Annotated in this window: 175 protein-coding genes (2 of these 175 cut by a window edge); 98 read left to right on the plus strand and 77 right to left on the minus strand. The window is 47.1% G+C overall.

Going from position 1 to position 230,686, the window contains the following annotated elements:
• The 7 genes from UNH61_RS10645 to UNH61_RS10675 form a co-directional block, all read left to right on the plus strand.
• Window positions 1-44, plus strand: partial view of a thioesterase domain-containing protein gene (locus UNH61_RS10645; protein ID WP_326992088.1) — the final stretch only. Its footprint begins 670 nt before the window's first position; only the last 44 of its 714 coding nucleotides appear in the window; its start codon lies beyond the left edge, outside the window; its stop codon occupies window positions 42-44.
• A 45-nt stretch (window positions 45-89) separates the two neighbouring features.
• Complete coding sequence (locus UNH61_RS10650; protein WP_326992089.1) at window positions 90-1,268, plus strand: glycosyltransferase family 1 protein; 1,179 nt, start codon at window positions 90-92, stop codon at window positions 1,266-1,268.
• Window positions 1,261-2,379: a UDP-galactopyranose mutase gene (gene glf / locus UNH61_RS10655; RefSeq protein WP_326992090.1), complete on the plus strand. Its 1,119-nt coding sequence runs from the start codon at window positions 1,261-1,263 to the stop codon at window positions 2,377-2,379. Before UNH61_RS10650 ends, glf begins: the two co-directional genes overlap by 8 nt.
• 26 nt (window positions 2,380-2,405) lie before the next feature.
• Entirely contained in the window at window positions 2,406-4,595 is a 2,190-nt protein-coding gene (locus UNH61_RS10660) for a family 1 glycosylhydrolase (protein WP_326992091.1), read from the plus strand.
• Between the two features lie 54 nt (window positions 4,596-4,649).
• Window positions 4,650-5,549 carry a DUF6734 family protein gene (locus UNH61_RS10665; protein WP_326992092.1) on the plus strand — a complete coding sequence of 300 codons (900 nt, stop codon included), beginning with the start codon at window positions 4,650-4,652 and terminating at the stop codon, window positions 5,547-5,549.
• A gap of 77 nt (window positions 5,550-5,626) precedes the next feature.
• On the plus strand, window positions 5,627-7,324 hold the full coding sequence (locus UNH61_RS10670) for a lanthionine synthetase LanC family protein (RefSeq protein ID WP_326996163.1): 1,698 nt from the start codon (window positions 5,627-5,629) through the stop codon (window positions 7,322-7,324).
• Between the two features lie 164 nt (window positions 7,325-7,488).
• Complete coding sequence (locus tag UNH61_RS10675; RefSeq protein WP_326992093.1) at window positions 7,489-9,870, plus strand: FtsX-like permease family protein; 2,382 nt, start codon at window positions 7,489-7,491, stop codon at window positions 9,868-9,870.
• A 48-nt stretch (window positions 9,871-9,918) separates the two neighbouring features.
• Here the strand turns inward: UNH61_RS10675 and UNH61_RS10680 are convergent, their stop codons facing one another.
• Together UNH61_RS10680 and UNH61_RS10685 are read right to left on the minus strand one after the other, a co-directional pair.
• The gene (locus UNH61_RS10680) at window positions 9,919-11,529 is read right to left on the minus strand and encodes a condensation domain-containing protein (protein WP_326992094.1); all 1,611 of its coding nucleotides are present in this window, start codon (window positions 11,527-11,529) and stop codon (window positions 9,919-9,921) included.
• Between the two features lie 228 nt (window positions 11,530-11,757).
• Window positions 11,758-12,630: an SDR family NAD(P)-dependent oxidoreductase gene (locus tag UNH61_RS10685; RefSeq protein WP_326992095.1), complete on the minus strand. Its 873-nt coding sequence runs from the start codon at window positions 12,628-12,630 to the stop codon at window positions 11,758-11,760.
• A gap of 162 nt (window positions 12,631-12,792) precedes the next feature.
• On the opposite strand from UNH61_RS10685, the gene UNH61_RS10690 reads away from it, so the two are divergent.
• Window positions 12,793-13,695 (plus strand): AraC family transcriptional regulator, encoded by a 903-nt coding sequence (locus UNH61_RS10690; RefSeq protein WP_326992096.1) that lies wholly within the window; start codon window positions 12,793-12,795, stop codon window positions 13,693-13,695.
• An 8-nt stretch (window positions 13,696-13,703) separates the two neighbouring features.
• Here the strand turns inward: UNH61_RS10690 and UNH61_RS10695 are convergent, their stop codons facing one another.
• Complete coding sequence (locus UNH61_RS10695) at window positions 13,704-16,085, minus strand: ABC transporter permease (RefSeq protein ID WP_326992097.1); 2,382 nt, start codon at window positions 16,083-16,085, stop codon at window positions 13,704-13,706.
• 415 nt (window positions 16,086-16,500) lie between these two features.
• Here UNH61_RS10695 and UNH61_RS10700 point away from each other — a divergent pair, with 415 nt between their 5' ends.
• The 5 genes from UNH61_RS10700 (at window position 16,501) to UNH61_RS10720 (ending at window position 27,093) form a co-directional block, all read left to right on the plus strand.
• Window positions 16,501-17,085 (plus strand): sigma-70 family RNA polymerase sigma factor, encoded by a 585-nt coding sequence (locus tag UNH61_RS10700; protein WP_326992098.1) that lies wholly within the window; start codon window positions 16,501-16,503, stop codon window positions 17,083-17,085.
• A gap of 124 nt (window positions 17,086-17,209) precedes the next feature.
• The gene (locus tag UNH61_RS10705; protein ID WP_326992099.1) at window positions 17,210-18,472 is read left to right on the plus strand and encodes a FecR domain-containing protein; all 1,263 of its coding nucleotides are present in this window, start codon (window positions 17,210-17,212) and stop codon (window positions 18,470-18,472) included.
• A gap of 257 nt (window positions 18,473-18,729) precedes the next feature.
• On the plus strand, window positions 18,730-22,002 hold the full coding sequence (locus tag UNH61_RS10710) for a TonB-dependent receptor (RefSeq protein WP_326992100.1): 3,273 nt from the start codon (window positions 18,730-18,732) through the stop codon (window positions 22,000-22,002).
• Between the two features lie 11 nt (window positions 22,003-22,013).
• Complete coding sequence (locus tag UNH61_RS10715; RefSeq protein ID WP_326992101.1) at window positions 22,014-23,480, plus strand: RagB/SusD family nutrient uptake outer membrane protein; 1,467 nt, start codon at window positions 22,014-22,016, stop codon at window positions 23,478-23,480.
• 151 nt (window positions 23,481-23,631) lie between these two features.
• The gene (locus UNH61_RS10720; protein WP_326992102.1) at window positions 23,632-27,093 is read left to right on the plus strand and encodes a carbohydrate-binding protein; all 3,462 of its coding nucleotides are present in this window, start codon (window positions 23,632-23,634) and stop codon (window positions 27,091-27,093) included.
• Window positions 27,094-27,152: 59 nt separating this feature from the next.
• Here the strand turns inward: UNH61_RS10720 and UNH61_RS10725 are convergent, their stop codons facing one another.
• The 12 genes from UNH61_RS10725 to UNH61_RS10780 all read right to left on the minus strand — a co-directional run bounded on the left by UNH61_RS10725 (window position 27,153) and on the right by UNH61_RS10780 (window position 43,055).
• Window positions 27,153-28,046, minus strand: a complete 894-nt coding sequence (locus UNH61_RS10725; protein ID WP_326992103.1) for a hypothetical protein — start codon at window positions 28,044-28,046, stop codon at window positions 27,153-27,155.
• Between the two features lie 36 nt (window positions 28,047-28,082).
• The gene (locus tag UNH61_RS10730; RefSeq protein ID WP_326992104.1) at window positions 28,083-29,834 is read right to left on the minus strand and encodes a hypothetical protein; all 1,752 of its coding nucleotides are present in this window, start codon (window positions 29,832-29,834) and stop codon (window positions 28,083-28,085) included.
• Between the two features lie 20 nt (window positions 29,835-29,854).
• Window positions 29,855-33,301: a TonB-dependent receptor gene (locus tag UNH61_RS10735; RefSeq protein WP_326992105.1), complete on the minus strand. Its 3,447-nt coding sequence runs from the start codon at window positions 33,299-33,301 to the stop codon at window positions 29,855-29,857.
• 192 nt (window positions 33,302-33,493) lie between these two features.
• Window positions 33,494-34,543 carry a FecR domain-containing protein gene (locus UNH61_RS10740; RefSeq protein ID WP_326992106.1) on the minus strand — a complete coding sequence of 350 codons (1,050 nt, stop codon included), beginning with the start codon at window positions 34,541-34,543 and terminating at the stop codon, window positions 33,494-33,496.
• A gap of 176 nt (window positions 34,544-34,719) precedes the next feature.
• Window positions 34,720-35,322 (minus strand): RNA polymerase sigma-70 factor, encoded by a 603-nt coding sequence (locus tag UNH61_RS10745; RefSeq protein WP_326992107.1) that lies wholly within the window; start codon window positions 35,320-35,322, stop codon window positions 34,720-34,722.
• 375 nt (window positions 35,323-35,697) lie between these two features.
• Entirely contained in the window at window positions 35,698-36,834 is a 1,137-nt protein-coding gene (locus UNH61_RS10750; protein ID WP_339070918.1) for an alpha/beta hydrolase-fold protein, read from the minus strand.
• A 385-nt stretch (window positions 36,835-37,219) separates the two neighbouring features.
• Window positions 37,220-37,534 (minus strand): hypothetical protein, encoded by a 315-nt coding sequence (locus tag UNH61_RS10755; protein ID WP_326992109.1) that lies wholly within the window; start codon window positions 37,532-37,534, stop codon window positions 37,220-37,222.
• Window position 37,535: 1 nt separating this feature from the next.
• The gene (locus UNH61_RS10760) at window positions 37,536-38,087 is read right to left on the minus strand and encodes an RNA polymerase sigma factor (protein WP_326992110.1); all 552 of its coding nucleotides are present in this window, start codon (window positions 38,085-38,087) and stop codon (window positions 37,536-37,538) included.
• A gap of 1 nt (window position 38,088) precedes the next feature.
• Window positions 38,089-38,415, minus strand: a complete 327-nt coding sequence (locus tag UNH61_RS10765) for a DUF6249 domain-containing protein (protein ID WP_326992111.1) — start codon at window positions 38,413-38,415, stop codon at window positions 38,089-38,091.
• A 124-nt stretch (window positions 38,416-38,539) separates the two neighbouring features.
• Window positions 38,540-39,109, minus strand: coding sequence for a hypothetical protein (locus tag UNH61_RS10770; protein WP_326992112.1), 570 nt, complete (start codon window positions 39,107-39,109; stop codon window positions 38,540-38,542).
• 112 nt (window positions 39,110-39,221) lie between these two features.
• Window positions 39,222-41,471, minus strand: coding sequence for an ACP S-malonyltransferase (fabD, locus tag UNH61_RS10775; RefSeq protein ID WP_326992113.1), 2,250 nt, complete (start codon window positions 41,469-41,471; stop codon window positions 39,222-39,224).
• A 9-nt stretch (window positions 41,472-41,480) separates the two neighbouring features.
• Window positions 41,481-43,055: an acyl-CoA dehydrogenase family protein gene (locus UNH61_RS10780; protein ID WP_326992114.1), complete on the minus strand. Its 1,575-nt coding sequence runs from the start codon at window positions 43,053-43,055 to the stop codon at window positions 41,481-41,483.
• A gap of 243 nt (window positions 43,056-43,298) precedes the next feature.
• On the opposite strand from UNH61_RS10780, the gene UNH61_RS10785 reads away from it, so the two are divergent.
• On the plus strand, window positions 43,299-48,575 hold the full coding sequence (locus UNH61_RS10785) for an SDR family NAD(P)-dependent oxidoreductase (RefSeq protein ID WP_326992115.1): 5,277 nt from the start codon (window positions 43,299-43,301) through the stop codon (window positions 48,573-48,575).
• A gap of 19 nt (window positions 48,576-48,594) precedes the next feature.
• On the opposite strand, the gene UNH61_RS10790 is transcribed toward UNH61_RS10785, so the two are convergent.
• From UNH61_RS10790 to UNH61_RS10800, 3 genes are all read right to left on the minus strand, one after another.
• On the minus strand, window positions 48,595-49,512 hold the full coding sequence (locus UNH61_RS10790; protein ID WP_326992116.1) for an AraC family transcriptional regulator: 918 nt from the start codon (window positions 49,510-49,512) through the stop codon (window positions 48,595-48,597).
• 14 nt (window positions 49,513-49,526) lie between these two features.
• On the minus strand, window positions 49,527-49,886 hold the full coding sequence (locus tag UNH61_RS10795) for a DoxX family protein (protein WP_326992117.1): 360 nt from the start codon (window positions 49,884-49,886) through the stop codon (window positions 49,527-49,529).
• 120 nt (window positions 49,887-50,006) lie between these two features.
• The gene (locus tag UNH61_RS10800; RefSeq protein WP_326992118.1) at window positions 50,007-50,267 is read right to left on the minus strand and encodes a hypothetical protein; all 261 of its coding nucleotides are present in this window, start codon (window positions 50,265-50,267) and stop codon (window positions 50,007-50,009) included.
• Window positions 50,268-50,441: 174 nt separating this feature from the next.
• On the opposite strand from UNH61_RS10800, the gene UNH61_RS10805 reads away from it, so the two are divergent.
• From UNH61_RS10805 to UNH61_RS10835, 7 genes are all read left to right on the plus strand, one after another.
• On the plus strand, window positions 50,442-50,612 hold the full coding sequence (locus UNH61_RS10805; RefSeq protein WP_326992119.1) for a hypothetical protein: 171 nt from the start codon (window positions 50,442-50,444) through the stop codon (window positions 50,610-50,612).
• The gene (locus tag UNH61_RS10810; RefSeq protein WP_326992120.1) at window positions 50,609-50,776 is read left to right on the plus strand and encodes a hypothetical protein; all 168 of its coding nucleotides are present in this window, start codon (window positions 50,609-50,611) and stop codon (window positions 50,774-50,776) included. Before UNH61_RS10805 ends, UNH61_RS10810 begins: the two co-directional genes overlap by 4 nt.
• A 339-nt stretch (window positions 50,777-51,115) precedes the next feature.
• On the plus strand, window positions 51,116-51,535 hold the full coding sequence (locus UNH61_RS10815; RefSeq protein ID WP_326992121.1) for a hypothetical protein: 420 nt from the start codon (window positions 51,116-51,118) through the stop codon (window positions 51,533-51,535).
• A gap of 72 nt (window positions 51,536-51,607) precedes the next feature.
• Complete coding sequence (locus UNH61_RS10820) at window positions 51,608-52,648, plus strand: sensor histidine kinase (RefSeq protein ID WP_326992122.1); 1,041 nt, start codon at window positions 51,608-51,610, stop codon at window positions 52,646-52,648.
• Window positions 52,642-53,337 (plus strand): response regulator transcription factor, encoded by a 696-nt coding sequence (locus UNH61_RS10825; RefSeq protein WP_326992123.1) that lies wholly within the window; start codon window positions 52,642-52,644, stop codon window positions 53,335-53,337. The genes UNH61_RS10820 and UNH61_RS10825 overlap by 7 nt, the downstream gene beginning before the upstream one ends.
• Before the next feature lie 74 nt (window positions 53,338-53,411).
• Window positions 53,412-54,377, plus strand: coding sequence for a hypothetical protein (locus UNH61_RS10830; protein WP_326992124.1), 966 nt, complete (start codon window positions 53,412-53,414; stop codon window positions 54,375-54,377).
• A 12-nt stretch (window positions 54,378-54,389) separates the two neighbouring features.
• Complete coding sequence (locus UNH61_RS10835; RefSeq protein ID WP_326992125.1) at window positions 54,390-55,067, plus strand: hypothetical protein; 678 nt, start codon at window positions 54,390-54,392, stop codon at window positions 55,065-55,067.
• Here the strand turns inward: UNH61_RS10835 and UNH61_RS10840 are convergent, their stop codons facing one another.
• From UNH61_RS10840 to UNH61_RS10850, 3 genes are read right to left on the minus strand one after another with little or no spacing between them, the layout of a single operon-like run.
• Complete coding sequence (locus UNH61_RS10840; RefSeq protein ID WP_326992126.1) at window positions 55,068-56,315, minus strand: MFS transporter; 1,248 nt, start codon at window positions 56,313-56,315, stop codon at window positions 55,068-55,070.
• 50 nt (window positions 56,316-56,365) lie between these two features.
• A complete protein-coding gene (locus UNH61_RS10845; RefSeq protein ID WP_326992127.1) occupies window positions 56,366-57,034 on the minus strand; it encodes a metalloregulator ArsR/SmtB family transcription factor in 669 nt (222 codons plus the stop codon).
• A 15-nt stretch (window positions 57,035-57,049) separates the two neighbouring features.
• Window positions 57,050-57,481 (minus strand): rhodanese-like domain-containing protein, encoded by a 432-nt coding sequence (locus UNH61_RS10850; RefSeq protein ID WP_326992128.1) that lies wholly within the window; start codon window positions 57,479-57,481, stop codon window positions 57,050-57,052.
• 406 nt (window positions 57,482-57,887) lie between these two features.
• On the opposite strand from UNH61_RS10850, the gene UNH61_RS10855 reads away from it, so the two are divergent.
• Window positions 57,888-59,099: a hypothetical protein gene (locus UNH61_RS10855; RefSeq protein WP_326992129.1), complete on the plus strand. Its 1,212-nt coding sequence runs from the start codon at window positions 57,888-57,890 to the stop codon at window positions 59,097-59,099.
• A 356-nt stretch (window positions 59,100-59,455) separates the two neighbouring features.
• Window positions 59,456-60,589: a hypothetical protein gene (locus UNH61_RS10860; protein ID WP_326992130.1), complete on the plus strand. Its 1,134-nt coding sequence runs from the start codon at window positions 59,456-59,458 to the stop codon at window positions 60,587-60,589.
• Window positions 60,590-60,737: 148 nt separating this feature from the next.
• Here the strand turns inward: UNH61_RS10860 and UNH61_RS10865 are convergent, their stop codons facing one another.
• The 11 genes from UNH61_RS10865 to UNH61_RS10915 form a co-directional block, all read right to left on the minus strand.
• Entirely contained in the window at window positions 60,738-61,415 is a 678-nt protein-coding gene (locus UNH61_RS10865) for a hypothetical protein (protein ID WP_326992131.1), read from the minus strand.
• A gap of 133 nt (window positions 61,416-61,548) precedes the next feature.
• A complete protein-coding gene (locus UNH61_RS10870) occupies window positions 61,549-62,541 on the minus strand; it encodes a hypothetical protein (protein WP_326992132.1) in 993 nt (330 codons plus the stop codon).
• 112 nt (window positions 62,542-62,653) lie between these two features.
• Complete coding sequence (locus UNH61_RS10875) at window positions 62,654-64,144, minus strand: RagB/SusD family nutrient uptake outer membrane protein (RefSeq protein ID WP_326992133.1); 1,491 nt, start codon at window positions 64,142-64,144, stop codon at window positions 62,654-62,656.
• A 19-nt stretch (window positions 64,145-64,163) separates the two neighbouring features.
• Window positions 64,164-67,340: a TonB-dependent receptor gene (locus UNH61_RS10880; RefSeq protein WP_326992134.1), complete on the minus strand. Its 3,177-nt coding sequence runs from the start codon at window positions 67,338-67,340 to the stop codon at window positions 64,164-64,166.
• A 158-nt stretch (window positions 67,341-67,498) separates the two neighbouring features.
• Window positions 67,499-68,554: a FecR domain-containing protein gene (locus tag UNH61_RS10885; RefSeq protein WP_326992135.1), complete on the minus strand. Its 1,056-nt coding sequence runs from the start codon at window positions 68,552-68,554 to the stop codon at window positions 67,499-67,501.
• 66 nt (window positions 68,555-68,620) lie between these two features.
• Window positions 68,621-69,178 carry a sigma-70 family RNA polymerase sigma factor gene (locus UNH61_RS10890; RefSeq protein WP_326992136.1) on the minus strand — a complete coding sequence of 186 codons (558 nt, stop codon included), beginning with the start codon at window positions 69,176-69,178 and terminating at the stop codon, window positions 68,621-68,623.
• A gap of 141 nt (window positions 69,179-69,319) precedes the next feature.
• The gene (locus UNH61_RS10895; RefSeq protein WP_326992137.1) at window positions 69,320-70,453 is read right to left on the minus strand and encodes a TlpA disulfide reductase family protein; all 1,134 of its coding nucleotides are present in this window, start codon (window positions 70,451-70,453) and stop codon (window positions 69,320-69,322) included.
• 66 nt (window positions 70,454-70,519) lie between these two features.
• Complete coding sequence (locus tag UNH61_RS10900; protein ID WP_326992138.1) at window positions 70,520-70,810, minus strand: chaperone modulator CbpM; 291 nt, start codon at window positions 70,808-70,810, stop codon at window positions 70,520-70,522.
• 10 nt (window positions 70,811-70,820) lie between these two features.
• Window positions 70,821-71,723 (minus strand): J domain-containing protein, encoded by a 903-nt coding sequence (locus tag UNH61_RS10905; protein WP_326992139.1) that lies wholly within the window; start codon window positions 71,721-71,723, stop codon window positions 70,821-70,823.
• Window positions 71,724-71,780: 57 nt separating this feature from the next.
• Window positions 71,781-72,740: a Dyp-type peroxidase gene (locus tag UNH61_RS10910; protein WP_326992140.1), complete on the minus strand. Its 960-nt coding sequence runs from the start codon at window positions 72,738-72,740 to the stop codon at window positions 71,781-71,783.
• A gap of 97 nt (window positions 72,741-72,837) precedes the next feature.
• Entirely contained in the window at window positions 72,838-73,953 is a 1,116-nt protein-coding gene (locus UNH61_RS10915) for a TlpA disulfide reductase family protein (RefSeq protein WP_326992141.1), read from the minus strand.
• A 207-nt stretch (window positions 73,954-74,160) separates the two neighbouring features.
• On the opposite strand from UNH61_RS10915, the gene UNH61_RS10920 reads away from it, so the two are divergent.
• Genes UNH61_RS10920 through UNH61_RS10930 form a run of 3 tightly spaced genes read left to right on the plus strand, consistent with a single transcriptional unit; the run spans window position 74,161 to window position 78,646 of the window.
• Window positions 74,161-74,853, plus strand: coding sequence for a response regulator transcription factor (locus UNH61_RS10920; RefSeq protein ID WP_326992142.1), 693 nt, complete (start codon window positions 74,161-74,163; stop codon window positions 74,851-74,853).
• A complete protein-coding gene (locus UNH61_RS10925; RefSeq protein WP_326992143.1) occupies window positions 74,850-76,106 on the plus strand; it encodes a HAMP domain-containing sensor histidine kinase in 1,257 nt (418 codons plus the stop codon). Before UNH61_RS10920 ends, UNH61_RS10925 begins: the two co-directional genes overlap by 4 nt.
• A 59-nt stretch (window positions 76,107-76,165) precedes the next feature.
• A complete protein-coding gene (locus UNH61_RS10930; protein ID WP_326992144.1) occupies window positions 76,166-78,646 on the plus strand; it encodes an outer membrane beta-barrel protein in 2,481 nt (826 codons plus the stop codon).
• Between the two features lie 36 nt (window positions 78,647-78,682).
• Here the strand turns inward: UNH61_RS10930 and UNH61_RS10935 are convergent, their stop codons facing one another.
• The 6 genes from UNH61_RS10935 to UNH61_RS10960 form a co-directional block, all read right to left on the minus strand.
• On the minus strand, window positions 78,683-79,660 hold the full coding sequence (locus UNH61_RS10935; RefSeq protein WP_326992145.1) for an aldo/keto reductase: 978 nt from the start codon (window positions 79,658-79,660) through the stop codon (window positions 78,683-78,685).
• 79 nt (window positions 79,661-79,739) lie between these two features.
• Window positions 79,740-80,639 carry a helix-turn-helix transcriptional regulator gene (locus UNH61_RS10940; RefSeq protein ID WP_326992146.1) on the minus strand — a complete coding sequence of 300 codons (900 nt, stop codon included), beginning with the start codon at window positions 80,637-80,639 and terminating at the stop codon, window positions 79,740-79,742.
• 92 nt (window positions 80,640-80,731) lie between these two features.
• Window positions 80,732-82,165, minus strand: a complete 1,434-nt coding sequence (locus UNH61_RS10945; RefSeq protein WP_326992147.1) for a metallophosphoesterase — start codon at window positions 82,163-82,165, stop codon at window positions 80,732-80,734.
• 18 nt (window positions 82,166-82,183) lie between these two features.
• Window positions 82,184-83,596, minus strand: coding sequence for a hypothetical protein (locus tag UNH61_RS10950; protein WP_326992148.1), 1,413 nt, complete (start codon window positions 83,594-83,596; stop codon window positions 82,184-82,186).
• Between the two features lie 11 nt (window positions 83,597-83,607).
• A complete protein-coding gene (locus tag UNH61_RS10955; RefSeq protein ID WP_326992149.1) occupies window positions 83,608-86,406 on the minus strand; it encodes a TonB-dependent receptor in 2,799 nt (932 codons plus the stop codon).
• Window positions 86,407-86,625: 219 nt separating this feature from the next.
• Window positions 86,626-87,627, minus strand: coding sequence for a hypothetical protein (locus tag UNH61_RS10960; protein ID WP_326992150.1), 1,002 nt, complete (start codon window positions 87,625-87,627; stop codon window positions 86,626-86,628).
• Between the two features lie 180 nt (window positions 87,628-87,807).
• Between UNH61_RS10960 and UNH61_RS10965 the strand changes: the two genes are divergently transcribed.
• A complete protein-coding gene (locus UNH61_RS10965) occupies window positions 87,808-87,954 on the plus strand; it encodes a hypothetical protein (protein ID WP_326992151.1) in 147 nt (48 codons plus the stop codon).
• Between the two features lie 17 nt (window positions 87,955-87,971).
• Here UNH61_RS10965 and UNH61_RS10970 read toward each other — a convergent pair whose 3' ends face one another.
• The gene (locus tag UNH61_RS10970; RefSeq protein ID WP_326992152.1) at window positions 87,972-88,223 is read right to left on the minus strand and encodes a hypothetical protein; all 252 of its coding nucleotides are present in this window, start codon (window positions 88,221-88,223) and stop codon (window positions 87,972-87,974) included.
• 122 nt (window positions 88,224-88,345) lie between these two features.
• On the opposite strand from UNH61_RS10970, the gene UNH61_RS10975 reads away from it, so the two are divergent.
• Window positions 88,346-88,777, plus strand: coding sequence for a DUF3592 domain-containing protein (locus UNH61_RS10975; RefSeq protein ID WP_326992153.1), 432 nt, complete (start codon window positions 88,346-88,348; stop codon window positions 88,775-88,777).
• A gap of 93 nt (window positions 88,778-88,870) precedes the next feature.
• Here UNH61_RS10975 and UNH61_RS10980 read toward each other — a convergent pair whose 3' ends face one another.
• On the minus strand, window positions 88,871-89,701 hold the full coding sequence (locus tag UNH61_RS10980) for a glycoside hydrolase family 16 protein (protein WP_326992154.1): 831 nt from the start codon (window positions 89,699-89,701) through the stop codon (window positions 88,871-88,873).
• A 170-nt stretch (window positions 89,702-89,871) separates the two neighbouring features.
• Window positions 89,872-90,348 carry a hypothetical protein gene (locus UNH61_RS10985; RefSeq protein ID WP_326992155.1) on the minus strand — a complete coding sequence of 159 codons (477 nt, stop codon included), beginning with the start codon at window positions 90,346-90,348 and terminating at the stop codon, window positions 89,872-89,874.
• Between the two features lie 149 nt (window positions 90,349-90,497).
• Here UNH61_RS10985 and UNH61_RS10990 point away from each other — a divergent pair, with 149 nt between their 5' ends.
• Window positions 90,498-91,295: a DUF4382 domain-containing protein gene (locus UNH61_RS10990; RefSeq protein ID WP_326992156.1), complete on the plus strand. Its 798-nt coding sequence runs from the start codon at window positions 90,498-90,500 to the stop codon at window positions 91,293-91,295.
• A gap of 86 nt (window positions 91,296-91,381) precedes the next feature.
• Here the strand turns inward: UNH61_RS10990 and UNH61_RS10995 are convergent, their stop codons facing one another.
• Together UNH61_RS10995 and UNH61_RS11000 are read right to left on the minus strand one after the other, a co-directional pair.
• Window positions 91,382-92,560 carry an acyltransferase gene (locus UNH61_RS10995; protein WP_326992157.1) on the minus strand — a complete coding sequence of 393 codons (1,179 nt, stop codon included), beginning with the start codon at window positions 92,558-92,560 and terminating at the stop codon, window positions 91,382-91,384.
• Window positions 92,561-92,700: 140 nt separating this feature from the next.
• Window positions 92,701-94,989, minus strand: a complete 2,289-nt coding sequence (locus UNH61_RS11000; RefSeq protein ID WP_326992158.1) for a M60 family metallopeptidase — start codon at window positions 94,987-94,989, stop codon at window positions 92,701-92,703.
• A 388-nt stretch (window positions 94,990-95,377) separates the two neighbouring features.
• Here UNH61_RS11000 and UNH61_RS11005 point away from each other — a divergent pair, with 388 nt between their 5' ends.
• Together UNH61_RS11005 and UNH61_RS11010 are read left to right on the plus strand one after the other, a co-directional pair.
• On the plus strand, window positions 95,378-96,508 hold the full coding sequence (locus UNH61_RS11005) for a M12 family metallopeptidase (RefSeq protein WP_326992159.1): 1,131 nt from the start codon (window positions 95,378-95,380) through the stop codon (window positions 96,506-96,508).
• Window positions 96,509-96,620: 112 nt separating this feature from the next.
• Complete coding sequence (locus UNH61_RS11010; protein ID WP_326992160.1) at window positions 96,621-97,055, plus strand: hypothetical protein; 435 nt, start codon at window positions 96,621-96,623, stop codon at window positions 97,053-97,055.
• Between the two features lie 33 nt (window positions 97,056-97,088).
• Here UNH61_RS11010 and UNH61_RS11015 read toward each other — a convergent pair whose 3' ends face one another.
• Window positions 97,089-97,994, minus strand: a complete 906-nt coding sequence (locus tag UNH61_RS11015; RefSeq protein ID WP_326992161.1) for a hypothetical protein — start codon at window positions 97,992-97,994, stop codon at window positions 97,089-97,091.
• 171 nt (window positions 97,995-98,165) lie between these two features.
• The gene (gene mnmD, locus UNH61_RS11020) at window positions 98,166-98,828 is read right to left on the minus strand and encodes a tRNA (5-methylaminomethyl-2-thiouridine)(34)-methyltransferase MnmD (protein WP_326992162.1); all 663 of its coding nucleotides are present in this window, start codon (window positions 98,826-98,828) and stop codon (window positions 98,166-98,168) included.
• A 485-nt stretch (window positions 98,829-99,313) separates the two neighbouring features.
• Between mnmD and UNH61_RS11025 the strand changes: the two genes are divergently transcribed.
• Window positions 99,314-99,733: a hypothetical protein gene (locus UNH61_RS11025; protein ID WP_326992163.1), complete on the plus strand. Its 420-nt coding sequence runs from the start codon at window positions 99,314-99,316 to the stop codon at window positions 99,731-99,733.
• Window positions 99,734-99,801: 68 nt separating this feature from the next.
• Here the strand turns inward: UNH61_RS11025 and UNH61_RS11030 are convergent, their stop codons facing one another.
• The 4 genes from UNH61_RS11030 to UNH61_RS11045 form a co-directional block, all read right to left on the minus strand.
• Window positions 99,802-101,316 (minus strand): glycoside hydrolase, encoded by a 1,515-nt coding sequence (locus tag UNH61_RS11030; protein WP_326992164.1) that lies wholly within the window; start codon window positions 101,314-101,316, stop codon window positions 99,802-99,804.
• A gap of 735 nt (window positions 101,317-102,051) precedes the next feature.
• Window positions 102,052-102,816: a hypothetical protein gene (locus UNH61_RS11035; RefSeq protein ID WP_326992165.1), complete on the minus strand. Its 765-nt coding sequence runs from the start codon at window positions 102,814-102,816 to the stop codon at window positions 102,052-102,054.
• A 210-nt stretch (window positions 102,817-103,026) separates the two neighbouring features.
• Window positions 103,027-105,297, minus strand: coding sequence for a glycoside hydrolase family 95-like protein (locus tag UNH61_RS11040; RefSeq protein ID WP_326992166.1), 2,271 nt, complete (start codon window positions 105,295-105,297; stop codon window positions 103,027-103,029).
• A gap of 113 nt (window positions 105,298-105,410) precedes the next feature.
• Window positions 105,411-106,301 (minus strand): AraC family transcriptional regulator, encoded by an 891-nt coding sequence (locus UNH61_RS11045; protein ID WP_326992167.1) that lies wholly within the window; start codon window positions 106,299-106,301, stop codon window positions 105,411-105,413.
• Between the two features lie 94 nt (window positions 106,302-106,395).
• On the opposite strand from UNH61_RS11045, the gene UNH61_RS11050 reads away from it, so the two are divergent.
• Both UNH61_RS11050 and UNH61_RS11055 read left to right on the plus strand, forming a co-directional pair.
• Window positions 106,396-107,265 (plus strand): NmrA family NAD(P)-binding protein, encoded by an 870-nt coding sequence (locus UNH61_RS11050; RefSeq protein ID WP_326992168.1) that lies wholly within the window; start codon window positions 106,396-106,398, stop codon window positions 107,263-107,265.
• Window positions 107,266-107,621: 356 nt separating this feature from the next.
• Window positions 107,622-108,029, plus strand: coding sequence for a hypothetical protein (locus tag UNH61_RS11055; RefSeq protein WP_326992169.1), 408 nt, complete (start codon window positions 107,622-107,624; stop codon window positions 108,027-108,029).
• A gap of 132 nt (window positions 108,030-108,161) precedes the next feature.
• Here the strand turns inward: UNH61_RS11055 and UNH61_RS11060 are convergent, their stop codons facing one another.
• Window positions 108,162-108,500 (minus strand): Hpt domain-containing protein, encoded by a 339-nt coding sequence (locus UNH61_RS11060; RefSeq protein WP_326992170.1) that lies wholly within the window; start codon window positions 108,498-108,500, stop codon window positions 108,162-108,164.
• Window positions 108,501-108,702: 202 nt separating this feature from the next.
• Between UNH61_RS11060 and UNH61_RS11065 the strand changes: the two genes are divergently transcribed.
• The 10 genes from UNH61_RS11065 (at window position 108,703) to UNH61_RS11110 (ending at window position 121,566) form a co-directional block, all read left to right on the plus strand.
• Complete coding sequence (locus tag UNH61_RS11065) at window positions 108,703-109,059, plus strand: hypothetical protein (protein ID WP_326992171.1); 357 nt, start codon at window positions 108,703-108,705, stop codon at window positions 109,057-109,059.
• Between the two features lie 71 nt (window positions 109,060-109,130).
• The gene (locus UNH61_RS11070; protein WP_326992172.1) at window positions 109,131-109,985 is read left to right on the plus strand and encodes an NAD(P)H-binding protein; all 855 of its coding nucleotides are present in this window, start codon (window positions 109,131-109,133) and stop codon (window positions 109,983-109,985) included.
• Entirely contained in the window at window positions 109,982-110,923 is a 942-nt protein-coding gene (locus UNH61_RS11075) for a hypothetical protein (protein WP_326992173.1), read from the plus strand. The genes UNH61_RS11070 and UNH61_RS11075 overlap by 4 nt, the downstream gene beginning before the upstream one ends.
• A 199-nt stretch (window positions 110,924-111,122) precedes the next feature.
• A complete protein-coding gene (locus tag UNH61_RS11080) occupies window positions 111,123-111,707 on the plus strand; it encodes a sigma-70 family RNA polymerase sigma factor (RefSeq protein WP_326996164.1) in 585 nt (194 codons plus the stop codon).
• An 81-nt stretch (window positions 111,708-111,788) separates the two neighbouring features.
• Complete coding sequence (locus tag UNH61_RS11085; RefSeq protein ID WP_339070935.1) at window positions 111,789-112,976, plus strand: FecR domain-containing protein; 1,188 nt, start codon at window positions 111,789-111,791, stop codon at window positions 112,974-112,976.
• A 52-nt stretch (window positions 112,977-113,028) separates the two neighbouring features.
• Window positions 113,029-116,571 carry a SusC/RagA family TonB-linked outer membrane protein gene (locus tag UNH61_RS11090; protein ID WP_339070936.1) on the plus strand — a complete coding sequence of 1,181 codons (3,543 nt, stop codon included), beginning with the start codon at window positions 113,029-113,031 and terminating at the stop codon, window positions 116,569-116,571.
• Between the two features lie 4 nt (window positions 116,572-116,575).
• Window positions 116,576-118,042, plus strand: a complete 1,467-nt coding sequence (locus UNH61_RS11095; RefSeq protein WP_339070938.1) for a RagB/SusD family nutrient uptake outer membrane protein — start codon at window positions 116,576-116,578, stop codon at window positions 118,040-118,042.
• 8 nt (window positions 118,043-118,050) lie between these two features.
• The gene (locus UNH61_RS11100) at window positions 118,051-118,719 is read left to right on the plus strand and encodes a hypothetical protein (RefSeq protein WP_339070940.1); all 669 of its coding nucleotides are present in this window, start codon (window positions 118,051-118,053) and stop codon (window positions 118,717-118,719) included.
• An 18-nt stretch (window positions 118,720-118,737) separates the two neighbouring features.
• A complete protein-coding gene (locus UNH61_RS11105; RefSeq protein WP_339070941.1) occupies window positions 118,738-119,670 on the plus strand; it encodes a DUF5007 domain-containing protein in 933 nt (310 codons plus the stop codon).
• A gap of 120 nt (window positions 119,671-119,790) precedes the next feature.
• The gene (locus tag UNH61_RS11110; protein WP_339070943.1) at window positions 119,791-121,566 is read left to right on the plus strand and encodes a long-chain fatty acid--CoA ligase; all 1,776 of its coding nucleotides are present in this window, start codon (window positions 119,791-119,793) and stop codon (window positions 121,564-121,566) included.
• 37 nt (window positions 121,567-121,603) lie between these two features.
• Here UNH61_RS11110 and UNH61_RS11115 read toward each other — a convergent pair whose 3' ends face one another.
• The 4 genes from UNH61_RS11115 to UNH61_RS11130 form a co-directional block, all read right to left on the minus strand.
• Complete coding sequence (locus UNH61_RS11115; protein WP_339070944.1) at window positions 121,604-123,319, minus strand: RagB/SusD family nutrient uptake outer membrane protein; 1,716 nt, start codon at window positions 123,317-123,319, stop codon at window positions 121,604-121,606.
• 6 nt (window positions 123,320-123,325) lie between these two features.
• Window positions 123,326-126,595 carry a SusC/RagA family TonB-linked outer membrane protein gene (locus UNH61_RS11120; RefSeq protein ID WP_339070945.1) on the minus strand — a complete coding sequence of 1,090 codons (3,270 nt, stop codon included), beginning with the start codon at window positions 126,593-126,595 and terminating at the stop codon, window positions 123,326-123,328.
• Between the two features lie 188 nt (window positions 126,596-126,783).
• The gene (locus UNH61_RS11125) at window positions 126,784-127,941 is read right to left on the minus strand and encodes a FecR domain-containing protein (protein WP_339070946.1); all 1,158 of its coding nucleotides are present in this window, start codon (window positions 127,939-127,941) and stop codon (window positions 126,784-126,786) included.
• A gap of 71 nt (window positions 127,942-128,012) precedes the next feature.
• Window positions 128,013-128,624, minus strand: coding sequence for a sigma-70 family RNA polymerase sigma factor (locus tag UNH61_RS11130; RefSeq protein ID WP_339070947.1), 612 nt, complete (start codon window positions 128,622-128,624; stop codon window positions 128,013-128,015).
• A 97-nt stretch (window positions 128,625-128,721) separates the two neighbouring features.
• Here UNH61_RS11130 and UNH61_RS11135 point away from each other — a divergent pair, with 97 nt between their 5' ends.
• Window positions 128,722-129,285: a GNAT family N-acetyltransferase gene (locus UNH61_RS11135; protein WP_339070948.1), complete on the plus strand. Its 564-nt coding sequence runs from the start codon at window positions 128,722-128,724 to the stop codon at window positions 129,283-129,285.
• Between the two features lie 50 nt (window positions 129,286-129,335).
• Here UNH61_RS11135 and UNH61_RS11140 read toward each other — a convergent pair whose 3' ends face one another.
• Window positions 129,336-130,094, minus strand: a complete 759-nt coding sequence (locus UNH61_RS11140; RefSeq protein ID WP_339070949.1) for a DUF2314 domain-containing protein — start codon at window positions 130,092-130,094, stop codon at window positions 129,336-129,338.
• A 158-nt stretch (window positions 130,095-130,252) separates the two neighbouring features.
• Between UNH61_RS11140 and UNH61_RS11145 the strand changes: the two genes are divergently transcribed.
• The gene (locus UNH61_RS11145; protein WP_339070950.1) at window positions 130,253-130,660 is read left to right on the plus strand and encodes an NUDIX domain-containing protein; all 408 of its coding nucleotides are present in this window, start codon (window positions 130,253-130,255) and stop codon (window positions 130,658-130,660) included.
• Here UNH61_RS11145 and UNH61_RS11150 read toward each other — a convergent pair whose 3' ends face one another.
• The 3 genes from UNH61_RS11150 to UNH61_RS11160 form a co-directional block, all read right to left on the minus strand.
• Complete coding sequence (locus UNH61_RS11150) at window positions 130,661-131,050, minus strand: hypothetical protein (RefSeq protein WP_339070951.1); 390 nt, start codon at window positions 131,048-131,050, stop codon at window positions 130,661-130,663.
• 7 nt (window positions 131,051-131,057) lie between these two features.
• A complete protein-coding gene (locus tag UNH61_RS11155; protein ID WP_339070952.1) occupies window positions 131,058-131,918 on the minus strand; it encodes a YwqG family protein in 861 nt (286 codons plus the stop codon).
• Window positions 131,919-132,067: 149 nt separating this feature from the next.
• The gene (locus UNH61_RS11160; RefSeq protein WP_339070953.1) at window positions 132,068-132,742 is read right to left on the minus strand and encodes a glycoside hydrolase family 25 protein; all 675 of its coding nucleotides are present in this window, start codon (window positions 132,740-132,742) and stop codon (window positions 132,068-132,070) included.
• A gap of 320 nt (window positions 132,743-133,062) precedes the next feature.
• Here UNH61_RS11160 and UNH61_RS11165 point away from each other — a divergent pair, with 320 nt between their 5' ends.
• The 6 genes from UNH61_RS11165 (at window position 133,063) to UNH61_RS11190 (ending at window position 143,652) form a co-directional block, all read left to right on the plus strand.
• Window positions 133,063-133,656 (plus strand): RNA polymerase sigma-70 factor, encoded by a 594-nt coding sequence (locus UNH61_RS11165; protein WP_339070954.1) that lies wholly within the window; start codon window positions 133,063-133,065, stop codon window positions 133,654-133,656.
• A gap of 66 nt (window positions 133,657-133,722) precedes the next feature.
• Entirely contained in the window at window positions 133,723-134,853 is a 1,131-nt protein-coding gene (locus tag UNH61_RS11170) for a FecR domain-containing protein (RefSeq protein WP_339070955.1), read from the plus strand.
• Window positions 134,854-135,095: 242 nt separating this feature from the next.
• On the plus strand, window positions 135,096-138,362 hold the full coding sequence (locus UNH61_RS11175; RefSeq protein ID WP_339070956.1) for a TonB-dependent receptor: 3,267 nt from the start codon (window positions 135,096-135,098) through the stop codon (window positions 138,360-138,362).
• A gap of 21 nt (window positions 138,363-138,383) precedes the next feature.
• Window positions 138,384-140,105 carry a RagB/SusD family nutrient uptake outer membrane protein gene (locus UNH61_RS11180; protein WP_339070957.1) on the plus strand — a complete coding sequence of 574 codons (1,722 nt, stop codon included), beginning with the start codon at window positions 138,384-138,386 and terminating at the stop codon, window positions 140,103-140,105.
• A gap of 90 nt (window positions 140,106-140,195) precedes the next feature.
• The gene (locus UNH61_RS11185; protein ID WP_339070958.1) at window positions 140,196-141,782 is read left to right on the plus strand and encodes a discoidin domain-containing protein; all 1,587 of its coding nucleotides are present in this window, start codon (window positions 140,196-140,198) and stop codon (window positions 141,780-141,782) included.
• Window positions 141,783-141,813: 31 nt separating this feature from the next.
• Entirely contained in the window at window positions 141,814-143,652 is a 1,839-nt protein-coding gene (locus tag UNH61_RS11190; protein ID WP_339070959.1) for a right-handed parallel beta-helix repeat-containing protein, read from the plus strand.
• A 79-nt stretch (window positions 143,653-143,731) separates the two neighbouring features.
• Here the strand turns inward: UNH61_RS11190 and UNH61_RS11195 are convergent, their stop codons facing one another.
• Window positions 143,732-146,407 (minus strand): PQQ-dependent sugar dehydrogenase, encoded by a 2,676-nt coding sequence (locus UNH61_RS11195; RefSeq protein WP_339070960.1) that lies wholly within the window; start codon window positions 146,405-146,407, stop codon window positions 143,732-143,734.
• A gap of 222 nt (window positions 146,408-146,629) precedes the next feature.
• Here UNH61_RS11195 and UNH61_RS11200 point away from each other — a divergent pair, with 222 nt between their 5' ends.
• The 6 genes from UNH61_RS11200 to UNH61_RS11225 all read left to right on the plus strand — a co-directional run bounded on the left by UNH61_RS11200 (window position 146,630) and on the right by UNH61_RS11225 (window position 153,573).
• Complete coding sequence (locus UNH61_RS11200; RefSeq protein ID WP_339070961.1) at window positions 146,630-146,917, plus strand: hypothetical protein; 288 nt, start codon at window positions 146,630-146,632, stop codon at window positions 146,915-146,917.
• Window positions 146,918-146,986: 69 nt separating this feature from the next.
• Window positions 146,987-149,485 carry a hypothetical protein gene (locus UNH61_RS11205; RefSeq protein ID WP_339070962.1) on the plus strand — a complete coding sequence of 833 codons (2,499 nt, stop codon included), beginning with the start codon at window positions 146,987-146,989 and terminating at the stop codon, window positions 149,483-149,485.
• Window positions 149,486-149,564: 79 nt separating this feature from the next.
• Window positions 149,565-149,714 (plus strand): hypothetical protein, encoded by a 150-nt coding sequence (locus UNH61_RS11210; RefSeq protein ID WP_339070963.1) that lies wholly within the window; start codon window positions 149,565-149,567, stop codon window positions 149,712-149,714.
• Entirely contained in the window at window positions 149,686-151,905 is a 2,220-nt protein-coding gene (locus UNH61_RS11215; RefSeq protein WP_339070964.1) for a GH92 family glycosyl hydrolase, read from the plus strand. The genes UNH61_RS11210 and UNH61_RS11215 overlap by 29 nt, the downstream gene beginning before the upstream one ends.
• 71 nt (window positions 151,906-151,976) lie before the next feature.
• Window positions 151,977-153,014, plus strand: coding sequence for a hypothetical protein (locus tag UNH61_RS11220; protein ID WP_339070965.1), 1,038 nt, complete (start codon window positions 151,977-151,979; stop codon window positions 153,012-153,014).
• A gap of 40 nt (window positions 153,015-153,054) precedes the next feature.
• Window positions 153,055-153,573, plus strand: a complete 519-nt coding sequence (locus tag UNH61_RS11225) for a 2'-5' RNA ligase family protein (protein WP_339070966.1) — start codon at window positions 153,055-153,057, stop codon at window positions 153,571-153,573.
• Window positions 153,574-153,669: 96 nt separating this feature from the next.
• Here the strand turns inward: UNH61_RS11225 and UNH61_RS11230 are convergent, their stop codons facing one another.
• The 4 genes from UNH61_RS11230 to UNH61_RS11245 are packed head-to-tail and all read right to left on the minus strand — an operon-like array spanning window position 153,670 to window position 160,111.
• Window positions 153,670-154,641: a DUF5007 domain-containing protein gene (locus UNH61_RS11230; RefSeq protein WP_339070967.1), complete on the minus strand. Its 972-nt coding sequence runs from the start codon at window positions 154,639-154,641 to the stop codon at window positions 153,670-153,672.
• A gap of 22 nt (window positions 154,642-154,663) precedes the next feature.
• A complete protein-coding gene (locus UNH61_RS11235; protein WP_339070968.1) occupies window positions 154,664-155,350 on the minus strand; it encodes a hypothetical protein in 687 nt (228 codons plus the stop codon).
• Between the two features lie 20 nt (window positions 155,351-155,370).
• Window positions 155,371-156,834 (minus strand): RagB/SusD family nutrient uptake outer membrane protein, encoded by a 1,464-nt coding sequence (locus UNH61_RS11240; RefSeq protein WP_339070969.1) that lies wholly within the window; start codon window positions 156,832-156,834, stop codon window positions 155,371-155,373.
• 16 nt (window positions 156,835-156,850) lie between these two features.
• Entirely contained in the window at window positions 156,851-160,111 is a 3,261-nt protein-coding gene (locus UNH61_RS11245; RefSeq protein WP_339070970.1) for a SusC/RagA family TonB-linked outer membrane protein, read from the minus strand.
• A gap of 353 nt (window positions 160,112-160,464) precedes the next feature.
• Between UNH61_RS11245 and UNH61_RS11250 the strand changes: the two genes are divergently transcribed.
• Complete coding sequence (locus UNH61_RS11250; RefSeq protein WP_339070971.1) at window positions 160,465-160,971, plus strand: hypothetical protein; 507 nt, start codon at window positions 160,465-160,467, stop codon at window positions 160,969-160,971.
• Window positions 160,972-160,977: 6 nt separating this feature from the next.
• Here the strand turns inward: UNH61_RS11250 and UNH61_RS11255 are convergent, their stop codons facing one another.
• Window positions 160,978-161,730, minus strand: a complete 753-nt coding sequence (locus UNH61_RS11255; RefSeq protein ID WP_339070972.1) for a S24 family peptidase — start codon at window positions 161,728-161,730, stop codon at window positions 160,978-160,980.
• A 58-nt stretch (window positions 161,731-161,788) separates the two neighbouring features.
• On the minus strand, window positions 161,789-162,934 hold the full coding sequence (locus UNH61_RS11260; protein WP_339070973.1) for a TlpA disulfide reductase family protein: 1,146 nt from the start codon (window positions 162,932-162,934) through the stop codon (window positions 161,789-161,791).
• Window positions 162,935-163,022: 88 nt separating this feature from the next.
• Here UNH61_RS11260 and UNH61_RS11265 point away from each other — a divergent pair, with 88 nt between their 5' ends.
• The 3 genes from UNH61_RS11265 to UNH61_RS11275 all read left to right on the plus strand — a co-directional run bounded on the left by UNH61_RS11265 (window position 163,023) and on the right by UNH61_RS11275 (window position 165,036).
• The gene (locus tag UNH61_RS11265) at window positions 163,023-163,331 is read left to right on the plus strand and encodes a hypothetical protein (RefSeq protein ID WP_339070974.1); all 309 of its coding nucleotides are present in this window, start codon (window positions 163,023-163,025) and stop codon (window positions 163,329-163,331) included.
• Window positions 163,332-163,409: 78 nt separating this feature from the next.
• Window positions 163,410-164,174: a LuxR C-terminal-related transcriptional regulator gene (locus UNH61_RS11270; RefSeq protein ID WP_339070975.1), complete on the plus strand. Its 765-nt coding sequence runs from the start codon at window positions 163,410-163,412 to the stop codon at window positions 164,172-164,174.
• A 265-nt stretch (window positions 164,175-164,439) separates the two neighbouring features.
• Complete coding sequence (locus UNH61_RS11275) at window positions 164,440-165,036, plus strand: RNA polymerase sigma-70 factor (RefSeq protein ID WP_339070977.1); 597 nt, start codon at window positions 164,440-164,442, stop codon at window positions 165,034-165,036.
• 50 nt (window positions 165,037-165,086) lie between these two features.
• Here the strand turns inward: UNH61_RS11275 and UNH61_RS11280 are convergent, their stop codons facing one another.
• Window positions 165,087-165,467, minus strand: coding sequence for a VOC family protein (locus UNH61_RS11280; protein WP_339070978.1), 381 nt, complete (start codon window positions 165,465-165,467; stop codon window positions 165,087-165,089).
• Between the two features lie 339 nt (window positions 165,468-165,806).
• Here UNH61_RS11280 and UNH61_RS11285 point away from each other — a divergent pair, with 339 nt between their 5' ends.
• The 21 genes from UNH61_RS11285 to UNH61_RS11385 all read left to right on the plus strand — a co-directional run bounded on the left by UNH61_RS11285 (window position 165,807) and on the right by UNH61_RS11385 (window position 195,020).
• A complete protein-coding gene (locus UNH61_RS11285) occupies window positions 165,807-166,835 on the plus strand; it encodes a FecR domain-containing protein (RefSeq protein ID WP_339070979.1) in 1,029 nt (342 codons plus the stop codon).
• A 43-nt stretch (window positions 166,836-166,878) separates the two neighbouring features.
• A complete protein-coding gene (locus tag UNH61_RS11290; protein WP_339070980.1) occupies window positions 166,879-170,361 on the plus strand; it encodes a TonB-dependent receptor in 3,483 nt (1,160 codons plus the stop codon).
• 19 nt (window positions 170,362-170,380) lie between these two features.
• Window positions 170,381-171,988: a RagB/SusD family nutrient uptake outer membrane protein gene (locus UNH61_RS11295; protein WP_339070981.1), complete on the plus strand. Its 1,608-nt coding sequence runs from the start codon at window positions 170,381-170,383 to the stop codon at window positions 171,986-171,988.
• Between the two features lie 25 nt (window positions 171,989-172,013).
• Complete coding sequence (locus UNH61_RS11300) at window positions 172,014-173,138, plus strand: SusE domain-containing protein (RefSeq protein ID WP_339070983.1); 1,125 nt, start codon at window positions 172,014-172,016, stop codon at window positions 173,136-173,138.
• An 8-nt stretch (window positions 173,139-173,146) separates the two neighbouring features.
• Window positions 173,147-174,292, plus strand: a complete 1,146-nt coding sequence (locus UNH61_RS11305; RefSeq protein ID WP_339070985.1) for a glycoside hydrolase family 76 protein — start codon at window positions 173,147-173,149, stop codon at window positions 174,290-174,292.
• Between the two features lie 14 nt (window positions 174,293-174,306).
• A complete protein-coding gene (locus tag UNH61_RS11310; protein WP_339070986.1) occupies window positions 174,307-175,377 on the plus strand; it encodes a glycoside hydrolase family 76 protein in 1,071 nt (356 codons plus the stop codon).
• Window positions 175,378-175,508: 131 nt separating this feature from the next.
• A complete protein-coding gene (locus UNH61_RS11315; protein ID WP_339070987.1) occupies window positions 175,509-175,916 on the plus strand; it encodes a carbohydrate-binding protein in 408 nt (135 codons plus the stop codon).
• A gap of 108 nt (window positions 175,917-176,024) precedes the next feature.
• Window positions 176,025-176,756, plus strand: coding sequence for a metallophosphoesterase (locus UNH61_RS11320; protein WP_339070988.1), 732 nt, complete (start codon window positions 176,025-176,027; stop codon window positions 176,754-176,756).
• A gap of 21 nt (window positions 176,757-176,777) precedes the next feature.
• Window positions 176,778-178,127, plus strand: a complete 1,350-nt coding sequence (locus UNH61_RS11325; protein WP_339070989.1) for an MBL fold metallo-hydrolase — start codon at window positions 176,778-176,780, stop codon at window positions 178,125-178,127.
• Window positions 178,128-178,253: 126 nt separating this feature from the next.
• On the plus strand, window positions 178,254-178,637 hold the full coding sequence (locus UNH61_RS11330) for a VOC family protein (RefSeq protein WP_339070991.1): 384 nt from the start codon (window positions 178,254-178,256) through the stop codon (window positions 178,635-178,637).
• 204 nt (window positions 178,638-178,841) lie between these two features.
• On the plus strand, window positions 178,842-179,513 hold the full coding sequence (locus UNH61_RS11335; protein WP_339070992.1) for a DUF1266 domain-containing protein: 672 nt from the start codon (window positions 178,842-178,844) through the stop codon (window positions 179,511-179,513).
• A gap of 262 nt (window positions 179,514-179,775) precedes the next feature.
• The gene (locus UNH61_RS11340) at window positions 179,776-180,369 is read left to right on the plus strand and encodes an RNA polymerase sigma-70 factor (protein ID WP_339070993.1); all 594 of its coding nucleotides are present in this window, start codon (window positions 179,776-179,778) and stop codon (window positions 180,367-180,369) included.
• 66 nt (window positions 180,370-180,435) lie between these two features.
• Complete coding sequence (locus UNH61_RS11345; protein ID WP_339070994.1) at window positions 180,436-181,653, plus strand: FecR domain-containing protein; 1,218 nt, start codon at window positions 180,436-180,438, stop codon at window positions 181,651-181,653.
• Window positions 181,654-181,863: 210 nt separating this feature from the next.
• Window positions 181,864-185,400, plus strand: coding sequence for a SusC/RagA family TonB-linked outer membrane protein (locus UNH61_RS11350; protein WP_339070995.1), 3,537 nt, complete (start codon window positions 181,864-181,866; stop codon window positions 185,398-185,400).
• A gap of 18 nt (window positions 185,401-185,418) precedes the next feature.
• Window positions 185,419-186,804, plus strand: a complete 1,386-nt coding sequence (locus UNH61_RS11355) for a RagB/SusD family nutrient uptake outer membrane protein (RefSeq protein WP_339070996.1) — start codon at window positions 185,419-185,421, stop codon at window positions 186,802-186,804.
• 41 nt (window positions 186,805-186,845) lie between these two features.
• Window positions 186,846-187,775 (plus strand): ABC transporter ATP-binding protein, encoded by a 930-nt coding sequence (locus tag UNH61_RS11360; protein WP_339070997.1) that lies wholly within the window; start codon window positions 186,846-186,848, stop codon window positions 187,773-187,775.
• Window positions 187,776-187,782: 7 nt separating this feature from the next.
• Entirely contained in the window at window positions 187,783-190,083 is a 2,301-nt protein-coding gene (locus UNH61_RS11365) for a Gldg family protein (RefSeq protein ID WP_339070998.1), read from the plus strand.
• 19 nt (window positions 190,084-190,102) lie between these two features.
• Window positions 190,103-191,443 carry a DNA mismatch repair protein gene (locus UNH61_RS11370; protein WP_339071627.1) on the plus strand — a complete coding sequence of 447 codons (1,341 nt, stop codon included), beginning with the start codon at window positions 190,103-190,105 and terminating at the stop codon, window positions 191,441-191,443.
• Window positions 191,440-192,771, plus strand: coding sequence for a DNA mismatch repair protein (locus tag UNH61_RS11375; RefSeq protein WP_339071629.1), 1,332 nt, complete (start codon window positions 191,440-191,442; stop codon window positions 192,769-192,771). Before UNH61_RS11370 ends, UNH61_RS11375 begins: the two co-directional genes overlap by 4 nt.
• 58 nt (window positions 192,772-192,829) lie before the next feature.
• A complete protein-coding gene (locus UNH61_RS11380; protein WP_339071631.1) occupies window positions 192,830-193,048 on the plus strand; it encodes a CDGSH iron-sulfur domain-containing protein in 219 nt (72 codons plus the stop codon).
• An 82-nt stretch (window positions 193,049-193,130) separates the two neighbouring features.
• Complete coding sequence (locus tag UNH61_RS11385) at window positions 193,131-195,020, plus strand: TonB-dependent receptor (RefSeq protein ID WP_339071633.1); 1,890 nt, start codon at window positions 193,131-193,133, stop codon at window positions 195,018-195,020.
• 80 nt (window positions 195,021-195,100) lie between these two features.
• Here the strand turns inward: UNH61_RS11385 and UNH61_RS11390 are convergent, their stop codons facing one another.
• The 5 genes from UNH61_RS11390 to UNH61_RS11410 form a co-directional block, all read right to left on the minus strand.
• Window positions 195,101-195,883, minus strand: a complete 783-nt coding sequence (locus UNH61_RS11390; protein ID WP_339071634.1) for a DUF4397 domain-containing protein — start codon at window positions 195,881-195,883, stop codon at window positions 195,101-195,103.
• An 18-nt stretch (window positions 195,884-195,901) separates the two neighbouring features.
• Window positions 195,902-198,454: a TonB-dependent receptor gene (locus tag UNH61_RS11395; protein ID WP_339071635.1), complete on the minus strand. Its 2,553-nt coding sequence runs from the start codon at window positions 198,452-198,454 to the stop codon at window positions 195,902-195,904.
• 14 nt (window positions 198,455-198,468) lie between these two features.
• A complete protein-coding gene (locus UNH61_RS11400) occupies window positions 198,469-199,440 on the minus strand; it encodes a cytochrome c peroxidase (RefSeq protein ID WP_339071638.1) in 972 nt (323 codons plus the stop codon).
• Between the two features lie 198 nt (window positions 199,441-199,638).
• Complete coding sequence (locus UNH61_RS11405; RefSeq protein WP_339071640.1) at window positions 199,639-200,280, minus strand: YceI family protein; 642 nt, start codon at window positions 200,278-200,280, stop codon at window positions 199,639-199,641.
• A gap of 80 nt (window positions 200,281-200,360) precedes the next feature.
• Window positions 200,361-201,617 carry a TlpA disulfide reductase family protein gene (locus tag UNH61_RS11410; RefSeq protein WP_339071643.1) on the minus strand — a complete coding sequence of 419 codons (1,257 nt, stop codon included), beginning with the start codon at window positions 201,615-201,617 and terminating at the stop codon, window positions 200,361-200,363.
• Between the two features lie 279 nt (window positions 201,618-201,896).
• Between UNH61_RS11410 and UNH61_RS11415 the strand changes: the two genes are divergently transcribed.
• The 7 genes from UNH61_RS11415 (at window position 201,897) to UNH61_RS11445 (ending at window position 208,484) form a co-directional block, all read left to right on the plus strand.
• Window positions 201,897-204,098, plus strand: coding sequence for a B12-binding domain-containing radical SAM protein (locus UNH61_RS11415; protein ID WP_339071645.1), 2,202 nt, complete (start codon window positions 201,897-201,899; stop codon window positions 204,096-204,098).
• A gap of 84 nt (window positions 204,099-204,182) precedes the next feature.
• Window positions 204,183-204,728 (plus strand): hypothetical protein, encoded by a 546-nt coding sequence (locus UNH61_RS11420; protein ID WP_339071648.1) that lies wholly within the window; start codon window positions 204,183-204,185, stop codon window positions 204,726-204,728.
• A gap of 27 nt (window positions 204,729-204,755) precedes the next feature.
• Window positions 204,756-205,394 carry a hypothetical protein gene (locus tag UNH61_RS11425; protein WP_339071650.1) on the plus strand — a complete coding sequence of 213 codons (639 nt, stop codon included), beginning with the start codon at window positions 204,756-204,758 and terminating at the stop codon, window positions 205,392-205,394.
• Window positions 205,364-206,143 carry an ATP-binding protein gene (locus tag UNH61_RS11430; RefSeq protein WP_339071652.1) on the plus strand — a complete coding sequence of 260 codons (780 nt, stop codon included), beginning with the start codon at window positions 205,364-205,366 and terminating at the stop codon, window positions 206,141-206,143. Before UNH61_RS11425 ends, UNH61_RS11430 begins: the two co-directional genes overlap by 31 nt.
• A gap of 8 nt (window positions 206,144-206,151) precedes the next feature.
• The gene (locus tag UNH61_RS11435; protein WP_339071655.1) at window positions 206,152-206,787 is read left to right on the plus strand and encodes a response regulator transcription factor; all 636 of its coding nucleotides are present in this window, start codon (window positions 206,152-206,154) and stop codon (window positions 206,785-206,787) included.
• A 160-nt stretch (window positions 206,788-206,947) separates the two neighbouring features.
• Window positions 206,948-207,724 carry an ABC transporter ATP-binding protein gene (locus tag UNH61_RS11440; protein WP_339071657.1) on the plus strand — a complete coding sequence of 259 codons (777 nt, stop codon included), beginning with the start codon at window positions 206,948-206,950 and terminating at the stop codon, window positions 207,722-207,724.
• A gap of 16 nt (window positions 207,725-207,740) precedes the next feature.
• A complete protein-coding gene (locus UNH61_RS11445; protein WP_339071658.1) occupies window positions 207,741-208,484 on the plus strand; it encodes an ABC transporter permease in 744 nt (247 codons plus the stop codon).
• Here the strand turns inward: UNH61_RS11445 and UNH61_RS11450 are convergent.
• The 6 genes from UNH61_RS11450 to UNH61_RS11475 form a co-directional block, all read right to left on the minus strand.
• Complete coding sequence (locus UNH61_RS11450) at window positions 208,481-209,974, minus strand: arylsulfatase (RefSeq protein ID WP_339071659.1); 1,494 nt, start codon at window positions 209,972-209,974, stop codon at window positions 208,481-208,483. The two genes, UNH61_RS11445 and UNH61_RS11450, sit on opposite strands and share 4 nt — an antisense overlap.
• A gap of 119 nt (window positions 209,975-210,093) precedes the next feature.
• Window positions 210,094-212,118: a KUP/HAK/KT family potassium transporter gene (locus UNH61_RS11455; RefSeq protein WP_339071660.1), complete on the minus strand. Its 2,025-nt coding sequence runs from the start codon at window positions 212,116-212,118 to the stop codon at window positions 210,094-210,096.
• 114 nt (window positions 212,119-212,232) lie between these two features.
• Window positions 212,233-215,091, minus strand: coding sequence for a tetratricopeptide repeat protein (locus UNH61_RS11460; RefSeq protein WP_339071662.1), 2,859 nt, complete (start codon window positions 215,089-215,091; stop codon window positions 212,233-212,235).
• Between the two features lie 4 nt (window positions 215,092-215,095).
• Complete coding sequence (locus UNH61_RS11465; RefSeq protein WP_339071001.1) at window positions 215,096-216,565, minus strand: CHAT domain-containing protein; 1,470 nt, start codon at window positions 216,563-216,565, stop codon at window positions 215,096-215,098.
• 10 nt (window positions 216,566-216,575) lie between these two features.
• A complete protein-coding gene (locus tag UNH61_RS11470) occupies window positions 216,576-217,628 on the minus strand; it encodes a hypothetical protein (protein ID WP_339071002.1) in 1,053 nt (350 codons plus the stop codon).
• Window positions 217,629-217,743: 115 nt separating this feature from the next.
• The gene (locus UNH61_RS11475) at window positions 217,744-218,655 is read right to left on the minus strand and encodes a helix-turn-helix domain-containing protein (RefSeq protein WP_339071004.1); all 912 of its coding nucleotides are present in this window, start codon (window positions 218,653-218,655) and stop codon (window positions 217,744-217,746) included.
• A 224-nt stretch (window positions 218,656-218,879) separates the two neighbouring features.
• On the opposite strand from UNH61_RS11475, the gene UNH61_RS11480 reads away from it, so the two are divergent.
• The 8 genes from UNH61_RS11480 to UNH61_RS11515 all read left to right on the plus strand — a co-directional run.
• The gene (locus UNH61_RS11480) at window positions 218,880-219,764 is read left to right on the plus strand and encodes a sugar phosphate isomerase/epimerase family protein (protein WP_339071005.1); all 885 of its coding nucleotides are present in this window, start codon (window positions 218,880-218,882) and stop codon (window positions 219,762-219,764) included.
• A 7-nt stretch (window positions 219,765-219,771) separates the two neighbouring features.
• On the plus strand, window positions 219,772-220,938 hold the full coding sequence (locus UNH61_RS11485) for a mandelate racemase/muconate lactonizing enzyme family protein (RefSeq protein ID WP_339071006.1): 1,167 nt from the start codon (window positions 219,772-219,774) through the stop codon (window positions 220,936-220,938).
• Between the two features lie 10 nt (window positions 220,939-220,948).
• A complete protein-coding gene (locus UNH61_RS11490; protein WP_339071007.1) occupies window positions 220,949-221,437 on the plus strand; it encodes a VOC family protein in 489 nt (162 codons plus the stop codon).
• Window positions 221,434-222,384, plus strand: coding sequence for an NAD(P)-dependent oxidoreductase (locus UNH61_RS11495; RefSeq protein ID WP_339071009.1), 951 nt, complete (start codon window positions 221,434-221,436; stop codon window positions 222,382-222,384). Before UNH61_RS11490 ends, UNH61_RS11495 begins: the two co-directional genes overlap by 4 nt.
• Window positions 222,385-222,421: 37 nt before the next feature.
• Window positions 222,422-223,285 carry a ThuA domain-containing protein gene (locus tag UNH61_RS11500; protein WP_339071010.1) on the plus strand — a complete coding sequence of 288 codons (864 nt, stop codon included), beginning with the start codon at window positions 222,422-222,424 and terminating at the stop codon, window positions 223,283-223,285.
• 28 nt (window positions 223,286-223,313) lie between these two features.
• On the plus strand, window positions 223,314-226,508 hold the full coding sequence (locus UNH61_RS11505) for a PVC-type heme-binding CxxCH protein (RefSeq protein ID WP_339071011.1): 3,195 nt from the start codon (window positions 223,314-223,316) through the stop codon (window positions 226,506-226,508).
• Between the two features lie 389 nt (window positions 226,509-226,897).
• A complete protein-coding gene (locus tag UNH61_RS11510; protein WP_339071012.1) occupies window positions 226,898-230,035 on the plus strand; it encodes a TonB-dependent receptor in 3,138 nt (1,045 codons plus the stop codon).
• A gap of 27 nt (window positions 230,036-230,062) precedes the next feature.
• Window positions 230,063-230,686, plus strand: partial view of a RagB/SusD family nutrient uptake outer membrane protein gene (locus tag UNH61_RS11515; protein ID WP_339071013.1) — the 5' end (the start) only. 879 nt of this gene lie beyond the right edge of the window; the window shows 624 of its 1,503 coding nt (coding positions 1-624); its start codon is at window positions 230,063-230,065; its stop codon lies off the right edge, out of view.

Below are 230,686 nucleotides of genomic sequence, written 5' to 3' on the forward strand. Positions count from 1 at the left end.
TTACCGGAATTATTAATAGTACACTTAGTGCCCATCGTCTATAACACTTGCCGATCAGAAAATATTCAATTATTTAACGGAGTTACGACATGAAAAATTTATTAAGTTTCAGCGACCTTCATCTGAATCCTGACTTCTTCTGTTTCTCGCACCTGAGATGGGATTTTGTTTTTCAGCGCCCGCAGCATTTAATGAATCGTTTCGCAGAAAACAGCCGGGTGTTTTTTATGGAGGAATATGTCATCGACGACACTACAGATCCGTTTATGGAACTGCGAACGCCAGCACCCAACTTATGTGTGGCTACGCCACATGTAAAACCCGGGATGACAGCTGACGAAATAGATAGTTGCCTTAAGTTATTCCTTGATCAGCTGATGCAAAAGTATATAGTCCGGGATTATGTCTCCTGGTATTATACTCCTATGGCACTTTCCTGGAGTAGTCATCTGCAACCTTCCGTCATGGTATATGATTGTATGGATGAATTGTCGTTGTTTAAATTTGCCCCTGTTGAATTAACGCAAAGAGAAAAAACACTGATGTCTTTGGCGGATATTGTGTTTACCGGCGGAGAAAGCTTGTATCGCCTGAAGCGTAGCCAACATCCCAGGGTATATGCTTTCCCCAGCAGCATTGATCAGGAGCATTTTGCAAAAGCCCGTCAGCCATTACCGGAACCTTTGGATCAGCAACCCATCCCTTATCCACGACTTGGGTTCTTTGGCGTATTAGATGAAAGGCTGGACATTCCTTTGCTAACGGAAATGGCTGCGTTAAGGCCATCATGGCACTTTGTACTTACAGGGCCTGTAGTTAAAATAGAGAAAGAATCGCTGCCTCAGGCGCCTAATATTCACTATACTGGTATGAAAACATATAATGAATTGCCTGCGTATATCAGCAATTGGAACGTGGCCCTGATACTCTTTGCATTAAATGACTCGACACGTTTTATTAGCCCGACCAAGACGCCGGAATACCTGGCAGCAGGGAAGCCGGTAGTATCAACTCCCATTCATGATATTATCGCTACCTACGGAGAAAAAGGACTGGTACATATTGCCGGTGATACGGCCGGATTTATCGCAGCCATTGAAGCCGCACTTTTGCAGGACAGGGATAAAAACTGGCTGAAACCAGTAGATGAATATCTGTCCGGAATTTCCTGGAATCAGACCTGGGCAGATATGGTACATCTTATATGTCAGATATTGATAGAAAAAAGTCCAGAGAATAAACCGGTAAATCTGAGTTCTTATGTATGATTATGCAATTATAGGCGCCGGATTCGCGGGCAGTGTACTGGCGGAGCGATTGGCATCAGACGCAACTAAGAAGGTGTTGCTGGTAGATAAACGAAATCATATTGCGGGCAATGCCTACGATTATTATAATGAGAATGGCATCCTCGTTCATAAATATGGCCCGCATATTTTTCATACCAACTCTCCGGATGTATATGAGTATTTATCCAGGTATACACAATGGCGTCCGTATGAACATCGGGTATTGTCTTGTGTAAATGGTAGCTTGTATCCTTTTCCCATCAATCTTGATACAGTCAATAAGCTGTATAATAAAAACTATACTTCTGAAGAACTGGCAACCTATTTTGAGAACGTAGCAGAATCTGTAGAAACGTTGAGAACGTCCGAAGATATTATTGTAAGCCAGATTGGCAGGGATCTTTACGAAAAATTTTTCTGCGGATATACCCGTAAGCAATGGGATACTGACCCTTCCGACCTCAGTGCAGCAGTTACTTCCCGTATTCCGGTACGCACAGACAGGGATGACAGATACTTTAATGATATTTATCAGGTAATGCCACTTCATGGTTATACCAGGATGTTTGAAAATATGCTGAACCACCCCAATATTCACGTTTTGCTAAACACAGACTATCAGGATCTAAAGAAACTGGTGGTGTATAAAGAACTTATTTTTACCGGACCGATAGATGAATATTTCGATTACTGCTATGGTAAACTGCCTTACCGTTCCCTTCAGTTTAAACATGAAACGCTGGATCAGGAGTGGTTGCAACAGGTAGCTGTAGTTAACTATCCAAATGATAATTTATATACCCGTATTACAGAATATAAACATCTTACAGGACAACAGCATCCCCGGACCAGTGTTACGTACGAGTTTCCATGTTGGGATGGAGATCCATTTTATCCGGTTCCCCGGGCTGAAAATCAGGAGCTGTATAAAAGATATGCAGCTTTAGCAAAAGAAACCCCTGGCGTTCACTTTGTTGGCAGGCTGGGAACTTATCGTTATTACAATATGGATCAGGTGGTAGCACAGGCCCTTACGCTTTACAGTAAACTCGCCGCTAAAAGCTCCCTGAAAGAGGCTATTATTCCATAACAACCAGAAAAATCAGATATCTCCACATGCATATTAACACACAGAAATCTCTTGAACTATGGGCTGGGATTGAATGTACCATCAACAGGGTAGGAGAGCAGTATTTTAATCAAATGGAGCGCAACGGACATCTGCACCGGATAGAAGATTTGGAACTGTTTGCTGCATTAGGTATTAAAAAAATCCGCTATCCGGTGTTGTGGGAGCAAATAGCAGAAGGGAATATAGCAGATGCCGATTGGACATGGGCAGATGAAAGGCTACATAAATTGAGAACACTGGGAATTGATCCCATCGTGGGTTTTGTGCATCATGGAAGCGGACCGCGTCATACCAGCCTGATAGATTCCGATTTTCCGGATAAACTGGCTACCTATGCAGCAGCATTTGCAGCAAGGTATCCCTGGGTAAAATATTATACTCCTGTTAATGAACCATTGACTACAGCCCGTTTTAGCGGTCTTTATGGTCATTGGTTCCCTCACGGAAAAAATAACAGGATCTTCGCCCGGGCATTGCTGGTGCAATGCAGAGCAGTTGTTAAATCCATGAAGGCTATCAGGGAGTATATCCCGGATGCAAAGCTGGTACAAACAGAGGATATATGTAAAATATTCAGCACGCCATTGTTGGCTTACCAGGCAGCCTATGAAAATGAACGACGCTGGCTTAGCCTCGACCTGTTATGTGGTACTATTGACGAAACACACAAAATGTGGTCGATATTGCGGTCTTACGCTGTAAGTGAAGAAGAATTGAGGTGGTTCAGCCAACATCCTTGTCCGCCAGACATTATAGGCGTAAATCATTATCCTACCAGCAGCCGTTATCTTGATGAGCAATTCGATAATTACCCCAGTCATTACCATGGAGGAAATCCGGAACATAAATATGCCGATGTGGAGGCGCTAAGGAAGATTGATTATCAGGAAATGTCCCTGTACGCATTGCTAAAGGAAGTATGGGAAAGATATCAGTTACCCATCGCCATAACAGAGGCTCATATATGCAGCGGACGTGAAGAGCAGTTGCGCTGGTTAAAGGAATTCTGGGATACAGGACAGTTATTATTTCGGGAAGGAGTAGATATCAGGGCTGTGACTGCATGGGCTTTGTTGGGTTCTTTCGATTGGAACTCCCTGGTAACCAAAAACAATGGATTTTATGAATCAGGGGTCTTCGACATAAGAGGAGAATATCGCCGGCCTACTGCGCTGGTGGATTTAATGGTTTGCCTGGCGGCAAATAAAGTATTTGAACACCCCGTAATGGCTTTACAGGGCTTTTGGAGAAGAACGGGCATGGCCCGGCTCCCTGATGTGACAGTAAATGATGCATGTTACACCGACAGCGGTATTGCGCCCCTCCTGATCATCGGGGCCACCGGTACCCTGGGACGTTTTTTTGCCCGGCACTGTGAGGCAAGACACATTCCATATCGGTTGGTTTCCAGAAAAGAATTGGATATTACCAATGCAGCAGAAATAAATAACCTTCTCTCGGAACATAGGCCCTGGGCTGTGGTAAATGCAGCGGGTTACGTGCAAATAGACGCAGCAGAGAGCAATGCTGCCCATTGTTTCCAGGTAAACGCTGTTGGCCCTGCATTACTGGCAGCAGCCTGCAAACGCTATAATGCACAGTTGCTTACCTTCTCATCTGATCAGGTATTTGACGGGATGTTAAACACCCCTTACCTGGAAAGGGATGTTGTACATCCGTTAAATATATACGGGAGAAGTAAGGCTGCCGCGGAAGAAATGGTGCAACAGATATTATCAGATGTACTCGTTATCCGTACCAGCGCTTTTTTCAGCCCCTGGGATTCACATAATTTCATTACAAAAGCATTGCAGACAGTTGCCAGGGGCGAACTCTTTTCGGCTGCAAATGATATTACCGTGTCTCCCACTTATGTCCCCGATCTGGTAGACACATGCCTGGATTTGTTGATAGATCGTGAATCGGGTATCAGGCATCTCGCAAATCAGGGTGCAGTTACCTGGGCCAGTCTTGCACGATCAGCAACTTTGATGGCAGGTATGGATGCAGCCCTGATCCGGGAGGCAGCTGCCGATACTTTTATGTTACCTGCGCACCGGCCTCATTTCAGTGCCTTGTCAACTGAAAAAGGAATACTTATGCCAACACTGGAAGACGCCCTCAACAGGTATCATCTGGCGATCGGTTCCAGGTTTGCTGCCGCTGTATATTAAGCACATATTTTTCTGATATCTCTATCCAGCATCGAAAATTTAACATTGACCCATATGAAAATTATTCAAAGTTTTTGGACCAGACCCTTTCTGCAGGCAAAAAAGTTGCTGGTAGGATCGAGACTAAACGGCGGCTGGCCCGAGCGAAAATATAATTATTATAGCATAGCCCTTAGCTACCATCATTTGCGACGTCATTATCAACAGATGGAACTTGTAACAGATATGGTTGGGAAAGAGATTATCATAGATAAATTGGGACTTGCGTACGATCAGGTCACATTAGAATTAGATACGCTGGCAGATTACGATCCGGGATTATGGGCATTGGGTAAGATTTATACTTACCAAATTCAGAAAGAACCATTTCTACATGTTGATAATGATATTTACATATGGAAGCCTTTTGATTCAAGGGTATCCGAGGCTGCATTAGTAGCACAGAATAGGGAGACGAGCACGGCGCATTATACAGAAACCTTCGCTGATATTTGCAAATATTTTCCATATGTGCCGGATTATATGAAAGTTATGAAGGATGAACCATATATACCTTGCGTAAATGCAGGAATTCTGGGTGGACAAAACATTCCATTTTATCAGCAGTATACAGAAGAGGTTTTTGATTTTGTTGACAGAAACCATGACTATATACTGGAAAATATGGAACAGTTTAATAGTGCATGTGTGAATGTTGTATTTGAACAGGTGATATTTTATGCCTTATCCAAAGCTGCAGGGATAGATATTAGTTACATGTTCCCGTCCAGCAAGAATAACCCCAATGGTATCGGGTTTTTACATGAAAAACATCTTCATAATGGCTATACTCATGCGCTGGGGTACTATAAGAACATGAGAATGGTTTACACAATGGTAGAGCATGAACTCAGAGAGCATCATAGAGAGTCTTATGATAAAATAAACTATCTCTTATCCGTATTGGAATTATAGAATAACCCCGACATATTATGACATACGATAGTGAAAAAATTTTAGACTATTGCTACACGCTTTTCCATACATTAGAAATGCGGAGTCAGAGCACCGCTATTGCTAATTTCTCCGGAAAGGTATCTGACAGAGGATGGTGTAATGCAGACAATATTCATTACGGCTATCTGGGTACCTTAATTTTTAAACTCCAGCTATATGAGGCAACGCTCGATCCTAAGGTCCTGAAGTCCTTATTGTTGCAACTGGAAGAACTAGAGTCTGGTCTACAGACTGTTAATACCTATAATTATTCTTTTGCCTTTGGCAGAATGGGCTTGGTTTATTTTTATATCCAGCTTCATCGTTGTATAAAAGAGAGAAGATATTTGTTATCTGCTCTTGAAATCGTTCGGCATTTATCAGAATCTCATTTAATTTATTTCTCTCTTTTAAGCGACTGTAGCGTTAATAATGGGGCGGCGGGAATACTGATGGTACTGATGGAGCTGTATATGGAAACAAAGGAAGATTGGTTACTTCCAATTTTTTCTCATTATTTGAATCGCATTATTCAACGTATAAGCATCACGGATACTGGCCTAAGCTGGACGCCACCGGGAACAGCCATAGCAGAACTTGACCGCCTGACCCGGGATACCGAAATAACCGCCGTGCTTCTGGCGATAGCGCATCTGTTTTCGACAGATCATCTGCGGTTGTTAATGAATAATGCACAACCATGTCAGCCCGACGCAGGATCCTTTGATAATATCCTTTATGAACTGGCATATCAGCAAACAAAATCAGATAGCAACAGGCAATATTTTGCAGGCGTATTATTACTTGAGGCATATGAATTGAACCACAAAGAGGGGTATCTGGAGTTACCTGCAGATCTGGTATCGGAGTATCTCAGGCTTCCATTGACTCAGGATGGAGACTATTCCCTGGCTTCCGGCTACTGCGGGAAAGCCTATTTCCTGCTTAGGTGGCTGATGTCGGGGAAATCGAAATTGTCTAATGTTTTCTTTCCTGCTACGTATATATATGACCAACCTGCCGTAATGGATAACATTCCGGAATTCCTCGATGAATATAAGGTCCATGATATAATAATGGACGCTCAGCTCAGAGTATCTTACAAGAACTGGGATGAGCAGCAGCGGGAAGAGATCAGGAAGGAAATTTTTGGAGGTCAAAAAAGGATTACATTGAGTTTATTTGCAGATCTTAACTCTAAATATGACTTAGCGGCCGATCTGGCCTTGCTTCGTGCTCGTTTTACACTGACCGCTAACACACCTGAAGAGGAATTTGACGACGTGTTAGCTACTGCGAAGATCATTACTTTAGATCAGGAGATATTCATGCAGATACCGTTCTGTGTGGCTGCAAATACTATAATAATTGATGAACCGGTCATCAGTGCAGACATGAGAATCTCTCCAGCTGAAATATCAGATTTTTTTGCCAAATTTGGATCTAAATCAATGGTATGCCGGATGGGAGATGAAGAGAGGCTTGATATTAAAGTGCTGAATTTATCAAAGCTGATTTTTGATAACCTCCGGGTACCCTGCACAGGCAACGAGATCAGCAGGAGGATAACCGAATTCACGATGTCGCAGAAGCCGGAAATACAGGCAATTATTTGCAGGGAGTTTAAGACAACGCCGGAACAGCTGGAGCTGTATATCAAAACAATGGTTTTTGAAGCTATCAAATCCTTTATGGGAGAAGGCATGATAGAGGTGGCGCAAAAGGATACTTTTTCTCCGACATATGAAGCGTAATGCCCGATTACGGATAACAAATGTATCGAAATCGAACATATATTATTTTTATATATTTTTAAAACATTTATTATTTATGTGTTAACTAACTGGCACTCCTTTGGCTGTTTGCGGATACATTGATTTGTTTTAGCCTTATTGATCCTGTAAAATTGTACTATGCTATGTTTAAAAACTATCTGAAAATAGCCCGAAGGAATCTGTTAAAAAATAAAGCATATGCTATTATTAATATAGCTGGATTGGGAGCAGGTATGGCGATTGTTATATTGATTGGATTGTGGGAATGGGATGAGCTGACTTTTGATCATTATCACAGTAACCATGCGGAGCTTGCGCAGATAATGGATACACAAAGCTTTAATGGTGAAATCAATACGGGAACAGCGATAGCCCTTCCTTTAAAAAAGGAACTGCAATCTGTTTACGGTGGTCATTTCAAAGCCTTGTCGCTTGCTTCCTGGAATAATGCGCATATACTGGCGGCGGGAGACAAGAAGATTTCTCAGTCGGGCATGTGGGTAGAGCCGGACTTTCCTGCAATGCTCACTTTAAAAATGGTGAGCGGAAGTTTGGATGCGCTGAAAGATCCATCTTCAATGATCATTGCCAGTTCCGTGGCAAAATCCCTGTTTGGTGAACAGGATCCGATTAATCAGCTGGTGAGACTGGATAATCAGACAGACATGAAAGTTGCCGGTGTTTATGAAGATCTGCCATATAACACGTCTTTTTACAACACTAAATTTCTGTTACCCTGGAACAAATATTTAACAGTCGCCTTTTGGCTGAAAGATTTAGAGTCGAGATGGGATACACATTGTGCGCAACTGTTTGTTCAGTTAAATAGCCATACTTCTCCTGAAAAAATAACTGCTGCCGTGAAGAATATTATGTCTGCACACCTGGATGCTACCGCCGGTAATAAGGAGGAAATTCTGTTGCATCCGATGGATGACTGGCACCTGCATAGTGAGTTTAAAAACGGAAAAGCAAATGGCGGACGCATACAGTTTGTATGGCTTTTCGGTATTATAGGAGGGTTTGTGCTGTTGCTGGCTTGTATCAATTTTATGAATCTCTCCACCGCGAAGAGCGAAAAACGCGCCAGAGAAGTTGGTGTCCGAAAAGCCAGTGGGTCTACTCAGCAACAGCTGATTTCACAATTTTTAATAGAATCACTGCTTGTTGCATTTGTCGCTTTTTCATTATCTGTATTGCTGGTACAGCTATTATTGCCAGTATTTAATACGCTGGCAGATAAACAAATAAGTACCCCGTTATTAAATCCACAGTTTTGGATGATAACAGTAGCATTTACAATATTTACCGGGCTTCTGGCTGGTAGTTATCCGGCATTCTATCTCTCAGGTTTTGAGCCGGTGAAAGTGTTGAAAGGTACATTCAAACCAGGCCGGCATGCTTCTCTTCCCCGAAAAGTACTGGTTGTATTACAATTCACGGTTTCTGTTGCACTGATAATAGGCACACTGATCGTTTACAAGCAGATCAAATTTACACAAAACCGACCTGTGGGATACGCCCGCGAAGGACTGATAATGTCGGGTATTGGAATGCCGGAGTTTTACCGTCATTATGATGCTATCAGAAATGATCTCTTACAAAGCGGCGTTGCAGATAATGCGGCAGCATCTAACAGCCCCGCTACAGACGTACAGGATGCGCAGATGGGTTTTGAATGGAAAGATAAAGACCCCGATTCCAAACCGCTTTTTGGTATGGTGAATGTAACGCATGATTATGGGAAAACAATAAACTGGGAAATGAAGGAAGGCCGTGATTTTTCAAGATCTTTTCCTTCAGATACCGGTACATTTATTTTGAATGAAGCAGCAGTAAAAGTCACGGGACTGAAACATCCCATAGGTGAAATAATCCGATGGAAAGGAAAAGAGCATGTGATCACAGGTGTGGTGAAAGATATGGTAACAGGCTCTCCTTATAAGGCTACACAACCTGTTATTTTCATGCTGGATTACGGATGGCTGAATGTTATGACAATACATTTAAAGCCCAACATACCTATACGGGGCGCATTGGCCAGGATAATTCCTATATTTAACAAGTATAATCCTGATAGCCCATTTGAGTATCAATTTGTGGATGAAGAATATGCAAAGAAATTTTCTGATGAAGAACGTATTGGTAAAATGGCTACCTTTTTTACAGTACTGGCTATTTTTATTTCCTGCCTGGGTTTATTTGGTTTGGCATCATTTGTAGCCGAACAACGAAAAAAAGAAATCACTGTCCGGAAAATACTGGGTGCTTCTGTATTCAGTTTGTGGGAAATGCTATCGAAGGATTTCGTTATGTTGGTGATGACTTCCTGTTTTATCGCAATACCAATGTCCTGGTATTTTCTGGATCGTTGGTTACAAAAGTATGAATATCGTACACAGATATCCTGGTGGATCTTTGGGGTAGCGGTATTGGCATCATTGATTATTACCCTTTTAACAGTGAGCTTCCAGGCTATCAAAGCAGCACTGAAAGATCCCGTAAAAAGTTTAAGGTCCGAATAATTATACATAAAGTAACGCTGATAATTCACGGAGGTTATCAGCGTTACTTCAAGCCTCCTGATAAACTACGTCGTCTATAGCTATATCCGGATTGCTCATACAAAGGATCATTAAATTGAGGAAATCGTCAAATAGAGTAACAATAGTCTCTTGTGAATATATATTAATGTCGTAGTGACATGTGAATTCCACCCCATTGGTATATAACTGCAGATACATGTCAATATCAAAATGGCCGAATACGGTGTGCTGGAGATGCCTGGGCGAGAAGTCGGTTAGCGCCTCATTAGGCAATGCGGGCAGCATATTCAGATATATTGTATTAATTGCATTGAATGGAATATCCATGTCGTCCAGCATCTTAGACATTGTATAATATTTGAAAGTAGAGGCAACCGTACTACTGATAATCGAATCACTTAGCAGATCATTAAAGTTGCTACAGCCATTCACTTTATTACGTACCAGGATTGTATTCACAAAACAACCAATCAGTTTTTGTAGCACCGGTCGGTCCCTGATGGCTACTAATGAACCAATTACAATGTCTTTTAATCTGGTTTTCTTATAAATAAGTATATTTAGTGCACAGATCATTATCGGGTAAATGGTAACAGATCTGTTTTTACACACTTCCTTCAACTTCAGGAAATTATCGCCGGATATAGTAAACCTGTATGATCTTGCCTCCGTTCTACCGGCTTTATCTACTACACCATAAAATGCACTGATGGTCTCTTCCGAGTCATTTATCAGATAAGGTGCTATTCTTCTCTTTAAAGATTCCCGGTAATAAGAATCGCTCAATTTAAATTTCCCGTAGAAAGTAGACAAGTTTTCCGTTGGAAACCTGGTGTCATTTTCTGAACACCAGTACTTTTCAAAATCCTTTTTAAGATCCTGTCTTTGCAGACTATTTTCCCAAGCAGAGAAATCTTTGTATTGTATTTCAGGCAATTCCGTGTTATAGTCTTTTCGCTGCGCCAACGCGGAGTAAATAGTCAAAAACTCTCTTCTGAAAATTATCTTGGAGAAGCCATCAAAGATGGAATGGGATATATTAAACAGAATGAAATTCCGGTTATTTCCATCTGTCAGAACAGTAAAATAGTAATAAGGCTCATCTCCATATTCAAATATATGATGGGTGGCTTTGTTGGTATGTTCCCGGATCATCCTCAGTTTTTCTTCTTCTGTGTGATGACTGATGTCCACAATTGTAAGAAGTGATGTCAGAGATACCTCGGGTAGTATTTTTTGTTTAACAGTAAGTGTGGTAGTGCTGAAAACTGCTACTGTTCTTAGTATTTCATGTTTTTTGATAATTATTTCACAGGTTTTTCTGAAAATATCCTCTCGAAAGTCCGGTAGATCGTATGTGATAATCACATTGAATGGCACATGTTTTTTTTCAAGAAAATAGCCTGTCCAGAAATGTTTTAACGCCGCAGAGGGCTCATATAAGGCGGATTTTTGTGCCGGATGAATCGGTGTTATATATGGGTTCCTGGCGAACCATGCCGACCAGGTGCAAATATTTGTTTTTTGCGATAGTAATATTTTACGTCTTTCCATTTCATCGCCAGCTGGCAGGGGCGCTTGAAGTTGTGAATCGATGAATTGGAGTACATTATCAAGTTGCAGCTTTTCAAATGTCATACTGATGTGTTGAGTTTTGGAAGATAGTGGGTATGCCAGCCTTTGTTGGGTAACAGGCGTGGCGTAAAGTACTGTCTGATATTATTTGTAATAATATAACTTTTTGATTGAATAATAAAATGTATACGGGGAGAAGTATGACCAGGCTGCCTTCATCGTATGTATCATAAACTGACAAGTAAAACAGAAGCATCAACCAAACAAGACTGAGAAATGAAAGACATTCGATCATAAATAGGGTTTAATGATACGCATGGTGTAATCCCATACCAATTGTTCATTTTCCTGTGAGTAAAATCTGGTGTCAGGCTTATCTACCTTCTTTTTAGAGAAATACTTGCCGGATACATTTTCCACCTCTTTTGAAGTTGCCAGGTAAATAGTTGTTTCAGCCCCCTGTTGCGGTGTTATCCCAAACATAGGCACTGCCATTTTAAACAGAAGATTACCGAACCACCCTTTATCTGTATTTTGTCCAAAGTCAGTTTTGATCATACCAGGATGGAGAGAATTTACGGTAATATTCAGAATTCCCTTTTTTTTCAATTCCTCAGCCAAATGCTGTGTTAGCCATATCATATAAAGTTTGGATTGCCCATAAGCCGCGCTAAAGGAATATTTTTTAGTGAGCTGAATATCATTCAAATCAGGTTTTCCACCCATTTTGTGCGCCGCTGACGCAACATTAACAATCCTGGCAGCAGGGCTTTGGGCCAGCAAGTCCAGTAACAGGTAGCTGAGCAGCATAGGCGCAAACACGTTAAGCGTCATTGTCTTTTCAAGTCCTTCACGGGTAAGCTCCCTGTTTTTTCCAAAGACCGCACCAGCGTTGTTAATCAATATATCCAAACGCTTATACTTCGCTTTTAAATCCGCCGCCATTTGTTTAATATCTGATAATAGCAACAGATCTGCAATCAAAAAATCGACATTTACATTACCTGTTTCATTCTTTATTTCTGTACAGGTCGCTGCCGCCTTTTCAGCATTCCGGCCATGTACAATAATCCGGTGCCCCTGTTTAGCCAGGGCCTTGGCGGTAACCTTACCAATGCCATCCGTGCTTCCTGTGATCAATATAGTTTTGTAGTCCATATACATTATTGAGTTAATCCTACAAATGTAAATCTCTAATATTTATTTATAATATCATACTCCTCATCGTATAATACTTTCTCCCATTTGTATAATAATATACGGTAATACAGGAGTATCTTTATGGAGAAATTCAATTGTGGAAGTACGGACCATAAAAGGCATATCATGGCGTCCCCTGAAATCATCAAAATAGATACCGTAGAACAGTTCACAGAACGCTTTGGCTTCCCCTCAACAGGCCATCCGTTGATCAGCATCAATCGCCTGGCAGGCGAAAATTACAAACTACCCAAAGAACAGACCGCGCAGTTTAACCTTTACTCAATTGTTTTCAAACACGGCGTTAAAGGAAAATCAACCTACGGCTGGCGGGAATATGATTTTAGTAAAGGACTGATGAATTTTTTTGCACCCGGACAGATCACCAGCTGGGATCAGTCAGTAGACCATTCCGAAACCCAGGGCTGGTTATTGGTATTTCATCCGGATTTTGTTAGGAAATATCCATTGGGCACCAAAATATCCCGTTACAGGTTCTTCTCGTATGAAACTAGTGAAGCTTTGCATATATCAAGCGCCGAACGGTCTATAATAGAAGGCTTGCTGGAAAATATAGAAAAAGAATGCTATAACAATACAGACGAAAATAGTCAGGACATCATCGTATCTCAAATTGATTTGCTACTCAACTATGCAGACCGCTTTTATAAGCGCCAGTTCAGGACACGGTCCAGTGTGGATACCGATATTGTAGCCCGCTTTCAATCTGTACTCCAGAAGCATTTTGAGGATGATCCAAACAAACTCGTCACCGCATCATCGATTGCGTCGGAATTGTCTATGTCTGTGCATTATCTGAGTGAACTACTGCGCAACCTTACCGGTATGAGCATACAGCAGCACATGCACGCCTTTGTAATTGATAAAGCCAAAAGCCTGCTGCTCACCACCCAGCTTTCGGCAAGCGAGATCGCCTACAAACTGGGCTTTGGATATCCATCCTATTTCAACCGCTTATTTAAAAGTAAAACAGGGCAGACACCGATGGAGTTCAGAAGTATGAATTGAGCATCCACTTATTCTATCTTTAATGACTTTACAGGGTTTGCCACAGCTGCCAGGATCGCCTGCGAACTGATGGTTAAAGTGGTTATCAGTAATATAGACAACCCTGTCAAAACAAATACACTCGCATCGATATGGATGCTGTAGGCAAATTTATCCAACCAGTTATTCATCGTCCACCATACCAGTGGAAAGGCAATGGTTATAGCGACGGCTATTAGTTTCAGGAAATCTTTTGAGAGCATAAAAGCTATGCTGGTCACAGATGCGCCGGTGATTTTGCGGATACTGATTTCCTTTTGGCGGCGTTGGGCAGTAAATGTGGCAAGCCCAAATAATCCCAGACAGGAAATAATGATGGCGATTCCGGCAAAATATTTTGACAGCATGGCTACCCGGTTTTCAGCCGCATATAACGTCTGGTATTCCTCATCCAGGAACGTGTAATCAAAGCTGAGCCCCTTGTGAAATGAGATGTATAACTGCCGGATTTTTTCTATCGATTGTTTCTCAGCCCCGGCTCTTATTTTCACAACAACGTTTGGCATGATCGGTTCTACCTGTATGATACAAGGCGTTACCTTCGAATATAAAGATTCAAAATTGAAGTCGGCGGCCACACCTATAATCTGCTTAGGTTCGCCTCCAACGCTGATCATTTTACCCACAGGGTCTTTCAGCCCCATTTGCTTTATGGCAGCTTCATTAAAAACTATTTGCTTTTCACTGCCTGGCGTATTGGAAAAGCAATGGCCTTCTTTCATCTTTATCCCAACTGTTTCTAAGAAGCCATATCCAACCTGCAAGTTTGCAAAAGTCATATCATCTGCTGATAGATCCTTGCCTGGCCACTGTATACCGCTAATGCCGCCATGCCGGCCCGTAAGATTATGATAATAGCTGCCGGCATTTACTACACCGGGTATTTTTTTTAATTCATCTACAAATGATATTGATGCATTTAGCTGGCCTGAATCTCTTTGAAGCGGCATAGGGAAATCGATTATATTATCCCGGTTATACCCCAGGTCTTTTGACTGGATATAAGCCGTCTGCCTGTAGATGACCAGCACTGATGCAATAGCGATCACGGATAAAGCGAATTGAAATACTACCAGTCCTTTTCTCACCCACAGTTCACCTAACGAGGTCTTCATTTTCCCTTTCAATACCGTAACAGGATTGAATGACGAAATATAAAACGCGGGATAACTGCCTGCAGCCAAACCTGTAATGAGTGTAATACTTACTACGGCAGTGACCAACCCGCTGCGGAAATTTAAGGTAAGTGATTTAGCAGTAATGTTGTTAAATACAGGCAGTAAAAAAATGATCAGCACAATGGCGAAGAACAATGACAGGAAACTCATTGCTACCGATTCTCCGAGATATTGCACAATCAATGATCCTCTGCGAACCCCAACTACCTTTTTTATGCCGATTTCTTTCATACGGCGTGAAGCCCTGGCAGTAGACAGATTCATGAAATTAATACATGCAATGAGAAGGATAAAGAGGGCTATTATCGAGAATAATGTCACGTAGGCGATCCGTCCTCCCGATTGAACACCGTTGGTATATTGTCCGTAGAGATACTTGTCGGAAAATTTTCTTACAAAGAGTGTCCTTTTTGTTTCCCTCATTTTTGTTTTTAAAAATCCACTGATCTTGCTATTGAACCGCGCGATATTGGTACCTCTCTTTAACAACACGTAAGTTCTGGGATCGCTGTCGTCCCATCCTTTCATGCCTGGCCGCTTTTCAACAAAAAGGTCGAAATTGAAAAGCAAATCATACTTGTCGGATTGGTTGACATGATTCTTTTTAAAAAGGGCAACGATATTATAAAAGCCATTGAATTCACCCTGAGACCACTGGATGGTTTTGCCTGTAATGTTTTGCGGGGTATGAAATAGTTTCATTGCCAGTTCATCAGAAATAGCAATCGAACGCTTGTCCTGAAAGATCCGGTTTTTATCCCCTTCAATAAAGGAAGCAGAAAAGATATCAAAATAATCCCGGCTGATAAATTGAGCACCTGCTTTCAGACGTGTTTCACCAGCGGCAATAATTCCCTTGCTGGAAAACCAGCTGGCAGGCACTACGCTGGTTGCTTTTTCCACTTCAGGTATATCTGCGCGGAGCGCTGCAGGCAGGAGTCCGGAGGTGTATTCACCGGTTTTTATTCCATCTTCCGCCGGTTGATTGGTCATTACCTGATAAATCTGTGCATCCTTTTCATTGTATTTATCCATGTTCATTTCATCGCTGATCCATAACCAGATCAGCAATGCGCAGGCAAGACCGGTAGAAAGCCCTACGAGATTGAGGAGGGTAAACTGGCGGTCCTTTAAGAGATTCCTGCAAATAATTTTGAGATCGTTTTTGAACATGATGTGTCTGTTATCAGGGGATTTAATATAGGAACAAATCACGAAAGCGGTGCCGGTTTTTAATTATATGTGGACAAGATTAGTATAATTTGTTGTTATTTATAATTTGTTCGGTTTTGATACAGGCGTGTTCGGTTTCGGCAGTGCTGCCGCTTTCAGTCGTTAACTATACAAAGTTGAGCCTTTCTTTTGTGAAGGAATATGCAGGACTTGAGAAAAAAAATGCAGAAAGTGAGAAAATGTAAAATGCGAATATAGTATTAGTTAGAATTGGAATAAATCCGGGTGGGGTATAGGACTCTCTGAAGATGATCTGAGGATGATCTGAAGATGAGCGAAGGCTCAACACCCACTTCCCCTTTCTACAGAAACAACTACCAATTATTTTGCTACTTTAGCGGAACGGCTGTCCTGCATGAATGCATATCTACACGACAATAGCGAACTTTTTCAATTAATTTCCGAAGGCGATGAAACGGCCTTCAGGCAGCTTTTTCATATATATGCGCCTCATTTCAGGGCGATGGCGCTTCGTATCACTCAAACGGAGGCAGTCACGGAAGATATCATCCAGGAAACATTTCTCAGGCTGTGGCTCAGCCGCGACAGGCTGAAAGAGATTGCACTGCCTCATTTCTGGTTGCGGCGTATTGCACTCTATCAATGCTTTACCTATTTGCGTAAACAGGCAGTGCATCATAAGGCGATAGCCAGTCTCTCGCCGGTTCAGGCGGTATTCACTCCGGAGGAGGATCTGACCTATGCTTTTATGAGGGAACAGGTGGGCGTTGCTGTACAGCAGCTACCCCCACAGGCCAAACGGATATACCTGCTCAGCCGGGAACAGGGACTGAAAATACCCGAAATAGCAGAAAAACTCTCCCTGTCGCCCAATACCGTAAAGAACTCCCTCGTACGGTCGCTACATTCCATCCGTAAGCATCTGGAGCAGCTGGGCATGCTGTTGCCTGTATTTATTCTGTGGCTGTTGAATTTGTAAAAAAAATTTTCCCTCCCATAGGTCCTAAATGAAAACTTGCGCGTTTTATCTATCAGGGGGAGTATTTCACGTTTGAAGAACACACCAAAATCGTCCCGTTTAAAAACTGTAAACCAATCTCAAATTGTCAACACAAGACCGCCTTACATACCTGCTTGGGCAGGCTTTGCAGCACGTTGCCACTGACGCGGAGCTGCAGGAACTAATAACGCTGATCAGGGAAGATGACAATGGCAGTATTACCCGGCTGGTAGAAGCCCGGCTGTTGCAGGAGTTGCCGGATAATGTTATGGCCGGCTATGACAGCGCCTATTGGGATGATATAGCGGGCAGGATTCTGACGGCTGACCGGCCAGAAAGCGTAACTGTAGTACCCGAAGATAATGTAACGGAAGATATAAACCGGCCGCCTGTTGTGGTTCGCTTCAACCCGTGGCGCCGTCTGCGTTGGGCCTCAGCTGTTGCTGCCGTATTGTTGCTGGCACTCGGTGTTTACCGGCTGCTGCAACCCACCGCCCATAAACCCGCAACTATAGCTACTGCTCCTGTATCCAGGGATATTACCCCTGGAGGTAATAAGGCCGTACTCATACTGGCCGACGGCTCCGAGATGCCTCTGGACAGCTCCGCCAGCGGAGCATTGACGCAACAGGGCAATACCAATGTCATACAACCCGCAGGTGGACAACTGCTCTATACTCCGCAAACAGGGCGCCCGGAAACCGTTGATGTTGTGCAGTATAATACCCTGCGTACGCCCCGTGGCGGCCAGTTCCAGGTAACATTACCGGATGGGACGCATGTATGGCTGAACGCCGCCAGCTCACTGAAATATCCGGTTGCCTTCAAAGGCGCTTCCAGGCAGGTGGAGCTGAATGGTGAGGCCTATTTTGAAGTGGCGGGTAATGCAGTAATGCCCTTCAAAGTAATGGTGCGTACCGGTCTGCCCGACAGCCTCGAGGTGGCCGTGCTGGGAACACAATTCAATATCATGGCATATGCTGATGAAACCCTGGTGAAGACCACATTGCTGGAAGGTGTGGTCAAAGTCAGCAGTAAGGCGGGCAGTAAACAACTGGCGCCAGGCCAGGGCGCTTATCTCGACAAGCAGCAACATACGCTTGCACTGCAGCAGCATGTAGATATCGAAGAAGCCGTGGCATGGAAAAATGGCCTCATTCAGCTGGAAGGTAATGATATAACGTCCATCATGCGCATGATTGAGCGCTGGTACGATGTGGAGGTCGTATACACCGCTCCGGTGCCTGCACACTTCCGCGGAGTTATACCCAGGAATGTGCCGGTATCACAGGTGTTGAAAATGATGGAGATGACCGGGGAAGTACATTTTGAGGTCAAAGGGAAACAAATCATCGTGTCCCCCTGACTGTATCCATATAAAAACTGATATAATATGAGTCCTTAAAAATTCCACTCCCTGTACCTGTACAGACACAAAAAAACCGGAAGCGTTGGCTCCGCTCCCGGTGGAATCCGGGTCTGTATGTACAATCGCTCGCAGCAATTATTCATTATTTACCCAAACCATACAAATGTATGCAATTGATGCTTTTTTCCCAAAGCAGGCAGCTTCGTGCTGCGTGGGATAAAAAATTTCCACGATTATCGAAAAAAATATTACTGATGATGAAATTGACGGTGCTCTTAATGACCGTTGCCCTATTGCAGGTACATGCAACCGGGTATTCTCAGACAGTTACCCTTTCCAGGAGTAATGCGCCACTGGACAGGATCTTTCAGGAGATCAGAAAACAGACGGGTTATACCTTCCTCTACACCGATGAGCAAATGGTGGAGGGGCGCAAGGTGAACCTGCAATTAAAGAACGCTACCCTGAAAGAGGCGCTGGATGCCTGTTTTCAGGGACAGCCCTTAACCTATATACTATCGGGCAAGGTGGTTATCATAAAGCGGAAGGCCACAACCGCTGAAATACCTGTTCCAACAGAGTTGGAAATAAGAGGCAAGGTGGCCAACGAAAAAGGAGAGGCACTACCAGGAGTGACCGTACAGGTGAAAGGAAGCGCTAAAGGTGTAGTCACCAATGAAAAAGGAGAGTTTGCCATTACCGTTCCTGATGGCAGGGCCGTACTGATTGTTTCTTCTATCGGTTATAACAAAGCAGAAATACCGGTGAACGGCAGGAAGGATATGTCTGTTACTTTACAGGCTTCTGCCTCCAATATAAATGAGATGGTAGTGGTAGGTTACGGTGAGCAAAGGAAGGGTACGCTGACGAATGCTATCTCTTCGATCTCCACTGCCGACTTCCGGGAGGCGCCCGTAAATCGCCTCGACCAGGTATTGCAGGGCCGCGCTACCGGCGTGCAGGTTACCAATTCCGCGGGTTCTCCCGGTGGTGCTGCCCGTATCCGCATCCGTGGTTCCAATTCTGTCAATGGTGGTAATGATCCGTTATATGTGGTGGATGGTTTTGTAGGCGCAGAGTTTTTTGCCATCAATCCGGATGACATTGCTTCCATACAGGTATTGAAAGATGCCGCGGCCACTGCTATTTACGGTAGCCGGGGATCTAATGGTGTAATTTTAATCACTACCCGGAAAGGCAGCAAAGGGGGATTGAGGGTGAATTTCACGACACGACAATCGTCATCCACCGTCATTAAAAAGCTGAACCTGTTGAACGCGGCTGATTTTGCGGAAACGGTGAATGCACACGCTACTGCAGTGGGTACTACGCCTAAATTCACGGATACACAAATCGCCAACTTCCGCGCCAAAGGAGGTACCGACTGGCAAAATGAGATTTTCAGAAGGGCGCCGGCACAGGAATATATGCTGAGTCTTGCCGGAGGCACCGATAAAAGCGGCTATTTTATTTCCGGCAATTATCTCAATCAGGATGGTGTGATCAACAACTCCTTTTACAAGCGGTACACCCTGCGTTCGAATATCAATGCCAATCTCACCAACAGCATCTCTACCTTTTTAAATATCACCGGATCTTACAGCACAGCACAAAATGTGGATATCCCCGCGGATGGCGCCAGCAGCCCGCTAGCGCAGGCTATCACCTGGGCGCCTACCACACCGGTGTATAATGCAGACGGTAGTTTTGTGGTGAGTGATCCTGTGGGTTCATTGTCCTACAATCCACTGGCATTAACTGTTGACCGGCTGGCTGTAAGAGACAGAACGCTGGCCAACGTTATCGGTGGGTTTAAGTTCGGCATTCTGCCGGGATTGACTTTCAATATGCAGTATGGAGCTAATTATCTGCAGTATGAAGACAAAGCCTTTGGTGGAAAGATCACCAATAATAATACTTCCAGCGCCAATATAAGATCCAACAAAGAGATGGTGCTTCAAAACACTAATACGCTGAATTATAGCAAGGTGTTCAACAAAGTGCATAGCCTCGATGCTACAGCGGTAATGGAGTATCAGCAATCTACCTACAACTACTCCTCAGCCGGTTCTTCCAATCTCACTTATGAGAATTTTCAATGGAATAACCTGGCTCTTGGAACACCAGGCAGTCCCGGTTCCGGCTATTCCAAATGGGCACTGTTTTCTTTGGTAGGACGTGTAAACTACGGCTATAACGATAAGTATCTCTTATCTGCGGCCATCCGCAGAGATGGCTCCTCCAAATTCCGTGGCAACAACAGGTACAGCTATTTCCCTTCTGTGTCGGCAGGATGGATAGTCAGCAATGAACCATTTATGCAGCAAGTGAGCGCTATCAGCAATTTAAAACTGCGCGGCAGCTGGGGACTGACTGGTAACCAGGCTATCAGTCCTTACAGCACAATTTCATCCTATTCAAATATAGCTACATCGTTCAATAACAGCACCCACCAGGTAGGATTGGTGATCGGCAATATCGGTAACCCTGATCTGAAATGGGAAACCACTGAACAGAAAGATGTGGGAATCGACATTGGATTACTAAAGGGTAGAATGTCTGTTAGCGCGGATTATTTTATCAAAGACACACGCGATCTGTTGTTACAGGAAAATGTGCCGATGTACCTCGGTGGTAATTCTATTACGCGAAATGTTGGAGCAGTACAGAATAAAGGGTGGGAATTTTCAATTGATGGCGATGTAATCGGCAACGGCGCCATTCGATGGAATACCGGGTTTAATGTGTCGTTCATTAAGAACAGGGTAATGTCTCTGGGCGAAGGTAAGACAAGGATTTTTGATCCCAATAACCGCAGAATAGGTGGCGGTATGTCGCCTCAATCTGAATTTGTAGTAATGCCCGGACAGCCGCTGGGCTCCATTTGGGGGCTCACTTATCTTGGCACCTGGAAGCCGGGAGATGCGAAAGCAGGCGACTATGGCGCCAAACCAGGCGATTCCCGTTATGTAGATCTGAACAATGATGGGAAAATAGATGCGGACGATTATCATATCATCGGTAGCGGTATTCCGAAAATATCTGTCGGCTGGAATAATACCATCACGTACAAGGCATTTACATTGAATCTCCTGTTTCAGGGCCTCTTTGGATTCGACAGACTGAACTACAATAAAGCAGTGGCTATGTACTATGGGGCTGATGCGCGTGAAGCAACTTTTGTTGATATCAAAGACCGCTATATTCCCGGTGTGAATGAAACTTCCAATATACCTGCATTCAGTTCTACCAACAGGAACTTCACGCAAAGCACCCGCTTTCTGGAAAAGGGAGATTTCCTGCGTTTGAAGAATATCAGCCTGGCATATGACATACCTAAATCTGCATTAAAGAATACCGTAGGCATTAAACTCTTTGTCAGCGCCACTAATCTGTTAACATGGACCAACTATTCAGGCATAGATCCGGAAAGCAATTCGTCTGCCGGCGATATTCGTCAGGGTATTGATTTTGGAACTTATCCGAATGCAAAAACCATCACAGGAGGGGTAACGCTGAGCTTCTAAAAATAACAGTTATGACTATACGATACCAATTAAAATATACGATTTACCTGTTTCTCTGCCTGATCCTGGCTGCCGGATGCAGTAAGGAGCTGACAGAAAGCCCTAAGGGCCTGGTAGCGGGCGACGATGCACTAACCAGTCAGACCGGCCTTGAGTCTGTACTGACCGGCGCCTACGGAAGCCTGATGGTGCCCTGGACCAGCGGTTTCACCACCGTGTCGCAGATTGCGATGACTATGGGCAGCGATGATCTCACCACGCATCCCGGCTCCAATAAGGAAGAGTTCAGAGAGTTTGATCTTTTCAAAGTGTCGTCACTGAATAGCAGGATGAATCCCATCTGGCTGGGCTGTTACAAGACGATACAGTCTACCACCAACATCATTAACAACTACAACAAAGTGCTGGGTGGCAGTCAGGATAGCATTCATGCTATTGTGGGCGAAGCCAGCTACCTGCGCGCACTGTCTTATTACTGGCTGACGAGGCTTTGGGGAGAAGTACCGATCATTCCATCAGAGAAGTACACGCCGGAATATCTTAACCTGAAGAAAAGCAAGCCGGCGGATATATATCAGCTGATAGAGGCAGATCTTGCACGTGCAGAAGAATGGACGCCCAATGGCCGACGTAGTTCAGGACGGCCTAACAAGGGATCTGCAAAGGCGCTGCTGGCAGATGTATACCTCACGGAAGCAGGCTGGCCGCTGAAGAACCAGGCGAAATATGCACAGGCAGCGGCCAAGGCCAAAGAGGTGATAGACAATAAGGCGGCCTATGGTTTTGACCTTTACACCGGTGATTATCTGAAAATTTTCGCCGGCGGCACCGTAGAAGATGTATTCACGCTCTTTACCCGAGGAAGCTGGATCACCTATAATTCTTTTTACGGATTATCTACCATGCCGGAAGATGAAGGAGGGTGGAGCGATTTTTTCCCGGAGCTGAACTTCTTCAATAATTTTCCTGCCGGACCCAGGAAAGACGCCACTTTTAGCACGGAGTTTAAACTAAGTAATGGTACCACTATTACCTGGCAACAAACCAGCACAAAACACCCTTATTATAAAAAGTTCACTATCCAATCAGGCAAAAAAGATGTGTACATGTCTAATAACCCGGTTATCATGATGCGTTATGCACATGTACTGCTGATTTATGCAGAAGCGCAGGCGCGCTCCGCCGGTACGCCTAACAGCGACGCCTATACGGCAGTTAACGCTGTGCGGCGGCGGGCTGGTTTAGCTAACCTGCCGGAAGGTATGTCGGGCGCCGACTTTGCCACCGCCGTTGTAAACGAGCGGGCCTGGGAATTTGCCGGTGAATGGAACCGTTGGTTCGACCTGGTAAGACTGGAGCAGGTGGAAGCTGCCAATGCCAGTAAGGCTCCGGGCGACCTTCAGCCGGGCAATATTACGAAGGCAAATTACTGGATGCCTATACCTGGTGCAGATGCAGTAGTGAATCCCAATTTATGACCTACAGATGAATGAAGCGCCTATTTTTTTTGAACATCCAAAACCCGGAAAATCCTGCCGGTACAGCCACTAGCTGTACCGGCCCTTACACCCTAAAACAAACGTTATGAAAACGAGCAAACCAAAATCTGACGCTTGCAAAAAGTTTTCTTTGCAACGTACAGCACGGTTGCTGCAAATTTGCAGTAACCGATGGGAAAAAATCTCTGTATTATTGCTATCGTTATGTTTATTGTGTTGTACACTTAACGCACAATACGTGCTGCTCGACGATATGGAGGGACACGGCCTCTGCTCCGGCAAATGGACTTATTACGCCGGCAATACTACTACCGGTAAAGTAGAATTTGGTGTACCCAATCCCAATCCTTCCGGCCTGAATACCAGTTCGCTGGTGGCCAAATTCACTAAAGATACCAGCTGCTTCGAGTATATGAGCGCATCATGTCAGCTGACAGATTCTTTCAATCTCTCTTCCAACAGCATATTCAAAATGCTGGTATACAGCAGTACGCTGGATGAAATTATGTTTAAACTGCAGCCTGGTACCAACTACAGCAAGGCTGTCTTTTTTACCTTTAAACCTTCCCGTGTGAACCACTGGGAAGAAGCTACCTACGACTTCCAGAGCGTGAAAACCAGGACTGATTTCAATACCATCGCCATACAATACATAGATGGTAAAAAAGCCAATGGCATCATGTACTTCGACCTGATACAGGGACCGAGTCCCACCGCCATTGTTTTAAAAGATACCAGTATTGTGATGGGACAGGAAAACGGGGTAGTGCTGACTGCATCAGTGAAAGGAGGAAAACTGAAACCTACGCTGACACCCGCTAACTGGTCGGCTGCTAATTTGCCGCCGGGCGTTACCATCAGTGGTGTTCAGCGGATAAATGACACCGCAGCAAGTATTACGCTCAGCGGTAATTCTCCGGCCAACTATTCACGAACTACGCTGAAACTTAACATAGCGGGCGCAGAGCTGACCACAGCTAACGTTGCCGTCTATACGGCAAAAGGGAAAGTGGTATTTGAAGGTAATCCCAACTGGACACTGATATTTGCGGACGAATTTAATGGCAGTGGCAAACCTGACCGCACCAAATGGACGGTAGATGCGCACCCTAAAGGATGGATAAACGGAGAGCAGGAGGTATATACAGATAGTACCCATGATAATGCCATGGTGAGGAACGGTCATCTGGTGATTACCGGGAAAAAAGATTTCCCTACAGGGAAGACTACAGAGCCCTGGTCTTCTGCCCGGCTTGTCACACAGGGCAAATTTGATTTCCTTTATGGCAAGGTGGAGGTGAGAGCCAGATTGCCCCGTGCGCATGGCTCCTGGCCCGCCATCTGGCTGATGCCTACTACCAGTGCTTATGGCGGGTGGCCCAAAAGCGGGGAATTGGATATCATGGAACATGTTGGCAATAACTTCGGAACGGTATTGTCTACCATTCATACGCAGAACCATAACTGGACTAATGGCGGAGGTATCAGCAACAGTAAGAAAATGATGGATGTTGATACTGCATACCATGTATATGCTATGGAATGGGCGCCGGATACCATCCGGTTCAGATACGACTCCACACAGATCCTGTCTTACGCCAACCCACACACGGATTGGAAAGACTGGCCATTTGATCAGAAATTCTATCTTATCCTGAACGTGGCTATTGGCGGGGGAATGGGCGGCTCAATCGTGGATGCAGACTGGCCGGACAGTATGCTGGTAGATTATGCGCGCGTTTATCAGAAAGGTCTTGGTACACCGGTGTTAGACAGCATCACCGTTATGCCGGCCGACTTATCATTCCTGCCCGGAAAGCAGCAACAGTATACCGCCAGCGCCCTGGACCAAAACGGGAGCCCCATGGCCATTACACCCGTATGGAGCATCACCGGAACAGGCAACACCATCACTGCCAACGGGCTGGCCACGCTAAACAGTTCGGGGCAGGTAAAGGTAACGGCTACGGTAGACAGTACCACTAAAACAGGCACCGCCTTTGCCACCTTGCGGACAGCCAACTACAAACTCATTCCTGCTAAAATAGAAGCGGAAAATTTCGGCAACAGTAATTCCAATAGCACAGAACCCTGCTCCGACATTGGGGGCGGCCTGGATCTGAGTTACATTGGATCCGGTACCTGGTTCGAGTACGATATTAACGTGCCGAAGTCCGACACCTACAGGATACAGTTTCGTGTTGCTGTTAATAGCGCTTCCAGCCTGCGGGTACAACTGGATACTACCGTATTGCAGACGGTTAGTTTGCCGGTAAGTGGTGGCTGGCAAAAATGGATCACTGTAACGTCTGCGCCTATACGACTGGATACCGGCCGGCAAACGATCCGCATTGTTGCCAATAAGGACGGTTGGAATTTCAACTGGCTGAGCATTATTCCTTCGGACTCCGTTTATCTCGACCGCATTGTTGTAAAACCAGACAGTGCCACCATTACTGTAGGGCAGGTGCAACAGTTTTTGGCGACGGGCTACGCACAGGACAGCAGCCAGTTGCCTATATCGCTGGTATGGTCTGCATCTGACAGCGGTAGTGTCAGTACCACTGGTCTGTTCAGTGGTAATGCTGCCGGAGATTACTTCGTGACGGCTGCCTCCGGAAACAGGCAGGACAGTGCCATTGTGCATGTAATTACTCCTCCTGCACTAACACGTATTGTGATCACACCGGATTCGCTGACCGTTCCGTTGCATGCATCCCAGCAGTACGTGGCGAAAGGCTATGACCAGCGCAATAACCCTTATACCTTTAAGGCAAACTGGGGCGTCATCGGAGTCGGAAACAGCATCGATACAAACGGTGTTTTCACGGCTGGGGCAACACCTGGTACATTCGCCATCACAGCTACCGGAAACAATATATCCGACACGGCGGTGGTGATCGTGGATTATACTTGTACGGTCAATAATAAGTATGAAGCTGAAAGTGCTTCCAACCGTGCTACCGGGCCGGTACTGGAAGCCTGTACAGATGTGGGAGGGGGGCAGGACTTTACCAACCTGAAGCCGGGCGACTGGTTTGCCTACAGTAACCTGGTGGTGCCGGTAGCAGGCAGATATAATATCAGTTTCAGAGTGTTGACCACCGCGCCGGCTAAGATATGGATCGGCCACAGTACATTTCAGTTCGATACCATCTCTGTACCATCTACCGGTGGCGTATGGCAGACGATTACAGATACCATCAGGCTGCCGGCCCTCAGTTATACAGGCGTACATATACTGTCTGGCAACCCGAAGTTTAACTGGTTCAGTATTGATAACTGCGCAGTAAACGGATCGGCTGCCACGATGGCTTATAGTAAAGCTGAATCTCCTGCAGCAACAACAGATAGCACAGGGCCTGTCATTTATCCCAATCCTACCAACGGACAGCTGACCATAGATCTGCGCGGCCAGTCGTACAGGCGGCTAACCCTGATGGATATACGTGGTAACATACTGCGACAGTGGAATATCCAAAAAGGTGAGCGGCAAATCAGCAGAGACATCAGCGCTTTGGCAACGGGTACCTATATGCTGGTACTGGAAAGCGAAAAGAAGACCAGGACTTTCCGGATTATCAAAATTTAAAAATGTAAGCCGTCCCATAAGTTAAGTGGGACGGCTTTCCTGAAATTATTAACTGCTTATCAATCTACCGTTCTGACATAGCCCTTTATACCCGGTGGGTACCTTATCATCTTGCGCACAACTGATCCGTCGGGTTGTTTTACGGCAAAGCTGCAGTTCCAGTCATAGGCATTTCCCAATAGCACCACTGTATAAGTACGACCGGGAGTGGCAGGTATTGCCACCTGCGTTTTGTAATTGATCGTATCATTTCTCTGAAATATCCGCAGCAGCATTTGTCCCTGAATGGTTAATCCCGAGGTGTCGATATCATAATAATCACTGGCAGTGCCATACAGCAGTTTACGGGGCGTGGCCTGGCTGGTGAATTTATCCCTGGAGGGGGTAAAAATATAACCGCTTATGGTATCAATATCTGTCACGAGGTCGATATAACGAATCCGTACTTTGCCGGCTGTTACGGATTTTCTTTCCGGGAATGCAAATATCCTGAATGTACCATTACGCAGGAAGCTATTAAAGTGTGCGGTATCATCGGCAATGTAAATGCTGCTGTAACTACCCGATTCAAAATTCAGTGTTGTATCGGCTACCGTAATACCTGTGGTATCAGTAAACCGTATCTTTTGGCTACCTCCCGGAAAATCATAGAAACGCATGGGCCAATCGATCCGGATACCATCCAGTGATCCGCTCCTGGGAATTTCATAACTGCCATAGCCGACAAAGCTCAGGGGAAAGTGGTTGGCCGAAGTGTCGAGCCCGGATAGGTATACGTTCCTGGTTTTTCCCATGGAATCGTATACGTGTGAAGCGTTAAAAATATTAATCGACGCAGATTCGGGAAAGTTAACGGCATTGCCACTTTTCGTACAGGACATGGAAAAAGCGATGAAAGCGCTCGCGGCAAGGGCCAGCCGGAAATTTTTTATGTTGTAGTTGAACAGGTTCATGGTGATCGTTTGTAATCATCAGTTGTGAATGCGTAATTATTGTTTGAGAATATATGTGCGCCGCACATCATAATAAAAACTGTAATTAGAGCCAAATACAGTATAGAATGGCGCAATTTTATAAAGGTTGCCTTCACTGTCAAAATTCAATATGGTTGAAAGCAGATCCACCCGGTTTGAATTAAACTGGTCGTAAAAGCCTCCTGTTGGTACACGTTGGCTGATGCTGTCTACCATGGCCGGAGCATACTTATAAGTTTCGCTGGCAGAAAAATCATATACCACATTCTGCAGATCATACAGGAAGCGGTTAGCACTACCCGGGAGTGGGAGCAGGCGGCCCTGCTCTCCGATAAGCCCGCTATAGGTAATAGCGCCACCAAAAGCCGGCGTAATCGGATCCAGCAACCTGAATGGAGCAATGGCGCCGGCGCCGGGAACTGAAGGAAACAGGGAGGTGATAACTGCTCTGTTATTCAGATCGTACATCCAGATTTGAGCCCTGCCACTTACCACTACAATCGTATACAGGATTCCTTTCTGAACGTCTAACGACAATATATTACACCTCAGAGCGCCTACCCCGGGCCAGTCCTGGTATTTTTTTAACAGGTATTGCACTTTCCCATCAGGCGTAATTTTTCCCAGGTGAGTATACCACGACAGCGCATAGCTGGTATTATACATTGTAGGATAATACCTGGCCTTCCCACTCTGATCGTAATCATAAGGAGATGTAAGGAAACCCGAGGGGATGAAATACAGGTTGCCATCGTTATCAGCCCAGGCTTTTGTAAAGGGAAGCAGGTTCACCTGGGAAACAGGCCCTTCGGCAGTAAATAATGACTGAATTTGAAGAATATTACCCAGCGTGGTAACCTTGTTAATAAATGAGGGTACCAGGGTTCTGTTAACGACTACCAGTTGCTTTGATTGCAGATCCAGTTTACAATAGCGGAAGATGATATTACTGTCGGCATCTGCGCCGCTGCCAGGCGTGCCGGGAGTTTTATAACGATCAGCAGTAAGTGCTGAAAAATACAGGAAATGCTCCTGTTGATCTACCGCGCCATTGTACATCTTTACAATACTGAAATCTCCATAATTATCCTTAAGATTTTGCAAATCAGTGAATGGTTCAACACTTCCATCTTTATGCAATAATTGTATCTTACTTTTTTTGCTGAAGAATACATTACCGGTGCCTGAGCAGGAGGGATAAAAAACCGGGTTTGCCAGAAATGAATCTGTCAGTGCTGCACTGGCTGCCACATTACCGAAAGCCTGAAAGGTGAGCAGCTGTTTCCATACCAGGGGGCCGCTGATAGCAGGCAGGCTTCCTTTAGGCACAAGAAATAATACAGGTCCATTGAGCACAAAACCCCGGCAGTTGGCTTGTACAGACAATCCGCCCTGGCCCATAGCCTCCGTTAACGGTACCCGGATGGTTTCTATGGTGTTATAATAGGATACGTTATTGGAGTTGGTAATACTATCTTTTTTACCAACGCTGGCAACGATGGCCTTTACCCCGCCAATAGTAACACTCAGCTGCGAACTGTCCGCCCCGAATCTTCCATTGATCAGCAGGGTATCTCCTACATGGTATTGCCGGCTTGCGCCATTTCCAAAGCGGCTGTAATCGAGGCCCAGGCTGGTGTATATCTCAGGAACGGCCACCAGTTCATTGTAATATTTGTCAGCTTTCCTGCATCCGGCGCCGGATAGTAAAACTGTTATAATGAACAGAATGGGGAACCGGCGTATCGTAAGGTGTGTTAGTTTCATAATCATTGATTGGGCATGGTTTAAAAAGAGTAGGTAAAAGTGAGCCGTACATACCGGTTAGGATAATATTTTCGGAAGATGTTATCTCCTTTATAGGCCATTTTCTGTGTGCCATCCTGATTGAGCAAAGGACTACCGTCATTTAAGAACAGGGGAGTCAGCTTTTCTTTATCATATTTATTGTTGAAATTATTATCCTCCACAAAAGTCACCGCCTCGTTCAGGATGTTCTGCACGGCTATTTTTACCTGCAACGCGCCAATGATGCGTTGTGTAAGACTCAGGTCAACCAGGTGCCTGGGCAGCTCAAGAATGCTTCCCCGGTATACGCTGTTAGTATGAGTAGAATCAAAGCTGCCACCCAGTGGCTCATATACGCCTGCCGCATAGATCCTGGTGCCTGCTATATTATAGGATACTGATATTTTGGTGCCCGTTCCTGCATTGTCGTAAAACAGGCCTACGTTGGCGATATATGGGGCCTGCCCTTGTAACGGGCGGGTATATTTATCACTTTTATAAGCACCCAGGCGCACAGTATCCGGCACTGTTACCTGGCTGTGAATAATGGTTCCGTTGGCAATCACATACAGGTTGCGGAAAAAGTTACCAGGGATAAAGTCAAAGCTCTTTCGTATTTCGGCCTCTACACCATAAATTTTAGCTTCATGTGCATTGGAAAAACTGATATTAGTCAACACTTCATCTACCGCCGTTTGCTTACGGATACGTTCAATAGGCTGATCCAATGTTTTATAGAAACCTCCTAATGTGATCATTTCATCCTGGCGGGTACTTCGTGGATACCACTCCAGCCTTAAGTCATAATTGTTCAGCTGCGCGCTTACCAGGCGGGGATTACCGATAATTAATTCATTGGATATAAAATCAAAATTGGCAAAGGGGCTTATTTCCCTGAACTCAGGCCTGTTTACACTGCGGCCATAAGCTGCCCGTGCTACCCAGTTGTTTTGAGCGCGATAACTGATGTTAATCGAGGGGAGCCACGACCATAAGGGCCGGCTAATAAGTAATGGCGTAGTTCCGGTGGATTGGCCATTGGTAGCTCCCAGTTTCTGGCGATCATACTCTACCCTCAGACCGGCATATATCTCCAGCTTTTGGCCCAGCGGGCGGGCCTGAACGGCAAGATATCCGGCATTGAGTTGTTCAGTGGCAATATAACTATCCTGTGTTTCGGTATTATCATACACTTTTAAAGCAGTACCATCTTCACGCAGGTAATCAGCAGACCAGAGTCGTCCCAAATCCTGTTCTTTGAAATTTACCTTGTGCCAGTCGGCATATCTGTAATATCCGGGTGGATAATTTCCCAGCGATTCCTGACCATCGTTTACCTTGAACTGTCTGCGATATACCTCCCGTTCCTTCCATTGATGAAAGGTGCCGGCTTTCAAAGTTAGTGTGGACCGGATGGGCAGATCATAATCCAGAGATCCATTATATACGCCTTCTTTGTTTTTCAACCATAAACGGGTGATGACGCCATAGCCAGGCTGATAGTCTACCTCCGTGAGGGATGCCTGGCCGCGGTAATACGACTCCCAACCCATTCCCGACCCATCTGCAGTTTTGGCAACATTCCCGGGCAGTGTAAACACGTCGGGATAATAACCGAATGTCCAGTGTTGCAGGCGGATAATCCGTTGGTCAGGGATGCTTTGCCGGCTATAGGTATAACCCAGGTTCCACCTTAGATGTTGTTGTTTATGGTGCAGGTAATGAATACCTCCCAGATTGCCGGCGTATAAGAACCGCTGTGTGAAGGAAAGTATATTATCCTTACGGATGGCACTGAGGTAGTGCTGTGGAGGCAATATATTATCGTGGGTGAGCCTTACAACTACCGATTTGGAAACATCTTCCAGCAGAAAGTTCCGGAAATATATCTGCCCTGAGTCAGCGAGTTGGGTACTGAAGTTCTGTAGCAAGTTTAACTGAACGTTTTCTATATTCTGATCTTCATTGCCCATTTTGTTGTTGCCGAGGCCCAGCGAGCCTGTATTGCCTGTTTGCGTTTGTATGTCATTTCGCTGGGCCTCGTACCGGTAATTGAATGCTGTCAGGGACGATACCATCCGGCGCCCAAGCGGGAACGAGTTGTAGTTGGTAATCGTTAGCTGCAAATCCGGTAAGGCGGTTTTGTATCCATATTGGAGCACCGGGGAAAATGCCTGTACGTATTGCTCCTGGGAGAGGGTCGACTTATGCTGATCCCCAAAAGGAGGCACGCCGGCAGGCAGCTTGCGCGTACCATCATCAAAACCGAGGTAATCATATTTGCCGCCGTTATAAGTCAACAAGGGTTTAAAGCTGGTGCCCACCCTGTTACTGCCGATTACTTCTATATCGAAATGCTTTACCTGTTTGGCATCTTTGGTAAATATTTTTATAGCTCCTCCGCTCATATCCCCATAAAGGTCAGGCGCCGGGGATTTATATATCAGGATACGGTCAATAATGCGGCTGGGAATAAGATCCAGGGCAAAGCTGCGGCTGTATAGCTCAGTGGATGGCGCTATATTATCATTAAGGTAGATGGCATTGTAACGGGGATCCATTCCGCGTACTACGGGGAATTTATCATCTTTTATTGTAACACCGGCTGTGCGCTGCATTACCTGTGCGGCATTACGGTCGGCCATCTTACTGATCTGCTCACTGGAAATGCCTGTTATTACGCTGCTGGCACTACGTATCTGATCTATAAGCTGGCGATTGGTGGTATGGGTAATCACCCGCAGGTGCCGGGGACCCGAGTTAACCACAACTTCCTGCAGCGATTTTCCACCCGCCATCATCTTTATATCGTAAACAGCTGTTGGATTTCCCCGGAGATTTATGCCAGGTAATGAATCATTTTGATAACCCATGAAACTGGTCACTATGGTGTAATTACCTGCCGGAAGATGGTTGAAAGTATAGTACCCGTTCTCATTGGTAATCGCTGACATTTTTTTTTCAGCCAGCTTCACGGTGGCTCCTATAAGTGGTTGAGAGGTTTCAAAATCAACCACCCTGCCTTTCAGTGTATAGGAGCCGGCTGCCTGCTGACCGGCAACAATGTCGGGAGATGTAGAAGCCGCAGGCTTTTCATCAATAAGTACATGCGCTCCTTTTTGTATATAACGCAGGTTAGTATTTTTCAATACCCTCGCAATGGCATCTTTAACGGAGATATTTTTTTCTTTGACGCTTACTTTAACGGAAGCATAGTGGCGGACATCAGCTCCGTAAATAAATTTGATACCGCTCTGTTGTTGTATGACACTAAGGGCATCTTTGATCGACACACCGTTTATATCAAGATTGATTTTTGTAGCAGTCAGATCCTGTGCGCCGGCCGTTGCTGCAAGCATCGTTAATACCAATGTCCAAAGCAGGTAATAACTTCCCGAAGGTGCTGTAAAACGTAATAAACGAAGTAGATTTCCTACTTTTTGCATATACTTGTAAGTATTACGGGTTAATTATGAAGTAATTATTCTGTAAGCCCGCTGTTAAGCACAGGGGTATTCCGCAATAAGCCGGGAGGATCGTCAAACCGCGCGGCTTTTTGTTTTAAGTGTCCTGTTTGCCGCAGGACACTTTTTATTGTTGTCTGTTCGATTGGTGTTAGGTGTAGTCTTTATTTTCCATCATTTAGTTTTGTAGATGTTAATTATTTTTCCGTTCCCTTTTTCATGTCTGAATTTGCCGACAAAGCCTAACATATCAAGTACGCCGGAAACCGGCTCTGTGGCGGAGAAAGTACCGCTTACCCGGCTGTTTGCCGTTTCCGGGTCAGCGAATACGAGTTGTACGCCATAACGCCGTTCCAGTTGCAGGGCAACGGCAGTCATGGGTTGTTCGTCTATAGTCAGCTCGCCGGATTTCCACTGTTCCAGCTTATATATATCTACTTTCCCTTTAAGTGTTTTACCCGATTGCGGATCATAGGTTACTTTCATGCCAGGCGTCAGCTCGGCCAGTGTTGTTGTTTCTTCCTGATGGATAGCGCTTACACTTACTCTACCGGTGGCAACGGCTACTTCCTGCTGTTGTCCGGCAAAAGCCGTAATCCTGAAGGAGGTACCGAGCACCCTGGTTTCTATGTTGCCGGAATGGATAGAGAATGGATGGTCTTTGTCGGGTTTTACATCAAAAAATGCTTCCCCGAGCAATTGCACATCCCGGCCGTTTTGGGGATAGGCCTCCGGATATTTTAATGTACTGCCGGCTGCCAGGTATACCAATGTACTGTCGGGCAGGGTGTAGCATACAGGAATGCCCTGCCGGTTGCTCTTTTCCACATAGTGTACTGCCGCCATACCGGCGTGATAATTTTTTTTGATCTGCCATCCCGCAAAACCGGCCACTAAGAGGAGACCCGTCCAGATGGCAGCATACCTGAGTGGTTTTCTCAGCTGTATTATCGCCCTGGCCTTATCTTGGAAAGGGCGGCCGCGATGTGGCTCCGCGCTTATCCGCGCCATCATTTCAGCCTGTTTATTTTGGATGATTTCCTGCATTGCCGGATCTGGTTTGGGAGGATTGTCCCATGCCTGCTGTTCACGTTGCGATATCAGGGTATCGAGCAGCTGATGGCCTTCCCGGGTATTTAAAAGCACCTGGACGCGCCTGAGCTCTTCGTTTGTGCAAAAACCGTCCAGAAACTTTTGCAGCAGGTACCTTTCTAATTCTTCCATTTTTATGCTATAAGTTCTCCTATGGAGTTATAACCCCGTATGTTTATAAAGACGAGGAAAGTATGCCGGCACCACCTATGTGACTTTGATTTTTTTTGAAATCCGGGCAGGGAAATATAATGCGCTCTTAAAAGCAGGAACTGATGTACAAACGGTTTTGAAAAGAAAACAGCGGTCTATAAAAGGTGTGAAGGGAAATGGCTGAAAAGCAACAGGGGAATCAATGCCGGTGGGGCATATTCTTTCATTTTTTTTCGTAAGATGCTTAATGCAGCGACCATATAGTTTTCGACGGTATTCACAGAAAGTCCCATCCGTTGGGCAATTTCAGCATATGTCAGGTGCTCTTCCCTGCTTAAAATAAATACCTGCCGACGTTGTGGGCTTAGTCCGCTCAGGGCATTGCGGTATACCTGCTGCGCCTCTTCAGAGAGCAGTTGGTAGTCGGCATCGCTATCTGCCTGATGGTCTTCCCTCAATTCCTCCAGGGTAAGCGCTACCGGGATATTTTTACGCAGGTGGCTAATAACAAGGTTGCGGATAGCGCGGAACAGGTAGCTTGAAAAGTCGCTTTTGATGATTATTTCTTCGCGCTTCATCCAAAGACGGAACAACTGATCCATACAGAGTTCTTCCGCTACCATTGTGTCATGAATATACCGGGAGGCAAGTTGAAACATCCGGGGATAGTACCGGCTGAATAACTCATTATAAGCCTGGATGTTGTCATGACGGCAACATTGCCATAATTCTATATCAGAAGCCTGTTTGAAATCCATCGGCATATAACTAACCGATGCAAAATAGGGTTTTAAAAAATTGACTTTATGTTAAGATATTGTAACCAAAACAACAATAATCAACAGATTGCCCGAAGTGGTGAAAGAAGATAAGGCCACCACTGTCAAGCAGTAGCAGGCCTTTTTTTAACCCGTTCACGGGGGCATTGTTGTCAATGGAACAAACCGTTAAGAGTACATCTTCTGGACCAGACAATGAACAAAAGTAATCGACTCAATAAATCTTCGATAGATAAAATGATGAACGCCGCTCATTGCTGACGAACTTCAATTTTGTCTATTGAAGATTCCTATATCATACAGTTATATGATGTCTTTGGATGAAATCTGCCAGTCTTGTTACTTAATAAAAAGTTAGCGCTTCAGCTGATTTAATTTTTGCCGGGTATAGTCCTGGTTTTTGTCAAGTTCGAGCGCCTTTTGGTATGCAGCAATTGCTTTTGCAGTATCCTTCAGTGCAACGTAACCATCTCCCAGGCTGTCAAATACGTTGGCAGAAGCAGGATAGTTCCTCACGTTCAGCAAGAAAAAAGAAATGGCTTCTTTGGGCCGGTTCATCCCAAGCAATTGATACCCTTTGCCATTGACGATTCCTTCCGGTGGCAGCAGGCGGTAACCATATATTGCACTAAGTTTCGTGTAATGATCAGTGATCTGGGCCACAGTGGTATCGCTTTCGGGTAATGCCATGTCTTTGAAAATAAAGGTAAAGGCGTCGTAATAAGCCCTGAGCGGTGAACTGGTATGTGTTTCTCCAGGATAGGTTTTGTAAACAAAATCAAGGTCCGAGGGGTGCCGGGTAAGCAGGTTGTTAAAGTTCTCAAGATCCTGGTAGAATACACCTCCTTCTCCGGCAATACTAAAGTATAGCTTTTTATTCCTGAAGGTTCCAGGTTGTAATTGATTCTGCAAATGGTTAATCAGGTATTCGTCATCCCACCATAAAGAGGGGCTGATACCAATATAGGCTCCGAATAATTCGGGATGACTAAACAGTGCATGTACCGATAGCAGCCCGCCGAGTGAATGACCGGAAAGGATGCGAAATGGAGCTGCCGGGTAGTGGCTGTTGACATAGGGTATGACCTCCTTATCCAGGAATTGTAAAAACTTTTCCCCGCCACCGGAGGTTTTTGTGGAAGAGGTGGCGCTGGTATCCGGAGCACTGACCGGATCTTTTTTATCGGAATGTGTGGGCGTTAAATCGCGTTCCCTGTCATAACCATTATTATCGATGCCTACAATGATCATTTCTGGTACAGACAGCGTATTTTTTGCAGCATAATCTAAGATACCCGCTACCAATGGTAAGTGATTCTCCCCGTCCAGTACATATAATACCGGATAAGGCCCTTTGGCTGAAGGATTCCTGGGGTTGAAATGTATAAATATCCTGCGAGGCTCGTTTAAAGTGCGGGAGTGGATGGTAATCGTGTCAGCAGTTTTCCAGTTATTTCCCTGTGCTTTAGTTTGGTTGTATGAGATCAACAAACCCGGCAAAATTATGCAGGCAATATGGCTTTTAAACATGTGAGGGGATTTAAATAGTAAGTTATGTTTAAAATCCGATTTCCTGTTAAGTTTTTATGATTTCATGAATAATGCCTGTTACGTATGTACCCACACTTTAAGCCGGATTGGATAAAATAGCAAAAAAGCTGGCATACAATGCCAGCAATTTGATGGGTGGTCTTAAATCATATTATTTCAAACCAAGACTGTCTAAGTAGGAATAAAATTCGTCGGTTTCTCCCACGAAGTACCTGAGAATTGTTCCGTCTCTATTGATAATTACTGGCAAAGCCTATAAGGCAATAGCATGCCGTTATGAAAAATGTCTTTTTCATTTGTGATACTTTTATTTTAGTGAATAGATTTATAGCGAGACGCCGGGCTTGACACGGATGGTCATGATAATAAAGCTAATTACGCCAACGGCAAATGCCTGTAATAAAATGGAGGGCATAATATTATCTGAATAGGAAATAAGACTCAGTGAAACAAGGGCTAAACAGGTGAAAATTGCTATGATGTAAAAACGGAAAGACTTTCTTCGAAAAGCCGCATAAGATTTGTCTATATCGGCTTGCTCTCTGATAAACTGCATACACTGGTCATCAAAAGAATGATTATTCATTTCAATTTTTGAAGACGAGATAAGCCCTAATATTTCATTATCCTTGAGTTCCAATTTATTTACTTTTTTTTGTTTGAAGTTCCTTTACCAATTGAAGGATCTCTTTCTTTGCCCTATGTAAGGTAACTTTCGTTTTGGAAGTTCCCCAGTTCGTCAGTTGGGATATTTCTTTGATAGAATATTCATCGAGGTAAAACAATATTAAAGCCAGGCTTTTATCGCTGTCCAACTTGTTCAGGGCATATCTGATCAATTGAACATTATCATTTATCTCCGGTGATTCGTTTGTCCAGATGAGATTCTCGTTGAAATGCTCCGATAAAATCACCTTTGGATTTATTTGCTTTCTTTTCTTGTTTGCTTCATTTATAACAATCTTGATTAACCATGTTTTAAAGCTGGACTTTTTTCTAAATGCCTTCAGATACCTGAAGGCGTTCAAAAAAGCATCCTGTACAGCTTCTTCGGCAAGATGCCTGTCGGCCAGGATCGTAGATGCATAAGTAAACAACACATCTTTGTATTTCACAATAAAGAACCTAAAAGACTCCGCATCTCCATCACAAACTTTCTTAATATATTCAAAATCAATTGAATCATCGTTCACGTCAGAATTTTTTATATTTATTGGAAATCACCAATGCTATTCCACAGCAAAGAACAAGTATGCCCAAAGGAACGGCATTTACGTTGGCTATCCTGGGCGCAACCAATACCAATACCGATATAAGGATTAAACCAGCTCCCAGGCCAATAGCTATCACGCCTAACTTCTTCCAGATAAGCGCAGTGTCATCATTTTTAACGGCGTCCGGATTTATTCCCTTCTCGATTAATCGGAGGCGCTCCAGGTGCCTGGCCCTATGGGAGAAATACCATGCGAGAAAAATAAAAGTTCCCAGGCTTATTAAGAGTATTGTTACGGTAATTGACATTTTCTGTTTTATATAATATTAGATACGTGGAAAAACAGAAAGGTTACATTTTTTAAACTAATTTTTCATTGGCGCCCCCGGAACCCGCGACACGTCAAAGCCGGAAGCGGTGCAGTTTAAGTAATCATCCGGCAGAGAGGTACAAGCGAAGGATATAGGACATTTCATACAGCAGAAAAGCAATTACCAACGCGCCGTGGAATGTTCTGTTACTTATCCTGATGGCCGTCAAACACAGTATCACGTGGACAATATTGCGTGCGGGGTATTCCCATCCGAAGTGATGCAGGTACAGCGTGCCCTTCATCATGGTATCAACCACGTCGGCCACAAAGGAAAATCCCAATACGCCAAAAAACCATTTTCGTCTTGAAAAAAAATAATCCTGGTAGCCATTGTATTCTTTTACATCGTCGGGATATAACAGGGCACAGAGCAGAAAAAAAGTGGTAATGAAGGATATGACGAAAATATATTCAGGGAATGTCCACTGTTTGATGGTATGTAAGGGAATTTCCCACCACCAGAAATGTATTAATAGGATGAAAATATACCCTACCCAGCTAAGGTGTATCCAGTAAGGTCTTTCACGTCCCGGATGCTGAATGAATTTAGCGGTGCCTTTTAACAGGTGAGCGATACTGAGGCTCAGGATAAATCCTATTACCATTCTTACGTGGCCAAAAGTTTCCATAGCAAGTATTTATATGAATATAACCAAATGCTTTAAGAAAACAAAGAACAGCGGTACCTGTTCATTTCGTATAGGCGTTATGGAGTGGCGCTGATAACACGCATCATTTCACTCAACTTGATATCAGCCCCCCAAAGTAATTCAGCCGCTTATTCAGCACCTCAGCCGCGCCGTTCATAATCATTTCCCCTACCGCATCTACATGACGGTTGTACCAGCTGGTATGACCTATCCATTGGTTAAAGGCGCCCAGTGCGGGGCCGCAATTCACCTGGAAATCTGCTTTGCTCTTTTCATCGCCGCTTAGAGCAGCTCTTATCGAGTAGCCAAAATACCAACGGAACAGGTACGCCATTTTCTGTTTGGGATTGGCGTCTGCTACCCGTATGTTTTTCCGTGCATAGTAGGTAGTTACCTCCTGATATACATCCTGGAAAGATTGCCTGAAGTATTTCTCCTGTAATTGAATCTTTGTTTTTTCGTCTATTTCATCGAGGGAGTTATGCTGACGATAAAGGTCATAGAGTTTCTGGGCCCTGGCAGGAAATAGTACGCCTTTTTTTAATACCTGTACTCTGGCGCCCATTTCAAACATATCTCCGGCCGGAGCGTATGCGGTGTCCTGCTCGTTTACATGCTGCAACATTTCCTTTACCAGGTTGCTTGCCCCTGATTCTATTGTACATTGATTGATGGAACCGGTAAGGATAAAATCAGCGCCCAGGATAAAGGCTGCTGCGGCCGCTTCCGGTGTTCCGATCCCTCCGGCCGCACCTATTCTGATCTCCCGGCTGTACCGGTAGGTGTTCATCGCCTCATCCCGTTGCCGCATGATGGTAGGAAGCAATGTAAACGCCACGCCCATATCTGTGTGCCCGCCCGAATCAGCTTCAACGCAAATGTCATCAGCCATAGGGATATATTGAGCCAGCGCTGCTTCATCCGGCGTGATAAGCTGCTCCTGCAATAGTTTTTTTACGATCCGCTCAGGCGGAGGACTCAAAAAGGCTGCGGCTACTTCCGGACGCGATACTTTCGCCATCAGACGGCGGGGAATTATAACGGAACCGTTTTGCCTGCGCGCACCGCTGATACGCAGCCTGGCGAGGGTGGGCGATATTTCCATATAAGCGGCTGCTTCTATGTTCCTGATATGGTACTTGAAGATCAATGCGGCGGTATCTTCTTCTCTTGAACCATTCAGCAGATTGATGCCATAGGCTTCTCCATTTTTTAGTTTTTCCTGTATGTAGATAATGGCACTTTCTATTTGCTCCTTCTTTAGTCCGCCACTGCCGAAAAAGCTCATCATGCCTGCCTGCCCCATTCTTACAACCAGTGCGGCAGAAGCTACTCCATGCGACATAGCGCCGGCAACGTAGGCATATTTCAGGTTGTAGTCTTCCCGGAAAGCGGCAGAACCAAGTATTTCAGGGTTTATCCCGGATGAGCCACTGGTAGTTGCCGAAGGTTTACCGGAAGTTTTTGTAGCCGGGATTAATGGCGTAAGATCCGGCATCGGCCTGTCTTTGATAAATGAGAGTATTTTGGTGAGTGTTTCTCCTGGTCCTGCTTCATAAAATGTTACATTACCTGGTTGCATCAGGCGGCTGATGCTTTCATACCATCTTACCGGACTCGTGATCTGCTGTTCCAGCAGGTGATGGAGCGAGGCGTCGGTATACCAGTCGGCGGTAGCATTAGAGAGTACTGGTATCTGCAGTGGTGAAAATGTGACGGTGCTTATGAATGCACCATATTCAACGGCCGCTTCTTTCATGTACCTGGAATGAAAGGCGCCACTCACATTCAGCGGAAAGGCAAGCCTGGCGCCATTGGCTTCAAAGATATGCCTGGCCTTTTGCATATCTTCCTGTTTACCTGAAAGTACAATTTGATGGAAAGAGTTATAATTGGCGATATCTGCTCCTGTCAGGTCATGGCATGCAAGTAAGTCTTTCACGGTTTGCATGTCGAGGCCTACCAATGCCAGCATGCCTCCATCCTTTATACCAGCCATCAATTCGGCTCTTTTTTTTACAAGCCTGAGCCCTGTTTCAAAAGTAAAGGCCCCGGCTGCAAATAATGCTGCGTACTCGCCCAGGCTATGTCCTAAAACAACATCCGGAGCAGGTTCAGACATTCGTTTATCCATATACGTGAGCACGTCAACGATATACAGAGCGGGCTGTGTATAGCGCGTTTCGTTCAGCAGATGTCGCGGGTCTTCCATGCAAAGCTCTTTAACATCATATCCCAATATATCCGCGGCTGATTCCAGTATCGCGGGATAGCGATCGAACAGGTCTTTCCCCATTCCTTTGCGCTGAGAGCCCTGTCCGGGAAATATAAATGCTTTCATGCTGTGTAGTTATTTCCTGAAATAATCATCAACGTCGTATTCCTCATCAGGAGAGAGCATATCTAAATTGCCGATATCATAATTGATCTTCTCTGCATACGTGGAAATACTATCGATGTTATAGTCCCTGAAAACAGACTTGAAGTCGTTTAGTTGGGTGGTGAGCAGATGGATTTTTTGCCTCGCGTAGCTAATCACGGCGGGATCAGGACTGGATGCAGTGCCGGCGTAAACGGCCAGTAATAATACCCACGTCAGCATATTGCCATTGTGAAATGCGATGAGGTTAATATCCTGGAAATTTCCTTTTAATAACTCCCTGCTTCTCTGGTATACATTTTCCAGCTCTGCTGCCAGCTGCGGTTGCCGTAATTGCGTTCCCACCAAATCATAGAGCTGATCTTTATCCAATGCCCGGATATGTTTTGATCCCATATAGCTGACAAGCACTTCAGAAGGGCCCTCAAAGATCCGGATCACCCGGGCGTCGCGCATTAGCTGGGGAAGGTAGTTGTTCTCAAGGTATCCGCGGCCTCCCGTGCATTGCATGGCTGTATCCACGGCCTTCCATACAAATTCTGAACCCGCCACTTTTGATATGATGCATAGCTCGGCCGGGATACGATGTATATCTCTATCTGCGGCAGAAGCGATATAATTTACGAGTGATTCCAGCAGGGTAGCCTCCATAATGCTGCTACCCAGCTGCTGGCGGGTAATCGCATTTTTCAATAGTAAGCCGGTGGAAACTTCCCTGCGTGATGTATAGCGATACATCAGCTGGATACATTTTTTCATAGCGCCAAGTAATGTGGCGCCAGCTGTCATCCTGGCCAGCATCATAGCTTCATTCGCGATTTCCATTCCTTTTTCCTCACTGCCAACCAGGTACTGCTGCTCCAGCTTCACAACATCAAGGCTGATCCGGTTCTGTACCATCCCCCGCATGCCCATGGTGAGTAACTCTTTGCCTATCCTTACTCCTGGCTTATTCCGCGGTACTGCAAAGCAGGTGATACCACGGTCTGGCGAATGAGTGTCGGCCAGTTTTACGAACGTAATAATGAGTGATGCCCATCCGGCAGATCCGATCCACATTTTGTTTGCATTGACAAGGTATCCGTCATCTACGATGGTGGCCTTTCCCCTGATAGACATTGGGTTGGAGCCAGCGCCGGGTTCCGACAATGCGAAACTAACCAGTTGCCTGCCCTGTGCCAGCGGACTAAGGTATTCTTCCCGAAGTTGCGTGCTGCCATATTTCATCACAGGTAGTATACCGAGGAAATTGTGATTGCCCAGCAACGTAGCGAGCGACAGATCAATGGATCCCAGTTGCTGACAGACGCGCATCGTAGAGGATATATTCAGACCCAGGCCTCCGTATTGTTCCGGTACATTTAATCCTAACAGGCCGTGCATGCCTGCTTCCAGTATTACATCAGGCGAAAAACATCTGCGTTGGTCGTGAAGCAATGGCTTGTATTGATTCTCTGCGTACCATTGCAGCCATTCTATCACTGCATGACTCTTATGCATTTGGGTATTAACAGGAGGAATACCTGTTGAAGTTGGGTTTTTCATAAAGATAGTTTTCCTGAGCCCGCCGGCGTTTAAAAAATAACTAATGGTTATCGCACAATTTTTTTTCTAATTTAAATAGTTTTTTTAACTTAATCATTCTCTGATGAAAAACCAGCGATAGAATGTTCAGATAACCATATAATCAGGTAACCTAATAAATCGCGACCCTCATGAAAACCATTCCCTCAAAAGGAAAAGTTGCCGTTGCCGGCGTTGGGCGCCGCGTTTCTAATCAACAGCACTATGAAAAATTCTGAGAAAAAACTTGTCTGCAACGACAACATGGAGATTGCCATTGTAGGTGTCGCCTGTCGTTTTCCCGGCGCGGGAAATTACCAGGAGTATTGGAATAATCTTGTACAAGGGCGCTCCAGTATCAGTGAAATTCCTCCTGACCGCTGGCGCTGGGAGCATTACTGGGGTGAACAACCTGCCAGCAGGAAACGTAGTGTAAGTAAATGGGGTGGTTTTATTGCAGATATAGATGCCTTTGACGCCGGTTTTTTTCATATCTCCGGCCGTGAGGCGCAAACGATGGACCCTCAGCAACGAATTATGATGGAACTGGCGTGGACTTGCTTTGAAGATGCCGGTATACCGCCGTACCAGCTATCGGGCAGGAGTGTAGGCGTATTTGTGGGAATGTCCAGTATGGATTACAGTGACCGGCAGATGCTTGAGCATGATTTGGAGGTGGAAGCACATCACTCTACCGGTTCCGCCGCAGTGCTGGTGCCCAACCGGGTTTCCCATTTTTTTAATCTGCGTGGTCCCAGTTTTGCAGTAGATACTGCTTGTTCCAGCGCGCTCTACGCGGTGCATCTGGCTGCTCAGTCGATATTACAAGGCGAATGTAAAATGGCGCTGGCAGGCGGTATCAACAGCTTGCTGAATCCAATACAATATTCATATTTCTCCAAAACAGGTATGTTGTCGCCCACCGGTTCCTGTAAAGTATTCGATGAAAGTGCCGACGGATATGTAAGGGGCGAAGGCGCCGGCCTGGTACTGTTAAAACCGCTTAAAAAAGCATTGAAACATGGCGATAACATCTATGGTGTAATAAAGGGCAGCGCAGTCAATCATAACGGTAACACACATACGATTTCGTCACCAAGCTCCACCGCCCAGGCGGAAGTAATTCAGGCTGCCATGCAAAAGGCTGGTATTACACCGGATACTATCAGCTATGTAGAGGCACATGGTACAGGAACGCCAAAAGGCGATCCTGTTGAATTTGCCAGTCTTACAAGGGCTTTTAATTCATATGGTCAGGCCGGCAGACCCTGGCCCTATTGCCACATCGGTTCTGTGAAAGCTAATATCGGTCACCTGGAAGCGGCCGCTGGTGTTGCCAGTCTTGTGAAGGTATTGATGGCGATGAAACATCGCCAGTTGCCCATGCAGCTGAATTTTAAGAAACTCAACCCGGGTATTAATATGAACGATTCGCCCTTTACACTGGTGAATCAATTGCAGGAATGGGCGCCGCTGAAAGACAGAGAGGGCACTCCTTTACCACGGAGAGCGGCCATTAATGCTTTTGGTTTTGGAGGCACCAATGCACACCTGTTAGTGGAAGAGCCTCCGGCAATAGCGCAACAACCACACGAAACAAGACCAGCAGCCCTTGTTTGTATATCAGCCAAAACCCCTGCTGCGCTGCGTCGTAAAATGCAGGACCTGCTGAACTGGCTGGATAAAGAAGGCAACACTTGTACTATCACCGACGTCGGTGCCGCGCTGCTTACAGGAAGAGAACACTTTGCTGTCAGGTTCGCCTGTGTTATAAGTTCCATGCAGGAGTTGAAAAAAATACTGCATCAGGCAATGGAAGAAAATGCGGAAGGAACTGATAACAGGAAGAAGGACGTTCCTGGTTCTCTGCAACAGCTGCAATCATACAGAGAGGCTGTCAGAATGGCCAAAAAGAATAAAGATCCGCAGACCTTTACGGAGGGGCTTCAGATACTGGCTGGTCTCTATATCGACGGCTATAATACTGACTGGGCAGAGCTTTTTAACAGGAAGAAAATACGGCGTCTGAATCTGCCTACATATCCATTTGAACAGAAGAAATACTGGATACTCAGGGATACCATCACTCCCGGACCGGCGATAGAAAATAAAGTTGTTCAGACATCGCACCCCCTGTTGCATGACGATGCGTCAACACCTTCGGAACCACGTTACAGCAGCGGGTTTTCCGGAAATGAGTTCTTTTTGTCGGATCATGTTATTAACGGCCGGGTTATACTGCCGGGCGTGGCTTATCTTGAGATGGCCCGTGAGGCTATCGCAGGGAAAGTAACAAATCAAAACACAGATGGCAACACCATTGTGCTCAGAAACGTTGTCTGGGCACGGCCTTTTGTGGCAGAGAAAGAAAAAGAAAACGGACACCTCTATACAGGGATTAATAATAACATGGGCTACTACATCTACCAGCAGGATGAGAGTGGCAGAAAAACGGTATATAGTGAGGGAACTTTCCGTATTCAGACAGCATTAACAGCACCGGTGCATGATCTGGTTTCATTGCAGGCATCCTGCAATAAGAGCGTTTTTTCCGGTGAGCAGTGCTATGAGCTTTTCCGGCAGAGAGGCATCCATTATGGACCGACATTTCAATTGCTGGAAAAAATATACACCGGTGAAAACAAAGTAATGGCCAGGTTATCCGCATTGAAGGAACAGTCATCAGACAACAACTTCCTGCTGCACCCGGCTTTGCTGGATGCGGCAACCCAGGCAGCCATTGGTTTACTCGCCTCCCTAGAGGGGAAAGGACATCCCGTAGTACCCTATGTTCCTTTTGCACTAAATGAGCTGCTGATTTATAGCCCTTGTACTTCAGCCACGTGGTCGATTGTCAGCTATAGCAATGAAAGTGTAACAGATGAGAAAGTGCGGCAACTGAATATTGATGTATGCAACCCGGATGGCAGTGTTTGCGTTCAGCTGAAAGGCCTTATGCTGCGGGCATTTGAAGAAGAAAAACCTGTTGCGGAACTCGGGGAGGAGCCATTGTTGTTGTTTGAGCCTGTCTGGAAAGAAGCGCCGGCTTTAGCACACGGAGGAGAGGCACCGGGTAGCAATCATCTTGTGGTATTGTGTGGGTTAGACCACATCAATCCTGCTGATATATCACGTGCAATGGAAGGCGCCCATTGCATTCCATTAATGCCCGCGCCGGGCGATATTGCCAGGCAATTCAACGCTTATGCCCAGGCTATCGTGGAAAGTGTGCAGCAGCAGGTGCATGCTCAGGGAGGTCGTATTTCGATGCAGATTGTAGTAAATAACTACGGAGAACAATCCGCGCTAAGTGGTTTCTCTGGTTTGATGTATGTACTCCATAATGAGTATCCCGACGCTGCCGGGCAATTGCTGAGCGTTGCTGCGGGAGAAACGGCACTGTCGCTCGCCGTTAAACTGAAAGAGAGCGCCGGCATGTCTTTTCAACGTCATATCCGCTATGTCAATGGCACGCGTCAGGTGCCGGAATGGGAGGAATGGAAGAACACTCCTTTGGGCATCAGTCGGCCCTGGCAAACAAACGGTGTTTATCTTATTACCGGCGGCGGCGGTGGCCTTGGATTGCTTTTCGCCGAGGAGATCGCCAGGCGTTGCAAGAGGGCCAGGATTATCCTGACAGGCCGCTCTTCACCAGATGCACGGCAGGAAGATCGGTTTCAACATCTCCGCCAGCTCGGGGCTGAAATTACCTACCGTCAGGCAGATGTAAGCCGGAATGCTGAGGTGGCAACTCTCTTTGAGGATATCAGAAAAAACTACGGGCAGCTTAATGGCATCATACATGCAGCCGGTGTATTGCGCGACAACTTTATAGTGAAGAAAACAAATGCAGATATACACGACGTTTTAGCTGCTAAAACCAACGGCATTGTAAACCTGGACCAGGCCTGGGGCAGGCAGCCGCTTGATTTTTTCCTTTCATTCTCGTCGGTGGCAGGTGTATGGGGTACCGCCGGCCAGTCGGACTACGCCATGGGAAATGCTTTCGTTGACGCCTATACGCATTACCGCAATGAATTGGTGGCAGCCGGAGAGCGCAAGGGTAAAACAATTTCTATTAACTGGCCATACTGGCAGGAGGGAGGAATGAAATTATCTTCCGCAATTATTGATCAATACAGGGAGAATACAGGTATGGCACCGCTCACAACAACAGCCGGTATCAGCGCTTTTTACGGGATCATGAGCGCAGGCGTCAGCCAGGTGATGGTTGTACAGGGAGATGTCGTGAAAATCAGGAAACTCTTGTCGCCACCTGCACCGAAGAACACGGCTCCTGTTCCACCGCCGTCGCGGAATAAAATGCCGGCGGCTGATTTGGGCACATTGCTGAAGGAAAAAGTAGCAGCGCTATTACAGGTAGATATACAGGAAATTGATGAAGACACCCCATTGATTGAATATGGATTCGACTCTATTTTATTTACAGAATTCGCAAGAAAGTTGGGTGATACTTTTGGCGTGGAACTGAGTCCTGCCGTATTTTTTAGCTATCAGACGCTGAAAGCGCTGGCGGAATATCTGGTAACAGACAAGGGAATATCAGGTAGTAAATCTCCGGAAGCGCCACCCGTTTCCATCAACAGGGATGTTGCTTTTCCTGAATTGATCCAGCTCAATAAAGGCACAAGGGAACGCCCGGTTTTCTGGCTACATTCCGGCATGGGCAGTGTGGTGATGTACAATAAGCTGGCACAGCTTACAGAAAGGCCTTTCTTTGGTATTCAACCCCGGGGTTGGGCAGGTAGCCATGATCCCTTGAAAGGTGTTGTTGAAATGGCAGATTACTATACCCGTATCATCACATCCGTTCAGCTGGAAGGCCCTTACGACCTGGGCGGATATTCACTCGGAGGAACGCTTGCTTATGAGATTACACGGCAACTGCAGGCCGCTGGCAAGTCAGTGAATTCAGTAGTGATGATCGATACCATTACCGGACCGTTGCTCAAAGAGTTTATGGTGAATGGCAATCACGCGCTGCTTATACAAATGAATCTCCTGCTGCATTCCACTATTCATTACAGCGCATCCGGAATGACAGGATTGCTTATCCGGAATGATGAAGTGGATTTTGAAACAACAGAAAGCGCTTTCATTGAGCAGCTCATCGCTCTTTCCCGGAAGCGGGGTATGGAAAGTTTGCTGACGGAGCTGCCGGCGATGTTACACCGGCATACAAAGGTGCACCTTGCGTTTGAGCCGGACAAATATGCGCCGGGATTATTACCCGATCCGGCAGGTTTTGACTGTTACTACTTTGGTAACAGAAACAACCATTTGTATGGTGATATGGAACCTTACTACAGGCCTGTTACAGGGAATAGTCAGTCGGCGTTACATTACAGCCACGACGAGTGGAAGCGGCATATACCGCAGTTGAAGTTTATAGAGGTGGATGGCAGCAATCATTTTACTATGATGTCTGAGCAGCGTGCATTGAATGGCATTTTACCCGTGTGCGAAAGGCTGTACGCATGAAAGATAGTATCAGGCTTGTTTAATTGAACGCTTGCCGGAATGCTGACGGGGAAAGACTGGTTTTGCGCTTGAATAATTTAGTAAATGATGGAGGATGGTCAAACCCCAATTCGTAGGCTATTTCACTAACGGATAAAGCTGTTGTGGACAGCATTTCTTTTGCTTTTTCAATGAGCTTTTCATGGATGAACTGCCGGGTACTTTGGCCTGTAAGCGTTTTTAGTAGCCGGCTTAGATAATTGGAGGAAATATTTAATTCACTGGCGATAGATTGAACCGTAGGCAACCCTTTGGTGATTAAATCACCATTGCTGAAACAGGTATGTAGTAATGCTTCCAGACGATCGAGGATTTGGTGATTGGTAATTTTACGGGTCATAAACTGCCGTTCATAAAACCGTTCCGAATAGTTGAGCAATGTTTCAATGTGCGAGATAAGGATATTCTGGCTAAACCGGTCGGGGTTGCCAAGATATTCCTGCCTGATGTTCGCTATGATTCCATTAATGATAATCTCCTCCTTTTTTGAAAGAAACAGGGCTTCATTAGCAGCATAGCCAAAGAAATCATATTGCCTGATGTGTTTGGCCAGCGATGTATTCCACAGGAAATCAGGATGAATCAGCAGCATCCAGCCTGATTTCTTTATAACCACATTTGGTTCAACTTCAATCCTGAATACCTGGTTAGGTGAAATAAAAAACATAATGCCTTCATCGAAATCATACTCCTGTTGGCCATATCTTAGTTTGGCATTCAATCCTCTTTTGATGGAAATATGGTAGAAGTCCAGCACCCAGTTTGCTTCACCGGCAATGGGAGGGCGTTTAATATCGCTATAGTCCACTACGCTGATGAGCGGATGTTCGGGAGCTGGTAAGCCCCTTAGTTTATGAAACTCGGTAATTGTTTTTATTCGTGTCGGATTCAGTTCCATATTGCAAAGTTAATTCAGAACCGGTAACAGGCAACAACGAACGAAAGTACCAATGCAGATAAAATTACCGGGAGTGGCTTATATGTTTTCCTTTTAATGTGAAAAATGGTTGCGCCAAACATGACCAGGCAGAAACACATAGCGGTAACAGCAGTAAGAGACGGGCAAATGCTGAGTGCCTGAGGTACAAGGATACCTATGGCTCCAAGCGCCTCCAGGAAACCAAGAATGATAATTGGTACCGGATTCCCGCCGAAAGGGAGCGCCTTATTGTTGATCATTTTTTCTACCGGGGTGGATAGTTTCCTGTAAGCGCCATACCCGAACCAAATTGCCAGAAGAATTTGAAAAATCCAAAGTGTCAGGTTATTCATTTTTCTTGTTTTTTGTTAGCACAAAGGTCAGTAACAACAAGAAAATAGATTTAACCCAATCCGGCTTTGTCTTATCCAAAAACAGACTCATTGTATAGCTGTTTGCGGTCATACAAAAAGCTATTCAATGAGTCTGTTGAGTTGAGAGTTCAGGTAATGGGCTATTAATAGCCGGTTGCCCTGTCTATCTGTTTTGTACAGATTCCAGGCGTTGGCGTTGATAGTTTCCAAATGGAAATAGAGGGAGGTGTTCTTCAGTTCTCTTTTCACCCAATCAGGGAAGGCATTGGCAGCCCTGGCTTCTTCCCAGGTTCTGACAGCATGGAAAATAGCTTGTTTGTCGGGGCAGGAGGAGGCAGATTTATCAGAAAGATTCAGCACGTATGTTACTCCCTGACCAATAGAAACAGCCTGTATATTCTCGAATTCCTGTACCGTAGAACTGGCATTGAGGCCAAAATTTCCACCGAACGAAGAAGGGAAATAATTTCCAAAGGTTACGTTCCGGAGATCTTTTCCTTCAATACCCCAGGTTCTTGTTTTATTACTGTAAAGATGATCTCCTCCACCAACGTTCCATACGCTGTGATAATGCCAGCTGCCTCCGGAAAGGGTAGCGCCGGTGATCCTGATCAGATCAATACCTTGTTGCCTGGTGGCATCGAACAGGCGCCTGTAAAAGCGGCGATCATAAAAGCACCCGCCTGTATGTTAATGGAAAGATGATACAAAACCTGCAGGGACAAAAGGTGAGTTTCCCTGGTACGAAAGACTCGATGACGAAAGTGCAGACGCTGTTCTTTCCATTGAAATATGTGGGTGATGCGTCGCATGCCTTCAAGGGCGTGATAAAAGACATTAAGGTCTGGAACAGCGCGGACAAGCTATAGTAAAAAGAACGGTTATCCCTGTAATCTGGGATAACCGTTTCAGAACTGCCTCCGGAAAGAATGCTCATTTCATCGTGAAGGTTTCATCGAATGAAGTCCGGTGGGTGCTTCCCGGTTGGTTCATCCAGTATTTTACCCTCAGGATACGGCTTTGGGGATCAAACTTGTTGATCACCCATTGCCCAGGCTGATGCAACGCCTGTTGCCCCGGTAATAAATCCTGAACCCTCTTGCAGGGATTTTACTTAATTTGGCAGATAAATATCCTATCCGGACAAATCCATTTTACAACCCGTTGGCGCATCATTTAATTTTGGATGAAACAAAAAAAATTGCACCATGAAAGCTGTTTTTGGTAAATCCATTTTTATCCTGTTGGCGGGAGCTGCATTGCTAAACGCTTGTAGCAGAACGGAAGAAGCGCATACCTCCCTGGATGAAGTTAAAGGAGATTGGGTACTATCCGATCTCATGCAGGTGAACGGCCAGGACGGGGCGCCCCGGCTGGCAGCAGATCTTGAAACAATGAATTATTCATTAGTGCGCCTTTATGGCGATGGAACTTTCAACACTTCCGGGATGGCGAAAGGTAATTGGGACAAGCAGGGTAACAATATCATTTTTAATCCCGGTACCGGTCAGCGTTTAGCCGTCCGGGTTACCCAGGCAAATGACAAGAACATGATCCTGGAACAGACGTATGATCCGGCCGGTAACAAAGCAGGAGGAACCATTTATTACCAGTTTACTAAAAAGTAATGGAAAGAGGTGGAAATATGTTTATCAGGCCGCTGTTTCCACCCTTTTTTTATCAGGCAATTCATCAATGAAATGAAGAAATATATAGTACTGCTGCATATTCTTTTCTGGATATCAGTACCATTTATATTGACATTTATTAGCTGGATATACCAGTTTACGGCATTCGTTCCTGTAAAGGGGATCATAAGCCGCAGTTATCTCACCGTATTTTACCAGACCGCCCTGATTAATTTTGTATTGGTGCTGGTGGGATGCGCTACTTTTTATCTTACTTTATCTATTGCCATTTCTGCTGCCGGTAGTATTTTTTTAAAGAAGACAAACATCATCAAACTACTGCTGATATTGGTGCTGCCAGGCATGTTAATCTTGTTACTCAGCAGTGTTTCATTTGCCGTTTACTGGTCATTCGGATACTTCCTGCTCAGCGCCTATCTGGCAGTTGTGCCTTTTGCATGGATGGGTATATTATCGGCTGTGGTACAGACGTTAATCACTACAAAAGATGAATTGCTGTTGCTGGAAAAGGTTAACACAGCAGCACAGCTGGATCTTGTGAAATCAAGAACAGATCCGCATTTTCTCTTCAATACCATCAATAATATAGATTCGCTGCTGATAAAGGATCCGGAAAAAGCATCGCAATACCTTAACAGACTTTCCGGCTTATTGCGATTTATGTTGTATGAATCGGCTGCCGGAGAAATCCCGCTCGCGTCGGAAATCAATTACATAACCGAATATATTAATTTGGAGAAGATCCGGTCTGTTAATCCGGAATTTGTTAAATTCAGTGTACATGGTAATGTCAATGGCCATCTGGTGGCGCCGATGGTATTTATTCCGATCCTGGAGAATGCGTTCAAGCATGTTAGCAGCAGAACTACTGCGGCGGCAATAGTGGCAGAGCTGGATATACAGGATCGCGAAATAGTTTTCAAATGCATGAATATGTACGACAGCAATAAAAGAAGTACCCTGATGAATAACGGCCTCGGCTGGGGGCTCATCAGGCAGCGACTGGAGCTGCTCTACGGAAATCGCTACCGGATGGAAGTGAATAAACACGAAATGTATTACGAAGTGGTGTTAACGTTATTTAAATGCTGATTGATTGCATAGTTATTGAAGATGAGCCACTGGCAATGGATAAAGCAATTGATTTTATCCACAGGGTACCGTATTTGAATCTGAAGCAAACATTTCACCGTAGCATGGAAGCTTTGCTATACCTGAAAGAAAACCCGGTTACACTGGTGTTTGTGGATATAGAAATGGAAGAATTGAATGGATTACAACTCATAGCCTCGCTAAAAAATGTGCCATGTGTAATTATCACTACCGCCTATGAACAATATGCTTTAAAAGGATATGAACTGAATGTGACCGATTATTTGTTGAAGCCGTTCGATTTCCCGCGTTTCCTGAAAGCAGTGGAGAAGGTACATGAGCAGGTGCAGAACAGGCGTGCGGAAGTAAGGGATTTTTTCTTTGTGCAGTCGGAATACCGCAGTATTAAAGTTTTTTACAGCGATGTAATTTACATTGAAGGAATGAGGGATTATCGCTGTATTTATACCGAGAAAGAGAAAATACTCACACTGCAGACTTTCAACGAGCTCGAATCGCTGGTAAACCGCGAAAAGTTGTGCAGGATACATAAATCATTTATGGTGGCGATAGACAAAGTAGCGTTTATTGAACGTGGGCAGGTGAAGATCCGGGATAAGATGCTGCCTGTCAGCGAAACCTACAAACGCGACTTTTATGCACTGCTGGGGTTTAAAGATGTAAGGTAGCCTGACAATGGTTGATTTTTTGGATAAGTAAATATGTTGCCTTATTTTAGGTATCGAACACTAATTCCGGCTGTATGAAGGGTTTTTGGAGATACTTCTGGCTACTGTATATACTATTCTTCGCTATTCCCTTTCCCATGCTGCTTTACTACAATGCGGAGGATAAAAGTACCAGCGCAACCGCGCCCTGGCTGGCACTTACCTGGCTGGCCTTGTCTGTATTACTGTGGATAGCATTGCTGCGAGGCTGGTTCCGCAAATGGATATTGAATGTTTTTATTATGAAGAATAATATCCGGCGACTGGCCCAAACCGGTACCAGAGCAGTCGCCAGGGTAGTGGAAAGTAAAACGTTGACGCGAAGAAGGAAAGATATAGTGGCCATGCAGATGAAAGTCACCTTGCAGAATTTCTCAGGAACAGAGATTAGTGAAGAGCTGGAAATAAATGATTCCAAGCCGGAACTGCAGCGTTATGATAAGGGAAAAACAATTCACCTCCTGATAGACCGAACATTGAAATCTGTTCCATATTTATCAGTGGAAGACACAACGGTGACTGTAAAAGTGGCGCGGTTAGCAGCACAGATTCTCGGTTGGGTAGTTATCCTTGTGGCGGTGCTCTGGTACTATGATTATGCTTACACGCACGAAAACAATGGCACCGGCTGGCGCTTTTTGAAATTTTATCATCCCCTTGTACTATGTCCACTGATCCTGCTTGTAACGCGCGTTGGGTTGCGGAAATTATTGGATGTGCTTGGTGGCTCGCCTTCGGAACTGCTTAAACTGAAATATTTCGGACTTCGGACAGACGCCGCGATTGTGTCGGCCACTCAAACCGGCACTTACATCAATGAACAGCCGCAGGTGAAATTTGAGTTGAGTTACCAGGATTATAGTGGTCGCGTACATACGGCTACGTTGAAGAAAATTGTTTCGCTGCTGGATCTGGGAGTTGCACAACAGAAAACTGTACCTGTATTTTACCTGAAGCTGAGCCCCGGCGTGGTGGCCTTCGCCAGCGATATAGAAGACTAAAATAACAATATTATGAACCAGAAGGGCCTGCTGATGATAACATTAATCGCGATGTGCTGCTCCTGTCAGCGATGGAGGGATTCCATACATGACACGTTCTATGGTACGCCCGTGAGTGATGCCGGTGCACCAAATGTTGCCAGCCTGCATAGCGATACAACTATTGTTGTAAGCAGCACTACCACCACCGTAACATCTTCCTTTACTCATACTGTTAAAAAAGATTTCCTGCGTAATACGGCTTCGCTGAATGCTGCTGAGCAGGCTTTGCGCCGCCTTCCTGCCTATGCAGGGAAGAATATCTATCTCTATAACATTATTCACTTTTATGATAACGGAAGAATAATCGCGCAGCTGCAACATCCGCAGCGTCCTGATTATGTAGATGAATATGATTTCCATGATGGCGCCTGGGAAGGACCTAAGCCGGTGCAGTTATCTGTGCATGATGATGTTAAAGGTTCGCTGGTCAGACTTGATTCCCTGCACTTTGAAAATGTAGCAGGCGTGTATAGAAGCTATACCACAAAAGCAGCATCCATTGAAGGTGCTGCGCCTGTAGATTATATATATGCGCTGATCCGCGATGGTGGGTTCAGTTGGTATCCCATCAGGATCAATGGCAGCAGGGAAAGGTACGCGATCAGTTATAATCCGGATGGTAGTATTAAAAACTTTTTCAGGGAATAATCAGGAAAACTTCCGCGTTGTTTCCTTCATCCTGATCCAAACCAGCACACCGGAGAGAAATGTTACAAACCCTGCAATATGTACCGCCCAAACGAGGCCCAGGAAGTTAGATACAATGCCTGCCATCACTGCTCCAACGGCATAGCCGATATCCCGCCAGAAACGATATACTCCCAGAGAAGAGGCGCGCCACGAAGGATGAGCCGCATCGCTGACAGCCGCCAGCAAGGCCGGATAAACCATGGCAGTACCGATGCCTAACAAGATGGAGCCTGTTAGTCCGGATGTAAGCGGAGGAAAGAATTCGAAGCCTATCACGATATGCCCCAGCACCTGCACAAACATTCCCCATACGATCAATGGCTTCCTGCCGATACGATCAGCCAGCGGTCCGGTGATGATCTGCCCTGCGCCCCATACAACCGGGTAAACTGCTTTGATCCAGCCTATACCTTCCAGGCCAACGCCCATCGACAAAAACAGCAACGGAAAAACGCCCCACGACATACCATCATTCAGATTATTAATCAGGCCTGCCTGAGAAACTGCAAAGAGGTTCTTATTTCTCAGAGAGGTTTCCCTGAATACCCATAACAGATCGGGCTTATGCAACTGCTCTCCCGATGTGGTAGCGGCCACCTGTGCCGATTCCAGCCGGGCATGCTGACGGGTATCCTTTATGACGAGTATCGATAACAGCAGACCGGCAATTGTGTAAAAGATACCAATGAAAAACGGTTGAGGCCTCAGTCCGTAATGCGAGGCAAGGTAGCCTGTCAGCAAAGCTGTTAGTCCTACGGCGCCGTATCCGGCAGCTTCGTTCAATCCCATGGCAAGTCCTCGTTTCTTAGGACCTACCAGGTCTATTTTCATATTAACGGTCATTGACCAGGTGAGCCCCTGGCTGATGCCGAGCAGTATATTGGCGGCAATGATCCAGTTCCAGGTTGGTCCCCAGGCCAGAATAAAAGGCACAGGTAACCCAACAATCCAACCGAGTACCAGCACCCGTTTGCGGGTGTATTTATCAGCCAGCACACCGGAAATAAGATTGGTGAAGGCCTTGACTACACCAAAGGCAATGATGAAAGAAAACACCACTATGTCGGAACCTATCTTAAATTCTTCCGTACCTACCAGTGGTACGATGGTTCTTTCCAGTCCTACCATGCCGCCTACCAGCATGTTGACCAGTATCAGCAGGGTGAATTGTTTCCAGTTCTCTTTTAACCCTAACTTAATTTCCACGTATGAATAATTTGAGCCACTTTTAAGTGTTAATGGTAGTTAAATGATTGTTATTGGTGTGGGTGCTCCACTGGTAACCCTCTCAACGCCCAGTCGGGAAACCCTTCGTTCATACGGGAGGCTTTATAGCCTTTCTTTTTCAGTATGGCTACCGCTTCATCGGCATACACGCAAAAAGGCCCGCGGCAGTAGGCAACAATCATTTTGCTTTTAGGCAAATTCTTCAGGTGTTTTCCGAGTTTATCTACCGGCATCGAGATGGCCCGGTGAATATGACCTCTGTTGTATTCTTCTTCAGGCCTTACATCCAGTAGTATCACCTCATTATTCGCGACCATTTTCGCCAGTGTTTCGGCGGGAACGGCGTTTATCTCCCCATATCCTTTCCTGAAATCGGTTACTATTTTTTCTATCTCCGCATTATACACCAGGCCTAACTCACGTAAACCAGACCAGGCATTGAATACATTTTCTCCGGCGAGGCTGTAATGAATGAAATTACCGTTGCGTGTGATACTAACCAGTTTGGCGTTCTTTAAGGTTTGCAGATGCTGCGACGCGTTGGCCACAGACATACCGGTATAATTGGCTATCTCTTCCACAGAAAACGGTCCCTGTGCCAGCAGATCTACTATTTCCAACCGGTGCGGATTGCTCAGGGCTTTTGTCACCTTCGATAATTCAGCATACACTTTATCTTTAAAATCTCTCTTATTCATACAAATATGATTTTATCATTCCTGGGTAGGGTATTTTTTATCCAGCCAGTTGACCTTTATATTTTTGGGCAGATCGAGCAGTTTGGCATTTTTGAAGCCCATTGCAGTCAGTGTTTGAAAGGCAGGGCGTATATTGGGGCATTTGTCAAACGGACAGCAGCCACAATAGATCACCACCTCTTTATCTTTCTTCACGTTTTTCAAATATGCTTTGAGTTTTTCCATACCGGCCTGTTCGTGGGCAGGGCCTATATCAACGGAGCCTTTGATCAACGCACCGGGTCCAACGCTGAGAATGAGCAGGTCGGCGGTCTGATGCGCGGAGATCTTATCAGCCAGGTCGGCGGGAGCCATTAGCTGGCTGCTATTCCAGGGATCTTTCTGCTGGGCAATGATTTTATTGCTGAAGGCGGCAAGTGCAAGCAGGAGTATGGTGATATATTTCATGGTGGTATTTTTTGTAAAGGTAGGTAAATCTATTCAATGAATAAATTGAATTGTTGGATAGAGGCTTTACTCCCATAAATACCAGGTCTCCATCAAAGAGAATTACCTGGGCATAAAAAAACTCAACGCAGATACCGTGCGTACCAGGCTATTATTTTAGCAAAAATATTTGAAATGTTTTTTTTGTTATGTAGATTGTGCGTATAACCAGCAAACCGGATCTGTAAAATATTAGGTTTCAGTTCGGGAATAAATTCAGCTATTACACAAAATGTAGCTTATATCTATGTAGTCATGTATTGTAGCCCGTTGGTCTATGTTAGCCTATACTACCGTACAGCCAATTGGGGATGAAAATAGTTAACACCAGATGTCAATTTCTTTAACTCAGTAAATTACCTGAAAAATGCGCATTATCCTTGCCTTATGTTTCATCATGACATTCTTTTTGATGCCTGTAACAGCTACCTGTGCTACATCAAATGCCGCCCCGGGCGATTGGATAACTATTGGAAACACCAATGGTCCTGCACCGGCTTATAGCTTGCTTTACTACAAATTCCTGCAGCTCAATGCTGACACCGACCGTTATGAAAGCATCTATGAAGTGAGCGTTCAGGCAGACGCTAATTTCTTTAATATGCAGGGAACATACAGAATAAGGGTGGATAAACATGAATGGACGACTGGCGGAAGATTTGATGGCATGGAGATAAAATGTATCTCCGGTAATCCAGGTGCTGCCTCCTTTTATATTTACAATAACGCTCTGTGGTTGCGCTCCAACTACCTGTGGGGGATAATCGTTTATAGGACGGTAGGGGACTGGAGTGTAGGCTCGCCCCTGAATACCAGCCCTTTCAGTCAGACAACAACAGCGCCAACAGGCTATTTAACCAGCACTGCTTCCTCTGGAATGAAGTGCGACTTTGATAATAACAAATTTTACCCGTTATCTTATGAAGATGTATATGGCAATGTGACTGTATCAGGAAAGTTGGGAGCCGGCACGGTGCCTGCTTATGCGCTACACACAGTTGCACGGGGAAATACTAACGATGCCGCCGCTTTTTTATGGGGCGAAAATTATGGAGTAGCTGTGGGTACGCAGAACGCAAGTGCTTCGAATTATTCTTTTGCTGTGCTCAATAATGCTACTTTCGACGGTGCAGCTGCTCCGGGGGGAACCAGACCTTTATTTTATGTACGTGGCGATGGTAACGTAGGCATTGGCACATTCACTCCACAGGCTAAACTGGCAGTTAACGGCGACCTGCTTGCAAAAAAGGTAAGAGTTACCCAAACCGGCTGGGCCGATTTTGTTTTTCATCCGGACTATCAGCTGCCCGGTCTGCAACAGGTAGAGGAATATATCACGCTACACCGCCACCTGCCCGATATTCCGGCCGCCGAAGTAGTGGAAAAAGAAGGATTGGATGTAGCAGAAATAAGTAAAAAGATGATGCAGAAGATAGAAGAACTGACGCTGTATATTATTAAGCAAGACAAAAAGATGGCAGAACAAGACAAGAAGATAGCAGAACTGACAAAAGAAATGAGGGCTCAGGTAAAAGTAAATGCACAGTTACAGGAGAAGTTGAAAAATAATGATAGATAGCAATGAATTAATAACTGACCTGTTGAATAGAAGGGGAGAAGTAATCGCAGATACCGTGCGTACCAGGTTATTATTTTAGCAAAAATATTTGAAATGTTTTTTTTGTTATGTAGATTGTGCGTGTAACCAGCAAACCGGATCTGTGAAATATTAGGTTTCAGTTCGGGAATAAATTCAGCTATTACACAAAATGTAGCTTATATCTATGTAGTCATGTATTGTAGCCCGTTGGCCTGTGTTAGCCTATACTATCGTACAGCCAATTGGGAATAGAAACAGTTAACACCAGATGTCAATTTCTTTAACTTAAATAAATTACCTGAAAAATGCGTATTTCCCTTGCCTTATGTTGCATCATGACATTCTTTTTGATGCCTGTAACAGCTACCTATGCTACATCAAATGCCGCCCCGGGCGATTGGATAACTATGGGAGGCACCAATGGTCCTGCTCCGGATTATAGCCTGTATTATTATAAGTTGATGCAGGTTAATGCAGATTCCAATCGTTATTCGGGCATCTATGAGGTGAATATTTCGGCGGATGCCAACTACTTTAATATGCAGGGCACCTACCGGATAAGAGTCGATAAATTTGAGAAAACACCCGGCAGGTTCGATGGCCTGGAAATAAAATGTATTTCCGGTAACCCTGGTGCTGCCACTTTTTACGTTTACAATAATGCTTTGTGGGTACGTGCAAACTTTCAATGGGGGCTTGTTACGTACCGTACGGTTGGCGAATTTGGGCAAGGGACACCCTTGAATAGTTACCCTTATAATCAGACAACAACAACACCAACCGGCTATTTAACTACTACTGCTTCTTCCGGAGTTAAGTGCGATTTTGATAATAACAAATTTTACCCGTTATCTTATGAAGATGTATATGGTAATGTAACTGTATCAGGGAAGCTGGGAGCCGGCACTGTCCCTGCTTATGCGCTGCATACAGCTGCACGGGGCAATACCGGCGGTGCAGCGGCCTACCTTTGGGGCGAATACTACGGAGTAGGTATAGGTACGCAAAATGGCAGCGCTTCTACTTATTCTTTCACGGTGATCAATAATGCAGCTGCTGATGCCACTGCCACTGTTCCGGGAGGCACCACGCCGTTGTTTTGTGTACGTGGCGACGGTAACGTGGGAATAGGCACATTCGTGCCACAGGCCAAACTGGCGGTTAACGGCGACCTGGTTGCAAAAAAGGTAAGAGTCACTCAAGCCGGTTGGGCTGATTTTGTATTTCATCCGGACTATCAGCTGCCAGGTTTGCAACAGGTAGAGGAATATATCACGCTCCACCGCCACCTGCCCGATATTCCGGCCGCCGCAGAAGTGGAAAAAGAAGGACTGGATGTAGCGGAAATGAGTAAAAAGATGATGCAAAAAATAGAGGAGCTGACGCTATATATTATCCTACAGGATAAGAAGATAAACGAGCTGACAAAAGAAGTGAAGGCTCAGGCAAAGGGGAATGCACAGTTATAGGAGAAGGCGAAAAATAATGATAGATAGCAATGTGCTGATAACGGACCTGTTGAATTACACAACGGGTCCGTTATCAGAATAGAGAGTGGCATTGGCGAAATTATTTCAGTTTATTTGCAACAAGCACCCCGCCATTGTTTCAAGCCTATCAATAATAACAAACCTCTTTCGTTCCCGGAATCTTTAGTTCGTACTCCCCGAACTCGAAATGATCCAGCAATGGTAGTTTGGGCAACTTATAGTTATACTTCCGGCTACTTTTCTTTGGAACCTGCGTATTGACTGGCTCTCCATCACAACCGCCATCCGGAATAAATGAAACAATGATATCCCCGGTCGAAAAATTAGCCTCATATACAGTATTACCATAACAATTGGTCGAGAGCGTCAATTGGGAACCAATCAGATACCAGTCATTATCCTGATAACGGAAAAGATGGGTATAGTAGGTAGTATTTCTGTTCCCAAAGAATTTTTCCTGTTTGATTACAATGCAGTTCCGGGCAATGTTGAGGTCTTTAACTACTATCGTGAACAACGATTGCTTGTCAGCCAAATTACCTAGTATCGCCTTGTGCCAGAGCGTTAAGTCGGCCCCGGCAACTTTACAGATATACATGATCCTGGTAAAGTGGCCGTCTTTGCCCGCCGGAGTGTCGTAAATAAAAACCTTTTCTTCTTTCCCATCGCGGTCCAGATCTCCCGTCGCTTCCGCAACTCTTTCATAGGAGGCAGGTATCTTAAAGGTTCCGTTTTGTGTCAGCAGCGTGAAAGGGAATAGCAAAAGGACTAACAAATATTTCAGTGTCATTTGAAAGGATAACATCAGGCGTTCGGTTTTATTCAACGATCTGGCCCAAGTTACAGAAACTTAGAGGAAATACCGGTAATCATCTCCGGAATAGCCACCAGCTTCAAAAACGGCATGCGTGAAGCATGCCGTTTTCTTTCTATCCTGATCACCGGTAACAGGAGCCCAGCTCATCCAGGCTGCTGTTGATGTTAGGATTATACTCGTTTAAAGACCAGATGGCGCCGGTATTGATATCAGCTACATAGAGGTCATAACCGCCTACAGCACCGCTGCGGGTACTGGAAAGCACCACATAGCCGGTTGTACAGGGGAAAGCATCGGAGTAATCGGCATTGCTGTTGTTGAAGGGCAGCCGGGTACGGGTACTGTTACCGAAGTAGCCCATGTATACCTGATCGTGATGATTGCCCGCACTGTACCAGCGGGAATAAAGGAAGGTAGTATTATCCCGCGTGATCGGATAGTATTCCTGTATATTGCTAACATTAGCCAACGCGGTTTTGCCTGTACCATTAATGTTTATCTGGTAGATGTCGGACGCACTGCCTGCTCCCTGGGCAAAGAGCAAACCGGTGGCATCATCTGTATAATACGGCATTCCCTCTTCTATATTAGGGGTATTGGTAACGCTATCGGTAATGTTGCCATTCAGCTCCATAATCCGAAGATCATTATTCTGCTTGAATGCAATGCGGTAGCCGTTGGGCGAGAATTTGGGATCTTCATCGCGCTTCCCGTTTCCCGCGGTAAGATTTACGGGAGGGCCGGCGCTGCCAATATCCCAGATGAAGATATCCCAATCGCCCGAACCGGCAGGTTGTCCCATGAATACTATTTTAGTAGCATCAGGGTTTAAATGCGCGTTCATGGGATAGTCGATATTCCAGTTTTGGTTAAGCCAGGTAAGCTGATTGGTACTGAAATCATACAGATACATGCGCGTGCCCGCGCAGCCATAACAGCTGTAACTGTGGTAAACCAGCTTTCCCGTCAGTGCTGGTTTTACAGCATTTACTGCGGCAACGCTGGTATTGGTATCCGGCTTGTTATCAGTACCTGCAATGGCCTTGTCGTTTTTGGAGCAGGCACAAGAGAGTAGGGCGCCAGCTAAAGCGGTGATAAAAGATAGCATTTTCATACGTTGGAAGTTTTGGTAAAAGAATTACGAATCAGGAATGAATTGAATAATATCAATCGCGAATGTCTTCACGCTATTTCTTCATTCTTTATTCCCAATTCGTAATTACCTGTTAATATCCTTTGTTTTGCGTAAGCTGAGGATTCCTGTTTATTTCACTCTGAGGAATGGGGAGCAGGCTTTTCTCGGCTGTGATGCCGTAGTTCACCTGTACAGGCGCACTTCCGTCGCAGGAAAGCACATATTCTTTCAGGTTACCCATTACGTCGATCAGCTTATTCATGCGCACCAGATCATACCAGCGCTGGCCTTCGAAAGCCAGTTCCAGTCTGCGTTCCTTCAATATAGCATCGCGTATGGCCGATGGTGTGGCGGCTGTTACCGGAGGCAGGTTCACCCGTTTGCGGATCTGATTGTTGACGATGCCCAGCGCTTCACTACCATTGCCGGTTTCATTCAGCGCTTCTGCTTTCAGGAGCAGAATATCCGCCAGACGTATTTTGCAGATGTAGTCGCCGCTGGCCCAGCCACTGGCATGTTTCCATTTGTAAACGAAAGGAATCTGACCGGAGGTGGCGCAGGGCTTCCAGTATTCATCGGCCCACGCTGCATTATCGAAGGTGATATTGGCGTTTTTCCGGATCTTGTCGCCCTCATCATCGTAAGCACGCACCAGGTCTTTGGAAGGAGTACTGTATTTGCGCCAGTCGTCTTTCGTGATCGACGGTGGTAACACCAGTTGCGGCCCCCAGTTGGCCTGTGGCGTATTTTCAATGAACTGTATCTGGAAAATCACTTCCTTGTTGACATAGTTACTGCCGTCGAACAGCGAGGTGTAAGAAGAACTGAGCTGGTAACCCGCCGGGCTATTAATCACGGCATCGCAATAACTGAGTACCTGCTTATAGTCTCTCCCGGGCATCTGCGCGCTCACCCGTGCGAGCATAGCGTTTACGGCGCCTTTGGTGATGCGGGAGGTACTTAAAGATGCATTGTCGTAGCTGTCGGGCAGCACCAGGGCATCCTGCAGATCTTTCAGTATGGCTGCATATACGTCGTTTTCGGATGAGCGGGGAACGTTGGCCTGGGAGGGTTCTACCGCGCCAAACTTCGTCACCAATGGCACAGGGCCGTACATCTTCACCAGTTCAAAATACATATACGCCCGTATAAACTTAGCTTCAGCTATGATGCCTGCCCGGCGCTGGTTAAGATCCAATGCAGGATCCTTTACACCATCAATTTTTTCAAGTATCAGGTTGGCTTTGGAAATACCGTTATATAACAGCTGCCAGTTAGCAAACACCCTGGTATTAACGGTGCTGATTTTAAGCAGGTCGTACTGATTGATATCTGCGCCATCTCCGCCGGAATAGGCATTGTCGGACCTTACATCTCCCAGGAGCATATCATCCCAGATAAAATATTCTCCATAAAAAGTGGTGTACAGCCCTATCAGCGCTGCTTCCATATCCTGTGCGGTCTGGTACGCATTCCCGGTGGTGGCGCTGGATTCCGGCGCCAGGTCCAGAAATTTTTTACAGCTGCTCACGCTGCCCAGGCAGATCATGAAAAGAAGTATATAGCAAATTTTGTTTCGCATGTTGAAATGATTTTGTGGGTCAGAAAGAAACATTCAATCCTGCAATTACCTGCCTGGTTTGCGGATAAGTGCCGAAGTCGATACCAATGGCGCCATTCTGTCCGCCGAAGGCGCTTACTTCCGGATCATAGCCTGAATAACGGGTAGCGGTCAGCAGATTCTCTCCGGTTACATAAATGCTGGCGCCGTTGATCCGGCAGCGTTTAGTCACCTGATCCGGGAGCCGGTAACTGAGTGTCACTGCCTTCAACCGCAGATAGGAGCCGTTTTCCACGAACCTGGAAGATATCCTGGAATTGGAAACGTCGTCGGGTACGGCTTTGGGAATATCGGTAACCTGTCCTTCTTTGGTCCATCTGCGCAATACGGCAGTCGATTGGTTGCGGTAGTCGTTCATGCCTTCAATTTCGATCCGGGTACCATTGAAAATATCGTTGCCCTGTACTCCCTGCAGGAAAACAGAGAGGTTCCAGCCTTTGTAGCTAAGCGTATTGGTAAGGCCATAAGTGAACCTGGGATTGGCATTGCCGATCACCGTTTTGTCGCCATCACTTACATCGCCGCTTTTGTCGAGGTCCGCATAGGTCATCATGCCGGTTTTAGGATCCACGCCGGTAGCTACGTATCCCCAGAAGGTGCCCAGTGGCAGCCCTTCCCGGATGGTAGAAGTTTCTTCCCGCTGTGGCAGGGCGCCAATCGGCAGTATTTCGTGTCCGATATCTATCACTTTATTCCGGTTCAGCGAGAAGTTGAGATCTGTGTTCCAGCTGAACGGACCAGTGAGGTTTTTGGTACTGACGGTGAACTCCAATCCTTTATTTTCGAGCTTCCCTATATTCTGCAGGGCGCTGGTGAAACCGCTGGAAGTAGCCAGAGGCTTGTCGAACAACAGATCGTGCGTATGTTTCAGATAGGCGTCGGCAGAAAATATAATCCTGGATTTCAGTATGGCGATGTCGATACCAATATTATGCTGCGTGGTAGTTTCCCAGCGGAGATCCCTGTTTTCGGGTGTAATAGGAGCTGTTCCCGGTTGTACGCCGCCGCCCATCACGTAGTTATTGTTGGTGCCCACCTGGCCATACCAGGCATAAGGAACAATATGGTCATTACCTACTTTACCCCAGCCGAAGCGCAGCTTCAGTTCGTCGATATTCCGGACGCTTTTGAAGAATGGCTCTTCTGAAATGCGCCAGCCCAGGGAGAAGGAGGGGAAGTATCCCGTGCGGTTACCCGGACCGAAAACAGAAGATGCATCTGCCCTGAAGTTACCGGTGAAGAGGTATTTATCGGCGTAGCTGTAGTTGATGCGGCTGATAAACGCATCGTTGGAACGTGCGCTACGCGCGCCTGTGGCTTTGTTGATAACGGCCCCGCCGCCAACGGTTGGTACGCTGATACCCGAAAAGTTTTTGGTTTCTATCTGCGAACTTTCACTGCTGGTTTTGGAAGTACTGAAGCCGGCGAGTGCTTCGAGGTGGTGTTTATGGAATTTTTTAGAGAAGGTGAGTGTATTTTCAGACAGCCAGTAAACATTTTCGTCCATATTAAGATCTGCAATACCCTTATTTACCCGGCCCCAGTCTGTTTTGTAGGGATCAAGAAAATAGTTGTACTTCCCGGTGGTATGGTCGTATCCAAACAGACTTTTAAACTTCAGCGATGGAAGTAGCTGTACTTCTCCATAAATATTGCCAAAAAACCGGCTGTTGTTATAACCATTAGTGGAGCCGTCCGTATAGGCGACAGGGTTATGGAAGGATAAACGAAGCGGGTTGGCGGTAAAGGTGCCGTCGGGGTTGTAGATGCCTACTACCGGAGACATGGTCAGCACATTCATGATTACGCCGCCATTGCCGGAACCCCGGTTGTCGTCTACGTTGCGGTCGAACCACTTAGAGTAGGCGATGCTGGTACCCACTTTTACAAATTTGCCCACTTTCTGATCCAGGTTGATCTTAAAGTTATACCGGTTCATGGTGTTGGTGCGCACTACACCGTCTTGTTTCAGCCAGGCGCCAGACAGGTAGTAGGTGGTGGCGTCGTTACCGCCGGTGAGCGATACCTGGTAGCTCTGGGAAGCGGCATTTCTGAATACTTCGTCGTGCCAGTTGGTGTTGGCAGTATACTTGCTCCAATCCGCTACCTGCCCCAGTTGTGTCATCAGATCAATATATTCCTGCCGGTTAAGCACGGGCAGTTTTTTGGTGACCTTAGAGCTGCCGGCATAGGTGTTGAACGCAATTTGCGGCACCTGTTTCTTACCACGCTTGGTCGTGATCAGCACGACGCCATTGGCGCCGGCCGCTCCATAGATAGCCGCTGAGGAAGCATCTTTCAGTATCGTAATATTCTCGATATCGTTAGGGTTTATGTCGAAGGTGGTGGCGCTGGGTACTCCGTCCACTACGTAGAGTGGCTCGCTGTCGGCCGTAATGGAGGTAGTACCTCTGACCCTGATGGAGAAGCCACCCTGTGGCTTTCCAGAAGAACGAACCACCTGCACACCTGCTGCTTTTCCTTCCATGGAGTAGCCGAAGTTGGTAGCGGGGCGGTCTTCCAGGTCTTTGGCAGAAACGGTGCTCACAGCGCCGGTCAGGTCTTTTTTGCGCTGTGCACCGTAGCCTACTACGATCACTTCATTGAGTGCTCCTTTCTTTTCTTCGAATATCACATCCACTGTAGATTGACTACCTACGCGGATCTCCTGTTTTTCGTACCCGATGAAGGTGAACACCAGCAGATCGCCGGGGGCTGCAGCTATTTCATAATGGCCGCTGCCATCAGTGATACTTACTTTTTTCCCGGCTAATACGGTAGCTCCGGCCACCGGTTCGCCGCGTACGTTTTTTACAGTACCTTTTATAAGGTCCCGGCTTTGTACGGCCGCGCTGTCGCGCATCCTGATAACCACAAGGTTATCGTTCATGATCTGGAAAGTAAGCCTGGTATTGGCAAGGGCAGTTTGCAATACCTGTTGCAGGGGTTGTTCCACCACGTCAATATTCACTGCGGTGCCATTGGTGAGCAGGTTACTGCTGTAGGCGATACGATAGTTACATTTACTTTCGACCAGTTTAAAGAATTTTTTCAAAGGTAGATGCTCTGCTTTCAGGGTGATCTTTACATCCTGAGAGTATAACATCGCGGTTGACTGTGTAGCAAAACATAAGAGCAGGATTGCCAGAAATTTCATTTTTAGATGCATTTTAGCCCATAACCTCTCCGGTCCGGTGGTTCGGAATTGCCTGATTTTTTCCATAAATTTGAAATGTTTAGTGGTCAAAGTATTACAGCCACCTTCACCCGCAAAGTTGGGATGACTGCAATACACGCTGAACTGGGGGAATGTTGCTATTCCCCTTTTTTATTGGTTGATATGCTTACGATTGTGCCATTGATGCTGTATTGAAATGGTAAAATCAGTTGCAGCACATGCAGTGCCTGCGGTAGTGATTCTTTCTCGAAGACTGCCGTGTAGTGATAGCCGGTGGCAATGGTGCTATCTACCTGTATGGTCACGCCATACCAGCGTTCCATTTTGTGTGCCACCTCTTCCAGTGTTTCATCGTTAAAGGCCAGCTTGTCGTTGGTCCAGGCTGTTTCTGTGATCAGTTTATTTTTCGTTTGTACGTTGACGTTACTTACCTGCATAACAGGAGCCGCTGTTTGCTGAGCGGTACGGGATGCATTTTCCAGGATCACTTTCTGACTTGGCTTCAGCAGAATCGTTTTTTCGGTTCCATTTTTTAGGGTCACTTCCAGCGCGCCACTGATTAGCGAGGTTTCAGTTTTGCGGTCATTTTCATATGCCATCACGTTGAAAGAGGTACCGAGTACCTTTACATCCATTTGCCTGGTATGGATGATGAAAGGATGACCTGCGTCCTGGTGTACATCAAAGAAAGCCTCGCCCCGCAGGGTTAGGTCCCTGTTTTTTTTATTGAAAGATGGCGACAGGATCAGTTGACTGTTGGCATTGAGAATGACGCTGGAGCCATCGGCCAGGGTAACGGTTTTGCGTTCACCCGGAGCAGAAGCGATGATTTGGGGAGCTGTTGGGTGTTTACCGGGGAGTAGCCACCAGGCGGCTGCTGCAACAGCCAGCGCTAAGGCTGCAGCTACAGTTGCTTTTCCATACCAGGGCCTGATCCGGTGAACAGCCGCACCAGCCTGAGGTACTTCCAATATCCGGCGGAAATCTTCTGCTGCGTCGTCGGCCGCCAGCGGAGCCAGTGTGTCATGCAATAATATGACGGTACGCCGCGCTTTTTCAAGTACAGGGGCCTGGTCGGGAAATTGCTCCAGGTAGGCCTGCCAGTATTGCAAAGCCGATGCCTCCCGCCTGATGCTGTAGGCAATAAAGAGATCGTTGGTAATAAGTTCTTCAAACGTGAATACCTGGGTCATTCCTTCCGGTTTATAATTAACAGACGGAGGAACATCATTTATTTACCAGGTTTTGTAAAAATTTTTTTAAAACAGGTAAAACATAAGCAGCAAACGGTGCCTGGCATGCGGACCGTGCAGGTCGGCCAGGAGAAGCCGCATGGCCTTCAGGCCTTCGGAGAGGTTGTTGTAGATGCTACGGGAACTCAGGCCGGTCTGTACCGCGATCTGCTCATGACTCAGCCCTTCGAAGTATTTGAGTTTTATCACCATCTGGCAGCGGGGCGGGAGTTTTTGCCAGGCCTGGTGGATCTGCGCTTTCAGCCGGACTTCTTCCTCTGTGAGGATGATCTTTTCCTCGATGCTGTTGTCGGCCATTTCCAGCTCCATGACAGGCACGGATTTACCCTCACTGCGCGCATGATCCGACAGTTTGTTCCGGAAGCTCGCCGCGATGTAGTGCCTGGCATCCCGGATCTGCGACCAATCGATATTTTTTTCAATAAAGCCCAGAAAAATCTGATTGATCAAATCCTTGATCAGCTCGGGAGAAGCCCCCGCATTAAGGCCGATTTTGAACAAATAAGGATAATGTTCCCGGTAGAGAGCAATATAGTGTTCATTTGTATGAGAGGAGATCGGCACAGGGGGAAACTACGAAAAAGAATTAAGAATGAACAATGAAGAATTAAGAATGAACCAGCGCGAAGACATTAGCGATTAATAATTTTCGCGTTTACCATCTCGCAGTATTTTCTTAATTCTTCATTCTCTATTTTCAATTCATCATTGCAACAGCTCCTTCAACTTCTGATCCAGCGCTTCGCCCTCCAGCTTTTGAGCGATGATCTTACCCTGGGGGTCCAGCAGAAACAGCGTTGGTAATACCTGTACATTGAACTGGTCTTTGGAAACCTTACCCTGCTGATCGTGTGCCTGAGGCCAGGGATTGTTGTCTTGTTCCAGGGCTTTCATCCAGGCAGCTTTGTCGCGGTCGGTAGAAAGACTCAATATCTCAAAGTTTTTTCCTTTGTATTGTGCATACAGTTCACGCATATGCGGGAAAGAGGCTCTGCATGGGCCGCACCAGCTGGCCCAGAAATCAATCAGCAGGTATTTGCCCCTGAAGTCGGAGAGTTTTACAGCTTGTTCAGCAGCATTCTTCAAAGTGAAATCGGCCGGGGTGGCGCCATTAGCGCTTAACTTACGTGCACTGATCTCTGTATTGATGTCATTCCCTTCGCGGAGTGCTTTGATAGCCGGCGTTAGCTGCTGGTACAAAGTGGTCAGCGTTTTGCTGTCGAGCGAACCACTGTTGCGTTGCAGGATAACAGCCGCGGCGTAGGAGTCGCGATGCTGGCTAACATAGCGGGAAACAAGTTTATTGGCAGCTGTTTTTTCCATCGCTTCCAGATCTGCGGAGGCAGCAACGTTGGGCGCTTTGCTATACAAATTTTTGATGATATCAGGACCGTACTTTTGCTGCAGCTTTTTTACATTTTCTTCCGAGGCTTTCTCAAAGTCGGATGAGAAGGCGGCATATACCTGCTGGGCTGCACCGTCCGTAGCTGAATAATGTGTGCCGGTACTGTCAATACGCGCAATAACATGATAGGTGCCGGGCTTATCGATGAGGATGGCCTGCGGCGCATACCCTCCATTCACTTTCATATCGTACAGCGAGGCGAATATCTGCCGGTATGGTACATTAAAAGGTACTTCGGCTGAAAAAGTATTGTTGACAACTGTCATAGAATCGTACCGGTCCGGATTGCGTGTGTACATGTCGATACGGTTGTAGCCGCGCGTATCGCCAATGATGGTACCTTTGATGATCACTTTCTTTTCCTGCGCAAAGCTGCCTGTACTCAATGCCATGAGCAACAGCAATGCCGGGATGTTTACAGATAGTTTTTTCATGATAAAGTATTAAATGGTTGGTAAAAACTATATTCAATGGTTGATAAACAAGCGGGCCAATGGTGTTCAACGAAGATGTCCCAGTTCGTTTCTGAGTGTTTTCACTTCTTTCTGGAGTGTATGCATCCGCTGCAGCAGATGTTTAATGGCTTCCATTCCGGCCATATTGATGTCCAGATCATAGTGCATATGCATATATTTCTCCAGGTTGGTTAGCTCTTCGTAGGCGATATAAGTATCTTCTTCCGAACGGATCAGCGCTATCAGGCCGTGTTCATCCAGCTCCTGTACAAATGAGGCGTTGATCTGATAGTAAGTGCAACATTGCGTTACGGATATTCTATTAATGTTTTCCATATCTGATTTTTTAGCGCTCTTTTGCTAATTGTTCAAATAATTCTTTTTCCTTGTCACTCAGGTTGGTAGGTATTTGTACCTGCCACGTGATGTAGAGGTCGCCGAAGCTGCCTTCTTGTTTATATAACGGAAACCCTTTCCCTTTCAAACGTACTATGGTGCCCGTTTGTGTTTCGGGAGCCACTTTCATCTTTACTTTTCCACCCAGGGTGTCCACGATTTCCTCTCCGCCCAGGACCGCTTTATAAAGCGCCAGAGGTACGTCTGCGTAAAGGTCGTTGCCTTTCCTGACAAAGGCCGTATCATTTTTGATTTCAAATGTGATAAAGAGGTCGCCATTAGGGCCGCCGTTTATTCCTGGCGCTCCGTAACCGGTAAGCTTTATTTCCTGGCCGTTTTCTATTCCGGCAGGCACAGTTATCCGGATGCTTTTGCCGTTTATGGTGAAGGTTTGCTTGTGCGTTTTATAAGCATCAGTCAATTGCAACAGGAGGGACGCGTGATAGTCCTGCCCCCGGAAGCGGGCCTGTTTGCCGCCTCCACGGTTGCCAAACATGGAGGAGAAGAAATCGGAGAAATTCCCCTCTTCGTCTGAATACGAGTAGTATTCCTGACCGCTATCACCTCCTCCTGAAAATGGCTGCCCGGAAGACTGCTGTCGCCGGCGTGCTTCTTCAAACTGCTCTGCATGTTTCCAGTCTTTTCCATACTGGTCATATTTCTTCCTGTTCTCCGGATCACTCAGCACTTCATTGGCTTCATTGATCTGCTGAAAAATCTTCCCTGCTTCAGGATTGTTAGGGTTCAGATCAGGATGATGCTGACGCGCCAGCTTCCGGTAAGCCTTTTTTATCTCATCGGCAGTGGCATTTTTGTCGATGCCGAGGATTTTGTAATAATCAATATACTCCATCGCTTCAAATGTAAGATTTGTCTGATTAGGTGAAAGATAAGCAGCGCAGGTATACCCTTACGACGCACCATCGGCGGAATATTCATTCAGCATATCTGCCGTGGGCACAAAAAACAAGGTACCGGTTTGGGCAGTACTGAAGTCCAGTATCCGGTCGTAATTCCCTTCGGGAGCCCCTATGAACATCCTCTCCAGCATCTTGTGTGTGGTACTGAAGGTATTGGCATAAGCAATGAAATACGTGCCTGTTTCGCCTTTAGAGGGATGACCGAAGGGCATATTGTCTCTCACAATCTTCAATTCATTACCATTTTCATCTTCCAGGCCTGCCAGTGCGCTATGGGAATTACCCGGTTTTACATCATCCGCCATTTCGATATCGCTCATCTTGTACCGGCCGATCACTTTCTCCTGTTCTTCTGTGGATAAGGCTTCCCAGCCCTTCATATTGTGAAGGTACTGCTGTACAAAGAGGTAACTGCCTCCCTTGTACACCGGGTCTTCGTCGCCAACAAGGGCGAAATGCTGCCGTGCGTGGCCCACGGGGTTTTCCGTACCGTCCACAAAACCGAGGATGGAACGCCCGTCCCAATAACGGAATCCATGAACCTCCAGCACGCAGGTGGCCGCCGGACTTAACACCTTAGCAATAGCTGTGGCCATATCGAAACAGATGGCTGCATCGATGGCTCTCAGGTGAAAGTGCAGATCGCCGGGAGTGGCTACTGCTGTATGTTTGGAGCCAATAACAGGCTCGAAATTTTTCAGTTCCCGGGGCAGTGGAGTCGGCAGGCCCAGTTTGATCCAGGCGTCATGGCCTATGCCCATCACACAGCTGGTTCTGCCATTGGGCACGCGTATGGTAAAAGAATTGTTCAGGTTGTCTGCCAGCGCACAAAGTTGTTCAAATACCGCTTTGATATTTTCACCATCACCAAGCTTCCAGACAGAAAATATGGTGTTGTTGTTGGGATAGTCGGTGACGTTTTGAGATACAGGTGTTGTTTCTTTTGCCATATGCGATCAGCGTGATATTTGCTTCAAAGATGAGTTTTCTGCTGATCAAGTTAAACAAATTTGCAACAATCCAAAAAGGTAAAAGGAGAGGCGCGGGCTATTTATCGAGCAACATACTGAGCTTTTCTGCCAATGCCTTGCCACGGAGATTGATAGCAACAATACGGCCATCGGGCCCGATCAGGAAATTCTGAGGAATGCCACGCACCCGGTAAGCTGCCGCCACACTACTATAGGAACCTTTCAGATCACTGATATTCAGCCAGGGTAAATGATCCTGGCGGATCGCAGTAATCCAGCTTTCTTTGTTACCATCGAGAGAGAAGGCCAGTATTTCAAATCCTCTTGATTTGTACCTGTTATACGTCGCTGCCAACTCCGGCATTTCCTGGCGACAGGGGCCACACCACGAAGCCCAGAATTCCAGCAGCGTATAGCCTTTCAATGCAGACAGATGGATTTGTTTCCCTTCAGGATCCCGGCCGGAGACGTCTATGAGTGGCATGCCTACTGTCACCGGAGCATTTGCAAGGTATTGCGCTATCACCTGTCCGGGAGCAGTTGCCTGCAGTTTTGCGGGGAAGAACTTAAACAACGAACGGAGACTGTCTGCAGACAAATTGTTGCGGAGATAGAACAATTCCATCAGTGTAAAATAAACAGGGTTTTTTTGGCGGATGAAGTGGAGCCGGTAATTCCGTACATCCCGGTCAATACTATCCACACGCGCCAGTATGGTCTTGAATTTCACTGAATCTGCCGCATCCAGCCTGAAGGCGGTTTGCATCAGGCTGTCGCGCGCCTGAGAGAATGAACGCTGCCAGTTTCTCGATTCCACCCAGTACCGGTTATTTTCTGTGCCGGAAATCCGGGCATATTGCAGATCGGCGTAGTCGCCGGTAATGCTGACAGCTTTGTTTTCCAGGTATACGACCAGGTATTGGTGGTCGGGCGCGTGGAGGCGTGCTGTCACAACACCACTGACACCCCCTTTTAAAGAAAGCCGGCCGTTGACAAGGTAGCCGGAGTCGATCACCCGGCCTTCATCAAGATTGACGAGAAGGAGCTTCGTGCTGTCTTTTGCCCCTGTTAGTTCCAGGTTCAGATGATATTGGCCCTGAGCAAATGTTTGGCTGGCTGCAAAAAGAAGAATTATAAATAGTAGTTGTTTCGCGAAAGTCATGTATAGTATCGTCCAAAATGTATGGTTCAAATATATAACTATATTTGTAGTTTTGCGACTGTGTTTGTAGTTTTTTGTAAGAAGATAAGTTAACCAGATGAATATCATTTGCCAGAGTCCGTAGACCGGCCAGACATAGCCATTCCTGTCGCCCAAAATTCATATTAACTTAACACATCAGCAATATTTAATTAATCATTTTTGCAGAACCGAACATTTCTTTCAATGCTGTCAACTATGAGATTGCTAATTATTGAAGATGAAAAGCAACTGACCAAAAGCATCCATAGCTACCTGCTGCAAAGCAATTTCCTGTGTGATGCTGCGTACAGTTACGCAGAAGGCAAAGAGCAAATAGACAACGGCACATACGATTGTATCGTGCTGGATATCACCCTTCCCGGAGGAAGCGGGCTGGATCTGCTGCAATACATGAAACGCCGTAAACTCACGTCCGGCGTGCTGATCATCTCCGCCCGGAATTCGCTGGATGATAAAGTGAACGGACTGGAAATGGGGGGAGATGACTACCTGACCAAACCATTTCACCTTGCCGAACTGACCGCCCGCATCAATTCTATTATCCGCAGAAAAAACTTTGAAGGGAATAACATCATCTCTTTTGATAAACTGACGGTCAACATCCTGGATAAAACTGTCAGAAGCGGAGAAGAAGAGATCCTGCTGACCCGCAAAGAATATAAGCTCCTGCTGTATTTTATCAGTAACCGCAATCGCATCGTCACCAAAGAGTCTATCGCTGATCATCTATGGGAAAATGAAGCCGGCCTCGGCTACAATTTCGACTTTATATATTCTCATATCAAGAACCTCCGGAAAAAACTGATTGAAAAAGGCGGCCCCGATTGTATCAAAGCCTTCTATGGTATCGGATATAAATTTGTGGTAGAAGAAAGGGAGGTGGTATGAAATTAATGGTTCATTATAACCGCCACAATTTTATTATCCTGACGCTGTTGTTTATTCTCTCCGGTATCAGCAGCTATTGGCTGACCAGGAATGTATTGTTGTTTGAGTTGGATGAGAGTCTGACAGATGCCATGGGCAGGGTAAATTCCTATGTACAAACCTATCATGCATTACCATCTTCCACTGCCTATGATAATATGAGAATAGCGGTGGATGTTACCGATAAGCCGGTGGTTGTTCCATATCTTATCTATTCCGAAAGTTATATCAAAGTCAATGGCAGGGAACATACCGGCCGCACGGTGGTATTCTCCGTAGCCCTCCACGGGAAAATCTACAGGATCTCCATGAGTAAACCGCTGGAAGGCATCAGGCACATCACCTGGGCAGTGGTGCTGATCACCATGACGATGATATTGCTGCTGATTGGAATCCTTGCGGTAGTCAACCGTTTTTTTATTTCTAAATTATGGAAACCTTTTTATGATACCCTGAACAGCCTGATGAGCTTCCGGCTGAATAACCCCAAAACTGTTGAGTTCAAAAAGAGCAGGATAGAGGAATTCCGCATCATGAACGATCACCTGAGAATGGTAACAGCCAATGCACATAAGGAATATCATGTATTGAAAGAATTTACGGAGAACGCCTCTCATGAATTTCAAACACCGCTGACCATCATCAGATCCAAGCTGGATGTGCTCCTGCAGCAGGACAACTTCACCGAAATCCAGATAGAACTGCTGACAGAGGCTTACGGCGCCGTTACGAAATTATCAGGCCTGAGCCGGTCGCTGCTGCTGCTCACCAAAATAGAAAATAATCAGTTCAGCGAACAACGGGAAATAGCCCTGCATGACATGGTACGGCAGAAGGCCAGCCAGTTTGAAGAGATCTGGGAAAGCCGCAGGATCTCCCACCTGCTGGAGGTGCGCCATTGCTTTGTTAGCATAAATGCCGACTTACTGGAGATCCTCCTGAACAACCTGTTCAGTAACGCTACCCGGCATAATAAGCCCGGCGGCCATATTGCCGTTTCCCTGGATGCCCACTCCATGAACATCTCCAACACCGGGATGGAGCATGCATTGGATGGAGAACGAGTATTTTCCCGGTTTTACAAGGGAACGGTGAATAATGAGAATAACGGGCTGGGGTTGTCTATCGTGCGACAAATATGCATTTCCTCGCACATCCATCCATCCTACGAATACAGGAATGGCATGCACAATTTCCTTCTCAGCTGGCGTTAAAGCATGCTACAGAAAGCTACCAGAATTGGCGATTAACTTGCATCGCATAACCTGGCGATATGACCTTTAAGAAAACAGTACTGGCTGCAATATCTATTTTATCTGCATTATTTAGTTATGCGCAAACTGCCGATCCGGCTGCTTTAACGCTGAAAGCTGTTGTTCGGGATGCAACAGGGCGTCAGGCGTTGAGCGGCGCACTCGTGATAATAACATCTGCCGGCTCCGGCAAGAATTATAAAACCATCGTAACAGATAGTACCGGCACCTTCGCGGTTAACAATATACTCCCTGCTACCTACCGCCTCAGCGTAAAATATACCGGCTATGATCCTTACGCCGAACAGTTTACTATCAAAAGCTCCGGAACAGGTGTAATAGAAAAAGAAATCCTGCTGCACATCAACAGCAAAATGTTAGGCACTGTAGAAGTGACCGGAAAAAAGCAACTGGTCGAAAACAAAATCGACCGGCTGGTGTATAACGTGGCCAATGATGTTACCTCGCAGGGAGGAATGGTAACGGATGTGCTGAGAAAGATTCCACAGGTGACGGTAGACGCTTCCGGAAACGTAGAGCTGCTGGGAAACCCCAGCGTCCAGTTCCTGATTAACGGTAAGCCATCTACGATTTTCGGAAGCAGTATTGCTGATGCCCTGCAGGCCATACCCGCTTCGCAGATCCAGAGCATAGAGGTGATGTCGAGCCCCGGTGCAAAGTACGACGCCCGCGGAACCGGCGGTATCATCAATATCATTCTTAAAAAGACCAAGACCCAGGGCTTCAGTGGCATTGTCAATGCTACCGCTGGCACCCGACTGGAAAATGGTTCGCTCAACCTGAACTATAAAGCTAATAACCTGACCCTGACCGGATATTTCAACGGAAGCGCACAGCTGAAAGTTAAAACCAGGACCGAATCCCAAAGGAATGCATGGGATTCCCTTTCAACGGATAAATATTATCTGCAACAAAACGGGGTAAACGATTTTTACCGCAACAGTTATCAGGCGGGCCTGGGAGCCGATTGGTCATTTACTGCCAACGACAATATTTCCTTCTCTCTCAGCTATAATCACTTTGGCAACAGCAACGATGGGGTCATCAACCAGTACAGCAATACCCGGAATATGAACGGGCATCTGCTGGAGGAAACCTATAATATCAGGAATGCCACTAATAAGCTGAACAACGGCGCCCTGGATCTTACACTGGATTACCGGCATAAATTCAAACGCGATAAGCAACAGCTTTCCCTCGTATTATACAGCAGTAACGGCAATAACCATATTTCATACGAACAAACGCAGCACTATACCGATAACCCCGCTATCTTTTCCGGCTCCCGGAGCAGCAATCCCGGAACCGACCAGTTGTTTAGCTGGGCGGTTGATTACGCACAGCCGGTTTCAAAGAGTGTATTGCTGGAAGCAGGTTTTAAAACAGAAATGGAGAAGCTGTCCAGCAACGCACAGGTATTTTCGTTCAGCCCTGCCGCCGGCGACTTTGTGCCAGACAGCAGGCAATCCTATACCTCCGTTTTCAAACGCCAGGTATATGCAGGCTATGTTTCAGGTACCATGAACCTGTTTAACTTTTTAAATGTGATAGCCGGCGCCCGTTGGGAGTACACCACCAACCATGCATTATACGACAAAGGCCCTCAGGAAGGGCTCCCGGATTACAGCAATGCAGGGCCTTCCATTACCATCTCCCATACCTTCAAAAAACAGCAAACACTTTCTTTCAGCTATGCTTACCGGCTGGAGCGCCCCGATTACCGGGATCTGAATCCCTTTGTGAATCTTGCCGATCCGCATAATGTTACTATGGGTAATCCTTTTTTAAGACCCGAGGTGGGCAATGATTTTAAACTCGCTTTTAACCAGAATTTCAACGGCGACAATAATCTGAATATCGTATTGCTGTATACACGTAATAGTCCTGATATAAAGTCCTACACTACTTTCTATCCTGCATTTACGGTTGGCGACTCCGTTTACAGCAATGTGAACGTGACAAAAAGAGATAACATCGCTGCGGAAACGCGTATAGGCGTGAATATCTCAGGTACTTTCACTCCCGTACGTACTGTCACTATCAGGCCCAATGTACAGCTGTATCGCCGCCAAACGGATAATATCTATTCCATTCCTGCCAGGATAAATGGATTCGAATACAGGGCCAGCCTGAATGTGAACTGGCAGATCACCAAAGAGTTGATTGCAGAAGCTTTCGGTAACTATAAATCTGGTATCAGGTGGCAGGGCCGCCAGGCGGATTTCTACTCTTACACTATTGCCCTGAAGAAACAACTGTTCAATAATAAGGGGAGTATCGGTTTAACCGCAGTGAATCCTTTTGCCAAATACCTGCGGCAAAAAACAGTACAGGAGATGCCGTATCTGAATGCTACCAGCCTGTTGTATATCCCTTACCGGTCTTTCGGAGTGAACTTCATGTATAAGTTTGGAAAAGTGAAAGTCGGCAAATCGAAATATACAGAAGACCTGCTAAACAAGCCTCCGGTAGATAACTGATGATAAAGTGGCTCCGCATCCGGAGCCACTTTCGTTTTATAACGACCGGAGCCTGGCGATATCTTCATCGGTGCGGTTGCCATGAATCTTCATCGTGGCGAGTGCCGATTCTAAGGTGTCGTATTCCCCGCTGCTCAGTGTTACACCGGCGGCGCCAAAATTTTCCTGTATTCTTGCCTTTTGGCGTGATCCCGGAATGGGCACTATAAAATCATGCCTATGCAGCATCCACGCTAAAGAAATCTGTGCCGGCGTGGCGCCTTTTTCTGCTGCCAATTGGTGAAGCAGGTCCAATACCGGTTGGTTTGCCCTGATATTGTCTTTTTCGAAACGTGTAATGACCCTTCTGGCATCTATGCCGGTGAATGATGTTTCGGCATTGATTTTACCGGAGAGAAAGCCATTGGCCAAAGGAGAAAAGGCAACGAAGCCAATATTGAGTTCCCCGCAAAGCGGAATTACCTCTTTTTCAAACTGGCGTTCCATGATTGAATATTCGCTTTGAACAGCGGTCAATGGAGTGATGGCATGTGCACGCCTGATTTCTTCCGGCGTTGCCTGCGATTGACCCCAGCCCAGTATTTTGCCTTCTCTGATCAACTCGCCCATACACCAGGCAATGTCTTCAACAGGAATATGCTTATTCACTCTGTGCTGGTAGTACAATTCCACATGATCGGTGCGAAGGCGGCGTAAGGAATTGTTCAGCTTTTCCCTGATACGGGCCAGCAGTTTTTCCCGGGTTTCAAAGTTTTCGTTGTTGTCGGGCAGGAATTTTGTAGCGATGACTACTTTGTGCCGGATATCCTGCAACGCTTCTCCAACCAGCTCCTCATTGCTGCCCATGCCATATATTTCGGCTGTGTCGAAAAATGTACAGCCCATATCAAAAGCCGCCTGTATTAGTTGCTGCGCTTCGTCTTTACCCGGTGCGGTACCATATCCCATACTAAGCCCCATACATCCATACCCAATGGCAGATACTTCCAGCGCCCTCAGTTTTCTTGTTTTCATACTTTTCAATTTTTGAATAACAAAGGTGAGTTGCCGGGAGTTGGGGAGAAAGTAAAAGACAAACAATCTATTGCAAAATTCAAACATTTCTGAACTGAAGCGGGGTCATGCCGTTGTTTTTTTTGAAGAAGGTATTGAAATGGGCCGATTCCAGGAAGCCCAATGCGTAAGCGATTTCGGAAACATTCCAGGTGCTCTGCTTCAACAGGGTTTTGGCTTCTATGAGGCAGCGCTCGGCTATCAGCTGGGTGGTGGTTTTGCCGGTGATGGCTTTCAGCGCCCTGTTCAGGTGATTGACGTGGATGTTCATATGACTGGCGAAGTCGGTCGCTGAACGTAATGCCACCCGCTGATTAAGATCGTCGATCGCGTAGTGGCGTTCCAGCAACTCTATGAATAACGAGGCTATCCTTTCCGACGCATTGAGCTTATACTTTATCTGCGCCGCAGAGGAGGGCTGCATTTTCAGCGCAAAGTGAATCAGCTCCAGTACATAGTTCCTGAGTACGTCGTACTTATAAACGTAGTCTGACTGCATCTCTTCGAGCATGTGCCCGAAGATGCCTTCCACCCTGACCGCCTGCTCATCTGTTAATTCAAATGCGTGTATGCCACCCGGCTGATAAACCGGGTATCCGTTCAGGTTAGTGTAATGATGAAAGAAGTGCTGATTGAAGACACAGCAGTAGTTGGTATGTACCTTTGAAAGGTCGGCGCTGAGAGGAATCTGCGGATTGATGAATATAAGCGCCTGCTTATCTGTGCGAACTATCTTATCTGCAAACTGCAGTTCGCTTTGGCCGTACATCAATACCACCTTGTAAAAATCCCTTCTTCTGTACGCAGCAGGATCTGGCAGATTATCCGCGGTAAATTCCGTTTTCAATACATTGAAATGCCCGATATCCTGACGGATACTTTCCGGCATGGAGCCAATTTTTTCCCGGTAGAAATCTGCTATGGTTTCAATTTTTGCCATTGCTTAAAATTACAAAATTCAAACAACATAGCAGGGTACGAAAAAGGCCGCCCCAACGGAGCGGCCCTTTCAAACCAACAGGAATCGCTGGCTTATTTCGTTATGATGAATGAATCCACTTCTTTTCCATCTTCCGATAACTGCCGGAAGGTAATTTTTTTACCATCCACATCTGCAACAGTAAAAGAGTGAACGGCTGAAATAAACAGGTGGGTAAATTTCTGCCAGGAATCCGGATCATCCTGCTGATCAGCATTGTACAACTCCTGTCCGCCGGCACCTGTTACCAGGTAGATAATGCCGTTAGGCCTGGTTTGGGCGTGGCCGTCAAATTTTTTGTCGAGCTTCCAGGCGCCAGGTACCACGCGTCCACGGATGGTTTTATTGTCTTTACCACCTACCAGCAAAGTACCTTTCTTTTCGGGTTTGAAGGTCAGGGGATAGGTACGCTGGTAGTTGTGCACATGGCCGCTCAGCACCACATCCACTTTGCCTGCTTCCAGCAGGGGCGACAACAGGCGCATCTGCTGTTGTTCAAAATGATCCCGGGCGGAACTGAATCCCGGATGGTGAAACACGACTATTTTCCACACCGCATCCGCAGCGGATTTCAGGTCATCGGCTACCCATTTTTTCAGGGTGCTGTCTGTCCAGTCTACATACGTATCGGAATCAATGAATGTCCAGTGCGTATTACCATAGTTGAAAGAGAAATTGCTCATCACCGGATATGCTTTGCCGGCGGCCGTTTCGAAGGCCTTTTTGTTTTCGGGAGTACCTTTCAGGGCCGGTACTACTGCCCCACCTTCCCGGCTCTGCAGGCCATTCAGTGGCTGATCCCAGAATGCGTAGTAGGCCAGGGCATCGGGGTAGCTGTTCAGGTCCCGGGTATCGCCATCATGGTTACCTAATGCTGCCACGAAGGGAATACTTCTCATCAGCGGCGCGCCCTGCTCATTGGCGTCAGCAGCGTTGTATACCGGCCAGAAATTAGTACGGTATTCAGAAATAAGTCCCCGTTCATATACGATATCTCCCGGAACCACCACCAGGTCGGGGTTCGCCTGGTAAGCCATTCCGGCCAGTTTTTTAGCGCTGGATGTTCCTGCTCCAATATCTCCGAAAGCAACAAACCGGTAAGGCTGTTCCGCTTTTCTGGGCGCTTTGCCCTGAGCCGTGAATATTACCTGCTTATTTTTCAGTACACGGTAGCTGAAATTCTTGCCGGGGACCAGGCCTGTGAGCACCGTTCTGTACACTAGGTGAGCGGCTATATTGGCTACCGCTACCCGGTTCGCTGCAGGTGGAGTGGCCTTTTTCCAGCTCCCGTCGCCATCGGGCTTAAGCTCTACTTCCCAGCTGGCGGTGCTGTCGGCGCTGTGCCATAACAGCTCCAGCGTTGTTTCGGAAGGGTTGTATCCAATCTGCAGGTAGGGCGGTGTAATAAACCCGTTATTGCTTTGTGCGTTCAGCTTCGTTGAAAAGATGAACAATCCAAGTAATAAAAAATACACTTTGTTATACATGACACACTGTTTTAATCATCAATGTCTGTTACCGTAGCCGTTTAACTGGTAACAGCCGAAATCTTTTCCGGGAGGAGTGATCTCGGTAGCGCCGTACATAGGATCTACCGGTACATCTGCACGGGGCGAGAAACCGGTGAACCCTTTCCCGGCGCAGGGAGAAGTTGGCTTCAGCCGGAAATTATAGCTGCCTACAAATGAGATATCACGCAGGTTAAGCCCGGCAGGCATAGGGCAGGGACCATTCACAAATTGAGGATTGTTGGCGCCCAGTATCGCCTGACTGGCGGTGTAGGTAGCTCCCGGTGTCCAGTTCGGCGGCAGGAAAGACGCCGGTGCGGGGATATCAGTTGGCGGCGCTTTGCTGATACATACGCTGATCGCCAGGCTCGGATAAATGCTGTTGGCTACGGATAATGAATCGGCATAGGTGTAGTTATAACCATATCTTAAATTGGCGGTATCGGCAATGGGGTTTTGTACCACTCTCAAACCGAACTTACAATTCACTATCAGGTTGTTGTAGGCCATTCCGCCTGCGCCTTCCTCAAAATTAATAGAACCACCCCGGCCTGCGGACGATCTTCTGTAACCGCAGTTAACGATGGTGTTATTGTACATTCTCATGTTGCTGCTGGGCACTCCGGCAATGGCGCCTGCGTTCGACAGCTTAGGCCCGTTGGTAGCCATGCCTATGCAAAGGTTGTAGGCAAAATCGCCTCTTAAACCGGCTTTACCATTCATCGCCTCTCCGCCTGTATAACCGCATTTCTCGAAAGTATTCCGCATGATGGATACCTTCCCGCCCAGGATCCTCAAAGGATCGTCCACGCTTCCGTATATCCACGAATCTTCCATCACAAACACGCCGTTGGGATTCTGGAAAAACAGCGGATATGGGCTGGTATAGATCTGGCGGATACCGCTGGCCGCCGGAATCGCAGCGCCTCCGAATTCAATGCGGGTCCATTTTACGACCATCAACGGACAGGTAGGGCCGCCGATGATGCCCACCCAGCGGCCGCGAAGCGCGGGGTCGCTGTTGGGATCAGCACCATAGGTATCTGTTTTGGTAACACCCGGATAAGTAATCAGGTTAGGCTTTTCCTGTGTACCCAGCGAAATAAAAGTGCCTCTTACACCAATTCCGTAGTTGCCGGTAAAGTTAATCGTTACGCCTTCCTGGATGATCAGGGTGTCGTGTTCATTTACGAATATATCACCACATATTGTATAGGTTTTACCTGCCAGCATAGTGCCTTTTACCGCGTTGTTAAGCGGGTCGGACCCCAGGCATCCTTTGTCGCTTACCGGCGAAGCAACAGCCTTGGGCGCGATATACAGGTTTTTATTATCTGCTTTCTTATTGCATGCGGTGGCGCATACGAGTAGTATAAAAAGACCAATGATAGTAGAGATAGGTTGTTTCATGCTGCTGTTGTTTAGAGTTTGTATCTGAAACCGAATAAAAAGGAAGTTCTGAAGTAGTCTTTCTCAACAATGATCTTCTTGTTGGGATCCGACTGCTGGCTTAATGGCACATTGGTTTTTTGCAGGTAAGTATTGTAAGACTGATGCATGGCCGTTACTGTAGGTGCATTGGTCAGGTTGTTGATCTTTCCGTAACAGGTAAAGCCTTTATAGATCCTTTGTTCGAAGGAAAGATCCAGCTGGGTAGTGGGCTGTAACCAGTAATGCAGACCTGAATAGGTATTCAGTACTGCCAGTCTTTCTCCAGTATACACCGCGGCTATCTGCAGGTCCAGGCCGTTCCGGGTGTCTTTATACAACAACGACAAATTACCGATGTGATTCGCCTGCCCCTGCATAGGCCTGGTTTCAGAAATGTATTTATCGGTGATACCCAGTTGTGGATCCCGGTATTTATACAGCATGCTGTCGTTCGTAATGCTGGAATGTGTATAGGTATAGTTGGCAGATACGCCAAACGCGCCGATATACTTGATGAACACTGCTTCAAAACCATAGTTGGTAGCAGCCGTTCCGATATTAACCGGCTTGAATACCTGCGAATTGTAACCAAACTTTCTTACAGAAAGTTCGATAGGATTATCGATTCTTTTATAGAATACACCCAGTAACAATTGATCTGCTTTGCCCGGGAACAATTCATATCTCAGGTCGAAGTTATTGGCGGTGGAGTGTTCCAGCCCTTCCGGATTTCCCCTTTCTTTAAACAGCTCGTAGTTATCGGGGCCATCAGGGATCAGCTCTGAGAACTGAGGCCGCGCAATCGCCTTGTAGTACGAAAAGCGCAATGCCTGCTTGGGACGAAGCTGATATTTCAATTGTACACTCGGAAGGAAATCGGTATAGGAGATGGTACCATCTTTGTAATCAGCAGTAGCCGGCAGCTGGGTATTGTACTTTTGATCCGTATGCTCCATTCTCAGCCCACCCAGCGCTTCGAGTTGCCTGGCGAGCTGCCATTTGCCCTGCAGGTAAGCGGCCCAGATCGTTTCTCTGAACGTATAGTTGTTACCGTTAAGCTGCGCAGTAGCGTCGGAGCCGATGAAAGTAAACTTCGCTGCATCCACAGTGGTAAACAACTGGTTGGATCCCGAAACACGGAGCGGATTGAGCGTATAGTAGTTGTAGAAATTATCGCGCAATTTATTTCTCATCATGGCGCCGCCTTTAAACTCAAAGAACCTGTTCAGCACCTTGGTTTCTTTGGTATAGTTGGCGTAGAAAGCGAAGTCTTTGTCGCTGTTCTGCATCCAGCTGCGGTTCATGGCATTCAGTATGTCTTCGCCCGACAGCTGCACTTTTTCACCGGTTCTGTCAACACTCAACCCGCCATGTGAAAAAGAAGTCTGGTCGGGGATGGAGTTTTTTGCAATGGAATATACGGCCGACCAGTCGAATGCGCTGGTACCGGTTAATTGATGCTGCCCTTGCAGGGTGGCGTTGTAGATAGACTGGTATTGCCAGGTGGTTCTGTACGAATAAGAAAGCGTTTGGTTAATGGCGTTAGTAGTATCGATGGATTCCCTTACCTGCTTGTCGTCGAGGCGAACGTAGGTAGAAAATAACGAAATCTTGTTTCTTTTATTGAAGCGGTAATCTATTTTACCGGTCAGCCCCAGGCGCTGGGTTTGAGTAGAATATCTTCTTTCTCTCAGGTATTCAAACGCCGGAATATCGTCCACATTGGGAGTGGTAGAAGTGGTAAATACAGAAGTAGCCGTTCCTCTGTACTGGTTCTGATAACTGCCGGAAAGGATCACGCCCAGGTTTTTGTTTTTACCAAAGCGGTTACCTATGCTGATACCAGCTGTGGTATTAAGTGGTGATGATTTAGGCGTATAGTTAAGATGACCCAGCGGAAATTCTGATTCCTTCGCTGCGTACGCGGGACCATTGATCTGGTTGGGCGACCTTTTATTCATGCTGCCGGTAGAGAAAGACTGGAATTTCTGATCGGCGAAGATATTGTTATATCCCCCCGAAACGTTTACCTGCAGCAGCTTCGAGGCAGGAGCATCTTTCATGACAAGGTTGATGGTACCGCCAATGGCATCTCCTTCCATAGCAGGAGTGAGGCTTTTGCTGACCTCCAGTCTTTCCAGCAATTCGGAAGGGAAGAGATCCAGCGGAATAAACCGGCTTTTATTATCCGGGCTGGGAATTTTGATACCGTTGATGAGCGTGTTGATATATCTTTTGTCCATCCCGCGGATAATAGGATAGCGTCCATCCCCGGAGCTGCCTTTTTCAATCGTCACGCCGCTTACCCGTTGCAGGGCGTTGGCGACGGTAATATCGGGCAGCAGTTGCAGGGTTTTGGACGACAGGATATTCACCAGCTGATCGGCCTTTTGTTCAAGGCGGCGGGCGCCTGTTTCTTCATTTTTGGCACTACCTACCACGGTGATCCCGGAGAGGTCGCTGTGCAGCGGACTGGCAATCAGGTCAATCACTGCGGCATCGGTAGCAGAAGCGATGTGTACCGGTCCGGCTTTGGCTACAGAATAACCGATATAGGTGGCTACAAGCTCATAATCTCCCGGTTTCAGGTTTTTGAAATGAAATGAGCCATCCAGTTTCACAATGGCTTTGCTGGAGATTCCCTTTAATACAACCGTGGCGCCAACCAGTGGCTCGCCTGTGACAGCGTCGGTTACCCGTCCTTTAATCGATTGCGAATAGGCATGGAACGAAAGGGATAAGAGCAGCGCTGAAAAAAATAATCTGGTAATTTTTTTTGCAGAAGGCATACAGTAATTTTAGCTCCTGCAAAAATGTACAGTTATACCCGGAAGCCATAGTGAGAGAGCGGGATTTCACTATAACATAATTAATTCTTCATACTTCATTAACGTTTTCTCCAGAATCTTTTCAGAATTGAATTTATCCGTGGTTTTTGGGGAGATAGTATTTTCATTATTTATTTTAAGCAGCAGGCTCCTGCCCGCTGCTTAAGATATATTTGACCGTTAAGGATTCATAATCTTTATCAATTGTTTACTTACAATGTAAGTAGGAACATAAAGTGTATTGTCGGTAGATGAGGTAAGCGGTGCATCCCTGTCGATAGCGTAACTGAAAACACCGCCTTTTTTAGCTCCTGCAGGTTCCCACCGGGCATAGTCGTAGGCACGCCCTGTACCGTTTACAGGATAAGTAACATCGTACCATACGTTGCCGGGATAGCCGTTTTCCTCATAGAAGGAAAATCCCGGAACAAACTGCGATGATTTGATATAAGGAGAAAATGTATTCCAGGTTGATTGAAGCGTGGAAGCGCCCCGGCCATAGGCCTGCAGCCATACATAGTCGACCATGGTATATACTTTCCGGAAAAGACTGTTGCTGCCGCTTTGGTTGGTATCGAAGGTCAGCAGCCTGCCGGTGCCGGATTTGGGGCCGAGGAACTTAGATAACGCAGTGTACACCCCGGTCTTAGACGTTAAATCGGTACCGCTGGGATTACTTTCAATGTCGATATCGTAGCCGTCAAATCCATACCGGTTCACGATACTGTCCATAATCCTCTGGGCGGTTTGCGTGTATCCGGCCGTGTTGTTGGAGGCGCCTGGCGCAAGATCGAGGCTGCCGGTAACGATTACTTTGGTACCCTTGGCATGAAGGGCGTTGATCCAGCCCGGAACGCTGTCGGCAACAGGGGAGCTGGAGCTGAAGCAGAAAACGATCAGCACATCCAGGCTGTCCGGCACTTTCGAGAAGTTGGAACCATTCAGGCCCGGGCCGTAGCAGGGCCCCTGGAACCGGTAAAATCCGGCATAGATTTCATGCGCACTTTTCTTATACGCAATCAGACTGCTGTCGGTAACCAATGCCGATGTAGCAGTGGTTTTGCTGCCCGGTGAAGCGTTTTGCTTCACCGGATTCAGGTCAGTCATGTTTCTGCTGCAACTGGCCAGGGCTATACTGCCTGCCAATAATAACGCGGCTGCGGAAAGCTTTGGAATTGTCATATTTGTTCAGATTTGGTCTCTTCAGAAATGCCTGCTCAGGTCAACATTCACTGTTTCATTGCTATGGGTAACTCACTGTTCAGGTTAACATGTACTGTTCGTGTTATGGGTAACTCAACAGGGCTATGTCATTATTAAAAATACTATTTTAGTTTCAATTCTGATCATGAATCGTCATCGATGTTTTTTTATTTATCCGCTTCACTGTACCTTGCCACCTCATTGCAACGTGAACGCAACATCCTGCTGGATGCTTTACAAAGCAAAGCATTCCTGCAGACACTGACAGATATGTTTGAGCTGTTCAAAACGATCCCGCGCCTTTAATCATCCCGCGGGTTACGTTAGCAGGTTGCTTTAATAGCCCGCCATATCTGCTGAACAATATAGCCACTTTCCATCTCCTCGAGTTTGGGCGAACAGGCGAAACCGGTATCTGTTTCCATCAACACCAGGTGATCCGGTACGAGATGGTGAAACATATGCTCGATATCATCGTTCAGGATATAATAAACCTTGTGTCCGTTATAGAATTCGGGTTCTACCTCTAAGGTATATTGCTGGCCATTTATAGTGGCATTTACCTGTTGTAGCATAGTGATGTTTTTTCAAAAAATGCCACAAGTTTCATGCTGGGGTTTGGCGGCCTCTGTCGCGCCACCCGTCACCTGCTACACAGAACCTGGATTACATTTCCTACATTTGATGTTGTACAAAGATGGAAAACACTATATTTATATCACTACTTCAGACGTTTGCCAATATCAGATTTGATGGACTGTTTTTCATGCTGATAGGCCTGACCCAGCTGGTCTTTATTTACTTTTACATACTGGCGAAGCATAAACGTATCCGGCAACACGGCGTTGAAACCACCGGCACGGTGTCGGGGCATACTACTTCCGGGAATATCCGTTACCCGCTCGTAAAATTTCAAACGGCCGATGCCGCCTGGGTTACAGAAGAATACCAGTATGGCACCAATTTCTCCCGGTACAAACCAGACGAAAATGTTACGGTGATCTATAACCGGAATAACCCAAAGGAGTTTCTTATTAAATCCGATTATCTCCCGAAAATACTGACGGTGATATTTATCCTGCTTGCACTGTCTTTTTTCGCGATAGGGTTGTACACCACGATAAAATAATACCTTTAAATGGATAGCATATGAAATGCTGTATGATCGTAGTTTTTGCGTTTCAATGTCGCGTCCGCTATCAGAACCCGGGAGAAATATGCTTTACTGGTATACTTTCACCCAATCTACGATCATCTGCACCGGAAGGGTGGCGGGAGCTACTTTTCCTACCCAATCGCCCCCCAGCTGCTGATCTATCAGGATATAGAACGGCTGGTCGTACGGCCACTGGGAGGGGTCCACGCCTTCCACCCTGGGATAAGTGAAGGTATCCTGGCCATTGACCTGGAATACAATTTTATCGGGATACCAGCTAATGCCGAAGGTATTGAAATCTGTGGGATTCAGCTTTGCGGTACCGGAATGCGGCGGATTATTGGTTTGCTTCAGATTAAGCGTGTAATAGGAGTGCGTGGTCTGGTAGATGATGCTATCGTAATTCAGATGTTCCATGATATCTATTTCCCCGTTCCGCGGATACTCGCCGTATTTATTATGCTCGGCCAGCATCCACATGGCAGGCCAGGCTCCACGGGCACATTCAAGTTTGGCGCGTATTTCTATACGGCCGTACTGAAAGGCGAATTTGCCTTTACTCCAGATGCCACCCGTGATAAAAGGGCGCTTATCGACCGTCGTATCCGGGTTTATGATGCCCCGGAGATAGAGCAGGCCATTATCAAGACGATAGCAGGCATCGTTGCTGCTCATATGCGTATTCCACGCGGAAGTGCCGGGCGGAATGCGCGTCCATTTGGAAGTATCCAGGGAAGATCCGTTGAAATTATCTTCCCATACAAGCTTCCAGGGCTTATTGGCAGCCCCGTTTTTTTGAATGTACTGCTGATTTCTTTCACCAGTAAGGGATGGAGCCTTACAGCATGCAGTTAAAATGGCAATAGCGCATAGGTATGCAACCAGGTTTGTTTTCATCGTTCCGTAAAGAGGCTTTTGTTCAGGAGATATGGATGCGTAGGAAAGATAATGCAAAGAATTAAGAATATAGAATGTGGAATGAAGAATGAACACGAAGATTGTAGCGATTGATGATAGCTATCTTCGCACTCATTCTTCATTCCACATTCTATATTCTTAATTCTTTCTTAATCATCTTCTCCCTGATCATCACCATGCCGATGCCAGCGGCCATTGTCATGTCTGTATTCCTTCCAGTGGTCCCGGTCGTGGTCCCCGTCGCGGATCAGTACCTGCCGGCCGTACCAGCCTTTATATCTTCTGTATTTCCGGCGGTAGTAGTCGTCGTTCAGGTAAGGCCTTTCTGCATTGATCACTACTTTGTACCCGCGATACAGGTCGTAGTGATAGTAAGGTGGCAGTGCGCGGGCAGATACCCAGTCGTCTTCATCTTCATCAAAATAAACGAATTGTTGTTCCGGAATACAGTAGTAAACATCGATGTCGGGAAGATAATAATACTCGGCATAGTCGTAGCCAACAGGGCCCCACAGCGGCTGGCTGGAAAGATTGAAGTTTAAATTTACGCGAACCTGAGCATCTGCGGAGGGGGAGTAGTACATGCCTGCGGCCAACAGTAGAGCCATTAAGGCGATCTTTTTCATGGTGATATGGTTTATAAATCTTTCTGCTACCAAATTAGTGCCAGCTTGCGGAGATTAAATTCTCCTTAAAAGCGCAAGGGGAACATCTGAGGGCCTGAGAATGTGGCACACAAGTTGTCTAGGTGGGGTTATAATTAAAACCTACAATCATGAGAAATCAGATCGCACTAACGTTAGCTGCCCTGGCTACAGCTGTCACATTTTCATCTTGCTCAAAAAATGACTCAGGGAACAACAGTGGAAGTGCACGCATGACCGTTTACCTTACTGATGCTCCTTCTCCTTACGATGCTGTACTAGTGGATGTTCAGGATGTACAGGTAAATGCTTCGGCTGATGCCTCTGCCAGCACCGGCTGGCAATCGCTTCATCTGTTACGCCCCGGGGTGTACAACCTCCTTAATTTCCGGAACGGCCTCGATACGGTTATCGCATCCCAGGATCTGCCAGCCGGCAAGATCTCCCAGATACGTCTGGTATTGGGTAGCAATAACAGCGTAGTCATAGGAGGAACCTCTTATCCGCTGCAAACGCCATCTGCACAGCAATCAGGACTTAAACTGAATGTAGATGCCCAACTGGTTGCCGGCGTAGAATACCGCCTCTGGCTCGATTTCGATGCCAACCGCTCCGTGGTGGTAACAGGTAACAATAAGTATATACTCAAACCGGTGATCCGTACTTTTACACAGGCAAACGGCGGTTCTATCAAAGGAATGGTATTTCCTGCCGCGTCAGTGAAAGGCATCTTTGCCATCCAGGGTACCGATACTGTTGCTTCAGCACTTCCTGATGTAACTACCGGAGCTTTCCTGATGGCCGGACTTAACCCCGGAGCTTATAACGTTGCTATTGCCGGAAACGGAATACTGAAAGATACCGTGGTAGCCAATGTGAATGTAACTGTAGGACAGGCTTCCAGCATTGGCAGCATTACCCTGCACTAAGATTCAGCTACTTTTTTTGTTAAGCCTGCCCGAAAGGGTGGGCTTTTTTTTATCCTTCCTTTATCTGAAAACCGGCTGGTAAGCGTTCACAGATACCGCTTCACGATGCTGTTCCTGCGAACCAGCCAGGTGGCCATCCAGCTTAATGCCACCGCCGTCACCACCGTAATAGCAAATTTTACCGGTGCAGGAAGATCATAGTTCAACAGCAGGTACTGACACCAGATCACCGGGATATAGTGAACGAGATAAATGCCATAAGCATTGGCGGATAACGATTTCCAACCGGTATTGGTATTATTCAAAAGCTGCCTGAAGGTAGTCAGAGAGGCTATGCAGCTGAGTGTACACGACAGCGACCAAACAAACCGGTACAGGAGGCTGGCCTGGAAGTAACTTAACTGCCGGTGATCAATTAAACGATGTAACGGCCCCTCACTGCATTTCAGCAGGGTATACGTAACCAAAGCCGCAAATATCCAGGCTGGCCATAAACGTACGAAACGGGTGTTTTCTGCAAATATCCCATTGCCGGTACCCGGCACGCCAATCAGTATGCCCAGCAGAAAATAACCGAAGTACAAAGCCAGGCGGCTGATCTGAAAATCGAATGGCCCGATGCCTGTCCATTTGCCGGGATCTACCAGCAGTATTGCCGGTATGTACAGGATCAGGGTAAAGAGGTACCAGCTGAAAAATAGCCGCAGCGGCCGTTCCCGCAGGCCTGCGATGAATGTGGCAGGCGCCGTCAGGTATTTTCCTATCGCCGGGTAGCACAGCGCAAAAACAAGATTGAACAGGAACAGTACCCATATGAACCACGGTGGACCCACCGGCCAGGCTTCTACTGTGAAGTAATCAACTATATAATCTTTCAAATTATGTTGTCCATGCGCCAGGTAATATGCCGGATAGTATGCCAGTAACATGAGTAGCGTTACTCCAATGGCAAAAGGAATGAACAACCGGTAGAACCGGTCGCGGATAAACACGGCGACCCCTTTGCTACGGAGGGCAGGCGCTATAAAGAGGCCGCTGATCAGGAACATCAGCGACATGAAAAAGATATCGTTGAAATCTTCGAACAAATCCATACTCCTGCTTCTCACTGTATCCACAACAGGATGAGTGGAAGTGATATAGGCCTGTTTGTTAAAGTAAGCGAAGGTAGTATAGGCAAGCGAGGAATGATGCGCCACCACCAGTAAGGTGACAGACGACCGCAGATTATCTATCCAGTTTGTCCTGTCTTGTCTTTTTATCATGTTATACTATTTACACTGGCCGCTGCGCAGCGCAGGCAATGGTTTCACGTTAACTAAAATGCCGGCCGCTGGTTGTTATAGAAGAAAGCTGGCCGGCATGGTGCGTATTAAACTTACCATTTGTTGAGAGACGGAAAAAATTATGGATGCTTTGGTGCAAACTCCGACAGCTCACCTGGCAACCACGATGGATAGGCCGCTGCCGATTTCAGCGCTGTTGCTGATATGGGTATGCCCCATATTTTAAAGAAGTCGTCCAGGTTACGGCCGGTGGCTTTGCAGATCTCTGTAAACCAACGATCCCTTCTTTCGTCCTCCGTTTTAGGATAGCTGTCTGCCGGAAGTTTCCGGTAGCTGGCATATACCGTTTTCAGTGGTTCCCATCCGAAATTTTCAATCAGCTGAATATACATACACAGTGCTGAAAATGGATCCTTCCCGAATTTTTTGAGGTCGGGTTGGGCGGACAAATAAGTTTTGATCCGCTTGCGTACTGTGAGAGAATCGGATATGTCTTCATGATTATATAAGCCTTTGTGCAATACTTTATCGTACACGTACATCGTATACAGGTTGACGGTCACCTCGCCGGTTTCGCTGAATTCGATCGGCCAGAACTGGTGCCGGTGGCCCAGTTCATGGAAATGGCCCCAGGAGCCTTTTTTGCGCAGGTCTGTTTCATTCAGCAGGAGGGCGCAGCTTTCATCGTCGGGGGCAAATATTTTCTGAGGGGTGGTGCACATATATCCGGCGGGAGATGCGAGGTCGATGAGGATTCTTTCCGGATGTTTGCGTTGGTGCGGAATATGTGCCAGATCAGCGTCGGCATCCATCACCTGATCCCAGAAAGCCATCAGGGAGGCGGGTTGGTCGAGATGGCGGATCCGGGCGGAAGGAACCGTTAATATCAGCTTATCCGTTTCCAGTTCCGCCCAGGGAGCGCCTTCCTGCCGGAGGCGTTGCCATGCCTCGTTGCTGGTTCGACCGGCAACGAAGCGGGGCGCAGGAACAGCGCCGCGTACCCGTATTGTCAAAGATCCTGCGCCGGCAGTATCGGGTATGGCCAGATATAACAGGCCACCCCAGGGAGAGGTGATGGTGGTCACCGTGTCTGTGACATCGAAGCTTTTCGTGAGGCTGTATACCTGGCGAACAATTACATCCGACTGGTAGAACTCATCGTCGTGCAGGCCTATCTGCAATTTGCAATGCAAACCTGTATCTGCAGCAGGGATCTGCACTTTAACGGATTCGCCGGCTGCAATATACAGACCGGTGCTATGCGGCCGGTAATATAACGGTTCCGGTTCCGGTAGTCCGTCGCTACCGGTTCTTATGTTAACAGATACAGTAGTATCCACCCGTCGGGTGCCTTCTGCAACGGCGCCGGGGAAGTAAATGTAAGAGGAATCAACAGAATTGGGTTTGCCCACCGCTGATATTGATCTGTCCCATCTCAGCATTCCCATCAGGTAAGCGAGGTAAGCTTTCCAGTCGTTTTTATAGATAGGGTGCGTCAGTGTAGGTGTTGCCGGTTTGACGTTTGCCGTTATTCCCAGCGCCTTGTGCAACCGCATCATGCCGGTGCTGGAGTCGGCGTTAAATGTACCAGCCAGCATCAGGATGGTATGGGTGATGTACCCGGTTGTTTCATTATTGGCCAGAGAAGAATAGGTTCCCTGTTCGATGGTTTTCAGGATGTGATTGAAATCAATATAACCGGGTATAGTGGGTGATAGCGCAGGTATACTATTGTCGAGCGGATTATACACATGATAGATGCCTGCATTTAGCAGGTATGGATTTAAGGAAGATGTCCATTGCTGTTGGTTCGAAGCCGCGTTTGTTTTGCCCAGTGGCGACGCGAAGAACAAAGTGCCTCCATGTGTAAGGAAGGCGTCTATCCTGTTTGCCAGCCGCGGATCGGGAACTTCCTGGTTAAGGAACAGCAATTGAGTGCCCGGTAGCAGACTGTCGCGTACCTGATAAACGCCCGGCCTGCCTGCTTTGTGGAGTAATCGTTGCAGTGCCGGCATCTCTCCCAGTAATCCTGTTTTTCCTGATGATTGCAAAGACAACACATTTTTTATCAGTTTGTCTACGGCAGGATTGGCGAGCATAGCGGAATCCAGGTATTGTTCGGAGCTGATGAGAATGATACGGCCTTTGCCATCTCCATATTTACCTGATAGCATAACAGCTCCCGATACGTCCGGCATACCCGGGTAAGGGGCCACAGCGAGTATGGAAGTAGTGGGTTGTATGGCATAGCTGGCGCAAATATTGCCAGCGGCTGGTACAGGGAGTGCTCCCACACCTTTCAGTAACAACATGGAGTCGGATACCGGGGCCTGGCCCTTTGTAAAGGATGGCCATAGGAAAATTACAGGGAGCGCTGCAAACAGCAGCAGAGAAATGATTTTTTTCATGGTCCGGGTTAGATGGCTATAAATATAATGCTAATGTGTTGATAGGTAGATGGAAACTAGTGTCTCGACAATTTCACCAACACCGCAGGCATATCCCCGGGGCGCTTTGGATAGGAATCCAATAGAAATAATTTGGAAATCCAGGGGATATAACATAAACTTGTATTCGTCTAAAAGACAGACTGTTTGACTACAGCAACCCTATTTTCTTAAAAGATTAACAACCAATTTGTAGTAGTCGACGCTGATTCATGTTTACCCAGATTGACGTATAAATACCCATTGACCGGCTCTGATAATTTTCATTTTAAAGTATGCGAACCTTATTCATTTAACAACAATCCTTTTCGTTATAACCCAGTCATACCTTAACCCAAAAAAATATACCATGAAGATCAATCTCTATTTCAAATCAGTTGCATTACTAGGCATGCTTGCCTTTCTGTCTTGTAGTAAGGACAAACAATCTGGTCAGACAGCTATCCAAAACGATGGCCCGGTTACATTAAAGTCTGGTATTGTAGTAGAAAAAAAAGGAACTCAGTATTTCTGGGAACGCGACATTCTTCTCAGCAAGGAACAGTTCAACAACCTCGACAAATATGGTCAGCTATTGGCTAAGAAGCCTGACTATATTGGGCCCGAGAGAAACATGCATCCCGTTTACAATGTGCCCTTTGTGAACACCGCGCAGGGGCGAACCATTCCAAGAGCATTCAGTATTTATCCGACAGCCTATAATATGTGGGCAATGGTCAGGATAATATATGGATCCAATCTGACAACCCCGCAGAAACAAAAGGTTTATTCAGCATTACTCGAAATGCAGTCTAGCACCAACGTAAGATTTTATAATGCTACCTGCGAACCACTTATTGATCCTACTTATGGGTTTGCTTATCCGAACATTGAGTTCTGGTCAGTAGGTGCCGCGGATGTCAGTGATTCCCAGCTGGGCAGGCAGGGAGGTGTACAACGCATCAACCTGGCGGATTTCGCTTTCAGTGCGTGGGATAACAGCGTGATCATTCACGAAATCTGCCATGCGCTTGGGTTGAGACATGAACATACCCGCCTCGACAGAGATACCTATGTTACTTTGAATACCTCTAATCTTACTTCTTCAGGGTTGGCGCAATTCAGTATTCCGTCAACGAATTACTATCAGACAGGTGCTTACGATTATACTTCTGTTATGGGTTATTCTTCCTATACCACCAGCACTTCCATCGTAAATAATACCAGCCTGCCAATGTATACCAGGAAAGATGGTAGTTCTATCTATCAGGGTAGCTATCTTTCCAACAGCGACAGGTCATGGATCAATAACTTCTATATTCCATATATAGCCAGATCTGATGTGTATGCTGAATTAGCGCCTACTGTATATAAGGCAGATAATTCCATCATGACAGCTCAGGAAAGACTTAACTTACAGGCACAACTGAATAATGGTAATCCTACACCACCAGCTTGTTGTCAGTTAACCAACGATTTGGGTAAATTTACTTGTCCCTGAGTGAAGGATATAAGGAAGAAGCTTGTTTTTTAGCAAGCTTCTTCCTGATTTTACAGCATTTTGAAAATTAAATGATAAACAAATGAAGTACTGTTTCAATTTTTTATGTTCGGTGGCAGTTTTGATCCTGATACAATCCTGTGGTAAAAAAGACAAGGCAACAGATCCACAAATAGATCATTTTACATTTGGGGCGAAATTTAACTGGAAAGAGGACGTCATAAAAACGGATAAGGAAGGCAGCTGGGTGAAGATCAGCAATGGCAATATCTTTTCCTGGCTGGCGAAAGATGCTACCCTGAGGGGCAGCAATTTTGCGTTATATAGTGTCAGAACAAATCTGAAAGCTGATTTTGTATATACTATTCAACCGGATTCTGTTTTTGCGATCAAACAAGTAGCTGATAGTGTTTTTTTCCTGGATAAAAACGGTCTGCAAAGAACAGATATTAAAGGAAGAGTTACCTTTTCTCCTGATACGTCTTTGATCCTGGTTAACGCTGGTGTATCTCCGGAGATTATGATAAAATACAGGCTGGAAAAATAGGAGGCCCGCCATTTTTAAATAATCGTTGCATTGTCAGAGTTGAATGACAGCTCCGAGGCGGATCCCGTACGAAGTATTCCCGGAGCCATTAAACTGAGTGGATGATTGCATACCATTTTTCAGGTAGGCAACGTCGGTTCCTTTGGATATATGCATGTTTTCTAGCATTCCGGCAAGTAAAAATGAAAGGGTGGTATTAGCAGTATACATGAGTTTCAGGTCGTAGTCCATGCCATGTCCTTTGGCGGTGTGTGCAAAACTGAGCGGATGCATGAATATATCAATCAGATTCCAATTTGCCTCACCGCTGTAAGAAAGTATCGAATAGGCAGCACTGGCGCCAACTGATATGTTACGGTTGATCATATAATTGCCTGTCGCCGAAAGCCCTGGTCCCCGCCATCTTGCTGCATAACTGCTTTGTAAGTCCGTTAATTCCGGACTAAGCAACACAAAGTGTTGTCTGGTATTTTTGTAAAATACCCCGGCTCCCAAATTGAAATTCGCCCTTTGGAGAAATATAAACCGGGCATCGGCCATGAATATATCCAGATAGCCCTTGTTGCTTGAAAAGGGCTGCTGGAAGGTGGGATTAGCGCGATTATCGTCTTTATAGTCCGTATCCGTTCCCTTACCATCTGTTACGCCGTTCCGTTGATAATAAAGCCCCAGGTGTAGTTGTTTTACAGGTGCGTAATATCCGCACACCCAGGCGCCCGCAGACGTGATCTGCCGGAAGCGTAGTTCCGATAAAATATTGGGCGCCTGCCCCTGTATATTACCGGCTATAGACCAGTTGAAGTTATTTATATTTACGATACCGCCGCCCGACAACGAAAATTTGCCGGATTGTGCGTGTACCGGTAATTGACAACATAGGGAGATAAGAACGAGAGGAAGCGCTAACCTGAGTAACAATGGGTGTTTGAAGATATTCATCTTATAGGGATTTTATAATAGGAGGCGTTAACGTTTAATAGTTATAAACAGGCTAAATATTGCTACTGTTAATTTACCATTTTTTTGCAATTCTTCCGGTGGTAATTTATTTAAAAACAGCGTTATTGGTCAGCATTTTCAGTTTATCTGCGATGACCGGCAGGTGTGAAGTTACATTTTTATGGCTCTGATCATTTCCCGTTTTCCTGGTGCTCCTGGCAGACTTTCAACGGTAAAACCAATACTTTTCAGGTCGCGTTTTATCTGTCCCTTTGCAGAATAGGTTACCAGTACCGCGCTGGTTTGCATGAAGCCGTATAGTTTTTCAAATATTGCCCGGGTCCAGAGGTGTGGTTGGGCGGCGGGGGAGAAGGCATCGTAATAAACAAGGTTGAAAGTGGCGTTGGTATTGAAATCCCGGACGTCGGTCTGGTGCCTGGTAAATGAGAAACCCGGATTGATCCGGAATGCAGTGGCATTGTCCGACGTATGTAAAAGGCGGAAGGCGGGCGTTAGTTCCGGAGCGCCGATGTACTGCGGATACTGTAGCGCCAGTGCCATGCCGGCTGCCAGCGGGTATAATTCCAGCGCAATATATTGTAGGGAAAGATCATGCTGCAGACCGTATTGCAAGGAGAGCAGGGCATTGAGACCTGTGCCCAGTCCTACTTCCAGTACCACGATTTGCTTCCTTAATTTAGCGGCAAAATCGAGCCCTGATTGGATGAAAACATGGCGGGATTCTGTGACAGCGCCTTTGGCGGAGTGATAGTGTTCTCCGATGGCTTCGTTGAATATGGTATAAGATCCGTCGGCTGTAAGGATACGTTGCATGGATAATTTTTTATCGGCTGCCGGCTTCGAATTTAAATATAAATCAGCAACGGGAGATCGGGAAAAGGTGTTTTTCTGCGGCTGTGTCACATCAATAAAACACTACAATTGGTCAAGTTAGCTGTGGCCCGGGAGAGGAGGGGTGCGGATCTTTACACCGATTTTTAAACGTCGCTGATCCGGTATGTTATTTTTCGTATAACCGTTGGCGTAACAACCGTTGCATAAAATTCCACCGTGGCCGGGGCTGTCTGCAGTCCCGGTTTTTTTATGTGTGGTATACGATGTGGCTGCGGCCGGCAGCTGGGAATACCACGTATTATTTGTAAATTGGGAACGACTGTTCTGGTCAGATGGAAAGTCGTAGCCTGTGTGTTGCACCATACAATTGCAGCCTGTGATACAGTGTGAATGCGCAACTTGTCATTGATACCAGAGAAGAGACCAGGTGTTCGTTGGAGTTTAGTCAACTATTCCCTACAAATATGTCAAAAAAAATCTTGCTCAGGATTGCCGCTATCGTTGTTTTCATTCATTTGCTCGGACATACGATCGGGCATCTCGTTTGGGATAAGCCGAAGGACCCTAAAATGAATGAAGTAGTGATGGCCATGAAAGGCTACAGTGCTAATTTTATGGGCGCAGTGAGGAGTATGGCTGACTATTACAATGGCTACAGTGTCATTATGTTTGGTGTATATGTGATGACGATCGTGATATTGTGGATACTTTCCGGTGCACCCCGGGAGTATGAAAAACTTGTTAACCGGTTGGTGTTGCCCATTGGCGTGGTTTACATGTTCTTTGCAGGTACTGAATTCATTTTCTTTTTCCCGTTTGCGGCTACCATTAGTTGCCTTGCCGGATTGTTGATGTTGCTGTCGGTCAGAGCGGCTGTAAAGTGACCATATAGCAAGGGGCTCATCATATTCCCCCGCCGGGGCAGGGGAATACTTCGGCTTTCAGTTACCTTTTATTGTTTGTTGCCGGTGTAGGTAACTACGCTCACCGGGGGGATTACCACTTCTACAGTATTATTCTGTGTTACAGTACCGGGTGTGCCGGCGCTCCAGTGGCTTGCAGTGCTGCTGGTTGTTTGCCAGGCATTTACGCCGGTGGTAGCAAAACCTGTCAGCTGGAGGCTGCATTTTACGGTATCGGCTCCTGAATTAATGGCCACCACGCTGAATGCGCCGGAAAGAGGATCTTTAAAAGCAGCTACTTTCAGGGAGTTATTATTTTGTACAGCAGCATCGAAACGTTGGTAGCCGGGTTTAACATAGCGGGAGAACTGCCCCATTACGTCATATGTTTTTGGAAATTCCAGTGAGCCGTCGGCATTCGTGCAGATCAGTGCTTCGTTATTCCTGATAGCGAGCATGCCCAGCCAGTATACGTATGCGTTAGCGTTACATTCAGCCAGTAGCTTATACATATTGGTGGCCAGTTTCAGGCCACCGGTCATGGTATTGTCGTACTGACCGCTATCATCGGAGGCTTCTGTTACCCATACCGGTTTGTTGCCGGTGCTGAAGGTCCAGGGAGTGGGGTTTTGATTCAGACCTTTGTTGCCGGCGATGATATCGGTTATTTCTACATAGCCATGCCCGGCCAGGATATCTACATTACTTTTATCCATGCCAGACAGGAAGCTGTTGGCAGTTCCCCAGGCGGCATTTTCGGAGGCAATTATTTTGGTAGATGAAAGACCTGCATTATTCAGGGCAGGGCGGAGATTGTTGGTAATAAATTCTCCCAGATGGGCGGAAGTCCAGTAGGAGGCATCCCAGGTAGAGAAGATATTTTCCGGTTCATTGGCGGGGGAGATGGCGAAGAAATTGATTCCTTCCGCATTGTAGGCTTTGGCGAAGCCAGCCAGGTATTTGGCATAGTCGGTAGAGCAGCAGGTGTAGTTGAGTCCGTTCCACCATTGGGCGTCTATCCGGGGCGATGTTTTCATATACAGGGGAGGAGTCCACGCGCTGGCGATCATCACTGGCACCTGGTAGCGTTCTTTGATCTTTTTCAGGATCCATACCTGCCCCAGTTGTTCCTTTTGGTCGTCTGTCAGCTGAGTGTACTGGCTGCTGGCCACATCTACATCCGTGCTTACGCCGGCAGGTTTGATGGTAACGATGCCTGTTGTTTTATCGAACGGATAGGTGTGTAGTACTTTACCGCGTACTATGTTCAGCTGCAGGTTGTTGATGCCGAAGAGATAGTCCATAATGGAGTCTCTTTTAGCGGATTCGAAGAACGGGGTAATACGGCCGCCAAATGCCCCGAAACCGTCTATACGCTGGTAGGTCTTGGTCCAGTCCAGCGTTACTACGGTATTGACCGTAGACGCAAGTGCCGCCGTGGCTTTTGCGTTGAGCGACTGATTGTTCAGTTTTTGCAGGTCGGGTTGGAAGTTTTTCTGGCAGCTGGTATGCAGCAGTGCAGCTGTTGCAAGCAGGCCAATGGGTTTAAGCGTTTTGATTTTCATTGTCTCGGATTTAGTAAATGATGAAATAAGCAGTGACTATCATTTTGTTTATAGGTATTCACAGGTTACTACAAGCTTGCAAAGCCCTGGGCGTTGCAAGGGGCTGGGTGTACTTCACAGGATTATATTGTACAGATCTGCTTTTGGGCAAATTCGCTATGGGCGCTCATCACTTGCTGTACAAACCAGGTAACAAACAACTGGCGTATCAAAGGTTCACTGTTACAGCTGGTAATAAATAGTGGGGACGGACGACGATTATTCCCAAAAAAAGGTAAAATATTTTTCAGGATTTTGGGGAGACGGGAGGGAGGGGTAATAAGGTAGTGTGCGGAATCCTCTATATAGTATCGGGTCAGGTTGAATTCCTGGGGAATATAGAAACAGTTCTCCTGGTATGGATGAAGAACAATCGCTTACATCCATACAAGCCAGTGCGGCAGCATGAAGGCGTGATAGGAGAAAGCAGGAGGATTAATGGGAGAATGATGCAGGTAAGGTGGAGTTGATCTGAAGATGGATGGATGATGTGGTGGATGATAGTTTTACTTGGGTATAATAGTGCAGGGCAAAAATGCAGTGAGGTATCGGGTATTTCTAAGCAACAATCAGGCATATACCTGTAAAAAAGGCCGGTATTCATACATCCGGACATAGGTATCCATGAACCAATTGCCTGGAAATAATATAAGAACAGCTGATAACAATCTCCGGTCAGGAAAAAGCTATACCTGTTCATTCCCGTTGTAAGGCTAATGAAGGGTAGCCAATAGCAGAACCCTTAAGTAGCAGCACGTCCTGGTACAATGGCCACCGTTTCGATAGTGGCTTGCTGTGTTTTTTACCGGCTTGTAGGACTGGAGATGCAGCTGTAGTTACAGCGATCACCTCTGCAGTCATGTATTTGTTGTTGTCGGTAACCAGGCTCCCCTGGAAAGCGCGTACCTGTAATACGACGATCCCTGTTCCTTTTCCCGGAACGGTCATGTTCAGTTCCATGCCTTCGAACGGTTTACTGAGGTCAATCATCTTTGTGATGGAGACTGCGGGGGTAACCCGCCGGTGGGCAAAATGAGCCCGCACAGTGATGGCTTTTATCTCAAAATGGGTGAATCCGGACAATCGTGATAATTCCTGTGCAGGAATCCGCAGTATGCCATCGGGTGTGAATATGGGGGAGTGAGAGAAAAATTTTTCCAGGCCGGTGTGCCGGTTGAACCGGTATCCTTTTATGCCCTGTACGCCGGATTGTATCAGCACTTTGTTCAGCCGGTTTACGAAAGCGTCGTCGCAACGAAGATCCAGGTGGGGGGCGAATGCTTTACGTATGAGGCTACCTTTACGGCTGGCAATACCAAAATTGCGGGCAGCCTGCCGGGTGGCTGTTGTTTGTTTTACCCGGGCAGGCATACTACGCAGGAAGTGAACTCCATTGCGTTCGTAGCCAATTACGTTATCCAGTTTGCCGGTAAAGAGGAATGGGCCTGTTTGTGTTGCCATGTTACTTACGTTTTTCTTAAAGTTATGCCAACCGGGGGATCAGCTCCCGAGACTTCTTTAGCAATTATCAAATGTGTCTGGCCTGGGTGTTAGCGTATATTCAACGGGAGGTACCCCGGAAGAGGGAATCGTTCAGTACTGCTTACACGGGTATTAGAAGGTTTCGAAAAGTAGGATGGCAGACTAGCAACCGGGCTTTGGTTCTCCAGTTTACCCGGCTGCTTTTAATACCACACTTCCCCCGGGTTTGCAGTCGAACGTGGCAAACATAGCGTTCTTATCTTTCAATACAACATGGTCAGCAGCAGCAATAACCCACTTCTCAAACGGCAACCGGAGCTTCAACGTACCGCCTTTTTCCGCCACAATCCTCACTTCCTGTATATCTCCTTTCTCTTTCTTCGCACTTACAAGAAATGCCCCTTCTGCACGCAGGTTGGTGAACGATACGTCTTTCCATTTCTCCGGCAACGCCGGCATAATATCTACGAACCCTGCATAGCTCTGTAAAAGCATTTCCTGCAATCCGGCTGCGAAAGCAAAGTTTCCCTCCAGTGTAAATGGCCGGTACGTGAACTTTGAATATCCCGATTTAGTCTGATCCCCATTCAAATGAAAACTGTTAGGCGAACAGAATGCGGTGGCAAATATTTCAAGGGCCTTTGCCGCACCATTGCCATCTTTAGCCCGCGCCTTTAATGCGCTCAGCCAGGAATAGGAATAGCCACACCAGTAATCCGGGCCGAGACTGTCGAGCTGATGAAGCGAACGACGGATGATCTCCTGTGAAGCAGGGCCATCTTCCCATTTAATAAGTCCCAGCGGATAAATCGACATCAGGTGCGAGAAGTGCCGGTGCGAGGCCGTGAAAGCCTGTGTGGGGGCTACCATGAGCTCATTGTTTCCAGAAAGCGACAATGCCGGAAATTCCCTGCCGGTAGCATCCCATCTTTCCTGATCTGTGTGCAGGCCCAGTTCGCCGGCCATCTCCGACGCAGTCTTGAATACATATTTTATCAGCGACAGATCGAAATTGGTAGTCTGCAAAAACCAGGCGTGGATACTGTTGTCATTTATCTCCGGACTGGAACTGATAGGCAGTTTGCGTATGCCATTGGCGTCTTTTTGTGTAATGGCTTCCAGGAATAGGGCTACACTTTTTACCCAGGGATAAGCCTTTTCCTGCAGGAATTTTTTATCCATGCTGTAACGCCACTGCCAATAGTAATGCTGGGATAACCAGGAAGATATGGATGGGGAACAGGAGTATTGTATCCACCCGCCCATCTCAGTGCCATCCAGTGTGGTAACACCGGGCACCGCAAGCCCGTCTTTACCGAAATAAAGACGTGTATAACGCAGGTAGCTGGCCTTGTTGCCTTCCAGGTGATCGATGTACGACATGGCCTCTTCCAGGTGATTGGCGCTGTACGACGGCCAGTAGCTCAGTTGTGTGTTCAGATCGTGATGGTAGTCGCCTTTCCAGGGTGGAAGCCGGCCATTGTCGGCCGTCCACACAGACTGTAATGAAATAGGCGGAGCACCCCTGCGGGATGCGCTGCCAAATTTATATTGCTCCAGGTACCATTGCTTCTCTATAACGGTATCGGGTACACGAATAGCTGACTTGCTCCAGAAAGATTTCCACCAGTTACTGTGAGTGCTGAAATCGGCTGCATAGCCCAGACGCGATGCCTGCGCGATGGCCTTGCCTGCTGCTGCCTGTTGATTACCGGAAGAAATGCTCCATACACCTTCTACCGCATCGCCTGTTTTTTTCCAGCTGACATCGATCGTATATTCAAATCCATCCCATCCTTTCTGATGATAAACGATGCTATTGCCCGTATGTGTGAGCGTACCCTTTGGATATCCCAATCTTGCTACATCATCACCATTTACGGAACCACCTTCCTTATCCGCTTTAGCCGCATACCGCGGCATGATCATCTCCGGAGAAAAATCGCCGCTGAGATGCGTTATCCGGAACCAGCCCACCGGTTTGGTGGCATGAACAAATGTTTGCAGTATGGTACCGTTGCTCCATTTTACTTCGCATAAAGCATTGTTCAGGTATAGATGAGCAGCTACTGCTGTACCCCAGCTACGGGAGTCTATTTCCAGTGCACCTGCCGGTATCTTCGAGGGCGCCGCCTGTGCTTCATATGGTTCATCGAAATATTGCTGCACGATGTTGTAATCGTTTTTCAGCACCTGTTCGTATACCCATTGATAGCTGAATTCCTTGCGATGAAGCCCTTTCATAGGACGCTGATCCCACAGATCGGCCCTGTCGAGCGAGAAGTGGAGCTTCCCGTCTTTTTGCCACACCAATGCACCAATAGTGGCATTTCCCAGCGGAATGCCTTCATCCCAGCGTCCCGGCAGTTTGGAAAAATCGAGGTCGTGCCGGTGCAGGGGCTGTGCCGATAACCGGTAGATACAGCAGAACAGGCAAAAAATGGCCAGTATTTTTTTCATTGAACAATTCTTTTAGATGGTGTTAGCAGCCGTGTGAAGATAAATATAGGGAACAAACGCCGGCCGTACTAATGCTGCTTTATCCATTTATGCGGCAATTTTTGCCGAAAGGGTCATCTAAGTTCCCGGGGCAAGATGCCGAACTTTCTTTTAAACGCCGCTGAAAAATGATGCGGATGCTTATATCCGGCCAGTTCTGCTACTTCATTCACCGGCATCTTTTGATCCTGCAGCAGCTGTTTAGCCTGTTGCAGGCGTATATCGCTCACATAGCCGAAAACGGTATGACTAAAGAGTGCTTTGAAACCTGATTTGAGTTTCGTTTGATTGATACCCGCCATCCGCGCCAGTGAACTGATGGAGCAAACTTCTCCGTAATACTGATCGATATAAGATTTTACTGCGTGCAGGCGCTCAGTATCGGCCGGCGTAAGGCGCAGCGGCCTGCCCGGAAGATCGAGCTGCTGTACTTGTTGCAGGAATAGTTCCACCGACTTTGCCTCGAGGTACAATCCTTTGAGATGGCCTGTATACGGTGCATGTTTTATTTCATGAATGATGCGTTCCATGGCAGCCACCATCGGTGCTTTAAACGTAAAGGTAGGAACAGCTTCGGATGGCTTTTCCCTGAAAGTATTCATAAAAGGGCTTTCCGGCGTAAACAGCTGTTCAAAAAAATCTTCCGATATACCCAGTTCAAAAAAAGATCTTTTATGTTTTCCGGTAGCAGTTACCTGCAGATCATAAGGCGCCTGCTCTCTGTAAACGATAAATTGTTTTTCGCTCAATGGCTGTCCACTGGCGGGTTCCTGCAGCCGGAAGTGGGAGATGATCATAGGCCGTTCGGGCCGGAAAGTCATGGTTCTTCCGACAGGATTGATATAGGACGCCCATTTGAGATCGATCTGGTGAAAGCTTGTTTTTTGCATTTCGATCTCGTATCCCGACTGATCCCTGTTGACCAGTTTTTGTTCCCGTAGGGAAGAATGGTCTGGTTGGCGCATATAATAACCTTTTGCGTTGATTAAACGTCGTTTTACGTTGACAGTTCCGGTATGTTTGCCGGTAGCTTTGTGGCTACAAAATTACAGTATGTATATGAAACAAAAACAACCGGTCACCGTATTTGGTGCCACAGGCAGGGTAGGCAGTGAGCTGCTGTTGCTTTTAACCAGCGCCGGAGTGCCTGTTAATGCCGTTTCCAGGAGTAAAAGAAATGTTACAGATCATCCGTTGGTGAAGTGGGTACAGGCAGATATGAATAACAAATCAGGTTTGTATGAAGCATTGGAAGATGCCAGCGCCGTATTTCTTTCTTCCGCTGCATATGAAGGTATGGTGGATGCACAATGCCATGTGATAGATGTAGCAGTGGAGCAGGGTGTAACGCAGATCGCGAAGTTATCGTCGGCCATGGCTGATGCAGCCTCTCCACTGTTCATACCCCGCGCTCATGGCCAGATAGAAGAGCATCTTAAGCAACGCAGTGCGGCAGGCATATTGTTGCGCCCAACCGGCTTTATGCAAAATTGGCTGAATAACTTTGCGCCAACTTCAAAGGCGCAGCGTAAAATCTATGAAGCAACGGGAGATGGAAAGCGGGCGCATATTGATTTGCGCGATATTGCTGAGGTAGCGTTCCGTGTGTTGACTGATCCCGGGAAGTATGCCTGTCATGCATTCCGTTTGTCAGGCGGGCAGGCGCTCAACGCGCAGGAGCTGGCGGGCATTATCAGTCGTGTTATCGGTGAAACGGTAACGTATATACCGGTAAGCGGCGAAGCAGCAGCGGAGCAAATGAAACAAAAAGGATTACCGCAATGGACAGTGGAAACATTCCTGGCGTATGCCGAAGAACAGCGTACGCACCAGGCCGGCTGGATCAGCGATGATGTACCGGATATACTTGGAAGGCCTGCCAGAACTGCGGAAGCGTTCATCACGGAATTCGCAGCTGCGTTCAGGTGATAATGGATTGCCCGGCCCGTTCGCCGGGCACTGTTATTTTGTGCGATTTGCTATCACGATAAATATCCGCAGATAATCGGGTAAACTTCAACTGAAGTGATCAAGTGCATGCACTTCGGATAGTCATTATCCATATATTTGTATGGTAAGATATATGTTGCCCGGATTTGTGTTGCCCAACAGTGTTCATTTTTAATCCCATGGTATGAATTTTCACAACGTTACCAACCGGCCGACTTAGTTAGCAGGAAAATTACCAGTGCAGTGTTGTTCGCCAACAGATACCAGGATAAGGTCTTCTGTGATACCCTTTTGTCTTTTGTAATTACTATTATAAACCCTTTAATTGTTTGACCATGAAAAAAATCTGTTTATTAAGTTCCGCTGTATTGCTATTCTTCTCTGTAAATGCAGGTGCGCCTGTTAATCCGGTTGCCGGTAAACAACTGTTGACAGTGAAAGCTGCCCGCCCTGCTTCTGTTGGGGAATTTATCTCCAATAGTTCGTCTACTACTACTGCGTATATCACATTAACCAGTACTACGGGTGGACCTAATTATAATTTTACGGTATCGCCCAACAGTTCATTGTCTAATCAGACCATTGCTGATGGTACTTATAACATATCTATCAATGGTGGTGGTAATCTTCGTGTTGAACGTTGCGATAACGACCTGGTAGGATATCCTGGTGCGCCTGTTCCGTATACTTATAACAATTATAATACTGCTCAATCCGGGAAGTTAATAATCGTTGTATACTAAGTTATCAGCTGCCAGCTAACTGGTAGCTGGCAGCTTTTTTAATGATGTTGTATATGTGAAAATATAGCGGGATGTTTTATTTCACCGGTAATGGAGGGATAAGATCATGCAGGGAATCTGCCCCGGCTGTTATCAATGCAGATAATCTTCAATTAATTTCGTTACCAGTATTATTTCTTCCGAAGTTTCGCGTGTAAGTTCAGGTGTTTCAGGGCCAGCCTGTTTCATGGTTTCAAAACGGCCTGTCAGCACGGCTAATCGTTCCAGGCCAACGGTGACCGCCATGCCGCGGATCTTATGAGCCGCGGATTTAATTTCCGGGAAACGAAAAGAAGCAGCTGCTTCTTCAAAAGCTTCGCCGGTTTTTTTTAATTCATCTAATGAAACTACCAATATTTCCCGGATAGAATCCGATGGTATGTTTAGTTGTTCCAATCGCTCGTTGGTGTGGGTAATATCAAAATGTATCATATCTTTTTCGCACGTCTTTATAATAATTGTCGATCACTGTGGGTTGCTTCCGGGGAATCAAGGCAATAAATCAGATGCCATCTACATAAATAATTGGTAAACAAATAAAAAATGATCCCAAAAGGTAGTAAAAGTTACCCAGAAAAAACAAATTTTTTGTAACATTTCGTGTTTGCCAACGCTATAAGAGAAATCCTTCCTCATGAAAATGATATGCTATATTCTTGCTGCAGCTTTATTTTCCACGGCGTGTAATAAAGATAAACGCCAAACCACCGCCTGTGGCGTGCAGGACCCGGTTAATAATCTTCCCTGGTTGAAAAAGACAATTGATTCTATTACGCTGAAAAAACAAATGGTGGATGTTTCACTGGTTTCCTATAAAGGAAACGACTATATCAATATACAGCTGATTTATATGTCGGCCTACCTCGCCGGACTTCATACCTGCGATGGGCGTAGGCTGGAGCATCCTGCCGACTCTGCGCTGATGCAACAGATTCGGATGGGAGAGGATGCAGGGTCGAAAGTAACGTTGCTGAAGCATATCAACCAGTAAAATTCCCCCTTGTCGGTTTTGTTCTATTTTATGGTTTTAGCGGCTCCTAATTTTGGTTAAAAATTAAAACTATGAGCAACGTAAAACCTAACACAATACTCGTTATTGGCGCCACAGGTAAAACCGGCAGCCGTGTATTCAATGGATTAGAAAAACAAGGATGGCCTGTTCGAAGCGGCTCCCGTAGTGCAGATCCGGGCTTCGACTGGATGGCGCCTCATACCTGGGAAGCTGCGCTTGAAGGGGTACACGCCGTTTATATCACCTTCCAGCCTGATATTTCCGTTCCTGGCGCGCTGGATATTATCCAGGCATTTACCAGGGTCGCTGTAACGGCGGGCGTTAAGAAGCTCGTGCTGTTATCGGGCAGGGGAGAGCAGGAGGCGGAAGCTGCAGAACAGGTGATCATTCAATCAGGGCTCAACTGGGTAGTTATCCGGGCCAGCTGGTTCTGTCAGAACTTCAGCGAAGGCTACCTGCTACCACCGGTGCTGGCGGGCTTTGTAGCGCTTCCGGCTGGTAACGTGGGCGAGCCTTTCGTTGATGTGGATGATATTGCTGCTGTAGCGATGGCGGCCTTAACAGACGACAAACATAACGGACAGGTCTATGAACTGACCGGCCCGCGGTTGTTGACTTTTGATCAGGCAGTAACTGAAATAGGGCAGGCTGCCGGACGGCCCGTGCAATACCAGGAAGTACCGATGGAGGCTTATAAAGCGGTAATGAAAGAGCATGAAGTGCCCGAAGATGTGATCGATCTGCTGCATTACCTTTTCGTAGAAGTACTGGACGGCCGCAACGAAAAAGTTTGCGATGGCGTACAACGTGCGCTGGGGCGCCCGGCTACCGATTTCTCGGACTATGCCCGCAAGGCTGCTGCCACAGGTATCTGGAATGTTAACACCACCGTAGCTGAATCATGAAAAAGTATCCTGCTATCTGCATCTTTTTCGCAGCTGCGCTGACGCTGTCGGCATTTATACGGCCAGACGAAGCCGGAGGATTATTCCCCCGGCTTTCCGACTACCACATTTACGATGGAAACCCTGCGGCATTGTCGCCTGCCAGGGGATTCCACGCCTATCAGGTAGCTAACGGACTGTTTGCTGATTATGCGGAAAAACAACGGCTGCTGAAACTTCCCCAGGGCACAACGTTTACGGCTATAGGCGATGGTATACCTGATCTGCCGGAAGGAACTTTGCTTGTAAAAACTTTCTATTATTTTAATGATAAGCGAGATGTTGCCAAAGGCAAAAAAATCATCGAAACCAGGGTATTGCTGAAAGATCATTCCGGATGGACAGCCGGCACCTATATCTGGAACAATGAACAAACAGAGGCACTACTGAGTGACCGCAGCGCCAATATTCCGGTTGAATGGACGGATGCAAACGGACAGATACGAAATATAACTTATCATGTTCCGGGTGCAAAGGACTGTGGCAGCTGTCATCGTTCGGGGCAGGATATGCAGCCCATTGGTTTCAGGATCAGGAACCTGAATACAAACGGCCAGTTGCAGCAACTACAGCAACAGGGGTTGATGACACCCGCCAACTTATCAGGCTTTACCACCATCAGCCACTGGAAGAACCCTGTTGCCAGCCTGGAAGAAAGAGCCAGGGCTTACCTGGATATTACCTGCGGGCATTGCCACAGTGCAGGCGGTTCCTGTGAAAAGGCCGGACTGAAACTTAACTATGAAACCAGCCTGCCGTATACGGGTATTGTCAATAAAGGTGACCGCATCGTGCATATGATCGCGAAAGGGAGAATGCCCAGGATAGGTACTGCTGTTGTGGATGAAGAAGGACTGGCACTGGTCCGCGAATATGTAAACAGCCTGAAGAACAGATAACCCCGTTGTATAACAGTAACGTATATACGTAGGAGGTTCACTAACAGCTGGAAGCTAATGAGTGTTAGTGAATTTCCTATGCAATTTGGTGAAAATTTAATAAGGAAATATAGTTAAGTATCGTTAATATTGTCGCATCCCTGAATAGTATATCAACCAATAATCAATTTTTGCAGTCCACCAATTTTTGAATTTGAACATGGGATTAAAGCGGATCGACAATGAACAAGAGATTCTCGGGCAGGTTGCCAATGGCAGTCAGCAGGCCTTTTCACAACTTTTTTATGGCTATGTAAACCAGGCTGGCCGTATCGTATACACGATTATCGGTTCGCGGGAACAGACCGAAGAGATCCTGCAGGATCTGTTTGTGAAGCTATGGAAAGAACGGGAGAAGCTTACTGACATTAAAACATTCAGTGCCTATTTTTTTGTATTGTTACGTAATCACACCCTGAATTATCTTACGGCTGTGGTGGCGGAGCGGAAGAAGCAGCGCGAATATGCTGAGTTCGCCTTCTCCCAGCAGGATGCAGAAACGAGGAAGCCGGATACCCAGCTGGATATACTCGACAAAGCAATTGAGGCACTCCCGGCTCAGCAGAAAACAGTGTTCCTGCTAAGGGCCCAGGGCTACAGGAATCCTGAAATAGCCGCCCGTATGAATTTATCTACCGACTCTGTCAAAAAATATAATCAACTGGCCATCAAATTTATCCACCAGTTTATGAAAGTACGTGTTACCCTTCTGATATCCGCGATGGCAGCTACTTTTATCGAGTAGAAAATTTTTTTTATTCCATATCTCCTTTTTGCCACCCTTTACTGTCTATATTATCAGAGCAGACTTAAAGTAGCCTATATTATGCAGCACGACCGGTTAAATTATTTGGTGGAGCAGGCAATCGCTGATAACATCAGCAATGATGATCGTAATGAATTGCTGCTCCTGTTGTCGAAACCGGAGAACCGGGAATTGTATGATCAATTGTTTGAGCGGTTGTTGGCGCAACCTGCGGCAACAGATTTTTTCACCAGTAGTGAAACTGCATCGATGCTGGAGCGGATTGAGCGCAGGAATAATATAAGACCTGAACCCCGCATAAGACGCCTTAAACAGCGAGTGTGGTGGGCAGCTGCCAGTGTAGCGTTTGTAGCTGCATTGGCCGGTTACCAGTTGTTTTATCCGTCTGTTTCGTTAAAGGAAGGAACAAGGAAACAGCAGATAGCAGATGCCGGCCTTGTCGTTCATGTCCCCAAAGAGGTTACGCTGACCCTGGCCGATGGCAGCCGGGTGGCGCTGGATAGCACTGCATCCGGGCGCGTATTTAAACAGCATGGAACCGATGCGGTCAAAAGCGGACAGGGTACGCTAACCTATACCCGGAAATTGACAGCAGATACCCTGCAGGCAACAGCTTTTAATACCCTTACCATTCCACGTGGTACCCACTATAAAGTTGTATTGCCCGATGGTACAAAGGTTTGGTTAAATGCAGCCTCTTCTTTGCGCTACCCCGTACGTTTCAACGGTGGCGAGCGCAGGGTGGAGCTGAACGGAGAAGCCTATTTTGAAGTAGCGCAGGATGCGCACCAGCCATTCACGGTAGTATCCGGCAGTCAGGTCATTGCAGTACTTGGCACCGCGTTTAACGTAGAAGCCTATACGGAAGATGCCTTCATACAAACAACCCTTGTAAGCGGAAGCATCAGGGTAGATCCCCGGAATGGAACAGCGCCCCTGGTGCTGAAGCCGGGAGAAAAGGCAACGCTGGAGAACAATCTGTTGCAGGTAAAGAAAGCAGATACCAAAGCGGATCTTGCCTGGATGTCGGATCTGTTTAGCTTTTCCGATACAGACCTGCGGGTGGTACTGCGCCAGTTGCAACGTTGGTACGACATTGAGGTAGATTATTCTTCATTGCCACCGGAAAAATTATATGGGCAGTTGCCCCGAAGTACACCACTTCCCCAGCTGCTGAAAGCTATAGAGAAAACAACCAATTTAAAATTTAAACTAAATAATAACCGGCTAATTGTCGACAAGTTGTAGCTCCGGTAACTATCAACCATCAGTCATTTCTTACCGTTAAAATTGTACATCTATGATTATTCAACGTGGCCACCGCGTGGGCCATTGGAAGCGTTATGCCTGTTGCCTGGCATTGGCGTTATTCCATTGCATTGCAACAGCGGCTGCAGCATTCTCCCAGCAGGTAACCCTGAAAGTGAATGGAGCCCGACTGGAGCAGGTACTGGAAGCCATCCGCGCCCAAACGGGGTATTCATTCGTTTTTGATGCCCGATTTGCAAAAAATGCATTACCCGTTACCGTTAGTCTGAAAGACGAACCATTGTCTGGTGCTTTGGAACAGGTGTTTAAAGGACAGCCATTTACTTATGAAGTAAACGACAAAATTGTTACTGTGCTGTCTGTTCAGAAAACAACGGCTGCTGCAACGATCACGCTCAGCGGCCGGATACTCAGTCCGGATAATCAGCCTATCATTGGCGCCTCCGTTGTAGTGCAGGGTTCCAGGCAGGGGGCTTCCGCCAATGAGAATGGAAACTTCACCCTGGCGGGCGTTCCCGAGGAAGCCAATGTATTGATCTCTTCTATCGGGTTTAATTCACTCCTCCTGCATGTAAGCAACGGAGCAGTATCAGTGGCTGCCCGGGAACAGAGAAGCCAGCTGGTAAGAAGCCAGCCGCAAAACCTGCTGATCACGCTGCAGCCATCGTCTTCTCAGCTGCAGGAAGTAAATATAACAGTTGGATACGGTACGCAGAAAAGAAGAGAAACCACCGCCGCAATCTCCACTATCAGAGGCTCACAGTTACAGAACAAGCCCAGTGGTTCTATCGAAGGATTGCTACAGGGATTGGCGCCAGGCCTGTTGGTACAAAACAATTCCGGTATGCCCGGTGGCCGGAGTATGGTGCAGATCAGAGGCCTTGCTTCGTTCTCTAACTCCGCCAACTCCAACGTAGTGAGTACGCCTTTATTCATCATCGACGGTGTGCCGTTGGAACAGGATGTATTTAATCCTTCTGATCCGCGTCAGGCCATTACCAGTGTACTGGCAGGTTTCAGCCCATTCGACCTCGAATCCGTGGATGTACTGAAAGACGCGTCGGCCACAGCTATCTACGGATCCAGAGGAGCCAACGGCGTTATTATCATCAACACTAAAAGAGGTAAGATCGGTAAGCCCATTGTTACACTGAATACCCAATATGGGCTTAGTTACTATCCTTCTCTGCGTAAAACGCTCGGTGGAAAAGCAGAACGCGATTTTAAAATAGCGCTTTATAACCAGTACAAATCGTCGAAAGTAGGTGGTGGATTTACGGATATGCCCATTGAACTGACGGACAGCCTGAATAGCTTTTATAATAATTCCACCGACTGGCAAAAATTATATTTCAGAGATGCTGATCTGAAGAATATCAACCTCGGTATCAGTGGCGCCACCGAAAATGCCAGTTATCGTATAGGCGTAGACTACTATAAAGAAAAAGGTATTGTACTCGGTTCCGGGTTCTCCCGGTTTTCACTGACCTACAACGGTATCTTCAAACCTACTTCCAGGCTTACTATTACTGGCAGGGCTAACCTGAGCCAGACCGATGCCAGTCAGAAAAGGGGCGATACCTACAACGCTGCCGTAGTAGGCAATAACTTTTCCTCTTCTTTCCGCCCGGGTCCGAACAGCGGATTCTTTGATGCCTTCCTGGCATCTTATAACAAAGGCGTCAATATTGATTTAACGAGAAGAGCATTGGCACAGCTGGAACTTAGCTATGATGTATTTAAATTCCTGAACATCACTTCAAGGGCATCCGGCAACTACGAATTTTACCGCACGCGTACTTTTGAACCATCTGCTACACGGAACGATCAGAAGGCGGCTGCGTCTTATTACTCACAGGAAAAAGTAAACCTGCTCAGTGAAACATTTTTACGCCTCTATCATACTTTCCCATCAAAGCATTCCTTTGACCTGGTACTTGGAAATACCATCAATACCAGTGAAAACAACAACATCTTCGGATCTGCGTTTGGCGGTCCCAGTGATGCCCAGCAGGTGATCCTCGGATATCCGCAGTCCAACCTGAAACTGGAAACACATAATATCAGGTACGGGTTATTGTCGTACTACTCCAGGCTTTCCTACAACTTCAACCGGAAATACCTGTTACAGGGTGTAGTTCGTGCAGATGGTTCTTCTAAATTCGGAAAAGACAATCAATGGGGTTATTTCCCCTCCATGTCTGCCGGATGGGTATTTACTGAGGAGAAATTCGTGCAGCGGAATGTAGGCCGCTGGCTCAATTTCGGAAAGCTCAGGGCCAGTATGGGTAAGTCAGGAACACAGTATGAAGATAACTACCTCGCCGTTGGTGCGTACCTGACGAAGAGCGGCGATAACGCTACGTATAACGGCACACCCTTGCTATCTCCCAACTATGGAGGCGGTAACGGTATTGCGTTGCCGAATCTGACCTGGCAAAACACCAAAGATCAGGGCGTAGCGTTGGAACTGGAATTTTTCAATAGCCGTTTAACTGCTACGTTGGAGTACTATAACAAAAATACAGATGGCTTCCTGTTCCCGGATGCGCTGAACAATACCAGCGGCTATGCCTCCCGCTATGTGAATAGTGGCGCCGTGCGTAACCATGGTTACGAAACAGCCATTACGGGTTATATAACCAAACCCGGTAAGAACTTTCAATATTCCGTCACTTTTATCGGCTCCATTAACCGTAATGAACTGACGAAACTTCCTGACTTCGGAAGAAGCGTTTCCAGGGCCAACTACGCAGTAGGGCAGCCTTATCTGCAGGTCGGACGCCCGCTGAATGGATTTTACCTGATGAAGTACCTGGGCGTATATCCTACAGATGAATCAGTACCTGTCAACAAATACACCGGCAAGCGGCTCTACCCCAATACGAGTGGTTTCACCTCGCAGGATCCGTACAGAGCCGGTGATATCATGCTGCTGGATGTGAATGGTGATGGAAAGATAGGAGTAGGGGATAATTCCGACAGGGTATATTGTGGCGATCCTAATCCGAAATTTACCGGCAGCTTCTCCCATTCTTTCAGTTACCGCTTCAGGAACAACGCTATTCTGCAACTGGATCTGTTCTTTAACTATTCTGTAGGAAACAAGGTATTTAATAAGGTACTGGCAGATCGTATCAAAGGCGTCAGCTGGACGGCCAGTGAGAATGTTAACTATCCTGGCGGACAAAAGAACCTGCTGGATGTGTCGGACCTGGATTTCTGGACGCCCCAGCATACCAATGCGAAATTTCCGGTACTGAATCCCTGGAGATATTATGGCTATTCGAGTTACGACTTTATCGGCAACTATGAAACAAATACAGATCTGTTCCTGGAAAATGGCAGCTTTATCCGCCTGAACAATGTGAATCTCAGTTACGATTTTTCCACGCAGCTGCTGAATCGCATCAATATCAGGAAACTCCGGGTATATGCCGGTATGAGCAATGTATTCATTCTTACAAAATACTCAGGGGTGGATCCGGAAAACGTAGATCCGTATGGGTATGACCTCGGGAATGGATATCCAATTCCATACAAATTTAACTGTGGTTTTAACTTTGAATTTTAGCAAGATGAAGATAACTGCCAAATGGAAAAATACAACGATCTGCGCGCTGCTGGCCGCTTGTACGTTATTGTTTTCCTGTAAGAAAATACTGAATCCTGATGTGATAGAGATGCCCACTGCTGAAAATGCGATTGCTAGTTCCGCAGATGTAGAAAAAGCAGTAGCTGCGGCATACTCGTTTCTGCGTGTAGTCGTTCCCGATAAAGTCTTCCTGATGGGAGATGTGCGGGCGAACGTATTTTCAAGCTATTCGCAAAACCAGAATGTCAGAACGGAAACATGGATAGCCACCAATGCGGCGGCGTCGTTGCTGAATAATGGTGGCGGCGACTGGAGCCAGTTCTATACGGTGATTGCGCAATGCAACCTCGTGTTAGAAAAGATCCCGCAAATCAGCAGCTATGATAACCAGCTGCGTAAACGCCATTTGGGCGAAGCCAGCTTTATCCGGGCGCTGACGTATTTCTACCTGGTTCGTTTCTGGGGTGATGTGCCAATGAATCTGAAAAGTGTGAATATTGAAAACCTGTCGAGAACTCCCCAGGCTGATGTATTCAGGCAAATTAATGCGGACCTGGATGTAGCCATTGCCAATTTGGAGCTGGATTACGGGGATGGCGACCGGTCAGTAAGGGCCACCAGAGGCGCTGCGTGGGCTATCAAGGCACACGTGCTCGGATGGTTGCAGGACTATGCAGGTTGCGAGAAACTGTGCGACAGTGTTATCTCAAAGGGCCCTTATAGCCTGGTAACGGATACTACGAACCTGATCAGCATTTTTGTGGGCAAGTCGAGAGAAGGGATCTTCGAATTGAATTTTGACGCCAGTCTGAGGGAAGTGCAGAAGAACCGCGTTTATAACAGAACCTTAGGCCGGCCCTGGTATAAAGATCAGTCGGACGGCGGCGGTGGCACCGATAAATTCATTCTCTCGCCTACACGCGTGCAGCTCAATACCATGTTTCCGCCCAGTGCAAAGGATGCAAGGCTATTTACCTGGTTCATCAGGGAAACAGTGTTACAGGGTGTTGCAGACGACCGTATCTATCTGGGCAAATACAGATCCCTGCAATTAAAAGGCGATACCTCTTCCCAGAATATCAATGAATCCAATATTATCATCACCCGTCTGCCGGATATTATGCTGCTACGGGCAGAAGCCCTGGCAAGTCCGGCTGTAGGCCGCCCCGGTGAAGCAATCATCCTGCTCAATAAAGTACGGGCACGCGCCTACGCAGCTCCTTATAACGGCGGCGGTAACCTGGCGGATACGATTCTGCTGGAACGCAAGAAAGAAATGATCGGAGAAGGGCAGTATTTCTTTGACCTTGTGAGAACCAGAAAACTTGATAAAGACTCGAAGATCACCGACGGCGACTGGTATCAGAAAGGAGCCTGGTTGTTACCCATTGACCAGAGCGTCATTGCCAAAAGTAATTTCATGATCACCCAGAATGATTACTGGAAATAATTTATTGTATGAAGAAGATCGCTATAAAAAAAGCAATATTGATGGCCGGTGCTGCAATGATGCTGCTCACTGCGTGCCGCAAGAATAACTATTACATCGATGGAGGTTTATCGGGCCAGTCTGCAGCAGAAATGCAAATGACAGTATATGATTTCCTGGCCAGCAGAGCGGATCATCAGTTCGACTCCCTCATCAAAATCATCGACCTGACAAACAGCAAAACGCTGGTGAATCAGCCGAATATCACCTTCTTTGCCCTGAACAATAAAGCTGTACAGCGGTTTCAGCTGAACTTCAAACCCGACGACCGGCAGGGAGCAAGACCACTGGACGAGATCGGGAAAGATACCCTGGTGAAACTACTGGGCAGGTTCATCATTCCGAATATGCGTATCTCGCTCGAACAGGCGGTGAAAGACGGACAGAAATATTACGCTGCAGTAAACGGCGACAGCCTGTACATCGCTGGCAAAGGTGGTGGTACAGGAGTAAGCAGTTCCCTGCAAACATCTGCCTATAGACTGGAATTTACACACGTAAAAATACCGGGAACAGATACCGTCCAATTTGTCGGGAATATGCAGACGCATAACCTCGTCACCGCTAACGCTATGGTGCATGTAATGGATAACCGCGCCAGCTTTGCGGCAGGCTTTAAACAGAAATATTTCAGATAGCCTTAATTGTTTTGAACTATGAAAGTATCATTCAATATAAAAAATCTTTGCTGGCTGGTGCTCATCATCTTTGGTGTTTCCTGTAAGAAGGATAATGCCGATGGATTCCTCAGCCCGGCCCTTAAATATACCAATCCTACTATTAAAGCGGTGGTAGGCGCTTCCCTGGTACAGTCGGGGGCTATGGTCACCGACGAATCTACCAAGCCGCTTTTGTTTACCATTGATGCTATACGCTACGATGACGGCACCCTCGCCGACAAAGTAATGTCGTATAAGGTAGATACCTATTTCTGGAAAGCGGAATATACGGGTAAGGAGAAAACCATTGCAGACGTAGATAAAAAGCGTACAAAAGTGAACCGTCCGGCAATTGATATCAACCCGGAAAATGGGATGGTCGTCATCTATCCGGAAGCAAGAGACACTATGAGGCTTGCAAAAGGACGGTATGTAATTGATGTGAGAGTGAAGAACAGCGCAGGAGAACGACTCATCAAGTCGGCGCTGACCATCGATGTCAGCTATGCAGGACCTTATACCTATCGTTTCGCTGGTGTTGACGGGAAGCTGACCGGTATTGATGTAACGGTAGACCGGCTGGAAAATACCGGCAAAAAGATCCTGGTATATGTTGTTGACAAAGATGGTAACCCGGTTGATCCCAAAAAACTATTGGGATACGATTATGCGCCCGCCAACTCGCCGGACCCGGATCTGAAAGACTGGCATAACCTGGGTTTGGGAAATCCTACCAGTTACACTGAATTCCCGGACCACCTGGAGCTGGAAGTTGCCGGTTTCCCCATCCCTTATGTTGCCGGCCAGGTTGCACGCATTGATATGTACAATAACGGGGATGTTAATGGCAGCTATTTTAACTACTGGTTCGATGTATCCTTTCAACAGGAGGGAGTATGGAAGGTGACGATCAGGTTGAAGTATAACTGATAGCCTTTAGTCTTTAGTAAAATGCAGCGAAGATCACATGTATGGTCTTTGCTGCATTTTTATTAAACGCTGACAGCTGTTTTTTCCTTACATTAGTAATGTAATGGATAATCTTATTGCATGAAGCGATTATTTGATTTAGCTGCGGCGCAGGAAAGCAGCCGCTCTGGCGGCGTGATGCTGGCGTCTAAAGTAAATGGAGCATGGAACACCCTTTCCTGTGAAAATGTGATGCAACAGGCCCGGAGCCTTGCTGCTGGTTTGTTAGGCCTCGATATCCGGAATGAAATACTGGAGCCTGAGAAGCAGGAAAAAATTGTGATTGTATCGCAGAACCGGCCGGAATGGATTATCACGGATCTGGCGGTACAACAAACCGGCGCTATTCTGACGCCTGTTTATCCGACTATCAGTCCGGCTGAATTTGCGGCCATCCTCAACGATGCGGAGGTCCGGATCATTATACTGGCGAACAAGGATCTGTACGATCGTTTTCAGCCGGCATTTGCGGATATTCCCACGCTGAAGCATGTATTTTCCTTTGATGAGGTGCCGGGAGTGCCTGGCTGGAAAACGCTGGCGGCCACGCCCGAAGGGGAAGCGAAACGAAAAGCCGTCTGTGAACGTATTACTGAATCCACGATTGCAACGATCATTTATACGTCGGGCACAACAGGCGCTCCTAAGGGAGTGATGCTGAGTCACCGTAACATTGTAAGCAATGTAATGGATTGTATGCCGGTATTTCATTTTGCCCGTAAAGACGACCGGGCGCTGAGTTTTCTGCCACTTAATCACATCTTTGAAAAAATGCTTACCTACCTGTACATCAACACCGGGTTGGGGATTTACTATGCGGAAAGTATGGATACCATAGGGGATAACCTGCGGGAAGTAAAGCCAATGGTGTTCACCTGTGTGCCGAGGCTGCTGGAAAAGGTATATGAGCGCATTATGGCGAAAGGACTGGAGCTTACCGGTATCAAGCGGGCATTATTCTTCTGGGCGGTAAACCTGGGTAAGGAATATGATAATATCAACCGGGGCTCATTTTTTTACCGGTTACAGTTGTCGCTGGCCAACAAGCTAATCTTCAATAAATGGAGGGAAGCCCTGGGAGGCAGGGTGGAAGCGGTAGTCAGCGGATCGGCTGCGTTGCAGGAAAAACTGATCCGTATTTTCTCGGCTGCCGGGGTGACGGTAATGGAAGGATACGGGCTAACCGAAACTTCGCCGGTAATTTCGGTGAACCGGCTGGAGAGTAAAGACCGGCGCATCGGAACAGTAGGACCAGCCATTCAGAACGTGGAGGTAACCCTCGCGGAAGACGGGGAGATCCTGTGCCGCGGAACGAATGTGATGGTGGGCTATTATAAGCAGCCTGCGATGACAGCAGAGGTCATCACCCCCGATGGATGGTTTCATACCGGCGATATTGGTACCTGGATAGAGGGCCGTTTCCTGAAGATCACCGACCGTAAAAAGGAGATCTTTAAAACCTCCGGTGGTAAGTATGTAGCACCGCAGGCCATTGAAAATAAAATGAGGGAAAGCCCTTTCATCGAGCAGATGATGGTGGTAGGTCCCGGCCGCAAATATGTAACAGCCCTGATTGTGCCTAATTTCTCGCAGATCCGGAACCGGTTCACCGGGCAGGGTGTTAAGCTGCCGGACGATAACAAGGCGCTGGTGAAAGACCCCGTGGTGATACAGCTGATCCAGGAGCAGGTCGATAAATACAATCCGTTATTCGGACATGTTGAACAAATAAAGAAATTCACGTTGCTGCCGGCAGAGTGGACAGTCGACAATGGGGTGCTGACGCCTAAATTATCCTTGCGCCGGAAAGTGATCGAGCAACAATACAACCAGGAAATTGAAACGATGTACGCATAAAAAAGGGGCTGACGTTTCAGCCCCTGCATTCATCACTCTAGTACCCCGGGTTTTGTTTTAATCCCGGTGACGCATTGAGCACATTTTGCCCTAACGGGAATATAGCAGTATGATCGTCTGCATCCGGTTTCTTATCCCACCAGGTGCCGGAATTGAAAACACCCCAGCGAATCAGGTCCGTTCTTCTTCTGGCTTCTACCAGGAACTCACGGCCCCATTCGTCCAGCATTTCCTGATCCGTTAACTGGCTGCCATCTGGCTTGTACAGGCTTTCTGAGCCGGCAGGGTAGTTGCGTACGCGCACGGCATTGAGCAGTACCGCTGCTCCTGCTTTATCGCCCGCTCTGTATTTGCATTCCGCATAGGAATAATATACTTCCGCCAGCCTGATCTCTGCATAGGCTGAGGAGATCTTATTGGCATCACTACTGGGATAGTAGGGATATTTTACCGGGAATACGCCGGAATTATGATCACCATGATTCATGTCGGATTCCTTATCGGCGATAGGCGTGCCGGGAGGTGTACCGAGGAACATACCCACCTGATCGCGCAGGAACAGCGGATATGGCCCCTTATTACCTCTTACGGTATCCTGTTTTCCATCTGCATTGATATAGGGAAGATAGCCATAGAGGAACATGCCTTCACGCGTGCTATGCCCAAGGTTCTGGTATTTTTTGAGCCGGTAATCGTCGGGGTAACGATGAAACCTGATGAAAGGCTTTCCTAACGTAAACGTATACTCGATGCTGTCTACGTCACGGCCTGGCTGTAAGGCGTACTTGGGGTTGGCATCCCCGAAGTCGGTGAACCCGAAGTAGCGGGTTGCCTGGTAAGGCATCATCCAGAAATACATACCACCATCGTATTGCCAGTGTGTGAGACCAAAGCTGCCGGGGAAACCAAAAACGGTTTCGGTGGATTGGGCATTGTTGTAGTCGAAAGGAGCATCCCATCTGCTTTCCAGTGCATAAGCGCCGTATTTGCCATCGATGATGTCTTTGCAAACGGCCGCACAATCAGCAAACCGGTCTTTGCCGGTGTATACTTTTGCATTCAGGTAAAGTCGCACCAGTAAAGCCGCAGCGCCACCTTTTGTCCAGCGGCCAATGGCATTTTTACCCAGACTTGCATTGGTGGGCAGCGCTGGTAAGGCATCTTTCAATTCTTTCTCTATAAAATCAAAAGCTTCCTGGGGAGGTACCTGAGGGCCTGATTTCGTTTCGCCTTTAACTTTGGTAACGATGACCATATTGCGGTAGAAATCCAGTACCCTGATGTTAAGCCAGGCCCGCAGGGTTTTCAGCTCTGCTATATAATCATCCAGCTCCGCCTGAGCGAGGCTGAATTTCGACGGATCTTTGATGCTCTGCAGATCTTCCAGGGAGTTTGTGGCCAGGTTAATCCCCTGGTAGAGCGCATTCCAGGCATCGCTGGTGTAGTTGTCGTTCGGCGTCCAGGTGTGGTAATGCACCCGCTGATACTGCGCCCCGTCGTACCAGTCGCCCTGCCTGTTTAACGTCATCAGTTCATCGGTACTATTCTCCTGCAACATAAATGTAGCACCACCTTGTATACTCCAGTAGGAGTGCTCAAACGGACGGAGGAAGTCGCGGATCACATCCGCTTTGGTCTGCAGGAAATTTTCCGAAGTGATCCGGTCGTACAGTTGTTCATCCAGTTTGGTACAGCTGCCGGCGAAAACGAGCGCCAGTACCAGTAGTGAGCGGGATTTTATTTTACGTATCATAAGTTCTCAGAAGTTAAGTTGAAGACCAAATAGTAATTGTGTAGTGGCCGGGTAGTACGACAATGAATTGTTAACACCCGGATACAGGCCGTTCACCGGGATCAGGTCCGGATCGCCGCCGGTGAATTTGGTGAAGGTGTGCAGGTTACGGGCAGTGGCATATATGCGCAGAGAGCGTACATATTTGAACTGTAACGGCTGCGTATATCCCAGATTAACATTGGCGATTTTCACGAAGCTCCCGGGTTCCAGGAAATAGTCCGACAGGGCTGATCCGGTAGAAGGATTGGTCAGTTTGGAATACCTGCTGCCGTTGTAGGCAGAAGTAAGCACATTGGCATCCGATTGGGTGGCCGGTGTACCGAGATAAAACGCTACCGTATTGAAGACCTTGTAGCCGAAAGAGCCGCGCAGGAAGATGCTCAGATCCCATCTTTTGTAACTGAAGCTGTTACCCAGGCTGGCGGTAAACTGAGGCAGGCCATTGCCGACGAATTGTTTATCGTCGTTGTTGGCTTTGTCTGCCGTAACCACTTCGCCTTTTTTGTTATACACCAGCAGGGCGCCGTTAGCATCCACCCCGGCCGATTTCAGGGCATAGAAGCTACCGATGCGCCTGTCTTCCTGCAGGCGTTGCAGGTTGCCCGGGCTGCCTGGGGCAGGCATCCCTACCACATCTATATAAGTTTGTCCTTTGAAAAGATCGTTGGAGAACGACACGAATTTATTGCTGTTGCTGGCGCCCGCAAATGACACGCTGTACGTAAAGTCGCGCTGTTTAACCACGGTAGCGTTCACCTGCAGCTCTATCCCGGTGTTTTTCATGGTACCCACGTTAGCGTAGGTTTGCCCCTGTATATTAGGTGGATTGGACACCGCATAATATCCGAGCAGATCTTTGTTGGTGCGGATATAATAGTTCAGGCTACCGCTGATCCGGTTGTTGAGCAGGTCGAAATCCAGTCCTATGTTGAAGTTCAGCGCCTTTTCCCAGCGGAGGTTATAATTGGTGTTCTGGCTTGGGCCCCATACCTGGTAAGTGGTGCCGTTGAAAACATAATAACCATAACCACTATAGGTATCCAGTGAAAGATAATTACCGAAATCCTGGTTGCCTGTTTCACCATAATCGGCGCGGAGTTTCAATTCATTCAGCCACCGTACGTTCTTCATGAATGATTCCTGTGTAAGTCGCCATGCTGCGGACACTGCGGGAAAATATCCCCATTTGTTGTTGCGCCCGAACTTGGAAGAACCTTCCCGCCGGAGGCTGGCCGACAGGAAATATTTCTGATCCAGATCGTAGTTTACCCTGCCAAAGAAAGCGATGAGTCTGGAGCTGTTCTTATAGGAGCCAACGCCGTTCTGCCCTGGCTGCAGGTTCCAGAGGCCGGAGCCCAGGTTGTTGTAGGTGAGCACATTGGAAGGAAAATCCTGGTTGGAAGCAGAAAAACCGGAAGAAGTGAACTGCTGGAAAGAATAACCGGCGAGCAGTTTTACGGAATGGATACCAGCATCGAGTGCATAATTACCGATCCATTCGAAGCTCTTCTGGTCGTTTTCATCGAGGCCCTGTGATGCCGAGTTACGACCGGTACCTCCATTGCTGACAGACACATTGGTATTGGTGTTAGGGGTGAAATCCATCTTGCGGAAAGAAGAGTTCACCTGTCCTACGGTGAGGATCGTATTCAATCCGGGCAGGAGGTTCACTTTAAACGATCCGTTGATATCGAGGTATTTTATCTCCTGCTGTGAAAGTATTGTTTTAGCGGCTTCCACCGGGTTGTTCGCAAAGAATCCCGTTTTAATATAAGCATATCTGCCGGCACTGTCGTAGGGCGATAGTGTAGGGTTCAACGTTAGTGCGTAGTTGAACGCACTATAATCGGCCAGGTTGGTTTTAGCCACTCTCGGCGCCACGTTGAGGCTTACATTATATCGTCCGTTGGCGGAGTTGTGGTTGAGATTGAGCCTTGCTCCATATTCTTCTTTTGAGGAGCGGTAATCGATACCATTAGCCTTGCGGTAATCGACCGAGGCCATATAGTTGGTACGGTCGGAGCCACCGGAGAACTGAAGCGTGTGTTTCTGGGAAAGTGCCGGATCGCGGCTGACAGCCTTCAGCCAGTCGGTGTTGCCGCCAAAGTCGACACCCCGTTTGTGTGCGAGGAATTCGTCTTTCGAAAGCACGTGCAGTTTATTGGTGATGAAATCCACGCCAACGTATCCATCATAGAACAGGCGTGAATCGGATGATCCTTTTTTGGTGGTGATTACAATTACGCCATTGCTGCCACGGGTACCGTAGATAGCAGACGCCGCGCCGCCTTTGAGTACATCGATCGATTCGATATCGTTCTGATTCAGGTTATCGATGTTGCCGCCGGGGATGCCGTTGATCACGTAGAGAGGCCCTAATCCTGCATCACGGGAGGAAACGCCGCGCAGCTGGATGCTGGGGGTGGAGTTGGGATCAGCTGCCGCGCTGTTGGCAATGGTGAGGCCGGCTACCTTTCCCTGCATGGACATGAGTGCACCGTTGCCGCCTACCGACAGCAGCTCATTGGAGCTCAGGTGCGTGATGGCACTCGACACTTCCTTTTTGTTGAGTGTGCCATAGCCCACGCTGATCACATTTACATTGCCCAGGTTGACGCCGCTCATGGAAAGGGCTATACGAATATCGCCACGGTTGCCTACTGCAACGGTTTTTTCGGTATAGCCCACAAATGATACTACGAGGGAAATGCCGGCTGTGGTTCGCGGCAGGGAGAAATCTCCCTTTTCGTTGGTGACGGTACCCCGCGTTGTTCCTTTGACCGTGACCGTAGCGCCTACCAGTGGCTGCCCGCTTTCATCCGTCACTTTCCCCCGCACTACACCGGTGGTATCGGCAATAGCCGGCCTGAAAGGAACAGGCTCAATAATAACTACCTTATCGCGTATACGATAAGTAAGCGGAAGCCCTTTCAGGGCCTGATCCAGCGCATTGCCGAGAGAGGCATCCCTCACATCCACAGTTACCGTAGTGAATTTGTCGACCACGGATTCATTCCAGAGAAAGGAATAATCGGAGCGGGATTCTATCAGCTTGAAAACTTTCTCCAGGGTAATATTCCTGGCTGAAATAGTCAGTCCCTGGGAGTAACCTGCTGCACACACGTGGAGTGCACCTGCTAAAAGCAAAACAGCGGTTAGTTTCATGATAAGTGGCAATTTGGAAGGCAAACGAGTTCCCCTGGCAAGTACTTTGCCATAAACGAGTAGTTGCATACTTTTGCAAAAGTGGATTAGTTGTTAAACAGTCATTTTCCTGAAATTGGTTGAATTAACAGACAGGTCCGCTGTTTCAGGATCCTGAGGGCAATCAGGATCCTTTTTTATGTGGACCATACTGACATAGTTAGATTTAAGTTTTCATACACGTGGTTTATATGGGTGATAGAAATGAATACTTCACATCAGGGAAGTATTGTCACTGTTTTTCCGTTGGTAGTATAATGCACGCCGTTTTCTCCCAGGAATTCCAATACCACTGAGAGGTTGACATTTCTGTGCAGAGAGCCGCCGATATGTATATCCGGCACTTTGCCGGCATATACAACATCCACATCATACCATCTGGAGATGCGGCGCATCAGCTCTGCAAAGTCCGTATTATTCAATGCCAGGCGGTCTTTTGTCCACGCCACGGCTTGTTCCGTATCAACGGTTTTGGCTGATAATTTCCCGGTATTTTTTTCGATGCTGGCCTGCTGACCGGGTTGCAGGAGCATAGCAGTGGAGGTAGTGTGTATTTTCACGGACCCTTCCAATAACGTGGTAGTCATATTTTTTTCATCATCATAATCGGCAACGTTGAAGCTGGTACCCAGCACCCGTATCTGTGCGCTATGTGCCTGTATAATAAAAGGCATTTCAGGATCGGGCTTCACCTCGAAATAGGCTTCCCCGCTGATGTCTACGCGTCTTTCTTTTCCGGTGAACGCCGCAGGGAACCTGATCTGGCTGCCGGCATTCAGCCACACATGTGTACCATCGGCCAGCACCAGCCTGAATTGCCGGCCCCGGGGAGTAGATACGGTGTTGTACACCAGCGAATCCCCCGAAGATCCGCGCTGGCGCTGATAACTAAGCTGCCCTTCTTCCTTCTGAAGGTTCGTGGCGCCCTGCCTGGCCAGCCGCCCGTTTCCGGCACTATCCAGCAATATCTGTTGCCCGCTGCCAAGTGTAAGCATGGCACCACTTTTCCCGGGAGGCGCATCGAAATGGATGGCTACCGGGATGGGCGTGGGAGCATGTGCCGGGCGACTGAACCAATACACGCAAATACCTGATAACAATACTGCCGCTGCCGCCACTGCTGCTTTCCACCAGGGAAACACCTTCTTTTCCGGGCCCATGCGCGATTCCATTGCGGCAAAAATATCCGCAGGTGCGTAGTCCCGGGCACTGCCGGCGTAGGCCGGATCATGGAAGGTTTCCTCCAGCCAATGATCCACCACTTCGGGAAAGGCACCCTGATGTATATACTCATACAACAACGCCAGCTCGTCTTCATTCAGCTGTTCGTCGCGGTACTTTCTAAGTAACTGCTCAAATTCGTCTTTGTGCATCATTTGTCCGTTAGTGGGCTATGCCGGTCTTTATTACAAAGACGGATCTCCTTTAAAAAGGAAAACATCCATTTTCAAAAAAAATGAAAATAAGCATGGCCCAGGTATAGTAAAGTAATTATAAACAGGTTGTCGGGGTCATTCACCAGCAGCTTTCGCAACAGGAGCAATGCACGTACCATATAGGTTTTGGACGACAGCGGGGAGATTTCCAGCCGGCCCGCAATTTCTTTGTGACTAAGGCCTTCCAGGTGGCTGAGTGTAAATACCTGTTGCAGTTTGGGGGGCAGGCTCTTGATAGCAGCCTGTACCTGGTGTCCCAACTGCTTGCGTTCCAGCAGCTGTTGCGGAGAGATAGCATTGCCCGAGAAGTACTCCTGCAGGAATTCCCGGTTCGATTCCCGGAATACCGTTGTCCGGAGCTGGTCCCGTACCATGTTCCGGGCAATGGTGAACAGGTATCCTTTAAAATTCTTTATATCCGGTAATTTATCACGATGATCCCAGACTTTCAGGAAAATATCCTGGCTGAGATCTTTGGCCAATTCAGGAGATTTGGTCAGATGAAGACAGGAGCCGAACACCTGATCCCAATAAGTTTCAAATAACTGCCGGAATGCCTGCCGGTCGCCATCCGACACCTGCAGCAACAGCTCATATTCTGTATTTATGTTATCGTTATACAATGGGCTTTAAAGTAAAATGCAAGGTTGAAAATACATAGTATATATGGCATTTTAATAATCTGCCATGGTTATAGTATTTTATTTACATTTAGCATCTATGATTACCGCCACGTCATCCGACAAAAACAGGGTAGTAGAGATACTCACCGCTTCTTTCGACACCAATAAAAGTGTAAACTATATTGTAAAACAAGGAAATGAACGAATGGCCCGCATCAGGAAGCTGATGGAGTATTCGTTTGATGTTTGCTTGTTATCTGGCGTTGTTTATCTTTCGGAAGACAGGAATGCCTGCGTCCTTACCTTACTGCCGGATAAAAAGAAAACCGGTCTTCAGACGATCTGGTGGGATATCCGGCTGATATGCCAGGTGACCGGCCTGTCGGGCATCCGTAAAACGCTGCAGCGCGAGGCGCGTATCAAAAAAATGTATCCTGCCATAAAGATGAACTATCTATGGTTCATTGGGGTGACGCCTGCGGAGCAACATCGGGGAGCAGGCAGCAGGCTGCTGAAAGAGGTGATCAATAGCAGCGGTCGCCCGGTTTATCTTGAAACGTCGATGCCGGAAAATGTGAACTGGTACCAGCGTCATGGGTTCGAAGTATACGCTACACTGGCTTTTGAATATGGGGAGTTGTTCATGCTCAGAACATTCTAGCTTCGTTTGTTGCTTCTTTTGAAGCAACAGGGGCATCACGCCCCTGTCAGTTATTTTTCCAGCACAGGAATCAGGTGTTCCCATTTCAGTTGCCGCGCGAAATCAAGGGCTGTTTTGCCAGCCCGGGTTACGGCCTGCCGGTCAGCGCCTGCTTCAAGCAGCGCTTCCACGCTTGATTTATTACCTGCAATTGTTTCGCGATGCAAAAACGTATACCCGTCCTCGTTAGCAGCATTGATTTCGGCAGGATGAGCAGTAAGGAATTCTTTCAGTTTATCCTTCATGTTAATACTCATCGGGTGTTCCACGAGGTATTCAGGATGTTCTCCCTGCTTTGTCACGACTTCAATATTATTGAAATCCCCGAAATCCAGTCCCCAGGCTTCGTCGTGCTCCTTACGTTCCGCATCATCCATCTGCGACCGGAGATAGTGGATGGTAAAACCGCCGAAGGTTTTGTGCATGGTCGTAAACAGCCAGTCGCTGAGCTGGTACAAGGGAACGGCGATATGATCACCTTCCCGTACATTGGTCAGATCATTGGGACTGTTGATGAGCACCCCGAAAATATTGTCGCCATCGAAGCCCACTTCATTTACCCACATATGTTCTACGATTGGTTTACCAGGGTCATCGGTTTCCTGGCTGAAAGCAATTTTAACAGCAGCCATCCCCAGTGCCGGAACGATTCTGTGTTGTTCCCAGGACGATTCCCGCCAGAAATATTTGAATGTTTCCCTGGCTTTTTCAAAGGCTCTTTCCATGCCTTCATCACTTGCTTCGGCATAAAATATTTTGTTCTCTTCCATCCTGATATAGTTAAAATGATGTTTGTGTGTTATGGGTGCATGTTCCGTCTGGGATTAACCGGGTACTAAATACAGTCAGGCTAAGATAGGGAATTATCATTAATCAGCGTATGCTCCTTTCCGTTTGTATTTTCCCCGTTGCATCCTACCTTTGCCGCATGAAGTATATCGACTGTGCCGGACTGATTGTCGTAAAAGAACGGAAACTATTGCTCGCCTTCAGCAGCAATAAAAAGGCCTGGTACCTCCCCGGAGGAAAAATTGACAGAGGAGAAACTCCTGTGGCAGCGCTGAAGCGGGAAGTACGGGAAGAGCTGAATATAGATCTGCCCGAAGAAACGCTTCAATGGTATTACTATATCGAAGCACCAGCCTTCGGAGAGCAGGAGTTACTGATGAAACAACATTGTTTTATACACGACCTGCAGCAGGAGCCAAGGCCCTCCGCAGAGATCGAAGCAATCAGATACTTCACGCCCGCATCTTACAAAAACGAAATCCACCAGGTGAAAGGGGTATTGCTGGCATTTGAAAAATTGCAGCAAGACGGGCTGGTAGACGGATGATCAGGGCTTGTACCGTGTTATCGTGATCCGTTGTACCTTGCCCTTCGTATAGTAGTTACCGTATAATCGGTGTGGCGCCTCGCCCTCGTAAACATCTTCCATTCCTTCCATGATAAAATAATCTGCTGTTGGTTTCAGCCCGTTGTAGTGCAGAAATTTTATCTTCTTTTCTTCATCAGGCGCCAGATATTCCGGGCGGTAAAAATATCTCTTTTTGTTTTTGCTGTTGGTTAAACGCACACAACTGGCACCTACATATCCATCGCCCAATATAAACTGTATGGTGTAACCGGGCATGCTGCCCTTGTAGAATACCTGCTCATAAGCTTTCTGCGAGAAGGCAAAGAACGGCAGAAGTATCAGGCATACGATGGGCAACAACCTGGTCATAACAGCATCAGGAACTATATAGTGAAAGATAAGTATTATCGAAATTACGGTTCAGCAGATCTTCTTTTCTTATGAAGAAATGGATACAACCTGCATCCCACCAAAGGAAACCTGTTTCATCAGCACTGTCGAGCTCCAGCAGCATCAGCATATTATTTAATTCATGATCCAACGCCGCCTCATCTCCGCTGAAATGTTTCAATAGTGCCTGGCGTGCATTGGCGGGTTTGTAGTCGTAGTATTTTTTCAGGATGATATTGATGGCAGCTTCAATTTCACTGTCGCTGTGCTGGCCGGCAGGATAGCCCCACATCAGGCCTGCAGAGGTATTTAGTTGTTTTGTCATATCTTCATACGCTTCAAATGCTTCATCCGTAAGCTCTTCTTCCAGGTAATTGTAATTAGGCGGCATGAGGGATTTAACAGCATTGAATTTCCAGCCGGTGAAAGGTTCGTATGTATCATCCAGTATAGTGGATCCTTCGGGCCTGGTGAGTACGAGATCGTCCTTCGAGGGCACCCAGATTACCTTATGTTCAATGTTATACGCCGGTTCATCTATGCCCATAAAAAAATACAGCATGCCATTGGCAGGCAGCAGCTGCAAAGGATCTGCGGAGTTTAACGTGGCGAGATCCAGTTGCGCAATGAAGGTCATCCGGCCTCCCTCTTTGGTCAGAGGCCATTGAAAGCCTGCAGGCAGATCCGGAAAGCCTGCTATACGGTTGTTGCCGGCAGTATGGTAATTTTCTTTTTCGCTGTACGATAGCCGGGTTACGGACTTCGTTGTTTCAGCAAGATAGCTTTCCATTAATTCCAGGCTCGACTCCTTTATCAGCGCTTTTAAGCCCTGCTCGTTTAGTTCCATATGCTAATTTTTCTTGTCACAACAATGGTTTACTGCTTCGCAAATTACCCATTTTTCAGGTTAACAGCGAAACGAACAGGAATTTCTTCAGCAGCAGAAGCAGGAGCAAGCTATGCCGGGGCTATAGACTCCGGCATAGCCATCTGTACTTAACGTACTGTGCTTACTTTTTTTCGCAATTTCTCGAGGTGTAATGATACCGCTGTTTTGCTCATATCGCAAGGACCGGGAATCCCGTTAATCGTTGCTTTGGCGGTATATTGCCACAGGAAATAATCCGTCCAGCCTTTAGGTAAGGGAGGAGTGGAAACTTTATTATAGTTAGCAATCCACAGGTGCATTTTCCCGAGGGTATGACTGGCAGGAAGATGTGCGTCAAGATAAGGCTTATTGGAATAGATCATACAGGGGATACCTGTGGTATTATAAACATCATTCAGGAAAACGATGAGCCAGTTGAGATAATCGGTTTTGTTCAACGGCGTATCCCAGCCGGTACTCATTTTCTCGAGGTCGATCGCCAGCCAGCGGGGCGCCGGCAGGGCGTTATTGCCGAACAGCGAGGTGAAATGCCCCGCCTCCTGTGTGGCGTCTTCTTCCGGGGTGAGGGTGCCCCCAGTACCGTGGTCGGGGTAGCCCAGGTGATAATAACTCACCCTGATGCCTGCTGCCTGTGCAGCTTTAGCATTCGTTGCTGCTTTTTTGTCGACTGTTCCGGTACCCAGCGACAGGCGTATGATAACGTCGGTAACGCCGTCGCCCGCAGCTTTGCGCCAGTCAATGCTGTTGTTGTTGCTGGAAACGTCAATGATTTTGTCTGCCATTTTCATTCGGTTTTCATATAAACAATGTGTTTCATTTAAGTTGTCAGGACTTCTTTGGGGTGCATCTATTCAGGGAAGTTTTTCCGGGGTTAATCCTGACAGCGCTGATATCTTCTCGTTATGCTGAGCTGTTGATTAAAAATCAGCTTTCTAAAGTTGTAATAAATATAGGTATTTTACCCGGGATTTAGGAGAGAGATAACAAAAAAGATAATATCCGGCAGTGTTGCTGCTGCTCCGTATGAATCGAATTGTTTTTTTACTATTTTTAATCAGCGCGTTCAACCAAATCAATGTAAGGGGGAGCAGCTTTTTGGGGGATGCAAATTAAATCAGACAAAGAACAGATATTACTGCGCGCAGTTGCGGCCGGCGACCAGCAGGCATTTAAGCAGTTATTCGATGAATACTGGGATAACATCTATGGTGTGGCTTTCACACTTACCCGGTCGCGGGAAATGGCGCGTGACATGGTGCAGGAGATCTTCGTCAGGCTTTGGCTGATGCGTGAAACGCTGGAGGAAAAAGACAACTTCCGTAACTTTCTGTTTATCGTCGCCCGTAATCATATTTTCAGTGAACTGAGGAAAAAAAGCCGCCAGCCTGCTTTTGTGGCGGAACTGGAAGAGTATTTCAGCGAAAGTCCTTTTCATGCCGATCATCCCGCTTTGTATAAAGAATCTGCTGCATTGCTGAACGCAGCAGTAGCCCGTTTGCCGGAACAACAACGGCAGGTCTACGAATTAAGCCGCGAAGAAGGCTGGAGCCAGGAGCAGATTGCTGCGCATCTTAATATCTCCCGTAATACCGTTAAAACTCATATGTCGAGAGCCCTGACGGCCATCCGGTTGTATCTCGAGGGCCATGCCACCGGCATATTGCTGATCATTTGCCTCATACGGGCGTTCCTTTAAAAAATTTTTTCCGGTCGTGTCATACCAGGTGATCCTGCCGGCGTCTTTACTATTACAAGCATTATTATGACCCGATTCAACACTTTATGGGAAGGGTATATTGCCGGCACGCTTACACAAGAGGAAGTAAGGGAGTTCATGACGTTGCTGGATAAGGAGGAAACACAGCTGGAGGAAGGTATCCGGGTCATGCTGGAAGAAGAGGAATGGAACGGACTTGCCCTCCCCGGTGAAAAGGAGATGATCCTCGAAGGTATTGCGGAGCGCGTGAAACCCGGCAGGATCAGGAAGCTGCTGAAACGATTGACAGTAGCCGCCGCTGCGGTGTTTTTCATCGGAGCGGGCGCCTGGTACTGGCATGATCATGTTCGCCGGGATGCACGGCCAGTAGCGGTGGTGATAAAACCCGGAGGCAGCAACGCATCGCTCACGCTCGCCGACGGATCGGTGATTCCACTCGATAGTGCCGGAAACCGTCGCGTGCAGCAGGGCAGCACTACGATACAGCAAATGAACGGGCGCCTGCAATACACCGTAAATAGCAGCAGCACCCATGTGGAGATAAATACGCTACGCACCCCCAAAGGCGGACAGTTTCAGGTGGTGTTGCCCGACGGTACCAACGTATGGCTGAACGCGGCCTCCAGCCTGCAATATCCCGTTGTATTTAATGGCCCCGAGCGGATGGTGACCCTCACCGGTCAGGCTTATTTTGAAGTAGCACATCACGCAGGTCAGCCGTTTAAAGTAAAGGTGAACAATATGGTGGTGGAAGCACTGGGTACCGGCTTCGATATCATGGCTTATACAGACGAAGCTACCATCAATACCACCCTGGTGGAGGGAGCCGTAAAGGTGAGTGCAGGCAGCGAAAATGTATTGCTGAAACCCGGGCAGCAGGCCCTGTTGAACGGCCGGCAGGATGCCTTTACCGTGAAACCCGCCGACATCAATAAGGTACTTGCCTGGAAGAGTGGTTTGTTCGTATTCAATAATACAGATCTGGCTTCCATTCTAAGGGAAGTAGGACGCTGGTATGATGTGGAAATTGTAAACGAGAACAACGATAATTCAAAACTATACGGCGGTAGTATCAGCAGGAAGAAAGATCTCCGGAGCGTACTCCGTTTGCTGGAAGCGGATGGCACGCATCATTTTAAAATAAGCGGCAGGAAAGTGATCCTGCTGAATGAATAAAAACAGGAACAATGAAAATCAACAATCAAAATGCTTAACACAAAAGTGATCCACGTATGAACTAACATCCGGCTACCAAAAAAACGGATCCCGATTGCAGTCGGAATCCGGATAATATCTGGTATCCCTAAAAATCTGAGCAAGACTATTTAAGTATCACCAAACGCCACAAAAGTATGTATTTAAACGTTACCGGAAAAGCCCCGGCGATGCGGGTGCTGTCAACCAAAATTTTCCTGGTTATGAAAATGACCGCTGCATGTTTACTTATTTTCTGCCTGCACGTCTGCGCTACAGGGTTCTCTCAAAAAGTGACCCTGTCAGTGAAAGATGCAGCCCTGCAGGCCGTATTTCCTGAGATCACGAGGCAAACAGGTATCTCTATTTTTTATGAAGAAGATGCCATACGTTATACCAGACCCGTGAGCATCCAGGTGAAAGACATGGACCTCCGGCAGGTACTATTGCTATGTGTGAAAGATCAGCCCATCAGTTTTGTGATGGATGAAAACAATATTACGATCAGGCGAACGGCCACGCGTAAACTGCCGGCGCCAGCCGTAGCAGATACCCTGCTGCCGGTTTCGGGTACCATCACCGATAAGAAAGGCGCGCCTGTTCCGGGCGCTACCATCCTCGTGAAGGATAAAAAAACCGGTACTACGTCGGGCATAGACGGGTCGTTCAGTATCAGGGTACATAGCACAGACAGTCTCATTGTGAAGTTCATCGGATACCAGCAACAGGTGCTGGGCATCGGCAACAGGCGCACGATCAACGTTACACTCACAGACACCGAAGGCGAAGGCCTGAACGAAGTAGTGGTGGTGGGCATGAACTTCCGGCAAACCAAACGCTCCGTTACAGGGGCCATGTCTACCATACAAACGAAAGAGCTGAAACAAAGTCCGGTAGCCAATCTTAACAACGCGCTGGCAGGCCGCCTGCCTGGCCTGATCACCGTACAGTCGTCCGGTCAGCCCGGAGAAGACGCCGCTGCCATGTACATCAGGGGAATTGCTACCTACGGCGGCAACACGGCTCCGCTGGTGGTGATCGACGGTTTGCCGAGAGGACAGGGCAGCTTCAGCCAGATCGATCCCAATGAAGTGGAATCTGTATCTATTCTGAAAGACGCCAGCTCTTCCGCCTTATATGGCATACAGGGCGCAAACGGCGTGATTGTAGTTACCACGAAACGCGGCAGATCAGGCCAGAAACCGGCTATCGATTTCACCGCTCAACAGGGTGTACAACAGGTGATGCGGCTGCCACGCCCGATGAACACTTACGAAAGTGCGCTCTATTTTAATGACTACGACCGCAACAACGGATCTGTTCAGCGTTTCAGCGATGAGGCACTGAAGATCGTGAAAGATAAATCTGATCCTTATTTATATCCCGATGTAAACTGGTATGATGAAATCCTTAAGAAAGCAGCAGCCCAGAATCAGTACAACATCAATATCTCCGGCAGCTCCAACAAAGTACGCTACTTTGTTTCCGGCAGCTATATCCGGCAGGCATCTTTATTAAAACATGGCGATCTGTTTAAGAAAAACTACGACAAGGCCAGTAACTTCAACCGTTATAATTTCCGCTCCAATATCGATATTCAGGCCACCGATAAACTACAGGTGCAGGTAGATCTGGCCGGCCGTCTCGAGCAACGCGTAGGGCCTATGCCCAGCTTCACCGAGGTATTTAATCAGATCAACAATATGCCTCCTTTCGCCCTGCCTGTGTTTAACCCCAATGGTACGCTGGGCGCCGCCAGTAATGTAGAAATACCCTACTGGAGAAACCCTTATGGGTTGGTAACACAAAGCGGTTACTATATCAATTCCACCAACGTCATGTATGGTACGATTTCCGCCCGGCATGAACTCGACTTTATATTACCGGGGTTAAGCGCACAGGCATTTTTTAGTTTCGAGAATAATAACTACAACACGGTTTCCCGTTCACAGGAATTTCCGGCGTACTGGTACAAGGGGCTGGATGCCCAGGGACAGCCGGTTTATCAGCAAACACGTATAGGCACCACGTTGTCTACTTCCGGCAACAACAACATTGAAAGATCTACGTATATAGATGCCCGTTTGAACTATGCCAAAAACTGGAATGATCATGCGGTAACTGCCCAGGTGCTGGCCAACCGCACGCTGCGGGTGTTTAACTTCGACCTGCCTTATGCTTACCAGGGTGTCAGCGGCCGCGTTACCTATGGCTACAAATCCCGTTATTTTGTAGAAACCAACCTGGGATACAACGGCTCCGAAAACTTTCCGAAAGGCAGTCGCTATGGCTTCTTCCCCAGCGCATCCGTAGGATGGGTGGCCAGCGAAGAATCTTTCCTGAAAGGCAATAACCTGCTCCGTTACCTGAAGTTCCGCGCTTCCTATGGTATGGTAGGAAATGATAAGATAGGCGGACAACGTTGGCTGTATCTGAACGATTTCGCGCCGGGCGATGGCTATAACTTCGGCGTGAATCCCGAATTCAAAGGCGGCTACAATGAAGCAAGGGTGGGGAACCCGGCCGTTACCTGGGAACACTCTGCTAAAGCCAATGCCGGGCTGGAGCTGTCGATATTACCGCACGATATGATACAGCTGACCTTCGATGTTTTCCATGAAAGAAGAACCAATATCCTCACCGATCCGCAGCGGGTACCCGATTACCTCGGTATCAGCGGTCTGGCACCACTTAACAGCGGCATAGTCGTGAATAAGGGATTGGATGGAGAGTTGCGTTTTAATAAGGCCTGGAAAGAAGTCAGCATGTTTGCCAACCTGCAGTTCACCTACGCGCGCAATAAAGTATTACAGAACGATCAGCCTGCACCGGCATTTCCCTATCAGGATCTGAGAGGCTACGAAGTAGGCTATGTACTTGGCTATAAGGCTATCGGCTTTTTCAAGGATGACGCAGATATCAAGAACAGCCCCACACAATCGTTCGACAATAAAACCATTCCCGGCGATATTAAATACCTCGACGTTAATCACGACGGCGTCATCAACGCATTCGACCGTGTGCCCATACAGGTGCAGAACGTGCCCCGTTATATGGGTGGCCTGTCGATAGGTGCATCCTGGAGAGGGCTCGATATCAGCCTGCTGCTGAACGGCGCTGCCGGCGGTACTGCTACCTACGTACCTCGTGTAAACGACCGCATACAGTTACAACGATGGACCCCCGAAAACCCCGACAATGCGAAGGTTCCGGGCGCGAAACAGTCTTCCAATAACACACTCACCTCCGATTTTTATCTGTTCAAAACTGACTACCTGAAACTCCGGAATGCTGAAATAGGTTATCAGCTGCCCAAATCATTACTGAAGCGGGTGAAGATAGACTATGCCAGGATATTCCTCAACGGGCAGAATCTGGCAATATGGGATAAGCTCTGGATCAAGGACCGCGACCCCGAAGCCGCCGGCTCCTGGAATCTGCCATATCCGCTGCAGCGGGTGTTTAATATGGGTGTCAATATCAGATTATAAAACGATTAACCGGAAAATATTATGTTAGCAAAAATAAATATCAGGCTGTATTCCGCGAAGATGGCGGCATTGGTGGCTGTGGTGATCCTGACTTTTTCTTCCTGTAGAAAAGACTTCCTGGAACGCGCTCCCAGCGATCTGATCGACGAAGACAAAGTATTCAGTAATATCGATAATGCGGAAGCGTTTCTCAACAACGCTTACCGCGAAGTGCCGACGCTCGTGTACCGGAATAAAAATGATAAGAGTGGTTACTATAACCTGGGTTCTGCTACGGATGAAGGTGCAGGTATGTGGGGACTGGATAATACCGCGGTGGCATTTAACAGCGGTAACTGGAACCCTGTAGCGTTTCCGCTGGATTGGTCGTGGTTCGCATATTACGCGTCTATCAGGAAAGTTAACGTCTTCCTGAAAAATTATCAGCGCATACCGGAAGAAGTATCCGGGCAATCAACCGGCAGCAAGAAGAAAAGAATGCTGGGAGAAGCCCACGGACTGCGGGCTTACTACTATTTCCTGTTGTATACCATGTGGGGAGAAGTGCCCATCATAGAGAATCCGTTGAAACCAGGAGGTACGGAAAATATTAACATACCGCGAAGCAAAATAAGTGACGTGATCGCATTTATTGATCAGGATTTGCAGGCTGCTATTGCTAACCTGCCGGCAACGCAGAATGTTTCCGATTTCGGGCGTTTTACATCTGCTACCGCTAAAGCGTTGCTGTCGAGGTTATACCTCTATTATGCCAGCGAATTATCTAATCCGGGCCATGATCAGGCGAGATGGAATAAGGCAATGGATGCATCCAAAGAAGCGATCGATTTTGCGCTGGCCAATGGTTACGCATTATGTGTAACCGACAATGGTGGCAAAAGAGCCTACGAAAGGGTATTCCTGGAAATGAATAATCCGGAAACCATCTGGTCGAGCTTCGGCCCTTACGAAGGCAATGGTAACTACTGGGATTTCTGGTCTGGCTCCCTGGGCACCGGTGGATGGTATGGCGAAAGTCCGCTGCAAGAAATGGTAGACTCCTATGAAATGCTGAATGGAGAGATACCCGTTACCGGCTACGATGCCAGTGGTGCGCAGATCATTAATCCTGCTGCAGGATACGATCCGGATCATCCCTTCGATAACCGGGATCCGCGTTTTTACCAGACTGTCCTGTACCACGGTGCCACCTGGAAAGGACGAACTGTAAATGTAGCACCTGGCGGAACAGACTACAGCACCGATAAACCCCGTGTCAATTATTTCTGGCGTAAATACATTCAGGAAGAGCATAACCTTTTCAGTGGCTCCGGTTTCAGTCAACGGCGGTTTATAGTATTCAGGGTGGGAGAGCTGTATCTGAACTATGCAGAAGCAAGAAATGAAGCAACAGGCCCTGATGCAGAAGTGTATACTGCTATTAATAAAATCCGCTCCAGAGCCGGTATGCCCGCATTGCCGGCTGGATTGAGCCAGGCCGCTATGCGTGAGAAGATCCGTCATGAAAGAAAGATAGAACTGGTGTTGGAAAACCAACGCTTTTGGGATGTAAGAAGATGGAAAATCGCAGAACGTACAGATAACGGCCCTGTGCACAGGATCAGCGTAACTACCACCGGGAAATTCTCTTATCCCGTATGGACAAGCCGCGTATTCGATAAGAATAAACACTACCTTTTCCCGATACCTCAAAGCGAAATTGATAAGAACCGGCAGGTACTGACGCAAAACCCCGGTTGGTAATCAAACTCAATCATATCCTGTTAATTCCCCTGCGGCGCTGGCCGCGGGGGGATAACAGCCTTTTATTATCTCACCTTAAATTTTCTGCATATGCATTACAGATTATTTTTAATGATGGTGGTTGGATGTTGGGTGATAGGATGTAAGAAAGACATTGAAAAAAAGAATACCACTCTTCAGCGTATTCCGCAGGGAAATGGACTCATGACCGTTGTTGGCTCCAGTGCTACCTATGACTCTATTCTCTGGGAAGTGGACACCGTAAAAAACGTACATCCGTACCTGTTTGATCAGATGGCGGGCATCGACAGATACCAGGGGCAGCTCTATATACTCGGCGGAGGCGGTACCATGTGGAATAACAGCTGGAATGGCTGGGGAATATGGAAAGGCGATAATGTCAACAATGCCGTGCAGCAGTCGCAGCCACAACCTGCTGCTAACTTTCCTTACTATCGTACGGAAGGAAACGACTGGTGTTTCTATTGGCTGATGGGACTTTGGATAGATCCGTCTGATGGTAAATTCTACTCCATTGCCTACAGTGAATACAACTACCTGAACGGTTGGGCCAGCGAAGCAAAGGAACGGCGCATGGGGCTTGCTACGTCGGTTAACAATGGACAAACATGGACCTATCAGGGCGATATCATTACGCAGGACAAATCCATCCCACCACCGGCGGGGCAGCAATATTACGGCGCGGGCGATCTTGATCTTTTCATTCCGGGCGATGGGTATGCGTATGTCTATTATAAAAAAGGCTTCTATTCACTGTCTACGCTGAACAGAACGGCGCAGGATATTTGTGTGGCCAGGTGCCTGCTCAATGATAAACTTGCACCGGGGCATTGGAAGAAATTTTACAACGGTACCTGGGTGGAAGCCGGCATCGGTGGCCATGAAACCATCGTTATACCGGACGTGAATATTGCCAATGTATGTTACAATAAATTCCTTCAAAAATATGTTTGCATCGGCAATGAGATCTATGGTAAAACATTTATTTCTTTTGCCAATAGCATGGCAACACAGGATTGGAGCCCCAGGGATTTCAGTTTTCCGGATATCAGCTATCACTATAACTGGCATGTGAATGTAACCAACAATAACCAGCATGTCATGGGGCAGTCGTTCAAACTCTATACCACCGGGTTTTACCCAGCCACTAACAATCGGCAGGGATATTACTACTACATCATGTTCGATATGAAAGAATATGACCGGACCGGCTGGGAAGTGATTGACTTTTCCTCTCAGGAGCCCTGGCCTTCAGCGCCACAGGAAGGAGGCGCCGCTTATGTGCTGGACAACAATCCATATACGTTCTGGTCTACCGCCTGGGTGAACGGGGAAGCGCCTTTTCCGCATCATATTACCATCGATACGAAATCGGTAAAATCGTTGCATGGTATTACATTTAAGAATCGTAAATTTTATATCAACTATTCCAGCGGCCAGCCCAAAGATATGCAGGTGTTGGTGAGCCAGGATAACGTCAACTGGCAAACGGCGGCTACTTATACTAATATCGAAATACCGGAAGGCCCTGTGGAAGAAAGTAAAACAAGGCTTTCATTTCCTGCAGCAGTGAATGCACGTTACCTGAAACTGGTGGTGACCGCCATTCACGGCACCAACAAGGTGTTGTACTTTTCTGAGATCAGTGCTTTCTGATGATTTATCTTTTGGTGTATTAATTAGCAAGATGAGAATTACATTGATATCTTTTTTATTACTGGTCCTTAACAATAGGTGTTTCGGACAAACGGATACTGTTCAGATAAACGTAACAGATTATAACATCCATCCTGGCAGCCGGCTTAATATAGAGCCGGTGATCAGGACGCTGTTAGCCGAAAACAGGAACGGGCGCTACCTGAAACTGGTTTTTCCCCGCGGCAGGTACGACTTTTGGCCGCATGAAGAAACGGGGGAGTTGTTCAAAGCGTCCGTTGCGTTTGATATCCGCGACAGGTCGGGTGTATGCATCGACGGTCAGGGATCAACATTTGTATTTCATGGAAGAATGATGCCGTTCAGGGTATTGAATGCAGCGGATGTAACACTCCGGAATTTCAGCATCGACTGGGACCGGCCTTTTATGTCGCAGGCAGAGATTGTGCAATGCGGCGATGACTTTTTGGATCTGAAGATAGACGAAAACGTATATCCGTACGAGATAGAGAACGATACACTTTACTTCACGGGCGAGGGCTGGAGAAGTAAGATTGGTGGCAGTTATAATAATATCTTTAATGCAGGTAATAAAGACCTCGTATACCAGACCCGCGATAATCCTTTGGGGAAACTTTCAGATGCCACGGCTACATCGCTCGGGAAAGGACTGGTACGACTGCATTTCCGGCCTGCAATGAAGCCGGCTCCCGGAACGCTGATCGCGCTTTATCACGGCTATTACATCACCGATGGTATACAGCTGATGCAGAGCCGCCGGCTGTGGCTGGAGCAAATCAACATTTACCATACCCTGAGTTGCGGGGTCATTGCTTTCAAAAGTGAAGACATCACCCTGAAGCAGGTGAATATCATAGCCAATGAAAAGAAAAATCGTGTATTCAGTACCGTAGCCGACGCCACGCACTTTAATGGTTGTAAAGGCCGCATTGTGATCGACGGATGCACGGTCACCGGCGCCGGCGATGATTTTATCAATATACATGGTATGTATGCCCAGGTAGCCAAAGTACTGAACGATCATGAAGTGCTGCTGGCGCCGGATGGAAGGTACGTAGGCTTTGAGCCCGGTGATAAAGCCTGGCGGGTGGATACGGCTACGATGCAGCGCTGGCATGGTTTATCCGTGGCAGGGCAGGAGGCTGTATGGGAAAACGGCAGGGTTACAGGATACCGGCTTACTTTCACCAGCAATATCACCGGTATGCTCAATAGTGGCGATCTGCTGGAAAGTGCAGACAGGAACCCGGATGTGGAGATCACCAATTGCCGCGTGATGAAGCGCAACCGCGCAAGGGGGATACTGGTAACCAGCGCAGGCAAAGTGCGCATATCCAATAACTACTTCAATACTGCGGGTGCGGCCATCCTCATTGAAGGCGACCGGCACCTGTGGTATGAATCAGGTGCAGTGAGGGACGTAGCTATTGAAAACAATGTTTTTGAGAACTGTTATACTTCCGGCAATAATATAAAGGAGGCGCCCTGGGGCTGGGGAGAAGGCGTTATTTCCATTACACCTTTTATCACTCCGAAAGATGTAACCTCTCCGGCGTACCATCACAACATCCGCATCACTGGTAATACTTTCCGGCATTACGACTATGCGTTGCTGTACGCCCGTTCTGTAGATACGCTGGTGTTTTCATCTAACAGGATGATATATACGAATACCTATCCGCCATTTTATCGTAAGGTGAATGTATACCTGGATGGATGCAGGCATGTAAGTATTGGTAACAATACATTTGATGCGGCTTTCCCGGGAAGAAATGTGTGGATAGAGCATATGAAGCCGAAGGATTTGAGGCAGTCCGGAAGCGGGAGGTTGAGCGTAAGCAGTCTTTAGCTTTTAGTAAAAATGCAGCGGAGACTAACGTGTAACTATGTACGTTAATCTCCGCTGCATTTTTACTAAAGACTAAAGATTATTTAAACTCCAGCCAATCCAGCGTAAATAAATGCTGGTCCGGCGCCTTATCCTTGCTGAAAACAAAATACAGATCATTCCTGCCACCAGGGTCTTTCACCGGTACGGTCTTCTCAATGAATTTATGCCAATCGCCGGTTGCTTTAAAATCAAAAGTACTGATCACCGGCCCGGTTACGCTGCCGGTGCGTATTTCCAGCCGCGCGTCTTTATCGAGCGACGAATACCTGTAGGTAACGCTGCTGATTCCTTTCAGATCGATGTTCCGGAAAATAAAGAACGACTTGTTATGGATAGAGCCGAGGTGTTCGGAAGAACGGCCTATATTATTGACAGAATCTGCCTCTTCTGCCTGCATTCTGGCAGGGCGCAGGAGGAGCAGGGCAGTGGCACTCAGCGGAGAAGCGTTTCCACCTCCGTCGGTATAAGTGGCTGCCAGCACGTAGTTACCAAATTGCTCTTTGCCCAGGTGATCCTTTAATGCTACCGTTCCGGTAGGCGGCAGTCCGCTGCCAGGTGTTGGTGCTGCAAGGGTAAGAATGTACTTCACAATTTGTCCGGCATCCTCTACTGATAGCTGCGGATGGGCTGCCATAGAGTGTTCTCCCCATACGCCGCCACCGCCATTGATGATCTTGTTGGCAAGATATTCCGGTGCTTTGGGATCGTGTTCATAACGTTTGGCTACCTGCGTGAAAGCGGGGCCTACAGAGGTTTTGTCGAGCTGGTGACAGGCTTTGCAATCACTGCCTTCCATCAGCAATTTCCCCGGATGAGCCGGTATGGCGGTGATCAGCTGGTGACCCTGCTGCGGCTTTTTGCTGCGAGGCACGTAATGCAAACCAACGTTCAGCTGCCCGTAGTTGATAGACGGATCTTCTTTATCGGTAACGGTCACCGCATAATGCAGCGGATGATTGTTGGAATAGAAGGTGCTGTTATCCGTAGTGTTGATGCTTACCCGTGGAACGGTATTGCCTACACGTATAGTGACGGTATCGCTGCTGCTGGCGCCTGACGGATCTGTTATTTTCAACACGGCTTTGTATACGCCGTTTTTCGTATAGGTGTAAACGGGATTAGCTTCTTTAGAACTGCTGCTGCCGTCGCCGAAATTCCATTCATATTTCAGTGCGTCGTTGTCGAAATCATAGCTCTTCGTACTGTTGAACGCCACTTTCACCGGGGCGGAGCCTGCGGTATCTACGGTGTATACTTTGGCCACCGGAGCGCGGTTGCCGCCATTGTAGGAAACTTTCACCAGCCGGGCATCGTCGTTGTCTACGCCATACACAGAACCATATTCCAGTACGTACAGGTCGCCTCCCTTACCGGTGGCCATGTCTACCGGGCGGCGGAAATCGCCGTTGGTGGCCATGAACGGCTCCATTGATTTGAAGTTGTATTGTTCATCCAGCCGTACTACATATACCCAGTTACGCATCCAGTCGTAGATGAATAACCCGTTATCGAAATACGCCGGTAATCCGGTGCTGCTGGCGGTATTTTTATCATAATGAAAAACCGGGCCAGCCATGGCGCATCGGCCGCCATTGCCTAATTGCGGGAATACTTTCGATGAATCGTACGGATAGTAAACCATCGCTTTCTGCCCCGGAGGTAATACTTTCAGCCCGGTATTATACGGTGAGTGGTTCACCGGCGCTTCTGCTTTATAGGGCTGGCCAATTGTTTTCGTTGCAAAATCATATGCAGGATATACTTTATTATCCGCTACCATAAACGGCCAGCCGAAGTTCCCCGGCTTTTTCGCCTGGTTGATCTCATCGTAACCACGAGGGCCCTGCGCGGCGTCCTGGCCGGCATCCGGACCAACCTCGCCCCAGTATACGAAACCGGTAGCTTTGTCGACCGACATACGGTACGGATTACGGCAGCCCATGACATATATCTCCGGCCTGGTGCCTGCCGTACCTTTTGGAAACAGATTGCCTTCAGGTATAGTATAAGTGCCATCAGGCTGCGGATGTATGCGCAGTATCTTTCCCCGGAGGTCGTTTGTATTACCGGCGGAGCGCTCTGCGTCAAACGTGATGCGGCCAGGAATCGTGTCCAGTGGCGCATAACCGTTGGAGGCAAATGGTACGGTATTATCGCCGGTAGATATGAACAGGTTACCATCTTTATCCCAATCCAGCGAACCACCGGTATGCGCGCTTACTTCCAGTTCCAGCGGAATGGTGAGCAGCACTTTCTCCGATGCTACTATCAGCGAATCTTTCCCTGCCAGCGTAAACCGGGATACATGCTGCGCTGCCGGCAGTTTATTGGGTGTATAAAAACAATAAATGTAATGGTTGTGATCAAAGTCGGGGTCAATGGTTAATCCCAGCAATCCGTTACCAAATCCTTCCTTTGTATCCGGTAGTACCGGGAACGTATATACGACTTTCGTGGCCTGGCTTGCCGCATCGTAACGGTACAGCTTACCACTTCTCTCTATAAAATAAACATCCCCATCATTGGTAACAGCCAGTTCCATCGGCTCGTTCAGGTCGTTCGATAAAATGGTTTTGGTAAAACGATTGTCTTCCGGGGTTTTCATCGTTCCGCCGTCTTTCCGGTTACCGCATGCCTGTATAATGAGTGTTGAACTGACAATAATCAGGCCCGGTATCAGCCGGCGCAAACGCGATGGTTGTTGATCGCTCATGTGTGTGTTTGAGATTTTGATTAGAAGGATCTAAAATAATAGCGTATTATTTCTTTTTTCCGGAAATGGGATGAAAGGAAATAATATAGGATAAGCAAATCTTTCGGGAAAGAAGTATAATTATAGGCGAATTTAATATCACAATAATAGCAGGGCTTGTCATTTTCTGTGCTGCTTGCGTATCTTTGGTGCCCACATTATCCAGGCAGTTAAATATTAAAGATGGATCTGAAGGAATTTAAATCATCTCTCCAAAAGGAGCACCCGCCGAAAGAAATTTCCGTTTACCTGGAGTCGCTCTGGTACGATGCGAAAGGAAACTGGAAAAAGGCGCACGACCTGGTCGACAGTCTGCCAGGGACAGATGCTGCCCGGGTGCATGCGTATCTGCACAGGGTAGAAGGTGATCAGGGAAACGCTGATTATTGGTACCGCCGCGCCGGCGCCAGCAGACCTGCATATCCGCAGGAAGAGGAATGGGAAGTATTAGTAACCCGGTTTTTAAAATAAAATAAAAAGAGCCGGCTGCAGTTAAGTTTAGTTTTTTAGCGGAGTATGTGGAAATTTTTTCTCTTGTTAATGTTACCTGCCCTCCTGGCAGCCGGTGATGGTTTGAGCCAGTCGTCGTACGGCTTGCGCTTCTCCAGCCACGAGGTGGTGCAGGAGAAACGAACTGCACTGAACCTCACTTCCACAGGACCGTTATGTTTTAAGAAGAAAGGAGAAATTGCTTTCGACTTTAATTTACTTCCCTATAAAGAATCTTATTTTGGCTACATACTAAGGATTGTTGCTGACAACGACGAGAATGTAGACCTGGTATACAATCAGCAGGACCGGTCCATTAATTTCCTCATCGGCGAAAATTTTTCGAAGAAGTTTTACATCGACTCAGCAGCGCTTTTCAATAAATGGACGCGCATTGCTGTGAGTATCGACCCGGCCAGCCGGGAAGCGGCTGTAGCTGTGGAAGGCCGGCAGGTAGCGCGCGGACACTTGCAAACAGGCAACCCCGCCTGTATAAAGGTGCTCTTCGGTACCAACGCCTTTGAAGGTTTTCAGACAACCGATATTCCGCCAATGAATATCCGTGATATTGTAGTGAAAGAGGGAGATGCCATCCGCTACAACTGGCCCCTCTCGGAAGTTGCCGGCGACACTGCCACCGACCGGCAGGAAGGGAAAACCGCTGCAGTAAAGAATCCTGTCTGGATCAACCCCCGGCATAACCACTGGCGCCTCGCGCAAACATGGGAAGTGAACGGATATCCCGCCGTAGCGTTCGACCGGAATACGGAGGTGCTCTACCTGGTAACCGGCGATACTTTATATCATCTTTCATTTAAAAATGGTCAGGCTGCAGGAACAGCGCTCAGCCAGCGTTTGGAGAACCTGCTACCCGGTAACCAGGCGGTGTTTGATCCGTATAATAATAAATTATATAGTTTTTATGCAGATGAACGCAAAGCCGGCACCTATGATGCTGCCAACCGGCGCTGGGATGTAGCATATACGCCAGGAGGGCTCACGGTATTCTGGCAGGCCAACAAATTCTTCTCCCGCTCCGATTCTTCGCTGTATATACTCTGCGGCTACGGCCAGATGCAATACAAGAACCTCGTACAACGTTATCGCCCCTCCGCTGCCAGCTGGGATACCGTATCCGTTAGCGGCGAACGCCTCGTGCCACGCTACCTCGCAGCAGTAGGCGCCACTACCAATGGCGATACGGCCTATATACTCGGTGGTTACGGCAGCAACAGCGGTAGCCAGGTGATTAACCCGCGTCATCAGTACGATCTGATGGCTTTCTATGTAAAAGATCATTCTTTTCATAAGCTATACCAGCTCAAAGAACCAGGTGTGCAATTCGCCTTTGCCAACAGCCTCGTTCCGGACCCCGATGGGCAACATTATTATGCACTTACTTTTCCTGACAACCAGTTCCATACTTCACTGCAACTGATCCGGGGCTCCCTGTCGGAACCGGTGTATACTCAGCTGGCCGATGAAATACCGTATTCTTTTCATGATATCAGGTCTTTCGCCGATCTCTATTTTTGCAGTACCAGCGAACTGCTGACGGCTGTAACCATGCATACCAACAGCGACCAGCGAACTACCGTGAACGTATATACGCTCGAATTTCCGGGAGCTGCCATTACAACAGCAGTATCTGCGCGCAAACAAATCAGCCGCTGGTATATTTGGGCATCGGTGATATCCCTGGCGTTAGTCATCTTCATAATATATTATTACCGCTTCCGCCGTAAACCATCCCTGCCGGCTACACAGGCAACAGCACCACCGGCGCCGGTAATAGCAACGCCGGAACCGCCTGCAGAAGCACCGGGGCAGCAGGCTGATATCCACTGCTTCGGTACATTTGAAGTATTAGACAAAGACGGACAAGATCTGACCCGCTCGTTCACACCACTGCTGAAAGAACTGTTTCTGCTGATCGCTATTCATACCATCCGCACCGGTAAAGGAATTTCGTCCGATAAACTATATGCGACACTTTGGCCGGATAAGTCGAGCAAAGAAGCGCAGAACAACCGTTCCGTAAACATGGTGAAGCTGAAAGCGATATTAGACAAACTGGCGCCCTGTACATTCGTGAAGGAGGCCGACAGGTGGAGCCTGCAGTACGATGCCACCCGGATTCGCATCGACCTCGCCGTTTTCCAGGAGCTGCTGGCGCAACCCCGGCCGTTGTCGAAAACCGGGATAAAACAAATGCTCGCCATACTACGCCGTGGCGCCTTCCTGCCTGATGCCGGGTACGGCTGGCTGGAAGATATACAGTCGGGTATCTCGGCCGATGTGCTGGATGTATTGACCGGCACTGCGCCCCAATTTAAAGCAGCACCGGAACTGCTGATAGAAATGGCAGATGGTATTTTCCTCGTTGATCCGGTCAGTGAAGAAGCATTACTCCTGAAGTGCAGCAGCCTGGTTACCCTGGGACGACATTCACTGGCTAAAGCACTTTTTAATAAATTTACAAAAGAGTATCTACACCTATACGGAGAAGAATTTCCGCATCCCTTCACGGATTTTTCCGGTGAAAAGTGAACTTTTTTTGAACTTTTTTCGCGGGTTAGTGCTTAATTAGTGCTGCTGTTAAGGCCACCAGGCTAAATTGCAGCCAGTAATGAATAAGACATTATTCCACGACATGGCACTCAGGCCGTTTTATTTGCAGAATGCTGGCGATCTCCGTCGCCAGCATTTTTTGTTTAAATATCCCATCTCCATTATAAATAATATGCTCAATGAAAAGATCTATATGGAGGAACAGTAGCCTCCTCCTGCTAACATCAGTTATTTCCCTTTCCACCCAGGCGGCTGTCCGCGATTCGATTCCAGACCGGAATACGGATATGATAGATCCCCGCATCGGTAATGTGGGGCAATTACTGGAGCCTACCCGTCCGACGGTGCAGCTACCCAATCAGCTCATCCGGTTTACGCCGCAGCGTAAAGATTATATGGATGATCAGATCGATAATTTTCCGCTAACGATTGTATCGCACAGAATGGGGCAGGTGTTTTCCGTAAAGCCCGTCGCCGGCACGCCGGATAAAGCTGCCCGGAACAGACGAATGGCTTACGACCATGATCTGGAAATAAACCGTCCCTGGTATTACTCCACCTGGCTGCTCGACGATCAGATCAATGTAGAATTCGCCGCAGGCCGGAAAACCGGCTGCTACCGTTTTCGTTTCCCGCAACAGCCGTCCGGCAGATCGCTGCTCTTTGGTGTCTATAACGGTGGGGCATCTTCCTATAACCTCCTTCCCAACAATATCATCAAAGGAGTGGAAACATATCACGACGATATCAAAGTGTATATGTACGGGGTATTCAGTCAGCAGGCCACCCTGGAAAGCGGTAGTAACGGTACTGCCGAAATAGCAGTGGGATTCCCTGCGTCCGCCAGTGAAGTGGTTTTCAGGTATGCCATTAGTTACATCAGCCCGGAAGAGGCGGAACAACATTTCCGTGAAGAAATCAGTCATACATCCTTCGACGAGGTAGTCGCTGCCGGAAAGGCAGCCTGGGACAAGGTGATGGATCAGATCAATGTAAAAGGAGGAACACCGGCTCAGCGCCGCTCTTTTTATACCGCATTGTATCGTTGCTATGAGAGAGCGGTTGATATTTCGGAAGATGGGAAGTACTACAGTGGTTTCGATAAACAGATCCATGCCGATAATCGTCCTTTTTATGTGGATGACTGGTCGTGGGACACCTACCTGGCTCTGCATCCACTGCGCATGATCCTGGACCCGGCAAAGGAAGAAGACATGCTGAACTCCTACGTACACATGTACGAACAAAGCGGCTGGATGCCTACCTTTCCCGTGCTGTTCGGAGATCATGCCTGCATGAACGGATTTCATTCGTCGGTGATCATGCTTGATGCCTGGAGAAAAGGCCTGAGAAGATTTAATATAGAGACCGCCTACGAAGGTATGCGCAAAAATGCGACGGAAGCCACGATGCTGCCCTGGCGCAACGGTCCCAAAACATCGCTGGATGATGTATACCGTAGCAAAGGCTACTTCCCGGCGCTGCACCCCGGCGAAAAAGAAACGGTTGCCGAAGTACATTCTTTCGAAAAAAGACAGGCAGTAGCCGTGACACTCGGCGGAGCATACGACGACTGGGCCGTAGCCGAACTGGCCGGTGAGCTCAATAAAAAGGCCGACCAGCAACGCTTTGCACCCCGGGCAAAAAATTATCAGCATCTCTGGAATGCAGAGAAGCAGTTTTTTATGCCGAAAGATGCCGATGGGAACTGGATCAATATCAACGTAAAATTCGACGGAGGCCTGGGAGGCCGCGATTACTACGACGAAAACAATGGCTGGACCTATCTGTGGCAGGTACAGCACGACATTCCCGGGCTGATAACATTGATGGGCGGGAAGCAGGCCTTCGTAAAGCGCCTGGATCAGCTGTTCCGTGAATCGCTGGATATGTCGCGTTACAACTTCTGGAACAAATTCCCGGATGCCACCGGTCTTGTTGGCCAGTTTTCTATGGGCAACGAGCCCAGTTTCCATATCCCTTATCTCTACAATTACGCAGGCGCTCCCTGGAAAACCCAGCAGCGTATCCGTTTCCTGCTGGATACCTGGTTTAAGGATAACGTGTTTGGGATCCCCGGTGATGAAGATGGTGGCGGTATGTCGGCCTTTGTGGTATTTTCTTCCATGGGCTTCTATCCGGTAACACCGGGCATTCCGGAATATACCATCGGCAGTCCTGTATTTGAGCATGTCACTATTGCATTGCCGGATAACAGGCAATTCACGATCATTGCACATGATTGTTCCGTGGTGAACAAATACATCCAGCAGGCGAAATTCAATGGCCAGCCTTTGAGTAAGCCGTTTTTCACCCATCAGCAGCTGATGAATGGTGGAACGTTGGAACTGTTTATGGGACCGAAGCCGGGAGAAGCGTTTGCCGCCTCGCTTTTCTAGCTCCAAATTCTCACGTAGTGTATTATTCTATAATATATCTTTGCGTGCAAAATTTGCTTAATCCTATATCTATGAAGAAACTACTGGTTTTCGCATTGCTTGCAACTGCCTTTTTTGCATGTAAAAAAGATGATCATCCTGGCACAGACAAGCCAGCGGCCCCGGATCCTAATGTATTGACAGCTTCCCTACAGGTTCAATACGGAAAATCCATTAAAGGAACTATGCCTGTGGGTACAGGTGCAGCTGGTGCGCCGGTATTGAATACGGCATCGGGTAACCAGGTGATTCCGGCCATCAACGGGCGGTATGCGGTGATCAGGCCGGATCTGACCGGCGGTAAATTCAAGGGGTATTACCTGAAAGTATCCGGTGCAGATAGTTATTTCAAGGTAGATTTTTCGCAGCCTAAATCAGGAGCAAGAATGGCAAAAGGTGTAGATCGCCGCTGGCTGAAAAAAGATGGCAACGATTCTATCATCATTATCAAGCTGCCGCAGAACGCCACTACAGATACTATTTCTATTGAGTATTCGGTATACGATTCTACCAATGCGGTGAGTAACGTGATCAAAGCGATTATCACCATCCTCAGTCCGGCTGGCGGCGCTGCCGGAACTCCGCTGGTGGGCAACTGGCAGAACTATCGCTATAAAACCCCGACAGAGAATGAGTGGCACCTGACATTGGCCGGCGATACTTCCAGGGATCTCTTTTATTGCAGAGATACATCGCTTGTCTACGCCCAACCCGCAGATCTCAATACATTCTGGTTATATACCAACTACCATTATACCGTCAAAGATGAAGGTGCTTTCAACAGCGATGGCACTTTCAAATGGGATAATGAAGACACAGACTATATCCTGGTTGTTCCGGGATCCAGCTGCTCTCATCAGAGATACGATGTCATAAAGGATAACACCAGTTATTCCGGTGGCTGGTCTTATAACCCTGCCACAAAAAAATTACTGATGGTACTTGATCAGAACGGACAACTGAATGCAGAAAACTTTGATATCATAGAGCATACCATTACGGAGATTACGGCCACAAAAATGGTCATAACCAGTCCGGATGGGGGTATGACGGAGCTGGTGAAGAAATAAGGAGAAAGAATTATTAATTTGCGTAGAGAAAACGCTTGTCTTGAAACAGCTTCCTCTCATCCTTACATTACAACTGCTTCCGGAAACAGCTGCATTTTTCAATGAGCGCCGGAAACGGTATTACCCGGCATACGCGAACCGGGTGGATGCACATCTGACGCTTTTTTATCACCTGCCTGGAGATAATCCACGCATCGTTGAATCCATTGCCAGGGCTACTTTGAGAGAGGCTTTTGATGTACAGGTAACAGGGCTGCAGCAGTTCTCTAACGGGGTAGCCTATACGTTATCTTCCGCAGAACTGGAAGAATGGCATAGTGCCTTGCAAAGGGAATGGAAGGAGTTGCTTATTGCGAAGGACCAGGCTCCTTTACAGCCGCATATTACCATTGCAGGAAAGCTGACGGCTTACAAAACACAGGAGTTATATCGTCAGCTGGCAGGGATGGAATATCCGCATGTTATCAAAGGAATAGGAGTGGAGGCCTGGCGTTATCAGAAAAATAGGTGGTTGAAAGAAGAAACGTACCCCTTCGGGGAAATGAAGAATATGGAATGAAGAATTAAGAAATGGCGGGGAGATAGTAGCGAAGTTGATCTTCGCGTTTACTATCTCCCCGCCATTTCTTAATTCTTCATTCCATATTCTTCATTCCTACTTCGCTCTATTCACATGCTTCACAGTAACAGTTACCTCATAGGTTCCTTCCTGGAAGATCTGAAACTGGAACCGCGGATTGGCGCTATATATCTGGTCGCTGGTGGGCGCGTAGCCAGGATCAATAGTGACAAACTGGCTGGGAATCCGATAGTAAATCAGGTATCCGTAGGAGCTTTGCATGAGCGGGAACGGCGTGGTTTCGAAATTGCAGATCATCGATGTATCGTTCTTTTCGATAGGATGGAACTGCGCGTAAGTCTGGAAATCACTGCGGTCGCCGCGGCGGATGATTTCTCCTTTGGCCGGATTGAAATAATGACCGTTCTGATCTGCGATCTTCAGGATGATATTTGTGCCATCGTCCGATATCTTTTTAATGGTGACCGTAGGTACGCCCAGATCGCCACTGCTACTGCTGCCATCTTTGAACCAGGCCGCGCCACCGTCGCCGATCCGGTAAGGGGGCTCGTCGATCAGTGTGAAGGTGGCAATGTTCTTATACACCCTGGTACCGTTTTCATTGGAGGCCTGGATATCGAATTCATAAACACCCAGCGGCATCTTCACAGAAGTGCTGTAGAAAGTGAAGGCGCCGGTATGTTCGTTGAATTCCCAGCAGGTAGAGTTTATTTTCTGTCTTTTCTTATTTAACAACGCTACGGTAGTATCTACCTGGGGATCAAATTTACCTATCCATTCGTAACGGTCAAATTTCGCGTATAAGGTGTCGGCATGGGTATGTTTGACCGCATCCCGTATATCCAACAGCTTGTATACTACGGGGGCACTGGAGCCATCATTGCTTACGGGTGAGGTTTGCTGTACCTGTCCACGCTTTATCTGGATGGGATTATCCACGTAGCGTACCTGACTGCTCAGGTAACCTTTTTCCACTTTAGAGCAGCTGTACATCGCCACACTGAGGCTGAACAATACGGCGCCCACTATTTTTATGTTTCTTTTCATAATCATTGCGTAAAGGGTGAAACTAGTTATTCACGTCCCCGAAATAAGTAAAGGTGTGGTTGTTGTTAAGCACGTGCAGCATACCGGTGGTCGTAATAATCCCGGTGGTCTGGCATACTGCCTGTAGTAACTGCTCCGGCTTTACGTTCGGAAGCCCGGAATCGTCGGTCGGAACAGGGCTTCCCGGCAGCGGCTTGATCTTCGTGAGATAAAGGTATACCGGGTATTGCGTGAACATGCCCGTGTTGGTATAGTCACTGGATGGGATACCCTGTATCAGTCGCAGTTCCCCGTCATTGGCTTTGTAGAGCTTACCGGTTTTGGTGGTTTTATCCAGCGTAATTTTATCTTTGAAGATATATGCCCTCAGGGAATCCTTCATGGCACGGAAATCCAGCGAGTCGAATGTATAAGGCAGGTTTGGATCGTTGCGGATGATGCGTTCATACTCCCGTTTCTGATCGAGGTAGTTATCCAGGTCATAGTCCGTGATACTAAAGAAAGTACCGGCACTGTTTACCTCATCCTTCAGCCCTGTTTTGTCGATTAGTAGTCTTACGGTATCGAACAGCGGATTGGTTTTCAGATAATCGTAAGTGGTCATATTCACATGGGGATCATGCAGACTTCCGCCGATGGTGTAATCTTTCTTGCAGGAAAATAATACAACGGCAATAAGTGCGATCAGCCCCGGATATCTTTTTTTCATACAGTTGTGTTTTTGATAAATTAAAGTTTACCTCTCCAGTAGGGAGTTTGCACTAAGGTGAAATCGTCTTTGAACATATTGGGGTCGATCGGCCACAGCCAGCCACCATTGGCAAACTGGTCCAGCGGAAAATGTTCATTGTAGGTGGTCAGCTTTTTATTACGTACCAGGTCGTAGTAAGCATGTCCTTCAAAATACAACTCCCTTAGTCTTTCTTCCAGAATGGTGGTACCCAGTGCATCGCCGGTGCCGTTGAAATCCTGAATGCCGGCCCTTTCGCGTACCTGGTTCAGCAACTGCTGAGCGTCGGCATCCTGACCCAGTTTGTGCAGTGCTTCTGCCCTCAGCAGCATGATATCTGCCAGACGGAAAATGATGATGTTGTTACTCAGACGGGGATCCTTTTTCGTAGAGCCGTCGGCGTAGCTGATGTTGGCAAACTTGATAATCTGTCCGTCGTTGCCTTCGGGCTGGTAGAAGAAATCCCGGTAGCGGATATCATTGTAGTTACTGGCGTACAGATGGCTGACCATATTGCTGTTCACCGGCCAGGGGAGGTTGTTTTTACCATCGATGAAAGGCATCTTTATGGTAGCTGCGTAACCCATGTTCTGAGAAAGCGCCATCCCTTCCGACTGCCCGTCGTTCAGATTAAGTTCGAAAATACCTTCGGTAGATTTGCCGATAAATACTTTCATATAGTTGGTAGAATCAGAGAGCTGATATCCGCCATTGGCGATAACAACACCTGCGGCGGCGGCGCTTCCGGCGTAGTCGCCTTTCCACGCGAGGATATGCGCCTGCAACGCAAAGGCACTGCCTTTATTGGCTCTTACACCGCGCTGGCTATCGTCGCTATAACCGAAATCCAGGTATTGCTTTGATACTTCGAGGTCGGTCAGGCATTGTTTCCATACGCTGTCGGCCGAACTTCTCGGAATATTTTTAGCACTGGATACATCCAGGTCGGGCTGCAGTTTCAGCGGAATATCGCCCCAGATCCTGCTCATATAGAAGTAGGTGAAAGCCCGCAGGAAATAGGCTTCGCCGATCACATGCTGCTTATTGACGAGTGCGGAGAACTTGCTGTCGGGGATCTGCGGCACTTTGTTGATGATCAGGTTTATCTGCTGCATCAGCTGATAGTAGCTCTGCCAGTTCCAGTTGTCGCTGCCCACATTCAACCCGGTAAATTCTCCGTTGGAAATATTGTAGTTGCCATTATCCAGACCTCCGTTGATGTTCAGCTCACCAGATACAATATCTCCGTACTTATGCCAGGAATTTCCATTGATGAGTATATTCCTCAGGATCGCGTAAGCACCGGCCAGCGCGGTGTTGGCATCCTGTTCATTGGTAAAGTAAGCGTTGGTGAAAGTTGAATTATGCGGTTCCAGATCCAGTATCCTGGAACAGGAACTGATCAGCGAGGCGGCAGTAAGCACTGCGGCGGTATATGCAATATATATGCGGTGTTTTTTCATGATTCCGGTTTTAAGATTAGAGGCTAAGATCCAGTCCCAGTGTGAACTTCCTCGGGATAGGGTAGCCGCTTCCACTGTATATGCCAAATGCATCTACCTGCTCAGGATCAGGAATATTCCTGGATTGTTTGAAGAGCAGCAGGTTATCGGCCAATGCGTATATTCTCAGACGTCTGAAGTGCAGTTTGTCCAGCACCACCTGGTTGAAAGAGTAGGAGAGTGATACGTTTTTAATCCTGAAATAAGCGCCGCTCTCTATCCATGCAGAGCTTACCATGGCGTATTTGTAATGGGTACCATTTACGGAACTCAGACTCGGGTAATCTGCATGATCGCCGGGGTTCCGCCAGTAGTTGATATTGCTGAGATCTGGCATGGAGTGATTGGCAATAGAGTGGTAGGGATTGGGATCGCCGTCATCGGTAGGTACCAGCTGGGAGAGCTTTCCGGCAAGGTAATCATCAAATATTTTTCTACCTGCTGTAAAAGTGCAGAACACATACAGGGAGAAACCTTTGTAGCTGAAAGTATTTCCCCAGCCGCCGGTAACTTTCGGATTCGGGCTGCCGGCAGGTACATAGTCGGTGGCGTCCAGTATACCATCGCCGTTGGAATCCTGCCAGATGGGATCTCCGCCTTTAAACGGATAGCCATAAAAGGCAAGCACCTGGCCGGTTACCTTGTTTACCGGTACATCGGCATCGTTGGCATAGATGCCTGTTTTACGGAATACGTTATACGAGTTCAGTGGCTGCCCCTGACGCAGGAGATATTTATCCAGGTAGATGTCGCGGCCACCATTCGGCAGGGATGTAATCAGGTTGTCGTTGTGCGCGATATTCAATAATGTTTGCCATTGGAATTTAGCTCCCGGCCGGAGTACGTTCCCGATCAGCTGCATTTCCACACCTGTGTTACGGATGCCGATGGCATTGGCAGTGAGAATAGAATAACCTGTTGTTACGGGCACATTCAGGTTGAAGATCCCGCCGGAGGTGTTTTTTATGTAGGCATCTGCCACCATGGTAATCCTGCCATTGAACAGGGTCATATCCAGTCCTAAGTTCTTCTGTATACTCTTTTCCCAGCTCAGGCTGTTGTTGGTCAGCCCCTTGTTGAAATCCAGCGATACAGCCGGAACGCCGTTGTAGCCATAGGCATAGTTCTGACCGGTAGCCGGATTGGTGCTGCCAGGGAAATCGCCGGCGCCTATTCTATAGGTATTGAAGGAAAGATAGTTGTCGGCCCCATCCGGCTGGCGACCAGCCACACCAACGCTGGCGCGGAGTTTCAACAGTGTAAGCCAGTTGCTGGCCGACTTCAGCATGGGCTCTTCGCTGATCACCCAGCCTGCTGATACGGACGGAAAGTAACCCCAGCGGTTGTTCTTACCGAAACGGGAAGAAGCATCTGCGGTGATTACGCCGGAAAGGAGATAGCGGTCTTTGTAACTATAGTTACCGCGCAGGAAAAGCGATTGTATGCCGCTTTGCAGCAGATCGCTCCGCGTGTCAGAAAGATTCTTATTCAATACGGTCACCGTACGGATCTGGTCATTCGGAATGCCTACAGCGTAAGCATAGGTGGAACGGTATTCCCAGAACTCAGTATTCTGACCTGCCAGCAAATTGAGGTTGTGACCTGCGCCTAAGGCGGTGGTGTATTGCAGGGTGTTGCTCATCAGGTAAGTGTTGGCCTTATCTGAAAAGCTGGTCGCCAAACCGGTACCATCGCGCCTCACGCTGCCGGGCGTGTAGGAATCCATCCGGCTGTTGCTTTGGTTGAAGGAGATGACGGTAGAGAAATTGAATTTGCTGGAAATGTGCCAGTCGATCGTAGGACTGATAGACAGGTTATCGTTCGAGTTCTGATCGGTACCGCTGGTGCCGTTGCCGAAAATAAAATCTTTGTTGGCAGGGGTCATGTATAGCAGCGAGGTAGGCAGCGGACTGGAAGCATAATATCCGCCGTTGAAGGGGCCGAAGCCACCGGAAAGGTCGCTGATAGATCTGGGCCGGTCGATACGTGTATAACGGATCTGCGTGTTGATCTGCACATTGCGGGAAACGTTCAGGCCTGTATTGCTGCTGAAGCTGTAGCGCCGGAGTCCTGTTTTACGTACGATCCCGTTTTCGTTGTAATAGTTAAGTCCGTAACGATAGGTGACCAGATCGCCGCCGCCGGTGATGGAGAGATCATAGTTATCGACGCGGCCGGTCTGGAACATGCCACCGCGATAGTCGTTGGCGTTATTGAAGGCCGGATTCAGACTGTCGGTCAGCACCTGGGGGATATTTCTCAACGTACCCCAGCTGCCGTAGTGATTGATCAGTTCCATTTTAGCGCGGCGTTCTTCCGCGCCTATCAGTACTTTATCGAGTTGTGGCATTTCGGTAAAGCCGTGGTAAGTGGAAAAATCCATCCGTGGTTTACCGGCAACGCCTCTTTTTGTTTTGATGATAATAACGCCGCCTGCGCCCCGGGAACCATAGATGGCTGCGGCAGAAGCGTCTTTCAGGATATCTATGCTCTGGATATCGCTGATGGCGATACCGGCCATGACATCGGTATTGGTACCGGTGCCGTAGTTGATGGCCGCGATATCTTCTGTTGTCTGAGGTACGCCGTCGATCACATAAAGTGGGCCGCTGAGAGCGCGGGCCAGACTGGTTTTCCCGGCGTTGCTGGTGAAATCGCTGTTGATGTTGCGGCTTACAGCGGTGTTACCACGCATCACCACATTGCTGCGGATACCCGGTTCGCCGGAGTAGTTCTGTACGTCCAGCCCGGGTGCGCGTCCTTGCAGCAGCGCATCAAAAGTGGGAGTAGGCACATCCAGCAATGCTTTCGGATTGATGGATGTAACCGCTGCGGTTACTGTCTTCCTGGAAGCTTCCTGATAACCAATCACCACCACATCCCGCAGGGTTTTTTTATCCTGCGGCATCCGTACATTCAGGTGTTCGTTACTTTCCTTTACGGTCACAGAATAGGGGAGGTAGCCAACAATCGTAAAAGTGAGCATGGTACCGGGATGCACTTTTACTGCATAACTACCGTCGCCGGCAGTAATGGCGCCGGCCTTGGAATCTGAAATACTGACGGACACACCCGGCAGGGGATTGCCGTCAGCGCCATCTCTGACCACACCGGATACAGCGATCCTTGCGTCAGCAGGCTTTACCTGCGCTGTACCCGGTATTGTGATGAGGTACAGACAGAACGTTAATAACATAACAGCGTAGCTACGGCTGTTTGTTGTAAAATTAACAGTCATGAAAATTGATTTGAGACTTATGAAATGATACTGCCGGCTTGTAGCCAGTTATAACTATGACGATGGTTGACCTATAGCGCTGTTCGCAAAAAACTCAACTCTTTGTTGGAAATAAATTTTGGTTTGATAAAATATTCTTTTGCTAAATCGATTTTTTAAATGGATCACAGGTTCCCATGCAACTGTAAAGTTAGTATAAGGCCAAGGCGTAACTTGTTAATGGATTTTAAAACATTGTAAACAATATTGAATATGTGGGAAGACAAACAATGTTAAAACATGCACTGTTGCAAATGGTATTATATTTAAATATTATATTTGCTGTTAGCTACTAAAAGCTATTCCTGCTACCTATGAAATACCACTACCTGTTACTCTGCCTGTTATTGGGCATTAGCGGCCTGCGTGCATCTGCACAGGCGCCGGATAACGCTGGCACCCGCGCTAAAGCAGCCGCTGTTTTTACGAAGCTATTGAATGACGCTGCTGCGGCTTATCCACCCCGATTGTCGTACCTGACAGAAGCGGGCGCCCGCATAGAATCTCCTTTCCGGGTCACGGAAGAGGGAATACTTTCTGTAACATTCCGCTACCAGGTCGATAACAGTTTTACCCTTTACCGGGTATCGGCGCCGGTGAGTGCTATCAAAGAAGTATTCTGCGATGATTACCTCGGACTGGAATTCACCGCCCCTGTAGTAAAAATCGCTGAAAGTGAGAAAGGCAGCCGGGAGCTGGTGGAAAGTAACACCCTGGCCTTGTTTCATATTGCCAAACCGGGCGAAGGACCAACCGGAGAACGCCTTAAACAACGCGTGGAACAAGCGTTGCAGGTGTTTCGCGAAGGAATTACGAATTAGGAATTCCTAATTCGTAATTCCTTCGGGTACTTGCCGGCTCATATACCCCAGGAACGTCCATATCTCCAGCACTTCGCTGATCTTCACCGTCATGGTTTCATAAAGCGGATTCAGCGAGTGCAGCGACAATGTGCCATTTTCCCGGATATGATTGCCGGCTATTTTAAAGACAATATCTTCCTCACCACCCTTCAGAATAAGGATACAGGGCGTGTTATGCTTCAAATGCGACCAGTCCTGTAAATACTGGGCAATGATATAACTGCCATCAGGAATCGGTTCCATAGAGTCGCCGCTGATGGGAAACATACGGATGGTTTTATCTTTCGGTAAACCTGGCAGCGTAAATTTCGGCAGGTCTGCAATGAACGAAGGGTCGTTGAATCCGCTGCGGTAGCCAGCTCTGGCCTGCACCGGTACAAACTCCATATTTTCCTCGTTATTGTTGTTGACGGTAATAGGTAAGATACGTATGTGCTTTCCCGTTAGATCGGATGGTTGACCCGTTTCCAGCTCCAGCAGCTGTTCTTCTGTAAAAGTGGAAAGGTCTTTTTTTATCATCGTTTCCAGATCAACTGTAAAGAAACCAGCAATCAGTACCAGGTCTTCCATGCGCGGGTTCCTGGTTTTACCGCTTTCCTGTGCGCCGATCTTGTGCTTATTTAATCCCAGCAGATCAGACAAATGTTGTTGTGAGAGCTTTTTCCTGTTTCTGAGTAACCTTAGATTCGAGGCCCAATAAAGGGTCTGTTTGTCCATGTATTATATATTTATAATAAATATTATTTATAATTAACAAGAACAAATGTAAGGTTTTTCAGTGATTCTGTTTACTAAGCAGTCCATTCAGTTCCTGCTCCAGGGCATCCCCGAAGAGATCTTTATTGAGGACTACGCCATCGGCATCGATGAGGTAATTCTGTGGTAAGCGTTTAACATTATAGGTTTTAGCTGCATCATTTTTATCTTTCGTAGGGTCGGAGAGGTTAGTCCAGCTAAGACTGTCTTCCCTTATGGCATCCAGAAGATATTGCCTGTCGGCCGGTGGATCTACGGCAATGCTGATCACTGTAAAGTTCTTATTCCTGAACGTTTCGTACGCCTTTCGAATAAACGCATGTTGCCTCCTGGAGGGCTCATACCAGGAGGCCCAGAAATCGAGCAGCACTATTTTTCCTTTAAAATCAGACAACCTCACGGGTTTCCCGCTCATATCGGGTACTTCAAAGTCAGGCGCCGTGGCGCCGGGGATGAGTTGTTTGGCACGCTCTATTTCTTCGGAAAATGCTTTGCCTTCGGGAGTACTGCGGACTTTAGGAGAAAGTTTCTGAAATAGCGGGGCTATCTCTGCCGGATTTATTTCGAGTCCTGCCAGATCGGTCAATGCCTGCAGACTTGCATACGAGCCGGGGTTTTCCGCGAGGAATTTCTGTTGCAACAGTTTAATAGCTCCCTGTGCTACATTGAAGCGTTCGCCAAGATGATAGATAAAGGCACTGTCGGCCTTGCGGGCAGGAGAGGCTTTGTTATAACTCCTGTTAATCTGCCTGATGGTTTTATCAAGGGAGCTCAATGCTTCCTGATAATTTTTCACCTCCAGGTTAACCGGTGAAACGATATGAGCATGACCGATATTATCAGTAGCTGTAATCTTTGTATCGCCTTTTTCTAATATAAATATACGGGCATCTGCATCCGCCGGTAATGCTTCCATGTTAGCATAGCTGCCACGGGGATTCAATACCAGCAGGGCTTTTATGGGTCCATCTACCATACCTTCAAAATGGAATACGCCATTCCTGACATCTGTGGAATCTATCGTCAGCTTTTCATTCATCATTGTGCTGAGATATATCTTTGCCGGGGTATTCAGTTTGGTCACCTTTCCATTCAGGACGTATTTTGCAGGCTGGGCGTGTATCACGACAGGTAACAGTAAGGTTAAAAACGTTATTTTTTTCATAATTCAGTCATGTATACTCAAATCTATCGGCGAAATTTATTCAATTCGTATATCAGAAACCTTGTTAATACGGAATAACAAAATTGATATGGCTAATAACAATGACAGCAAATCACCGCATATTCTGAATACATCCACGAACCTGCTGGGGTTTTGCCTGATCGTGCTTACTTCCATTAAAATAGCGAAGTTTGGTAATGTTACTGTTATTGATGACTGCACAGGCGTGGCAACCATTCTGCTCATGGCGAGTTGTATATTATCATTTTTATCGCTGCGGTCTAAAAATGATAAGCGAAGTGAACAGCTGGAGCTGATTGCGGACTATACATTCGTAATAGCACTGGTATGCATCAGTATTACAATAGTTTTTGTATCTTTTAACTTGTTGAGCTAAAGCCCGGCAAATAGTAACCCCGTGGCGGAATAAGTGATGTTGTTTGTTTTGATTTGTTTACCTGAAAATAACCTGTTGATGAAGATTCAGTTGTATGAAGAAGCCAAAAAGATCTGGAGAGTACTGGAAGAGAGCAAAAGCACACCTGATCTGGAACTGGAGCTGGAAATCTATAAAAAAATGCTCGGCCTGTTTCAGGTAGGAGACTATTACTTTTTTATCTTCAACTCCTTCGAAGGAAAATTCGATTATGTGCATCCGGGAATCAGCGACGTACTGGGCTACAACGCAGATGGTTGTACTGTAGCTGATGTGGTAAGTTATATTCACCCGGACGATATACCTTTTTTCATGGCATTTGAACAGGCATCGGTTGAGTTTTTCTACGCGCTTCCTATCGAGAAACTCCTGAAGTATAAAGTCCGTTATGATTTGCGCATGCGAAAAGCAAATGGAGAATATATCCGTGTGCTGCAGCAATCCACACCATTGCAGCATAACGAAACCGGCGTCATGCTTCGGTCTTTCGTGGTACATACCGATATCAGCCATCTCAAACAATCCGGCAATCCGGTACTTTCTTTTATTGGTCTTGATGGAGAACCTTCTTTCATCGACGTCGACTTAAAGAAAAAACTAACGCCTACCCGTGAACAGCTTACTCCCCGCGAAAAAGAAGTGCTGAGAGGCATGCTCTCCGGGCAACCCAGCAGGGAAATTGCCCTGCAATTAAACATCAGCAAACAAACAGTAGAAAAACACCGCAAGAATATGTTGAAAAAAACAGGCATCAAATCATCCGCTGAAATGATCGTAAGAGCCATCAAAGAAGGTTGGATATAGATTGTTATGTATTGTGATAAATTTTATATATAATTAACGAAGCCAATCGCTTTGTTTTTATTATTTCTTTTTTATAACATTGTTCCTGCAAGCTGATAAGAAAACATCAACCAGAATAGCTGCTGGCTTTTAGCAAATGCAGCAGAGATCACATAGCATTTTAAATTTCCACCTTTATAAATAATAGCGGTGATAGTCGGTCAACAAAGAGAAATGTCATTTCTCATTTTTTTTATCCATACAGCGAAAACGTTTTAGCAACACCATGATGGAGGAGATTAGTGAATGGCAGATGCAGATAGCACGTTATGACGATGAACAGGCCTTTGCCCGCCTGTTCCGCCATATGTATGATCGTTTATTGCATTTTTGTATCAGGTATGTACATGTGAAGGAAGCGGCGGAAGAAATTGTATCCGACGTTTTTGTAAAACTCTGGAACCGCCGTGCTGAGTTGGAGAAAGTGACCAACCTGCAGGTATATCTTTTTGTGATGGTGAAGAACCATTCCCTGAATTATCTGGAAACCTATTCTAATCTCCGTATCGTACCACTCTCCGGTACCGATACCGCCGATCTGCGCAACAGCATAGACCTGGAACGCGACCTCGAATGGAAAGAAATGCGCTTTAAAATGGACCAGGTAGTAGCCAGTCTGCCTGCCCAATGCCGCCGCATCTTCCAGCTGATCAAGGAAGACGGTTTCAAATACAAAGAAGTCGCAGAAATCCTCGATATTTCTCCCCGCACCGTCGAAACCCAGTTATTCCGCGCCATGCGCCGCCTCAACAACGTTCTCGGCCGCAACAGGGGCGTAATACCGCCGTTGATATTCTTTCTGGCAGTGGCTTCCTGGCTTTGAGAATTACGAATTAGGAATTACGAATTACGATACGCATAGCATAATGACCGCTATTTGTCTGCCGGTTCCCATAATTCAATTTTGTTGCCTTCCACATCAAGAATGTGAACGAATTTCCCGTAGTCATAGCTCTCTATCTTATCCAGTACCGTCACGCCTTCTTTTTTTAACTCTTCTACCAATGCTTCGAGGTTTTCGACCTGGTAATTGATCATAAAGTCCTTTGCGGAAGGCTCAAAATATTTGGTCTTCCCCGGAAAGGGACTCCACACGGTGTATCCTTTTTTGGTGGAGTCTTCCTCCTGTCGCCATTCAAACTTTGTCCCATACTGGTCTGCGCCAAAACCCAGATGGGTTTGATACCATTGTTTAACTTTCTCGGGGTCATCGCACTTAAAGAAAATGCCTCCGATTCCTGTTACTCGTTTCATCTTTTTTTGTTTTAGGCTTGTTTTTGTGAACGCTGAATTGACTGCGAAGCCAGCGCCGAATGAGGTGGCAAGGGCTAATATTATTAATATTCTTTTGGTCATTTGTTATGGTTAAACATTAATAATAATTTTTTCATCGGGTCTGATATTGGGGCGGCTGTCTGCGGAACTCATCTAATGTATATTAAATTTAATGTTATCCGCTCAAATCTCCTATGTCTTTCGTAATTCATAATTCGTAATTCGTAATTCATAATTTTTTTTCTCTCCCTGTACGTAGTTTTCCTCTCTTCCCCTGTCCTTCTTCTGAAACGATCCAATTTTTGACGATTCCATTTTATGAACGAAGAATATTTTTTACTACTGGTCACCCGCAAACTGGCGGGGGCGGCTACGCCCGCGGAAGTGGAAGAGCTGGAAAAACTGTTGCAACAGTATCCGCAAATGCGGGAACGGTATAGCCACCTGGTCCATTATTTTAAAGATCCGGCGTTTCATGCAGCAGCTGATACAGAGCTGGCCCTGCAACGGACTTTGCAAAAAATACGGGCTCAACAGGAGCCCTGGAGCCCGGAAGTATCCACTGCAACCTCTGCAAAAAGAAGAACGCTCCGTCCCTGGAAATGGGCCGCAGCAGCGGCTGTGGTACTGCTGTTGGGCGGCGGCGCCTGGTTTTTTCAACGCAATGCCGGTCCGCATGAGAAAAAAGAAACACAATGGGTAAAACGGCGCAACGGCAAAGCTACCCGCTCCTTTATTGAACTGGCCGACGGCAGTAAGATATGGCTGAATGCCGAGAGCCTGCTGACCTACCCGGCCCGCTTTTCCGGCGATAGCCGGGAAATTTACCTCGAAGGGGAAGCCTTCATGGATGTTGCCACCAATTCCACCCGGCCTTTCATCGTTCATCTCAAAAAAGGTACTATCAAGGTATTAGGTACTTCTTTCAATATACGCGCCTACGAAAATGAACCCGTTCAAACAGCGGTCATCTCCGGTAAAGTAGCATTCATTCCTACGTATGAAGGCGATAAAAAAGTAAATGATACCATCCTGCTCACCCCGGATGTGAAAGTGACCTATACTGCCAGCAGCGGCACACTCATCAAGGATAATACCATCGGGGAGGAAGATAAGGCCTGGACCGAAGGCCGCCTCATCTTCCGCAATGCCACGCTGGAAGAAATAGGCGCCAGCCTGCAAAGGAATTTCAATAAACGCGTGGAGTTCGAAGCCAATGCGCCTAAACAATATCGACTTACCGGCTCCTTCCATAATAATTCTCTGGAAGATATCATGTATTACCTGAGCAGGTCAAAAGCTTTTCATTATAAGATTACCGACTCAACACTTGTGATAGGGGAATAAACACGCCAACACCAATTCTTAAATTTTTAATCACCACTACGTTATGAGAAAGGAACTACTCAAGCCTTCTTTTCGCCCGCCTTTCCTCTCGCTGATAGCATGCCTGTCTGTGCTCAGTGTGCTGGATCTGCAGGCACAGGTCGCCTATGCCGCCGGCCTCGCCCGGCAGGTACAGCACCAGCCGGCTACGGACCGCGATAAGCCACCTTCCCGGAACTACCTGGTTAGCCTGAATGTCGATAATGCCAGTCTTGCCCAGGTGCTCGACAAAATCGAAGAACAAACTTCACTCGTATTCGTGTATGCGAACGAAGACATAAAAGCTGCCCAGAAAATTTCGTTGAGTGTAAAAGATAATAGTCTGGAAGATGTTTTACAGATGATACTGCTGCCCAGGGAAATCAGCTATGAATTCATCGGGAACAAAATCATCCTGAAACACCGCCCCGCCGATGCTGCCGCCGATCAGCAACAGGAAATCATCATCAGCGGCCGCGTGGTCGACAATCAGGGCCAGCCTATCCCCGGCGTTAACATCCGCGTGAAAGGGCTTTCTGTTGGCACCACTTCCATCTCCAATGGCACCTACACCCTGAAAATACCCGGCAGCGCCGCCAACGGCGTGCTGATATTTTCCTCTATCGGCTATGCGCCTTCCGAGATCAATATCGGTGGCCGCACCAGCATTACCGCCATGTTGATGTCCGATTCCAAAGATCTGAATGAGATCGTCATAACCGCTTATGGCCAGCAGAAGAAAACGCAGGTAACGGCTGCCATCAGCACGGTGAACTCAAAAGATATCACTGACCGCCCGGCGGTGAACATGTTCCAGGCACTGCAGGGGCAGGCGCCTAACCTCATCATGCAACAGGCTACTGCCGAGCCGGGAACAGCCATGGTGATGAATATCCGCGGCGTAGGAAGTCTTACCGGCAACGCTCCACTCGTTATCATCGATGGCGTCGTAGCCGGCAACAACGGTTTGCAGAATCTGAACCCTTATGATGTGGAAAGCATCTCCGTACTGAAAGATGCCGCTTCTTCTGCTATCTATGGTTCACAGGCCGCCAACGGTGTTATCTATATCACTACTAAAAGAGGAAAAAAAGACGAACGCCCTACGGTACAATATAACGGCATGTATGGCTGGCAAACGCCTACCACCTTGCCCCGGCAGGTGGAAGCCTGGCAGTATATGACGCTGAAGAATGAAGCGCTGGTGAATTCAGGCAAAACGCCGCAGTTCGCGCCGGAAGATATCAAATACTGGCACGACAGAGGCTCCGAGCCCGCCATGCTGCGCGAAATGATCCGCAAAACCACGCCTCAGCAAAGCCATAACATCAGCCTCACCGGCGGCGGTAAAACCAGCAGCTACCTGTTCTCCCTCGGTTACCTCGATCAGGGCAACATGCTGCAGAATAAATACGTGCCGCAGGACTTTTTCTACAAACGCTACAATGCCCGCCTCAATGTTTCCATTGATGTAAGCAAATACGTGAAAGTAACCGGTAACGCCGCTTATACCCGCTCTACCTTCCGCACCCAGCAGGCCGATATCGGTTTGCTGATGCGCGATGCAATGAGGGTGCCGCGTATTTACCCGGTAAAAGATTCACTCGGTAACTGGGTAGTACCAAGTCTTACCAGCAACAGTGTTTTTGCCCAGCTTTCCGATGCCGGCTATAACCTGCGTACCATCGATAACCTCATGGGCGGACTGGATGTAGTGATCACACCGGTGAATCATTTTAAGATCAACCTGAATGCCTCCGGTAATTATAACATCAATAACAACCAGGGCCGCTGGAATAAATTTTCCTATGCACCCTACTATACAACTGCCACACCACCTCAGTATAACCAGCTGCAGCAGGACGAATACAAGGATCTTACCACTAACGTATATGCTACCGCGGAGTATGAGAATACTTTCGGTAAGCACTACGTGAAAGGTCAGGTAGGAGCGAGGAGCGATGCCACTAATGAATTCTATGGTTTCAGAGCTACCCGTTACGGTACCACTAATCTTGATAACGACTGGTCTATCGGTGGCGGATATATCCCCAAACCGGATGGCACCTACGACTACCGGGATATAGGTACCTACAACGATATCACTAACCCGAATCTTTATGCACTAAACTCCCTGTTCGGTCGCGTGAACTATGCCTTCAATGACAAGTACCTCGCTGAATTCACCTGGCGTTACGATGGTTCGTCGAAACTGGCGCCTGGTCATCGCTGGCAGTTCTTTCCCGCATTCTCGCTCGGATGGCGGCTGACGGACGAAACGTTCATGAAGGAAATAAAAGACCGGATCGGTAACTTTAAACTGCGCTACTCCTGGGGGCAGGTGGGCAACTCCAATATCGGCGGTTTCAACTACCTGTCGAGGGTAAAGATCAATGATGCCAACTACGCATTCAATAACTCCCTGGCGCCCGGTAGTACCTTCTCCACTTACAACGATCTGCTGAAGTGGGAAATATCCACGATGGCCAACTACGGTATTGATGCAGACTTCCTCAATGGCGCTCTGACTGCTTCTTTCGACTACTTCAATAAAAATACCACCGGTATTTATCTCTTCCAGACCATCCCCGGAACAGCAGGTACCGATGCTCCGCTGGAAAACGTAGGCAAGGTAAATAATAAAGGCTGGGAGCTGGTGCTGAACTACCGGTTCAGCACGGGTGCATTCCGCCACAGTGTAGGATTTAACCTGGCAGACAATCTGAACAAAGTGGTGAAATTCGGCCAGGAATCAATAAGAGGCTCCGATGTAGCTTTTATCATCAAAGAAGGCTATCCTTTGGCATCTTACTATGGTTACAAATCCAATGGCCTCTATCAGAACCTCGACGATATCAAGAATGCGCCTAAGGTGCCTTTTGCCTACAACCAGCAGGTGATGCCGGGAGATATCAGGTATATAGACCGCAACCACGATGGGGTGATCGATGAAAACGACCGTTATATTTTCGGAAATCCGTTTCCCCGCTACACCTTCGGCTTTAACTATAGCATCAGCTGGAAGAACTTCGATTTCTCTATGTTCTGGCAGGGCGTAGGTAAAAGAAGCCAGTTCCTCCGTGGCGATATCGTGGAAGCCTTCCACAACAACGAGGATCATGCTATGGTGCAGCACCTCGACCGTTGGACACCTACTAATCCGGGTGCCAGCTATCCGCGCCTGACCATTGGTTCGGCTGATGCCAACAACTTTGCTTATTCCGATTACTGGTTGTATGATACCAAATACCTGCGTCTGAAGAATCTGCAAATTGGTTACAACTTACCGGCCTCCCTGATGAAACGTGCGAGGATGCAGGGTGTAAGGGTATATTTCACCAGTCAGAACCTACTCACGATTACGCCTAAACGTTTCCGTGAGCTGGGCGTAGACCCTGAGTTTACACAGTTCGATGATAAGTTGTCGATGACAAATTACAATGCCATTGCAGGACGTAATTACCCGAACGCCGCCACTTTTGCAGTAGGACTGGATATTAAGTTCTGATGTCTAAATTATCAATTGTATGAAGAAGTTATTGCTATCGATATTAATTGCCTCAGCGGTGACCGGTTGCCGGAAGCTGGATCAGCCTATCACCCGGGAATATACGGAAACAGCCTACTGGCGTAATGCCCAGGATGCGCTGGACGCGTTGGCCGCCTGCTACGAGCATCTTTCAAAAGATGACTATTTCTTCGGCGACGAAGCGCTGAGCGACAATGCCTACAACAGCGGCGGCGGTATGCTCAACGTAAATGCCATCGCCAATGGTGGCTACGACGGCGCTAATGCACGCGTGGCTGATACCTGGAAATATTATTATACCACTATCAGAAGATGTAATAATGTAACCACCAACATCGACCGCGTGCCGGCCCTGGATCCCGCGTTGAAAAAACGGATACTGGCCGAAGCCCGTTTTATCCGCGCCTATGCTTATTTTGAGCTGACCTCCGCATTCGGAGATGTCCCATTTTACACCAACCTGATTTCTATTGACGAGTCACGCGTTATTACGCGCACGGATAAGAATACAGTTCAGCAGTTTGTACTGACGGAGCTGGCAGATATACAGAAAGATTTGCCCACCAACACGCAACAGGCGCAAAACGACCGTGGCCGTGTTACCCGCGGTGCTGCCATCGCCATGAGCGCCCGCGTACACCTTTATCGCGGCGAGTGGCAGGGGGTGGTGAGCGATTGCGAACAGCTGATCGGAAAATCAGATAACGGCAGCTACGCCCTGTTCGCGAACTACAACAGCCTGTTTACCGTGGCGAACGAGTACAACAGTGAGGTGATACTGGACCTGGAATATGGTGGTGGCAGAACGTACGACAAACAACGTTCTTTCATGCCGCAGACCATCGCAGCGCTGAGAAGCGTGCTCGTGCCTACACAGGACCTGGTGAACGATTACATCATGACTAACGGGAAGGGGATCAACGAAGCCGGTTCCGGGTTCGATGAAAACAACCCTTACGCCAACAGGGATCCCCGCTTTGAAGCCACCATCCTGCATCATGGATCTAAAGTGACAGATTTTACCGGTAACGTACAAACGATTCTGACACAGCCTGGCTCAGTACCTTCCACCAACAGCGTAGACGACCAGGGGGCATCACCAACCGGTTATTATTTCTACAAATACTACGACCGTAGCGCTACCAACTATTCTTCTTCACTGAGCCTGATCCTCATCCGCTATGCCGATGTATTGCTGATGTATGCAGAAGCAAAGAATGAATTAGGGCAGATGACTGCCGGTGTGTGGAACCAGACCATTCAACCACTCCGTGTGCGTGCAGGATTTAATGATGCCGGTGCTACCCAGTTTAATGCAGCCCTGAACCAGGATCAGCTGCGTACCGTCATCCGCCGCGAAAGAAGGGCAGAACTGGCTTTTGAAGGATTACGCGTACTGGATATACGCCGCTGGAAAATTGCCGATGCGGTCATGAACAAACCGGTAAGAGGTATTAAAGTATCCTCAGGTGCTTTTAACAAAGATCCTAACGGATATATCATCGTGGAAAGCAGGTTGTTCACCAACCCTAAGCACTACCTGTGGCCGGTGCCCACCATTGAACGGGATCAGAATAAAAATCTTTCACAAAACCAAGACTGGTAATCATTCCACCTAAAACTGAACTAACATGCAAAAATATCTCTTTATTATACTGGGTGTTTTTCTCTTCGCGTGTAAGAAAGACAATTATACACTCAACGTCAATATGAAACCGGTGCCTAAATTAATGGCGCCGCTCGATAATAAATACATCAAGCTGCAACCCACTACCAGCGCTACTGTTAGCTTCGAATGGGATCAGGCCAGGGCAGAAGATGGCTCGCTGGTATTGTACGAAGTAGTGTTCGATAAAGAGAATGGCGACTTCTCTTCGCCTGTTGCCAAGTTTACTTCCGACGGCGGCGGCGTGCAGAATAAACTCACCTTATCCCACAAAGACCTGAACAGCGTGGCGGGTAAAGCGGGCATCGCTTCGCTGGCTACCGGAAAGCTGAAATGGACGGTGCTGTCTTCCAAAGGGTATAACATCCAGAAAGCAGCAGAAACGAGGCTGATAGAAGTAGAGCGGCCTAATGGTTTTGCAGAGATACCTACCGACGTATTCCTGACCGGCGACGCTGTTGAAACAGGTACTGACCTGTCGAAAGCGCTGAAGCTGAAGTCTGTAGCCCCGGGGGTATATGAAATTTATACCTCTCTCAAAAACGGCAAATATCATTTCACCAACCGCAATACCGGTACGCCTTCCACTTATTCTATCAGCGGATCGGCGCTGAAAGAAGGGGGTGAATCTACACAGGCTGCCGGCACCAAAGCCTACCGCCTGCGCCTCGACTTCAACAACGCTGCCGTAACCGTTACAGAAATCACCAGCATCGGCCTCTGGTTTGCGCCGCTGAATAAATTCCTGTTCGAGATCCCTTACGCCGGCAGCAGCACCTGGAGCATCAAGAGCCAGCTGATCACCTTCAAACAGGAATCATGGGGCCGCGACGAGCGCTACAAATTCCGTATAGCCGTTAAGGATAGTGATGGCAACCCCGGCGAAGAGTGGATAGGAAGCTCCAACCAGGACAACAGCCGGCCTACGGCTGCCACTCCGGCCAGCTTCTGGGAACTGAAGCCTATTGCCAACAACGATCAGTGGAATTACTGTTATAAGTTCATGACAGAAGAAGACGGGAAGAACTGCGACGTGAATCTGTACTTCTATACAGATAAGAATTACACCCATGAAGTAATCGCTAAATAAGAATGACTATGAAGCTGATTAAATATGCCTTATTAATGTTCCCCCTGGCCTTCACTGCCTGTTTGAAAGAACCAGTAGATGACGGCCCGGGCCCGGGCGCCGGTAAAGCAAGATATGTGTTCGACTGGCCTAAGATCGCGGATTCGTCACAACAGGCGCTTACCTCATCTTTCTGGAACCAGGAAAAATATTTCAATGCCAACAGTGCAGGCGGTACCACCTTTAATTACTGGCCTAATGCACATGCATTAGACGTACTAACGGATGCCTATATACGTAAAAACGATCCGGCTGTTAAAGCTCGCATGGACGATCTGCTGGCAGGGATGAAAGCGAAGAATGGCGGTAGCTATATCAACTTCTTCTACGACGACATGGAATGGATGACCCTGGCCTGTTTACGCGCATTTGAAGCAACAGGGGATACAAAATACAAGGAAACCGCCGTGTTATTATGGAACGATATCAAAGGCGGATGGGACAATGTATGGGGCGGAGGTATTCACTGGAATAAAGACAAAGCCAAAAATTACAAGAATACGCCGGCCAATGCACCTGCCTGTATTATTGCGTGTCGCATGTACGGCGTAACCCAGAACCCCGATGATATCGCCTGGGCAGGAAAGCTCTACGACTGGGAAAAAAGTACCCTCGTAGATCCATCGAGCGGGCTGGTATGGGATGGCATCAACCAGGATGGCAGCGGTCAGGTAACAAAAAACTGGAACTTCACCTATAACCAGGGTGTATTCATCGGCGCCGGCATCGAAATGTACAAGCTGACAGGCCAGAACATCTACCTGAACGATGCGCTGAAAACAGCCAACAACACGCTGGCCGGCGGATTTACCAATGCCAACATCCTGAAAGATGAAGGCGGCGGAGATGGCGGCCTGTTTAAAGGCGTGCTGGTGCGCTACCTGATGCTGCTCATTACAGATGGCAGTATCAGCAGCACAGATGCCGCTAAGTTTGCCGCTTTCCTGCAGCTGAATGCAGAAACGCTGTGGGTGAAAGGTACTGCCCGTCCGCAGCTGCTGTTCAATACCAACTGGACAACCACCGGTACCTCCGCAGATCTGACCACTCAGCTCAGCGGAACAATGCTGGTAGAAGCAGCAGCCAAACTGAAAGATATGGGGCTGATTAAGTAATCTAAATCATAACAATGGGGAGAAGAACAACGACCGTTATCCTGTGCGGTGTACTGATGGCAGGCAGCGTCTCCGCTCAAAGCAACCAGCAGAAAGCGGAGGCCTTGCAACAGGCGGTGAATAAATACCTGTACGAAAACAAAAGCGGTTTGTACATACAAACCAGCGACCGGGCTAAGAATCATAATCCGCATGCGGACCTCTGGGGCCTCTGCGGGCTGATACAGGCCACCAACGAAATGGAGCGGATGCATCCGGGAAAGCAGTACATGCAGCCTGTTGTAGCAGCCATTAATCAGTACTATGATCCCATTCCGCCTACGCCGGGTTATGCTTCCTATGTGGTGAAAGAACGCCGGGAAGACCGCTACTACGACGATAACCAGTGGATCGGTATCGCCTACCTCGATGCCTATGAACGCACCGGGAAGAAATGGTTCCTGCAAAAGGGCGATGAGATTTACCGCTTCATGATGACGGGATTCGATACCATCAGCGGAGGCGGGCTGTATTGGAAAGAAGGCGACAAAACCACTAAAAATACCTGCTCCAATGGTCCGGGTATATTACTGGCCCTGCAGCTGTACAATGCCACCCACAATAAAGCTTACCTCGATACCGCGCTGCTGCTCTATAACTGGGTGAACAAACACCTGCGCAGCAACAGCGGGGTATACTGGGACGCTATCAAGCCCCAGGAAAACAACCGTATCGATTCTGCCGCATATACCTATAACACCGGTACCATGCTGGAGGCAAATGTGAAATTGTACCATATCACCAAAAATGCTCACTATCTCACGGAAGCACAGCATATCGCCGAGGGAGGGTACCAGCGCTTCTTCAGGAACGGCCGCTTTCATTCTTCCTATTGGTTCAATGCCGTACTGTTGCGGGGCTACGAGGCCCTGTATAAAACAGATAAACATCGCAAATATATTGACGCCATGCAGGAATATGCCGACAACGTCTGGAAACATGACCGCGACAGCGCTAATAACCTGCTGGGAAGCCGCCCGGAGAAAGAACTACTCGGACAGGCGGGGATGATGGAGATATATGCGAGGTTGGCGGTGAGCCTTTAGTCGTTAGTAAAATGCAGCGAAGATTACATGATGGTTAAATTTCATGTAATCTTCGCTGCATTTTACTAATAGCTATTCCTAATTTGTAATTATATTAGGAAATTAATTAATTTTATAGCGAAATCTATCCTATGAAGCTGCTCCTTTTCCCGTTCCTGGTATTACTACCATTGTTTGTCTGTGGGCAGACGGGAGTTCAGACGGCGGCAAAGAAAGGCAATCGTGAAACAGAGTTTAAAATGAAAGAAGGAAGCTATCTCAGCTTTGCACAGGTGAACCTGAGCCTGGGTGAAATAGGATTCCGGGTGGAAGTAGCGTCTGAGCAAAAGAAGGGTAACTCAAAGCTGGAATTCCGGATAGATAAGCCCAAAGGGAAGATCATCGGTGTGCTGGACATACCTTATACCGGCGACAGTACCCATGCGCTGAAACTCACCGGGAACCTGAAACATGCGGAGGGAGTACACGACCTGTACCTGGTTGCCAGGGGTGCGGTGCCCTTCAGTATTACTTCATTTGGATTTATTTTTAATTATTAAGATACCCCGCTATATATAGGTCCGGGAAAAATCCCGGGCAACTAACCCGGAAAAGATGAGGATGTTTTCATGAACATCCCGTATTTTGCCGTTGTCTAATAAGAAATTATGCCAGCAAGAACTTTTGCCATCGGCGATATACATGGCGCCCTCCGGGCGCTGGAACAGGTAATCACGGCCATAGCACCACAAAAAGAGGATACCCTGGTTTTTCTCGGGGATTATGTAGACGGATGGCCGGAGTCGGCACAGGTGATCGATTACCTGACTGCTCTTCAGCATCGCACCAACTGTATCTTCATTAAAGGGAATCATGATATGCGTTGCGAAGAATGGCTGAAGGGAAATGATCCGGGCCATTTTTGGGCGAGAGGCGGGGGACGGGCTACCGTGGCCAGTTACGCAGGCTATACCCAGGAACAAACGCAACAGCATCTGGAGTTTTTTGCCGCCATGAAATATTTTTATACGGATGATATGAACAGGCTGTATATCCACGGTGGCTTTACGTCGAATGCCGGGCCTGCCGCAGAACTGCCAGCAGAAAACGTTACAACAGACCGCAGTTTGTGGGAACTGGCAGTAACAATGGACCAACGGGTGAAATCACATCCGGAATTGTTCCCGAAAAGACTCGCGCTTTTTCATGAAATTTACATCGGTCATACGCCCGTGCTGATCAACTATGCCGATATGCCGGTACAGGCCTGCAATGTCTGGAATGTTGATACCGGCGCGGGTTTCTACGGAAAATTATCCGCACTCAATACAGCTACCAAAGAAATCATACAAAGTGATAACGTGCCCACGTTATATCCCGGTATAAAGGGCAGGAGTTAGGTTTAATTAAACGTTACCGCCATGGATATTAAACAGTTTGAAGACAAGAGCCTGGCGCATTTTTCCTACGCTGTCTGTAACGAGGCAACGAACGAAATAATACTGATAGATCCCGCCAGGAATATTAAGCCTTATCTTGATCTGGCAGCATCGCTGCAGGCGCGGATTACACACGTTATTGAAACCCATCCGCATGCCGATTTTGTAAGCGGCCACCTCGAGCTGCACGAAACCACTGGTGCGGTGTTGCATTGTTCCCGTCTTGTTGGCGCCGCTTATCCTCACATTGGCTTCGACGAAGGAGATGAGATCGTGTCAGGAGATATTACGCTGAAAGCGTTGAATACGCCCGGACATTCGCCAGACAGCATCTGCGTGGTGCTGGAATATGCCGGTGTTCCGGGCGTGGTATTTACGGGTGATACGCTGTTCATAGGAGATTGCGGCCGGCCCGACCTCCGGGAGCAGGCAGGCAACCTGACCGCCCGTAAAGAGGAACTGGCGCGGAGTATGTATCACTCCCTGCGGGAAAAACTGATGCCGCTGCCCGACGATACCCTCGTGTATCCTGCTCATGGTGCAGGTACCCTTTGCGGTAAATCGCTCAGCGATGCGGATAGTAGCACCATTGCCATAGAAAAAATAAGTAACTGGTGTTTGCAGGATGATACAGAAGATGAATTTGTTGCGGAATTACTTGCCAGGCAACCCTTTGTACCAGTGTATTTTCCTTATGATGTGGCAGTGAACCGGGTAGGGGCGCCACCTTTGGCCGCCTCCCTGGCAAAGGTGCCACGGATAGACGGAACACCTGTTTTTGAAGAGCAGGTGCCTGTTGTTGATACCCGGTCTGTAACCGCTTTCAGAGAAGGAGCACAGCCAGGTGCCATCAACCTGCAAAATGGCGGAAAGTTTGAAACCTGGCTGGGTAGTATCATCGGGCCGGACGAACAATTTTATCTGCTGGCAGCTACCGCACAACAGCTCACAGACGTAATGGAAAAGACGGCCCGTATCGGGTATGAGTCGAAAATAAAGGCGGCGCTGGTGTATACACAAGGTGCAGCTCAGCTGGAAGTCTTGCCCCTCAATGATTTCAAAGCTCATCCGGAAAGATACACCGTTGTGGATGTACGAATGTCATCAGAAGCCGCGGATTATCCCATCTTCCAACAGGCCTTATCAATCCCGCTGGATGAGCTGAGAAAACGCGTGACAGAAATCCCTGTTACAAAACCGGTGGTGATACATTGTGCCGGCGGATACCGGAGCGCGGCAGCAACCAGTATCGTGGCCGCTGCATTGAAAGATAAAGTACCCGTGTATGACCTGGGAGAAGCGGTGAAACAATTTTATCCCGGAGAAAAATAGCGGCACAAGACAGGTTCCTGCAGGAACAATCTGTTTTAATTTGAGCATGATAAGGGTAGGGTGCGCTTACCGGAAACAGAAAACACCCTACTTTCGTTATAATGCTTCACCTCAAAACTGATGATCATGTTTAGTAAGACACCCACATTCAGTAGTTTCTCTGTCAATAGTCTTAGCGAAGCCAAAACTTTTTATCACGATGTGCTGGGAATTGAAACGGATGATCGCGAGCACATGATAAATCTGAAACTGGCAGATGGAAAGAATATACTGGTATATGAAAAACCGGATCATGCACCGGCTACCTTCACTGTGCTCAATTTTGTAGTAGACGATGTGGATGCAGCGGTAGATCAGCTGAATGCCCAAGGTATTGTTATGTTGCAGTATGGAGGCCCCATCGCAACCGATGCCAAAGGGATTCATCGCGGTGAAGGCGGTGAAACCATCGCCTGGTTTGCCGATCCGGCCGGTAATATTTTGTCTGTTTTGAAATCTTCCATGTTATAGTACAATAAAGTTTGGTATCCTTATCTTGATGTCTGCCTGATACTGCTAATGAAATTGTTTTTTTTAGCGGAATGATATACTTTCGTTTTCGTTGATCACGTGTGTTTGTTTTTTCCCGGAGTTATCTTTATTGAGACCGTTGCTGTTAGATGATCTTCCATATCCTGTATTTAATCTATAAATGTTTCATAAACAAAAATGCAAATGAACAAGGCAATTTTATTTTCTGCAACTATTGCAGCAGCAATGGCATTTACTGCCTGTGGTGATGGTGGTAAAAAAGCAGGTGGCGACAGTGCGGCCACCGCATCCTCCTCATCTTCCAATGCATCGGCCCCGAAAGACGACAAGTTAAGCGGATTTATGTTAGGCGGTATCTATTTTATCAATGGATACGGTGGCCAGGCGGAAGTCAGCAAAATGATCACCAGCACAGAGAAAGCAGATATCATCAACGACTATAAACAACTGCTCGAATTCCCTTTCAAAACGGATGATGCAGCAGGCGCAAAAAATACACTGAAAGAGTGGTGGAGTATCAACGATAAAGCTGGTCTGGAAAAGAACCTCGACGAGCTGACCAAAGGTAAACCCGACAGTAAGCACAGGGCATGGGATTACGCCCGCCTGGTGAACAATGCCTGCATGGGTTATGCAGCAGGATATCTGACGAAGGAAGAAGCAGAAAAATACGTAGCTGCTGCTTTACCACTCGCCCGCAAGGACTACAAAACCTGGGACGATTACTTCGCCGACTGGATGGAAGGCCGCAAAGCATGGGGTGGTGATGAAAGCCATGCAAAGGAATTTGAAGATCTTTCTAAGAGCATTACCAAAGGAGATCATAATATTTATCAGATATTGCCGCTGAATTAATCAAATAACGGATTTCCAGACCCGAAGGGCCGTGCCGCATTGGTGGTGCGGCCTTTTTTCTGTGATTATCCCGGTTGCAATAGAAAATTTTCCCGAAAATAATATTTGTATTAATGACAATAATTTATGATCTTGGCTGTACTAACTGAATATTTACCGGTTATTCCGGAACAGTGGGCAGTTGTGTTATCATATACCAGCAAATCATCCATAGCGGCAACCATTATCAGCAAAGAATCCATCTTTTAAGAGTCAGCCAATAATGTTATTCGGGGGTAACCAGCCATACAGGGAAGCAGAATTACTGCAACGGCTTGCCATCGCAGATGAAGGTGCTTTTTCTATCGTTTTCAGAGAATACTATGCTGTTTTATGTGCCTTTGCACAAAAAATTATCCAAACGGCTGCCGATCCGGAAGACCTGGTCAATGAAGTGTTTTTAAGATTGTGGAACAGGAGCGAGGTGTTTGAAGATGCCAGGCACCTGAAGGATTTTTTGTATAAATCTACCCGCAACGCCTGTTTTGATGCCCTCAAACGTGCTACCCACAGCAAAGAGCGACAGGCAGTTTTCCTGGAATCCCAGGACGCCTGGGAAACCGCCACTGATCTGGAAATGATCCGCATGGAAGTGTTCAATGAACTCTATCGTGAAATCAGCCAGTTACCGGAGCAATGCGGTAAAATTATACGTATGGGGTATATTGAGGGTTTAAAGAATGAAGAAATTGCCCGCCAACTGGGATTATCTGTACAAACGGTGAAGAACCAGAAAACGAGGGGCGTAATGTTGTTGAAACACCGTCTGCCACCCGAAATTTTCATATTGCTCCTGCTGGTATCTGCGCATTCCTGATTTTTTTTTAAGGGGTTTGGTACTATCCTGATATCATGTCGTATTAATAGAAAGTACAGTGCTATTATGGAGGAACCAACATCCGATGCCCTTTATATAGCGGGGCTTCTCAGCAAGCATTTAAAGGGAACTTTGACTGCAGAAGAATCTTCGCAGTTACATGCCTGGATAGCCGGTAGTGAACAACGTCGCCAATTATGGGAAGACATTAATAATACGGAAATCCAGCAGGCAGGTGTAAAGCAGATCGCCCGGTATAATGAAAACGAAGCGCTGGAACGTTTCCTGGCTAACCATGCACCTAAGGAACCACCGGCATCCCCCAAACGTGTTTATTTCCTGCAGCCATGGAAATGGATGGCTGCTGCAGTGGCTGTTATATTCATTGTTGTGGCTGGTTACTGGTTCCATACTCAACAACAACATTCTCCCGGCATAGCGCATCATGTTCCGGTAAGTGACATTGCACCGGGAAAAAACGGCGCCATATTGAAATTATCTGATGGCTCCACCATCGCACTGGATAGCCTGTCGAACGGAGTGGTTGCCACGCAGAACGGCGCCAGGATTGTACTGGACAATGGCGCACTGGTATACGACCCGGACAAAAGCAAAAGCAAGGAGATTGCCTACAATATTATTACGACCCCAAATGGTCGCCAGTTCCGGTTAAGCTTGCCGGATGGTACACAGGTGTGGTTGAATGCTGCCAGTTCTATTCGCTATCCCACTGTATTTGATGGTAAGCACCGGAATGTGGAGATCACCGGGGAAGTTTATTTTGAAGTGGCTCCGGATACCCGTATGCCATTTGAGGTAACCGTGTTGAATAATGCACGTATCGAAGTACTGGGCACCCATTTTAATGTAAACGCTTACGGGAATGAAGAAATGCAGCATACCACCCTGCTGGAAGGTGCTGTGAAAGTAATATCCCTGAAAGAACATGCCTCCGCGCTTTACCGCAATGGTATTGTACTCCGGCCAGGGCAACAATTACAAATGTCCGAAACTCCCGCCATTATTAACCATGCAGATATAGACAAAATCATGGCCTGGAAAAACGGGCTCTTTGATTTCAATGGAATGGATGTGAAATATGCCATGAAACAGATTGCACGATGGTACGATGTAGAAATCGTATACAAAGGGGAAGTACCTGATATTAAATTTTATGGAAAAATCAGCAGAAATATAAGCCTGGCGGGCCTTATCAAAGGACTGAACAATACAGGTGTGCATTTGCACATCGAAGAAGGCAAAAGACTGGTAGTAACAAAATAAGCATCATTTAAAAAAACAGATTGTCAAACAGGTTGGTCGAAAAAAAGCCGGAAGCAGTTGGAGCTGCTCCCGGCTGGTAGTCGGCTAAACTTAAAATTTCGGTGTAACGAATTTTTTATCAACCAAACCACAACCAAATTTATGCAAAAAATCGCTCATGTAGAACGAAAGGGATGTCTATTGCCGGTCCCGATCCAAATATTGCGGATTATGAGAATTACTACCTTCTTTCTTTTCGCGTCCCTACTGCACGTTTCCGCAAAATCTTTATCCCAGGCGGTCACTATTTCCGGGAAGGATATGCCACTGACAAAAATATTTGATGCAGTATACAAGCAAACCGGCTTCGTGGTATTCAGCAACGACCGGTTAATGGAACGCGCCATTCCTGTCACCATTAACGCTAAAGAAATCCCGCTGCAGGATTTCCTGGAGAACGTATTCAAAAACCAGCCATTGACTTTTTCCATCGACAGTAAAACAATTTTTCTTGCTGAAAAACCTTACCAGTATGAGCATACAATGTTGTATGATTCTACGGTGGTACCCTTGCTGAAAGGAAAGATCCTCGATTCAACCGGTTTGCCTGTACCTGATGTGACCGTGGTGGTACGTAACACCAAACTGGTGGCGGTTACAGACATCCAGGGAGATTTCGTTTTTACAAATGTACCGCGGAATGCCACGCTGGTAGCCACCAATATTGCCTACCAGCGAAGAGAATTGAAGCTGGAAGGAAGGAGTGTGGTGACCATACGGCTCTACGCAGAAGTGAAAAAACTGAACGAAGTACAGGTAGTGGTCAATACCGGGTATCAGTCGCTGCCCAAAGAAAGGGCTACCGGCTCATTCGGCATCGTCACGGGCAAACAGCTGGCGCAGGTACCGGTGGTGAGCATACTGGAGCGGTTACAGGGCATGGTACCCGGCGTGGATATTTCTACCAGAACCACTGCCGGCAAAAGCCGTAACGCCTCCGTAACGATCCGTGGTTTGTCGACCATCAAAAGCGAATACACAAAAGTAAGCATGGATCCGCTGCTGGTAATAGACGGATTCCCTTCCCAGGTATCTATCGCCAATGGCGCACTGGATCTGCTTAACCCGGACGATATAGAACAGATTACTTTTCTGAAAGATGCAGCTGCTGCTTCTATCTGGGGCATCCAGGCTGCCAATGGTGTAATTGTGGTGGTTACAAAGAAAGGCACACGTAATAGTAAGCCGGTGTTTAGCTTTTCCACTACCATGGGCACCAGCAACAGACCCAGCCTGGGTTACGGCGAAATGATGTCGGTGCCGCAATACATCGACCTGGAAAAAGAACTGTTGGGAAAAGGAAGATATACAGACCCGGTTCCGCGTAGTACGCCCGGAAGTTATTATCCGGAAAATAACAGCCAGGTGCAGGCCATCTTTTTCCGGCAGAAGCGCGGAGAAATAACAGAAGCGCAAATGAACGCGCAACTGGCAGCATTGGGCGCTATGGATAACCGCTCACAGATGGAGAAGTACATGATCCAGTCGCCCACTACCCAACAATATAATCTCTCTGTTTCCGGTGGGGGGGTAAATAGTTCTTATTATTTGTCAGGTTATTTTTATAAAGAAGACCGGGTTTACAGAAGTAATACCAACAAGGGATATTCTCTGAAAGCGGGTAATACTTCCAGTTTATTCAATGGCCGTGTTACAATAGCTACTGATCTGACTTTTGGGAATACGAGAGATAAGATCAATAACGCCGCCGTAAAGGCCATGAGCGTTGGTTCCGGAGGTATGCGACCGTACGATATGCTCAAAGACGACGCCGGCAATACGATCTATTATGATCTGCTGACCATTCCATCAACCGCCAGGTACCTTGAAAGCAAAGGATATCTTCCGTTCCGCTATTCACCGCTCGACGAGTTGAAATATTCCAATACGTATAATACCGCTAATAATGTGGCATTGAATCTGGCCGTGAATGGCAATATCACTTCCTGGTTAGGGGTTAATATTTCCGGTAATGTAGGCCGTATGTTTACAGAAAACGAGCAGTATTGGGAGCCAGATAGCTACGACGCCAGGATGTTGGTGAATAAGGCAACCAGTATTAGCCAAACCGGCGCCCGTGTATATGGCGTACCTCCCGGTGGCAGGCTGGATCTCAGCAATGGCCAGGGAAAAAGTTATAACCTGCGCGGACAGATCAATGTAAATAAAAACTGGAAAAACAGACATCAGCTGAATGTGCTGATAGGTAATGAAATCCGCGAATCTTACAGCAAAGGCAGCGGAGAGTTGCGCTATGGTTATGATAAGTCCATCAATGCTTTCCGTAGCGTGAATCCTTTTACCGGATATAAAGATATCTATGGATCAACACAATCGATCGGCCCCACCAGCAGGCCGGTTACTGAAAGTACCACCCGGTCGCTGTCGTACTATGCCAACGGATCCTATACCTTCGATAATAAATATACGGTTTCAGGAAGCGCCCGTTTTGATGATTATAATTTATTGGGTGTTGAACGGCGTAAGCGCGCCATTCCATTGTGGTCCGGTGGTTTGAAATGGAATATCAGCAAAGAAGAGTTCCTGGGCAATATTAAGTGGATAGACCAGCTGTCCGCACGTTTCACTTATGGCTTTAGTGGAAATGCGCCACAGGGCTATGCTCCCGTTACTACTATTAATATACTGGGCGCAGATTACTATACTAACTATACATATGGTATTATTGACAAACCGGCAATGGCAAACCTGGGCTGGGAAAAGACGAGGATGATCAACTGGGGCCTCGATTTTTCTTTCTTTAAAAACAGGCTGTTCGGGTCTGCGGAATATTATAAAAAGCATACGACAGATATCATCTGGCAATTGCCGATTAATGGTACTTATGGTTTTACATCTACCTTATTCAATACCGCTAACCTGGAAGGCCATGGGGTAGACCTGGGAATCAATGTAGTGCCTGTCTGGAGCCGGAACTGGAAATGGACGGCCACTATCAATATGTCTTACAACACGAATATCATCAAAGACATACGTTTCGAAAGGCCTACTACCTATTTTGCGCCAGAGATGCTTTATTCAGGTTATCCAACCGATTACCTGTTTACCTATGCCTGGGCAGGACTGGATAATACTGGTCAGGCGTTGATTTATAACGGCAACGACCACACGAAAAAATATGCTGTATCGGAGTTTCCTTATGAAAATGCGCGTGTGTATGCCGGCCGGACTACCTCTCCCTGGTTTGGAAGTTTCAGCCATTCTGTACAATACAAGGGCTTTGACCTCAATGTACAGTTCCAGTGCGCTTTTGGCGGTGTTTTCCTGAAGCCATCCCTCCAGGACCTGGGATATAGTAATAATCTTTTTGCAGGAAGAAACGGTGACCTGGCCAATCGTTGGAGAAAGCCGGGCGATGAGGCTTTTACCAATGTGCCGGGGTTGGCATTTGGGGCCAATACTAATTTCTACACCAGCAGTGCACGATACAGGGAATCAGATTTACTGGTAAGAAGTCGCAGTAATATCAAATTGCAACAGGTAATGTTGTCATATACTATTCCTGCTGCCTTACTGGGTAAGGCCGGTCTGAAGAGCGTAACCGTTTCCGCGCTGGCCCGCAACCTGGGTATGATCTGGGCAGCGAATAAAGAAAAGCTTGATCCTGATTATCTCTACGTTACCGGGAACAACTATCAGCTTCCTCCGTTAACCAATTACTCTTTCAGAGTGGCACTGAGTTTCTAAATCATTAAACTACAAAGTATGCGTCCATATAAAATAGTTGTTGCTTTTTTATTAGTTACTGTTGGTATAACTTCCTGCCGTAAATACGTGGAAGACGTGCCCATACAGGGTCAGCGGGTGTTGGTATATACAGATGATTACCGCGCGCTGATGAATGCCAGCGGCGACAGGCAGGAAGTGGCATTTGGACTGGCTCCATTGATGAGCTCCGATGATGTGGATCTGATTGCTCCGGAGATCCAGAATAATTTTAAAACGAATGTGGTGCAGTCGGCCATTTATACCTGGCATAAACCCTTTTACACGGATCTTAATCAGGACAACGACTGGAATGTGCTCTATGCTGCCATGTATACCTATAACGTAGTAATAGATGGTGTAATGGACAGCAAAGGAGGAGACCAGTTGTTAAAGCAAACGATCTTATCGGAAGCGCTGATGCATAGGGCCTTCACTTATTTTAGCCTGGTTAACCTGTATGGAAAGCAGTATGATGCTGCCACTGCTGAAACAGACCTGGGAGTGCCTTTAATGCTCAAAGCTGCGCTTTTCGTGAACTTAAAAAGACCATCGGTAAAACAGGTGTATGAGCAGGTATTGAAGGATATCAGGGTTGCTATTCCGATCCTGCCGGTTAAACAGGACATAAATTTCAGACCGAATAAGGCATCGGCTTATGCATTGTTGTCCAAAGTATATCTCAATATGCGGGATTTCGCTAATGCCGCTGCTTTTGCCGATAGCACGCTGGACTTATCCGGCACGCTGTACGACTATAACATCGCTTTTAACGGGGGGAATTTTATTTTCCCTTCCCAGTTTGAAGATAAGCAGATCCTGTTGCGGAAAGTTCCCCGCATCACCTTTGGCGCGCCGCAGTTAAGTCAGGCGATGCTCGATCTGCTGGGTACCAAAGATTTGCGCTATCGGCTTTTTGTGAGATCCGGTAATTCTTTCCGGCCTGCATTTACAGGCCAGGGTTTCTGGTCGCGCGAGAATTATTCCGGTTCGCCGGATAAGTCGGCAGTAGGCCTCTCTGTAAATGAAACCTGGCTGATAAAAGCAGAATGCCTTGCCCGCGCAGGTAAAAAAGACGAAGCTGTAAATATGCTTAATACACTCCGCAAGTTACGTTTCCTGCCCGCGGATTATGCGGACATTAGCGCCGCCACAGCAGCGGAAGCATTGCAGCTGGTAGTGGATGAACGCCGCCGTGAATTCTTTGGCTCAGGCCTGCGATGGTTCGATCAGCGCCGGCTGAATAAAGATCCGCAGTTCGCTAAAACTGTCAGCCGGGCATTTAACGGTAACACCTATACGCTGACGCCTAACAGCAATAACTATGTATTTCCACTAGCCAATATTCTCATTGCCCAGAATCCGGAAATAGAACAAAACCCATAGTAAAAGACAGGTTTACATCTACCAAAAAAATTATAAAATAAATGGAAAGTATTGTCAGAATTGAAAAGTTATCCCACAGATACAGTACCTCCTGGGCCATCCGCGATATTAACATGGAGATTAGTCCAACAGGTATTGTAGGGTTGCTCGGCTCAAACGGTGCAGGAAAATCTACCACCATGAATATTGTATGTGGGGCGCTGAACCAGACAGAAGGCGATGTTTACATCAATGGCATTAACACGAAAGAACATCCGCAGCAGGCAAAAAGAGAAATCGGCTTTCTCCCGCAGAATCCTCCGCTATACATGGATCTGACGGTAGACGAATACCTCCATTATTGCGCCGGTCTGCGGCACCTGCCAAAAGACAATATGAAACCCGCTATAAAGGAAGCGAAAGAACGTTGTGGTATTGATCATTTTAGTAAAAGGCTGATCCGGAACCTCTCAGGAGGTTACCGGCAGCGCGTAGGCATCGCGCAGGCGATTGTACACCGCCCCAGGCTGGTAGTGCTGGATGAACCTACCAACGGCCTGGATCCTAATCAGATCATAGAGGTACGGTCGCTGATCAAAGATATTGCCCGCGACAGAGCCGTTATTTTTTCTTCGCATATTCTTTCCGAAGTACAGATACTCTGTAAAGAAATCAGGATGATCGAAAATGGAAGGATTGTTTTCTCAGATACGATGGAAACCTTCAATAACTACGTGGAGCCACACAGCGTGCTGGTACACCTGGAGAACCCGCCGGTGGAAGCGGAGCTGGTGAAAATCAACGGCGTCACCAAAGTAGATTTTCTTACTGAAAGACAGCTGCGCATTTATTTTTCCGGTGAACAGGACATTGCCGAAAGGATTGTTGCAGCATCTGTACATAACGGCTGGCGGCTTCGGGAAATCAGTCTTGATAAAAGTGCGCTCGACGAAATATTTAAGCAGTTATCCCATCCATCATCAAAACAATAACCGATTAATGAAGACGATATTAAGAATAGCCAAAACAGAGTTACGTACCCTGTTTTACTCACCCATTGCATGGTTTTTAATGATTGTATTCCTCATCCAATGTGGCGTAATATACCTGGGTGTACTGGAAGCAATAACACGGGAACAGGATGCCGGTGGAAAGTTTTTTGGCAGCGTGATAGAATATGTTTTTCTGAGTAACCAGGGATTATTCGGAGTGGTGTTGCGCAACTTATACCTGTACATCCCGTTGTTGACGATGGGATTGATCAGCCGGGAAATCAGCAGTGGTACCATCAGGCTGTTGTATTCTTCGCCGATCCGGGTAAGAGAAATTGTGTTGGGGAAATTTCTGGCCATGATGATCTACAGTCTTTTGCTGGTGGGGATTCTGGCTATCTTTATTGTTTCCAGTCTGTACCAGGTAGTATCTCCTGATACCGGTATGCTGATGAGTGCGCTGCTGGGAATATACCTGTTGCTTTGTGCTTACTCGGCTATTGGATTATTTATGTCGTGCCTGACCACTTACCAGGTAGTGGCGGCGGTATGTACATTTGTGATGATCGGTTTGTTGTCGTACGTTGGCACACTCTGGCAGGATATTGCATTTGTGCGGAACCTGACTTATTTCCTGTCTATTTCCGGTCGTACCGGAAAAATGCTGACGGGGCTTATTACATCAAAAGATGTCATCTATTTCCTCGCTATCGTTTATCTTTTTCTCGGGCTCAGTATCTATAAAATAAAAGCAGGCATGGAATCCAGGCCTGCGATGATAAAAGTGGGGCGATATGCTTTGGTAGTTGTATCCACGCTGGTTATCGGTTATTTCAGCTCTATTCCTTCACTGGTGGGCTATTATGATGCCACCCGTGCAAAGGCGAGAACACTGACACCCAATGCACAGAAAATTATAAAGGAGTTGGGAGATGAACCACTAGAAGTGACCGCTTATAACAATCTGATGGGGCGCTACTGGGATCTGGGTAGTCCTGACTCGTACAACCGCAATCTGGCACGTTGGGAACCCTATACACGATTCAAACATAATATTGAATTGAAAACGGTTTTATATTATGATTCGGCTTATGACAACCCTGGCATGTTCCGGTTTTATCCTGGTAAAACATTAGCACAAGTGGCGAAGCAATATGCTGATAGTAAGGATCTTTCGATGGACCAGTTTAAAACGCCCGCCGAAATACGGAAGGTTGTAGACCTGAGGCCGGAGCTGAATCGCTATGTGATGCAGCTGAAATATAAAGGAAGAACTACTTTTCTGCGGGTGTTCGACGACAACATGCAATGGCCGGGTGAAACGGAGGTGTCGGCAGCATTTAAACGATTGCTGCACGCGCGGATGCCGAAAATAATTTTCCTGTCAGGACATCTGGAGAGAAATATAAATAAGATGGGAGACAGGGAATACAAGGTGCTCACCAACCTGACAACTTTTCGTAATTCACTCCTGAACCAGGGATTTGATGTAGATACGCTCTCATTGGATACCCAACAAATTCCGACGGATATCTCCGCTTTGGTGCTCGCAGATCCTAAGGTAGCACTGACCGCCACAGATATAGAAAAGTTACAGCAATACGTTAACAATGGCGGTAACCTGCTGGTAGCAGGAGAGCCGGGCAAACAAGCGATATTGAATCCTTTTCTACGGCAGCTGGGAGTACAGCTGATGGATGGCATATTGGTACAAACCAGCAAAGATCTGCAACCTGAGCTGGTAACGCCTTATCTCACTGCTACCGCTGCCTCATTTTATCCTGCGTTGGTTCATGCCCATCATGATAGTGCGATGGTGTCGATGCCACGTGCAACAGCACTTTCTTTTACCGATACCGGTGCATTTACGATTAAGCCATTGCTGACAACAAATGTAAAAACCTGCTGGCTGAAAAAAGATAATCTCGTTACCGATTCTGCGGAGGTTGTTTTTTCGCCGGAGAATGGAGATGAGCGTAAACCTTTTGCCACCGCAGTAGCCCTGACGCGTAAGGTGAATAATAAAGAGCAGCGTATCATCGTAACCGGTGATGCGGATTTTATGGGGAATGCCGAGCTGCAGCGTTTTAATATGAGGGCGGCGAATTTTGTATTCAACACTGCCTTGTTTAGCTGGCTCAGTTATGGAGAATTTCCGATCGATAGCACCCGTCCTAAGCCGGAGGATACCGCCGTGTTGCTAACAAAGGGGCAGGTGAAATTTTTACGGATCATTTATGTGTGGGTGTTGCCGGGGCTTTTGCTCGCCTTTGGCGCCATATTGCTTATCAGGAGGAAAAGGAAATAATTTTTTAATTTTTTGTAAGATGATTTTTAATACAGATAAGCAAACCCTTACTGATCTTAATATACTGGGAAAACCAGGTGCTGACTCGGTGTATACTGTTTTCAGCGATACCAGTACACAAGGCGGTGCGGCTATACTGGAAAATATGTTCAGGTACCCGCTGGCGGATATGGCCGCAATCAATAGTAGAAGCAGCAAGATCCGGTTCTTTCAGTCTGTTAATGCTGGTTTCCCTTTCAGAAGCGGTTTGTTTGATGTGATAGAAGTTTACCTGGCTATGCAGGACGACCGGACCCGTTTAGCGCCGGAGGATAACACGCTGGCGAGAAAACTCAATCATCTTATAGCGGCCGATAATAATTATAAAGCTATCAGCGACGGTATCCGATCGCTGATAGAAATGCTGCATATGCTTCAGGGGTTCTTTATTCATATGGCCACAATATCTGACGATAACCCTTACCAGGCGGATATGGAGGAAATGATAAACATCCTCCGATATCCGGCCCTGGAACCGGTATTAAAGGAGCAGGCAGGCAATAAGCTGTCTTACGCCAAAGTAGCGGAATACGACCAGTTGCTGCGGTTCCGGTTCAGGAATGAGCTTAGCAGGATATTATCCCTCATCTATCATTTAGACGTGTACGTTACAGTGGCACGGGTAGCTACAGAAAGGAAATTTGTATTCCCGGTGGCGTTGGATGCGGGAACTCATCAGATGCGGCTGGAGGGTGTTTACCATCCCCTGGTAAAAAATGCGGTGGCCAATAGTATCCATATCACGCCGGAGAACAACGTTATTTTTTTAACCGGCGCTAATATGGCGGGGAAGTCCACCTTTATGAAATCGTTGGGTATCGCCATGTTCCTGGCGCATATGGGCTTTCCTGTTGCCGCTGCAAAAATGGAGTTTGCCGTAAGGGAAGGTATTTATACCACCATTAATTTGCCGGATGATCTTTCTTCCGGCAGCAGCCATTTTTATACGGAGGTATTGCGGATAAAAACAATTGCCAGGGAACTAGCCAAAGGAAAGAGCCTGTTCCTCATCTTTGATGAACTTTTCCGGGGCACCAATGTGAAAGATGCTTATGAAGGCACGGTGGCGGTGACCGCCGCTTTTGCAGAAAGAGAGCATTGCATCTTTGTAATTTCTACTCATATAACAGAGGCTGGAGAGGCGCTGAAAGCGCAATGCAATAACATCCGGTTTCTATTTCTTCCTACAAAAATGGAAAATAATAGACCCGTTTATACGTATCAGTTAGCCGAAGGAATTACCACCGACAGGCACGGCATGGTTATTATCGAAAACGAGGGAATCCTGGATATCATCAGCAAAAAAAATAAGAACGCATGAGTTTTTACGCAGACAAACAAACGCTCGATGATTTGAATATTTCCGGCAGGTACAACAGCAAATCCATTTATCGTATATTCGATCACGTTATTACCGATGGCGGCAGAAAGTTGCTGGAGCATATGTTCCGGCATCCACTGGCAGATGATAAGGCTATCAATGAACGCAGCTGCATATTTCAGTACTTTGGCCGGCATGCAGTAGCATTTCCGTTCAGTAATGAAGCATTCAGCGTGGCAGAAAGTTATCTTAGCTCCGGCGTTAGCGGTAGTATACCGGCAACAGCCTGGAATATTGTATCCGGGAGGTTGCTTAAAACGATGATACGCGACACCCGCTATGACCTGCTGATAGCCGGGGTGAGTAAAACGATTGCTTTACTGAGAGCCTTCAGGGATTTTATTTACAAATTAGAAGAACAGGAAGCCTATAACCCTATCCAGGGGTGCTTTGAACAAGTCCGGGGAATTTTCAATGATCATCGGCTGCAATGGCTCAACGACACGGTTGATTTAACGCGGATGCCGCTGCGGAAGCTTATACAATATGATTACCAGTTAAGAACAGGATGTCAGGAAGAAATGAAGATCCTGATAAACATTATCTACCAGCTGGATGTATATATTTCTGTAGGCACAGTGGCACGAACAAAGCAGTTCTGTTATGCAAAGGCGCTGCCCAGGTATAAAAATGTCATCAACATAGATGGGTTGTTTCATCCCTCATTGGAAAAACCAGTATCAAATCACATTTTATTCGAACAAACAAGTAACGTTGCTTTTCTTACCGGCGCGAATATGGCAGGAAAATCTACCTTTATGAAGTCGTTCGGTATTGCCGTTTATCTTTCCCATATGGGCTTTCCGGTAGCGGCAGAAAAAATGGAGTTTTCCGTGAAAGATGGTCTTTTTTCCACGATCAACGTACCCGATAGCCTCGAGCATGGTTATAGTCACTTTTATGCAGAAGTATTGCGGGTGAAAAGCGTGGCGGAGCAGGTGGGGCAGTCAAAGGATCTGGTAGTAATATTCGATGAGCTATTTAAGGGCACTAATGTGAAGGATGCATTTGATGCCACACTGGCGATTACAGCTGCTTTTTCAGCGCATACCAATTGCTTTTTTATTATTTCCTCACATATTATCGAGGTAGGGGAAGCCCTGAAAGAACAGGGTGGCAGCTACCAGTTTCTATACCTGCCAACCATCATGGAGGGCAACATTCCCAGGTACACCTATCAGTTGAAAGCGGGTATCACCGCAGATCGCCACGGGATGATCATTATTGAAAACGAAGGATTGATAGGGCTGATCCGTAAGCGGGAATAAAGTTATACGTTTTAATATTGTTTTCCCTACTTTTGCCCGCTAAACAGGGAAAGATTATATGTCTACAAAAATTACAGTAAATAACAATGGTTCACTGAAACTGGAAGGTGAATTCGAAATCGTTGATAAAAACGGAAATCCTTACGACCTCGGTGGCCGGGAAGCCGTTAGCATCTGCCGCTGCGGTTTATCAGCCAATAAGCCCTTCTGCGATGGATCTCATAAGGGTCATTTTGAGCACGAAGCAATCGCCTTTGCATTGCCTCCGAAAAAATAAGAAACAGTCTTTAGCCTTTAATAACCGAAGCGAATACATCCGCACCGGTTGCTAAAGGCTAAAGGCTCTACAGATACATCCAATGATCAGAAACAACAAGCTGCTTCTTCCGCTTTTCCTGGGCTTTTGTGGCACCGCCATGGCGCAGGAGAAGACAGATTCCCTTACCACGCGTCATCTTGATGAAGTGATTGTGCAGGAAAACAGGCTGGCGGCGCCTGTTAAGGACGTGAACCGGAATATTACCATCATCACCCGGAAACAGATAGCGGCCATGCCCGTGCATTCACTGAATGAGGTGTTAGCATATGTACCCGGACTGGACGTGCGGCAACGTGGTCCTGGCGGAATACAGGCAGATATCGGGATAGATGGCGGTACTTTCGATCAGACACTTATCCTTATTAACGGGGTGAAAATCACCGATCCGCAAACCGGCCATAATATCATGAATCTGCCCATATCCCTCGCGGATGTGGATCATATTGAAGTGCTCAGAGGAGCAGCTGCCCGCGTATATGGTATCAATGCGCTAAACGGCGCTATTAATATCGTTACCCGTAAAGCTACCGAAAGCGGCGCCACTGTGAATGCCAGTCTGGGCAGCAGCTTCAAACGAAATGAAAATGATAAGCTGTATGGCGCCTATTCATTAGGCGCAACGGGAGCACTGGTTGCAAAAAATGTGTCTCAGTCTCTTTCTGCAGGCAGAAATCAGGGCAACGGCTATCGCTACAATACGGCATACGACAACTACCGGGCTTTCTATCAGGCGTCTCTTCACAATGATTCCCTTCATCAGTACAACCTGATGGCCGGATTCGTAAATAATAACTATGGCGCCAACGGCTTCTATTCTTCTCCGGGAGATCTGAATTCCGAAGAAACCGTTAAAACACTGCTGGCGGCCGTCAGCAATACTTCACAGCTGAAGCCAGGCTGGGTGATGAGTCCACGTATCAGCTACCGCTATACGAAAGACGATTACATCTATATCAAACCGGATAAATACCGTAACCTCCACAATACACATGTGCTCGACGGAGAGTGGAATAATACATTTACCACCCGCATCGGTACCTTCGGCGCCGGCGTGGAGGGAAGGTACGAGCATATTAAAAGCACAAGCCTCGGTAACCACGACAGAACCAATGCAGGTGTTTTCGGCGAATATAAATCGATCGCCGACCGCCGCTTTACCTTTTCACTGGGAGGTTACCTCAACTACAACTCCGCCTATGGATGGCAGTTCTTTCCCGGTGCTGATGTTGGTTTCGCCATCATACCGGGCATGAAGCTCTATGCCAATGCCGGAACGGCTCAACGCCTGCCTACGTATACTGATCTTTATTACAACGGTGGCGGGATACTGGGAAATGCCAACCTGAAGCCGGAAAAGGCGGCATTTGTAGAAGCCGGACTGCGTAAATTCAGTGGAAAATTCTCCTGGTCGGCCTCCGCATTTTACCGCCAGGTCAGCAACTTCATCGATTATGTAAAAGATACGAGCGGTGGGGTGAACCCGGCCACACTGAAATGGCAGGCGGAAAACTTTCAGCGTGCAGATATCACCGGGTTTTCCCTGAATGCCGGTTATACCACCACTTTCCGCGCGCATACCGTAAATGGCATCGGCGTGAATGCCGGATATAACTACCTTTCGCCTTCCTTCAAAGGTGATGCCCTGTCTGCAAAGATATCCCGTTACGTGATCAATAACCTGCGTCATCAGTTCTCTGCCAATGCACGTGCGGAATTGCTGGAGCATTTCAGCATTTCGGCTGGCGCCCGTTATTGCATGCGGGTTAACTATAAAGACTATACGCTGCTGGATGCAAAAATTGCGTATAAGCAACACCGTTACCAGGTATTTGCGGATATAAACAACCTGCTGGATGTTACCTATGTGGAAGCTGGTGCTGTGCCTATGCCTGGCCGCTGGACCACGATTGGCGCATCTTTCAGCTTTTAAAAGATATTGCCTGATAAAGCAAGGGCAGTAGCATAATAATGCTGCTGCCCTTTTTTATAGACAAAAACCAACTAAAGGCCTCACTGGCTGATCACACTGGCAGAAACCACTCCCTTTACACCAGTTCTGATGAAAACGGTATACACTTTTCCTTCTTCCAGCAGGAGATGGCTTAATGCCTGCTGATCCACGTTTACCGGTGTATTATTTTCTCCCGTATTGATCACCACGGCAATCGTACCTGCGTTCACGTTAGTGAAAGGTGCACTGTCGTATGCAGCTCCCTGCAGATTGCTGCCACTTGCGGCGCCATAAGGTATAGCATTGGAGAGGGGCGTAGTAGTGCCATTTTGCAGTATCGATACTTTAACGGCAGGGAGACCATAGGCGAGATGTACGAAACGGAGTTTAGCTTTACCGGCGGGAGGGGCGGTCAGATCGTCGTATACCAGTATCAGGGTATCTTTTGAATTGTCGTAGCGTGTTGCTGCCGCAAACACGGTATGATAGTATCCGGGAATAGGGCCATTAGGCCCGCCTGTGGCCGAATATGTGGCGCTGTTCCCGAACTGGCGGGATATTCTGTAAGAAGTGCCGCTGCCCTCCGTGACATTGATTTGTACGTTCCCATAGGTAGCGGTCACATAAGGAGAAGCGGTGCCCGGTAATACGGGGCTGGTTGTTACCTGTTGTGTGAATGTCCAGAACTGTATACCGGTATCGGCTATACGAGCATTAACAAAGCGGATATTGGCGGAAAGCGGAGGGCGTTCGCCGGCTTTCACATCCAGGTAGTCGGTTTTATGGCAGGCAGCGCCTGTCAACAGTATGAAGCTACTCAGGATCAGTAATTTATTTTTCATGAGCATTTTTTTAAAGGCTTAGAAATGAGCATATAGTCTTGCAAACGGCTGTATCCCCGCGCTGCCATTCTGCATACCTACTATGGTGGGATTACGTAATCCGGAGATGGCCGCATCGGTATAATCGCCGAGTACATTGAATACGTTGTTGACGCCAACGGTTACTTCTACGGCTTTTGAGATATGATAGCCGGCAGACAGATCAGTAACCCAGATGGGGCTCAGCTTCTGGAAATAATAATCCGGTTTAGGAAAGTTCGCGTTTTGAGCGGTGGCGGTGGTTACTGAGCCGAAGTAAACGGTACGCGCCAGGAATGTAAACCGGGAGTGATTTAGTATAGCCTGCAGCGTTATCTTCTGCTGTGGTATATTGGTGGTTACGCGGGCTTTTTCTGCTTCACTGAATATGACGTAACGGTATTTCTCCAGCCCTTTGGGCGTATTGACGGTGGTTACTTCGTTCTTCACGAAATTGCCGCCTGCGAGGATATGAAGACTCCCTTTGCGTAAAGGCACCTTGTAGCTGCCTGTAAATTCAATACCCCTGGTGCGTGTACTGAAGGCATTGTAGAAGAATTTTGTTTGCGTGGTACCCGTCTGCAGCAGCAATGCACGCACATCGGCCGGCAGGTTAGGATCGGTGGTGGAGAAGTTGCCGGTATTGCCCACGCGGTTCCGGATATCGATCTGGTAGGCATCTATACTCAGTTCGGCGTTGTGTACGGGCTGCGAGGTAATGCCTGCAGTATAACCGGTACTCCTTTCGGGGGTAAGCGAAGGGATGCCCAGTGCCCGCGTGGCGGCGCTTTTATTCGATGCTGTTACAAGATCTACTGCGCGGCCCTGCTGAAAGGTAGTGGAGGTTTCCGTATAGTAGAACTGTGCAAGGTCCGGTGCTCTGAAGCCGGTATTGGCGGAACCGCGTATGCTCAGCCAGGGCGCAAAGGTATAGCGGGTGGCCACTTTCCCTGTGGTAACGTTGCCGAAGTCGGAGAAGTTTTCCGCCCTCACGGCTCCTGATACGAGCCATTGTGGCGTAAGGTTGATTTCTGCATCTATGTAGCCCGCAACGATAGCGCGATTGGCGCTCACTTCATTGGAAGGGCGGAAGCCGGCATGTATCTGGGATCCGGGCGAGAGACCATTCAGTGCTACCAGTCCGCCATCGGCCAGGTAGGGGATACCTGCCACCGATGTATCTATCCGGTAAACAGGCCGCAGGTCTGCTTTAATATAAGAGGCTTCTTCTCCTGCAATGATCTGGTAGGTTTCTGTGCGGTATTGGGCGCCGAATGCGAGATTGAGGCCTTTCAGCACCTGTCCGAAATAGCGGCTCACATCAAAACTGGCAGTGTTCTGGGCAGCGTTGTACCTGCCTGCATCGAAGCTGGTAGGACTTTTAAGCCCCATGCTGGCATTCAGCGAATTGCTGATCACATTACCAAAATCATTCTTGCCGTAGACATTGGATATATCCAGCTTCCATTCGCCGGCCCTGGCTTTCAGGCCTACGGCAATGGATTTGTCGGTGATACTGTTGTCCATGGCTGGCAGGAAGCCATCAGGATACAGGGAGGTGTTGTTGCGCTCTGTCCACCCGGGCAGGCGGTACACCGCGGTGAACTGGGAATTCCGGTGACTGATACCACCGAAGGCATATACTTCCGCCTTGTCACTAACGGGAATGGCTGTATTAAAAAACAGCAGTGCATCTTTAGCTTTGTTGGAACCTCCGCCGCGCTGATCGAAAAAGTGCCGGTCAATGCCCCGGCTTTTCAGGATCGCATCGTCTGTTTCTTTGGTGTAGATGTTGTCGTATCCCCTTGTATTGGCGCCTCCGCCGTAGATGGGGCCATTGTATAGCCCTGCATCATCGCGCCCGGGCTGTAACGCGATGCCCTGGGTGGCAAATTCCACGGTGGCGTTCAGGTAGCCGCCACGGTCGCCGATTTTTACGCCGTAGTTGATATTGGAGCGGGTGGTGGCGCCATCGCCGCGGCGCCTGACACTGCCGGTGCTGCTGACGATTACGCCGGTGGCTTGTTTCTTTAAAACGATATTGATCACACCGGCGATGGCGTCGGAGCCGTATTGTGCGGCGGCTCCGTCGCGCAGAATTTCAATACGCTCAATCGCTCCGGCAGGAATGGCATTCAGGTCGTAGCCGGTGGCGCCGTTGCCCAGGCCGCCCCAGTTGATGTTTGCACTTTTATGCCGGCGCTTACCATTCACCAGCACCAGCAGCTGATCTACCCCCAGACCTCGTAACTGGGCCAGGTTAAGCGCCGAACCGGCATCTCCGGCATTGGTGCCGTTTACCGAATGGAAAGAAGGTGAAATGTATTGCAGCAGCTGAGTGATGCTGGTTTGCGGCGCTGCTGCCTGTATGGATTTAATATCGATAATGTCTACCGGTACGGGAGAATTCAGCCGGGTACGGTTGGTGCTGCGGGAGCCCACTATCTGTACTTCTCCGAGCAAACTGGTTGTATCGGTGAGGCGTTTGTTTTGCGCCGAGGTGCCAGTGAACAATAATAGCAGCGCAGATGCAGGCAGTATAATTTTTTTCATGCGTTGGTTGATTTTTATGGTTGATGACGTGCCGCTTTGAACCGGTCGTCGGTAAGCGCTACCAGGAAGGCTTCCAGCTCGTCCATTTCTTCCTGGTTGAGATTCAGCGGCTTGCTGAGCGACAGATCACGATGTATACCGTCGTGTACTACCTTGTTCGGATCGTTGTAATAAGCGATGACTTCTTTCAGTGTACGGAACATACCGTTATGCATATACGGAGCGGTGACGGCTACATTGCGAAGTCCCGGAACTTTGAAAAAGCCCATGTGGGCGCTGTCTTTCGTAACATCAAAACGACCGGGATCTTTCAGGGTGGTACCGTTATACAGACCGATGTTTTTGAAACGATCAGCCGTAAAATCTTCTCCCGAATGACAATTATTACAATTGGCCTTTCCGATAAACAGCAGGCGGCCTCGTTTAGCCGGTTCCGTTAGTGCGTTGTCGTCGCCGGCAATGAACCGGTCGTACGGACTATTGGCGGTTTCCAGTGTACGTTCATACGCAGCCAGTGCCTGGCAAAGGTTCTGGCTGGTAGCAGGGGCATTGAACACCTGCTGAAATAATTGCTGGTAGCTTTCATTGTTATTCAGTCGTTGTACGGCTTCTTCAACAGTCAGCCCCATTTCATCCGGATTGATGATGGGTTGCAGCGCCTGTTCTTCCAGCGAAGCGGCACGCCCGTCCCAGAAAAAGCTGGGGCGGCCGGAGAGGTTGGTAATGCCTGGCGTATTCCTTTTCGTATGGGCGTGGCCGATACCTCTGCTGAAAGCAACGGTATCAGCAAATCCGAACTGGGGGAGGTGGCAGGAAGCACAACTAATACTGCGATCTTTCGACAACAGGGTTTCAAAGAATAGTTTTTCTCCCAGTTGCGCCCGGGAGGGAGGGCCGGCTTCGGGCTTGCTGGTCCTGAATCCTGCAGCTATCATGCCTGCGCATAGCATGCCCGCGAAAATGAAAATCATTTTTCTGCACTTCATGGTGGTTTAATTATGTCGGCAAAAGATGCCTGGAGACAACTGGTGGGAAATGTTGCCTGTGTATTGGTTGATCAAAAAAGTTTGTTACTGTAAGGAGATGTAAACAGGTAATGGTTATTGGCATTCCCCGGAGCAGGGCCATATTGCCGCTGCTCCGCAGGAACTATTCAATGGGGTAGTTGAAATAATGAATGAGTACTATTTGGCGGCGGCCACCAGTTCTACATCGAGGTCGAAGTCGTCGTAGATGGCTTTATCGCCCAGGCCTTCAAAGAAGCTTTTAGAGCCATACCTGATATTATATTTGGTACGGTCTACCTTAATGGAAGCTTTGGCAGTGAGCTTATTACCGGCAACGCTAACAGTGGCGGGGAATGTAACAGGGTTGGTAATTCCCTTGATAGTAAGATTTCCCGTTACTTCGTAGTTGTTGCCGCCTTTGGGAACGATGCTGGTAGTGCTGAAAGTAGCTGCAGGGAATTTCTCTACAGAGAAGAAATCTTCGCTTTTCAAATGTCCCAGCAACTTGGCGTTGCTGCCTTCATCTTTGATATCGGTGACAGCAATGCTGCGTGTATCGAGAGAGAAGGAACCATTTTTCAGCACGTTTCCATCTAATTCCAGTTTGCCGTCTGCAATATTGATAGTGCCCTGATGTTGCCCGGTCACTTTTTTGCCTGTCCAGTTCAGTTTGCTCGATTTCCCGTCGACCAGGAAAACAGTGGCTTTCCGGGATACAACAGTGTTGGTTGGTTGTTTTTTGTGACCGTTAGCAGGTGTAGTGAACGACATCAGCAATACGGATCCTCCGATAAATAACAGTGATGCTAATCGTTGCATATGTGTGTGTTTAAATTTGGTGCTAATTTAAGTGTGGCCGGCGGATCGGTGTTTATCGAATTGGGAATTTAATGTTAAAATTATTTTTCCGCAATCAGTTCGTCCAGGTCATGGTTCCATTTAGCTACGTATTCCTGGTAATACTGACCGGTTACTTCGCCGGTATAACCGGTATGTATCTGTCTTACTTCACCTTTGCGGTCAATCAGGATGGTGGTAGGAAAGGCCATCATACGGTTGAGCGCCGGAAGCTTCTCTGACGCCACTTTCTTATCAGCAATGCCACCAAAAAGAATATCATATTGTATGTTGTATTTTTCTTTTAATTTCCCCAGTGTATACTGTGCATACGCCAGGTCGTCTTTCTGTTCAAATCCAATAGCTATCGCTTCCACGCCGCGATCCTTGTTCTTATTGAACCAGGGGGAGAGGAAAGAGGTTTGGTCTGTACAGTTAGGACACCAGGTGCCGATGATCTCTACGATCACCACTTTGCCTTTGTATTTTTCATCACTCAGGGAAATATTTTTACCATTCAGATCGGGCAGGGTGAAGTCCAGCTTTTTGTATCCTTCTTTCAGGTAGGTCAGTTTATATGGATCCGGCAGTTCGGCATTGGGATTTTTTTCGCCGTCGAATTTGATGTTGTTGTAGATACCAAGACTTAATTCGCCGGTAAGGGATTTATCGTCGTTGATATGCCCTTTGATATAAATCGGGCTGGGTCCGGTAAAGCCGGAAAGCTCGAATTCATTGCCGTGTACGGTGCCTTCCAGTTCGCGGCTGTCGCCCACTACAGACATTACCACGCCGGTGAGTTTATTGCCCTGTTGTTTCAGCAGGCCTATGCGGTTGGGAGTAGGTTCCTTGCTATAGATCTTCAGATCCCATTTGCCGCTGATATCGAAGGCCGGTGCGGCTTCTGTGCCGGGCTCCGCAAAGCGGTAACTGTGGCCGTATTCCGCGGTGAAAGGAAGGGCATTGCCGCGGAAATTGGGAACCAGGCTCCGGTATTCCCCGGTAATTTTTCCATCAGACTCAATTTTGGCCACCAGTGCGGCGTCGTAGGTATTCATCTTTATAAATAAAGAATCATTACCCAGGCGTTGCACATGGAAATTGTCGCGGCGCGTACCGTTAATAAGCGTAAATGTGGCGTGTGCCGGATCTTTCCCCTTTAATTCAAAGTTAAACGGTACCTGCGATTCACTCAGGGTGAATACACCCCGCCAGATACCTTCCTTTACAAATGGTTTTTTGGGAGCAGCAATAGTAGCGTTGCTGAAAAGTCCTGCCACCAACAGGCTGGTAAGAAGAAATGGCTTATGCGTTTTCATGGTTTATATGATTGGTTGAATAATAATGCAATACAATACTTTCCCGGTTCTGGTGGGGCGACCAGGGTATGTAACTAATAATAAATCTGGTGGTGACTGATGGAGTGGTGGCTTTTATCAGTAGTGGTGGAACAAAGATAGAAGGGGAATTTGTTATTTCCAAATAAAAGTCTATAAATTTTGTAGACTATTGATTAGAATTACGAATTCGTAATTCCAATCAATGGTCTATTTTTGCGTTTTGAACCAATTCATTCACCATCATCATTACTCATTCTTTTGACGAAGTCTGTTTTCTTAATAACGCCACCATTCACGCAGCTGAACACGCCGTACCCGGCTACCGCATACCTGAAAGGTTTTCTGAATACAAAGGGTATTGTTTCCTTTCAGGCCGATCTGGGGATTGAAGTAACCCTGGAGCTCTTTTCGCACCGGGGGCTGACGAAGCTGTTTGAGGATATTGCAGCAGCACCTCCGGAAGCGGTATCGGAGAATGTGGCGCGCATGCTGGCGTTGCAGGACGACTATATTCAGACCATCGACGCTGTGATCCTGTTCCTGCAGGGAAAGAACCCCACGCTGGCGCACCTGATCTGCAAGCGCGATTACCTGCCCGAGGCTTCCCGCTTCGCTCAGCTCGACGATCTGAACTGGGCCTTCGGTTCCATGGGCATGCAGGACAAAGCCAAGCACCTGGCTACGATGTACCTGGAAGACCTGTCGGACCTGATCATGGAATGCGTGGACCCGCACTTTGGGTTTAGTCGCTATGCGGAGCGCCTGAGCCGCTCTGCCAATAGTTTTGATGAATTGTACGAAGCCTTACAGGAAGAGCATACTTATATAGATGATATATTAACAGATCTGCTGGCAGCGCACATGGAGCGACTGCAACCAGTTATGGTGGCCATTTCGGTGCCCTTTCCCGGCAACCTCTATGCCGCGCTGCGTTGCGGGCAATGGGTGAAAGCGCATTACCCGGATGTAAAGGTGGCGATGGGGGGCGGCTTCCCCAATACAGAGCTGCGCTCCCTGGCTGATGCCCGCGTTTTCGAATTCGTGGATTTCATCACGCTCGACGACGGAGAGGCCCCGCTCGAGAACCTGCTGCTGTTCCTCGACGGAAAGAAGAGCACAGAGGAGCTGAAACGTACCTTCCTGCTGGAAAACGGGACAGTAACCTATGTGAATAATAAAGCTGTACATGATTACAGGCAATCGCAGCTGGGAACACCGGATTACGGCGATCTGCTGCTCGACAAATACATCTCTGCCATAGAAGTAGTGAATCCCATGCACAGCCTCTGGAGCGATGGGCGCTGGAACAAGCTCACGATGGCGCATGGCTGTTATTGGGGAAAATGTACTTTCTGCGATATCTCCCTGGATTATATACGTGTATATGAGCCCATCACGGCTTCGCTGCTGTGCGACCGTATGGAAGCCATCATTGCCCAAACAGGGCAAAACGGGTTCCATTTTGTGGACGAAGCGGCGCCGCCGGCCCTGATGCGGGCACTGGCACTGGAGATTATCCGGCGTAAGCTCACCGTGAGCTGGTGGACGAATATCCGTTTCGAAAAGAGTTTCACCAGAGACCTGTGCCTGTTACTGAAGGCATCGGGCTGTATCGCCGTATCGGGCGGCCTGGAAGTGGCATCCGACCGGTTACTGGGGCTGATACAGAAGGGGATCACGGTGGCCCAGGTGGCCCGCGTGAACAGGCATTTCACGGAGGCGGGCATTATGGTACACGCATATCTGATGTATGGATTTCCTACGCAGACGGCGCAGGAAACCATCGATTCGCTGGAAATGGTGAGGCAGATGTTCCAGGCCGGCATCCTGCAATCGGCCTTCTGGCACCAGTTTACCATGACGGCCCACAGCCCGGTAGGACTGGAGCCGGAAAAGTATCAGGTGCAGAAAGAAACAACGGCGACCGGCGCCTTTGCAAATAACGATATTATGCATAAAGATCCTACGGGAGCCGACCATGCGTCGTTCAGCTATGGATTGAAGAAATCGTTGCTTAACTATATGCACGGCGCCTGTCTCGATTATCCCTTATCGAAATGGTTCGAGTTTAAGGTCCCCAAAACAGGGGTGGCGCCGGATTATATCGTGATGGCTCTGTCGGAGGAGGAGCCGGAAACGCAGAAACCGACTTCCAAAGTGATATACCTGGGCAAACAGCCTTCCATGGAGATCATCACCAAATCAAAGAAAGGAAGTACGTGGGAAATGTCTTCCTTTACCTTCCAGGGTAAAAGGGAAAAAGTGAATATCAGCGTACCACCGGAACAGGGGCAATGGCTGTCGGCGATGCTGACACAGCTGTCGGTTGTCAATGCGAAGGTGCATACCCTGCAGGAAGTGAAGGAAAGCTATGAAGCCGCCGGTCTGGACGACTTTGAGCTTTTCTGGGATAATAAGCCGGTAAATACGCTGTACAAACTGGGATTATTAAGGCTGTAAACATTTGATCGTATCCCGGGGAAAATCCCGGTATTAGCCATGAGTAAAAAGTCAAATATTTGTTTAAACTAAACTGACTTAATCATGAGTGATCAAATGTCCTTAGCTGGCTATGGTTGTAATAGCCAGGGTTACCTGAATCCCAATACCCAACAACTGGACTACAACATGCCCTTTACCGGCGATCCGGGCACAACCGGGATGCCTGTGACCGTGGGCGCATTTTTCGGGATGCTGAACAATTTTTTCAAGCTGCTGGTAGACAATCCACAGTACGCTCCTGCTTTCCAGGGACGGTTCTATGTGGATTTCAGTAAAGCTTCGTTATTTCGTATCCTCAGTCAGTCGGGCTGCGAATTTGTTCGTTTCCATTTTGCGGTACCGAATGCCGATAGCAAGATTAGCCTGGTAGCGCATGGATTGACGGCCGATAAAGAGATACTTGGTTATGACCAATTATTGGCTAAGGCCACCAACAACGACATGACACCAGCCTTCCTGGATCCGGCCATCGAAGAACGTGGTAACGGAGATCCGATTCCGGGAGTGCTGTTAGAACTTTTCCGGTTACTCAGGGAACAAGGTTCGCCGCTGGCAACCGTTGATCTCGACGCATTACTGGGATCATAAAAAAATCACACCTAAACTGTTGTGCTGATGAATGGATGGGTTTATGCTTATTATGTATTGTTAGTAGCCTGCTTTGTTATCAGTTTATTCCACCTGAGATATCCGGTGGTGCGGATGCTTAGTTTGCTATTGGCAGCGTCCATTCTTACAGAAATAATAGTAGAGCTGATCGGCACAAAGAAGTTAGGTTTTTTTGTAGTATACCATGTTTTTGTGGTGCTGGAATATAGTCTGATTACAATTATCCTCCGGGCAGGGATCCGCGACTACCGATGGCGGCTGATCATGGGGATCTCTATATTTATATTCGCTTTTTTATCCCTGTTTTACAGTTTCGTCATGGGCAGATGGCAGGCCTTTCCCGGCATAAACATAACCATTGAGAGTTTTCTGGTCATTTGTTGGTGCATTTTATCCTTCTTTTCCATCTCGCCGGATAGTGAAGCGTCTATATTCCAGCATCCTGTTTTTTGGTTAACCCTTGCCTTTTTTATTTATTTCGCCGCTTCTGTGAGCGTAAACGCGTTTTATAACCTGTTACTGGCAAATGACACCGCCAGGGCGAGGCCTTTTTTCGCTGTTTTGAACTCATTATCCAATTACCTGTTGTATATTATGCTGATAAAAGGAGTAGTATGCTTCCGGTCAAACAGGATCTCTTTGTAGCTGTGATCTTTATTTCCCTCTTGGTAACCATCATGGGATTGGTGGTTGTTGCGGCGGTTATAAGTTATAAAAAGAGGCAAGATGCTTATTTACACCAGCTTAAATTAATGAAGGAGGATTACGACAAACAATTGATGTGGTCCCAGATTGAGATGCAGGAAGCAGCTTTCGCTCATCTCGGACAGGAGCTACATGATGATATAGGCCAACTTTTGAGTAGTACAAAATTGCTGATAAATGTTACCCAACGGAACATGAATGAAGTTCCGGATACCCTGCAAACAGCGGAATCTACGCTGAGTACTGCTATACAGAATCTGCGTGCGCTGTCTAAATCGTTCAGCCGTCAATGGCTGGACCAGTTCAGTTTACTGGATAATCTGAAAGCGGAAGTAGAAAGGATTAATACCAGCAGACTCATCAAGGTAACATTTACCCACGATCTGATCGGGCTGCCGTTGCAATCGGAACCGCAGATCATCCTGTTCCGGATTGTACAGGAAGCAATTCAGAATTGTATTAAACATGCCCGTCCACAGGTAATCGATATCAGTATCAGGAAAGCCGCGCAGGAGCTGATCCTGATCATTGCCGACGATGGCGCCGGATTCGATAAAGCTGGTATGTCATCCACGGGAATGGGTATACGCAATATGCAGCATCGGACCAAATTACTGGGTGGCGAGATCCGCTGGGAAGTAACATCTGCCGGCGGAACGGCCGTATTAATAACTTTACCCCTTGAATAATTTTATCTATGAAGATCAACATTGGTATTGCGGATGACCACCAACTATTCCTTAAGTCGCTCAGCCTATTGATCAGCGGGTTTCACGGTTTTCAGATTGTAGCAGAAGCAGTGAATGGTAAGGATATGCTCGACAAATTAGCTAACCTCCCGGCATTACCGGATATTCTGTTACTGGACGTTAATATGCCCGTTATGGATGGCGCGCGCACAGCCGAAGCTGTCATTAAACAATATCCGGGTATCAAAGTGGTGGCCCTTTCCATGAAGGAGAACGACGCCACTATCATCGAAATGCTGAAAGCCGGTTGCTGTGCCTACCTGCTTAAAGACATCCATCCGGCAGAACTGGAAAAAGCATTGAAAGAAATACAAAACACCGGTACCTATTACAACGATGCTTCCAATGTCAACTACCGCCGGCTGCTGGTACAGTCGGAACAGAAACAAACGCTGACCGACCGGGAACGGGAATTTCTCAGTCTTGCCTGCAGCGATCTTACTTATAAAGCCATCGCTGTTAAAATGAATGTCACTGAACGAACGGTAGACGGATACAGGGAAATACTGTTTAATAAGCTGAATGTGCAGAGCAGAACAGGGATGGTGCTGGAGGCGTTGCGACGGCAACTCATCACCTTGTGAGAATTAGGAATAGGGAATGAAGAATTAAGAATGCCAGCGAAGATTGTAAACGCGGAGATCATATTCGCTACAATCTGCGCTGGCATTCTTAATTCTTCATTCCCTATTCCTAATTCTTATTGTCGTACTTTCGGGCGTCAGTACAATCAAACCTGTTTTAATGATGAATCAACCGCCCATACTGGAAGTTAATCTGCTGAATGTTTCCTACGGCTCGTTCCATGCGGTCAGCGATGTTTCCTTTGAAGTATACGGAGGAGAAATATTTGGTTTACTGGGGCCTAACGGCGCCGGTAAAACAAGTACGCTCAGCGCCATCGAAGGACTGATCAAACCGCAATCAGGGAGTATAAACGTAGCCGGATTCAATATCGCTCAAAAGCCTTTGCATGCCCGCGCTAACATGGGGGTACAATTGCAGGCCACCAGCTTTCAGCCAGAGCTTTCCATTGCTGAGATCATCCGGCTCTTTGCCAGTATTTACGGAATTGCCATCGACGACAATGTTATCCGTCAGCAGCTGGGACAGATTGGACTGGAAGATGCCGGTAGTAAAAAGATTGCCCAGCTTTCCGGAGGGCAGCAGCAACGCGTTTCGCTGCTCATTTCCACTATTCACGATCCGCAGCTGATTTTGCTCGATGAACCTACAACAGGGCTCGATCCGCAGTCGAGACGCCAACTGTGGGAAAGGATCGAACATTACCGTAACCGGGGCCATGCGGTGTTACTGACTACTCATTCCATGGAAGAAGCAGAAGCCATCTGCGACCGGATCGCCATTATCGATCATGGCCGGGTGATTGCCATCGATACGCCTGAAGCACTGGTAGAAAAGCACCGCAACGATCCGGAGGTATTGAAAGTGGTCAGGAAAGGGAAGGTGACTTTGGAAGATGTATTTATTGGTTTAACGGGAACGGCTGTACGCCCTTAACAAAAGCTGTCTGAAAATGGAAACAAGAATACCGAAAAATTCAACTGTACTGACAGCTCTGCTACGGGCGGATTTTACCACTCTTTGGCGTAACCGGCGTTCTTTCCGGTTGGTACTGATAGTACCTGTTATTATACTGATTTCCTGGCGTGGACTGGTAGACAAGCTGGGTGGTGTATTTGTAATATCTTCCTGTATCACCATCGGACTTACCAGTGTAGGGCTGATGGGGTATTCCAATGCTATCGCGCGCGACCGCGACAGGGGCGTGTTTCAGCGGCTTCGGGTGGCTCCGGTATCTACCTGGACTATCATGATCAGCAGGTTACTGGTACAAATAGCCATGATATTAGTGATGACCATCCTTGTTTTTATGGTAGGATATTATGCAGACCATATACGCATACCGGCTGTTGGTTATGTAACGGGCTTATTGATGTCGCTACTGGGAGGCGCGGTGTACCTGGGCCTGGGCCAGGCCATTGTGGGCAGGATCAGGAACCCGGATACCGTGAGTGCCACCACCCGTTTTGTTTATTTTATTTTCATCATGGTTGGCATGATAGGAGAGTTTGGTATGTTGGGTGAAATGATAGGCGAGATCGTGAAATGGTCGCCCTACGGTGTGGTAAGATCCGTGCTGGCGGCCAGCCTGGATCCTTCCACATGGACGCTGGAAACAACCTATGCGTTGTTCGCTTCAGTAGGTTATACGATATTGTTCACTTTGCTCGGTGTGAAATGGTTTAAATGGAATTAGTTTTTCATTTTTGAATTGATGAATTCCCATTCATTGATATGAGCATTGCGATGTTCCTTTTTTACGATGGCATCGAACGCGCTCAGCAACTCCGGATGGGCAGCAGCCAGGTTATGCGCTTCTGCTTTATCTGTGCTGAGATCGTAGAGTTCCCATAATATGCCGTGATTTTTCTTCATACCATTTTTTATCGCTTTCCATTTACCCATACGGATAGCAATAGCGCCGCCTTTTTCAGGATATTCAAAATAAACGTATTTCCGGCTCGCTTGTGAGGCCTGATGGCCGGTCATTTCCGGCAGCAGCGATATGCCATCGTTGGCGGGAGGCTTTATGCCGGCGATGTCCGCGAAAGTGGCCATCATATCGTATTGTACGCCTACCAGTTCAGATGATTTACCGGCAGGGATTTTTCCGGGCCAGCGGGCAATGAGCGGTTCGCGTATGCCGCCTTCATAAAGATCCATTTTCAATCCTCTTAACCCGCCGGTGCTGTTGAAGAAGGAGGCGTCTACTCCGCCATTGAAGGCGGTGCCGTTATCGCTGGAGAACAGGATCACGGTGTTATCGTCGAGGCCCAGGCTGGCAACGAGTTTCATGATGATGCCCACCTGTGTATCGAGGTAGGTAATCATGGCTGCGTAGGCTGAGAGCGGGTATTTATGCGGTGTGTAGCCCTGCTGGCCATAGTAAGGCTTTTCATTGAATAAGCCGATGTATTGTTTCAGGGCGCTGTCGGGCACCTGTAATGAAACATGTGGTATAGTGTAGGGCAGGTATAGGAAGAAGGGAGTATCGCGATGACCCTTAATAAACTGCGCCGCTTTTTTGGTCATCTCATCTACTGCATAGTCCTTTCCTTTATAGGCATCAAAATCAGCATCAGTAGCGGTGGCAGGATCCAGTGACTTATGAACGCTGATAGGCGGATTGCGCAGGCTGTCGGCCTTGCCATTTTCCCAGAGATGAGTAGGGTAGTAGTTGTGCGCCTGCTTCTGATCGAGATAGCCGTAGAAGTAATTAAAGCCCTGTTTATTAGGATCGCCGGTTGTGAACGGCATGCCCAGGCCCCATTTGCCGATGGCGGCGGTGGTATACCCGGCCTGTTGCATCATATGGCCAACGGTAACAGCGCCTTCCGGCAGCGGCATTTGTCCGCCTTCGAGCGAGTCTGCGAAGCCTCCCATTTCGTAGTTGCCACGGATATAGGAATGTCCGCCATGACGCCCGGTGAGCAACATGCAACGGGCAGGTGCACAAACCGGTGTGCTGGTATAAAATTGGTTAAAGTGAATGCCTTCGGCAGAAAGACGATCGAGATTGGGCGTTTTTATTTTGGTTTGTCCGTATGGACCGGTTTCAGCATATCCGAGGTCGTCTGCATAGATAAAAATAATATTAGGCTTCTGTTTGGCGCTGGTAGTATGCGTTTGGGCAGAAGCATACAAACCGGTTGCCAGCAGGCAGCCGAGGAGGAGGTTTTTGATCATGGCTCACTGTAAATTTACGTCAAGATAAAAAAGAAATGCGAGAATGTAAAGCAGCAGGAGGTAGATCGTGCAAGCGTTTGACGTTCCGGCTATCAGATAAAAACGGTGATTATCTTATTTTACTTTTTATAAAATACCTGCTTCAGACCATCGCATGATTTAGGTGTTACTACCAGCGGTATTTTTTCTACCAGCGTTTGATTGCTATCGAGTCCAAATGCTTTACTATCAGAGGTGGCTAATTTATTGATCGCAAAATAGCTGTTGAGAATAAATCCTTCCCGTACAGAAAATTCGTTATCGTAAGACAACATATTTTCGAAGATGACGAACTTATAGTTGCCCAGATTGTCGGAAGCCAGTGCGGGAAAGCGTTTCAGCGCATCCAGTTCTTCATTATGGATCATGTCTTTTACCACATTCCGGAACATCAGTCCTATTCTTGGCTGTACCCGGAAGCCCAGCATAAAGTCTATCCGGATTATTTTACCATCATTCATTTCCTCTACACCGTACTCCATTGTAAACGGTTCATCTGTACGTTCAATGTGAATCAGCCAGTACATATCGGCCCGTTTGGGCGTATGCTGAAAGATAGAAGTTAATATTCTCTTTTCAATCTGGTGAGAGCGATCGGCTTTGGTTAAATAAATAAGGTGAGAAGTAGTCTTGGGTATGGTATTGTCGCTACTCAGTTTTACTATTTGATCCAGGTATTTATTTAAATTGATAAAACTCAGAAAGCGGTTGGTGATTTTACGTGCATTAAACCAGATGTACATGGTGGATATCAATCCTACTTCGAACACCAGGAAGAATAACCGTTTTACAATCTTTATGGCATTGGCCACAAAGAAGGAAGATTCTACCGCAACGAATAAAATCATGATCAGCGATACTACCCATAGCGGATAATGTTTTACGTACCGGAGAAAATAAAACATGAGTATGGTTGTCATCAACATGGCAATGGTGATGGAAAAGCCGTATGCAGCGGTCATTGATTCACTGGTGCGGAAGTATAGTACTACCAGGAAGCAGCCGATACACAATATCCAGTTGATGCTGGGGATATAGATTTGTCCACGGATATTAGTGGGGAATTTTACAGTGACTTTAGGCCAGAAATTTAAACTGATGGCTTCGCTGATCAAAGTAAAAGAACCGCTGATGAGTGCCTGGCTGGCGATGATAGAAGCACAGGTGGCGATGAGGATGGAGGGGAGCAGGAACCAGTGCGGCACGATGGCAAAAAAAGGATTCACACCTCCCAGGTTACTTTTATGTTGCAGTAACGTCCAGGCTCCCTGCCCGAGGTAATTAAGCACCAGCGTGGTTTTTACAAATATCCAGGTTGCCTGTATATTCTTTTTGCCACAATGCCCGAGGTCGGAGTATAATGCTTCTGCCCCAGTGGTGCAGAGAAATACGGCGCCTAGCAGCCAGAATCCTTTGGGGTGTTCTGTAAGCAGCGAAAGGGCATATGAGGGATTTAATGCCATGAAAATGCGGGGGTAATGAATAATCTGGCTGATACCCAACACACCCAGCATCGTAAACCAGAGGAACATCACAGGCCCAAATGATCCGCCTACCACCCTGGTACCAAAACGCTGGAAAATAAAGAGCAGCAGGATAATGACCAGCACAATTTCCATCACGAGGTTGTTGCCCGGCACAATTACATGTTCCAGGCCTCTTACCATATTTAATCCTTCTATGGCAGAAGTTACTGTGATCGGTGGCGTGATAATGCCATCCGCCAACAGGGTGCCTGCTCCTATGATGGCCGGAAAGACGAGCTTGGGACCAAAGCGCCTTACCAGCGCATACAGCGAAAATACGCCACCTTCGCCTTTGTTATCGGCTTGCAGGGTAATGATCACGTATTTGAACGTTGTTTGCAGGGTTAAGGTCCAGAAAATGCAGGAAATAGCACCAAATACCAGGTGCTCGTCAATAATGCCACCATCGTTCATGATGGTCTGAAATGTGTATAGGGGCGATGTTCCGATATCGCCATAAATGATTCCAAGTGCAATCAACAGACCAGCCGTGGTGATCCGTTTAAAATGATGATGATGATGCGAATCCATGTCGTAGGTTGTAAATACAATCTGGCGCGAAAGTACGATATGCGGCATACCTATGTCAAAATGATAAAGTCCAAATGGCTTATTTTAAGGAGATTTTAAGCTGGGTTTTTATATAATTTAAATTGTATAATTATTCTTATCCTTCATATGAACGCCATGTATTCAGGGTTTTTGTATGAAGTTATCCCTTGCATCTTCCGGCATAGCAGAACGATCACTGCTGGTAGCAGCCAGATCCTGCATCGCCTGCTGCAAAACCTCTTCTCTCTGCTCTTTACTTAATGTGCTTTCGTCAAGAATCGCCCTGGCTTCTGCGGTTCTTCCCAGTGTCATTAGCGCCAGCTGAAGATTTTCATGGATCACAAGATCTTGCGGAAGCTGCGCAATAGCTTGTTTATAACTGTCTGCTGCTTTTTCGAGTTGATTTGTTCGATGGTACAACACTCCCAACTCATTGCGGCCAATAGGATCTTCTTTCAGGGCCAGTGCCTGCTGATAAGCAATAATAGCATCAGGATAGGATTTTCGGTCTGCAAGGGCTAATCCGAGGTTATTGTAATAAATCCAGTTCTGGTTATCTGTATCGATTGCCTGTTGATAGTACGTGATGGCCTGGTCATATTGCTGTTGCTGGTAATACACCAGTCCTATGCCATTTAGCAGCCGGCCATTGCCGGGATCCAGCCGCAGTGCATCCTGGTAGTGATCAAGCGCCTTTTCAAATGCCTGTTGTCTTATACAGATGCGTGCAAGGGTTTCATGGTAATCAGGGTTCTCTGGCTGGAGCTGAAGCGCTCTTTCGGCGTATTTAGTGGCTTCTTCATATTGTCCATTCTCCAGTGCTGCAATAGCCACATTAGACCAGTTAACCGCATTGTCGGGCTCCAGCTCCAGGGCCTTTCTGTATGCATCTGCAGCCTGCGTGTTTGCGTTGATGGTACCCAAAACAATCCCGAGGTTGCGATAATAAACAGGAACATCGGGCTTGGCAGCTATGCTCATCTCGCAGTATTCCAGCGCTTTGCCGTAATCGCCCCGTCCGTAATAAATGTTATTCAGTGCATTCATCGCAATGTCGTCGTCGGGCCGTAATGCCAGTAATTGCAGGTAGGCCTGTTCTGCCTCGTCTTTTCTACCGGCTTTTTCATAAGCATTGCAGATATTTTCCAGGTATACTTTTTCCTGAGGCTCCTTGCGGGAAGCCTCAATAAAGTACTCCACCGCCTTCGTGTAGTCGTTCCTGTCATAATAGAGTTTACCCAATTGATTCAGGTATTGACCATTGGGCTCATTTTCTGAGAGGTCGGCTGCTTTCTGAAAGGCTTCTATGGCTTCATCCTGCTTATCAAGAGCTATATACGCCAATCCCAGGTTGTCGTAATAGACTGGTTCTTCATCATTCAGCGAAATGGCTTTTTGATATTGCGTAATGGCATCCTGCCAGCGTTGCTGACGATAATAAAAATTGCCAAGCCTTGCCCAGCTGTCTGCGTCATTATCTGTATACGCCGCAGTTTGATACAAATTTTCCGCCGCAGTAAGATTGCCTGCAGCTACTTCCTGTTCTGCCAGCTCCTGCAGTACGGCGGCCAGGTTCTGTTTATATATCGACTCATGGTTATTGGCGTTGATCGCTTTTCTGTACCACGACTCGGCGATGGTATACTCTTTAGAAGCATAGTACATATTGCCAATAAAGTTATAGACCCAATCGTTCCAGTCAGGTCTTATTTGCAGACACCTGTTATAAGCTGTCAGGGCCTGTTCTTTCAGCCCTTCTTTTTCATAACATTCAGCCATGGCCCAGTACGCATTGAAATTATCAGCATCTTTCTCCAAAGCCTGTTGCAGATACTGTTTGGCCTGATCGAACTGCGTTTCTTTTTTATATAAATTTCCCAGGTCTACCAATGCAGCGCCCAGATTAGGTTCCAATGCCACCGCTTTATGATACCAGGCCAGCGCTTCTTCCATATTTCCTTTGTTGTACCAGGCGGAGCCCATATTTCTGAGTGCGCCATACAATACCGGATAGGTAGCGCATTGATCTGCCGGGATATGGTTTTTTTCTAAAAGATTTGTCTGAGTCCTGTCTTGGCGGTCGTCGATTTTTTTTAACAGGTCTTCCAGGGAAGGAGCTTCATGATCAAACCACTTATTATCCAGGTATAAGTTCAGTAAGCGTTTATAGGCGTCGGTTTCCAGGCAATTCTTTGCTTGTGCATCCAGGTACCAGGATGCCGCTCCATCCGGATCATCATCTGCTTTAAAACAATCACCCATTTGGTTCAGAATAGCGAAGTTGTTCGGCTGATCCGCGATTGCCTGGAGCAGCAGGTTACGGGCTTGCTGGGGTTCGTCCTTATTCAGACTGATCAATGCCTCTACACGTAGTATCATTACATGTCCCGGCAACAGTTGTTTGGCCAGCTCAAGATATTTTTTTATCAGTGACTGATCGTGGTGATAGTAGAGAATGATCTGTGCATATATAGTGGCGGCCCGTACGCGTATCTCCGCATCCAGCAATTCATTATCGGCCATTGCGCTGTATAAGTCGCAAACATCCGGCCAGCGGCCATCCTGTACAAGCATTGCGTACTTATTGTATACCGGAGGTAACTGCCGGCCCGGTTGCCATTGCGGAAGCAGCCCTGTTAGCATATAGCAAAGATCTTCCCGGTAGAACACCGCAGCTTCGGCAAACAGTTTTGTCCAAAGGGCCCAACCGGCTTCATGACTGGTATGGTAAGCCGCTGATAACTGTGTCAGCTGCCTTTCATAGGCCAGTTCATAATAGTCGTTCCTCAACCGGATCAGGAGGCGAACGGTTTCGTCGTCATCAGGGTCGATCTTATCCAGCTGCAGGTTATGCCAGGCATCAAAGGGATGTTTGACATCCAGTTGTACCCGCAGGTTTTCCAGCACGTCTGCTATCCTGCGCATATCACAGCCGGGAATAAGTGCTGCAGTTTTGTATGTTTCAGCCAGCAGCGCAGAAATGTCTTCTTGTGTGATCATTGTTTCAGGATTGATTGAATGAAGAGCTGGGTCTGTTGGTGATCATATCCGTGGCGCCTTCGCTAACTATAGCAGTCACCGGTATTTCGCTGCTCGTCTCATTGATGTTGGCGATGGCAGTCCGTTCTTCCAACGCAGGCGTTTTGGCTTTGATACTGCTATTTTCCACAATATTTTCTGATGCATCAGGGGGAGTCAGGTATCCGCTGCGTGTCTTGGGCGATCCCTTTCTTTCCACTGGCACCGAAGCAGGTGGTTTCAATAATCGTATAGGCTCCGGCGTTGTAATGAAAAGTACGGGGCTGCCGAAAGAATTGTCTGTATAGGGCCCGTTCTGTTTCAGATTCTTTCCTAAATAATCTCTTCCGTTCGTAATGGCCTCGCCTACATCCTTCGCCGCCAGTATACTGGTGTAAAATACTTCAAAGAATGCGCAGGAAGTAGGAGTGTTCACTTCATTTTGCATACCAACTACTGCAGGAATATTAAGTAAAGCAAATTCATAGGCCACTCCATGGAGTTGTCCGTTACTGGAACCAATCTTGGCACTGTCGCAAGCCTGAAAGCAAGCCAAAGCTGGCTGCCGCTCAAGCCCTAATATTTCCCGGCTGAAACTGGCTGCAAACTTTTTATCATTCATCCAGTTAATATCCTTTGTCGTGTCTTCCCTCACAGCCAACCGGCCGGTTTGTTCACGTAAGATGGCGTGTCCTACATAGTGAACCGCATAAACGAGGGGTTGCCCGTACCTGGCGCATATCTCTTTTATTTTGCCTGATAACTCTACAAAAGGAATATTCTCAAGGTATTCTACGATCAGGTTGTTATGCTGTTTTTCGAGATTGCCGAACATCTCCCTTACTTTCCGCGCCTCATTGTATCGTTGATCAATAGGAGGGGTGGCATTGGCGTTGCCTTCAACATTCAGCAATACAATGACCAGCAGCTTGTCTGCCGGGAACCCGTCATAGCTCTTCTCCTTCACTCTTCGCATCAAATGGAATCTGGAAGTATTATTGGCAGAAATATAAAAGGAGCCCCCCTGCGAAGTGCGCGGTTTATATAAAGTATATTCCCAGGGTAACATAGCTACTTCCGAACGCTGGTCAAATTCGAGAAAGATCCTGCAGATCTTTTTTCCGGAAGGATTGTTGATCTTTAGCGTTTGTTCTACTTCCCGCATGATGTAATTCCGGCAGTCTTCATTCCCCTTTGTTTTACCAAATAACAATTTGGATAACATCTCACCTAATAGCTCAAAATCCTCCCGCTGGAAAAGATCCGCATCGGCTTTTATCAGGTTCAGCACTTTATGAAAAACCTTGGCAATACCAAGTTCTACACGAACATTATTGACCTTGTCGTCATCCTCATCTGTATCAAAAGGAGAGGGTGGACCCGGGTTCTCATCTTTTGTAAAGTGTATATTACCGTCCTTGAAGTTGATCTTGATATTAATGTAATTGCTTGCCATAGCCATCAGATTAAAGTGCCTGGATTTTTTCGTCGAGGATGCTCCAATCATTTTTCTCCTCCGTGAATGCAGCTCCAAAATTGAACTTGGGTGCTATCAGATCGCTTACTTCCCGGATGTACTTTTCCATCAGTTTTTTGGCATGCGGTGCTGTGAGATCAGGGCTTTGCCGCATTTCTATATTTAGCACGCGTAGCATATCTTTTATCTTGTCCTTTTGTGCTGCCGATACTTCCGGGGTTTTCAGTTCTTCCAGTATTTTCTTATAGGATTGGTAAACAGGCAGCAATGATACATCACCCCTTTCTTCCGACCTGGCAACATTAAATAGTATGTATTCGTCGTCTCTGAAGGGTTTGGCAGTACCAGCATCCTCACCATAATAAAGCCGGTTTTCTTTTACAAAAAATTTACCGGGATCAGGGTCTTTGGTAGAGGAGTCCAGCAATACAAAATACCCTGGAGTAAATTCATTATTCGGACCATTACCAAATTCCTCTCTGAAGCCGAACAAGGGTTGTATTGTTTTCAGATCCAACAGGTTGTCTATCCCGTTAATTAATACACGGGCAATATTGGTATAGTTGTTAACCAGCAACTTCATGCTTTCGCCGAATACACCGGAAATATCTTCCACGAATTTCAGTGAAGAAGCTAAATAGTCCTTACTGGTATATTGGCAAAGCACCAGACTAAGCGTAACACGGTCGCCTCTGTAAGGATGCGTGCCTGCGACCCTGGTGTCAAGGAACAACATGCCCTGAGGGATTTCCTGTGATTTATCTTTAAACAGGCTCCGGCCAACAACAAACGGATCTTCTATTTTTTGTTCTCCATAGATGTAACCACTGAGAGAAACAACCATTGGCTCTATTTCGCGTAGCCATTTTCTTCTGGATGATAGAAACATTTCATTCACGCTGACAGTGAAGTAATGTTGTTCCGGAATGAATGCACCTTCCAGTTGCTGTGCTACATCAGTGTTGTTGTTATGTATGCGTATTAAATGTGGTAAAGTGGTAGGGGTAGCATACAATTTGCTGAAAAATTCTTTTAATCCCATTTCTATAGGTTTTGGGTGAAGGGGTAAAAATTGAATAGGAGTTCTTCAGAACAATGCACTATAAATTTCTGTAAATTCTTTTGAAAAACAAAAACAAATTATATTATAATATTTTTTATTCTACAACTGACGTAGGCCTGTAACTTGGCGCCCCTGCATTACTCTCTCCCAACGCCTTTCTGTACTCTCTCGGTGATTTTCCCTGGTAAATCTTAAACTGCCTGTTGAAATAAGACATATTATCAAACCCACAGGCGTAGCATATTTCAGATATCCCGTGATCGGTACCTATCAGTAATTTTGTAGCATGACTAATCCTCGTTTCATTCACAAACTGCGAAAACGTTTTGCCGGTTCTCCTCTTAAAATACCGGCAAAATGCGGCTTCGCTCATACAGGCGAGAGAAGCGGCTGATTTGCTATCTACATGACTATGGTAATTTTCCAACACGTATTTAAATATCGCCGTAAGCTTTTTCGAATCCACATCCTTATAATGTATCTTCCTCGGATCGTCTGTCAGCAACATAATATTTTCCCTGCTTTGTTGCGACAGGCCATCCAGCATCTGTAACAATATGATCAGGTTTTTCATTTGCTGATTGGGTTGGAATTGAAAGAACAGGTTACTGAAGGAAGATGATATTTTGCTGAATTTAATTCCTTGTTCAGATAACTCCATCAGTTCTTTTATCTTTCTCAATTCCAGTTTATCAAAAAAATCCCTGCCCATAAAATCTTCCGTAAACTGTACAATAATAGCATGAGCACATCCTTCGCCCGTTCCTGCAGGAGCATTATCGTTGCAGAAACAATGAACCAACCCGGGGCCAAACATGTAAATCTCTCCCTCATTAAAATTCATGACCTTATTTCCTGCATACACTTTACCTGCGCTCTTTACCATCAGAATTAACTCATGCCCGTGATGAAAATGAAAGGTATTCGTGAAACGAGGCTGACAAAATTCTTTGATCACAAAGCTGGCATTCTCCGGAGTGGAGATGTGTCGGTAGGCAACTTTCATAACGTTAGTTTTAGTACACTATTTATTTTATAATGGGGGAATTTGGAATTATGGTAAATATAGTATCAATATTTTGCAAATGAAGTACTTTTATTTCAATGGTAGTCTGAATAAGTTTGTAAGACAATGATTTTACAGCTATTTCACGTTAGAAATCCAACCAGATTACGTACTGCTGGCTGTGCCGCATAAATTTTAAAACTATTTTATAAACCTGATACGTTATGGAACTGGGAATACACAATTGGATGCGGTCCGAAACGATAGCTACTACCATACAACGGGTGGCCGCCATTGGATATACTAAGCTCGAAGTTGCCGGGAATCCTGAACAATATGATACCAAAAGCATACGAAAGCTCATGAAGGATCATGGCCTGACCTGCTGGGGGTCGGTAACACTCATGCTGGGAGAGCGTAACCTGCTTGCCAGGGATGAGGCACAAAGAGCAAAATCAATACAGTATGTGAAAGACGTGGTAAGAATGGTGAAGGAACTGGACGGCCATATGGTATCTGTAGTGCCCGGTACTGTTGGGAAAATTGTACCCGACGGCAGGCCGGAAGAAGAATGGAAATGGGCCGTAGAGGCCATGAAGGAAATCTACGCCTACAGCGAGGCCGCAGGGGTATTGCTGGGCATAGAACCCATCAACCGGTTTGAAACTTATTTCATCAACCGGGCGGATCAGGCGCTGGCATTGGCGGAGGCGGTAGGCCCCAATTGCGGCGTTTGCCTGGATACTTTTCACATGAATATCGAAGAGGCAGATATGTTTGACGCTATCAGAAAGACAAAGGGAAAACTGACTGGCTTTCATGTGGCAGATAACAACCGGATGGCGCCGGGAATGGGGCATCTCAACTGGGAGAAGATCGTGAGCACGCTGAGAGAAGTGAACTACAACGATGTGCTTTCCGTGGAATTCTGCTCTCCGCTGGATCGTACGCCTGCCAACCCTTATCCGGATTCCATTGATGAGAACCCCGAAAATCTTTCTCCTGAACAGGAAAAGTTTCTGCAGGATCATGGAAGCTCTTCGGTGACGGATGCATTTTATACCATGCTGACCACCCGGTCATTTAATACTTTATCAAAACTTATTTAAAGAACAGATGAAAATAGCGAATGTAGAGGCATTTTGGCTGCGCTGTCCGGTTCCGAAGGAAAAACAACATACTTCAGACTATGGATTAATGGCAAATTTCGACATGACGCTGGTGGTGATCACAACAGATGAAGGTCTTCAGGGATTTGGAGAAGCCAAAGCAGCGGTGGGATCTTCAGGTGGGTGCGCCTCCATTGTAAATTGTATCGAAAGTGAATTGAAGCCTGTATTACTGGGTAAGTGTGTGAAAGATATTACCCGTCTTTGGGAAGAAATGTATAATGGTACCCGTGATCATTATGCTTTGTCGAGAGGCCGGAAATTCCCTATACTTGGCAGAAGGGGACTGATGGTATCTGCGATGAGTGGCATTGATACCGCCCTGTGGGATCTGAAAGGCAAAATGCTGAATGTACCGGTAATGGATCTGCTGGGTGGTGCCTGTCGCAGTCATATGCCGGCATATGCCAGCGGAGGCTGGGCGGACGCGGATAATATCGGCGCGCAATTGAAAGGCTATGTAGATAAAGGATTTGGAGGTGTAAAGATGCGTGTTGGCGTGATGGACAAAACCGTGCAGAACAGCATCGACCGGGTAAAAGCCGCGAGAGCCGCTTTAGGACCAGATATTAAGTTGATGGCCGATGCACATGGCACCTTCAGTGTTCCGGAGGCCAAGCAATTTTGCCACGGTGTGAAGGATTGCAACCTTTACTGGTTTGAAGAGCCGATCAGTCCGGATAACAAACCCGGTACGGCAGAAGTAAGGGCATCCACACATATTCCTATCGCTGCAGGCGAAAGTGAATATACCAGTTTTGATGTGAAGGAATTGTTGGATATAAGGGCAATTGATGTCATACAGCCAGATGCAGCTATCATCGGCGGTATCTCAGAAACGATGCGCGTAGCACATCTGGCCAGTGTGCATCAACTGGAGCTGGCGCCACATTGCTGGGGATCTGCGTTTTCCTTTATGGCCGGGCTCAATGTAGCCTTTGCATCGCCTTCGGCAACTGTTATTGAGTTTTCTCTCGGAGGAAATCCAATGATGTATGAACTGGTAAAAGAACAGATCAAGGTGACCAATGGCCTGATACCCGCACCAACAGCTCCGGGATTAGGTGTAAGCCCCGACTGGGATTTCGTACGTACGTTTAAACAAAAAGCTTAGAAATAATGATATGGCAAAAGCACTTAAAATTAACCACGTAACGCTGATTGTCGACAACCTGGAAAAAGCCGGGGAGTTTTATCAGCATGAATTGGGCTTAGAGCCGCTTGCCGCTTTCAGGTTCGATTATCCGGTAATGTTTTTCAAATTCAATGAAGAACAACAATTGCATATCTCTGAATGGGACGACAATACCTCCTTCCGCGGACATGTTTGTGTGCAGGTAGATGACTTTAACAGCCTCTTTTTCCGCATGAAGGAACTGAATATTATAGATGTCAATCCCTGGGGAAAAGTGCGTAAACTGCCCGATGGAGCCATGCAGATGTTTGTACGCGATCCGGCCGGCAACCTCGTGGAAATTTCTTCTGTACCCGGCGCCAGCATTGATCCCCGGATCTTTGCAGATGAGCTTTATGAAGAAGGTCTGTATGTTTCCAATAGAAACGATTTCAGAGGATACCGGTCTGATGATGCCACCTTATATCACGACAGATGAGAAAAAACGTATTGCTGCTGGAAACTATTGCAGACGAGGCATTGGCGGTATTAACGGAGCAGGTAAATGTATTCACAGGATACGATGAGGCCAGCTTAAAAGAGGTGTTGAACAAAACAGACATCCATGCCATCATCACAAGAGGGAAGGGGCAGATCAACCAATCGCTAATGAATGCCTGCCCACATTTGCAGGTGGCGGCCCGTTGCGGCGTGGGGCTCGACAATGTAGATGTAGCGGAAGCAACAGCTCGGAAAGTTAAAGTGATCAACGCACCGGGCAGCAACGCTGCTACCATTGCAGAACACACACTAACGCTGATGTTGATGCTGATGCGCAATATGTATGAGTCAGTAGCACAGGTGAAACAAAACAACTGGAATTGGCGCAATCAATATACAGGAGACGAGCTGAATGGCAAGACCCTGGGAATACTGGGAATGGGCAATATCGGAAAGCGAGTGGCCCGGCTGGGAGATGCCTTTGGTATGAATGTGTTGTATTGGAGCAGGTCTGCACAAGACGTGCCTTATAAATTGCTTTCTCTGGAAGAGGTATTACAACATGCTGATGTAGTAACGCTTCATCTTCCTTTCAGCAAAGAAATAGATCAACTCATCAATGAAAAGCGGCTGGGATTAATGAAACGAACGGCGTTGCTGATCAATACCGCAAGAGGTGCACTGGTAGACCATGACGCATTGCTGAAAGCATTGAATGCACAAATGATTTCAGGATATGCTGCCGATGTGTTGCCAGACGAGCCGCCCGTTCAATCGCTTGGCATTGTTCAGCATCCACGGGCTATCGTTACACCGCATTCCGGCAGCCTTACGGCATCTACCTACCGGCAGATGTGCCTGCTCACGGTAAATAACGTAGTGGCGGTGCTGACAGGTAAAAATCCGGATCCGGATAGTATATATAATCGCAAGGAACTTCAATGATCACCACGAAAATCCCGTAGTTAATAAACTTTGTACAATGAGAAAAATTTGTGTTTGTTTATTGTTCATCACTATTGCGTGCACCGGCCTGCTATCGGCACAATCTTCCAAAAAGATAAAAAAGCCGGTGGTGGTTTTTGTGACAGGCGATCATGAGTACAGCAGTGAGGAAACGATGCCACTGATAGCCGCTGCGCTGGAAAAAGACTACGGCATGAAAACAATCGTTCTCAAAGCATATCCTGATTATAACAGCGAAGAAAATATTCCGGGCCTCGAGGCATTGAAGCAGGCCGACCTGGCCGTCTTTTTCCTGCGCTGGCGCAGGCTTCCTCCTGAGCAACTCGCCTACATAGAGGAATACCTGAAATCCGGAAAACCTGTGATGGGTTTTCGTACTACCACACATGCCTTCCATTTTCCGGAAGGGCATGCCAGTGAAAAATGGAACGCCTTTGGAGAGTTTGCATTAAACGCGCCTCCGGGATGGGGCGGCGCTGCGAAGCATACACATTACGGACATGAGAGCAGTACGGATGTAAGCATCATCCCCGAACAGGCCGGCAATCCGATCCTGACGGGCGTAGCTAAAAATTTCCACGTTCGCTCGTGGCTGTATCGCGTTCTACCGGACTATCCCGTGAAAGGCTCTACCTGGTTGCTGATGGGCAAGGCGGTAAACCCCGATAAAGAAGCGATCGAAAATCCGGTGGCATGGACGGGCACCAATTCCTTTGGAGGCCGGGTTTTTATGACCACCATGGGCCATCCGGAAGATTTCAGACAAGAGCCTTTTCAGCGACTGGTGATCAATGCCATCCACTATGAGCTGGGCCTGAAAGTGCCGAAAAAATGGAAAGGTAAATTAGATATCCACGTGCCCTATCGTGTAACGAAATAAGTATTTCCTGCTAAAAAAATTATCTGAGATGTCCAGACTATTTAAAATCGGTATGTATGTACCGCTTATGCCCGTGGTATTGGTGATAATGATGCAGAGTGCCTGCAGGCAGCAGGAACATGCGCCGCTGGCGGTTGCTAAGGGATCGCATATCTCCATGATTGGCGCCAACCTGGGATCGAGAATGATAAATTATGATAATTTTGAAACGGAGCTGTATGTACGTTATCCGGAGTATAACCTGAACATCCGTAATATGTGCGATGGTGGCGAAACTCCCGGTTTCCGGCCGCATGCCGGCAGGAATTCTCCGTGGGCTTTCCCCGGCGCGGAAAAATTCTGCCCTGAGTTAGCCAAAGAAGTGGATTCGATGGAGAACCCCAGCCAGGGCACTTTTGAAACACCTGATCAATGGTTAACCCGGCTCAAAACAGATGTGATCATTGCCTTCTTCGGCTACAGCGAATCATTTGCAGGGAAAGAAGGGCTTGATAACTACAAAGGTGAATTGGATGCCTTTATCAAATGGACCCTGAAACAAAAATATAATGGTACTTCAATACCACAGCTGGCCATTGTTTCGCCCATTGCTTTCGAAAATCTGTCCGACAGATATGATCTCCCTGATGGTAAAAAAGAAAATGAAAACCTGGCTTTATATACACAGGCCATGAAGGAAGTGGCCGCGCAGAATAATGTACTGTTTGTAGATGCCTTTACTCCTTCACAAAAATGGTACAGGGATACGAAGGAACCGTTGACCATCGATGGTTCTCAGTTGAATGAAGAAGGATATAAGAAATTAGGAATTTTACTGGTAGATGAGATTTTTGGAAAAGCCGCTCCTAAAGCTGAAGCTAACAGGCAGCTGGTTCATGATGCGGTAAAGGAAAAAAACTGGATGTGGCTGAACGATTATAAAATCCCTAACGGCGTGCATGTATTCGGCCGCCGGTATAATCCCTATGGACCAGATAACTATCCCGCTGAAATAGAGAAGATCCGGGGAATGACGGCTGTCAGGGATACGGCCGTGTGGCTGGCGGCTTCCAAAGGACAGAAACTGGATATTGCAACGGAAGATAAATATACCAAAGTATTACCGCCGGTTAAAACCAACTATGATCCGGCTAACACGAAGAATGGCAGTCTGCGCTATCTCAGCGGGGCGGAAGCCGTTAAAAAGCTGAAAGTGCCACCAGGATATAAGGTAGAGCTTTTCGCCTCTGAAGAGCAGTTCAAAGACCTGGCTAAACCTATGCAGATGTCGTTCGACAATAAAGGTCGTTTATGGGTAGCCGTTATGCCGAGTTATCCGCATTACAAACCGGGAGATGCCAAACCTGATGATAAAATTATTATTCTGGAAGATACCGACAACGACGGTAAGGCCGACAAAGAAACGGTCTTCGCCAGGGGGCTGCACCTGCCAATCGGTTTCGAGATAGCACCCGAAGGCGTTTATGTGGCGCAGGGAACCAATCTTAAATTGCTGAAAGATACCGACGGAGATGATAAAGCCGATAAGGAAGAAATCCTGCTCAGTGGATTTGATGACCACGATACACACCATAGCAGTCATGCTTTCACAGCGGATCCTTCAGGAGCCATCTATTCCGGCGAAGGAGTATTCCTGCAAACACACGTAGAAACATCCTATGGCACTATTCGTGCTTCCAACGGTGGCTTTTACAGATTCGATCCGCGGCGCAGGAAACTGGAACGCACCGCGCAATTACAGATCCCTAATCCCTGGGGTATTGCATTCGATGATTGGGGCCAGCCCTTCTTCGCGGAAACCTCCAGTCCGGATATGCGCTGGATGCTTCCCGGTACAGTGTTACCAAGATATGGCCAGTTTACACATAAATCAATACAGCTGATAGAAGAGAAGCACCTGGTACGGCCAACGTCGGGCCTGGAGTTCGTGTCCAGCCGCCACTTCCCGGATTCGATACAGGGCGACTTCCTGATCAATAATACCATCGGCTTCCTGGGAACGAAGGAACATACCTTACAGGACGATGGAACCGGCTATAAGAGCCATCATCGCCAGGATCTGCTGGTGAGCGAAGATCCTAATTTCCGGCCGGTAGATATGGAGTATGCACCCGATGGATCGTTATACGTCATCGACTGGCATAACATCCTGATCGGGCACATGCAGCACAATGCGAGAGACCCCTTGCGGGATCATTCACACGGAAGGATATACCGCATTACTTATCCATCTAAACCATTAGTAACACCCGCTCATATAGCAGGAGCCAGCATAGAAGAACTGCTGGACAATCTTAAACTGCCTGAGTACAGAACCCGCTACAGAACCCGCCGCGAGCTGAGAGGCCGAGATGTGTCGCAGGTGCTGGCCAAATTGAAAACATGGGTAGCCAACCTCGATAAAAATGATCCCAGGTACGACCATCATTTGCTGGAAGGCCTTTGGGTAAGCTGGGGACTGGATAAAGTGGATCAGGATCTTTTAAGACAGGTATTGAAAGCAAAAGATTATCATGCAAGAGCCGCAGCAGTAGAGGTAGTACGTTATACCGGCCATCAGGTAAAGGACCAGGCGGAACTGCTGATGCAAGCCGCGAAAGATGAAAATAGCCGCGTGCGTCTGATGGCGATTGTGGCCGCTTCCTGGATAGGCAAAGAAAAAGGGTTGCCCATTTTAGCAGAAGCTAAGAAAATGCCGCTGGACGAGTGGATGATCCACGCCTATGAAACTGCAGTGGCCCATTTAAATGGGATGAATGTAAAGAGTGAAAAAGAAGCAGGCGCCAACACGAAACTAAAAGGTGCAGAACTGGCATTGTTTAATCAGGGAAAGAAAATCTACTCCATCGAAGGATATTGCAGAACGTGCCATCAGCCGGATGGCAAAGGGTTACCTGATTCAGGCTTCCCACCGCTTGCCGGCTCAGAATGGGTATCGGGCAGCGACGAACGGCTGATTAAACTGGTCATGAAAGGAGTAATGGGGCCCATAGTAGTAAATAATAAAGCCTACCCCGGACAGGTTCCTATGACTCCCTTTGGCGGTTTGCTGAAAGATGATGAGGTAGCAGCAGTGCTCACTTATGTCCGGAATTCATTCGGAAATACAGGGCCTGCTATTTCTCCTGAAAAGGTGAAGCAGGTAAGAAAGGCTATAGAAAGTAAAAAAGACTTTTATTCTCCTAAAGAACTGCTTAAAGAACATCCAATGGAAAAGAAATAATCTGTCGCAGGAGCGCTATAGCAGCGCTCCTGGCTAAAATTTACCTTTTGTTAAATTACTATCTCACTTAGTGAAAATATTGCAAGGAATTGTCGATCTTAATATTTAATATTGTTAGGATATCTAATTAGTTTATTTAATTATCAACCAAAAATAAAGTAGTTGTCTTTTAAGCAATGGATATACGGTACGTAGCTAAGTACTGATGTTCACTGTAGTATTCTTTGGCTTCAACAGATATAAGCCAATCCTCTTCCTTTATTTTTCTTTTTTGATTCCGGTGTTATTATTCAACGGCACAGGCGGCCTTGCTATTACCCGGACGTAGGTATAAATCTGCTTTTAAAAACGTGCCCTAAATAGAAAATTTAACCTGAAACTTTTTAATTATGAAACAGTTTTCCACGGTGACTTTTAAAATGATGGCCCTGCGCCAGAAGATCATTTATGCTGCCTTTGCTTTACTTATGGGAGTAGCAACGCAGCTTCATGCAAAAGATCCGGCAAGGCCCGGTTATGCACGTCTGTTGCTCATGGACGTGCATGGTAAGGTGTTGGATGAGAATGGTGGTCCGGTGCCCGGTGTGAGCATAAAAGTAAAGAATGCCGACAAGGCAACCACTACAGATGGCAATGGAAACTTCAGCATCAAAGGGATTACTGATGATGCCATTTTGATGATTTCTTACATTGGCTATGTTACACAGGAGGTAAAAGTTACTTCCACGGAAATGCTGATTAAGCTGGTACCGCAGGTGAAGAAAATAGACGAAGTGGTAGTAGTAGGGTATGGTACAACTAAGAAATCAGACCTGACCGGTGCTGTTGGTACAGTTAAAGCAGACGTGCTGCAGGAGCGCCCGAGCTCTTCACTAAACCAGGGCTTATCGGGTCGCGTAACCGGGGTGAATGTATCATCCAACTCCGGAAGGCCGGGAGGTAGAACCAATATACGTATCCGCGGATCCAGCTCGTTGAGTGTATCTAATAATCCATTGTATGTAATAGATGGGGTAATATTGAATCCGGTAGATTTACGGAATGGAAGTACGCCTATCGATTACATCAACCCGAATGATATCGCTTCCATCGAAGTGTTGAAGGATGCTTCTTCCACCGCTATCTACGGCGCCCGCGGCGCCAATGGCGTCATCCTCGTTACTACAAAAAGAGGCGGCACTGGCGGAGGACGTATCACGTATGATCCGGATTTCAGTATAGGCGTGCTGCCCCGGAAACTGCCCATGCTCAATTCAAAGGAGTTTCTGGCAGTAGAAGACCTGGCTTATGCCAATGCACAGAAATATGATCCCGTTGGATGGGCAACCGGAACGAAATATGTAGATCCCAAAACCAAACGTACCAACCCTAAATTATTTGATGCACAGGGAAATCCGCTCTACGACACGGATTGGCAGGATGTGGCATTTCAAAAAGCATTCACACAAAATCATCAGCTGGGATTTACAGATGGTGATGAGAAAAGAAGTATAGGGGCCTTTTTAAACTATCGTACCCAGGAAGGGCTGGCACGTGGATCGTGGCAAGACAGATACGCAGGCCGCTTAGTGTTCGATAGTAAGATAAAAGAATGGCTGAAGGTAGGCGGTACCATGAGCTATACCGATCAGCGTGAAAAACAGGTAGATCAATTAGATGGTAGTGGTATTACCATGATGCGCCAGGTACTGGAAGCACTGCCACTCATCCCGGTAAAATATGCCGACGGCTCATGGGCCAGCAACAGGGATTATCCGGGAATGGAAGGCGGTGATAATCCGCTGCGGGTGGCAGCCGACAGGCAATCTATTCTGCATACCCAAACTTTTTTAGGTAACCTGTTTACAAACATACATTTCGCACCCGGACTGGAATTGAGATCAATCCTGGGCGTTAATATCATCAATCAGAGAGAAGATTATTTTGCAGCAAAAGGATTACGTTATATTTCAGACAACGGAGATGCTTCTGTAAACAATAGCAGGTATAACTCCTGGCAGTTTGAAAATTATCTTACCTACAACAGGGAATTTGCGAAAGTGCATAGTTTGAATGCGATGGCAGGCGTGTCCTGGCAGCATCTCGACCGTTTCGATAATTCGGCAATTACCCAGGGCTTCACAGACTCTTATTACAGGTATTATAATCTTGGTGCAGGTTCCAGTCCGCAGCCGCCTACTTCGCTGGGAATAGCCAATGGACTGAATTCTTATTTCGGCCGCGTCAACTACGGCTTCCGCAACCGGTACCTGGTTACCTTTACCGGCCGTATGGATGGTTCTTCAAAATTCGGACGTGATAATCAGTTTGCGTTCTTTCCTTCTGCTGCCCTCGCGTGGAGAGTAACAGAAGAAAATTTTATGAAGAGTATTCCCGCTATATCAAATTTAAAACTCCGCGCCAGCTATGGTGCTACTGGTAACTCCGAAATACCCGCCTACAGAGCGTTAGCGGGCCTGGGCAACTACAGTGTGATCTTTGACGGTGCGCGTAATTCAGGAGTGGGTATCGATCGTTTAGCTAACCCTGGTTTACGCTGGGAAAAAACAAAACAGGTCGATTTCGGAATGGAGCTGGGCTTGTTTTCCAACAGGCTGAACATCGAATTAGATCTGTATCGCAGAAAAGTAGATGGGATGCTGCTGGATGCTCCGTTGCCCTATACCACCGGGCGCGATAAAATATTCTCGAATGTGGGAAGCATGGAAAACAAAGGCGTTGAGGTGGGCGTTAATTCCACCAATATTAAAACAGATGATTTCTCCTGGAGTACCACCTTTAATATTTCCATCAACAAAAATAAAGTACTGGCATTGGCCAATGGCGACATACTTTCCGGCAACGGTATCATCAGGGTGGGCGAGCCCGTTGGTTCCTTCTTTGGAAGGGTAAGTTTGGGTACGTGGGGTACGAAAGAAGCGGATGAGGCAAAGAAATACAATATGCTGCCCGGCGACATCAAGTACAAAGACATCAATAATGATGGCATCATCAACGATCTGGACAGGGTGATCATCGGCAAAGGTATCCCCGATGGATACGGCACCTTCCTGAATACCTTCCAGTATAAGGCCTGGTCGCTCACCGTAGATCTGCAGTTTATGTATGGCAACGATGTACTCGACAGGAGCATACATTCAGCGGAAGACAGGCAGGGCATCGCCAACAGTTATAAAACCGTGCTGAATGCCTGGACGGAAACGAACCAGAATACCCCCATTGCGCAAATCCGTCCGATAAGCGCCTATTACACTACCAACAACGACAGCCATAAAGTAACCGACGGTTCGTTTATCCGTGGCCGTAATTTATTACTGGCGTATGTATTTCCATCAAAAACCGTATCAGCCATGAAGCTTAGCCGTCTGAGAGTATATGCCTCCGTTCAGAATTTTTTCCTGGTGACAAAGTTTAAAGGATACGATCCTGAAGTTTCCAACTCCAGCTCTCCGTTCGATCAGGGTGTAACGGTATACGACTATCCGAAGCCAAGGGTGTTTATGCTGGGGCTTAATATTGGGTTATAGTATTGTGTAATTTTTAATGAGAAAATTATGAAAACAACAATCATAAAATACGGACTGCTGGTATTAACAACAGGAACATTATGCTTGACCGGTTGCCGGAAATTTTTGGATGAATCGGATCCCAGCAATTATACAGAAGATACTTATTTTACCAAACCCGAACACGCCAGAAGCTCCGTGAATGCTATCTATGCAAGCCTGCGTGATCCGATGGTGGGTGATTTCAATGGCGCACCCTGGACGATGACGGAATTTGCCACCGGGCAGGCAGCCACAGATCTGGGCCAGGCCGTTAACAGCTACTACATAAAAGATCTCCATAATACCGCTGATAATGGCTATGGAGAAAACTACTGGAGAAATTATTATAAAGGCATCAGCAACGCAAATCTGTCTATCGCCAAAATTCCAAAAATTAATATGGATCAGACAGAGATGAAAAAGCTGTTGGGTGAAGCACGTTTTTTAAGGGCATGGTATTATTTTAATTTGGTACAAATGTTTGGTAATATCCCTTTGGTGACCGATCCTATTGATTTAAAGTCGGATCAGTTAAGACCCAAACAGGCGCCTCCGGAAGAGGTGTACAAATTAATTGTTGATGACCTGACAACCGCTGAAAACGCCGGTCTACCCTGGACAGATGCCGGT

It is taken from the genome of Chitinophaga sp. 180180018-3 (genome assembly GCF_037893185.1).
Classification (GTDB): domain Bacteria; phylum Bacteroidota; class Bacteroidia; order Chitinophagales; family Chitinophagaceae; genus Chitinophaga.

Coding starts and splice junctions, on each gene's coding strand:
- UNH61_RS10650 (WP_326992089.1), top strand. CDS start 90: ATGAAAAATTTATTAAGTTTCAGCGACCTTCATCTGAATCCTGACTTC.
- glf (WP_326992090.1), top strand. CDS start 1,261: ATGTATGATTATGCAATTATAGGCGCCGGATTCGCGGGCAGTGTACTG.
- UNH61_RS10660 (WP_326992091.1), top strand. CDS start 2,406: ATGCATATTAACACACAGAAATCTCTTGAACTATGGGCTGGGATTGAA.
- UNH61_RS10665 (WP_326992092.1), top strand. CDS start 4,650: ATGAAAATTATTCAAAGTTTTTGGACCAGACCCTTTCTGCAGGCAAAA.
- UNH61_RS10670 (WP_326996163.1), top strand. CDS start 5,627: ATGCGGAGTCAGAGCACCGCTATTGCTAATTTCTCCGGAAAGGTATCT.
- UNH61_RS10675 (WP_326992093.1), top strand. CDS start 7,489: ATGTTTAAAAACTATCTGAAAATAGCCCGAAGGAATCTGTTAAAAAAT.
- UNH61_RS10680 (WP_326992094.1), bottom strand. CDS start 11,529: ATGACATTTGAAAAGCTGCAACTTGATAATGTACTCCAATTCATCGAT.
- UNH61_RS10685 (WP_326992095.1), bottom strand. CDS start 12,630: ATGTATATGGACTACAAAACTATATTGATCACAGGAAGCACGGATGGC.
- UNH61_RS10690 (WP_326992096.1), top strand. CDS start 12,793: ATGGCGTCCCCTGAAATCATCAAAATAGATACCGTAGAACAGTTCACA.
- UNH61_RS10695 (WP_326992097.1), bottom strand. CDS start 16,085: ATGTTCAAAAACGATCTCAAAATTATTTGCAGGAATCTCTTAAAGGAC.
- UNH61_RS10700 (WP_326992098.1), top strand. CDS start 16,501: ATGAATGCATATCTACACGACAATAGCGAACTTTTTCAATTAATTTCC.
- UNH61_RS10710 (WP_326992100.1), top strand. CDS start 18,730: ATGATGAAATTGACGGTGCTCTTAATGACCGTTGCCCTATTGCAGGTA.
- UNH61_RS10715 (WP_326992101.1), top strand. CDS start 22,014: ATGACTATACGATACCAATTAAAATATACGATTTACCTGTTTCTCTGC.
- UNH61_RS10725 (WP_326992103.1), bottom strand. CDS start 28,046: ATGAACCTGTTCAACTACAACATAAAAAATTTCCGGCTGGCCCTTGCC.
- UNH61_RS10730 (WP_326992104.1), bottom strand. CDS start 29,834: ATGAAACTAACACACCTTACGATACGCCGGTTCCCCATTCTGTTCATT.
- UNH61_RS10735 (WP_326992105.1), bottom strand. CDS start 33,301: ATGCAAAAAGTAGGAAATCTACTTCGTTTATTACGTTTTACAGCACCT.
- UNH61_RS10740 (WP_326992106.1), bottom strand. CDS start 34,543: ATGGAAGAATTAGAAAGGTACCTGCTGCAAAAGTTTCTGGACGGTTTT.
- UNH61_RS10745 (WP_326992107.1), bottom strand. CDS start 35,322: ATGGATTTCAAACAGGCTTCTGATATAGAATTATGGCAATGTTGCCGT.
- UNH61_RS10765 (WP_326992111.1), bottom strand. CDS start 38,415: ATGTCAATTACCGTAACAATACTCTTAATAAGCCTGGGAACTTTTATT.
- UNH61_RS10770 (WP_326992112.1), bottom strand. CDS start 39,109: ATGGAAACTTTTGGCCACGTAAGAATGGTAATAGGATTTATCCTGAGC.
- fabD (WP_326992113.1), bottom strand. CDS start 41,471: ATGAAAGCATTTATATTTCCCGGACAGGGCTCTCAGCGCAAAGGAATG.
- UNH61_RS10780 (WP_326992114.1), bottom strand. CDS start 43,055: ATGAAAAACCCAACTTCAACAGGTATTCCTCCTGTTAATACCCAAATG.
- UNH61_RS10785 (WP_326992115.1), top strand. CDS start 43,299: ATGAAAAATTCTGAGAAAAAACTTGTCTGCAACGACAACATGGAGATT.
- UNH61_RS10790 (WP_326992116.1), bottom strand. CDS start 49,512: ATGGAACTGAATCCGACACGAATAAAAACAATTACCGAGTTTCATAAA.
- UNH61_RS10795 (WP_326992117.1), bottom strand. CDS start 49,886: ATGAATAACCTGACACTTTGGATTTTTCAAATTCTTCTGGCAATTTGG.
- UNH61_RS10805 (WP_326992119.1), top strand. CDS start 50,442: ATGATCTCCTCCACCAACGTTCCATACGCTGTGATAATGCCAGCTGCC.
- UNH61_RS10810 (WP_326992120.1), top strand. CDS start 50,609: ATGATACAAAACCTGCAGGGACAAAAGGTGAGTTTCCCTGGTACGAAA.
- UNH61_RS10815 (WP_326992121.1), top strand. CDS start 51,116: ATGAAAGCTGTTTTTGGTAAATCCATTTTTATCCTGTTGGCGGGAGCT.
- UNH61_RS10820 (WP_326992122.1), top strand. CDS start 51,608: ATGAAGAAATATATAGTACTGCTGCATATTCTTTTCTGGATATCAGTA.
- UNH61_RS10825 (WP_326992123.1), top strand. CDS start 52,642: ATGCTGATTGATTGCATAGTTATTGAAGATGAGCCACTGGCAATGGAT.
- UNH61_RS10830 (WP_326992124.1), top strand. CDS start 53,412: ATGAAGGGTTTTTGGAGATACTTCTGGCTACTGTATATACTATTCTTC.
- UNH61_RS10835 (WP_326992125.1), top strand. CDS start 54,390: ATGAACCAGAAGGGCCTGCTGATGATAACATTAATCGCGATGTGCTGC.
- UNH61_RS10845 (WP_326992127.1), bottom strand. CDS start 57,034: ATGAATAAGAGAGATTTTAAAGATAAAGTGTATGCTGAATTATCGAAG.
- UNH61_RS10850 (WP_326992128.1), bottom strand. CDS start 57,481: ATGAAATATATCACCATACTCCTGCTTGCACTTGCCGCCTTCAGCAAT.
- UNH61_RS10855 (WP_326992129.1), top strand. CDS start 57,888: ATGCGCATTATCCTTGCCTTATGTTTCATCATGACATTCTTTTTGATG.
- UNH61_RS10860 (WP_326992130.1), top strand. CDS start 59,456: ATGACATTCTTTTTGATGCCTGTAACAGCTACCTATGCTACATCAAAT.
- UNH61_RS10865 (WP_326992131.1), bottom strand. CDS start 61,415: ATGTTATCCTTTCAAATGACACTGAAATATTTGTTAGTCCTTTTGCTA.
- UNH61_RS10870 (WP_326992132.1), bottom strand. CDS start 62,541: ATGAAAATGCTATCTTTTATCACCGCTTTAGCTGGCGCCCTACTCTCT.
- UNH61_RS10875 (WP_326992133.1), bottom strand. CDS start 64,144: ATGCGAAACAAAATTTGCTATATACTTCTTTTCATGATCTGCCTGGGC.
- UNH61_RS10880 (WP_326992134.1), bottom strand. CDS start 67,340: ATGAAATTTCTGGCAATCCTGCTCTTATGTTTTGCTACACAGTCAACC.
- UNH61_RS10885 (WP_326992135.1), bottom strand. CDS start 68,554: ATGACCCAGGTATTCACGTTTGAAGAACTTATTACCAACGATCTCTTT.
- UNH61_RS10895 (WP_326992137.1), bottom strand. CDS start 70,453: ATGAAAAAACTATCTGTAAACATCCCGGCATTGCTGTTGCTCATGGCA.
- UNH61_RS10900 (WP_326992138.1), bottom strand. CDS start 70,810: ATGGAAAACATTAATAGAATATCCGTAACGCAATGTTGCACTTACTAT.
- UNH61_RS10905 (WP_326992139.1), bottom strand. CDS start 71,723: ATGGAGTATATTGATTATTACAAAATCCTCGGCATCGACAAAAATGCC.
- UNH61_RS10910 (WP_326992140.1), bottom strand. CDS start 72,740: ATGGCAAAAGAAACAACACCTGTATCTCAAAACGTCACCGACTATCCC.
- UNH61_RS10920 (WP_326992142.1), top strand. CDS start 74,161: ATGAGATTGCTAATTATTGAAGATGAAAAGCAACTGACCAAAAGCATC.
- UNH61_RS10925 (WP_326992143.1), top strand. CDS start 74,850: ATGAAATTAATGGTTCATTATAACCGCCACAATTTTATTATCCTGACG.
- UNH61_RS10930 (WP_326992144.1), top strand. CDS start 76,166: ATGACCTTTAAGAAAACAGTACTGGCTGCAATATCTATTTTATCTGCA.
- UNH61_RS10935 (WP_326992145.1), bottom strand. CDS start 79,660: ATGAAAACAAGAAAACTGAGGGCGCTGGAAGTATCTGCCATTGGGTAT.
- UNH61_RS10940 (WP_326992146.1), bottom strand. CDS start 80,639: ATGGCAAAAATTGAAACCATAGCAGATTTCTACCGGGAAAAAATTGGC.
- UNH61_RS10945 (WP_326992147.1), bottom strand. CDS start 82,165: ATGTATAACAAAGTGTATTTTTTATTACTTGGATTGTTCATCTTTTCA.
- UNH61_RS10950 (WP_326992148.1), bottom strand. CDS start 83,596: ATGAAACAACCTATCTCTACTATCATTGGTCTTTTTATACTACTCGTA.
- UNH61_RS10955 (WP_326992149.1), bottom strand. CDS start 86,406: ATGCCTTCTGCAAAAAAAATTACCAGATTATTTTTTTCAGCGCTGCTC.
- UNH61_RS10960 (WP_326992150.1), bottom strand. CDS start 87,627: ATGACAATTCCAAAGCTTTCCGCAGCCGCGTTATTATTGGCAGGCAGT.
- UNH61_RS10965 (WP_326992151.1), top strand. CDS start 87,808: ATGTTTTTTTATTTATCCGCTTCACTGTACCTTGCCACCTCATTGCAA.
- UNH61_RS10970 (WP_326992152.1), bottom strand. CDS start 88,223: ATGCTACAACAGGTAAATGCCACTATAAATGGCCAGCAATATACCTTA.
- UNH61_RS10975 (WP_326992153.1), top strand. CDS start 88,346: ATGGAAAACACTATATTTATATCACTACTTCAGACGTTTGCCAATATC.
- UNH61_RS10980 (WP_326992154.1), bottom strand. CDS start 89,701: ATGAAAACAAACCTGGTTGCATACCTATGCGCTATTGCCATTTTAACT.
- UNH61_RS10985 (WP_326992155.1), bottom strand. CDS start 90,348: ATGAAAAAGATCGCCTTAATGGCTCTACTGTTGGCCGCAGGCATGTAC.
- UNH61_RS10990 (WP_326992156.1), top strand. CDS start 90,498: ATGAGAAATCAGATCGCACTAACGTTAGCTGCCCTGGCTACAGCTGTC.
- UNH61_RS10995 (WP_326992157.1), bottom strand. CDS start 92,560: ATGATAAAAAGACAAGACAGGACAAACTGGATAGATAATCTGCGGTCG.
- UNH61_RS11000 (WP_326992158.1), bottom strand. CDS start 94,989: ATGAAAAAAATCATTTCTCTGCTGCTGTTTGCAGCGCTCCCTGTAATT.
- UNH61_RS11005 (WP_326992159.1), top strand. CDS start 95,378: ATGAAGATCAATCTCTATTTCAAATCAGTTGCATTACTAGGCATGCTT.
- UNH61_RS11015 (WP_326992161.1), bottom strand. CDS start 97,994: ATGAATATCTTCAAACACCCATTGTTACTCAGGTTAGCGCTTCCTCTC.
- mnmD (WP_326992162.1), bottom strand. CDS start 98,828: ATGCAACGTATCCTTACAGCCGACGGATCTTATACCATATTCAACGAA.
- UNH61_RS11025 (WP_326992163.1), top strand. CDS start 99,314: ATGTCAAAAAAAATCTTGCTCAGGATTGCCGCTATCGTTGTTTTCATT.
- UNH61_RS11030 (WP_326992164.1), bottom strand. CDS start 101,316: ATGAAAATCAAAACGCTTAAACCCATTGGCCTGCTTGCAACAGCTGCA.
- UNH61_RS11035 (WP_326992165.1), bottom strand. CDS start 102,816: ATGGCAACACAAACAGGCCCATTCCTCTTTACCGGCAAACTGGATAAC.
- UNH61_RS11040 (WP_326992166.1), bottom strand. CDS start 105,297: ATGAAAAAAATACTGGCCATTTTTTGCCTGTTCTGCTGTATCTACCGG.
- UNH61_RS11045 (WP_326992167.1), bottom strand. CDS start 106,301: ATGCGCCAACCAGACCATTCTTCCCTACGGGAACAAAAACTGGTCAAC.
- UNH61_RS11050 (WP_326992168.1), top strand. CDS start 106,396: ATGAAACAAAAACAACCGGTCACCGTATTTGGTGCCACAGGCAGGGTA.
- UNH61_RS11055 (WP_326992169.1), top strand. CDS start 107,622: ATGAAAAAAATCTGTTTATTAAGTTCCGCTGTATTGCTATTCTTCTCT.
- UNH61_RS11060 (WP_326992170.1), bottom strand. CDS start 108,500: ATGATACATTTTGATATTACCCACACCAACGAGCGATTGGAACAACTA.
- UNH61_RS11065 (WP_326992171.1), top strand. CDS start 108,703: ATGAAAATGATATGCTATATTCTTGCTGCAGCTTTATTTTCCACGGCG.
- UNH61_RS11070 (WP_326992172.1), top strand. CDS start 109,131: ATGAGCAACGTAAAACCTAACACAATACTCGTTATTGGCGCCACAGGT.
- UNH61_RS11075 (WP_326992173.1), top strand. CDS start 109,982: ATGAAAAAGTATCCTGCTATCTGCATCTTTTTCGCAGCTGCGCTGACG.
- UNH61_RS11080 (WP_326996164.1), top strand. CDS start 111,123: ATGGGATTAAAGCGGATCGACAATGAACAAGAGATTCTCGGGCAGGTT.
- UNH61_RS11085 (WP_339070935.1), top strand. CDS start 111,789: ATGCAGCACGACCGGTTAAATTATTTGGTGGAGCAGGCAATCGCTGAT.
- UNH61_RS11090 (WP_339070936.1), top strand. CDS start 113,029: ATGATTATTCAACGTGGCCACCGCGTGGGCCATTGGAAGCGTTATGCC.
- UNH61_RS11095 (WP_339070938.1), top strand. CDS start 116,576: ATGAAGATAACTGCCAAATGGAAAAATACAACGATCTGCGCGCTGCTG.
- UNH61_RS11100 (WP_339070940.1), top strand. CDS start 118,051: ATGAAGAAGATCGCTATAAAAAAAGCAATATTGATGGCCGGTGCTGCA.
- UNH61_RS11105 (WP_339070941.1), top strand. CDS start 118,738: ATGAAAGTATCATTCAATATAAAAAATCTTTGCTGGCTGGTGCTCATC.
- UNH61_RS11110 (WP_339070943.1), top strand. CDS start 119,791: ATGAAGCGATTATTTGATTTAGCTGCGGCGCAGGAAAGCAGCCGCTCT.
- UNH61_RS11115 (WP_339070944.1), bottom strand. CDS start 123,319: ATGATACGTAAAATAAAATCCCGCTCACTACTGGTACTGGCGCTCGTT.
- UNH61_RS11120 (WP_339070945.1), bottom strand. CDS start 126,595: ATGCAACTACTCGTTTATGGCAAAGTACTTGCCAGGGGAACTCGTTTG.
- UNH61_RS11125 (WP_339070946.1), bottom strand. CDS start 127,941: ATGATGCACAAAGACGAATTTGAGCAGTTACTTAGAAAGTACCGCGAC.
- UNH61_RS11135 (WP_339070948.1), top strand. CDS start 128,722: ATGATTACCGCCACGTCATCCGACAAAAACAGGGTAGTAGAGATACTC.
- UNH61_RS11140 (WP_339070949.1), bottom strand. CDS start 130,094: ATGGAAGAGAACAAAATATTTTATGCCGAAGCAAGTGATGAAGGCATG.
- UNH61_RS11145 (WP_339070950.1), top strand. CDS start 130,253: ATGAAGTATATCGACTGTGCCGGACTGATTGTCGTAAAAGAACGGAAA.
- UNH61_RS11150 (WP_339070951.1), bottom strand. CDS start 131,050: ATGACCAGGTTGTTGCCCATCGTATGCCTGATACTTCTGCCGTTCTTT.
- UNH61_RS11155 (WP_339070952.1), bottom strand. CDS start 131,918: ATGGAACTAAACGAGCAGGGCTTAAAAGCGCTGATAAAGGAGTCGAGC.
- UNH61_RS11160 (WP_339070953.1), bottom strand. CDS start 132,742: ATGGCAGACAAAATCATTGACGTTTCCAGCAACAACAACAGCATTGAC.
- UNH61_RS11165 (WP_339070954.1), top strand. CDS start 133,063: ATGCAAATTAAATCAGACAAAGAACAGATATTACTGCGCGCAGTTGCG.
- UNH61_RS11170 (WP_339070955.1), top strand. CDS start 133,723: ATGACCCGATTCAACACTTTATGGGAAGGGTATATTGCCGGCACGCTT.
- UNH61_RS11175 (WP_339070956.1), top strand. CDS start 135,096: ATGAAAATGACCGCTGCATGTTTACTTATTTTCTGCCTGCACGTCTGC.
- UNH61_RS11180 (WP_339070957.1), top strand. CDS start 138,384: ATGTTAGCAAAAATAAATATCAGGCTGTATTCCGCGAAGATGGCGGCA.
- UNH61_RS11185 (WP_339070958.1), top strand. CDS start 140,196: ATGCATTACAGATTATTTTTAATGATGGTGGTTGGATGTTGGGTGATA.
- UNH61_RS11190 (WP_339070959.1), top strand. CDS start 141,814: ATGAGAATTACATTGATATCTTTTTTATTACTGGTCCTTAACAATAGG.
- UNH61_RS11195 (WP_339070960.1), bottom strand. CDS start 146,407: ATGAGCGATCAACAACCATCGCGTTTGCGCCGGCTGATACCGGGCCTG.
- UNH61_RS11200 (WP_339070961.1), top strand. CDS start 146,630: ATGGATCTGAAGGAATTTAAATCATCTCTCCAAAAGGAGCACCCGCCG.
- UNH61_RS11205 (WP_339070962.1), top strand. CDS start 146,987: ATGTTACCTGCCCTCCTGGCAGCCGGTGATGGTTTGAGCCAGTCGTCG.
- UNH61_RS11210 (WP_339070963.1), top strand. CDS start 149,565: ATGAATAAGACATTATTCCACGACATGGCACTCAGGCCGTTTTATTTG.
- UNH61_RS11215 (WP_339070964.1), top strand. CDS start 149,686: ATGAAAAGATCTATATGGAGGAACAGTAGCCTCCTCCTGCTAACATCA.
- UNH61_RS11220 (WP_339070965.1), top strand. CDS start 151,977: ATGAAGAAACTACTGGTTTTCGCATTGCTTGCAACTGCCTTTTTTGCA.
- UNH61_RS11230 (WP_339070967.1), bottom strand. CDS start 154,641: ATGAAAAGAAACATAAAAATAGTGGGCGCCGTATTGTTCAGCCTCAGT.
- UNH61_RS11235 (WP_339070968.1), bottom strand. CDS start 155,350: ATGAAAAAAAGATATCCGGGGCTGATCGCACTTATTGCCGTTGTATTA.
- UNH61_RS11240 (WP_339070969.1), bottom strand. CDS start 156,834: ATGAAAAAACACCGCATATATATTGCATATACCGCCGCAGTGCTTACT.
- UNH61_RS11245 (WP_339070970.1), bottom strand. CDS start 160,111: ATGACTGTTAATTTTACAACAAACAGCCGTAGCTACGCTGTTATGTTA.
- UNH61_RS11250 (WP_339070971.1), top strand. CDS start 160,465: ATGAAATACCACTACCTGTTACTCTGCCTGTTATTGGGCATTAGCGGC.
- UNH61_RS11255 (WP_339070972.1), bottom strand. CDS start 161,730: ATGGACAAACAGACCCTTTATTGGGCCTCGAATCTAAGGTTACTCAGA.
- UNH61_RS11260 (WP_339070973.1), bottom strand. CDS start 162,934: ATGAAAAAAATAACGTTTTTAACCTTACTGTTACCTGTCGTGATACAC.
- UNH61_RS11265 (WP_339070974.1), top strand. CDS start 163,023: ATGGCTAATAACAATGACAGCAAATCACCGCATATTCTGAATACATCC.
- UNH61_RS11270 (WP_339070975.1), top strand. CDS start 163,410: ATGAAGATTCAGTTGTATGAAGAAGCCAAAAAGATCTGGAGAGTACTG.
- UNH61_RS11275 (WP_339070977.1), top strand. CDS start 164,440: ATGATGGAGGAGATTAGTGAATGGCAGATGCAGATAGCACGTTATGAC.
- UNH61_RS11280 (WP_339070978.1), bottom strand. CDS start 165,467: ATGAAACGAGTAACAGGAATCGGAGGCATTTTCTTTAAGTGCGATGAC.
- UNH61_RS11285 (WP_339070979.1), top strand. CDS start 165,807: ATGAACGAAGAATATTTTTTACTACTGGTCACCCGCAAACTGGCGGGG.
- UNH61_RS11290 (WP_339070980.1), top strand. CDS start 166,879: ATGAGAAAGGAACTACTCAAGCCTTCTTTTCGCCCGCCTTTCCTCTCG.
- UNH61_RS11295 (WP_339070981.1), top strand. CDS start 170,381: ATGAAGAAGTTATTGCTATCGATATTAATTGCCTCAGCGGTGACCGGT.
- UNH61_RS11300 (WP_339070983.1), top strand. CDS start 172,014: ATGCAAAAATATCTCTTTATTATACTGGGTGTTTTTCTCTTCGCGTGT.
- UNH61_RS11305 (WP_339070985.1), top strand. CDS start 173,147: ATGAAGCTGATTAAATATGCCTTATTAATGTTCCCCCTGGCCTTCACT.
- UNH61_RS11310 (WP_339070986.1), top strand. CDS start 174,307: ATGGGGAGAAGAACAACGACCGTTATCCTGTGCGGTGTACTGATGGCA.
- UNH61_RS11315 (WP_339070987.1), top strand. CDS start 175,509: ATGAAGCTGCTCCTTTTCCCGTTCCTGGTATTACTACCATTGTTTGTC.
- UNH61_RS11320 (WP_339070988.1), top strand. CDS start 176,025: ATGCCAGCAAGAACTTTTGCCATCGGCGATATACATGGCGCCCTCCGG.
- UNH61_RS11325 (WP_339070989.1), top strand. CDS start 176,778: ATGGATATTAAACAGTTTGAAGACAAGAGCCTGGCGCATTTTTCCTAC.
- UNH61_RS11330 (WP_339070991.1), top strand. CDS start 178,254: ATGTTTAGTAAGACACCCACATTCAGTAGTTTCTCTGTCAATAGTCTT.
- UNH61_RS11335 (WP_339070992.1), top strand. CDS start 178,842: ATGAACAAGGCAATTTTATTTTCTGCAACTATTGCAGCAGCAATGGCA.
- UNH61_RS11340 (WP_339070993.1), top strand. CDS start 179,776: ATGTTATTCGGGGGTAACCAGCCATACAGGGAAGCAGAATTACTGCAA.
- UNH61_RS11345 (WP_339070994.1), top strand. CDS start 180,436: ATGGAGGAACCAACATCCGATGCCCTTTATATAGCGGGGCTTCTCAGC.
- UNH61_RS11350 (WP_339070995.1), top strand. CDS start 181,864: ATGAGAATTACTACCTTCTTTCTTTTCGCGTCCCTACTGCACGTTTCC.
- UNH61_RS11355 (WP_339070996.1), top strand. CDS start 185,419: ATGCGTCCATATAAAATAGTTGTTGCTTTTTTATTAGTTACTGTTGGT.
- UNH61_RS11360 (WP_339070997.1), top strand. CDS start 186,846: ATGGAAAGTATTGTCAGAATTGAAAAGTTATCCCACAGATACAGTACC.
- UNH61_RS11365 (WP_339070998.1), top strand. CDS start 187,783: ATGAAGACGATATTAAGAATAGCCAAAACAGAGTTACGTACCCTGTTT.
- UNH61_RS11370 (WP_339071627.1), top strand. CDS start 190,103: ATGATTTTTAATACAGATAAGCAAACCCTTACTGATCTTAATATACTG.
- UNH61_RS11375 (WP_339071629.1), top strand. CDS start 191,440: ATGAGTTTTTACGCAGACAAACAAACGCTCGATGATTTGAATATTTCC.
- UNH61_RS11380 (WP_339071631.1), top strand. CDS start 192,830: ATGTCTACAAAAATTACAGTAAATAACAATGGTTCACTGAAACTGGAA.
- UNH61_RS11385 (WP_339071633.1), top strand. CDS start 193,131: ATGATCAGAAACAACAAGCTGCTTCTTCCGCTTTTCCTGGGCTTTTGT.
- UNH61_RS11390 (WP_339071634.1), bottom strand. CDS start 195,883: ATGAAAAATAAATTACTGATCCTGAGTAGCTTCATACTGTTGACAGGC.
- UNH61_RS11395 (WP_339071635.1), bottom strand. CDS start 198,454: ATGAAAAAAATTATACTGCCTGCATCTGCGCTGCTATTATTGTTCACT.
- UNH61_RS11400 (WP_339071638.1), bottom strand. CDS start 199,440: ATGAAGTGCAGAAAAATGATTTTCATTTTCGCGGGCATGCTATGCGCA.
- UNH61_RS11405 (WP_339071640.1), bottom strand. CDS start 200,280: ATGCAACGATTAGCATCACTGTTATTTATCGGAGGATCCGTATTGCTG.
- UNH61_RS11410 (WP_339071643.1), bottom strand. CDS start 201,617: ATGAAAACGCATAAGCCATTTCTTCTTACCAGCCTGTTGGTGGCAGGA.
- UNH61_RS11420 (WP_339071648.1), top strand. CDS start 204,183: ATGAGTGATCAAATGTCCTTAGCTGGCTATGGTTGTAATAGCCAGGGT.
- UNH61_RS11425 (WP_339071650.1), top strand. CDS start 204,756: ATGAATGGATGGGTTTATGCTTATTATGTATTGTTAGTAGCCTGCTTT.
- UNH61_RS11430 (WP_339071652.1), top strand. CDS start 205,364: ATGCTTCCGGTCAAACAGGATCTCTTTGTAGCTGTGATCTTTATTTCC.
- UNH61_RS11435 (WP_339071655.1), top strand. CDS start 206,152: ATGAAGATCAACATTGGTATTGCGGATGACCACCAACTATTCCTTAAG.
- UNH61_RS11440 (WP_339071657.1), top strand. CDS start 206,948: ATGATGAATCAACCGCCCATACTGGAAGTTAATCTGCTGAATGTTTCC.
- UNH61_RS11445 (WP_339071658.1), top strand. CDS start 207,741: ATGGAAACAAGAATACCGAAAAATTCAACTGTACTGACAGCTCTGCTA.
- UNH61_RS11450 (WP_339071659.1), bottom strand. CDS start 209,974: ATGATCAAAAACCTCCTCCTCGGCTGCCTGCTGGCAACCGGTTTGTAT.
- UNH61_RS11455 (WP_339071660.1), bottom strand. CDS start 212,118: ATGCCGCATATCGTACTTTCGCGCCAGATTGTATTTACAACCTACGAC.
- UNH61_RS11460 (WP_339071662.1), bottom strand. CDS start 215,091: ATGATCACACAAGAAGACATTTCTGCGCTGCTGGCTGAAACATACAAA.
- UNH61_RS11465 (WP_339071001.1), bottom strand. CDS start 216,565: ATGGCAAGCAATTACATTAATATCAAGATCAACTTCAAGGACGGTAAT.
- UNH61_RS11470 (WP_339071002.1), bottom strand. CDS start 217,628: ATGGGATTAAAAGAATTTTTCAGCAAATTGTATGCTACCCCTACCACT.
- UNH61_RS11475 (WP_339071004.1), bottom strand. CDS start 218,655: ATGAAAGTTGCCTACCGACACATCTCCACTCCGGAGAATGCCAGCTTT.
- UNH61_RS11480 (WP_339071005.1), top strand. CDS start 218,880: ATGGAACTGGGAATACACAATTGGATGCGGTCCGAAACGATAGCTACT.
- UNH61_RS11485 (WP_339071006.1), top strand. CDS start 219,772: ATGAAAATAGCGAATGTAGAGGCATTTTGGCTGCGCTGTCCGGTTCCG.
- UNH61_RS11490 (WP_339071007.1), top strand. CDS start 220,949: ATGGCAAAAGCACTTAAAATTAACCACGTAACGCTGATTGTCGACAAC.
- UNH61_RS11495 (WP_339071009.1), top strand. CDS start 221,434: ATGAGAAAAAACGTATTGCTGCTGGAAACTATTGCAGACGAGGCATTG.
- UNH61_RS11500 (WP_339071010.1), top strand. CDS start 222,422: ATGAGAAAAATTTGTGTTTGTTTATTGTTCATCACTATTGCGTGCACC.
- UNH61_RS11505 (WP_339071011.1), top strand. CDS start 223,314: ATGTCCAGACTATTTAAAATCGGTATGTATGTACCGCTTATGCCCGTG.
- UNH61_RS11510 (WP_339071012.1), top strand. CDS start 226,898: ATGAAACAGTTTTCCACGGTGACTTTTAAAATGATGGCCCTGCGCCAG.